This window comes from Bradyrhizobium sp. AZCC 2230 (assembly GCF_036924495.1).
In the GTDB taxonomy this organism is placed as follows: domain Bacteria; phylum Pseudomonadota; class Alphaproteobacteria; order Rhizobiales; family Xanthobacteraceae; genus Bradyrhizobium; species Bradyrhizobium rifense.
The window spans coordinates 6,032,431-6,255,400 of record NZ_JAZHRS010000001.1 but is presented as its reverse complement, the minus strand read 5'-3'; the positions used below and the strand labels follow the sequence as shown (position 1 = coordinate 6,255,400).

Below are 222,970 nucleotides of genomic sequence, written 5' to 3'. Positions count from 1 at the left end.
CCTTGAAGATGTCGGCTTCGATCATGCCGATACATAAGCACGTACTTATGTGTCGCGCAAGCTCCGATTACTGAAGTGCTTCGCCATGCTGCGAGATATCGAGCCCCTCGAGCTCGTGCTCGCGCGAGACGCGCAAGGGCACGAACAGGCCGACCAGCCTGAGCAGGACAAAGCTCACGCCGGCCGACCAGACGAAGGTGACGGCGACGCCGTAGAGCTGGATCAGCAATTGCTGCGGATGGCCCTCGAGCAGGCCGGCCGTGCCGCCGATCGCGCTGGTTGCGAACACGCCGGCGAGCAGCGTGCCGGTCAGTCCGCCAATGCCGTGGACGCCGAACACGTCGAGCGAATCGTCGTAATTGAAGCGGTGCTTCAGCCAGGTGCAGGCCCAGTAGCAAATCCCGCCTGCGGCGATGCCGATGACGATGCCGTGCCACGGTGCGACGAAACCGGAAGCCGGCGTGATGGTGCCGAGGCCTGCCACCGCGCCCGAGATCATGCCGAGCACGGAGGGCTTGCGCCGCGTCGACCATTCGATCGCGCCCCAGGTCAGCGCGCCGGAGCAGGCCGCGAGGTGCGTTGCGATGATCGCCATCACGGCGCGCGAATTGGCCGCACCGGCCGAGCCGCCGTTGAATCCGAACCAGCCGACCCACAACAGGCCGGTGCCCATCACCGCAAGCGAGAGGTCGAATGGCGACAGATTTTCAGTGCCGTAGCCGTGACGGCGCCCCATCACCTTGGCGGCGACGAGGCCACCGGTGCCGGCCGACAGATGCACGACGAGACCGCCGGCGAAATCCAGTACGCCCATGCTGGCGAGAAAGCCGCCGCCCCACACCCAATGCGCCAGCGGAATGTAGACGAAGATGAACCAGGCGACGGAGAACAGGAGATAGGCGGAGAACCGCATCCGGTCGGCGACCGAGCCCGCGACCAGCGCCACCGTGATGATCGCAAACGTCATCTGGTACAGCATGAACAGCGCTTCGGGGATTGTCTTCGCTGCCGGGTTCACGCTGTCCATGGTCATGCCGGCGAGAAACCAGCGGTCGAGCGAACCGATCCACGGGCCGTCGCCGACGAAGCACAGCGAATAGCCGAATGCGACCCAGAGAATCGAGATGATCGTCACCGCGGCAAGGCTCTGCGCCATGGTCGCGAGCACGTTCTTCTTGCGGACCATGCCGGAATAGAACAGCGCAAGTCCCGGGATCGTCATCATCAGCACCAGCGCGGTGGCGACGATCATCCAGGCAGTGTCGGCGGTGTTGATCTCGCCCGTCGTGGCGTGCGCCGGCGCGGCCATGACCAAAGCAAATCCGATTCCCGCAGCCATAGCAGCTGCGCGGCGCAACAATCCCGCCATGTCATTTCCCCCGGCATAGTGATGGCGTCGCACGCGTGGCGTCGTTGCCCGCCGCGATCGAAGAAGAGATTGCGTTAGAGCGCGTCGCTGTCGGTTTCGCCGGTGCGGATGCGCAGCGCGTGATCGATCGGCGTGACGAAGATCTTGCCGTCGCCGATCTGCCCGGTGCGGGCGGTCGCGGTGATCACGGCGACCGCCTTGTCGGCGACGTCGGTGGCGACCGCGATCTCGATCCGCAGCTTCGGCAGGAAGTTCACGACGTATTCCGCACCGCGATAGATCTCGGTGTGACCCTTCTGGCGGCCGTAGCCCTTCACCTCGGTCACGGTCATGCCGTGGACGCCGATCGCTGTCAGGGCCTGACGGACCTCATCGAGCTTGAAAGGTTTGATGATCGCGACGACGAGTTTCATGGTCAGGCCTATTTCCCGGGGGGCGCCGCGCCGTCCCCCGGCGCTGCGTCAATCTGGCATCTTTCCGGGCAAATGGCACAAAAAACTTGCAGATTGAAGCGGAACAAACGTTTGGCCAAGGGAGGCCATATGAACGGCCGCCTCTGTACAGGGCAACGTTTCATCCGTCACAATGCATTTTTGGCATGGATGCGGTGAACCCGCACCTGTCGGGCGGTACATAAGTATTTTGGGGGGCGCTTCATGGCGAGTTGGTTCTACGCATCCGAGGGCAAGCAGCAGGGGCCCTATCCGGAGGGACAATTCCGCGACCTGATCGCCCAGGGCGTCGTGCGTCCGGAGACGCTGGTGTGGTCCGAGGGCATGGCCGGCTGGCAGAAGGCTACCGAAATTCCCGGTCTGATCTCGGGCGGCGGAGCGCCGCCGATGATGCCGGTCGGAGGCCCGCCGATGATGGGCGGCGGCGGCTATACGGATAGCGGTAGCGCCGCCGGCGGATCGCTGTCGGTCGATTTCGGCATCCTCGACTTCACCTGGCGCACGCTGGTGATGCTGATCGGCTCGTGCTTCATCATTCCGATTCCGTGGCTGTTCGTCTGGTACACGCAATGGATCGTGTCCTGCGTGAGAGTTCCGGGGCGGCCGAACCTCTCGTTCACCGGCAATGCCATGGCGATCGTGCCGTGGTTCTTCGGCTTCATCGTTCTGGCGATTGTCGTCGGCTACACCGGCATCCAGGTTCTGAGCACCGCGCTCTACATCGTCCAGATCGTTCTCTACTGGATGCTGCTCAAATGGATGATTGCGAACATCGCCTCCAACGGGCAGCCGCTCGGCCTCAGCTTCACCGGCTCGGTGCTGGGCTATATCGGCTGGAACCTGCTGTTCGCGGTTTCCATCATCACCATCATCGGATGGGCCTGGGTCGCCGCGGCGCAGCTGCGCTGGACCTATCGCAACATCCAGGGGACGCGTCGGGAGATCATCTTCAGGGGCAGCGGATTAGGGATTCTCTGGCGCGGAATCGTGGCGGCGATCCTGTGCGGCTTCATCATCCCGATCCCGTGGGTTTATCGCTGGATCATGAACTGGTTCGCGTCGCAGACCGAGCTGGCGCCGCGCGGTTCGCTGTAAGCACGACCCAAACAACCCCGAGCGCGATTGATCGCGCTTGGGGCGATCAGCTCCTCCGCTCGCGCACCGAGCCTTCCTGTGCCACCGAGGCCACCAGCGTACCATCAGGCTTGAAGATCGAGCCGCGGGTCAGGCCGCGGCCGCCTTGCGCGCTCGGCGAATCCTGCGCGTAGAGCAGCCATTCGTCGGCGCGGAACGGGCGGTGAAACCACATCGCGTGGTCGAGGCTCGCCGGCATCATGCGTTTGTCGAACAGCGTGCGGCCATAGCGCGCCATGATCGCGTCGAGCAGCGAGAAGTCCGAGGCATAGGCGAGCGCGCACATGTGCAGCGCCGGATCGTCCGGCAGCGTGGCCGCGGTCTTGATCCAGACATGGATGCGACCGTCCTCGATCTTCTGGCCGAAGTAACGGCCAAGCTCGACCGGGCGCAGCTCGATCGGACGATCGGATTCATAGTAGCGGCGGATGAAGTCCGGCATCTCGCGGAACATCGGCTGCTTCGCCACCTCCTCCGCCGTCAGCTTTTCCGGCGGCGGCACGTCGGGCATCTTCTCCTGGTGGTCGAACGCGGTCTCCTCCTCGGCATGGAACGACACCATGATCGAGAAGATCGCGTTGCCGTGCTGGATCGCGGTGACGCGGCGGGTCGAATAGCTCTTGCCGTCGCGCAGCCGCTCGACCTGGTAGATGATCGGGATCTGCGGATCGCCCGGCAGGATGAAATAGCAATGCAGCGAATGCGGCAGCCGGCCCTCGACGGTGCGGCAGGCCGCCACCATCGCCTGCCCGATCACCTGTCCGCCGAACACCCGCTGCCAACTCGTCTTCGGGCTGTTGCCGCGGAACAAATTCACCTCGAGCTGCTCGAGGTCGAGGATCGAGATCAAATCGATCAGGCCTTTGGACATGGTGGTGCTTTCTTGCCGTCATGTCGGTGCGAGCCGTCGCCCCGGAATGACACATTAGGGCCGTTCCGCCCTTGTTTCACCGCACTGTTTCGCCCACCTCAAGTCTGCTAGCAAGACCAAGAGTTGGCCGGGAATTTGGTATGTCACAGAATAGCATAGTCATTGGCGGCGGGGCGTTTGCGGGCCTGGCGCTCGCGCTGGCGCTGCGCCAGGGGCTGGGACCCGAGATTCCCGTCATCGTCGCCGATCCCGCCTTCGCCACACGGCCGAGCCGCGATCCCCGCGCGACCGCGATCGTCGCGGCCTGCCGCCGCCTGTTCGAGGCGCTCGACGCCTGGGACGACGTCAAGGCTGAGGCCCAGCCGATCCTCGACATGGTCGTCACCGATTCCAAGCTCGAGGACGCCACCCGTCCGGCGTTTCTGAATTTCGCCGGCGACGTCGCGCCCGGCGAGCCCTTTGCGCATATGGTCGAGAACCGCCGCCTGATCGATGCGCTGGTGGTTCGCGCCGAAGCTGAAGGCATCGATCTCCGCGCGACAATTGTTGCGTCCTACGACGCAAGTGCCGATGGCGTGGATGTGACGCTCGGCGATGGCAGCAGGATTGCCGCGAGCCTGCTGGTCGCGGCCGACGGTGCGAAGTCGAAGCTGCGCGAGCGGGCCGGCATCGCCACACATGGCTGGGAATACGATCAATCCGGCATCGTCGTCACCGTCGGCCACGAGCGCGATCACGAGGGCCGTGCGGAGGAGCACTTCTTGCCCGCGGGTCCGTTTGCGATCCTGCCGCTGACCGGCAAGCGATCGTCACTGGTGTGGACCGAGCGCCGCAGCGAGGCCGCGCGCATCATTGGCTTGAGCGAAGACGAATTTCACGGCGAGCTCGAGCAGCGTTTTGGTTTGCATCTCGGCGAGATCAAGGCGCTCGACAAGCCGCGTGCGTTCCCGCTGTCCTATTTCGTGGCGCGCTCCTTCGTCGCCGAGCGCCTCGCGCTGGTCGGCGATTCCGCCCACGTCATTCACCCGATCGCAGGGCAAGGCCTCAACATGGGGCTGAAGGATGTCGCCGCATTGGCCGAGGTCGTGGTCGATGCCGCGCGGCTCGGCATGGATCTCGGCGGCGCCGACGTGCTCGAGCGCTACCAGCGCTGGCGCCGCTTCGACACCATGGCGATGGGCGTTGCCACCAACTCGCTGAACTTCCTGTTCTCGAACAAGTCGACCTTGTTGCGCACGTTTCGCGACATCGGCCTCGGCATCGTCGACCGCACCCCGCCGCTGAAGAATCTTTTTATTCGCCAGGCGGCAGGGCTGACGGGTGAGATCCCAAAGTTGCTGAAGGGCGAGGCGTTGTAGGGCGAGTGGCGAATGGGGAGTAGCGAGTGGAACTTTCCCCATTCGCTATTCGCAACTCCCTACTCGCCTAGTCGATCTTCCGCGCCTCTTCCGGCAGCATGATCGGAATGCCGTCGCGGATCGGATAGGCGAGCTTGGCGCTGCGCGAGATCAGCTCCTGCTTGGCGGAATCGAATTCCAGCGGGCCCTTGGTCAGCGGGCAGACCAAAATCTCCAGCAGTTTTGGATCGACGCTGGCTTCGGGGCGTTCGGTGGGCGCGTTCATCATGGTCTCCGGCGATCGGCTGCGTTTAGCATAGAAAATTGCGCACGCCCATTGTGGCGGGCAGAGCGTTTAGGAGGACACCATCCGCTGGATCTCGTCGAGCAGGCCCTGCAGCCGCGCGGCCGACAGTTGGGGGCCCGAGAGCGCATAGCCCAAAAACGTCCAGTACAGGATCTGCGCGCGCGCCTGCGCGGTTGCTGCGGAGAATCCGCGTCGTTGCAGCAGGGCTTCGATATAGTCGAGCCTGCGGCGGTCGATGGCGCGGAGAGCCGCTTGCGCCGCCGGATCGAACACCGCCCAGTTGCGCACCGCGCGCTCCAGATCGAGCCGGGCGCCAAAGGTCCTGCGCAGCAGCGCCGTCAGCGGCTCGTCGCTGTCGGCCTCGACGCGAGCGATGATCTCTTCGGCCGCGATCTCGCGCCAGCGTTTCAGCACGGCCGCGTGGAACGCGCCGAGATCGGCAAAATGCCAGTAAAAACTGCCGCGGGAGACGCCCATGGCCTTTGCCAATGGATCGGCCTTCAGCGCGGTAAAGCCGCTCTTGGTGAGCGCCTTGAGGCCCTGGCTGATCCAGTCGTCGGCGGAAAGCTGGTCGGTCATATCGGGTTCCGAGATCCTGACCATACACTAGTGTATTGACAGGCGGTAGGCCAGCGTCTACCTCACCATACACAGATGTATGGAGGCCTCGATGCGTGATCTCTTGCTCCAGTGCGCCGGAACCCTCGCCATCGTGGTGGCCCTCATCCATGGCATCCTCGGCGAGACCAAGGTTTTCCCCCGCGCCACGATCGAGCCACCGCGGCTCCGCACCCTGATCCGCCTGGTCTGGCAGGCCTCGACCGTGGCCTGGATCGGCTGCGGCGTGCTCCTGATCGCGACGCCCTGGATGGACTCCGCGCTGGCGCGCCGCTGGATCGTCATCACCATGATCTGCGTGTTCGGCTTCTCCGCCTGCGCCAAAGCATGGGCGACACATGGCCGGCATTTCGGCTGGATGGCGCTGAGCGTGGTCGTGGCGATGGCGGTGGCCGGCTACTGACGTCATGAGACGTAAGGCCGCAGCGCTGCTGCAAACGCGCACTGCTTGCGGAGAGCGCTGATCTTTTGGCTCCCGTTAGAATATCTCTAAGGCCATCTGAGCCCGGCGCCGAGTTGACTTCACCCTCTCCTTTGCTTCCTTCGGGCGCGCTTCGCGCACACGACAGAGGAGGAGACATTCGTGAGAGTCATTCGTGTTCTTGCCATTGCACTGACGGTCGGGATCGGCATGGGGTCGACGGCGATGGCCGACGGTTTCAAGAACTGCACCAAGCTCGACAAGGCGTCGTGGAAGCCGGCCGGCGATGCCGAAGCCAAGGCCAAGGCGGCCGGCTACGAGGTGCGGCGCTCCAAGATCGAATGCTCGTGCTATGAGGTCTATGGCGTCAAGGAAGGCAAGACCTACGAGCTGTTCTACAGCCCGGAAGATCTCAGCCTGAAGCACACGATCGCCAAATAAGGCTTTACCCCAAGGGTGGTCCCGGCTTGAACGACAAAGCGGTACGAGAGGTGCGCGGGGTGTCCGATCGGACCCCCGCAGATCGAACGGTCGCGGTCTGGGACCTCCCGCTACGGCTATGGCACTGGGCCCTCGCAGCCAGCGTCCTGGCCGCCTGGTTCACGCCCACCGTCTACGACAGCCTTCACCGCATCGTCGGCTATACGGTCATCGGGCTTTTGGCCTTCCGCCTGCTCTGGGGATTTTGGGGCAGCCGCTACTCGCGCTTTCGCATGATCGGCGTCAGGCTTCGTGTTGCACCCGGTTATCTCTGGAATCTGCGCCGCGGCATCACCGGCCGCTACATCGGGCTGAATCCGGCCGGCACCTTGATGCTGGTGGCGTTGCTGCTGTCGCTCGCGATCTCGGCGATCACAGGCGCGATGTCGGTGACCGTCACCTTCTTCGGCGTGTGGTGGATCGAGGACACCCACGCCTGGGCATCAGACGCTGTCATCGTCCTGGTTATCTTGCACATCGTGGGCGTGGCGCTGATGGGACTGCTTCAGCGCGAGAATCTGATTCGCGCGATGCTCACGGGACGAAAACGCATCCGCCATCGTCCCTGAGCGGGATGCGTTGTTCTGGATGGGAGAGTTGCGCCACGCTGTGCTGCAGCGCGAATGGGCCACGTAATTTCACGGGGATTGAACCTTTCACCGCACCGAACTACCGCGCATTGGCGCCATTGCCGAGCAACGTTTACCTCACGATAGGCATGCAATCGGGCACTGCGGAAAATTAATACGGAGAAAGCCTGCTTGGAGCCATTGTCGAAGCATTGACGAGGGAGCGATTGCGAATGTTCCGCGTTTTTACCTGTCTCACGGCAGAGCATGATTGGCGGCTTGTCATGCTCGCCGGTCTGGTTTGCTTCGTTGCAAGCATTGTAGCCGTCAGCATCTTTCATCGCGCGAAAGCGTCGTCAGCCAGGAGACGGTCGATCTGGATTGCGATCGCCGGTGCCGCCATCGGCTACGGAATCTGGGCAACGCATTTTGTTGCAATGCTCGCCTACGAGCCTGGCGTCTCGACCGATTACGGTATCGCGCTGACGACGCTGTCGCTCGCCGCGGCAATGATCCTGACGTCGGTCGGCTTTGGCGTTGCGGTCAGCAACTCCGGCCGATGGCGCGCGGCTGCCGGCGGCGGCATCATCGGCGCTGGTATCGCAAGCATGCACTATCTCGGCATGTGGGCCCTCGAAGTGCCGGGTTACGTGACCTGGTCGCCTGGGCTGGTGTTCGTCTCGATCGCCCTCGGCATGGTCCTGGGCTACGCTGCACTCGCGGTCGCTCTGGGTCGCAATGACAAGTGGGGAACCTTCGTCGCCGCATTGCTGCTGACGCTCGCCATCGTGTCGCACCATTTCACGGCCATGGGGGCCGTGCAGATCGTTCCGGACCCGACGCTGAACAACAACGATACCCTGTCGCTTTCGCCCGCCTTTCTCGCCATGGCAATCGCGGGTGTGGCACTGTCAGTGCTCGGGATGAGTCTTGTCGGCGTGCTGACTGATCGGCGCCTGGCGACCAGAACCAGCAGATTCAAGGAAATCATCGGCCAGCTTTCGATCGCCCGGCAGCAACTCGAAGGTTCGCAAAGAGAGCTCCAGGAGCAGAAACTCAGACTCGATACGGCCATCAACAATATGGTTGAGGGTGTTTGCATGTTCGATGCGGAGAAGCGACTTGTCGTCTGCAACGAGCGTTATGCCCAGCTCTACCAGCTGCCGCCGGAATTGCTGAGAACGGGGACACCGCACACCGACATCATCCGGCATCGCATCGTGAACGGCATCCTCAAGGGCGACACCAGCGAGGGCGCGGCCGAGAAATTCGTCTCGAAATTGGCCGCGTTGCCATTCGATGCGGTCTCGAGCAGGATCGACGAGCTCGCGGACGGTCGGTTGATCTGCGTGACGCGACAGCCGATGGCCGGCGGCGGGTGGGTGGCCACCCATCTTGATGTCACCGAGCAACGCCGGTCCGAGGCCAAGATCACTCATATGGCGCAACACGATGCGCTGACCGATCTGCCGAACCGCGTGCTGCTCAGAGAGCGGATGGAGGATGCCATTGCGGTTACGCGCAATGGCGGTCTCGATCTGGCCGTGCTCATGCTCGATCTCGATCGCTTCAAGGAAGTCAACGACACGCTGGGACATCCGGCGGGCGATGCGCTGCTGCGCGCCGTCGCCGCGCGTTTGCGCGATTGCACCACGGAAACAGCTTTGATCGCCCGGCTTGGCGGCGACGAGTTCGCGGTGATCGACTACGTCACCAGCCCAGCCGTGGAGGCCGCAGCCCTTGCCGAGAGGATCAGGAAGGCACTTTGCGAACCCTTCGATCTCGGCGATCACCGGGTCACGGTGGGCACCAGCATTGGCATCGCCATCGCGCCGCGCGATGGCGACGATTCCGACGTGCTCATGAAGAGCGCGGATCTCGCCCTCTACTCGGCCAAGGGTGACGGACGCGGTGCGTTCCGTTTCTTCGAGCCGGAACTCGACGAACTCATGCATGCGCGACGCAACCTGGAGCGCGACATGCGGGATGCGATTGCTCGCGGTGAATTCGAGCTCCATTACCAGCCATTCGTCGACGCCGCGACCGGAGAGATCCGCGGCTTCGAGTCCCTGCTACGCTGGCATCATCCGCAGCGAGGCCTGGTCATGCCCGGCGAATTCATCCCGCTTGCGGAAGAGACCGGCTTGATCGTGCCGCTGGGAGAATGGGTCTTGAGGACCGCCTGTGCGGAAGCCGCCAAATGGCCTGCCGATCTCAGGATCGCGATCAACCTGTCTCCCGCTCAATTCAGGAGCAAGGAGCTTGTCCCGGTCGTGGTCGGCGCGCTGGCGAATTCGGGCGTTGCGCCGCACAGGCTCGAGCTCGAGGTGACCGAGACGGTCATCATGCATGACAGCGAAGCCGTCTTCACAGCGCTCGGTCAACTTCGCGGGCTCGGCGTGCGAATTGCGCTCGACGATTTCGGCACCGGCTATTCATCGCTGAGTTTTCTGCAAAGATTCCCCTTCGACAAGATCAAGATCGACCGCAGCTTCGTCAACGAACTGTCCGGCACGAGGGAAGAGGCGCAGCATCTCGCGCGAGCCGTGATTCGTTTCGCAGTCAGCCTCGGCAAGACGACGACCGCCGAAGGCGTCGAAACGAAGGAGCAGCGGGACATTCTCCGTGAAGAGGGCTGCGTCGAAACCCAAGGCTATTATTTCAGCCGGCCGATGCCTGCATCCGACGTTGCGAAAATGCTGCGGCGAGGTGCCAGGGCAGCTATCCGCGCTGCGTGAGTATCCCGGTGGTCACTGCAGCGGCGGATCGCCGCTGGTGCGCTTGGCGAGATCCATCTCGGTCACCGCGATCAAAATCTCGGCGTGGGTCTTCAGGTTCGGTGCCCCAGCATGGCCTGCTTTTCCTGGCGGCCAGAGGACGGCATGAGTCCTTTGATTTATTCTAATTCTAATATGGAGCGATTCTAGATTCGTTTCTGAATGTTTCTGCTTCCCAAGAGCGCGCTTGCCGGCTTTTGCTGCGTCCGGATGTCGCAACACTTTTGGGGGCTTACATGTCGTCGGACGTTTCCGCCGGTCGATTCACGTCACAACTCGAACGCCGTCGGCATTGCAGCAGATCGGTCATGCTCGCGGCCACCGCGATATCGATCGTGAGTTCTGGTGCGGCTTCCGCCGCGGATGGCGACGCGAATGAATTGTTGTTGAAGAAGCTCGAGAAGATGGAGCGGCGCATCCAGCAGCTCGAGGGCGAGCTGAAGCAGAAACAGGATCGCCCGACGGCCGATGCAAGCGCAAGGCCGGCCGCAAAATCCGCGACGGTCAGGAGTGCCAACGCAGCTGCGCCAGCTGCTGAACCAACGGACACGCAGGCCAAGCCTGACGCGCAACATTCCGAGAAGTCGAGCAAACCAAGCTCGAAGGACTGGAGTGCTTTGCCGCCCCTGCCGTCCTCACCGGATAAACCCATTCTTGGTCTCGCCGATTCTCCGGTCGCCGGTCTCAGCATCGGTGCTTATGGCGAGATCAAGTTCGGCACGATGCAAAATCCCGAAGCCGGCGGCCAATGGCAGAAGGGCTTTGACGCACAAAGGTTCGTTCTCCTGCCGACCTATGCGATCACGCCGAATATCATCTTCAACGCGGAAATCGAATTCGAGCACGCCGGCGCGGGATTTGATAACGACGACAAGCTCCACGGCACCGCCGAGATCGAACAAATTTGGGTCGACTTCAAGATCGTCGATCAGTTCAACTGGCGCTCGCCAGGCATCGATCTTGTGCCGTTCGGGTACATCAACCAGCACCATGAGCCCACACAGTTTTACAGTGTCGGCAGGCCCGAACTCTATAATGGCCTCATTCCATCGACCTGGAAGGTGCCATCCACCAGCATCTATGGAACCATCACCGAGGATCTCAAATATCAGGTGATGGTGAGCACCAGCAACGAGGACTTCGGTGACTCCTTCGACAATCGTACCGGGGCTAAGACGGCCCCTCCTCCCGGCACCGCATACGCCGCGGGCATCGATGGCGTGAACGCTCTCGGATTCTCCAGGCCTCCGCTGGGCGACTTCCAGCAGCTCAACAACGCAACGGCAATATCCGGCCGGCTCGACTTCACGCCGACGTTCTGGCCCGGCTTCGCCGGCAGCGTCAGCGCCTATTATTCGCCGAACACGACGCCGCGCGGCGCGCATGACGATTTCGGCAACTTCCTGGGCAGGTCGAGCCTGACGATGTTCGATGCCGAGTTTCGGTACCGCGTACCCGACACAGGCCTTGAATTTCGTGCCGAATATGTCCGCGCCAGTTTCGGCGCGCCGGAGAATCTGCGCGCCAACAACGATACCGATCCCACCAACAACATGTCGGCAAGTCGATGTACGGCTATTCCGGCGAAATCGCCTATCACGTGCCGCTCGGCACCGTTCTCAACAGCGAGTGGGAGGCGGTGCCCTTCTATCGCTATACCTCAATGAATCTGCAAACCGGCGGCTTCGCCGGCACCGATGCGAACCTGCCGACCGGTCAGGGGCAGCGGCAGTATCACACCGCCGGCTTTGCGGTCTTTCCGTCCCCGAAGATCGTGCTAAAGGCGACCTATCAGCGCGTGATCGACAAGAGTGCTACCGGCGCGCTTTCGGATTCGTTCCTTGGCGGCGTCGGGTTCTTCTTCTGATGCCTTGGGTGGGTTAGGGCAATGTCGCGGTACGCGACGACAGCGACAGGAACGAGGTGACGTATGACTTGGGTTCGATACACCCTGCCGGCAGCAGCCATCGTGTCTGCGGCATCTCCTGCCTATGCCGTCCGGTATCTGTCGATCGAGGAGGCCCGGAAAGAAGCATTCCCGTCCGCGACGAATTTCTCCGAGGTCCAGGCGGGGCGGGTCTGGAAAGCTGAAGCCGGTGGCAAGGCTGTTGGCTTCTTCGTCTTCGATCGAGTCGTCGGCAAGCACCTCTTCATCGATTACGCTGTGGCGTTGACTCCAGCCGGAGCTGTCCAGAAGGTGGAAATCCTGGAGTATCGCGAGTCCTATGGCGGCGACATCAGGAGCCCAAGCTGGCTCGCCCAGTTCGTTGGCAAGACCAGTGGCAGCGCGTTGAAGATCAACGGCGATATCAGGAACATCTCGGGCGCAACGTTGTCCTCGACCCATGTCACCGAAGGTGTGAAGAGAATTTTGGCCGCCTATGGCAGTCGTGTCAGATAGCATCCGTCGCGCGAGACCCCTTCTTGGCACCTTCGTCGAGATCGAGGTCGCGGCGGCTGGCAGATCCGAAATGGAAGCAGCGATCGACGCCGCGTTCGATGCCGTCGCTGAGGTGCACCGGCTGATGAGCTTTCATGAGCCGGACAGCGACGTCAGCCGGCTCAATCAGGACGCCTGCATCCGGCCGACGAGGGTTGATCCCCGGACGTTTCAGGTTCTCGAAACGGCGGCCGAACTGTACCGCCTGAGCGGCGGGGTCTTCGACGTGACCATCGCGCCCGCATTGCAGGCCATGGGATTGCTGCCCCGGTTGGGCGGCGATCCGGTCCTCTCACGGAATGCTCGCTTCGCCGATGCGATCGAGTTGCTTCCCGAGCACATGGTCCACTTTCGATCTGCCGGTGTCACGATTGACCTCGGTGGAATCGCCAAGGGTTTCGCGGTCGACCGCGCCGTGGACGCCCTGCGCGGCCTGGGCATCGCGAGCGGCATGGTGAACGCCGGCGGCGACCTTCGGATCTTTGGAGAGCCGCGTACGGTTCATGTCCGCGATCCCCGCGATCCAAACCGATCGATCTGCCGTATCGATGTTGCAGATGACGCTCTCGCATCGACCGCGCTCCGTTTCGATCTGTTCGACGGCGTCCGATCAGGCAGCTCGGCAGTCATAGACCCGTCGACCCGCCGGCCGGCCGGCTCGACCGATGGTGTCACGGTTCGTGCACCTTCCTGCATGATCGCCGATGCCCTGACGAAAGTCGTGATGATTTCCGCCAGCGACGCCGGCGGTTTGCTGGAACATTACAAGGCGAGTGCCTTGCTGATCGGCACCGGTGGCGACGTTCAAATCACCTCCGACTGGCATCACGCGGTGCACCTTGCGGCTTAAAACGTCATTTCGCTATGCGCTCTACGCGGCTTTCGCGGGCCTGGCTCTCACCGGTGCCGGTTGGCTCCTGGCGGACTGGCAGAAGAATATCGCCGCGGACGAGAGCTGGCAGGAGATCGCAGCGACCATGCTGATGGTGCACGGTGGCACGGCGATGCTGACGCTATTGCTGTTGGGGGCCCTCATTCCCGTGCACCTGATGCGGGCCTGGCGGAGCCGCAAGAACCGCATTTCGGGAGTGATCATGGCGGCGTTCAATGCCGTGCTGATTGTCACTGCCTTTGGGCTCTATTATCTCGGGTCGGAGGCGGTCAGGCCCTGGATGAGCTGGATCCATCTGGGGGCCGGCTTTGCCCTGGCTGTGATGTTTCCGCTTCATGTCTGGCTGGGGCGACGGGATTCCGGCATCACCGCCGCCGGTGCACGCACCGCCGTGTAGGCCAGGAGCCTACTGCAGCGGCGGATCGCCCGAGGTGCGCTTCTTGGCGAGATCCATCTCGGTCACCGCGATCAGGATCTCGGCACGGGTCTTCAGATCCAGCGCTTCCAGCATCGCCTGTTTCTCGGCGGGGCCGTAGGGCGACATCATTGCCAGCGCATTGACGAGCGCCTCGTTGGGCGCGCTCTCGACGCCCTCCCAGTCGACCTTGAGATTGTTGGCCTTCAAGAAATCCGCCAGCACCGTCAGCAGCGCTTCGCGATCGACCGCGTCCTCGCCCTTGCGCGCGGTGAAGTCGTCGATGAAGGCAAAGAAGTCCGCCTTGCACTGCCGGTAGGCGGTCAGCACCTCAAGCTCTTCGACCACCCTGAAGCGCGCGACGCCAGTGAGCTCGAGGATGTAGCGGCCGTCACCGGATTCGGCGAGCTGGGTGATGCGGCCGACGCAGCCGACGCGGAACAGCGCCGGCTTGTCGGAATTCTTCGGCGAATGCGCTGCATCCGGCTGGATCATGCCGATCAGGCGATGGCCATCGCGAAAACTGTCGTCGACCATTGCGAGATAGCGTGGCTCGAAGATGTTGAGCGGCATCTGGCCGCGCGGCAACAGCAGCGCGCCCGGCAGCGGGAACACCGGGATGATCTCCGGAAGGTCGGCGGGGCCGCGATATTCGATGTTGATCGGCATCTGGTCCCCGCTGACGTCGCTAGAGCATGATCCGGACCCGAAGGGCCGCGTCAGCGCAAAGTGTGAAGCGGTTTTCCGACAAGATCATGCTCCAACTCATCATTTTCCTTATGAAAACAGGATCGTCGACAAGCGCTTGCGCCCCTCGACGGTTGCATCGTCCGCGCCGCCCCAGGCCTCGAAGAACTGCACCAGCTGCTTGCGGGCGCCGTCGTCGTTCCATTTGCGGTCGCGCTTGATGATCGCGAGCAGCTGTTCGGTGGCGGCGGCCCGGTTTCCTTGCGCGTTCAGCGCGGTGGCCAGGTCGAAGCGTGCCTGATGATCGAGCGGGTTTGCGGCGACTTTCTGTTCCAATTCAGCGACGGGCCCGAGCGACTCTGCCTGCTCGGCGAGATCGATCGCGGTCTGCACGGCCTTCACGGCGGGATCGTTGCGCTTGGATTCCGGCACCATGGCCAGCGTCTGCTTGGCCTGCTCCATCGCACCGGAGGTGACGTAGCATTTGGCGAGCCCGGCGAGCGCTGCGATGTTGGTCGAATCGTACTGGAGCACTTCGGCGTAGATCTGCGCGGCCGCTGCGGCGTCGCCCTCGGCGAGAACGGCCTCGGCCTCCTGCAGGATCTCGGCGATGTTGGGCTCGCCGGGCGCCGTCACGCCCTTGGTGACCTTCTCGATGAAGGCATTGATCTGGCTCTCCGGCACCGCGCCCATAAAACCGTCGGCGGGCTGGCCGTTGACGAAGGCGATCACGGCCGGGATCGACTGGATGCCCATCTGGCCCGGGATCGCCGGATGCTGGTCGATGTTCATCTTGACCAGCTTGACCTTGCCCTTGGCCGCCTTGACCGCCTTCTCCAGCACGGGGGTGAGCTGCTTGCAGGGGCCGCACCACTCCGCCCAGAAGTCGATCAGGACCGGCTGGCGCTTCGATTCCTCGATGACGTCCTTCACGAAGGTCTGGGTGGTGGTGTCCTTGATCAGATCGGCTGCAGCCGGGCTCGCTCCGTTACCCTGGTCGATGATCGTCACGGGATCCCCTCGTCTGATGTCTGGAATGGCGGGTCTTTAGCACGTCGCCATCGCATATGCTTCGTTTCAGGCCCTAAAATTGGGCCGCGGCGGCCGAATTTCAATCCATGGCTGCCGATTCGGCAGTTCCGGGGCATTTGGGGGCGATTCGACCGGGTTCGGGCTCATATTGGGGCTCCGAAAGCGAATTGATGCCGCCGGTAGCTGTTGCATTCGCCGCCCGCTTTTGGCATACGACAGCCGTTGCCGGCGCGTCACGCGACCGACACAGGATGCGGGTGTAGCTCAGTGGTAGAGCACGACCTTGCCAAGGTCGGGGTCGAGGGTTCGAGCCCCTTCGCCCGCTCCAATTTTCCCCCGCGTCCGAATGAGTTAGCTCTTCCGCCCAGAGCGGGTCGCTGCACTGATTTTTGGTGTGGATCGTTGCTCGAAGTCCCGGGCTGCGTCGAAATGGGCACCAACCCGCAATTCAGGACCGTTCGCCTGGTCATACAGCGCGAAGGAGATCTTTGGTCCTTTCCAGTGCGACGTTCGCGATCTGCTTATAGGGGTCTCTGATCGAGAGCTGGTTGATGACGGCGCGCACAAAATCAGGCTTCAGCCTGTCGATTGCGGCCAGCGTGCCTGTGACGCTGCCGCGATAGCTCGCCAGCTCCCGGATGATGGATTCCGCGTGCTTTTCGCCGGCCGCCGCGATGTCAAATATATCGCGCGGCACGATGCTATCGCCCCGATGATAGATTTTCTTCGCGATGATTTCCGGGATTGTCTCCAGGAGGACCGTCTCACCCTCGACTGTCGCTTGCGTCGTTGGGAAGGAAGTCAGTGACGGCGCGACGATGAAATCAATTTCTCCAAATTCAAAACCGAGTTTCAGGAGACGTGCCCCATCTCCTTTGTAGTCAGCAGGTCCAACCTCGAAATGGAAGTCATGCTTCTGAGGATCGAGAAAGGGAAGAACTTGAGGGTCCGCGAGAAAGATATCGATATCGTGACTTATCCGATGATCGATCTGCAGCATCATCGCCGTGCCGCCGCCGAACGTCCAATAATCAATGATTTTCTGTTCGGTGTTGACTTGCCGGATCATCGCACAAGCAATGCGAAACAGTTGCGCCCAATCGGATTGCGCGCTCACCTGTTACGCCGCGAGTGGATAGGACTGGCCCGAAAATTCGGCAAACGTCTTCGCTGCGGCGACCAATTGATCGCGGTTGATGCCATGCATTTCAGCGAACGCAATTTGCAGTTCGGGTTCAACATCCCCAAAAAACGACGACATAGGACCGCAGGCCGCCTTCGCCGCTGAGGGATCCAGCAGGCAATGGACGAGCTCATGCGCGCCCAGCTTTTTGCTGTACGGCGCATTCACAGTCGTCAGGACTAGAGTGGGGCTCTTCATCTGCGTCACTGCTTAGATACCCAGCCAATATACGGCTGACATGGAAGTATCCAAACCCCCTCTCGACAGGCCTCGCAGAAAACACTACTTGAATACCATTGGCCGTTCGTGGCATTCCGCGGTTGGCCGGTACATTTGGTCCCAAATGACAATCCTGGTTACCGGCAGTGCAGGCCACCTCGGCGAGGCCATTCTTCGGACACTCCGGCGTCATGGGACACCCGCGCGCGGGGTCGACCTGAGGACATCGCCCTTCACCGCCGACGCGGGCTCGATCGTCGATCCCCGTTTCGTCCGGGCGCAGATGGACGGCGTGACCGCCGTCATCCATACGGCGACGCTGCACAAGCCGCATGTGGCGACCCACAGCAAGCAGGCCTTTGTCGATACCAACGTCACCGGCACGCTCAATCTGCTCGAGGCGGCGGTCGCCGCTGGCGTGAAGAGTTTTGTCTTCACCAGCACGACCAGTGCATTCGGCTCGCAGCTCCGGCCCGAGGCCGGGCAGGCGGCGGTGTGGGTCACCGAGGATCTGCCGCCGGTGCCTAAGAACGTCTACGGCACGACCAAGCTCATGGCGGAAAATCTGTGCGAGCTGTTCTTTCGCGAGCGCGGGTTGCCGGTCGTGGTGTTGCGGACCTCGCGGTTCTTTCCGGAGGACGACGACGATCCCGAAATGCGGTCGGCCTACCCGCTGGACAACGCGCAAGCCAACGAGCTGCTCTATAGACGGCTGGATATAGCGGACGCGGTGAGCGCCCATCTGCTCGCCGCGGTGCGAGCGCCGGAGCTCGGCTTTGGGCGCTATATCGTCTCGGCTACAACCCCATTTGGGCAGCACCATCTCGCGGCGCTCGCCCGCGATGCGGCCGGTGTCGTGCGCGAGCTCTACCCGGATTGCGCCCGGCTCTATGCGACGCGCGGCTGGCGGCTCTTTCCCGGGATCGACCGCGTCTATGTCAACGACCGCGCGCGGCGCGAGCTGGGCTGGCATCCGGAATTCGATTTCGCCCATGTGCTACGGAGCCTGCGCGATGGCTCCGATTTCCGCAGCTCTCTGGCGCGCGAGGTGGGAGCGAAGGGCTATCACGATACGCAATTTGACGATGGACCGTATCCCGTCGCCAAATAGTCGCCGCTTTTGTCAATTCGCACGATGTTTCAGATGCGTGGTCGGCGTCACCGCGCACCATCCGGTCTCGACCGTTCTACGGTGCATGGGGTTGTTTTCGCGGTTTGGATTGGTCGACCATTCTGCTGCCTGCAAATGAGGCGCGCGTCATTGCCATTCCGCGTTGCAGCGAGAGCGTTGTCGTCGCCGCGTTCGCTCGATTAGAAAATCCGTCTCAATTTTTATTGAGCGCAACTGCAGCGCACGCGACGCGCTTCTCACGGCTCGCAGATGTGCTAACCTTTTTGCGTCTGCCACCTCGACAGACTCCGAACTTCGCCTATTCGAACATCAAAATAAATAACGTGCAGCCCTGACGGCTGCCTTAGGGGAGTGACGCGATGAAATCGATGATCCATCGATCCGTGTTGGCGCTTGCGGCCGTGGCCCTTCTTGCCGGGACCAGCGTTGTCAACGCACAACAAGACAAAGACAAAGGCCGGGCTCTGAAGAAGTACGAATCCGGCACCAAGGACTTCTGGACCCATCCGCCGGATGACTGGTTCCTCGGCGACGAGACCGAGGCGCAGAAGGGCCTCGTGCCGCCCTCGGGTCCGCCGACCGGCGCCTCCGATGCCGAGCTCGCCAACATCATCAAGAAGGTGAAGCTGCCGGCGGGCTTCAAGATGGAGGTCTACGCCTCCGGCGTGCTGGCCGCGCGGCAGATGGCCTGGGGTGACAAGGGCACGCTGTTCGCCGGCTCGTTCGGCCTCGGCAACGTCTATGCCATCAAGGACAACAACGGAAAGAAAGAGGTCAAGACCATCCTCAAGGGGCTGAACATGCCCACGGGTCTGGCCGTCAAGGACGGTGCGCTCTACGTCATCGCGGTCGACAAGCTGATCCGCTACGACGACATCGAAAACAAGCTCGACAATCCCGGCGAGGGCAAGGTCGTCTATGACGACATGCCGTCCTACGCTGCGCATGGCTGGAAGTACCTCGCCGCTGACAAGGACGGCTGGTTCTACATTCCGTTCGGACCGCCCTTCAACGTCGGCATTCCCCCGACCAGCGTCGCGCAGATCCGGCGCGTCGATCCCAAGACCGGCAACGCCGAAACCGTGGCGCTCGGCGTCCGCAACTCGGTCGGCGGCGACGTCGATCCGCGTACCGGAAAATACTGGTTCACCGAGAACGCCCGTGACTGGGTGAGCGACGATCTGCCCAGCGACAAGCTGAACATGATCTCGAAGATGGGCGAGCATTTCGGCTATCCCTACTGCCATCAGGGCGACCTTCCCGATCCGAAGTTCGCGATGGGCCACAAATGCTCCGAGTTCACGGCGCCCGTGCTGAATCTCGGTGCCCACATCGCTCCGCTCGGCATGAAGTTCTATACCGGCGACCAGTTCCCCGCCGAGTACAAGAACAACATCCTGATCGCCGAGCACGGCTCCTGGAATCGCCACAAGTACCAGGGCGGCAACATCACGCGCGTGATCGTCGGGCCCGACGGCAAGAACGCCAAGAAGGAGGTGTTCGCCTCCGGCTGGATCGAAGGCGACCAGGGTTATCTCGGCCGCCCCGACGACATCATCCTTGCTAAGGATGGCTCGATCCTCGTCGCCGACGACTGGGCCGGCGCGATCTATCGCATCAGCTACAGCAAGAAGTAGAGCGACATGACCACGAGGCTGCGGTGGCCGAGAGGCGCCGCAGCCTCTTTCATTTCAAATTCACATGCTGTCGTTCCGGACTGCGCGCCGCCCGCGCGTAAGTCTGGAACCCGTAACCCCGAATGGTGGTTATGGAGTCCGGGCTCGCCTTTCAGCCGCCCGGAATGACAAGTCCGTCAGAGTGGAATTCCATCATGCGCCGGCAGTTTATCTCGCACGCAATCAGCGCGGCTGCGCTGCTCACGCTTGGCGCCCTCTCCGCAAGTGCCGCCGACAATACTGCCGTCCAGGAGAAGGCTGCCGTGTGCTCCGGCTGTCACGGCGAGAACGGCATCTCGCAGACCGAAAACATTCCCTCGCTGGCCGGTCAGCCGGATCAATTCCTGCAATGGCAGCTCGTGTTCTTCCGCGCCGGCTCGCGCAAGAACGAGCAGATGCAGCCGATTGCCGAGGAGATCACCAACGAGGACGTCCGCAGTCTCGGCGCCTATTTCGCGGCCATGACGCCGCCGAAAGCAGCTGAGGACAAGGATCCGGACTTGTCGCAGAAGGGCTCGCAAGTGGCCGTCGGCCGCCGCTGCGCCTCATGTCACACGGATAGCTTCGCCGGCACCAAGGCCGTCGCGCGGCTCGCGGGTCAGCGCGAGGAATATCTAGTCAAGGCGCTGCGCGACTACAAGACCAGCCAGCGCGTCGGCGGCGGCGGCGCCGCGATGGCCGATGTCGCCTATCACATGAGCGATGAGGAAATCACCGCCGTCGCGCACTATCTCGCGTATTTCAAATAGCGGAACGGGCGGCCCTACCCCGCCCGCTGCTTCTCATACGCCTTGAGATGCGTGTAAGCGATGCGCAGTTTCGGTACCGGGACCTTGGCGGCGTCGGCGCGCGCGATGAGATCGCCGATCACGTGATCGGCTTCGACCGGAAAGCCTCCCTTGATGTCGCGGAACATCGAGGCCGTCATCGGCGAGCCCTCGGTGGTGAGGTTGTCCTTCACGCGCTCGAAGAACGGACCGCCCGGCGTATAGCCCGAGGCGGTGGCGATCGAGCTGGTCTCATCGAGCATGCCGAGCAAGAAGTCGCGGCCGCCGGGCGCGGCGAGAATGTTGCCGACGGAGGTGCGCATCAGGCTGGTGCTTGCGGCGAGCGAGGACAGGAACACCCACTTCTCCCACATGTCCTGCATGATGTTCTGGCTGGCAGTGGCACCATTGATGCCGCTCTTGAAGGCTTCGTCAATCGCCTTGACGCGGTCCGACAATTTGCCGTCGCGCTCACCGTAGTTGATCGACTGCATCGGCTGCAGTTGCACCACTTCGCGCTTCTCGTTCAAGGTTGCAGCGATGGCGCAGAGACCGCCGAGCACGCGCTCCTTGCCGAATTTCGCATCGAGCGTATCGAGATGCTTCATGCCGTTGAGCATCGGGATGATCGCGGTGGTCGGGCCGACTGCTGCGGCGAACGACGTGATGGCATCGTCGAGGTCGAACGCCTTGCAGCTCAGCAGCACGACGTCGAATTTGTCCTTGAGGTTGTCCGCCTGCACGGTCGGCGGGTTCTTCAGCGTCACGTCGCCATTCGGGCTCTTGATGACGAGGCCGTCGCTCGCGAGCTCGCCGGCGCGGCGCGGCCGGACCAGGAATGTGACGTCGCGGCCGGCCTGCAAAAGCCTGCCACCAAAATAGCCGCCGATGGCGCCGGCGCCGACCACGAGGATACGCATTGTAGAGCTCCGCTATTGTTATTCTTCGGAAAGGGGCGAGTGGCGAATAGGGAGTAGCGAATAGGATAGCAACGTGTGAAAGGCGAGTAACGTTTCCACTACTCACTATTCGCTACTCGCCCGTCTCCAGCACCATCTCCTCGACCTCGCGCAGCTGCTCCTTGCCGAAAAACATCTCGTTGCCGACGAAGAAGGTCGGCGATCCGAACGCACCGCGCGCGACTGCCTCCTCGGTGTTCTTGATCAGCTTGCCTTTCACCTCGGGCTCCCCGGCGCGGGCGAACAGCTTTTGGGCATCGAGACCCGAGGACGCCAGCGCCTTCGACGCGACTTCGAGGTCGTCCATTTTCTTCGGCTCGCGCCACATGTGGTGGAAGGCGGCGTCGACATATTTTTCGAATACGCCCTCGAGCTGCGCCGCGATCGCCGTGCGCATCAGGTTCAGCGTGTTGACGGGGAAGAACGGATTCATGACATAGGGCGGAACTTGGAAACGCTTGACGAAGCGCTCGGTCTCGACCTGCTGGAATTCGCGCTTGTTCTTGACGCCGGCGAGCGTCTCGGCCGGCGACTTGTTGTTGGTCGACTTGAAGATGCCGCCGAGCAGGATCGGCACATATTCGAATTTGACGCCGATGCGCTGCTCGATCGCCGGGATCGCCAGATGGCTGAGATAGGCGTTCGGGCTGCCGAAATCGAACAGGAATTGCGGGGCTAAGCGGGTCAAATTCGTTCTCCCTGACGTCACTTTTCACCCATTGTGGCGCAGGGCGCGCCACAGGTCCACCGTTTAATGACGGTCATAATATCTTGATGATCAGACCAGGCGCCGGATCGCCTTCTTGCGCCACACCAGCAGGTAATAGCCCATCTGCAAAACGAACATGGCGCAGAACACGATCGGATAGGCGGACCATATGCCGTCGAGGCCGATCGTGCGGCTCAGGATCACCGCCGACGGCAGCTCGATCGCGACGATGGCGAAGATCGACAGCAGCATCGGCGTCAGCGCAACGCCGGCGGCACGCATCGCGCCGGAAAACGTCGTCGCAAGGCCGAACGGCACCGAGCTCCACAAGGCGATGATGAGCAGCCCTTTCGCCAGATCGAGCACGGTGCTGTCCGTGATGAAGATGCCGAGCACGGTGCGCGGCATCAGGTAAATCAGTGCGACCAAACCGCCCGTCAGCACGAGGTTGAACGCAAGCCCGGTGCGGACGATGCCGTCGAGCCGGTCTCTATCGCCACCGCCGATGGCTTGCGCGCCGAGGATCGAGACCGCGATCGAAATCGACAGCGCCGTGAACTGCGTGTAGCCCATCACCTGATTGACCGCGCCGTAAGCCGCGGTTGCGTCCGAGCCGAAGCCGTTGACGAGGCCGAGCAGAACCAGCTCGGCGATCGCCATCACGACCATGCCGACCGCACTGGGTAATCCAATGCCGAGGATTTGTCCGATCACGGTGCGATTGAGCCGCACGTGGCGCAGCAGTGTGATGTCCGGTGCGAGCGCGTGCTTCTTCCGCAGCAGATAGGCCGCCAGCGCGAGCAGCGTCACGGCATTGGAGATCGCAGCCGCCCAGGCTGGGCTGGTGATGCCGAGCGCCGGCAGTCCGAATGCGCCGCGGATCAGCATCGGCGTCAGGACCAGGCCGATCGCAGTCGACAGCGCCAACGCCAGCAGCGGTGTCACGGCATCACCGACGCCGCGGATCATCGCCGTCATCAGCAGGAACACGAAACCGAGCGGCATCGTCAGCAGCATGAGGCGAGCATAGGCGCTGGCCTGGTCGAGAATGTCCGCGGGCGTCGCGAGAGCCATCATCAATTGCCGGCTGAAGAGGCCGCCGACCAATCCGACAGACATCGAGAGCAGCAGGCCGACCGCGAGCGTCGTGCCGACGACGCTTCTGATCTTCCCGAGCTCGCCCGCACCAAAGGCCTGGCCGATCAGCACGGTGGCGCCGGTGCTCAGGCCCATGACAAAGGCGAACAGAAAGAAGAACACCGGGAAGAATGTCGAGACCGCCGCCAATGCGTCCACGCCGATCATCTGGCCGAGATAGACATTGCTGACGGTGCCGAACAGCGATTGCAGCGCGTTGCTCAGCATCAACGGTGCGAGGAAGCGCAGGAAGCTTTTCCAGAGTGGTTTTGGAGCGGACATGGATGTGCCTTTCATCAGGGCGAGCAAAGCCGTTGCCGCGCGACGCGCGCGCGGTTGGCCGTTGATGGGGTCATTGGAGATCGCGCCTAGGCGCGATCGCTATGGGCGAGCTTGACGATGTGGTCGCGGATGTCGGCGGGCCAGTCGGCGATCAGTCCGGTGAAGCGCCGCCGGTCATCTGCAAACAATGCCCGTGAGGCTTCCTCGAACTGCGCCAGATTGCCGGCCATGGTCGACATGAAGTGATAGGCCGCATCGCGCGCCTGCCGCTCGCGATCCTTGTCGCCGCTCGCGCGTCGTGCCTCGTCGACGAGTTTTCGCAACGCGACCGAGGCGCCGCCGGGCTGCGCGCCGAGCCATTCCCAGTGTCGCGGCAGCAGCGTCACCTCGCGCGCGACCACGCCGAGTTTCGGCCGCCCGCGGCCGCGCGGTTCAGTTGGCGGAGCAGTCTCCTCAACCGGTGGCGGGATCAGCTTCGCCAGACGCGCCAGCACCTCGCGGTCCCCGCCGCGCAGATCGAAGTCGATCGATCGGCCCGTGGCGTCCTCGAAGATGATGATGGGCTCGTCCGGCCGTGGCGCCACGCGTTTGACGACGAGCGCGACCTCTCCGGCCGGCCCGGACGCCAGACGGCGTGGCCCCTGGAAGGCGGTGAAAGTCTTTTGCATTGAAATCATTGCCATATTGAAGACGTTGGCGAATTTAATACCCGGGTAAATTGCTGAGGTCAATATACCCGGATTAAAATATCCATCCGGATGGCTCGACATTGCAGTCCCGGACTGGCACCTACGCGGCCGACCGACCACGCCTAGCCCTAAGGATCTCGCGATGCTGACCGTCCACCACCTCAACAATTCGCGTTCGCAGCGGGTGCTGTGGCTGCTCGAGGAGTTGGGCGTGCCCTACGAGATCGTGCGCTATCAGCGCCAGCCCGACATGCGTGCACCGAAAGAGCTGCGCGCGATCCATCCGCTCGGCAAGTCGCCCGTCATCACCGACAACGGCAACACCATCGCCGAGTCCGGCGCGATCATCGAATATCTCATCGCGACCTACGGCAATGGCCGGCTGATCCCGCCGCCGAACACGCCGGAGCGGCTGCGCTTCACCTATTGGCTGCACTATGCCGAGGGCTCCGCGATGTCGCCGTTGCTCTTGAAGCTGCTGTTCACGCTGATGCCGAAGCGCGCGCCGGCGCTGCTTCGTCCGCTGGTGCGCAAGGTCTCGAACCAGGCGCTCACCGCGCTGGTCAATCCGCAGCTCAAGCAGCACATGGATTATTGGGAAGGCGAGCTGGGAAAGAGCGAGTGGTTCGCCGGCAGCGAGTTCACCGCGGCCGATATCCAGATGAGCTTTCCGCTTGAAGCAGCGCAAGCGCGCGGCGGTCTCGAGCAGGGCCATCCCAAGGCGATGGCATTCCTGGAGCGCATTCACGCGCGGCCGGCCTATGCGCGCGCCCTCGAGAAGGGTGGGCCGTACCAGGTGGGGCGGTAAGTTTCCTCACCGCCCCGCGATGGCCTGTCAGTCCGCGTGCAGCACGCGCCCGCGCGTCTCCGGCAGCGCGAAGGCGGCGATGAAGAACAGCGCGTAAGCTGCCACCGCGAAGATCGCGATTGCGTTCGCGAGCGACGTCGAAGCCGAGAGCGCGCCGACGAGAAACGGAAACAGCGCGCCGATGCCGCGGCCGAAATTGTAGCAAAAGCCCTGCCCGGAGCCGCGCAGCCGAGTCGGATAGAGCTCGGTCAGGAACGCGCCTATCCCTGAGAAGTAACCGGAGGCGAAGAAGCCGAGCGGGAAGCCGAGCACCCACAGGATTTCGTTGGTCAGCGGCAGCTGTGTATAGAGCAGCACGATTGCAATCGCGCCGATCGAGAAGGTCAGGAACAGATTGCGCCGTCCGATCCGGTCGGCGAGCCAGGCGCCAACGAGATAGCCGATGAAAGAGCCGATGATCAGCGTCGAGAGATAGCCGGTCGAGCCGACGATCGACAGATGCCGCTCCTTGGTCAGAAACTGCGGCACCCAGAAGGTGATCGCGTAATAGCCACCCTGGCAGCCCGTTGCGGCGAGTGAAGCGAGAATCGTGGTCTTCAGGATCGGGCCCGAAAAGATCTCCCACAGCGCAGGGCGGTCGCCGCTCGCGGCCTGCTTCGCGCGCGCCTCCGCCGCGATCTCGGGCTCGGTAACGGAACGGCGAATATAGAACACCAGCAACGCCGGCAGCGCGCCGATCACGAACATCCAGCGCCACGCCGTTTCCGCCGGCATCAGCGAAAACAGGATCGCCTGCGACAGCACTGCAAGGCCCCAGCCGACCGCCCAGCCCGATTGCACGGAGCCGACCGCGCGTCCGCGATATTGCGGCCGGATCGCTTCGCCCATCAGCACGGCGCCCGCGGCCCATTCGCCGCCGAAGCCGAGACCAAGCACGGCGCGCGCAATCAGGAGCTGCTCGAAATTCTGCACGACCGCGCAGACCAGCGAGAAAAACGAGAACCAGATGATGGTGATCTGGAGCGTCCTGACCCGGCCGATATGGTCGGAGAGATAGCCGCCGAGCCAGCCGCCGATGGCGGAGGCCAGCAGCGTCACCGTGCCGGCAAGACCTGCCGACGCCGCATCGACCTTCCACAGTGCGATGATGGTGCCGATCACCAGCGGATAGATCATGAAGTCCATGCCGTCGAGCGCCCAGCCTGCCGCGCAGGCCCAGAACGTGCGCCGCTCCGGCGCATTCATGTCGCGATAGAAGGCGAGAAGGCTGGTGTCCTCGATCTCGGCGCGTTCGATGCGCCCGGTCGGATCGGCTGTGGTCATGTGCGTTTCCCCGGCAAATTCTTTTGGCCGGGCGGTGGTAGCACGCGCGGCGGCCGGCGCAAGCCGGCGCGCACGGTCGTGCCATGCAGGGGCAGGGTTACTGTCCTGCTGCTTCCGCGCCGCGTGAGCGCGGATCCGGCGCGCCGAGAGGTCCGTTCGGCGTCACGAGAATCGAGTTGGCGGACGTCTGTCCCATCGGCTCGACGATGAGATGATCCATAGCCTTCAGCTTGAACAGCACATCGTCGGGAAAGCCGCGCTCGACGCGCACCTCGTCCGGCAGCCATTGATGATGCAGCCGCGGTGCGGCGACTGCGGCGGCGACGTCCATTTTGTAGTCGAGCACGTTCACGATCACCTGGAGCACGGTCGAGATGATGCGGCTGCCGCCGGGCGAGCCGGTCACCAGCACCGGCTTGCCGTCTTTCAGCACGATGGTCGGCGACATCGAGGACAACGGCCGCTTGCCGGGCCCGGGCAGATTGGGCTCATAGCCGACGAGGCCATAGGCATTGGAGGCGCCGACGGCGGCGGTGAAATCGTCGAGCTCGTTGTTGAGCAGCACGCCGGTGCCATCGGCGACGAGGCCGACGCCATAGCTGAAGTTCAGCGTATAGGTGTTGCTGACGGCGTTGCCGTTGCTGTCGACGACGGAGAAGTGCGTGGTGTTGCTGCCTTCGCGCGGCGCGGGCGGGGCGGAAACGATCTCTTTCGACGGCGTCGCGCGATCGGTCGAGATACCTGCCCGCAGCTTGGCCGCATAGGTCTTCGCCGTGAGCGTTTCGATCGGCGCATTGACGAAGGCGGGATCGCCGAGATAGCGCGCACGATCTGCATAAGCGCGCTTCATGGCTTCGATCAGCAGATGCAGCGATGCCGGTGAGCCCTGCTTCAAATCGGCGAGCTGAAAGCCTTCGAGGATGTTGAGCGATTCCGCCAGCACGACGCCACCGGACGATGGCAGCGGCATCGAGACGATGTCATAGCCGCGATAGGTGCCGCGCACCGGCGAACGGATCACGGCCTGATAGGCCTTCAGATCGGCCGAGGTCATGATGCCGCCGGCGTCGGACACGGCCTTGGCGAGTTTTTCCGCCACCGGACCCTCGTAGAAGCCGCGCGGTCCTTGCGATGCGACGCTCGCCAGCGTGCCGGCGAGATCGCTCTGCACCAGCCTGTCGCCTTCGCCGAACGGCGTGCCGCCGGGCTTTGCGAAAATCCTGGCCGAAGACGGCCAGCGTGCCAGTCGCGGGTACCAGCCCGGCAGGGTATCGGCGACGTCGTCGGTGACGATAAATCCGTCGCGCGCGAGTGCGATCGCAGGTTCGAGCAATTGCGCCAGCGTGAATTTGCCCGAGCCGTATTTCTCGAGCGCGAGCGCCAGGCCGGCGACCGTGCCGGGCACGCCGATGCCAAGTCCGGAATCGCGCGACTTGGCGGGATCGGGCTTGCCGTCGGCTCCAAGGAAGATCTGCGCCGTGGTCGCCGCCGGCGCGGTCTCGCGATAGTCGATCGCGATGTCTTCGTTGCGCTCAGTGGAATGGATCACCATGAAGCCGCCGCCGCCGATATTGCCGGCACGCGGATAAGTCACTGCCATCGCAAAGCCGGTCGCGACGGCCGCGTCGACGGCATTGCCGCCACGTCGCAGGATGTCGGCGCCGACCTGCGCAGATATTTTCTCCTGCGCCACCACCATGCCGTGCTCGGCGGGGATCGCGTGCACCGTGTCGAGCGCCGGCGGGACGTAGGCCCGCCGCGCATCCTGCGCGGTTGCGGATGCAAGACCAAACGCCAGAGTGGCGATGAGTGCGAAAAAAGTCCGCCGTGTCGAAAATGACGCCATCATCAAATTTCCGCCGGGCCTTCAGGCCATTCAAACGCGTCGCAGTAATGCTATACCGTTTGCGCTAAGAGTAGCAAAACTGTTCGTGATGAGGACTGCGTAATGGCGACGATCGCCCCGGGGGCGCGCATGGCCAGCGCCCCGCGGACCTATCCGCCGCGCGCCGCTGTCGTCAGCTGGATCTTCTTCGATTGGGCCGCGCAGCCCTATTTCACGCTGATCACGACCTTCGTGTTCGCGCCTTATTTCGCCACCAGCATCGCGCCGGATCCTGCCACGGGTCAGTCGCTCTGGGGTTTTGCGATGGCAGCAGCTGGCATGGCGATCGCGCTGTTGTCACCCGTGCTTGGTGCCATCGCGGATGCCTCGGGCCGCCGCAAGCCATGGATCGCCGCGTTCGGTGCACTGCTGGTTGTAGCCTCCTGTGCATTGTGGATCGGCAAGCCCGGCGATCACGCCATCATTCCACCGCTGCTCACCGCGGTCGCGCTTGCGAGCGTCGGCGCGGAATTTGCTACGGTCTTCAACAATGCGATGATGCCGACCCTGGTGCCGCCGGAGCGCATCGGCCGTCTCTCCGGCACCGGCTGGGCCACGGGTTATATCGGCGGCATCGTCAGCCTGATCATCGTGCTCGGCTTCCTCGCCGCCAATCCAGAGACCGGCCACACGCTGCTCGGTTTCACGCCGCTGTTCGGGCTCGATCCGGCCACGCATGAGGGTGATCGTGCTGCGGGACCGCTGACCGGGCTTTGGTTCATCATCTTCGTGACGCCGATGTTCTTGTTCACGCCGGATTATCCGGCGAAGCGTCCGGTTCGCGAGGCGCTGCATGAAGGCCTGGCGGATCTGAAGCGATCGCTGAAGGATTTGCCGCAGCAGAAATCGCTCGCGGCGTTTCTGCTCGCCAACATGATCTACACGGACGGCCTGGTGTCGCTGTTCGCGTTCGGCGGCATCTATGCCGCAGGCACCTTCGGCTGGCACACGATCCAGATCGGCACGTTTGGGATCATCCTCGCCATCGCCGGCACCTTCGGTGCTTGGCTCGGCGGCAAGCTCGACGACTTTCTTGGCCCGAAGCGCGTCATCGCCGGCAGCATGCTGATCCTGTTGCTCGCGGTTGCCGCGATCCTGCTCGTCGACAAGGACAGCGTGCTGTTCGTCAAGGTCGCGCCGCCTCAGCCGGGTGCAGCCATGTTCTCAAGTGCTGCCGAACGCGCCTATGTGATCCTGGGCTGCCTGATCGGCGCGGCCGGCGGCCCGCTTCAGGCGGCTTCGCGCACGCTGCTGATCCGCCTCGCGCCAAAGGACCGCATCGCGCAGTACTTTGGCTTGTTCGCGCTGACCGGGAAGGTGACGTCCTTCATCGGACCGCTGCTGATCGGCGTGATCACCGCGGCAACCGCGAGCCAGAAGGCCGGCATGGCCGTGCTGGTGGTGTTTTTCGTCACAGGGTTCGCGCTGCTGATGCGGGTGCGGGAGTAGCCCGCAATTCACCGTCATTCCGGGGCGCGCGAAGCCCGAGCCCGGAATCTATCGTGCAGCAGATCGTGCGGAGGAATGGATTCCGGGTTCGCGCCAAGTGGCGCGCCCCGGAATGACGGCCAGATCAGTGCCTGAAATGCCGCGTGCCGGTGAACACCATGGCGATGCCGTGCTCGTCGGCGGCCTTGATCACCTCGTCATCGCGCATCGAACCGCCGGGCTGCACCACGGCGGTGGCGCCAGCCTCGATGCAGGCGAGCATGCCGTCCGCGAACGGGAAGAATGCATCCGACGCCACGACCGAACCCTTGGTCAGTGGCTCGGCGAGCTTCAGCTCGTTGGCCGCATCCTGCGCCTTGCGTGCCGCGATCCGGGCTGAATCCACGCGGCTCATCTGGCCTGCGCCGATGCCGACGGTGGCGAGATCCTTGGCGTAGATGATGGTGTTCGACTTGACGTGCTTTGCGACCCGGAATGCGAATTTGAGGTCGCGCATCTCGGCATCGGTCGGTGCACGCTTGGTCACGACCTTGAAGGTCATGTCGTCGACAACAGCGTTGTCGCGGCTCTGCACCAGCAGACCGCCCGCTACGGTCTTTGCGGTGAGACCAGCTGTGCGCGGATCGGGCAGGCTGCCGGCGAGCAACAGACGAAGGTTCTTGCGTGCGCCGATGATCGCGATCGCTTCCTCGCTGGCGTCGGGCGCGATGATCACCTCGGTGAAGATCTTCGTGATCTCGCGAGCGGTGTCGGCGTCGAGCGCACGGTTCATCGCGATGATGCCGCCGAAGGCCGAGGTGGAATCGCAGGCCAGCGCCTTGCGATAGGCGTCGACGAGGTTCGCACCTTCGGCGACGCCGCAGGGATTGGCGTGCTTGACGATGACGCAGGCCGCGGTGCGCTTGGTGTCGAACTCACCGATGCACTCATAGGCCGCATCGGTGTCGTTGATGTTGTTGTAGGAGAGCTCCTTGCCCTGCAGCTGCCGCGCGGTCGAGACCCCGGGCCGCTTGTCGGGCGTCGCGTAGAACGCGGCGGTCTGGTGCGGGTTCTCGCCGTAGCGCAGCGACTGAATCAGCTTGCCGCCGAAGGCGCGGAAGTCAGGCGCGTCAATCTCGAGCTGGCGGTTGAACCAGTTCGAGATCGCGGCGTCATAAGCCGCGGTGCGCGCATAAGCCTTTGCGGCAAGTCGCCGGCGCAGCTTCAATGTGGTCGCGCCCTTGTTGGCGGCGAGCTCGTCGAGCACGGCCTTGTAGTCGTCGGCCTCGACCACGACGGCCACGTCGTCATGGTTCTTCGCGGCGGCGCGGATCATCGCGGGGCCACCGATGTCGATGTTCTCGATGCAATCCTCGAAGCCTGCGCCTTTGTCGACGGTCGCCTCGAACGGATAGAGGTTGACGACGAGCAGGTCGATCGGCGCGATGCCATGCGCCTTCATCGCCTCGGCGTGCTCCTTGTTGTCGCGGATCGCGAGCAGGCCGCCATGCACCTTCGGATGCAGCGTCTTGACGCGGCCGTCCATCATCTCGGGGAAGCCGGTGAGGTCGGAGACGTCTTTCACCTTGAGGCCGGCGGCGGCGATCGCTTTCGCGGTGCCGCCGGTCGAGACCAGCTCGACATCATGCGCGGCAAGCGCCTTGGCGAACTCGATCAGGCCGGTTTTGTCGGAGACGGAAAGCAGGGCGCGGGTGACGCGGCGGGGGTGGTCAGTCATGAGCAAGATCCTCTGTCTTAAGGAGTGTCTATGCCCAGGCGCGCGGCGGATATGTCTCGCGCTTCCCGATGGTGCTCCATCCAAGGTCGCCAGTCGCGCGAACGAGCGCTCGATAGCAGTTTTCGAGGCCCTTCACAACGACCAGATGGGGCCGAATCGCAGCTCTTTACAGCGGAAGTTCCGGCTCGCGCCGGGCGTTGCGGCGGGCATTGGTCACCGCCGGCGAGGCGGTCGAACGCACAAAACTCCAGCGGATCGAGGGCGCCTGGCGGGCATCCTGGCGGATCACGATCTGCGCAGTGCGGCGGGGGCCGTCATTGCCGGCCAGGAACACGCTGTCCTCGAGGTCGACCTTGTCGTCGAGGGCTTCGAAGGTCCAGACGTCGCGATTCGGCAGCACCAGCATGACGCCGCGGGCGTCCGACAGCCGGCTCGCCTTCACCGCGGGATGCAGGTGGAAGCGCAGCGCGAAATCGGCGTCGGCGCCCTTGAGGCGCGCGCCTTGCGGCGGCGACAGCATATCCTCGCCATCGATCCGCGCGCCGTCATTGGCGACCATAAGCACGCGGCGATGGATCACGCCGAACTTGGCGAGATAGCCGTCATGCGAGGCCGTGAGCAGCGTGCCGTCCTGCACGATTTCGCGATAGCTCTCCACCTCATGGGGGCCGCTGGTGATCGGGGCGCCGTGCAGCAGCCGCTTCATCGCCGACATCTCGACGAACTGGCAGGACGACGTCTCGTGATAGGTCAGCGTCGAATGCGCCGCGGTGCCGCGCGCGAAGGGCCGCCAATTGTCGCGGCCCGTGGTCGGCATGCCGCAATTGGTCACGATGCGGCTGATGCCGGAGGACAGCTCGAACGACAGGCAGCCGGCATGTGCGTCGTGGCTGACGCCGGGCGCCGGCGGCGGGCCGGTGTCGATGATCAGCGTGGTCGGGCCGGCATCGAGGCGCTGGAAGCCGGTGTGCGGCATGTTCGCCATCGGCGCGCCATGGGCGTCGTCGTAGGCGAGTAGCGTGGCGAGCAGATCCGACGGCGTCGCGCTCATGCCGTTGAATAGCGCGAAATTGCCGTCGCCGTGCCGGAAGAAGCGCAGCATCGGCATCATGCGGTCGATCGCATTGAGCAGCGCCGGCGGCGGCGCGATGTTGCGCGCGGCAAAAGTCTGCCGCAGCGGCAACAGGTCGATCAGCAGCTCGGTCAGCGCGCCCGGGTTGCGCGAGATGTGGCCGCCGTCGGGGAGAATCTGCCGCTGCAATTCGTCGGAGAGCTTTTTCGAGGCGCTGCGGATGTGACGGGCCTGGTTGGCGAGGCAGAGCGTCGTATAGCACAGCGCGATCTGCACCTGGAGTTTCGGCACCCCGTCCGGGATGTTGACCATGGTGAAGCGCAGGAAGCGGATTTCGCGTGCGAGCGCGCGCAAGTAACGGCGGTAGAATTTGTTGTCGGTGTCGTTGAGCACCAGCGGTGCCTGCGACAACAGCGAGATCACGCGCCGCGCCAGCACGTCGGCGCGGCGGGCGACGGGCCGGCGCTTGTTGGCGGGGTTGCTGATCCAGTCCTCGACCAGCGCGCGCGCATTGGCCCGGGTCAGCGCGGTGTCGGCAGCGCGCAAGTGCCGCAGCCAGCCGAAGCCGAGCAGCGCGACCTCCCAATCCTCCGAGGGCGGATCGAGGTCGAAGATCGAGCGGCCGTGGCAATTGACGATCTTGCCGGCGAAGACGAAGCGCCCCGCATAGATCTCGGCGGCGCGTGTGGCATCCGCGGTGCGCAGGTCGTGCGGCGCGATGATCAGCCGATCGGTCCGGCCCGGCCAGACCCGCGACAGCGCAACGGAGCCGCCGCTCGCGCGCGCGAGCATGTTCCGCGCGAAGCGGTTCATCACCAGCGTCGAGATACGTCTGCGTTGAGCGACCGACACGCCTTGCCTTGAAGGGGGAGGAGGATTCCGACGAATCCTTATTAATCCCAAAATCGGACCGCGGACACCACCTTGAATGGCCCCGAATCAGTCCAGCGGTAGCAAAATCCGGTGCAAAATCAGGATTTAACGAGCCGGGCCGCGAAAAATCCGTCGAGCCCGCCGAGCTTCGGGTCGGCGTGCGGCAGGTGGCTCGGCAGGGTCCGGAGATCGCCCTCAGTGGTGATGATCTCGCTGAGCCCGAAGACCTCGCTGGCCTCGATCGGCACGCGGCGAAGCGCAGGCTCTGCAGCCAGCAGCGAGGCGACGGCCTGCTCGCCTTCTTCGGGTTCCAGCGAACAGGTGCAGTAGACCAGCATACCGCCGGGCTTGAGCAGCGAGACGGATTTGCGCAGCAGCCGCTGCTGGAGAACGGTCATCGCAGCGACGTCGGATTCCTGGCGCAGCCAGGCGACATCCGGGTGCCGGCGGATCGTCCCGGTCGAGGTGCAGGGCGCGTCGATCAGGACTCCATCGAGGCCATCCGCCAGGCCCGCCCATTCCACGGCGTCGGCGACGACAGTCTCGGCCTGGAGCGACAGACGGTTGAGGTTTTCGCGCAGGCGCGCCACCCGGGCCGGCGAGCGGTCGATCGCTGTGACATGCGCGCCGGCCTGCGCCAGCTGCGCGGTCTTGCCGCCGGGCGCAGCACAGAGATCGGCAATGGATTTACCTTTGATGTCACCGAACAGTCGGACCGGCAACGCGGCCGCGGCGTCCTGCACCCACCATTGTCCTTCGGTGAAGCCGGGCAGCATCGTCACGGCGCCGTGCAGCACCGTGCGGACCGATCCGGTCGGCAGCACTTCGCCGTGCAGCCGGCTCGCCCACTGCTCGGCATCCGACTTCACGGTCAGATCCAGCGAAGGTTCGTGACCAAGGGCGAGCGCCATGTCCCGCGCTGTCGCCTCGCCGTAATGCGCGCTCCAGCGCGCCATCAGCCAGGGCGGCAAGTCCAGCGATTGCGTGGCAACCTCTTCGACCAGCGCCTGGCCCTCGCGCGCGCAGCGGCGCAGCACGGCGTTGACGAGGCCGGCATAGCGAGCCGCACGCCGGTCGGATTGCACCAGGCGGACGGAGAGATCGACCGCGGCGTGATCGGGCACGTCCATCCAGAGGATCTGGGCGGCGCCGATCAGGAGCGCGCTCTGCGCGCGCGGTGCGTCGGAGGGAATGCCTTTGTCGAGCAGGCGCGACAGCACATGGCCGAGCGTGCCGAGGCGGCGAAGGATGGTTGCGACCAGCCGCCGCATCAGCGCGCGGTCACGGTCGGCGAGCGTCTTCAGTCCGGGATGGGCGCCGGAGCCGTCGAGCTGGTCATCGAGCGTACGGTGCTTGTGCAGGACGCCGTCGACGATGTCGGCAGCAATCCGCCGCGCCGCGAGACCGGGCACTTCGGACGGAGGGGCAAAACGTTGAGATGGCATGCGGAAGTAAGGTTCTGAGCGAGCGGCAGTTCCGCCAATATGGGCGCATGCCTTAAGAACACCAGCTGTGGCATGCGAATATGCCAAATGTAAGAATGGCCTCTGGCGATTTCAGCCCTTCGCGGCCATTTCAGCAATGCGCAATTGGACGTCGCGCCACCTTCGATCCTGCGCTAGGACCCCGACGATGAGTGACCAGCCTCCCGTTCCCGATCGCAAGCCCCTGCCGCCGGCGGCACAACGCGCGCTGGCCGAAGCCGAGGAACGTCGGCGAGCCGCAGCAGCGCACAGCGAGGCCGCGCCGAAAGAATTGCAGGGCCCGAAGGGGCCCGAGCCTACGCGCTATGGCGATTGGGAGCGTAAAGGGATCGCCTCGGATTTCTGAGGCTCGGGCTTTTCAAGCTCTCTTGTCGACCCGGCCGACTCAGCCCTAGCGTGCGCGGATGTCGCGCTTCGACCCCGGTCATCCATATCGCCCGTCTTACAGCGGCTCGCCATTCGGCCGCCGCTTCTCCGGACTGTTGCCGTGGATGTTCGTCGTCGCTGTCGTCGTGGCGGTCGTGCTCACGTTTAGGCACGGGACGAACTGGCCGTTGCCGCACACGGCTGATGATCAATCGCGGGACGCCGAGATCATTCTGCAGCAGTCCGGCAATCCCGACAGCCGCCTCCCGATCGACGTCATCCGCACCATCGACGGCGACACCTTTCTTGCGCGCGTGCATCAACGCGACGGGCGCGATCTTGTCGCGCGGGTTCGTTTGCGCGGCATCGATGCGCCCGAGATGAAGGCATCCTGTCAGGACGAGCTGGACAGGGCGGAAGCCGCCACCGGGGCGTTGCGCAATCTGCTCGGCCAGGGCGGCGTCACCATCTACAATCTCGGCTCGGAGAAATACGGGCGCGTTCTCGCCGATGTCGCGACCAGACGGACCGCCAACGTCTCGGCGGCGATGCTCGCGGGCGGTTTCGCGCGCAGCTACAATGGCGGTCATCGCGACGGCTGGTGCGTGCGGGGCCGGCGTTTCTGGTAACAAAAAAGCTGCGTCGAAACGCGGCTCTTTCAATCTCCGTTTTGATTGCGGCGATCAGCGCGCCACGACCACCGTCGTGCCGACGGAGACGCGGCTGTAGAGATCGGTGATGTCGTCGTTGAGCATGCGGATGCAGCCGTAGGAGACGAAGCCGCCGACCGAGCCCGGCACGTTGGTGCCGTGGATGGCATATTCACCGCCGGCCAGTGTCATCGCCGCAACGCCCATCGGGTTGTGCGGCGAACCGCCCGGGATGACGTCGGGAAGCTGCGGCTTGTCGCGCTTCACCTCGGCAGGCGGCGACCAGGCCGGATTGCGGTACTTGCCGTCGATGCGGGTGGTGCCGGCCCACTGTTTGCCGGACTTGCCGACGCCGACCGGATAGCGCACGGCGTGGCCGTCATCGAGGATGAGATAGAGCCGCCGCTCGCTGGTTTTGACCAGGATGGTGCCGGGCGAATAGTTGGCGACGTGCGTCCCCACCATTTCCGGCCGCGCCTCGGCCGCCGTCGACATCAAGACCCCTGCCCCGATGGTGGCGGCCAGCGCCAGTGCAATCTTCATCGACATCAATTTTCCCCTTGCCCCGAACGGATCGTCCAAATTCACGCAAAACCGGCAATTTGCCCGCCTCGCCCAAACATTCTTAACCGCGCCTGTTAACCGGATGGTTTCCACGCGCGGCCGCCAAGGGCCAGCCAGCAGGGGGAACAAAGGAAATGTTCGAAATAAAGTAAATGACTTGAAAACAACACTCGGCGGCAAAGATGCGGGTATGGGCGCGTGCGCCCTGACAAGTGTGTGAGGGTGTGTGAACGGAGGTTGTTTCAGGCGACGTTGGCGCGAAAGGCGGTCTCGTGTCCCGGACGCGGCGCGGCGCCATAAGCGCGTTCACGCGCGTCTTCGACGCGCTATGGTGCTGCGACGCAGAGCCGGGACCCAGCTCTTTCTTCTACGTGGATGGATGGGCCCCGGCTCTGCAGCGCACCGCTGAAGTGGCGCTGCGCTGCGTCCGGGGCACGAGAATGCTCTTACGCCGACTTCTTGTTCTGCCGGTTCTTCACGAGATCGTCGACCACGGCGGGATCGGCCAAGGTCGAGGTGTCGCCGAGGCTGCTCGGCTCGTCCTCGGCGATCTTGCGCAGGATGCGGCGCATGATCTTGCCGGAGCGGGTCTTGGGCAGGCCGGGCGAGAACTGGATCTGGTCAGGCGCAGCGATCGGGCCGATTTCCTTGCGCACCCAGGTGACGAGTTCCTTGCGCAGTTCGTCGCTCGGCTCGACGCCGGCCATCAGCGTCACATAAGCATAGATGCCCTGGCCCTTGATGTCGTGCGGGTAACCGACCACGGCGGCCTCCGACACCTTCTCATGTGCAACGAGAGCGCTCTCGACTTCCGCTGTGCCCATGCGATGACCGGAGACGTTGATGACGTCGTCGACGCGGCCGGTGATCCAGTAATAGCCGTCGGCGTCGCGCCGGCAGCCATCGCCGGTGAAGTATTTGCCCTTGTAGGTCGAGAAATAGGTCTGCTCGAAGCGGGCGTGATCGCCATAGACCGTGCGCATCTGGCCCGGCCATGAGCGGGTCAGGCAGAGATTGCCTGATGTCTCACCCTCCAGCACCTTGCCGTCGGCATCGACGATCTCAGGCACCACGCCGAAGAACGGCTGCGTCGCTGAGCCCGGCTTGAGTTTGGTCGCGCCCGGCAGCGGTGTGATCAGGATGCCGCCGGTCTCGGTCTGCCACCAGGTGTCGACGATCGGGCAGCGATCGTCGCCGACGACGCGGTAATACCACTCCCAGGCTTCCGGATTGATGGGCTCGCCGACCGAGCCGAGCAGGCGCAGGCTCGCGCGCGAAGTCTTCTTCACGGGCTCGTCGCCCGACTGCATCAGCGCGCGGATCGCGGTCGGTGCAGTGTAGAAGATGTTGACCTTGTGCTTGTCGATGACGTTCCAGAATCGCGAATTATCCGGGTAATTCGGCACGCCTTCGAACATCAGCGAGGTCGCGCCGTTGGCGAGCGGCCCGTAGAGAATGTAGCTGTGGCCGGTGACCCAGCCGACGTCGGCGGTGCACCAGTAGATGTCGCCGTCGTGATAGTCGAAGACGTATTGATGCGTCATCGACGCGAATACGAGATAGCCGCCCGAGGTGTGCAGCACACCCTTGGGCTGGCCGGTCGAGCCCGAGGTGTAGAGGATGAACAGCGGATCCTCGGCGTGCATGTGCTCGGCCGGGCATTCGGTCGTCACCATCGCCGCCGCCTCGTGATACCAGAGGTCGCGCGTCGGGTTCATGTCGATCTTGCCGCCGGTGCGCTTGACGACAACGACCCAGTCGACGCCGTCGGCCTTGGCGAGCGCCGCGTCGACATTGGCCTTGAGCGGTACCTTCTTGCCGCCGCGCAGGCCTTCGTCCGCGGTGATGATGACCTTGGACTGGCAATCGTTGATGCGCTGGGCGAGCGAATCCGGCGAGAAACCGGCGAACACCACGGAGTGAATCGCGCCGATCCGCGCGCAGGCCAGCATCGCGTAGGCCGCTTCCGGGATCATCGGCAGATAGATGGTGACGCGGTCGCCCTTCTTGACGTTGCGGGTGCGCAGGATGTTGGCCATCCGGCAAACCTCGTCGTGCAGCTCCTTGTAGGTGATGTGCTTGGACTGCGAGGGATCGTCGCCTTCCCAGATGATCGCGGTCTGGTTGCCGCGCTTGGCGAGATGGCGGTCGATGCAGTTATGCGCGACGTTGAGGATGCCGTCCTCGAACCATTTGATCGAGATGTTGCCGGGCGCGAAGGAGACGTTCTCGATCTTGGTGGGGGCGTGCATCCAGTCGATGCGCTTGGCCTGCTCGGCCCAGAAGGCGTTCGGGTCCGCGATCGAGCGGGCGTACATGTCCTTGTACTTGGCCTGGTCGACCCAGGCCCGTTTTGCCCATTCCGCGGGGACGTCGTAAATCTTCTCGGACATGTTTCCCTCCACATACGGCAAGCCAAACGCTGGCGATGCGCAAGCCGACTTGATCGTTGAACCGATTATGCGTCGAGCTAACCGGACCCGACAAGGAGCACAAGCTGGACCTTCGGTGAGCGGCCGGCGATGCGGAAAATCAAGCCGCAAAGGCCGGCTGTCGCAAATCTGAAACAGGCCGGGCAGAGGTTTTCGGCCCTTTACCCAAATCTCCGGAAGAGGCCTGCGCAGGGCGCCCATGCGTCGCAGGCGGTATTTAGGAACCGCTTTTCACTGATTCGGGACTCGCAATGCGGTTCGGAACACCCTAAGTGGCTAACCCGGGTCCCAAGAGACCTTCCAAGCGACCCTTGGAACAATAATCAGAACAGCGGCATTGAACGGTAACAAACAGGGTCAAGGCATAAGACTATGATGGATCAGCAGAATCTCGGGACGATGCGGCCCGCTTCGGCCGATCCTGCTGCCATTGCGCTGGCCAAAGCCCTCGGACAATGGCCGAAACCGGCCGGTTCCACCCGTCCCAGCCCCAAAAAGGTGTTCGATTCGGCGCCCGCGGTGACGGTCGAGGCGCTTGCCAAGGAACTGGGCCTGCGGCTCGGCGACCAGAATGAACTGACCATCCGGCGCATCAAGCGCGGCAAGGGCTATTCCTTCGTCCGTCCCAACGGCGCGCATGTCCGCGACGCCCGCACCATCCGCCGGCTGCACGCCATGGCGGTGCCGCCGGCCTATCGCCAGGTGCGTTACTCGGCCGATCCGAGCACGCATCTCCAGGCAGTGGGACGCGACGCCGCGGGCCGGCTGCAATATCGCTATCACGCCGACTGGGAGAAGGTCCGCGAGCACCGCAAGGCGCATCGCCTGGAAAAACTCGTCGGCGCGCTGCCCAAAATCCGGCGCAAGGTCTCGGCGTTCCTGTCGGGCGACGAGCCGACGCGCGAATTCGCGCTGTCGGCGGTGATCGAGCTGATCGCGCGCACCGCGATCCGTCCCGGCAATGAATCCTACGCCCGCCTCAACGGCACCCGCGGCGCGACCACGATGCTGAAGTCGAACGTCACGCTCGAGGACGATTGCTTCGTGCTGACCTTCAAGGCGAAGGGCGGCAAGGCCGTGCGCAAGGAGTGCGACGCGGCCAAGCTGGTGCGCGCCATCGGCATCCTCAACGGCGTTCCCGGCAAGCGCATGTTCCAGTATCGCGATGCCTACGGCATCGTGCGCGCGGTCAGCACCACGCAGGTGAATGCGTTCCTGCGCGAGATCGCCGGCATCAAGATTTCGCTGAAGGACTTTCGCACGCTGATGGCCTCGGCCGTCGTTGTGGAATCGCTGTCGCGGATTACGCCGGCGACCAGCCAGCGCGGCCGCAAGAAGCAGGTGCTGGACGCGATCCGCGCCGCGGCCGACAAGCTCTCCAACACGCCTGCGATCTGCCGCAAGAGCTATGTCCACGACACCATCGTCACCGCCTTCGAAGACGGCATTTTGGAGCGCTTCGCCGCGACCATGAAGGGTCAGCGCTCGCAGGCGAGGCGTGAGCAGCTTCTGCAGCAGGTCGTCGCGACCGCGGCGGTTTAAGCGGCGGTGCCGTAGAGTGGGCAAAGGCGCGCTTGCGCCGTGCCCACCATTCTTCACACATTGATGATAGGCAGCGTGGGCACGCTACGCTTTGCCCACCCTACGAGAGCTACATATTGTCCGAGATACCCTTATCAGGACCGGGATCGCGGCCAGCGGCTGCGTTCGTGAGTCGCGCCAGATAATGCGCCCACCCTTTCGCGTGCGCTGCCACCTGCTCCTCCGTCGGCAGCCCGCTATGGGTCATGCGTAGCAGCGTTCCGCCGTCGCGTTCGATCAGGTCGATCTCGATCAGGCTCGACCCGGGCGGCACTTCCTGGCCGCCATCCCAGCCGAACGTGTAGGCCAGACGATGCACCGGCACGACTTCACGGAAGGCGCCCCGGGCGACGCTGCCACGTGGGCCGATTCCCTTGAGCAGATAGAGTCCGCCAGGATGCGGCTCGGTGGTCGCATCCGAGCCCATCCAGCTCAGGATTTTCTCAGGGTCGGTCAAATAGGCGAAGACGGTGGCGCGCGGGGCTGCGATCTGGGTCTCGCGTCGCAATACGAACGGCTCGGTCATCGGCGATCATCCCTGGGCTAGAGCCTCGTTCCGAAGGAGTCGGAACGAGGCTTTAGCTTCTTGTTTTGACGCGTTTTCTTGACGCGAACCGGCATCCACTTCGCTTGAAAACGCTCTGCCACTGGCACATGGCGGTGCCAAAGCAGCCCGTCAAGGATTGCCCGTGACAAAGCCGGTCCTCTTTCGCCATCATCGGATCATGCAACTCTCTCCGACCCTTGCCTGGCTTGTCGATGCCGCTTCGGAGTGTCCCGGGGCCGATCGCCTGCTTGCGGAACTCGGCGCGCATCTGCGCGCCGATGGTGTGCCGCTTGCGGCAGGCAGCCTGACGCTTGAGGTGCCGCACCCGCTGATCGCGAAGCGGACATGGCTGTGGCGTGCCGAAAGCGGCGCGGTGATCGAGGCGCTCGGCTTTGCGCCAGGCGGACTGGCGCCCGATTTGCCCAACGATGCCGGCCGCCGCTGGCTGCGCGACATCGCGGGCGGCGAAGTGCATGAAGATGTTGTCGGGCGGCGCGATGGGCCACTGCTCGGCTGGATCGGGTCGCGTCCGTTCGTGCCCGGCGAGATCGAGCAATTGCGCCAGGCCGCGCGTTTTGCCGCGACACCGCTCGCCGTGCTCGCCGCACGCGCCACGTTGCGGGCGACGCTGGAGGCCTATCTCGGCAAGCGCAGCGCCGAACGGGTGCTGGCGGCGCCGTTGCGGCGCGACCTCGGCGAGACCATTCAGGCTGCGCTGCTCTATGCAGATCTGCGCGGCTTCACCACCTTGTCGGAAGCCCACCCGCCGGCCGATGTCATCGCCGCGCTGGATGCCTGGTTCGATCGCATTGCCGGTGCCGTTCACGCCTTCGGCGGCGAAGTGCTCAAATTCATCGGCGACGGCGTGCTCGCGATCTTTCCGGTGGTCGAGGCATCACCGCGCCGCGCGTGCGAGGCCGCTCTGCGTGCGGCAGGCGCGGCCGAAGCCGGGATGGCGTATCTCAACGCGGAGCGCAGCACTCAAGGGTTGCCGCCGCTCGCGTTCGGTGCCGCACTTCATCTCGGCGAGATGCTCTGGGGCAATATCGGCGCCGCCAATCGGCTGGACTTCACGGCGATCGGTCCCGCCGTCAATCTTGCCAGCCGGCTCGAAGGCTTGTGCAAGCCACTCGGCAAGACCGTGCTGGTGTCGGGGGCACTTGCCGCCGAGACGGACATGCCGCTTATTGCGCTCGGACTGCACAAGCTGCGCGGCATCGCTTCGCCTTGCGAGGTGCTTACGCTGCCGGAGATACAAGGGCTACGGCACTGACTACATCCCGCCCATCTTGCAAACCAGCTTCCATTCCTCGGCCATGACCGGTTGCACCGACAGGCGCGAATATTTCACCAGCGCCATGTCGGCGAGTTTTTTCTCGGCCTTGATCGCGGCCATCGTCACCGGAGTCTTCAAGGGCTTGTCGGCTTTGATGTCGACGCAGACGAACTTTTCGGTCTTGTCGGTCGGATCCGGATAGGCCTCCTTGATAACCTCCGCGATGCCGACGATCTCCTTGCCCTCGTTGGAATGATAGAAGAACGCCTTGTCGCCCTTCTTCATGTTCACGAGATTGATGCGTGCCGTGAAATTGCGCACGCCGGTCCAGGCCTCGCCCTTGGCGCCCTTCGCGACCTGCTGGTCCCAGGACCACACCGATGGTTCGGATTTCACCAGCCAGTACGCCATGTTCATTCCTCTGCCTTGAAGGGGCGCGTCAATAGCCCCGAGATCGCGGCGTCGATCGTGCTCTTGCCGGTCAGGATCGCCGCGACCGCCTCTGATACCGGCATCTCGATATTTTGCGAAGCCGCGAGTTCGATCAGCACCGGCGCAGTGAACTCGCCCTCGGCAAGCTTGCCGGCGGGCGGCTGCTCGCCGCGTCCGAGCGCGAGGCCGAGCGCAAAATTGCGCGACTGTGGGCTCGAGCAGGTCAAGATCAAATCGCCGAGGCCTGACAGGCCAACGACCGTCTCACTGCGCGCGCCGAGCGCGCGGCCCAGGCGTGTCAGCTCGGCAAAGCCGCGGGTCGTGAGCGCGGCCTGGGCGGAGGCGCCGAGCTTGCGTCCGACCGCGATGCCGACCGCGATCGCCAGCACGTTCTTGGCCGCGCCGCCGATCTCGACGCCGCGGATATCGGTGGAGTGATAGGGCCGGAACGTCGGCGAACCGAGGGCCTGCACGAGGGCGCTCGCGAGTGCATCATCCTTCGCCGCCAGCGTCACCGCCGTCGGCAGGCCGCGCGCCACGTCGTCGGCAAAACTGGGGCCCGACAGGATCGCGGGCTGCGCATGCGGCGCGGCTTCCGCGATCACGTCGGTCATGAATTTGTGGGTGCCGTGCTCGATGCCCTTGGCACAGGCGATGACCGGCACAGCCTTCGTAACGTGCGAGGCCAGCATGTTGACCGCGCCGCGCAGATGCTGCGCAGGTGTTGCGATCAGCAGCATGTCGGCACGCGCGGCGAGCGACAGCTCGCTCGTCACCACGATCTCCGGCACGAGCCGCACGCCCGGCAGTCGCGGATTGTCACGGGTCGATGCGATCCGCGCGGCATGTTCGGCGTTGCGCGCCCACAGCGTCACGTTCCGTCCAGCGCGTGCGGCCACCGTCGCCAGCGCCGTACCCCAGGCACCCGCGCCGATCACAGCGACGGACTGGAACGCGGCCATTAGTATCCCGCCCGCGTCTTGCCGTAGCCTGCCGGCGCGGTGGCGTTGGCGTCGAGCAGCCAGCGCGCGCGGGGCTGCGCCTCCATCGTATCGGTGATGCCGAGCGCGAGGCGTTCGGCGCCGGCCCAGGCGATCATCGCGCCATTGTCGGTGCAGAGCGCGGGCGGCGGCATGATCAGCTGCGTCTGGGCTTCCCCGGCGACGTCAAACAGTGCGCCGCGGATCGCCTGATTGGCGGCGACACCGCCGGCCGCGACCAGTGCACGCGGCGCGCCGAATTGTTCGCGGAAAATTCTCAGGCCGACGTTCAACCGGTCGGCCGTCGAATCCAACACCGCGGCCTGAAAGCTCGCGCAGAGATCGTTGACGTCCTGCGGCGTGATTTCAGCCAGCCGGCTCGCTTCGGTGCGAACCGCCGTCTTCAGTCCCGACAGGGAGAAATTGGCATCGGGACGTCCCTGCATCGGCCGCGGGAAAGCGAAGCGCGCCGCATCGCCGTTCGCGGCCGCGCGTTCGACCTGCGGGCCGCCTGGATAGGGCAGGCCCAGCATCTTCGCGACCTTGTCGAAGGCCTCGCCGATCGCGTCGTCGACGGTGGTGCCAAGCCGCACATATTGGCCGACGCCGGTGACCGCGACGATCTGGGTGTGGCCGCCGGAGGCGAGGAACAGACAATAGGGAAATTCTACGCCGTCGGTCAGCCGCGGCGTCAGCGCATGGGCCTCGAGATGGTTGACCGCGACCAGCGGTGTGTCATGCACCATCGCAATCGCCTTCGCGGTGGTGAGCCCGACGATGACGCCGCCGATCAGGCCCGGGCCCGCGGCTGCCGCGACGCCGTCGAGCTGGGCGTAGTCGATGCCGGCCTCGTGCATGGCACGGTCGATGATGCCGTCGAGCACGTCGACATGAGCGCGCGCCGCGATCTCCGGCACGACGCCGCCGAAGCGGGCATGCTCCTCGACCTGCGACCGCACGATGTTGGACAAAATCTTGCCGCTCCCGTCAGGCGCGCGCTCGATCACGGCCGCCGCGGTCTCGTCGCAGGTGGTCTCGATGCCCAGCACCAGCATTGGCGAATTGTTATCCAATTTGCGCCCTTGCGCTCATCCGTAAAGCAGAGTTCTGGTAACGCGGTAGCATTCCGGGGTCGGCTTGCGCAATCGTCACGCGCCGCCATCCCTTGAATGCATCACCGCCACGTGGTCCGGGAACACAAGCGATGTCCATTCTTGTCACACGGCCGCATCCCGACAATGAGGCGACGGCGGGAAATCTGCGCGCGCGGGGACATGTGGTGTTGCTCGCGCCGGTGCTCAAGTTCGAGCCGGTCGCTTTCCATGACGAGAGTGAGGCGGGCTATAGCGCCATCATCGTGACATCGGCCAACGCGATCCGCGCCGTCGCGCCGCAATTGCGGGACCTTGACCTAAAGAACCTCGGCCTGCTGGAGCTGCCGCTGTTCGCGGTCGGCGAGCACACGGCTGCCGTGGCGCGCGAAGTCGGCTTCGCGGATGTGATCGTCGCGGGCGACGATGCCGCTTCCTTGCGCGACAAGGTGATGCAGAGCGCGCGCGCCAAGGTGCTGAAGAAAAAGAGTACGCTGCTTTATCTCGCGGGCGCCGACCTGTCGCGGGATCTCGGCGGCGAGCTGGGCGCGGAAGGGTTTAGCGTGGTCACTCAGACGACCTACCGTATGGTCCCGGTCAAGATTCTCCCGCGCGACGTCTGCGACGGTTTTGCCGAGCATGGCATCGAGGCGGTGCTGCATTACTCCCGGCGCAGTGCGCGGGCCTTCCTGGACGCGGCCCGGGACGAAGGCGTCGAAATCTCGGCGCTGGCGATCCCGCAATGCTGCCTGTCCGAGACGGTCGCCAGCGTGCTGCGTGATGCCGGAGCATCGCAGGTCCTGGTGGCCGCGACCCCGGACGAAAATGCCCTGTTTGACGCCTTGGAGCGTGCTTTGCGGACCCGTTTGGCGTAAGAGGACGGGCCGAATCCGAGGCAATCGGGCTCGTCTCTGGTATGAAAGTGTGAGGAACCGTCACGATGGCCGACGACAAGCCTGAAGACGCAGGATTGGCCCCCGAGTCCGGCCGTGCCAAGCGCACCCCGCCCACGATCGACCTCGAGGCGACCGAAGTTTCCACCCAGCCGCAGGACGTGGCGGTCGAGCCGGAGGCGCAGCCCTCGGCCGACCAGGTCAACGCCGACCAGGCCGGTGCCGAAGATGCCAAGGTCGAGACGGCCAAGGTAGAGACAGCCAAGACCGAGACAGCGAAGGCCGAACCGGAGCATGGCGAAGCGCAGGCCGCAGCTGCGTCGGGCGCCATTTCTCCCTGGGTCATCGCGCCATTTTCCGGCGCCGTTGCAGCCGCGGTCGTGATCGCGGTTGGCTGGGCGCTGGGCTGGCCCGCGGTGCAGGCGCCGCCGGCCGCGCCGCAAGTGACGGGTGCGACGGTCGATGCGCTGAGCGGACGTGTCGCCGCAGTCGAAGCCAAAGCGGGCAAGCCCGCGGCCGATCCGGCCATCGTTGCACGGCTTGATGCGCTGGAAAAATCCGTCGGCACCCTGCGCGGCGACATCGCCAATGTGCGCGCGCAATCCGACAAGACTGCCAGCGCATTGAACGATGCGAAATCCGCGCCGCGCGATGCGGCGGCTTCGTCCGGTCTCGCCGCGCTCGACGACCGTATCTCCCAGCTCGAGCGTGCCAGCACCACCGCACGCGCGGAGCTCGCACAGCAGGGCGAAAAGATCGCTGATGCCAAGGTGACGGACGACAAGCCGTTGCGCTCCGTGGTCGCCGCCACCCTGCTCGACGTTGCCGTTCGCCACAATGATCCCTATGAGGCGCAGCTCATTGCTGCGCGGTCGTTCGCGGCCAAGCCCGAACTGCTGAAGCCGCTCGATGCGTTTGCCGCGTCGGGCATTCCGACGCCGGTCGCGCTGACCCGCGAACTCCTCAACATCGTGCCGAAGCTGTCGCCGCCACCGGAGGCGCCGAGCAGCAGTACCGGCATCGTCGAGCGGCTTCAGGCGGGAGCGTCAAAGCTCGTCCGCATCGAGCGCACCGACGGCGTCGGCAATGACCGCGCCGCCATTGTCACGCGGGTCACGGCCGCTGCGCTGCGCAACGATTTCGTCGAGGCGCGCCGCGAGCTGAAGATGCTGCCCGAGGCCGATCGCGCGCCGGCACAAGCCTGGCTCGACAAGGCTGACGCGCGCGATGCCGCGCTCGCGGCCTCCCGCAAATTCGCCGACGACGCTCTGGCTGGTCTCGCCAAGCCCGGTCAATAGGCCTGCTCAATAAGATTCGCGCAACAATCCGCGCGTATAGGGATAGCCATGCTTCGCATCGTTCTCTTCCTTGTTCTGATTGCGCTCGCAGGCGCCGGCGCGGCCTGGGTTGCCGATCAGCCCGGCGATGTCGTGCTGACCTGGGGCGGTTTTCGGGCCTCACCGAGCATTCCGGTGTTCGTGCTCTGCCTCGGTATATTCGCGGTCCTGATCGTCTTGCTCTGGAGCCTCCTGACCGTGATCTGGCGCGCACCGGGGCGGATGCGCCGCCGCCGCCATGAAAAGCGGCATGCTCGTGGCCGCCACGCCATCACCCACGGGCTGCTCGCGATCGGCCACGGCGACACGGGGCTCGCCCGCCGTCACGCCGAGGCGGCGCGGCGACACGCGCCGAACGATCCGCTCGCGCTTCTCCTGCACGCGCAATCGGCCCAGCTCGACGGCAATCGCGACGAGGCGCAGCACGCCTTCCGCGCCATGGCCGAGCGCGAGGATACGCGGCTGCTCGGCCTGCGCGGCCTGTTCATCGAGGCGCAGCGCGCCGACGATGCGGTCGGCGCCGTGATGATCGCAGAGGAAGCGATCAAGCTGTCGCCGTCCTCGACCTGGGCCTCGCATGCTGTGCTCGGCTTCCGCTGTGCGCGCGGCGACTGGAGCGGTGCGCTCGCGATCCTGGATTCGAACCTGTCCGCGGGCCTGATCGACAAGCGGGGCTACCGCCGGCAGCGCGGCGTGCTGCTGACGGCGCGCGCGCTGGAACTGGAGACGATGGACCGCGATGTCGCGCGCGAGAGCGTGATGGAAGCCGTCAAGCTCGCGCCGACCCTGGTGCCGGCCGCTGTGCTCGCCGCGAAATTCGAGAGCGAGGCGCATCAGGTGCGCCGCGCCATGAAGCTGGTCGAAGCCGCGTGGCTTGCCAATCCGCATCCTGATCTTGCCGACGCCTACGCACATGTCAAACTCGGCGATGCCGCGCGACAGCGTTTGCAGCGGGTCGAGACGCTCGCGGCGAAAACGCCCGCCGACAAGGCCGGCCATGTCGAGGGACAGCTTGCGATCGCGCGCGCAGCGATTGATGCGTCCGAGTTCGCCCGTGCGCGCGCGGTGCTGACGCCTTACGTCAACGATCCGACCCAGCGCGTGGCGCTGTTGATGGCCGAGCTCGAACGCACCGAGCACGGCGATGGCGGCCGTGCCCGCGCCTGGACCTTGCGTGCGGTCCGCGCCCGTCACGATCCGGCCTGGACTGCGGACGGCTATGTCAGCGACCGCTGGCGTCCGGTCTCCCCGGTCACCGGCCGGCTCGACGCCTTCCAGTGGCAGACGCCGGTGGCGAGCCTGCCCTCGGACAAGGGCACGACGATCGAGTCCTCGGCCTTCGAGGAAGCCATGCTTGCGGCCCCGCCGCCGAAGCGGGTGACCGTGGCCAGCGAGGCGCCGGTGGAACCGGCCGTGATCGCGCCGGTCGAGACCCCAGCCCCTGCTCCGGCCGCGCAGGACAATGCGCCTCCCGCGGTCAAGGAAGAACCGGTGGTGACGCCTGCCGAGCCGGTCAATCCGGCCCCTGAGGCCGCCGAATCATCGCCGGTGGCGGCAACCCCGGTGTTCCGGACCCGTGCCGACCTCGGCAAGCCCGCACAGGCGACGATCCAGGCCGTCATCCCGATCGTTCGCGCGCCGGACGATCCCGGCATCGATGACGACGGTCCGAGTGATGAATTTACGGAACAAATCGGCACGCCCAGGGACGATGCAAAGGCCCAGGCCGGCGGTTGGCGCGGATTCTGGTCCCGCTGGGGCGGGTGACCCGTATTTCGCCTGCCGCTTGTCCTTGCCAATTCGGGCCATGCCCGATATCAGGAGCGCGCGTATCGGGGCCGGCATCGCCCGGGCCCGGCAGGGTTCGCCGCAATAGCTCAGCTGGTAGAGCACGTCATTCGTAATGACGGGGTCGGGGGTTCGAGTCCCTCTTGCGGCACCAGCGCTCCATTCATCCGACCGTCACAAGCAAGCTTCCTGCGTGATCGCGCTCGACGCGTGTGTCACTGCGATGCGTTGCTGAAATCGGGGACGGCCGTCTGCGTGACTTCTATCACATAACCTCGCGCGGCTCTCCCGTACTGTCCTGGTCACGCAAACACGGGGAGATTTCACATGCGCAAGATCATTCTGGTTGCCGCCATGGTTCTGGTGTCTGCATCTGCCCAGGCAGGTGACCGCAGCCTGTCATTGTCCACGGCAACAGCCGCTCCGCAAACCACCACAACCACCACCCCGACCACGCAAATCAGCGAAGTTGCCCCGGTGGTCGAAGCGCCGAAGTATGTCGACCGCCCGCCGGCGATCCCGGCTGCCGCGCCCGCTGTGGCGACTGCTCCCGCCGCGACCACGACAACGACGGCGCCAACGCCGGTCACGACGGGCAAGCCTGCGCCGAAGTCGACGGCGAAGGCCGACAAGCCCAAACACAAGCGGTGGACCGAAGGCCGCATCATCGCCGAGCTGCATCGCCACGGCATTTATTGGTAAGCGGCGTGACGCTCTCAAAACAAAATGGCCGGGCTGAGCCCGGCCATTTTGCTTGTCGAGACCTGACGTGCTCAGCGCTGCGAGACGGTCTGCACCACGCTCGAGACCGGGCGCGCGTTCGTCGCATTGGACGCAGGCACTTTCAGTTCCTTGAGCACCGCTTCGTCATACTCGGGCAGCGAGTCGAGCGTCGTCTTCGCCTTGATCTGCACGACCTTGTAGCCACCGGCCTTGAGGCGCGTGAGCAATGTCGGCAACGCTTCGCCGGTGCGCTTCTGGAAGTCGTGCATCAGGATGATGCCCTTGCCGAGCTTGTCGAGCTTGGTCATCACGTTGCTGACGATCTTGTCCGGCGTGCTCTCCTTGCGGAAATCGAAAGAGTCGAGGTCGGTCGAGAACAGCCCGACGTTGCGGCTGCCGAGATAGCTGACGAGCGCCGGATTCTGCTGAAGCTGCGGGAAGCGGAAGAACGGTGACGGGTTGGTGCCGAGCGCCCATTTCACGGCACTGATACCCTTCTCGATCTCGTCCTTGGCTTGCTGTTCCGTCATCTTCTTGCCGTTGAGATTGACGTGCGACCAGGTGTGCGTGCCCACCGTGTGGCCCTGGGCCAGAACCTGGCGCAGGATCTCCGGATGCCAGGTCGCATGCTTGCCGACCGAGAAGAACAGGCCCTTGGTGCATTCATCGGCGAGCGCCTTCAGCACCGCGGGCGTGTTGACCGGCCAGGGACCGTCGTCGAAGGTCAGCACGACCTCCTTGTCGGCGAGGAAATCAAACTGCTTGTACTGCTCGAAGCCGAACCCCGGACCGCCCGTCGTGTCGATCTCGACCACGCGTGAGACGCCCAGTGCATTCGGGTTGGTGCAGGTCGTCGTCTGCTGAACCGGTGCCACCGCCGGTGCGGGCGCCGGCACGGGTGCGGCGGCAACAGCAGCGGGCTTGCCCGCGATCGCCGCAGTGGTCTCGACGTCGTCCTTGGCGGCGAGTTTTGCCGGCAGAGGATCGGCGGCACGGGCGGCTGTTGTCTTGGGGGCGCCCTGGTCGGCGCGCGAGGAATAAAAGTACCAACCTCCGGCGATCAGGACCGCCGCGAGGACACTGGCCAACATCAGGCCCAACGCATTACGCATCGCTACTCTTTCCAAATACGCAACCAAACCAGCGGAATGTCCCGCGCGCCCGGCCATTAATGCGAAGGAACAGTTAACGTGACACCAACACGACAGCGGTTGCGGAGGAATTTCAGGCGGGTGCGCCAAAGTGACCGAGGTCACAGAGGGGGAGCCGCCCGTGACCATCATCACAGTGGAAACTGTTTTGGTGGAGCATCGTAGTTCCCATCAACAACGGCCCCGCCACCGGCGGTGCCAATGGGAGCTTCAAATGACCAAGTCTTTCTCTTCCAAAATCCGCGACACCAGTCTGGCTCTGGGCTTTGCCGCCATCGTCTCGATCAGCTCGACGACGTCGAGCTTCGCCTTCTCGGCCGAAGCGCAGCAGATGTGCACCGGCGACGCCTTCCGCCTGTGCTCGTCGGAGATCCCCAACATCCCGAAGATCACCGCGTGCATGATGAAGCATCGTTCGGACCTGAGCGCCGGCTGCCGCGCGGTGATGGACAAGGACCTCGCCAAGGGCGCCTCACGCAAGGTCGCTGACGCCCAGGACGGTCAGTAAGAGCGCAACGATAGCGTCGTTGCGTCGGTTAGCTCCCCTCGCGATGTGCCCCGGCGTCAAGCCGGGGCCACGCGGTGGCGCCAATCAGCCTGCAAAGTCTGCCTGCCAATAAAGCCGTTGCGGCTAAGGGATCGTCGCACTAGCTTCGCCCGCACATCTTCCGGGTACGAGGCACGACGCGATGGCCAGATTTCTTTTCATTGTTTCTTTGGTTCTGTGCGCATCCGGCGCGTCAGCGCAGCAGCAGCCCGGCCACGACGCCTGCGCGCGCGACGTCACGCGTCATTGCCGCGCCGTGATGAATAATGGCGATAGCGCCGTGCTCGCCTGCCTGAAGCAGAACCGCACCAAGCTGAGCAAGGGCTGCGACAAGGTGCTGACGGATCACGGGCAGTAAAGGCTACTGCTAGCGAGCGATACTGCTTCCCGCCGCGGTCGCGACCACCGGCAGCACCTCGGCACTGGCGCGGTCCGGCGTCCCTTCATTCCAGCGCACCGAGCCGAACGGCCGCTCCAGCATGCGGCGGATCCGCACCGGATCGGCGCCGATGTGAAAATCGATCGCTTGCTGATGCAGCGCACGTTCGGACTGGGTCGAACGGTTGCGCTGGCGCAGATAATCGAACCAGGTCGGGCAGTGATAGCGCTCGGTCCACAATTCCGGATCGGCGATGTCGCGCGCGATCGACCAGCCATAGGCGCCGTTGCGTTGCCGCGACAGCTGCACGTCCTGCATCACATTGTGGAAGGCGCGCGCGTTCTCCTGGGCGACGCGATATTCGATCTCCACCACCAGCGGTCCGCTGCGTCCGGTCAGTGACAGCTTGACCTCGGGATCGGCCAGCACATCCGCGTCCTCGTTGCGGGCGCCGACCCGTGGCATCGTCAGCCAGATGCCGAGCACCGGCGAGACCAGCATCAGACCCGCCGCGGTCAGCAGCGCGACCTCGACGCCGGCATAGTCGGTGAGATGACCCCAGCCCCACGCGCCGATTGCGATGCCACCGGAAATCGAGGCCTGGAACGCTGCGAGCGAGCGTCCCGCGACCCAACGCGGCGCCGAAAGCTGCACGCCGATGTTGAACAGCGCCACCGCGGCCATCCAGACTGCGCCGGCCAGCACCAGCGCGGCCGCGGTCAGCACCGGCTCGCTGCTCAGGGCAATCGCGGCCATCGCAAACGCCATCGAGATCGTGCAGGCGCGGATCGCCGCCTCGCCGCTCATGCGCTTGCGCAATTCGTGAATGTTGAGTGCGCCGACCACGGCGCCCATGCCGAACGCGCCAAGAATGATGCCGTAGGTTTGCGCGCCGCCATGCAGCAGGTCGCGCGCGACCAGCGGCATCAGCGCCATCACGGCGCCGCCGATCAGGCCCATCACCAGCGTCCGCAGCAGCACGATCTTGATCGGCGGCGAGTTGGTGATGTAGCGGAAGCCCGACACCATCGCGCGATTGAGCTTCTCCCGCGGCAGTCGCGAGGGTTCGACCGCGCGTCGCCAGAGCAGCAGCACCACCAAGAGCGGCAGATAGAGGATCGCATTGCAGGCAAACGCCGCAACCGCGCCGAGCGCGGCGACGATGACGCCGCCCACCGCAGGACCGAAGCTGCGAGCGATGTTGTAGCTGATGCCGTTCAGCGCGACGGCCGATGGCAGGGCTTCGGGCGGCACCTGCTCGCTGACCGAGGACTGCCAGGCCGGTCCAAACAGCGCATTGCCGCTGCCGACGACGAAGCAGAAGGCCAGCAACGATTCCGGGGCGATCAGCTTGAGCCCGGCCAGGATCGTGAGTGCGGATGCACCGGTCAGCGCGATCATGAGTGCGACGAGGGTCACAATGCGCCGGTCATACATGTCGGCGATTGCGCCGGCCGGCATCGAGATCAGCATGATCGGCAGCATCAGGGCGGTTTGCACCAGCGCCACCTTGTCGGCGGAGGCCGCCATCTGCGTCATCGCCCAGGCCGCGCCCACGCCCTGAATCAGGAGACCGAGATTGGAAAGCAGGCTGGCGAGCCAGATGCGCCGGAATATTGTGTACCGCAGGGGGGCCGTGATGCCGTCGGCGGAACGTCTCTGACGGTTCGTCTGCTCGGTCATATCCCCTTCCAAGTCCTCTGGCAGAAATGGCTTCGATGATTCCGGCGGGTTCAGTGATGCCCGCGAAAGTCCTTCGCTGTCCAGTGGTTAGGCCGCTATAAGCAGTGCAAAGACATGGTTTTACCGGGGAGGACCAGATGAAGCTGTCACGACGGACGATCCTGCAGGGTGCGGGTAGCCTGGCTTTCGCGGTTGCGAGCTTCCGCAACGATGCGCTGGCGCAAGCGCAGTCGGCGGCCAAGAGCTCTGACAACAACTCTGAGGTGCCGCCGATCCTGTTCGTCCATGGCAATGGCGACTACGACGCGCTCTGGATGACGACGTTGTGGCGGATGGAATCCAACGGCATCGCGCGTGACCGCATGATGGCGATCAATTTCACAAATCCCACCGCGCGCACCGATGATACGGTCGATCAGGCCAACCGCTCCTCGACCGAGGATCAGCGCCGCGAGCTTGCCGCCGCCATCGCCGAGCTGAAACGCCGCACCGGAGCGGCGCGCGTGGCGCTGGTCGGCAATTCGCGCGGCGGCAACTCCATCCGCAACGTCATCAAGAACGGCGGCGGCGGCGATGTCAGCCACGCGGTTCTGTGCGGCACGCCCAATCACGGCGTGTTTGCCCTCGATGATCTTCTCGGCAGCGAGTTCAACGGACGCGGCGCCTTCCTGCGTGGCTTGAACGACGGCGACAGCGAGGTGACGCCGGGCACGGCTTTCCTCACTTTGCGCAGCGACGGCATGGACAAATATGCACAACCCGATGGCCGCTTCATGGGCAAGCCGGGCGTGCCGACCAATGTCACCTTCGAGGGGCCGGAATTGAAGGGCGCGACCAATCTCGTGCTCGGCACGATCGACCATCGCGAGACGGCGTATCACCCGCGCGCCTTCCGCGAGATCTACAAGTTCATCGCCGGTCGCGAGCCTGCACGCATTGCGATCACGCCGGAGCAGACCGTTCGCATCGGCGGATTGGTCACGGGCGCGGTAGACGGCGTACCGACCAACCGCCCGGTGGCCGGGGCGACGGTGGAGATCAACTATGTTGACCGCGAGAGCGGCGAGCGCAGGGGCGATGTGGTGCATCGCGCGACGACCGGCGCCGACGGCCGCTGGGGCCCGGCCACGGTCGATTCCACCTCGCCGCTCGAGATCGTCCTGACCTCGCCGGACGCCCCGATCACGCATTTCTACCGCTCGCCCTTCCCGCGCTCCTCCGACGTCGTGCATTTGCGCGCCGCGCGCCCGTTCTTTGCCGCGGACAAGGACGCCGGTGCGGTCGTGATCATGTCGCGTCCGCGCGGCTATTTCGGTCTGCCGCGCGACACTATCCTGTTCGACGGCCAGGAGCCTGCCGACGTCCATCCGGGCGTACCCACGGATGCGGCAGCAACCCTGCGCCTTCCGGCCAGCGAGGTCGGGCGTCACGTCGTGGCCCAGTTCAACGAAGAACGAATTGTGGCACGCGCCTGGCCGGCATCCGAGAACAGGATTGCGGTTGCCGAACTGACTTATTAGCTAATTGCCTGCGGCAAGCCTTTACTGCGACGAGATCTGCGGGAGAGAGCCATGAACATCGCCAGCGTGCGTCGGCCCATCATCCCCCCGACCCCGCCGCGCGCGCCGGACAATTTGTCGTTCTTCGGCCGGCTTGCGGTGATCAGGCAGAACATGATCGCCACCTGGGGGCAGCGCGCCTATGAGGAAGAGATCATCCAGGGCCGCTTCTTCCTGCACAAGAGCTTCATCCTGAACCAGCCGGATGCGATCCGGCACGTGCTGCTCAGCAATTACGAGAATTACACGCGGACGCCGGCGGGCATCCGCATGCTGCGTCCCGTGCTCGGCGAAGGTCTTCTGCTCGCCGAGGGTCATGCCTGGACACATCAGCGCCGGACGCTCGCACCTGCCTTCACGCCGCGCGCCACCGCCAATCTCGTCCCGCACATGACGGCGGTGCTCGACGAGACCATCGCGAAGCTGGATGTGCGCACGAACGAGCCGATCGATCTGCGCGAGATCATGCAGCGCATGACACTGGAGATCGCCGGCCGCACGATGTTCTCGTTCGGTATGGACCGGCACGGTCCGACCTTGCGCAACTTCATCATGGAATATGCCGAGCGGCTCGGGCGGGCCTATTTCCTCGACATGGTGCTGCCGGTGTCCTGGCCGACGCCGATGGATCGCGCCCGCGCCCGCTTCCGCACGCGCTGGACCGAATTCGTCGCGATGCTGATCGCCGAGCGGCGTGCGGCGGGCAAGAAGGCCGGCGCGCCGCCGCGCGATCTGTTCGATCTCATGGACGAGGCGCGCGATCCCGAGACGGGCAAGGGCTTTTCAGACGAGCAACTGGTCGACGAGGTCGCGACCATGATCCTGGCGGGTCATGAGACCACCGCGACCGCGCTGTTCTGGGCGCTCTATCTGCTGGCGCTCGATCCTGATACCCAGGAGGAGGTCGCCTCCGAGACCTGCGGCGAGCATCTCGACAGCATGGCCGATATCGACCGGCAAAAATTCACCCGCGCCGTGGTCGATGAGACCATGCGGCTCTATCCGCCGGCCTTCCTTGTCGCCCGCGCCGCACGCGGCAAGGACGTTGTGGCCGGTGCCGAGGTCAACAAGGGCGACATCATCATGATCGCGCCCTGGCTGCTGCACCGGCACGAGAAGCTGTGGGATCAGCCGAACGCGTTCATTCCCAAGCGCTTCATGTCGAAAGAGCCGCCCGATCGCTTCGCCTATCTGCCGTTCGGCGCGGGCCCGCGCGTTTGCATCGGCGCGCCGTTCGCGCAAGCCGAGTCCGTGCTGGCGCTGGCCCGGCTGATCGGCGCGTTCCGTGTCGAACTCGTCGACGCCAATCCTGTCATTCCGTACGGCGTTGTCACGACCCAGCCTGACCACTCACCCCTGTTCCGCATCACGCGCCGGTGACAGGCTCTGGCCGTTGGCGTGATCCACCCTAAATAGAGTTGCGCCATGAGCGACATCCAGGCCCAGTTATCCGTTCTGAACCAGACCGCCGACGCAAAGGTGGTCGATGCGATCGAGCGTCTCATCAAGGACGGCGAGGATCACGAGCTCAACCGCGTCAATGTCCTCGACTTCGCCACGCAGCACGGCGTCGATGAAGAGCACGCAATCTCCGCCTTCCTGCATTCGGCGCGGCTGGGGTTGTTCGATCTCGGCTGGAACGTTCTATGCCCCGGCTGCGGCGGCGTGCTTGGTGCCCATACGACGCTGAAGGCGCTCAAGCCGGACGATTATCACTGCGCGCTCTGCGCCTGCGGCTACAAGGCCTCGGTCGACGATCAGGTCGAGGTCTCCTTCACCGTGAATCCGCGCGTGCGGCGCATCGCGGCGCACGACCCGGACTCGCTTCCGGTGTGGGAGTATTTCAAGCAGGTGTTCTGGAGCTCCGGCGTCGACTTCAACAAGGAATCGTTTGCGACACTGGCCAACGAGGTGACGCTGGATACCATGGAGCTGCCGGCCGGCGAGAAGGCGACCATGTCGCTGCAGCTCCCGAACGACTTCATCATCATCTTCGAGCCGGTGACTCACGCCGCCCAGTTCATCGACGTCCAGGGCGAGCCGACCAAGGACCGCCAGCAGCTCGCCATCATGTACAACAAGGTGCAGGCGCCGACGGGGACCACGACGATGCGGCCGGGTCCGCTGCGGCTGTCGCTGGAGAACCAGGCCGGCGTGCGGGTGCTGCCGTCGGTGTTCATCGCGGCCGAGGCGCTCCATCATCTGATCGGCCAGCGCAAGCCATTCCTCACCGCCAAGCGCATGCTGTCGAACCAGACGTTTCGCGATGTCTTCAAGGCGGACAATCTCAGTCTCGACCAGCGGCTCCAGATCACCTCGCTGACCTTTCTGTTCACCGACCTGAAGGGATCGACCGCGCTCTACGAGCGCGTCGGCGATCTCGCCGCTTTCGACCTCGTGCGTGCGCATTTCCACGCGTTGCTGGAGATCATCTCGTCCGAGAAGGGCGCGGTGGTGAAGACGATTGGCGATGCCGTGATGGCGACCTTCGTCCGTCCCGAGCATGCCATCGTCGCGGGCCTGCGGATGCGCGCCGCGATGGACGGGCTCAACAAGCAGCGCGGCACCGACGATCTCATCGTCAAGATCGGCATCCACGAAGGCCCCTGCCTCGCGGTGATGCTGAACGAGCGGCAGGATTATTTCGGCCAGACCGTCAACATCGCAGCGCGCGTGCAGAGCCTGTCGACGGCGCAGGAGATCCACATCACCGGCCCGGTGCTGGACGCACCAGCGGTCGCCGAGGTTCTGCAGCAGCGTTCCATCAAACCGATACAGAAGCAGGCGGCGCTGCGCGGCATCGCCGACAAGATGGTGGTGTACGAGATACCGTGAGGGATTTCTGCTGTCGTCCCGGCGAAGGCCGGGACCCATACCGCGTGATTTCTGAAACGGGCAAGATGGCCGTTGCCAGAGCTTTCGCCAAACCGCAGCCTGTGGTTATGGGTCCCGGCCTTCGCCGGGACGACATCTGAGGGTTTGGCTCGCCCCTCGCGCCAAAATCACAGCGCCCAGATTGCCGAAACGTAATCAGCGCGCGGAGCTGACGCACGTTGCGCCGGTTGAGTTTCCCGCTCATATAATGCTGGTAGCGGCCTCGCCGCGTCATCGATTTCGGTGGGATCTTATGCTCGACGGCCTGCGCCAATTCATCGCCGACATTGTTGCTCCTCATGCCCAGGACCGCGCCTTCGGCGACAGCGATTATCGGCTGGCGGCCACCGCGCTGCTGGTCCATGTGGTTTCGCTGGACGGCCAGCCGACGCAGGCCGAGCAGAGCAAGCTGCACACTCTGATCGAAAGCCATTTCAAGCTCGACCGCGGCACGGCCGACCGGCTGATCGCGGATGCGACCCAGGTCGAGGGCGAGGCGGTCGATCTTTATCACTTTACCAGCGTCATCATGCGCTCGCTCGACGAAGAGGGCCGCAGGCGCATCGTCCAGATGATGTGGGAGCTGGTCTATGCCGACGGCCAGGTCACCGAGTTCGAGGACAACGTCGTCTGGCGTGCCTCCGACCTGCTCGGGATCTCCCAGCGCGACCGGATCGATCTCAAGCACGCCGTCGCGGACCGCGCCGCGGATCAAGTCAAGGACAACGTTGTCGGCGGCTGAGCTATCGCCAAGGCGGCAAGATTCGCGGTTGTATGGACCACATGACGAAACTTTAATGTAGTGATCGGACCTCCCGGCTCCGGATTCCCCTGTAAATCGGCCGTTTTTCCTGCTCTCTGTTGCCCGCTCAGGCCGCCATGCCGTCGGCGCCGCTTGCCTGTCGCGCGTGGCCTATGCTCCAGTTCGGCCATTACGGGGCCAAAAAACTTCAATTCAAGAGACTGCGATCGTGACTGAGCGGGTAACGTTGATCACCGGTGCCTCGGCGGGCATAGGCACGGAGCTGGCGCGTGTGTTTGCCGCGAACGGACATCGGCTCGCGCTGACCGCGCGACGTGCCGACCGGCTCGAGGCGCTCGCAAACGAGCTCACCTCCAAGTGCGGCAAGAAGCCGATCGTGATCGCATGCGATCTCCAGGCGCCCGATGCCGGCGAAAAAATCGCAGCAGCGCTCGCTGCAGAAGAGGTCGAGCTCGACAATCTCGTCAACAATGCCGGCTTCGGCGTGTTCGGCGATGCCATCGAGCGCGACCGCGAAGAGCAGGTCGGCATTGTCGACGTCAACGTCCGCGCGCTGACCGATTTGTCGCTGCGCTTTGCCGACCAGCTCATCAGGAACAAGGGCGGCCTGCTCAATGTCGGCTCCGTCGCGGGCTTTCTGCCGGGGCCCGGCATGGCGGTCTATTACGCGTCCAAGGCCTATGTGATTTCGCTCACCGAGGCCTTGCGGGCGGAGCTCGCGCCGCGCGGCGTTCGCGTCACCGTGCTGTGCCCGGGACCGGTGCAGACCGAATTCCAGGGGCGCGCCGGCGTTGGCTCCGGGCACGATACGGCGATTCTCAATGTCCCGGCCGCCGATGTCGCACAGCAGGCCTATCGCGGCCTGATGGCGAACAAACGGGCAGTGCTGCCGGGTCTCGGTATCAAGATCGTACCGTTCGCACTGCGCTTCTTCCCGCGCGGCTTCATCCTGTCCGCCACCAGCCGGTTCCAGCGGCAGAGACACTAACGAACATCCGTAGTGGCCCGGAGCTTGCTTCAATAGCTGCGCGTGTGTGCGCGAACTCACACGATGTTAACCGTCGCTTAGCTATGCTGGCGGCTTGAACTGATAGCACTCGCAGAGGCCATGTCGTTTCGGACGGACAGGTTTGGTGGCGCAGAATTGGTGCCCTTCCCCGGAAGGACGCCGAGCGCGGCCGCCTCCGAACCCCTTCTGCCGGTTCTGATCGTCCTGCACCAGGAATCCTCGACACCCGGCCGCGTCGGCAATGCGCTGCGCGCGCTCGGCCATCGTCTCGACATTCGCAGGCCGCGCTTCGGCGATCCCCTGCCCGACACGCTCGACCGGCATGCCGGTGCCGTGGTCTTCGGCGGCCCGATGAGCGCCAATGATCCAGACGACTACGTTCGCCGCGAGATCGACTGGATCGAAATTCCGCTCCGCGAACAGCGGCCGTTCCTAGGCATTTGCCTGGGCGCGCAGATGCTGGCGATGCAGCTCGGCGCACGCGTCGCGCCGCATGCGCAGGCGCTGACCCAGATCGGCTACTACCCGATCCGCCCGACAGCGGCTGGCCACGCGCTCTGCCCGGACTGGCCGGCGCAGGTCTATCACTGGCATCGCGAAGGATTTCAGTTGCCGCGAGGTGCCGAATTGCTTGCGGAAGGCGATGATTTTCCGATCCAGGCGTTCCGCATCGGCAATGCCGTCGGCGTGCAGTTTCATCCCGACGTGACCTACGCAATGATGCATTGCTGGACCACGCGCGGCTATGACGGCCTCAGCGCGCCTGGCGCGCGCGAGCGGCATCATCATTTTGCGGACCGCGCGGTCTACGATGTCGCGGAACGCGCCTGGCTCGATCATTTCATCGACGGCTGGCTGACGCGCCGGCCGGCGCTGGCGCAAGCCGCCGAGTAGACCGCGGCTTCCCGCAGGTCCTTCCCGCAGGTCCTTGGCGCAAGTCCTAGGCTGATCCCGGAATATGCTACGCTCGTCGCCAACGAGCGCGCGCGAACGCGTGCCGGCCAACAAAGGGAGAGCGCGATGGCCTATGAACACATTCTCTATGACGTGAGCGATCGGATCGCGACCATCACGCTCAATCGTCCCGACCGCATGAACGCGTGGACGCCGGTCATGGAGCGCGACGTGCGCCATGCGATGGAAACCTCAAGCGCCGATGACAATGTCCGCGTCATCGTGCTGACAGGCGCAGGCCGCGCCTTCTGTGCCGGCGCCGACATGGACGCGCTGAAAGGGCTCGATCCCAACGACGTCAGGCGCGCCTCGAACCTGCCGCCCTTCGACATGAACCGCCGGCCGGACTGGCAAACGCGCTACGCCTTCTACCCGTCGATCGGCAAGCCGATCATCGCCATGCTCAACGGTGCGACGGCCGGCATCGGTCTCGTGCACGCACTCTATTGCGACCTGCGCTTTGCCGCCGACAACACCGTGTTCACGACGGCCTTCGCGCGGCGCGGCCTGATTGCCGAACACGGCATCAGCTGGATGCTGCCGCGCATCGTCGGTCATGCCAACGCGATGGATCTGCTGCTCTCGGCGCGTCGTGTTCCAAGCGAGGAGGCGTTGCGAATCGGGCTGGTCAACCGGCTCTGCTCGCCCGAGAAGCTGCGCGAGGAGACTTACGCCTATGCCCGCGATCTCGCCGATTTCGTCTCGCCGAGCGCGATGGCCGTGATCAAGCGACAGCTCTACGACGTGCCGTTCCAGACGCTGGCCGAGGCAACGATCGAGGCGAATCGGGAGATGATGGTGGCGCTGAACGGAAGTGATTTCCGGGAGGGGGTCGCGAGCTTCATGGAGAAGCGGCCGCCGCGGTTTACGGGGAAGTAGGACAATTGGGGCGGAGAGAGTCCGCCGTCGCCCTTCGGGCTATGGCGGGACAGCCTTCGCTCACTTCGCTACGAGAGACCTTCCGGGCTTGCCCAGCCGTAGCTCGCGAAGCGAGCGAAGGCTGGTGGAGCCAGGCGGGATCGAACCGCCGACCTCGTCATTGCGAACGACGCGCTCTCCCAGCTGAGCTATGGCCCCTTTGCTGGCCGCTCTGGTAAACGCGGCCGACAACCGGGCGCCATTTAAGTCCCCGCCAAGGTCAAGTCAAGGACTGGTGTAAGGGCGGTTTTAGCCATCCGGGCACCGACTTCCCTTGTTTGGGCCGGGGGGAACCGATATCTAGCGATGACCGTCCCAAACACTGCCCCAATGACACTGGCCCAGAGAGTGTTTCGCTGATGCGCCCGATAGTCTTCATTCTGATCCAGATCATCAATCTCTACATCTACCTGCTCATCGCATCGGCAATCCTGTCCTGGTTGATCGCATTCAATGTCGTGAACACCCGCAACCAGTTCGTCGGTGCGGTGTGGGAGTTTCTCTATCGGATTACCGAGCCGGTCCTCGGCCCTATCAGGCGCAGGCTGCCTGCGATGGGCGGGCTCGATCTGTCTCCGATCGTCGCCTTCTTCGTGCTTTGGTTGATCCAGCTCTATCTCGCCGAGTACGTCTATCCGAACGTGCCGTAGGTCAATGGAACCTCGATGGTCCCTTGGCGCACCTCCACCACGGGCGTCAGCATCGCATTGCGCGTGACGCCGCGTGGCGGACGTGACGGCGTCGACGGGATCGAGCAGCTCTCCGACGGCCGCAGCGTATTGAAGGTGCGCGTGCGTGCCATCGCCGATGGCGGCGAGGCCAATCGCGCGGTGCTAGGGTTGTTGGCGAAATCGCTCGGCGTGCCCAAGGCCAGCGTCAGTCTGTTGTCGGGGTCGACGTCGCGGCTGAAGCAGGTCGCCATCGCGGGTGATCCGGCACGGCTGACTGAGGCGTTGCGCGAGCTCGCATCGGTCAAATCGACAGGCATAAGGAACTGACATGACGGCAAAGATCATCGATGGAAAAGTCATCGCAGCGGACCTTCGCGCGCGCGTCGCGGACGAGGTCGCCCGCGTCAAGCGCGAGCACAATCTGGTGCTGGGCCTCGCAGTGGTGCTGGTCGGCAACGATCCTGCCAGCGAAGTCTATGTCCGCTCCAAGCATACGCAGACCCAGGCCGCCGGCATGGCCTCGTTCGAGCACAAGCTGCCGGCCGACGTCTCGCAAGCCGATCTGCTGGCGGTGGTCGCAAAGCTCAATCGTGATCCCGCCGTGCACGGTATCCTCGTGCAATTGCCGTTGCCCAAGGGCCTGAACACCGAGGCTGTGATCAATGCCATCGATCCCGCCAAGGATGTCGACGGCCTGCATCCGAACAATGCCGGTCGGCTCGCCGGCGGCTTCGAGGCGCTGTCGCCCTGCACGCCGCTCGGCTGCATCATCCTGACCAAGAGCGTGCACCCTTCCCTCGCGGGCATGAATGCCATCGTGATCGGCCGCTCCAATCTGGTCGGCCGCCCGCTGGTGCAATTGCTGCTGAACGAGAACGCCACGGTGACGATCGCCCATTCGCGCTCGCGCGACCTGCCTGGGCTCGTGAAGCAGGCCGATCTCGTCTATGCCGCGGTCGGCAGGCCGGAGATGGTGCGCGGCGACTGGCTGAAGCCGGGTGCGACCGTGATCGATGTTGGCATCAACCGCATTCCGAAGGACGACGGCAAGACCCGTCTCGTCGGCGATGTCGCCTATCAGGAAGCGCTTGGCGTTGCCGGTGCGGTGACGCCGGTGCCGGGCGGCGTCGGCCAGATGACGGTCGCCTGCCTGCTCGTGAACACGCTGCGCGCGGCTTGTGCGATCGCGGGGCTGCCGAAGCCGGCGGTGTAGTTCACCTCGCCCCGCAAGCGGGGCGAGGGAGCAAAGCTCAGCTCTTCTTTTTCTTCTCGCGCTCGATGCCTTCGAGGATCAGCTTCTGCGCTTCCTCCGGGCCGCCCCAGCGCGTGATCTTCACCCACTTGCCCGGTTCGAGATCCTTGTAGTGCTCGAAGAAGTGTTGGATCTGCTGCAGCGTGATGTCGGGCAGGTCGGAATACGACTTCACCTTGTCGTAGCGCTGCGTCAGCTTCGACGACGGTACTGCCAGAATCTTCTCGTCGCCACCGGCTTCGTCTTCCATGAACAGCACGCCAACCGGGCGCACGCTCATGACGGCGCCGGGGATGATGGCGCGGGTGTTGACGATCAGGACGTCGCAGGGGTCGCCGTCATCGGACAGGGTGTGCGGGATGAAGCCGTAATTGCCGGGGTAACGCATCGGCGTGTAGAGGAAGCGGTCGACCACCAGCGTCCCGGCTTCCTTGTCCATCTCGTATTTGATCGGCTCGCCGCCCACGGGGACTTCGATGATGACGTTGACGTCCTCAGGGACGTTTTTCCCAATCGAGACCGCATCGATACGCATTAGATAGGCTCCGTTGTTGCCGAGGTTAAATCGCGCCCGGCAGCGATTTTGGCGCTGTCATACGCGGGCTTGGCCCCCCGATCCATCGTGTTTTTATGAAATAATGAATCCAGCGATCACCGGCGCAAACGGCGGGCGGTATCGACGGACGGGAAACGCTGCCGGTTAAGGTTTCAGCAGCTCAATTGGTCCGAATCTTAGTTGGTCCAGGCGAAGGCAACCTTGTCGAGCGACTTCGGCCCGAACCGCTCCGAGGAGCGCGCCACCATGCGGCCTCCCAGTGCCCGATAGAACTCGGTCGCCGGATCGTTGTCCGAGAGCGCCCAGACCACCATGCTCTTCAGATTGCTCTGCATCAGGTCGCGGCGGGCGGCGGTGAACAGGCGGCGGCCGAAGCCGAGGCCCTGAAACTCGGGGCGCAGGTACAGCTCGTAGATCTCGCCGTCGAAATGCAGGCTGCGGGCGCGGTTGCGGCCGTAGTTGGCGTAGCCTGCGATCTTGTCGCCGAACACCAGCACGCTGACGCGGCTGCCCTTGCGGATCGCGCTGTCCCACCACTGCGGACCGCGACGGTTAATCAGCTTCTCCAGCTCGGAGCCGGGAATGATGCCCTGATAGGCGGAACGCCAGGCTTCGTCATGGGTGGACGCCACCGCAGTTGCATCTGCAGCTTTGGCCGGCCGGACCTCGATCAGGGTTGTGCTCATGGACGCGATCAAACCAAGTCGCCGCGCTGGCGGCAAGACCTATCGTTAATTATCGGTTAACCTGTGGACTTTCTGCATCAGTATTTTAACCATGTTGTACCGAAAAAAGACAAGCCGCCATTTCGTGCGGCAATCGTCTGCCATGCGCCCGTGCAAAACTCCGCGGTCTCAACGAATGAACGCCGATGGCAACGCAGAAAGTCCGCCCAGAGTGATTCGTTCCGACTAGTCTGGCCTGCGTATCCGTGCTCGCCCTCGGCCATTCATGCGGCTCCTCGACACCCTTGCTCGCCTGCTTCTGCTGTCCCTGCTGACGGCGCAGCCTCTGTGCGCCCAGGTCACGTTCGGGGCATCGGGTGCAGAGAGCGAGCCGTTCCGCCGGCAGGAATGGCGGGTGCCGTCGCCGGATACCGACATTGCCGCGCGTGCGCTGCTGTTTCGTCCCACAGGTAGCGGTCCGTTCCGGCTTGCGGTGATCGCACATGCGTCGACGCAGAACGTGCTGCGTCGCGCGCAAATGCCGCAACCGGAATACCGCGCGCTCGCAGCGTTTCTCGTCGCGCGCGGCTTTGCCGTGCTGGTGCCGGAGCGACTCGGCCATGGTGCGACCGGCGGCCGCTATGTCGAGGACCAGGGCGGCTGCGACGAAGCGGATTACGCCCGCGCGGGCCGCGCCACCGCGGAGGAAATTTCGCTTGCGCTGGACTATCTGCAAAAGCAGGATTTTATCCGCAAGGATGCCGCGGTCGTGATCGGACACTCCGCAGGCGGCTGGGGTGCGCTGGCGCTTGCGAACGCCGATCCGAAACAGATCTCCGCGATCACGGTATTTGCGCCCGGCCGCGGCGGCCACGCCAATGACGAACCGAACAAGGTCTGCGCGCCACATACGCTTCTCGCGGCCGCTGCCGAATTCGGCAAGGCGGCGCGCATTCCCGTCACATCGCTGGTCGCGGCCAATGACAGCTATTTTGCGCCGGCATTTTCGAAAGCATTGGCGGATGCGTTTCGCCGCGGCGGCGGCAAGGACGATTTTCGTACGCTGCCGGCCGTGGGCAGCGAGGGCCATTGGATGATCGAGACCGAGGCCGGCGTCCAGGCCGCAGGCGGCGAGCTCGCGCGTGCACTGAACCTGCCTAAACCAGTGGCGACCAAGAAGCCATGACGCTGTATTTCCTGGTCAAATATCTGCACGTGCTCGGCGCCATTGTCATCCTCGGCACCGGAACCGGCATCGCCTTCTTCATGCTGATGGCACATCGCACCAACGACGCGTCGTTCATCGCGCGCACGGCGTCGGTGGTGGTGATTGCGGACGCGATCTTCACGCTGTCGGCCGTGATCCTGCAGCCGGTCACCGGCGGCCTGCTAATGATGCTCTCGGCGACGCCAGTTACCGAAAATTGGCTGCTGGCCTCGCTCGCGCTGTACGTCTTTGCCGGCTTGTTCTGGATCCCCGTCGTCTTCATGCAGATCGAGATGCGCGATCTCGCGCGCAAGGCGGCCTTGCAGCGCGTCGCGCTGCCGGAGCGCTACTTCACCCTGTTCCGCCGCTGGTTCGCGTTCGGCTTCCCCGGCTTCGGCGCCACGATGGCGATCCTCTGGCTGATGATCGCAAAACCGTTTTGAATGACGCGATGAACCAGCGAACCATTTTGGTGCTCGGCGCCTCCGGCCTGATCGGCCGCTTCGTCGCCGACGATTTGCGCGCGCGCGGGTTTCGCGTGGTCGGTCTCGCGCGCAGCCTGTCGCCGGCGCAAAAGATGAGCGCGCTCGATATCGAGCTGCCGATCCTTATCCTCGACGCCTCCGAGCTGATGCGCTTGCTGAGCGAGCATTCCGTGGATGTCGTCGTGAACTGCCTCGGCGTGCTCCAGGATGGTCCCGGCAGCGACACCAATGCCGTGCATCGCGATTTTGTCGCGCGCCTGCTTCAGGCGATCGCCGGCAGCGGTCGTGCGGTCCGGCTGGTCCAGATCTCGATCCCCGGGATCCCTGAGGCAGATCGGACCGCGTTCGCCACCACCAAGCGCGAGGCTGAACGCCTGATCGCGGCATCCCACATTCCCCACGCCATCCTGCGGCCCGGCTTCGTGGCCGCACCGGCAGCCTATGGCGGCAGCGCCATGCTGCGCGCCCTCGCCGCCTTCCCGCTCGACCTGCCGCAGAAGGAGATGGCGACGCCATTCCAGCCCGTCGCGGTCGAGGATATCTCCACCACCATTGCCTGGCTCGCCGCGCGCGATCTCGACGATGGGTCCGTGAAGGCGGTGAGCTGGGACCTGATGCAATCCGAGCCGTTCACGATGGCTGGCGTCATCGGGCAGTTCCGGCTCGCGTTCGGCACGGCCGGCTGGCCGCATGTCGCGATGCCGTCCTTCATGCTCGATCTCGGCGCCAAAATCGGCGATCTCGCCAATACTCTCGGCTGGATGCCGCCGATGCGATCCACCGCCATCGCCGAGCTGCGCCGCGGCGTGAGCGGTGATCCCTCGGCGTGGATCGCCGCCACCGGCATCGTACCGAAAACGCTGGCTGAGACGATCGGGCGCCACCCCGCCACCATCCAGGACAAATGGTTCGCGCGGCTGTTCCTGATCAAGGCGCTCATCTTTGCGAGCCTGGTCGCGTTCTGGCTCGTCTCCGGCTTTATCGCGCTGTTCGTGTCGTATCGCGCGGCCGCCGGCATCTTGTCCGCGCACAATTTCCCGCTCGCGCTGGTCGATCCCATCACCATCGGTACCAGCCTGATGGACATGAGCATTGGCGTGCTGATCGCCGTCCGCCGGACGGCTGCGATCGGGCTCGTTGCAGGTATCGTCGCCTCGCTAGGCTATATGTTCGGCGCGGCGATCCTGACGCCGGATCTCTGGATCGAGCCGCTCGGCGCGCTGGTGAAGACCGGACCGGCCATCGTGCTGATGCTGGTGGCGCTTCTCATGCTGGATAATCGCTGATGCCCAAATGGCCTGATGACGACGTGATCCTGTTCGACGGCGTTTGCATCTTCTGCTCACGCTGGGTGCGCTTCGTCGCGCAGCGCGATACGGCGAAGCGGTTTCGCTTCACACCGATCCAGTCGGATTATGGCGCGAGGCTCGCGCGCACGTTCGGCATTGACCCCGATGATCCCGACACCAACGCGGTGGTCCATAGTGGCGAGGCGTTTCTGAAGTCTGATGCCGCGCTGACGGTGCTCTCGCATCTTCCGGGTTGGAGCTGGACGCAGGCGCTGTTCGCCGTGCCGAAACCGCTGCGGAATGCGGTCTACAGCCTCATCGCGCACAATCGCTATCGGATTTTTGGGAAGTATGATGCGTGCTTCGTGCCGGATGCCGATTTGCGGGCAAGGGTGATTGAGTAGCGAGCGCAGCAGCTACAAACGCGATGTCGTCCCGGCGAACGCCGGGACCCATAACCACAGGGAGAAGTTTGGCGAGGGCTGGCAGTTTAGGAATCGCCGAGCGGTACTGATACCGAGCTTCACCGATAGATCACGCGGTATGGGTCCCGGCGTTCGCCGGGACGACGCTGAAGGATGACGCCGCAGCGCGGCCGTTCGTTAACGCTTGCACAAAGCCGCCAGCACTTCCTTCGCCGCGCGCTCCCCACTGTCCCGCGCCCCATGCGCCGTCGTGAAAAAGGTTGGCGACGTCGCTTCTCCCGCGAAGAACAACCGTCCATCCACCGGCGCGGCCAGCACCGCACGGTCGCCGGCATGCCCGGGCAGCGCGTGCGAGTACGATCCTCTCGCAAAGGGATCATGCCCCCAGCGGGACTCGTACAGCGGCTTCAGCTTGCGGCGGATGTCGTTGCCGAGGAAGCCTGCGATTTCGTCGATGCTATGCGCGGCGATGGCGCCTTCGCCGGCGTTTTCCAAGGCGCGCGCAAAGCTGCCGCCGAAAAAGCCCTCGATGCAGGGCTGGCCGAACGGGCGGATGTGGTAGGTGCCCATCTCGGTGCGCATGGTGGCGCCGCGCAGATTGCCTTCCTTCGGGAAGGCTTCGGCATCGTCCAGCGCCAGTGTCACCTTGTCGTCGACGCCGAGCGGCAGGCCGCGCGCTGCGTCGACTTTGGCCGGCAACGGCGGCGAAAAGCGGATCGCTTCATCGGCGATGAGATTGGTCGGCACGGTGACAATCACCTTGTCCGCGGTCAACGTGCCCTGTGATGTTTCGATGCGAACGCGCTTGTTCGAATGATCGATCAGCGTGACGTTGCAGTTCAGCGCCACCCGGCAGGGCGCGCCATAGGCCGCGATGAGCGCGCCGTAGCCGCGGCGGACGCGCCAGTTGAGCTCGGTGTCCTCATAGGCGTCCCAGTCGAGCGTCGACATGTCCTTGAGTTCGCAGCCGTTGATGTAGGTCGAGACCGCGTCGATCATGGGATTCCAGCGATTGCCGGGCTCGAGGCTCAGGCTCGCGGGCTCGTCCTTGCCCTTCTGCGCGGCTTGCCAGAGGCGCTCGTAGAACGCGTCCATCGCGCGCATGAAATCGTCGCGCTCGCTTTGCGGAAACGCATTGCCATAGGCGCGCTCGCGCCAGGGCGGCAGGTCCTTGTTGAGCTCGAAATCGAGTTGCCGCGCGATTGGAACGAAGGAGTTCTTGTCGGCCGAGTGCAGCCAGCCGCAGCCGACGTCGAAGGTGACGTCGGGCGAGGCCTGCACGGTCCAGGCGCGGCCGCCGAGCCGGTTGCGCGCCTCCAGCACGATCACGGAGAGGCCGGCGCCGTGCAGCGCGCGTGCCGCGCCAAGGCCGGCTGCACCGGCACCGATGATGGCGACTTCGACCGAGGAGGGGAAGGACATGGGTGGGCTCTAGCACGTTAGCTGGGCGCGCTGAAGCCGGGCAGATATGCAGCCCTCATGTCCCGGACGCGCTGCAGCGCCCTTGCGCTGCTGCGCAGAGCCGGGACCCAAAGGAGCGAAGGATACCGATAAAATTGCTGGGCCCCGGCTCAGCAGCGCATCACTGAGTGCTGCGCTGCGTCCGGGGCACGAGAGAGCGGATTCTTACGCCACCGCTTCCTTGGACTTTTCCGCGCGCTTGCGCTCGTTCGGGTCGAGGTGCTTCTTGCGCAGGCGGATCGACTTCGGGGTGACCTCGACGAGCTCGTCGTCCTCGATATAGGCGAGCGCCTTTTCGAGGGTCATGCGGATCGGCGGGGTCAGGCGCACGGCTTCGTCCTTCGACGTGGTGCGGATGTTGGTGAGCTGCTTGCCCTTGAGCACGTTGATCTCGAGATCATTGTCGCGGGTGTGCTCGCCGACGATCATGCCCTTGTAGACCTTCCAGCCGGGCTCAATCATCATCGGGCCGCGGTCTTCCAGCTTGAACATGGCGTAGGCCACCGCTTCGCCCTGGTCGTTGGAGATCAGGACGCCGTTGCGGCGGCCCTGGATCTCGCCCTTGTACGGGGCATAGCCGTGGAACAGGCGGTTCATGATCGCGGTGCCGCGGGTGTCGGTCAGCAGTTCGCCCTGGTAGCCGATCAGGCCACGGGTCGGCGCGTAGAACACGAGGCGCAGGCGGTTGCCGCCCGAAGGCTTCATCTCGACCAGCTCGGACTTGCGCTCGCTCATCTTCTGCACGACGACGCCGGAATGCTCCTCGTCGACGTCGATCACGACCTCCTCGATCGGCTCCATGGCGCCGCCGGTGGCTTCGTCCTTCTGGAACACGACGCGCGGGCGCGACACCGAGAGCTCGAAGCCTTCGCGGCGCATGGTCTCGATCAGGATCGCGAGCTGCAATTCGCCGCGGCCGGACACTTCCATCGCGTCCTTGTCGGCGGCCTCGACGACGCGCAGGGCGACGTTGCCTTCGGCTTCGCGCAAGAGGCGGTCGCGGATCATGCGGCTCGTCACCTTGTCGCCTTCAGTGCCTGCGAGCGGGGAGTTGTTGACGATGAACGACATCGACACGGTCGGCGGATCGATCGGCTGCGCCGGCAGCGGCACCTCGACGGTCGGGTCGCAGAAGGTATCGGCGACGGTGCCCTTGGTCAGGCCGGCAATGGCGACGATGTCGCCGGCTTCGGCTTCCTCGAGCGGCGTACGCTCGAGACCGCGGAACGCCAGGATCTTGGTGATGCGCCCGGTCTCGACCAGCTTGCCGTCGGCATGCAGCACCTTGACCTGCTGGTTCGGCTTGAGCACGCCGGACGAGATGCGGCCGGTGATGATGCGGCCGAGATAGGGATTGGCCTCAAGGATGGTGCCGATCATCCTGAACGGACCTTCCTCGACCTTCGGCGGTGCGACGTGACGCAGGATCAGGTCGAACAGCGGCTCCATGCCCTTGTCCTGCGGACCCTCGGGGCTCTCGGCCATCCAGCCCTGCTTGGCCGACCCGTACAGGATCGGGAAGTCGAGCTGCTCCTCGCTAGCGTCGAGCGCCGCGAACAGGTCGAACACCTCGTTGATGACTTCGGTCGGGCGCGCGTCGGGACGGTCGACCTTGTTGATGACGACGATCGGCTTGAGGCCGACCTTGAGCGCCTTGGAGACCACGAATTTGGTCTGCGGCAGCGGGCCTTCGGCGGCGTCGACCAGCACCAGCGCGCCGTCCACCATGTTCAGGATGCGCTCGACCTCGCCGCCGAAATCGGCGTGGCCAGGAGTGTCGACGATGTTGACGCGGGTGTCCTTCCACTGCACCGAGGCCGCCTTGGCCAAAATGGTGATGCCGCGCTCACGCTCCAGATCGTTGGAGTCCATGGCGCGATCCGTCACCTTCTGGTTCTCGCGGAACGTGCCGGACTGCTGGAGGAGCTTGTCGACGAGGGTCGTTTTGCCGTGGTCGACGTGGGCGATGATGGCGACGTTACGAAGATTCATGAGTGAGCTTCTTTGCGGTCGGACAATGGGTTAAGCGCGATCTCGCCGGTCAAGCCGGGACCTCTTCACGGATAACGCTGGAAACGTGGAAAACGGGGCCTGCTACGCCCAAAAAGGAAACCCGGCCATATTGACCGGGAGCCCTACGCGTTTGCGGCGCAATATAGGGAAAAAACGCCAAAAAACAATGCGTTCTTTCGGGGTTGGTTGACTGAATTTTGTCCGGGAATCCCCGGAGCTTAAGCGATCCCGGACCAAATCGGCCCTTTATCCCGGGGGTGGCGGCCGCGATCAGCCCTGAGCCGAGCTGCGGTCGGCTTCCTCGGTCGGATAGACCCCCCGCAGCACCTCCTCGAAGTGCATCTTGACGGCGTCGTTGCAGAGGCAGGCGCGCAAGCGCAGGCCGTCATGGTTGCGGACCAGGATCGAGCCGCGCCGCGTGTCGAGCACGCCTTCGGCCTTGAACGATTGCAGCACGCGGCTGGCATAGCTGCGCCCCACCCCGAGCAATGTGGCGAGCTGCTCATGCGTCAGCGGCACGCTGCTCGCGTCGCCGGTCCGCTCCATCGCCGCCAAAATCCATTTTGCCGTGCGTTGCTCGATCGAGTGGATGGCGTTGCAGGCGGTCGACTGGAAAATCTGCGCCAGCATGCAATCGGCATAGCGGGCGAAGATGTTGCGCAGCGACGGCGAGCGCGCCTTGGCCGCCTCCAGCTTGGCGACATTGATGCGCGCAAAGGGTCCGCCGAATTTCACGCAGATGCGGGTATACGCCGGCAAAAATCCTTCGCTGACGATGCCGCCCACCGCGCCTTCGCGGCCGACCAGAACGGTCTCGACATCGCGACCGTCTTCGTTGGAAACGAGAAACGTCGCGAGCGCCGGCCCGCAGGGAAAGTGCACGATTTGGACATCGTCACCGGGACTGTAGAGCAGATGGTTCGCGCCGACGTCGTCAACAGCAACGTGCGGTGCGAGCAGCGCATAATCCGCCGCGTTCAAGCGGCGCAGCAGATTATTGGCGGGGCGGCTCTCGACCTCGTTTGCCTTGCTGATACGCGCATCCATCGCAAATCCCCTGCTCTCCTTTCCGACACTAGCCAGTTCCGTCCGTCGGTTGTGTGCACATGTGGACAGACGTCCAAACTGTTCTGTGGTGAGTTTCGTTCCGGGAACCCTCCGATGCGCTGGGCGCAGGCATCGGCATGCGGTTGTCCAGATCGGTAAAAACATGCAGCCCTCGATAGCAGCCAGGATCATGATACCTGCCTCCCCGGACGGCTCGGCCGCCATCCCTGCCGATGTTCTGATCGTCGAGGACGATCCGATCATCGCCATCGATTTCGAGGATCGTCTGCTCGGCTTTGGTGTCACGAGCGTGCGCACCGTGGGCTCGGTGGCGCAGGCGCTGAATGCGATCAATGCACGCGCGCCCGATTTCGCGCTGCTTGATGTCGAATTGATCCGCGAGAAGAGCTTTGCGATCGCCGAGCGGCTCGCAGCCCTGAAAATTCCCTTTGTCTTCGTCACCGGCTACGGCGCGGAGACCAGCATCCCTGCGCAATTTGCTGCACGTCCGCGGCTGCAAAAGCCGTGCTCCAGCGATGCGCTGGAGGCGGCGTTGCAGGCGCGTGGCACCTGACGGCGATTTAGCTCAGGCGAGCTTTGGATCGAGCGTCGTCGACCATAGTGCGACGTCGGCGCGGTCGCGCAGCGTCACGATCATCTGACCCGAGGCACCGTCGATCTTGACGTGACCGAAGAACTGCATGCCGGCGGACGGCGGCAGGTTCTGCTTGTCGAGGCCGGGCGCCTTGATGAAGCGCACGTCGGGGCCGAAGGTGTTGTCGAGCTCGTTCGGACCGAACGTTCCGGCGTGCAGCGGACCCGAGACGAATTCCCAGAACGGCTCGAAATCCTGGAATTGCGCCTTGTTCGGATCGTAATAATGCGCGGCGGCGTAGTGCACGTCCGCCGTCAGCCACACCGTGTTCTTGATCGGCGCCATCTTGATGAAGCGCAGGATGTCGGCGATCTCGAGCTCGCGGCCACGCGCCGGGCCGTCGCCTTGCGCGAAAGCTTCCGAGCCTTTCTTGTTGGTGGCATCGTCATAAACGATCAGGCTGAGCGGCATGTCGGAGGCGATCACCTTCCATGTCGCGCGCGAGTTAAGCAGGCCGCGCTTCAGCCAGGCCATCTGTTCGGGCCCAAGGAAATAGCTGGCCGGGCCGTAGTCCGTCTCGAGGTTGGCGCCGTTCGGGCCGCGATAGCTGCGCTCGTCGAGCACGAACACGTCGAGATGCGGACCGTAGGAGATCTGGCGATAGACCCGGCCCGGCTCGACGATGCTTTCGCGCATTGGATACATCTCGTGGAAGGCGCGGCCCGCGCGCGCCGCGAGCAGCGAGATGTCGCGCACCTTGTAGGTCGCCGGCAGGTCCTTCGACAGCGACCAGTTGTTGGTCACCTCGTGATCGTCCCACTGCACGAAGATCGGCACCTCGGCATTGAAGGCGCGGACATTGTCGTCGGTGAAATTATATTTGTGCGCGGCGCGGTACTCGTCCAGCGTCTCGGCGACCTTGGCCTTTTCGGGGATCGTGAGGTTCTTCCAGATCTTGCCGTCGGCAAGCTTGACCTCGGAGGGGATCACGCCGTCGGCGTAGATGGTGTCGCCGGAATGCAGCAGGAAATCCGGCCGGTGTTTCCGCATGGCCGAGAAGGTGATCATGCCGCCGTCATCGGGATTGATGCCCCAGCCCTGGCCGGCGACGTCGCCGCCCCAGACGAAGCTGACGTCGCGGCGGTCGGCCGGCGCGGTGCGGAAGCGGCCGACCACCGGCTCGCCCTCGATCGCGGTGTGGGAGAGATCGCGGAAGCGGACGCGGTAGAAGATGTCCTGTCCGCCCGGCAGATTGTCCACCAGCATCTTCGCGGTGAAGTCGCTCTCGGGCAGGGCCGCGATCGGCGGCAGCGCGCGGGCGTCCTTGAACGATTCCGTCGTCGCCACCTCGACCAGCATCTGCGCGGGCCGGTCGGTGCGCGCCCAGACCACGCCACCGTCGACGGTGACGTCGCCGGACTGCACGCCGTGGGTGACTGCAGGCCGGTCGGCCGCGCGCGACAGATGCGGCATCGCGATCGCGCCGAGCGCACCGGCGCTGGTGGTGAGGAAACGACGGCGGGAGAATTTGATCTTCATGGCGATGCTCTCGATATCGCGCGGCGGGCCCGCCGAGGTGGCGGTCGCCAGGATGAAGTCCGACGCTATATTGAGACAATGTGACGCGGCAATTACGCGCGCAAGCGTTTATGCGTTGCCGGCGGCCCGAAATTGCGCGCCGGTGCGTTGCAGGTTCTGCGGCAGGCTGAACAGCACCGCCTTGCGGTCGGCAACCGCAGTGTGGAACTGGTCGAGCACGATGTTGAAGGCGGTCAGCGCGCCTTCCTCGATGGCGCCGTGATCGTAGCAGCGCAACGTGTCGCGCAGGATCTCGTCGGCCTCGGTCTGCATCTGGTCGAGCTCTTCGCTCGTCTCGCTCTTGCGGGCGGCGGCGAGCATGTCGAGCAGGCGGTCCCGCAGATGGCTGTTGTTGTCGCGCTCGTCCTTCTTCAGATAACCCGCGAACCATGCACCGATCGAACCCGTGGCCGAGAGCGCCATCAGGCTCCACCAGATGTAATCGCTGTACTTGTCGAGGAAGGTTTTCTCCTCGCCGTCGACGAAGGCGGCCGCGCCCGGATGCACGGGGATCACCGCGTCCTTGTCGGTATCGGGCGTTTCGATCTTCGCGGCCTGCGGGAATTCGGTCAGCAATTGCTGGCGCACCGCGAAGAGCTGCCGGGTGAAGGCCGCAACCGTGGTCTCCGAGAGGCCTTTGCGCGCCACGATATGGTGCGAGAAGCTGATGGTCTTGACCTCGTCGTCGGGACGATCGGGCGAACCGCCATAGGTGCCTGCCGGAATTTCGGACGCTTCATAGACCGGATGGTTCTGCGCGATCGCATCCGCCGAATCGATTGCGAGGAAGGTCGGCGTGCCGCCATCCTTGGCGGAGGCGGCGATTGCGTCCGCCGTGATCTTGCTGTTGACGGGGCCGGCCGCAAGATAGGCGTCGGTTTTCTGGGCCTTGATGGCTTCGGCGACTTCGCTCGCCGGGAATTGCACGATCTCGACCTTGGCGGGATCGACGCCATATTGCTGCAGGATCACCTTGAGCAGATTGACGTTGGCCGGCGTGCGGCCGACCACGCCGACGCGATGGCCGGCAAGCTGCGCGATCTTGGTGATCTTCGCGCCCTTCTTTTTGCCCTTGCCGGGCACGGACCACAGCACTGCGACGTTCTTGCGCAGCGTCGCGACGGCTTGTGCGTTCTTGGGGACATCGAGATCGCCGCGCACGATGGCGAGATCGGTCTTGCCCTCCGCGAGCAGATCCGCGCTGGCGGTGGCGCCGTCGGTCTGGACCGGGCGCAGCCGCACAAAGCCTTTGCTCTGCGCAAAGGCCTGCGTCAGGGCGTGCACCACCTTGACGTCGTCGCTGTTGGCGGGACCGACCGCGATCTTCAGCGTCACCGGTCGCATCGCGAAGTAATAGCCGCCGACAAGCGCACCGATGATTGCAAACACCAGCGCCAGAGACACGAGCGCCGTCTTCCGCGCCGCGGATCGCGGCGAAGGCGGAGAGGGCGTTTCGGCCAGGTTCGAGTCCCCGGTCATCGATCTCCCAAACAGGCGCTTCAGGCTCAGTTTCATCTTGGCCGGCGATTTACGCCCGCAATTGTAGCAAATTTCTTGTTCCGCGGGGTTACATCTCCGTCATGGTTAGCGGATCGGCCAAATCCCGTCTGAACCCGGGGCGTAAGCACGGTGTTAGGGTAAAGTTCCCCTGAAAACGGAGGTCATCATGGCAGAGCTTCTATCGGCGGACGCACGCAAGCAGGCGCTGGGCGGTATCCCGGGCTGGGCTGAGGTCCAGGACGGCAAAGGGATCGGGAAGACCTTTGTGTTCAAGGATTTCAACGAGGCTTTTGGCTTCATGACCCGCGCAGCGCTGGTTGCCGAGAAGATGGATCACCACCCCGAATGGCGCAATGTCTACAAGACAGTAGAGGTGATCCTGTCGACCCATGACGCCGGTGGCGTCACCAGGCTCGACATCGAGCTCGCAACGGCGATGAACGCGATTGCCAAGCTGACGCAGGGCTGACGCCTTGCGGGCCCGAGCCGCATCCCCATCTTGTGATCGTCGTCGGATGCGGCCTTCAGCCGCGCCGGGTTGAGCTGGAGTTTCCAAAGATGGCTGCCGAGCACAGCGTCGGCTTCGAGCCGGCCGATCGGCTCGCGGAAGATCGTGAAAGCGTGCGCCGCCGCTTCTGGCGCAAGCTGAAGCGCGTCGTCGCGCATCTGCCGTTCGCCGAAGATCTGCTTGCCGCCTATTACTGCGCGTTCGACCGGCAGACGCCGCGCCATGTCCAGGCGTCGCTGCTCGGTGCGATCGCCTATTTCATCCTGCCGTTCGACTTCATCCCCGACGTGATGCCGGTCCTCGGCTTCACCGATGACGCCGCCGTGCTCGCCACCGCCATTCGCATGGTCGCGAGCCACATCACATCAGAGCACCGCGACGCGGCCCGCGCCGCGCTGAAGCGCGGAGTGGATGAGGTGGAGCAATAGCGCGCCACCCGCTACTTCTTCTCCGCCCGCGCCTTCTCCGCGTCCCACGCCTGGAATTGCCTGAACAGCGTTTCCCTGTCTGCGTCGGACACCTTTGCGGCCGTGGGGCTCTGCTTTAAAAATGCCTCGAAGCGCTGTTGCGTCACCGGCTCGACGCCGTGCCGGTCGAGCCATTGCTGCGCCACCGGCAACCTGTTCCAGCCGGACAGGGGCGCCGCGAGCGAAACCTCCTTCCATTTGGGATGGAACGGCGGGTTCTGCAGCGCGGGGAATTTGGTGAAGAACGCGTCAACGAAAAGCGCAATCTTGCGATAGCGCTCGGTGTTGGGCGCCCAATTATAGGCCGCGAGCACGGCGGGCACCGCGATGGTGTCCACGCTCTCACCGTCCTTGATCAGGTTGGGGTAGTCCTTAGGCGTCAGCGTCGCCGGCAGATAGTCGTTCTGGAGCGGCTTGGCATAGTCGACCTTTGCGAGGTGAAAGCGGCCGTCATTGCCGAAGGTCGAGACCGATTTGTACGGCTTGCCGCCGACCACGATTACGGCATCGATCTCGCCGGCCTTCAGCTTCTCCATCGCGATGCGCTGCTCGACATAGACGAACTTGGCCTTGATTCCGAGCCGTTCGAACACGGTGAGCGCGGTGACGAAGGTGCCGCCGTTCGGCAGGTCGACGCTCACCGTCTTGCCCTCGAGGTCTTTCAGCGTCGCGACCGATTTCGGCGCGATCACCTGCATCTCTTCATTGTAGAGTTTCGTCACATAGGTGAACTGCCGCTTGATGTCTTTCGCAAAGCCCTTGCGTTCGAGATAGTCGAGCGTGTCGGCGCGCACCACGCCGAGATCGACGCCCTGCAAGAACAGGATGTCGGCGACGCTCTGCACCGAGCCGCGGCCGACGATCGGCAGCACGCGGATCTTGTTGCCGTCGTCGAGCACGGAGGCGAGGTCGGCGCCGAATTGCACATAGGTGCCGCCGATCGTGCCGGTGATCAGCGTGACCGTGTTGGCGTTCAGCGCCTGCTTGGTCGAGGTCGAGCCGAACTGGAAGATCGCCTTCAGGCCGTCCGAGACTTTTGCCGGATCATATTCGGTCTGTTCGGCGCGTGCCGCGAAGGCACAGATGGTCATGATGGCGGCAAGCGCCATTCCCAAAGCGTTACGCATGATGTCCCCTGAAGTGGTCTAGTTCGAGAGAAGAGCGAGGCGCTGTTCCGCCTCGGACGATCCGAGCGCTGCGGCTTTCTGATACCAGTCACGCGCCGCGGCAGCGTCGGCATTGACGCTTCGCGTGTCGCGTGTGCCGAGCACCGCCGGATCATAGGTTTGCGCCAGCAGGAGTGCCGCCGTTGCATCCTGTGCATTGGCCGCGCGTTCGAGCAGCAAGCGGGCTGCAACGATATCGCCGATCTTCAACAGGCTCTTCGCGCGCGTCATCAGCCCGGCCAGCGTGTCGGCGTCGAGCGTCTTGGCGGGCGGAGGGGGTGCAGGTGGCGCCGCGACGGGTGCGGGCGCGGGTGCCTGGGCTTGCAGCGCCGTCTGATAGGCGGTCGCAATCGCTTCGCGGCTCGGCGTTGACGGTGCAGGGATATCCTGCGTGTCGGCGCTCGCCAGTCTCGTGTTGGTCACACGGGCCGGATCCTTGAGCGGGGTCTGCGGTACGGCCGGCGCGCTGGCCGACGCCATGGCCTGGTCCGGCGCGATGCCCGCCCAGCTACCGGCATTGGCGGCCAAGAGGCCGCGAAAGTCGGACTGAAACAGTGTGACCAGAACTGCCAGGGTGGACGCCGCCAGAACGGCCGCGAGAGCACGCGGGACAATTCTGGAGCGCAACTCCACTGGCGCATATTCGCGCGGGTCCGGCGCACCGAGCGGATCGGACAAGAAGAGTGGAATTGGATCGTCCTGCGAAAGATCGGCCCGCGCGGCGCGCGCACGGATAAAGGACGCGGTCGGCGGATGTGATGCGGCTCGATTGGAGTCGAACGCCCTCGACTCCTTCGACGGGCGATACGCCGTCGTCTCCATGGTGATGCTCCCCATTACTACGCAACGCAGGGGCATTCCCGGCTTCAGTTTTCTTGCTTTTGTCCAGAAGTGTCCCGCAAATGGAACCGGTAAAACGCAGTTTGAATCAGCCCAAAAAACGACGGCGGTTTGCGCGAATCGGGAAATAGTTGGGTTTGATTAGGGCGGTGCAGGGGAATGCACCGCAATTTCGGCGGCGATGGTTGACGGGGATACAACCAGCACACTGTCATGCCCCGGCTTGACCGGGGCATCCAGTACGCCACGGCCCATCGATTGAGCCACGACCGTCTCGGAGTACTGGATCGCCCGGTCCTGATGCGCAATTGCGCATAAGGCCGGGCGATGACAGTTGAGTATGTGGCGACAGCACTGCATCCTCACGGGTGCAAGATCACCTTGCCCATGGCCTGGCGTCCCGCCAGCACCTTCAATGCGTCGGCGGTCTGCGCCAGCGGGAAGGTGCGGTCGACATGGGAGGAGATCTTTCCTTCCGCGGTCCACTTCACGAGCTTCTCGAGATTGGCGCGGTTCTTCTCCGGATTCTGCCGGGTCCAGGCGCCCCAGAACACGCCGCGGATGTCGCAGCCCTTCAGCAGCGCGAGGTTCAGCGGCATCTTCGGGATGTCGCCGGCGGCAAAGCCGATCACGAGGAAGCGGCCTTCCCAGGCAATCGAGCGCAGCGCCTGCTCGGCATAGGCGCCGCCCACCGGATCGAAGATGATGTCGACGCCCTTGCCGCCGGTGAGCTTTCGCAAGCCTTCCTTCAGATCTTCCTTGCCGTAGTTCAGCGTCAGCTCGGCGCCGTGGGCCTTCGCGAATTCGAGCTTCTCGTCCGACGAGGCGCAGGCGATGACCTTCAGGCCCATCAGCTTGCCGAGCTCGCAGGCAGCGAGGCCGGTGCCGCCGGCAGCGCCGAGCACCGCGAGCGTCTCGCCCGGCTTCGGGCTCGCGCGATCTTCCAGCGCATGCAGTGCGGTGCCGTAGATGATGATGATGCCGGCCGCGCGGTCATAGTCGAGATTGTCGGGAATCTTCACGATTCCTGCCGCCGGCAGCGCGATCTTTTCGCGCGCGCCGTTATGGCCGCAGGAGGCAACTACGCGATCGCCGACCTTGAGGTCAGTGACACCAGGACCGATGCTCTCGATCACGCCCGAGACTTCAGCGGCCGGCGAGAACGGGAACGGCGGCTTGATCTGGTATTTGCCCTGAATCATCAGGATGTCGAAGAAGTTCAGCGCCGCCGCCTTGATCGCGATCACGGCTTCGCCGGGACCGGCCACCGGATCCGGCACGTCAGCGAGCACGAGATCGTCGGGCTGGCAATATTGCGAGCAGAGGATGGCTTTCATGGCGGCACCTTCTTGAGAGAACTTGGCGTTTCAGCGAATTATAGTTTGGCCGTTTCTGCCGGATTTAGCTCGGTCCGACAATCCGGATTCTTTGCTCGATGCTATGTTCGGCCTATCCTCCCGTCATTGCGAGCGCAGCGAAGCAATCCAGACTATTTCCGCAGGACGGATTCTGGATTGCTTCGCTTCGCTCGCAATGACGGCGTGTGTGGAAACAGCGAGGATTCAAACGATGTTTGAAACAGGTCTGCTCAGGGATAAGCGTATCCTCGTCACCGGCGGCGGCTCCGGCCTCGGCGCCGCGATGGGGCGCCGCTTTCTCGCGCTCGGCGCTGAGCTCATCATCTGCGGCCGCAAGCTCGACCGGCTCGACGCAACCGCGAGCGAGATGCGCGCGCAGACCGACGGCAAGGTCACGACCATCGCGTGCGATGTTCGCGATGGTGCAGCCGTCGACAACATGATGGATGCGATCTGGCGCGAGGCACCGCTCGACATCCTCGCCAACAATGCTGCCGCGACCTTCATCGCGCAGAGCGAGCATCTGTCGTTCCGCGCCGCGGACGCGATCCTCGCGCCGACGCTGCATGGCGCGATGTACTGCACGCTCGCCGCCGGCAAGCGCTGGATCGACGGCAAGCACAACGGCGTCGTGCTTTCGATCCTCTCGACCTCGACCATCACCGGTCGCGCCTTCACGGTTCCCTCGGCGATGGCGAAATCGGCGGTGCTGGCGATGACCAAAAGCCTCGCGGTGGAGTGGGGTCCGAAGGGCATCCGCACCGTCGCGATCGCACCGGGGCCGTTCCCGACCGCCGGCGCATCGGGCCAGCTCCGCCCCGAGGGCCGCGACGAAGGCTGGACCGCACGAAACCCGATGGGGCGCACCGGCGAGCACAGCGAGCTCGCCGATCTCGCCAGCTTCCTGGTCTCGGACCGCGCCGGCTATATCAACGGTGAGATGGTGGTGATCGACGGTGGCGCCCATTTGCGCAGTTCCGGCGCCGAGGATTTGTTGCGCTGGACCGAGGCACAATGGGCCGAGCAGCGCGCCGCGCGATCCAAAGGCTGACCCGCTAACTGCCTTCCCAAATTGGACTTTCCCGGTTATCCCTGCGACGGGGACAAAGCACGGCCGGGCCATCTTCCAGTCACAATATTGAGGGAACCACTCCAGCATGTGGCGGGTGCTGATTTTAGCTTTGATGACTGGCGTGACAGCCTGTGGAATCACCGATTCCGCGTGGGCGCAGACGACGCAACCGGCGCCGAAGGCGGCGGCCAAGCCAGCCGCTGCCGCCGCCAAGACGGCAGCCAAGCCCGAGAGCAAGCCGGCGGCCGTTCCCGCGGCGGTTGCGGGTGGCGCGGAGCCGACCCTGATCGGCCAGTTCGGCACCTGGGGCGCCTATTCGGCGACGCCCAACGGCAAGAAGGTCTGCTTTGCGCTGGCCAAGCCCTCGTCGTCGAAGACCAATCCGCCGAACCGGCCACGCGATCCCGCCTATGCCTTCGTCTCGACCCGCCCGGCCGAGAAGGTGAACAACGAAGTCTCGGTCATGATCGGCTATGCGCTGAAGCCGGGCTCGGAATCCTCCGTCGAGGTCGGTGGCGCTGCGTTTGCGATGTACACGCAGGGCGACGGCCTTTGGATCAAGAATGCAGCCGAGGAGGAGCGGATGGTCGAGGCCATGCGCAAATCCGCCGATCTCGTGGTCAAGGGCGTCTCGGCCAAGGGGACGGAGACGACCGACACGTTCTCGCTGAAGGGCCTCGCCCAGGCGCTCGACCGGATTTCGCAAGACTGCCGACGATAAGACTGCCGACGATAAGATTGCAGGCGTTAAGGCTGCGGGCTCAAGCCTTTAGGGCTAAGCAACAGCCACGGTCGCAATCGGCGGTTCCGGTTGCTATATTAGGGGTATCCCAAAGGTACAGCCGTCATGGCCGGGCTGGAGCGCGAAGCGCGTCTTCGCATCAGATGTCCCGGCCATCCACGTGCTAGCCACGGGCGAAAAGAACGTGGATGCCCGGGACGAGCCCGGGCATGACGAGAGATATCAGGCAACCAATGCAACCGACGACCGAGCCGCGCGACGCAATCCTGGTGGAGAAGACTCCACTCGAAACCTATGTGCCGCCGGCGAAGCCATCGCTGATCGGTCTGTCGCGCACCGAGCTTGCCGATCGCCTCGGCGAGATCGGCGTCGCGCCCGCGCAGCGCAAGATGCGCGTGCAGCAATTGTGGCACTGGATGTATTTCCGCGGTGCCCAGAGCTTCGACGACATGACCTCGGTCTCGAAGGGCATTCGCGCCGAACTGGCGCAGCATTTCACGGTTGACCGGCCCGAAGTCGTGGCCGAGCAGATATCCAACGACGGCACGCGCAAATGGCTGCTGCGGCTGCCGAGCGGCGACAATGTCGAGAAGGCGCATGAAGTCGAGTGCGTCTACATCCCCGAGACCGATCGCGGCACGCTCTGCGTCTCCTCGCAGGTCGGCTGCACCTTGAATTGCTCGTTCTGCCACACCGGCACGCAGCGCCTGGTGCGCAACCTCACCGCCGGCGAGATCGTGGGCCAGATCATGGTCGCGCGCGATCGCCTCAATGATTGGGCCGACCGCGAGGACGGCACGCGCCGCGTCACCAACATCGTGATGATGGGCATGGGCGAGCCGCTCTATAATTTCGATGCGGTGCGCGATGCACTGCTGATCGTCGGCGACAATGAAGGCATCGGCATCTCCCGCCGTCGCATCACGCTGTCGACCTCGGGCGTGGTGCCGAACATCGTGCGCGCCGGCGAGGAGATCGGCGTCATGCTCGCGATCTCGCTGCATGCGGTGCGCGATGAGCTGCGCAACGAGCTGGTGCCGCTCAATCGCAAATATCCGATCAAGGAGCTGCTGCAGGCCTGCCGCGACTATCCCGGCGCCTCCAATGCGCGCCGCATCACTTTCGAATATGTGATGCTCAAGGGCGTCAACGATTCGCTCGACGATGCAAAGCTGCTGGTGAAGTTGCTCAAGGGCATTCACGCCAAGATCAATCTGATCCCGTTCAATCCCTGGCCTGGCACGGCTTATGAATGCTCGGACTGGGACCAGATCGAAAAATTCTCCGAATACATCTTCAACGCCGGCTATTCCTCGCCGGTGCGCACCCCGCGCGGCCGCGACATCCTCGCCGCCTGCGGCCAGCTCAAGTCGGAGACGGAAAAGCTGTCCGCCCGTGAACGCCAGGCGTTGCGCGCCATGGCGATGACGGATTAGCCAGATATGTGCGCGCTCTCGCCTCCTCGTCATTGCGAGTGAAGCGAAGCAATCCAGACTGTCACTGCGGAAGCACTCTGGATTGCTTCGTCGCAAGTGCTCCTCGCAATGACGGCAGTGGTAGTTTTGGTGTCATGTCCCTGATCGGCCGCCTCATCGTCATCTTCATCGGCTTTCTCGCCGCCTGTTTCGTCGGTGGCATGATCGTCGTTGGCGCGCTGCTGTTTCCGGAATTTTCCGATCTCGGCGCCGGTCCGGTCGACCAGGGCACGATCGACATCCTGCTCGGCTTCGGCTTTATCTTCGTCTCGGGCTTCGCGCTGGTGCCGGCCGCGGTGATCGTCGCGGTGACCGAAGCGCTCTATATCCGCAGTGCGCTCGCCTATGCCGTCTGTGGCGGCGTGGTTGGGCTTGCCTGCTATCTCGGCCTCGTTCCCTTCCACTCCGACACGTTGCAATTCGAAGGCATCGTGCGGCGTCATCTCGAGATCATGACCGGCGCGGGCATTGTCGCAGGCGTCGCCTACTGGCTGGTCGCCGGCCGCAATGCCGGCGCCTGGCGCCAGCCGCCGCCCCCGCTCCAGCCGCCTCCGCCGCTGCCGTTGAATTCAAGGCCGGACGCGCGGTGAGCCGCGCCCGATTCCGGGGTTTTCATCCTCGCTTGCCTCCGCTAAACCGCGCGCCATGAACCGTACCGGACTCTTCATCGCCCTGGCGCTGTGGCTCGTGATCGGCGTCGTTTTCGGCCTCTATCCCGAGCTCGATCTCAAGCTCGCCGCGCTGTTCTTCGATCCTGATACCAAAACCTTTCCGCTCAAGCTGAACGGCTGGGCCGGCATTGCGCGAGACGCTGCGATGTGGGTCTCCTGGGCCTTCGTGCTGCCGTCGCTGGTCGCACTCGTGGTCAAGATGATCCGGCCCGATCGTCCCTTGATGGTGTCGGGGCGTGCGATCGTGTTCCTGCTCGTCACGATCATCCTGTCGGCCGGCATTCTCACCAACCTCACCTTCAAGACCTATTGGGGCCGGCCGCGACCGGTGGTGGTGACCGAGTTTGCCGGCGACCAGCAGTTCGTGGCGTGGTGGGATCCGCGCGGCGATTGTGCGCGCAATTGCTCGTTCTTCTCGGGCGAGGGTGCGACGGCGTTCTGGACCCTGGCGCCGGCTGCGCTGGCGCCACCGGCATGGCGGCCGCTCGCCTATGCCGGCGCGGTGGTGTTCGGCGCCACGACCAGCGGGCTCCGCATGGCCTTTGGCGGGCACTTCTTCACCGATGTCGCGACCGCGGGCCTCGTGACCTTCATCGTGATCTGGTTCGGCTATGCGCTGATCTACCGCTGGCCGCGGACCCGGTTTTCGGACGAGGCGGTCGATGCCGCCCTGACCCGGCTGAACATGCCTGCCTACCGGCTCCGCCTGCGCCTGTTCGGCGGCAAGACGGACCCCGCGCCGTCGATTTGAGCCATTAAATGCGTGCCGAGCCTCGCGAAATTTGATATTCGCGCGGTCAAACCACTAGCCATCAGCCCCTTGCCATCAGCCCCTTGAGACCCGATTGGAAGCGCCATGACCACGATCCTGAAAAGCCTGCCCAAGGGTGAGAAAGTCGGCATCGCGTTTTCGGGCGGTCTCGATACCAGCGCGGCGCTGCTCTGGATGAAGCAGAAGGGCGCGCGCTGCTACGCCTATACCGCCAATCTCGGCCAGCCCGATGAAGCCGATTACAACGAGATCCCGCGCAAGGCGGAAGCGTTCGGCGCCGAGAAGGCCGTGCTGGTCGATTGCCGCATGCAGCTCGTCCACGAAGGCATCGCCGCGATCCAGTCGGGCGCCTTCCACATCTCGACCGGCGGCATCACCTATTTCAACACCACGCCGCTGGGTCGCGCCGTCACCGGTACGATGCTGGTTGCGGCGATGAAGGAAGACGGCGTCAACATCTGGGGCGACGGTTCGACCTTCAAGGGCAACGACATCGAGCGCTTCTACCGCTACGGCCTGCTGACCAACCCGTCCTTGCGCATCTACAAGCCTTGGCTCGATCAGCAGTTCATCGACGAGCTCGGCGGCCGCGCCGAGATGTCGGCGTTCATGACCGCCCAGGGTTTCGCCTACAAGATGAGCGCCGAGAAGGCGTATTCGACCGACAGCAACCTGCTCGGCGCCACGCATGAGGCCAAGGATCTCGAAAGCCTCGACAGCGGCATCAAGATCGTCAACCCGATCATGGGCGTGCCGTTCTGGCGCGACGATTGTGCTGTGAAGGCCGAGAAGGTCGTGGTGCGTTTCGAGGAAGGCCAGCCGGTCGCGCTGAACGGCAAGACTTTTGCCGATCCCGTCGCGCTGTTCCTCGAAGCCAATGCGATCGGCGGCCGCCACGGCCTCGGCATGAGCGACCAGATCGAGAACCGCATCATCGAGGCCAAGAGCCGCGGCATCTACGAAGCGCCCGGCATGGCGCTCTTGCACATCGCCTATGAGCGTCTCGTCACCGGCATCCATAACGAGGACACGATCGAGCAGTACCGCATCAGCGGCATGCGCCTCGGACGTCTGCTCTATCAGGGCCGCTGGTTCGACTCGCAGGCCCTGATGCTGCGCGAGACCGCGCAGCGCTGGGTTGCGCGCGCGATCAGCGGCGAGGTCACGCTGGAGCTGCGCCGCGGCAACGACTATTCGATCCTCAACACCGAGAGCCCGAACCTCACCTATGCGCCGGAACGGCTCAGCATGGAGAAGGTCGAGGACGCCGCCTTCACGCCGGCCGACCGCATCGGCCAGCTCACCATGCGCAATCTCGACATCGCCGATACGCGGGCCAAGCTCGGTCTCTATTCGAAGACCGGACTGCTGTCGGGCAGCGAAGGCTCGCAGATCTTCAAGCTCGAGAACGACAAGGATTAAAGTCGGCGCTCTCGTAGGGTGGGCAAAGCGAAGCGTGCCCACCATCTTTCTACGACGATAGTGATGGTGGGCACGGCGCTCACGCGCCTTTGCCCACCCTACGATTGTGCGATGTGCCGTAGCATCGCGCGTAACAACTTCAAACAAAAATGGCCGGGATCGCTCCCGGCCATTTTGCATTTATGCGTGTCGCCTCAGCGCGGCGGCGTGGTGCCGGGCGGAGGCGGCGGCAGCGAGGCCTGGCCGCCGTTGAGCAGCGGTGTGATGCGGCGGACGGTGACGCGCCGGTTGATGCGGCTCGGGCCGTCGGTCTGCTCACCTTCGGCCTGCGCAAGAGAGCGGGGTTGTAGGCGTGAATAACTCTCGTATATGTTGCGGCCCACCATCAATTGGAGGTAAGTTTTTTAAATGTCGGATATTGGGCATTTGATTTGTGGCGAGCCGCCCGCTGATGGGCTTGCTAAATCCGCGCTAAGTTGAGCGCGCATGGTCCAGTTCTGGTGCGCGGTGGTCGCGGAAGTGGGAAGAGCGCGCTTTTGATAGAAGCCTACCGTCGCATGAAGGAAAGTGAGACCGTATTTCCGGTCTATTCGCAATCAATTTATGCAATCTTTTGGACAGTGTTCCTTCAAAGCGGCTCACTTTTGAGATGATCGACCAATGGATTGGGGCCGTTCCGGAACCCGCAGAATTCCATGTATCCGGCCAAGCCTTTCATAATGTGCAGCTCCCGGTGCTGCCGGTTGAGCATGGGCTCGCAATTTTAGACAAGGCTGTCACTGTGTTGCGTAAGTCACCGGCTTATCCGTACGGGCTCACGGACAACTTGATTGACCGTCTGATGGGAGCAGGCATCACGACCGTTGGTCAACTTGCGACGACAGACGATCGCAAGCTGGATCAAATTGATTACATCGGGGGTGCCACTATTAAGCGCATTAGAGAAGTCCTGTATCAGGCCATCTGGATGTGAAGACTTCACGTTGCTTCTTCGATGGTGGCCATCGAAGACAAAATTGGCCGGGATCGCTCCCGGCCATTTTGCATTTATGCGTGTCGCCTCAGCGCGGCGGCGTGGTGCCGGGCGGGGGTGGCGGCAGCGAGGCCTGGCCGCCGTTGAGCAGCGGTGTGATGCGGCGGACGGTGACGCGCCGGTTGATGCGGCTCGGGCCGTCGGTCTGCTCCTTCAGGTACTGCCTGCCGTAGCCCTGCGACGTCAGGTTCTCCGCGGGCACATTGAACTGCTGGGTCAGCAATTCGGCCGCGGACTGCGCGCGGCGATCCGACAGCGACAGATTGTCGACGTCGTTGCCGACCGCGTCGGTGTGTCCCTCGATCAGGAACACCTCGCGCGGGTTGCGCTGGATCGCACGGTTGAGGCCGTCGGCGATCGCCTGCAGCCGCGCCGCCTGGTCTGGCGGGATGACCCACGATCCGGTCTCGAAGTTGATCGTGTTGACGTCGATGCTCGGCATCGCCATGCGGACGTTCGGCGAGTAGCGGATCTCGTCGAGCGAATAACGCCGTTCGATCCGCTGCACCGGTGGTGCCTCCATGGTCTCGTAGATCACGTCCGGCGTCGCCTCCTGGGCATCGACGATGTAGCGATCGTACGGAATGTTCACGACCGGCGGCGGCACGTCGACATAGAAGCCGCCGACCGCGCGCGGATCGCGATAGCTGTTGTCGATGATGACGAGCTCCTGCCCGCGGGGGTCCCTGCGGATTCGACGCAGCAGCGAGCCGTCCGGACCGACCACGGTGATCACCTCGCTGCCGTCGGGACGGATCACGACGGTGCGGGTTTCGCCGCCGATGGTCTCGGTGCGGATGTCGCGGGCGCCATAGCGGAAGCGATAGAGATCGTTGCCGCGGACATATTCCTGCCCGCCGGGGTCGCGGATGATGATGCGATCCGGCTCGGTGTAGACGGTGCGGCCGCCTTCGACGACCTCCTGCCGCTGATTGCGGTAGTCGGCGATGGTGGCGCCGATCACGGCACCGGCCACCACGCCAGCACCGAAGGCAAGCGGCGTCAGGTCACGCTGTTGAGGTCGCGGCGGAGGCGGTAGCGGAGTGGTGGTCGTAGGTGCTGCGCGGAAGGCCGGAGTGACAGTCGGCGGCGTGTATTGCGCCTTGTCGGGCGGCGGTGCTGCGGCTGCCGTGGCGGGGACGACACTCGGTGCCGCTACGCCGGGCGGTGGAGTTGCGGGCCTTGGCAGGGCACCCGCCTGCGGTGACGCAGGCGGAGCTCCGGCAGCGGGCGCGCCCGCCGGCGGTGTTCCACCTTGGCGTCCGGACGGCGACGTCACCGCGCCGCCGGGAGCCGGCGTTGCCGTCGGGGCCGGGGTGGCACCCGGAGCCGGTGTTCCTGCAGCCGGCGGAGCGCCCGGACGTCCGGCCGGCGTCGTCGGGGTGCCACCCGGCGCCGGCGTGGCACCTGGAGCCGGTGACCCTGCAGCCGGGGGGGCGCCGGGGCGTCCGGGCAGCGTGGTGCCGGGCGCAGGCGTCGCGGACGGTGTGGGTGTGGCTGTCGGAGCAGCAGGTGTCGTGGCCGGGCGAGCTGCCGGTGCTGCGGGCGACGGGGTGGGCGTTGCGGTCGGAGCTGGCGTTGCCGCCGGCGCAGGCCGTGCCGCAGGGCCCGCTGAAGGTGGTGTGGCTGCAGCAGGCGGAGGCGGGGCACCCGGACGCACCGGTGCTGCCGCGGGCGGCGGCGGAGGAGTCGGTGTCGGTGCGTGCTGCTGCGGGGCTGCTGCCGGAGGCGGCGGCGGCGTTGGTGCGTGCTGCTGCGGGGCTGCCGCCGGAGGCGGCGGCGGTGTCGGTGCATGCTGCTGCGGAGCCGCGGCCGGAGGCGGCGTCGGAGCCTTGGGTGCAGCAGGCGGCGGCGGGGGCGGCGGAGGAGCCTGATGAGTCGGGGGCGGCGCGGCCGGGGGAGGCGGCGGCGTCGGACGTGCCGGCGCTGCAGCCGGCGGAGGTGCGGCGGGCGGATGCGGCGGGGCAGCCGCCGGGGGCGGCGCGGCCGGAGCCTTGGGCGGAGCAGGCGGCGGCGCCGCCGGCGGTGCTGCCTTGGGTGCAGCAGGCGGCGGACCCTTCGGCGCTTCCTTCGGAGGCTGCTTCGGTTTTCCGTCAGGGCCCAATTCTGGCTGGGCCTGCGCGACCACGAGCGGCGCGCTTTGCGCATGCGATGCGGAGCTTGCAAATTGCATCGCGGTCAGAGCCGTTGTGGCAAGCAGCACGAAACGAAGGTTGGTCATGTGGTTCAACTTCCCCGGAAGGTTCTTTGACGAAGTTTTGGTTTGAGTCTTGGTTTGACGAAGTGCTGGAATGAACGGATACGCGTTAGGCCGCATTGTGGCGGGCGAAGACATTGCGTCGCGATTTATTTCTGCATGCAAATCGTGTGACACGAACAACGTTCATTGCGCATTCAGGCGCAGCTTGCAATCGCCTCACATGTGATCGCTCGTCTCACATGTGACCTGCGACGAATTGGCATCCGTCGCAGGATTGGGCGTGGTCGGTCCATTCGGTCCGCGCGATGGAATCTCTTCAGGAATGCGGCCGGGCAATTCATCGGGCCGCGGTGATTCGCCGGGCTCGCGCACCGGCGGCGTGATTTCAGGTTGCGGATTGCCCGGCGGAATTCCGGGTGGTGGCTCGGTGGGCGTGCCGGGTGTCGATGGCGGTATCTCGGGCGGTTCAATCGGCATCGGCATCACGAAGATCAGTTGTCAGGAGAACGACAACGATGATGCCGCGCCGATGTTCCTTAGTCGCCGCGCTATTCCGGCACGTGACAGACCGCCTCGATGTTGTGGCCGTCGGGGTCCAGCACGAAGGCGCCGTAATAGTTCGCGTGATAATGCGGGCGCAGGCCGGGCGGCCCGTTGTCGCGGCCACCTGCGGCCATCGCAGCCTTGTGGAACGCGTCGACCGTCGCGCGGTCTTTCGCGAGGATCGCGACATGCACCGGCTTGTTCATCGCGCCCTCGCCGCCGATCCAGAAATCGGGCTTGCCGCCGGCGCCGAAGCCTGCTGCGGCAGCGTGACCGGTCTGCTCCTCCGTCACTTCCATGATCAGGCTGTAGTCGAGCGGCGCCAGTGCCTTGCTGTAGAACGATTTCGCGGCCTCATAGTCGGAGACGGAGAGACCCAAATGATCGATCATCGTAACCTCCGTGGTTCGTCGTCAGCGTGACAGGAACGTATTGCTTCGCGTCTTGCGCGCGATCGTAAAGCCGCGCGTGACCATGTCGGCGATACAATCCTGCTGCCATTCGTTTTGTGACAGGTGCTCGATCACGACCGCGCGGGGCCACAGCGCTGGCGGCGCGTCGCGGAAGAAGCCGATCAGCACGCGGTCCTCAAAGCCCTCGACGTCGATCTTGAGCGAATCGACCTGGCCGACGCCGGCCTCTTCCAGGATGCGCGTGAGCTGCAGCGATGGCACCTTGATCGCATCACGGCTGGCCGCGCCGGTGACGACATGCGTGGCGCCGAGATTGCCGCCGCCGCTCTCGATCATCAGCTCGCCGTCGCTGTCGCCCGCGGCGGCCTGCACCAGGCGCACCTGCGTCGCATTCGATGCGGCATGGTTGAACGAGAGCCGTCCAAAGGTCAGCGGATGCGGCTCGATCGCCACCACTTTGCCATTGGTGCCGACTTGCCGCGCCATCACCAGCGCAAAAGTGCCGACATTGGCGCCGACGTCGACGAAGGTGCCGCCGGCCTGTGTGTGCTGGCGCAGGAAGTCGAGCTCGTCGAGATTGTAGTCGGGGTTGAACAGCGCGCCGCGTTCGGTCGCACTGCCCTGATGATAGAATCGGAACGAGGCGCCCTGATATTGCACGTCGATCGGGCCGCTGCGCAGCAGATTGACCAGCCGCGACATCCACGGCCGGAACGCGCCGCGCTTCAGCCCCGATCCTTGCGCGAGGCGAATGATTGCGGCCTGCGCTGCGTTCGGCGCAAACGCGCCGAATGGCGCGGTCGAAAGGGCATTGTCGGGCGTCAAGCAGGCGATCCTCGTTGCAGGCGGCGCATGCATAGCCGGTTTTGCCGGGGACTCCAACGGCGCTCACGCCGCCTTTTCCGCAGCCGGCTTGCGCTGCCGCAGGAATCGCCCGAGCAGCTTTCGTTTGCCCTTGCGCGGGATCAGGTCGATGTCGCTGACCAGTTTTGCGCCACCCTTGCGGCGCTCCAGCACGATCTTCCGGCTGTGGAAGGCCTCGAGCTCGACGCGATGCGCGACGCTGACGATGGTTGCCTCTCGCAGCTCGTCGATGACCATCTTCATCATCTTGTCCTGGCTCTTCTCGTCGAGCGCGGAGGTCGCTTCATCCAGCACGACGATGTCGGGGTTGTGCAGCAAGAGCCGCGCGAAGGCGAGGCGCTGCTTCTCGCCGCCGGACAGCGTCTGGTCCCACGATCCCTCTTCCTCGATCTTCTCCTTGAGATGGTCGAGGCCGACCCTGTGCAGGGCCTCGCCAATCTCCTCGACGGTCCAGTCGTCCTCGGCGCCGGGATAGGCGACCGCGCGGCGCAAGCTGCCTGACGGCACGTACGGCCGCTGCGGCAGCATGAACAGCCGCCGGTCTGGATGGAAATTGACGCTGCCGCCGCCCCATGGCCAGAGGCCGGCGATAGCGCGCACCAACGTGCTCTTGCCGGTGCCGGATTCGCCGGCGACCAGAAGCCGCTCGCCGGGCTCGATCGCCACCTCGGTCTCGCCAACCACGGCGGTGCCGTCGTCGAGCGTGACGGAGAGGTCGTTCAGCTCCAGCATCGTCTCGTTGCTGGTCTCGCCGCGCTTGATGCGGCCAAAACCATCGCCCTGCTCAGCGCGCTCGAGGCCGTCGAGCGACATCATCAGCGAGGCGATGCGGCGGGCGCAGGCATTCCAGTCCGCAAGCCGCGGATAATTGTCGACCAGCCAGCCGAATGCGCTCTGCACGATGGTGAAGGCGGAGGCCGCCTGCATCACCTGTCCGAGGCTCATGCTGCCGTCGAGGAATTTTGGCGCGCAGAGCAGAAGCGGCACCACGGGTGCAACGAGGCTCGAGCCCTGCGACACCAGCGTGGTGCGCATGTGCTGGCCGGCGAGCCGCGCCCATTGCCGCAGCACGCTGGTCAAATTGCGGTCGATGCCGCCGCGTTCTTCTTCCTCGCCGCCGAGCAGCGCGATGCTCTCGCCATTCTCGCGCACGCGCGTCAGCGTGTAGCGGAAATCGGCCTCGGCCTGGTTCTTGTCCTCGGACACCTGCACGAACTGGCGGCCGATCGCCAGGATTGAGCCCGAGGCGATGCCCGCATAGAGCATCGCGGTGATGACGAGGAAGCCGGGAATGGTGATGCTCGATCCACGGATCGTGACGGTGAGCGCGCCGCCGATAGTCCAGAGCACGACGATGAAGGTCGCGGCGGACAGCAGGGCGGAGGTCACGCCGGCGAGAAAATCGACCGGCGAGTCCGTCGCAACGCGAAGATCCTCGGCGATCCGGTATTCCGGATTGTTGTGATCGCCGCCGACGAGGTTGAGCTGGTAGTAGCGCCCGTTGGCGAGCCACCGCGTCAGCACGCTGTTGGTGAGCCAGGCGCGCCAGCGCCGCTGAATGCCCATGCGCGCAAATACCTGCGCGACGCCGAGCACGATGCTGCCGATCGCCAGCGGAAAGAACATTGCGGTGAGGTGGAAGACGGTGGACGCATCCCGCTTCTCGATGGCGTCGAAGATCGCGCGATTCCAGACATTGATGCCGTATTGAAAGCCGACGGTCAGGACGATGAGCACGCCGAGGCCGATCGAGAACGGCCAGGCGAGGCGGTCGCCCTTGCGCGCCCAGAAGCCGCGCGCGCTGATCCAGAAGCGGGTGAGGAGATATTCCTTGCGCGCCTGCTCGGCCTCTTCGGGCGACAGCTCGGGGTCGGGCTCGACCACTTCGGGCGGCGGCGCGATTTCGTCGCCGTCCCCGCCCTCGATGTCGGCGATGGGCGGCTTCTTAACACTTTCGTGCTTTGCGGCTGGCTTTTGCATGGCCGGATAACGCGAGACAAATCAGCCGGTTCCCTCGGGTTCCGCTGGCCCAATCATTCAGCGGCGCCGTCGCGCACGCGTTTGAGCCGCGCCGCTTGGTGCAGGATCCGCGACAGCTCCTCGATCGAATAGGGCTTTTGCACGAGCTCGAAGCCGGCAACGCCGTCCTGGGACAAAGCGTGGCTGTAGCCCGTGGTCAGCACGATCGGCACGCCGATGCAGCGATCGCGGATCGCCTGCGCGAGATCGAGCCCGGTCATGCCGGGCATGACCACGTCGGAGAACACGACATCGAAGCGATCGGGGTCGCCGAGGAGCTCGGTGAGCGCGTCGGTGGCGTTGTCGACCAGCGTGATGCTGTAGCCGAGCTCGGTCAGCCCGTCGGCGGCGAAATTGCCGAGCTCGATGTTGTCCTCGACCACCAGCACCGACATGCCGCTGCCCGCGACGGCCGGTGCGGTGGTCGGCGCCTGGCTCCGGGGCAAACGATCCGCCGGCACGCGTGGCAGATAGAGCGAGAAGGTGCTGCCCTGACCGACCTCGCTGACGACGGTTACCTCGCCGCCGGATTGCCGGGCGAAGCCGAACACCTGCGAGAGGCCGAGGCCGGTGCCCTGGCCGACCTGCTTGGTGGTGAAGAACGGCTCGAAGATGCGTCCCAATTGTGCGGCCGGAATGCCGATGCCGCTATCGCCGACGGCGACACAGACGAATCCGTGGCTGCCCGAGAGGTGCGCCAGCGTGTCCGGAAGATTCGTCGCCGCGTGCACCGTGAAGACGATCCGGCCCTTGCCCTGAATGGCGTCGCGCGCGTTGGTCGCCATGTTGATGATGGCCGTCTCGAACTGGCCGGCATCGGCATTGACGAGGCAGGGCTCGGCCGATAGCTGCGTGACGATCTCGATGGCCGATCCGAGCAGCGTGGCGAGCATGTCGCGCAGCGATTGCATGCGATCGCCAATGTCGAACACTTCGGGCTTCAAGGTCTGGCGTCGCGCAAAAGCCAGAAGCTGCGAGGTCAGCTTGGCTGCGCGTGCGACCGCCTCGGCGATCGCCGTGATGTAGCGCTGCCGCCGCTCCTCGCTGATTTGCGGGCGGTTCAGGAGATCAACGGACGCGCGGATCACGGTCAGGAGGTTGTTGAAATCGTGCGCGACGCCGCCGGTGAGCTGGCCCAGCGCTTCCAGCCGCTGGCTGTGCTTGAGCGCCTCTTCGGCTTCGCGCCGCTTGGCAGCTTCAAGCTGGAGATGCTGGGTGCGCCGGAAGGCGAACGCCAGCAGGATGAACAGCAGCGCTGTCGCGGGCACGCCGAACACCAGATGCTGGCTCGTGGTGGCGAGCCAGCGTGCACGGATCGCCGACGTCTCGAGGCCGGCGCTGACATAGATCGGATATTCGGCGACGCGCCGGTAGCCGATGCGCCGCTCGATCCCGTCCGGTGGCCAGGCAATGGTCATCAGCCCGTGGTCGGGATGGGCTGCGATACTCCGGCCGACCGGACCGCTTGGATCGAGCTGGATCTGGCGATCGAGCCGCGGGAAATGCGCCAGCAGCACGCCGTCGGCACGTCCCATCGCAAAGAAGCTGCCGGGATCGGTGCCGATCCTGGCGTAAAAGCTCTCGAAATATTCCGGCAGCACGGACGCCTGGATCACGCCGGTGAAGCTGCCATCGTCGGAGTTGCGGCGGCGGCTGACGCCGAAGAAGCGCGCGCCCTGGTAGGGTTGCCGCGGCGTCAGCGAGACGCCGATGTAGGTGCCGATGCTCTGATCGACATGGGCATAGAAATAGTCGCGGTCGGCAAAGCTCTGATCCGGCGGCGGTGACGCTAGGCTGTTGACCAGTGATTTTCCGTTCGCGTCGAAGATCCAGGCCGATTTGAGCTGCGGCAGCGCGTCGGTCAGCTGCCTCAGGCGCCGGTGCAGCACTGGTTCCCGCGACCGGATGACGTCGTCGGGAAGGTCGCGCACGACCTCGTTGAGCTCGGCGAGGCTGCGATCGATGGTCTCGAACACCTTGAGCGCGTGCTCATGGGCGACATCGAGCGTGCGCTCGATCTCACGGTCGGCGATGTCGTGCGTCGAATTGTAGGAGATGGTGGAGGCGATGGCGAACAGCGCAATCGGCAGCGCCAGGGATGCGGCCATCATCCACCGCAAGAGTCTCAGCGAGTTGCGTTGTGCGCCCTGCACGGTCGCTCCGGTCCCCCGACCGGAAGCTTACTAGAATCTGACGCTTTGAAGGAAGCGGCTTGTAGTGGGAACCGGAGGTTGTAGTGCGTCGATTCGCCCGCGGCGCGAGTTGGGGTGGATTTTACCCAAAATCACCCGGCGGCAGAACATCCCGGGCATTTTGGCCCGGGATCGCAGCATGAAGACGCCTAGATCTGGCGCTCGACCATCTTGAGCTTGAGCTCGGCGATGGCCTCGGCCGGGTTCAGGCCCTTCGGGCAGGCCTTGGCGCAGTTCATGATGGTGTGGCAGCGGTAGAGCCGGAACGGATCCTCGAGATTGTCGAGCCGCTCGCCGGTGGCCTCGTCGCGCGAATCGGACACCCACCGGTTGGCCTGGAGCAGCGCGGCGGGACCGAGATAACGGTCGCTGTTCCACCAATAGCTCGGGCACGAGGTCGAGCAGCAGGCGCACAGGATGCATTCGTAGAGACCGTCGAGCTTCTCGCGGTCCTCGTGGCTCTGGCGCCATTCCTTCTGCGGCGTCGGCGAGGTCGTCTTCAGCCACGGCTCGACGGAGGCGTATTGCGCGTAGAAATTGGTGAGGTCGGGAACGAGATCCTTCACCACCGGCTGGTGCGGCAGCGGGTTGATCTTCACCGCGCCGTCCTTCACGTCGTGCATCGAGCGGGTGCAGGCCAGCGTGTTCTGGCCGTCGATGTTCATGGCGCAGGAGCCGCAGACGCCTTCGCGGCAGGAGCGGCGGAAGGTCAGCGACGGATCGATGTGGTTCTTGATCCAGATCAGGCCGTCCAGCACCATCGGACCGCAATCATGGGTGTCGACGTAATAGGTGTCGACGCTCGGATTCTTGCCGTCGTCCGGATTCCAGCGATAGACGCGGAATTCGCGAAATTCGGTCGCGCCCGCGGGCTTCGGCCAGGTCTTGCCGCCGGTGATCTTGGAGTTCTTCGGAAGTGCGAATTCAACCATTTCGATGAGGCTTTCGCTGTTCGCTCAGTACACGCGCGCTTTCGGCGGGATGTACTGCACGTCGTTGGTCATGGTGTAGTCGTGAACCGGGCGGTACTCGATCTTGACCTTGCCGTTGTCGTCGAGCCAGGCCAGCGTGTGCTTCATCCAGTTCTTGTCATCGCGCGCGGAGAAGTCCTCGCGCGCGTGCGCGCCGCGGCTCTCGGTGCGGTTGGCGGCCGAATCCATCGTCACCACCGCCTGCGAGATCAGATTGTCGAACTCCAGCGTCTCGACGAGATCCGAGTTCCACACCAGCGAGCGGTCGGACACGGCGATGTCGGTGATGCCGCTGTGGACCTTTTCGATCAGGTTCTGGCCTTCGCTCAGGATGTCGCCGGTGCGGAACACGGCGCAATTGTTCTGCATCACGTGCTGCATGCCTTCGCGCAGCTTCGCGGTCGGCGTGCCGCCGGAGGCGTAGCGGTAATGGTCGAGGCGGCCGAGCGCGAGGTCGGACGAGTTCGCCGGCAGCTCGGGCTGCTTGGCGTTCGGCGTCAGCTTCTCGGCGAGACGGAGCGCCGCGGCGCGGCCGAACACGACGAGGTCGATCAGCGAATTGGAGCCGAGGCGGTTGGCGCCGTGCACGGAGACGCAAGCGGCTTCGCCGATCGCCATCAGGCCGGGAATGATGGCGTTGTCGTCGCCGTCCTTCTTGGTCAGGACTTCACCGTGATAGTTCGTCGGGATGCCGCCCATGTTGTAGTGCACGGTCGGCACGATCGGGATCGGCTCGCGCGTGACGTCGACATTGGCGAAGATCTTGGCGGATTCGGAGATGCCCGGCAGGCGCTCGGCGAGCACCGCGGGATCGAGATGGTCGAGATGAAGGAAGATGTGATCCTTCTTCTTGCCGACGCCGCGCCCCTCGCGGATCTCGATGGTCATCGCGCGCGAGACGACGTCGCGCGACGCGAGGTCCTTCGCCGACGGTGCGTAGCGCTCCATGAAGCGCTCGCCCTCGGAGTTGACGAGATAGCCGCCTTCGCCGCGCGCGCCTTCGGTGACGAGACAGCCCGAACCGTAGATGCCGGTCGGGTGGAACTGCACGAACTCCATGTCCTGCATCGGCAGGCCGGCGCGCAGCACCATGCCGCCGCCGTCGCCGGTGCAGGTGTGCGCCGAGGTGCAGGAGGCGTAGGCGCGGCCGTAGCCGCCGGTCGCGAGGATCACGGTCTGGGCGCGGAAGCGATGCAGCGTACCGTCGTCGAGCTTGAGCGCGATGACGCCGCGGCAGGTGCCCTGGTCGTCCATGATCAGGTCGATGGCGAAGAACTCGATGAAGAACTCGGCCGCGTGGCGCAGCGACTGGCCGTACATCGTGTGCAGCATGGCGTGGCCGGTGCGGTCGGCCGCGGCGCAGGTGCGCTGTGCCTGGCCCTTGCCGTAGTCCATGGTCATGCCGCCGAACGGACGCTGGTAGATCTTGCCGTCCTCGGTGCGCGAGAACGGCACGCCCCAATGCTCGAGCTCGTAGACCGCGTCGGGTGCGTTGCGCACCATGTATTCGATCGCGTCCTGGTCGCCGAGCCAGTCCGACCCCTTCACGGTGTCGTACATGTGCCAGCGCCAGTCGTCCTTGTGCATGTTGCCGAGCGAGGCCGAGATGCCGCCCTGTGCCGCAACCGTGTGCGAGCGGGTCGGAAACACCTTGGTGATGCAAGCGGTCTTCAGGCCGGCCTCGCTGCAGCCGACCACGGCGCGCAGGCCCGCGCCACCGGCGCCGACCACGACGACGTCATAGGTGTGGTCTTCGATCGGATAGGCCTTGCCGTTGGTGCCGGGAGCGCCTTTGCCCTTGCCATTCGTCTCGTTGGCCATGGGTTACACTCCGGATGACAGTTGGAGAATCGCATAGATCGAGGCGAGCGCGACCGCGATCGAGAAGAAGTTGTTGGCCATGATCGAGACGAGCTTCAGCTTCTCGTTGTGGACGTAGTCCTCGATCACGACCTGCATGCCGATCTTCATGTGCCAGGCGCTGGCGATGATGAAGAGCAGCATGATGATGGCGACCGGCAGCGAGCCGAGGATCTGCTTGGCGCCGGCCTGGTTGCGGCCGAGCAGCATCATGATGACCACGATCACCGGGATCATCAGCAGAACCATCGCGACGGCCGTCAGGCGCTGGCGCCAGAAGTCGGATGTACCGGAATGCGCGGCGCCGAGATTACGGACGCGGCCGAGCGGGGTGCGCATGCTGCGCTTCGGCGTATCGGCTGTGCTCATCGTCCACCTCCGATCATATAGGCGATGATCCAGATCAGCACCGTCAGCGCGATGCCGCCGATCGCTGCGCCCCAGGTCAGCGCTTCGCGCTCATTGGCCTTGAAGCCGTAGCCGAGGTCCCACACGAAGTGCCGGATGCCGCTCAGCATATGGTGCATCAGCGCCCAGGTGTAGCCGAACACGATCAGCCGCCCGATGATGCTGCCGGTGAAGGCCTGCACATTGGCGTAGGCGGCAGGCCCCGAGGCCGCCGCAACCAGCCACCAGACCAGCAGCAGGGTTCCGACGTACAGGGCGATACCGGTGGCGCGATGGACGATGGACAGTGCCATCGTCAGCGTCCAGCGGTAGATTTGCATGTGTGGGGAAAGCGGTCGTTCGATCCGTGCGGTCATGGGCTTTTGATGTTTATGGCGGCCCGGCAGAGGGCACGCGGGGATCGCGAAAGGTCGGCTCTATTTACGGAGTCGATTTGGCCTGCGCAATCACCAAATCGCCATAAATCGAACCGGCGTTCAGCCCTACGGCATTGATGCAACAAGCCAATCAGGGGCTTGGTATACCAGAGCGATGGTGCACCGACCAAGGATAGAATAATAATTCATCTTTTGCGGCGACCGCCGAGGCGCATTGAAATCACTATTGGAACGGCTCTAAGCCACCGCTCCGCTGCGAGGGTTCGAACCAGTCAGTTCACAGCGCCCAAGGCGGCGCGGCCAGGCGATGTCCCCTTTCCAATTTCCGCCTTGCGCATCGATTTTCCGTCAGGCGGCGGATATGCGCAACTTGCATTCCACCCCAGCCGGAAGGCGCGGCGTGTCGACCACGCAAATCGGATCGCCTACAGCTTCTCGCGCAGCTCATTCCGTTGGGGCGAATCGGAGAAGTTGCGGGGCAGGTCCGGGTGATTGCAGGTCTTGATATGAAGGAGCTCGTCGAGCTCGCGCTGCTGCTGATCGCAGTCGGCGCGCTCTCCGGATTCCTCGCCGGCGTGTTCGGCATCGGCGGCGGCGCGATTCTCGTGCCGGTGTTTTACGAATGCTTCCGCATCGCCGGCGTGCCGCTCGAGGTGCGCATGCCGCTTTGTGTCGGCACCTCGCTGGCCGTGATCATCCCGACCTCGATCCGTTCGTTCCAGGCGCACTACAAACGCGGGGCCGTCGATATGACGATCCTGCGCGTCTGGTGGCTGCCGATTCTGATCGGCGTCGTCACCGGCAGCGTGGTCGCGCGCTACGCGCCGGAGCGGCTGTTCAAGATCGTGTTCGTCTGCGTCGCGTATTCGGCCGCCGTGCGCCTGATCTTCGCGCGCGAGACCTGGAAGCTCGGCGACGACCTCCCGCAGGGCCCGCTGATGCGCATCTACGGCTTCTGCGTCGGCATCTTGTCGACGCTGATGGGCATCGGTGGCGGCCTGTTCTCGAACCTGCTGATGACGTTTTACGGCCGGCCGATTCATCAGGCAGTCGCGACGTCGTCAGCGCTCGCGGTGCTGATTTCGATCCCCGGTGCGCTCGGCTACATCTATGCCGGCTGGCCGGCGGCTGCGACCTATCCGGCCGTCACAGCGCTGCAAATCCCGTTCGCGCTCGGCTATGTCTCGCTGATCGGTGCCGTGCTGGTGATGCCGATGAGCCTCGTGACGGCGCCGCTCGGTGTGAGGGCGGCGCATGCGATGTCGAAACGCACGCTGGAGGTCGCGTTCGGCTGCTATCTGTTTATCGTGGGCAGCCGGTTTGTGATGAGTTTGGCGGGCGGACAGTAGCCGCCACAAACTCCGTCATTGCGAGCGCAGCGAAGCAATCCAGGATCTTTCCGCGGAGGCAGTCTGGATTGCTTCGCTACGCTCGCAATGACGGGGCTGAGAGCGTGCGCGACATCAGGTGAACGGCTGAATGCCGATCGGGTCCAATTGACAGACTAGTCCTTCAATCGCACTTCGCTGTGGAGCCAGCTCTGAAGATTGCCGATGCCTTCGATGCGATCGGAAACCGAAAGCACTTTCAATCGCGCCGCAATCATCTTGTCGTCGATCGGCAATCCAAGCTCTTTGCAGCGGTTCATTGCACGGGTGGCTATCATCGCGGTCTTCCGCCACGTCGGCTTCATGACCGAGAAAATGATCTCGTCGAGCCGTTGCTCGGTTACTCCCGGCGGGAGGTGCACCTCGTCCCACGTTAGTTCGCAGATATATTCGTATGGCTCGCGGTCGGACTCCGGAGGCTCGAGATCCGAGTACTGCTCGTAGACAGGCCGAAGTAACTCGTCCTCCAGCGCGCCAAGGATGCCATAGAAGCTGTCTTCTAGCTTGATCCGCTCGGCCTTGCCGAGCCCCGCAATAGCCATTCGGGCTTGGTCCAGTGCCGCGCAAGCGTCAAGAAGGTGGTCGTTGATCCGGACAGCCTGCTCGCGTTTCATGCTTCCCCAGCCCTGGAGCACTCGCTCCTATTTCTTCGCGAAAATATCCTTGTACGTATCCCGCAGCACGTTCTTCTGCACCTTGCCCATCGTATTCCGCGGCAGCTCGTCGACGACGAAGACGCGCTTGGGCATCTTGAATTTTGCCAGGCGCCCGTCGAGTGCTTTCAGCACGGCGGCTTCAGTCACGTCGGCGCCCTTGTTGCAAACGAGGACGGCCGTGACGCCCTCGCCGAAATCGGCATGCGGCACGCCGATCACCGCCGACTCGGCCACGCCGGGCATGGCGTCGATCTCGCTCTCGATTTCCTTGGGGTAGACGTTGAAGCCGCCGGAGATCACGAGATCCTTGCCGCGGCCGAGAATGTGGACGTAGCCCTTGTCGTCGATCTTGCCGAGATCGCCGGTGATGAAGAAGCCGTCGGGGCGGAATTCGGACTTGGTCTTCTCCGGCATGCGCCAGTAGCCTTTGAACACGTTCGGGCCCTTGACCTCGATCATGCCGATCTGGTCGCGCGGCAATTCCTTGCCGGTCTCGGGCTCGGTCACGCGCACGGAGACGCCGGGGAGCGGAAAGCCGACCGCGCCCGGCACGCGCGCGCCGTCGTAAGGATTCGACGTATTCATGTTGGTCTCGGTCATGCCGTAGCGTTCGAGCACGGCATGACCTGTGCGCGCCGACCATTCGCGATGGGTCTCTGCCAGCAGCGGCGCCGAGCCCGAAATGAACAGCCGCATATGCCTGGTCGCCTCGCGCGACAGCGCGGGATTCTGCAGAAGCCGCGTGTAGAAGGTCGGCACGCCCATCAGCACCGTGGCGCGCGCCATCAGCTTGATGATGAGGTCCGGATCCAGCTTCGGCAGGAAGATCATCGACGCCCGCGAAAACAGCGTCACGTTGGTCGCCACGAACAGGCCGTGCGTGTGGTAGATCGGCAGTGCGTGGATCAGCACGTCCTTATTCGTGAAGCGCCAGTAGCCGACGAGTGAGAGCGAGTTCGACGCGAGATTGTCGTGCGTGAGCATCGCGCCCTTGGAGCGGCCGGTGGTGCCTGATGTGTAGAGGATCGCGGCGAGATCGTCGTTTGCCCGCGAAACAGTCGCGAACTCGCTGCTTGCCTTCTCCGCGGCCTCCGTCAGCGAGCCCTTGCCGTCAGGCCCGAGCGTCTCGACCTTGGCTTTCACTTTTGCGGCGATCGGCGCGAGGCCTTCGGCCTTCGAGGGATCGCAGACCACCAGCGACGGCTCGGCATCGCCGATGAAATAATCGAGCTCGTTCAGCGTATAGGCGGTGTTGAGCGGCAAATAGACCGCGCCGGCCCGCACCGTGCCGAGATACAGCACGATATTGGCGACTGATTTCTCCACCTGCACCGCGACGCGGTCGCCGGGCTTCACGCCGCGCGCCACCAGCACATTCGCCATTTGCCCGGCCCGTGCGATCAGATCGCCATAGCTGATAGGGGCGCCGTCCTGGGTCTCGATGGCGAGACGTTTGGGATCGTCGAGGCCGTCGAACAGGCGGGAAAACAGATTGGCGTTGGCTGCTTGGTTCATGCAAGATTTCCTCGACCGCAAAGGCAAACAAGGCCGGTCAAAACCGAGGGCTGGATTAGCAAAAACCGCCCCAATGAAGCAACGGAGACAGTTGGCATGGCAAAACACGGGAAACGCGTGGCCTGGGTCACGGGCGGCGGCAGCGGGATCGGGGAGGCCGGCGCCGAGGCGCTCGCGGCTGATGGATGGACGGTGGTGGTCTCCGGCCGGCGCAAGGACGCCCTGGAGACCGTGGTCGCGAAGATCGCCAAGGCGGGCGGTGCCGCAGAGGCGCTGGCGCTGGACGTGTCCAGTGCGACTGACGCCCAGAAGGCGGCCGATCACATCGTCGCGAAGCACGGCCGCATCGACCTGCTCGTGAACAATGCCGGCATCAATGTCCCGAAGCGGAGCTGGAAGGACATGGAATTGGAGGGCTGGGACAGACTGGTCCAGGTCAATCTCAACGGCGTGCTCTATTGCATGCGCGCAGTGCTGCCGACAATGCGCAAGCAGCAGGACGGCTCGATCATCAACGTGTCGTCCTGGGCCGGCCGCCACGTCTCGAAGATGCCGGGGCCCGCTTACACCACGACCAAACATGCGGTGCTGGCGCTGACCCATTCCTTCAACATGGACGAATGCGTCAACGGCCTGCGCGCCTGTTGCCTGATGCCGGGCGAGGTCGCGACGCCGATCCTGAAACTCCGCCCGGTGGTGCCGAGCGAGGAAGAGCAGGCGAAGATGCTGCAGTCCGAAGATCTCGGCCGCACCATCGCCTTCATCGCCTCGATGCCGCCGCGCGTCTGCATCAACGAGCTGCTGATCAGCCCGACGCATAATCGCGGATTCATTCAGACGCCGCACAACAGGGATTATTAGTTCGTCATTGCGAGCGAAGCGAAGCAATCCAGAGATGTATCCGCGGAAACAGCCTGGATTGCTTCGTCGCAAGTGCTCCTCGCAATGACGGTGCGGATGCACCACACGGCCACGCCGCCGCATAGTTTCACGCATCACGATAAATTATTGTTCGAAACCACTTCGCAGACCCTCCCGTAGTTCGGACCAACGACGCGTTACTGCTTCACGTCAAACTGTCGCAGCCGCCGTTGTTGCCCCAACGCAAACGCCGGCGAAATGCCGGTCACAATCATCGGGAGTTTCTCCATGTCGAAGCGCATTGCCTATCTCACCGCTGCAGCCTTCAGCGCGCTGGCCATCACCGCGACCGTCATCGCGCCCGCCCGCGCCGAGGAAAAGACCGTCATGGTCGGCGGCGCCGCGATGTTCCCGTCGAAGAACATCGTCCAGAACGCGGTCAACTCGAAGGACCACACCACGCTGGTTGCGGCGGTGAAGGCGGCCGGTCTCGTCCCGACGCTGGAAGGCAAGGGCCCGTTCACAGTGTTCGCGCCGACCAATGCCGCGTTCGGCAAGCTGCCGGCCGGCACCGTCGACACCCTGGTCAAGCCCGAGAACAAGGCGACCCTGACCAAGATCCTGACCTACCATGTCGTGGCCGGCAAGCTCGAGGCCTCTGACCTCACCGACGGGAAGAGGCTCAAGACCGTCGAGGGCGAGGAACTCACCGTCAAGAAGCAGGACGGCAAGGTCTGGATCGTCGACGCCAAGGGCGGCACCTCGATGGTGACGATTTCCAACGTCAACCAGTCCAACGGCGTGATCCATGTGGTCGACACCGTGCTGATGCCGGCGACGTAACACCGCGCAACCCCTGTTTAGTCCCCCCTGACAGGGGCATGCGGCAAGGCGAGCCGGGGGTATCTCCGGCTCGCTTTATTGTGAGAAGCTGTCCGCCAGATTCGCAGATTTGCGGGTGTAACGAACGCAGGGCGACTGGCGTATAATTGCCAACGCGACCTCACAGGACGGAACCATGTCGAGCCTAGCCACAGTCGACGAGCACGTGAGTGCCACCCCGGCCAAAACGATCCAGCCGGTCTGGGTCCGGGTGATGCACTGGACCAACGCTGTCGCCATGATCCTGATGATCATGTCGGGCTGGCAGATCTACAACGCCTCCCCGCTGTTCGATTTTCGTTTCTCCCACGACATCACGCTTGGCGGCTGGCTTGGTGGGGCGCTGCTCTGGCATTTTGCGGCGATGTGGCTGCTGATGGTTAATGGCCTCGCCTATCTCGTGACTGGCTTCGCGACTGGCCGCTTCCGCAAGAAGCTGCTGCCAATCACGCCGACGGGCGTGCTCCACGACGTCAGGGCTGCGCTCACCTTCAAGCTCAGCCATGACGACCTTAGCGTCTACAACTACGTGCAGCGTACGCTCTATGCCGGCATCATCGTGGTCGGCGTGCTGATCGTGCTGTCCGGCCTGTCGATGTGGAAGCCGGTGCAATTGCATTGGCTGGTGACGCTGTTCGGCGATTACCCGACCGCGCGTTACGTGCATTTCTTCTGCATGGCCGCGATCTGCGCCTTCCTGGTCATTCATGTGCTGCTCGCGCTGCTGGTGCCGAAGAGCCTGCGCGCGATGATCATCGGTCGCTAAGGGAGGAAGTCATGGCCAAGCGTTCGTTCCTGATCCCCGGCGTCGACAAGCGGCTCTTGATCAAGGATTCCATCAAGACGATGCCCGACGTCACCCGCCGCCGCTTCATCGCGGGCGGCGCCAGCCTCGGCGCGCTGACGCTGCTCACTGGCTGTGATGTAGTCGATTCCTCGTCCGCCGACGCGCTGCTGGCGAAGATCTCGAAATTCAACGACGCCGTGCAGGATTTCATCTTCAATCCCGATGCGCTGGCGCCGACCTTTCCCGAGAGCGCGATCACAAAACCGTTCCCGTTCAACGCCTATTACGATCTCGACGACGCGCCGGAGGTCGATGGCGAGGCCTGGAAGCTCGAGGTGCGCGGTCTCGTCGACAACAAGAAGTCGTGGACGCTGCCCGAGCTCACCAAGCTGCCGCAGTTCACCCAAATCACCCGCCACATCTGCGTCGAAGGCTGGAGCGCGATCGGCAGCTGGACCGGCACGCCCTTGCGCGATTTCCTGAAACTGGTCGGCGCCGACACGCGTGCCAAATACGTCTGGTTCCAGTGCGCCGACAAGGACGGCTACAACTCGCCGCTCGACATGCGCACCGCGCTGCATCCGCAGACGCAGATGACGTTCAAATACGCGGGCGAAATCTTGCCGCGCGCCTACGGTTTTCCGATGAAGATCCGCGTGCCGACAAAACTCGGCTTCAAGAACCCGAAATACGTGGTCTCGATGGAAGTCACCAACGAGTACAAAGGCGGCTATTGGGAAGACCAGGGGTACAATTCGTTTAGTGGGAGCTGACGGCTTCAGTCATTCCGGGGCTCGCGAAGCGAGAACCCGGAATCCATCAGACCGCAGCGTTGGTGGATGAATGGATTCCGGGTGCGCGCCATGCGCGCCCCGGAATGACACCTAGGCTGACCCCACCTTCCGCTGACACAACGCCGCCACCGCGCCCAACGCGAGCAACGCCGCCGACACATTCAGCGCGTAACTCAGGCTCCCCAGCGCATCCGTGATCGCGCCGACCACGATCGGGCCGAGCGTCTGGCCGACGCCGAATGAGATCGTCATTGCCGCGATCGCGGTCGGCCACGCCTCATGCGGATAGTTGAAGCGCACGAAGGCAGTGGTCGAGCCGACCACGGCGAAGAAGGCGACGCCGAACACCACCGCCGATGTCGCGAGCCACGCGGTTGAATGCCCGAGCATCGGCAGGCCGGCGCCGATCGCGTTGGTGCCGAGGATGATGGCGGTGGCGAGACCGCCGCGGTCGAGCGCGAGCACGCGGCGCCAGACCCAGGGCGTCACGAACGCACTCATGCCGATCAGGCCCCAGAATCCGGCCTGCGCCGCGGCACCGCCGCCGCCGTCGCGCACATAGGCGATCATGAAGGTCATGTAGGCGATGTAGCCCGCGCCGAAGAGGAAGTAGGCGGCGAGATAGATCAGCACGGGAAGAATCCGGAAAGAGGCGTGGCTGCCTTCGTTGAAATGCGCGCCGCTTTCGATGCGGACCAGGAACAGCGGCACCGTCATCGCAGCCGAGAGCAGCGTCAGCGCCCACCACACGATCCACCACGAGCCCGGGCCGAAATGCTGCAGCGTGAACGGCGCGATCAGCCCCGAGGAGAGAATGCCGATGCCGGGGCCGGCATAAAACAGGCTCAGCAGGAAATTGGCCCGCTCCGGGCGCGATTGCGCGACGGTCGCGGCGAGGGCGCCGCCGGCCACGAAGCCAGCCGCGGCACCGATACCGAGCACCAGCCGCGCCAGGCTCAGCGCAATGAAATTCCCTGTCAGCGCGCAGACCGCCAGCGCGGCGACGCAGGCCAGCGTTCCGCCGCGGATCGCGGCCGCCCAGCCGACGCGCTGGATCAGCCGGGACGCGACCAGCGCGCCGACAAGATAGCCGACGGCGTTGATGGTGTTCATGAAACCGGCCGCCGAGTAGGACCAGCCGAGGTCCTCCCGCATATCCGGCAGCACCAGCGCATAGGCAAAGCGGCCGATGCCGAGCCCGACCGTCGCAGCCAGCGACAGGGTCAGGATCAGCCGCGCGGGGTGTGCGTCGGGCGGGGGTCTATCAGGGGCGAGCAAGGGGTACTCCGGCCTCTCCAGTGTGGCAGGCCCTGCCCGCCTTGCACAGCCGCGCGGCGGCAATGGTGTCTTGCCAAGCGCGCAACGCCGCTCTAGCACTCCGGCCGAAATTCGATCTCAGAGGAAACGACCATGGCGACCCACAAATTGCTGCTGCTCCCCGGCGACGGTATCGGCCCCGAGGTGATGGGCGAGGTGAAGCGGCTGATCGATTGGCTCAATAGCGCGGGAATCGCCAAATTCGAGACCGATACCGGCCTCGTCGGCGGCTCGGCCTATGACGCCCACAAGGTGTCGATCTCCGAGGGCGACATGGCCAAGGCGCTGGCTGCCGACGCCATCATCTTCGGCGCGGTCGGCGGGCCGAAATGGGATGCCGTTCCCTATGAAGTGCGCCCCGAAGCCGGCCTGCTGCGCCTGCGCAAGGATCTCGCTTTGTTCGCCAACCTCCGCCCCGCCGTCTGCTATCCGGCGCTGGCGGATGCCTCCAGCCTGAAGCGCGAGGCAGTCGAGGGCCTCGACATCGTCATCGTGCGCGAGCTCACCGGCGGTGTCTATTTCGGCGAACCCAAGACCATCACCGATCTCGGCAACGGCCAGAAGCGCGCCATCGATACCCAGGTCTACGACACCTATGAGATCGAGCGCATCGGCCGCGTCGCCTTCGAGTTGGCCCGGAAGCGCAAGAACAAGGTGACGTCGATGGAGAAGCGCAACGTCATGAAGTCGGGCGTGCTCTGGAACGAGGTCATGACCCAGGTCCACAAGCGCGAATATCCCGATGTCACGCTCGAGCACCAGCTCGCCGATTCCGGCGGCATGATGCTGGTGAAGGCGCCGAAGCAGTTCGACGTCATCGTCACCGACAATCTGTTCGGCGACATGCTGTCCGATATCGCGGCGATGCTCACCGGATCGCTCGGCATGCTGCCTTCGGCCTCGCTCGGCGAAGTCGACGTCAAGAGCAAGAAGCGCAAGGCGCTGTACGAGCCCGTGCACGGTTCTGCGCCTGACATCGCGGGTAAGGGCCTGGCCAATCCGATCGCGATGATCTCGTCCTTCGGCATGGCGCTGCGCTATTCCTTCGACATGGGCGCGCTCGCCGACAAGGTCGACGCCGCGATCGCCGCCGTGCTCGCCAGCGGTCTGCGTACCGCCGACATCAAGTCGGAAGGCACCACGGCTGCCTCGACCACGCAGATGGGCGAAGCGATTCTGAAGGAACTGCAGAAGCTGCACGCGTAAGCGGCGGCAAACGCAGCTCTCGTAGGGTGGGCAAAGGCGCTAAGCGCCGTGCCCACCATCTCTCTCGATCGCGAAAAATGCGTGGGCACGCTTCGCTTTGCCCACCCTACGGCACCTGCTCTCGGAGCTACCTCATGGATACCCCCCGCCCCAAGATCGCGGAAACCATCATCCATGACACCGTCCGCCAGCGCGAGGCGCAGATCGGGCGGCGCTGCGAGATCCTCAGCCATACCCGCATCGAATATGCCTCGCTCGGCGACTACTCCTATCTCGGCGAGAATTGCGACGTCGCCGATGCCGTCATCGGAAAATTCACGGCGATCGCAAATTCGGTGCGGATCGGCGCGCCGAACCATCCGATGGGCCGCGCGTCGCAGCATCGCTTCACCTATGTCCCTGAATATTACGACGCGACGGCGAGCCGCGACCGCGACTTCTTCGCGGACCGCCGCGGCGACCGCGTCATCGTCGGCAATGATGTCTGGATCGGCCACGCCGCGATCCTGCTGCCCGGCGTCACAATCGGCGACGGTGCGGTGATCGGCGCGGGTGCGGTCGTCAGCCGCGACGTCGCGCCCTACACCATCGTCGGTGGCGTTCCCGCGCGCGCCATCCGCAAGCGCTTTGATGATGCTGTCGCGGAAAGTCTGCGCCGCATCGCCTGGTGGGATTGGCCGGATGAACTGATCTTCGAACGCCTCGCCGATTTCCGCTCCGAGGCGATCGAAGAGTTTTGCCGGCGCTATGACCCGGCGGCCAATTCATAGAGTGGCTCTCGCAAAACGACAGGTCTCGTAGGGTGGGCAAAGCGACTTGTCCGCCGTAGCTCGAAGAGCGAAGGCGGAAGCGTGCCACGCATTTTCCGCGATGGAGAGATGTGGTGGGCACGGCGCTTTGCGCCTTTGCCCACCCTACGGCACCGCCCGAAACGCAAAAGGCCGGGCGTGAGCCCGGCCTTTTCGATTCGAATTATCGTCCGCTCAGTACAGCGGGAAATTCTGCGGGTAGCCGCCGAGATCGGCCGGCGTGGGCAGCGGCTGGCGATCGATCGGGCGGTTGTTGTTCTCACGGGCGAAGGACGGATAGCCAACGGCCGGCGGGAAGGCATAATCGCTGAACTTGCGGTCGCCGGGATTGACCTCGGTGCCGCCGTCGAGCCAGGAGCGCTTGCTCACATAGATACGGGTGCGGCCCTGCTGGTAGACCGCGTTGGGACCGCTCGGGCCGTAAACGGGCCGGCCGCGATCGTCATAGCGTTGCTGCTTGGTCTTGGTGTCGGCCGAAGCCGGCGCAGCGAAAGCCATCGCAACCACGGCGCCCGCCGCAAGCAAGGTCGCCAGTTTGGTCGCGGTCAAGAAATTCGAGCTCATCACGTCCCCTTCAGGCGGCAAGCCGCCAGTCGATTTCGCCCCATACTAGCCCGGCCGGGGTGGCCGCAACTAGGTCAATTCAGTCACACCACGCCGGAATAATCGTGCGCGCCGGCAAAAGTTACATGCAAACCAGTCACTTGGCCTGACGCCGCTTAAAGCGCCCCGCGCAATTGTGCGTTGGCGGCGCCCAGCAGCCAGTCGCCAGAGCCGGCGGCATCGCAGGAGCGCCGCTTCAGCTCCGCGTGGGCGAACAATTCCGCGAGCTTCGGCTCGTTGCCCGAGGCAAGCAGCGTCATCCGGTTCAGCGTGCAGGCGATCGCCGCGCGACGGGCCGGCATGGTGTCGCCCTGGCAGGAGAAGCCGGAGATCTGCAAGCCCGGCTCCTCATTGCGCTTGAGGTAGCCGAGGCACGCCGGCGTCCCATCCGCTGTGCCGGTCGGCCGGAACAGGGCGACAGGGCCGAATTTGGTGTCGATCAGGCCGGCCTGCTCGAGCGCGGTGGCCTCACCCAGGCCCATCTGGACGGCGAGGCCAGCGGTCGCCGGCCGCGTCACGTCGAATTCGCTGCCTTCCCGGTAGATCTCGAGCTCGGCCAAGGGTCTGTCGGCGCGCTTGTCTGCCTCGCCAGTCCAGCGCATCACGTCGCGCCGGCCGCCCTCGGGATGCCTGAAAATAGTGTAAGAGGCTGTTTTCTCTGTTGAATCGAGCCGGCTGAGCGCAAACGCCGGATGCGACCGGTCCGCGACAGCCCAGCCCGGCTTTGAGGCGGCCTCATCGTCGCGCAGATCAGATAGCTGGCCGAGCCCGGCGAGCGCGAGGATGGCAAACAGCGCCAGCGTCCCCACATAGGCGAACAGGCGCGCCAGCGTACCGACGACTTCGTCGGCGAAATTGGCAAGCGCTAAATGGATCTGGGTGGGCGTTGCGGCCGTGCTGGCCTCGGGCGACTGCATCCACGGCCTTCAGGCATGGTCCAACGTTGTCTTGAGGCCGGTTCTCGCATAGAAGCGCTGCTCTTCCTGTTTAAGCGTCAGCTTCAGGAACGGGCTTTTTCATCGGAGAGTGAACGATGGGTTACAAAGTCGCAGTCGTCGGCGCGACCGGCAATGTCGGACGGGAAATGCTCAACATTCTGGATGAGCGCAAATTCCCCGCGGACGAGGTCGTCGCCCTGGCGTCACGGCGCAGCATAGGCGTCGAGGTCTCCTATGGCGACCGCACCCTGAAGTGCAAGGCGCTCGAGCACTTTGATTTCTCCGATGTCGACATCTGTCTGATGTCGGCGGGCGGCGAGGTGTCGAAGGAATGGTCGCCGAAGATCGGCGCCGCCGGCACGGTCGTGATCGACAATTCCTCGGCCTGGCGCATGGATCCGGACGTGCCGCTGATCGTGCCGGAAGTGAACGCGGACGCAACAGCCGGCTTCAAGACGAAGAACATCATCGCCAACCCGAACTGCTCGACCGCGCAACTCGTGGTCGCGCTGAAGCCGCTGCACGACAAGGCGACGATCAAGCGCGTCGTGGTCTCGACCTACCAATCGGTGTCGGGCGCCGGCAAGGATGCGATGGACGAACTGTTCTCGCAGACCAAGGCCGTCTACACCAACCAGGAGCTGGTCAGTAAGAAGTTTCCCACGCGCATCGCCTTCAACGTCATTCCCCACATCGACGTCTTCATGGAGGACGGCTACACCAAGGAAGAGTGGAAGATGATGATGGAGACCAAGAAGATTCTTGATCCCAAGATCAAGCTCTCCGCCACCTGCGTGCGCGTGCCGGTGTTCGTCGGCCACTCCGAGGCCGTCAACATCGAGTTCGAGAATCCGATCAGCGCGGATGAAGCGCGCGACATCCTGCGCAAGTCGCCCGGTTGTCTCGTCATCGACAAGCACGAGCCCGGCGGCTACGCCACGCCGTATGAAGCCGCCGGCGAGGACGCCACCTACATCAGCCGCATCCGCGAGGACGCGACGGTTGAGAACGGTCTCGTGCTGTGGTGCGTGTCGGACAATCTGCGCAAGGGCGCAGCCCTCAACGCGATCCAGATCGCGGAAGTCCTGATCAACCGCAGGCTGATCAGCGCGAAGAAGAAGGCGGCGTAAGCTCCGTCACAGGTCTCGTAGGGTGGGCAAAGGCGCAAAGCGCCGTGCCCACCATCTGACTATGATTGCGAAAGGTGGTGGGCACGCTTCGCTTTGCCCACCCTACGAATTCAAACCGCGCCGCGGCAGCCCTACACCACGCTCCGCGCGCTCCGGAATTCCTTGCTCGCCTGGTCCAGCACGAACAGCGTTCCCTCAGCGACGCCGAAATAGGCGCCGTGCAGCTGCATCTGGCCGCTCTCGACGGCCTTGCGCACGAAGGGGAAGGTCATCAGGTTCTCGAGGCTGCGGAACACCGCGGCCTTCTCGATGCGCTCGACGAATTGCGCCATGGACTCGTGGCCGCGTTGCTCGACCACTTCGCCCGGCTTGATGAACATCTGCATCCATTTGCCGATGAAGTCGCCGGGCGTCAGCGGCTCGATCTTGTCGACGAAGGCGCGGATGCCGCCGCATTGGGCGTGGCCGAGGATGACGATGTGCTTCACCTTCAGCACCGTCACGGCGTATTCCAGCGCGGCCGAGACGCCGTGCGCGTTGCCGTCGGGCTGATACACCGGCACCAGATTGGCGATGTTGCGGACCACGAACAATTCGCCCGGGCCGACGTCGAAAATGGTCTCCGGTGCAACGCGGCTGTCGCAGCAGCCGATCACCATCACTTCCGGGAACTGTCCCTTCACCGACAGCTCGCGATAGCGGTTCTGCTCGGCCGGCAGCCGCTGGGTGGCGAAGGCGTTGTAGCCTTCCAGCAAATGCTTCGGGAATGTGATCATGGCCTATGCCTAATCATATACCGGTAGCGCGAACAAGCCTTTCGAATAGGCAGGCCAGATGCTATCGGCTTCGGCCAGAATAGAGACGAGCAAACCGGAAGGAACGACAGCATGACCCGCCCGCGCCGCAGCCATCTGTTCATGCCCGGCTCCAACCCACGCGCCCTTGAAAAAGCGCGCAATCTCGCCGCCGACGGCCTCATCCTGGACCTCGAGGATTCCGTCGCCCCCGACGCCAAGGCGGCGGCGCGCGATGGCATCGCCGCCGCGATTGCAGCAAAAGGCTTCGGCAAGCGCGAGGTCCTGATCCGCACCAACGGCCTCGACACGCAATGGTGGGCCGACGACGTCGCGATGGCCGCCAAGGCGTCGCCGGACGGCATCCTGGTTCCCAAGGTTTCAAGCATCGAGGATCTCCAGACCATCGGCCACCATCTCGCCGAGCTCGGCGCCGCGCCGACCGTCAAGGTCTGGGCGATGATCGAGACCGCGCACGCCGTGCTGCATGCCGAGGAGCTGGCCGTGGCCGGCCGCGATCCGAAAACGCGCCTCGCGGGTTTCGTGTTCGGCCCGAACGACATCTCGCGCGAGACGCGGATCAAGATGATGCCCGGCCGCGCCGCGATGATCCCGATGATCACCCATTGCATCCTGGCGACGCGCGCCGCCGGCCTCGAGATCCTCGATGGCCCCTACAGCGACATCAACAATCCCGATGGCTTTGCCACCGAATGCGCGCAAGCGCGCGATCTCGGTTTTGACGGCAAGACGCTGATCCATCCCTCGCAGATCGAAGCCTGCAACGCCATCTTCACGCCGCCGGAAGAAGAAATCGCCCGCGCCCGAAAAATCATCGCGGCGTTCGAGCTGCCGGAAAACGTCTCGCGCGGCGCGATCCGCCTCGATGGCGCGATGGTGGAGCGCCTGCACGCCGACATGGCAAAGCGCACGATCGAGATCGCGGACGCGATCGCGGCGATGGGGAAGGGCTAGGGCGTGCCTTCGGCTCTCTGAGCGATGCTGTGCCATATGGCATCTTTCATGGCAATGAGAGATGGCGGCGGAATGGTCGGCGGATCCGCAGGCCCATTTGCTGCTCCTGGCACCAGGACGGCAACGTGTATCTCGCCATCGGTGTAGTAGGGGTCGCCACCCCCGTTTCGGCCGAACAGCGTTGGGCCTATGCCCGAGATCTGAAAGAAATTGCTGACGACACGTGCCTCGCGCAGATCGGTCATCAGAAGATCTCGCTCGGCATCGATGTTGGCAGCGATATGGTGGGTGACCTGTCCCGTGTCGTGGCTTAGCCCGACGCCCCGATCGAAAGTCGCCGAACCGAGCCAAACCGGACGACCATCATCGCCCTTCTGAAGGGCCTTCCAGAATCGAACGTGATTTCGCCGATCGGCGCTACGCCCTGCAGGCTTCTCGAAGGCGTATTGCTCCTTCTTCCCAAGGTAGTAGAGCGGGCTGACAGGGGCGCTACGATATGGCCGATCCAGTACCACGCTCCCGACGATCTCGATGCTTGAGCGCAGCGTCACAGCATCGGCTGCAAACCAACCGGCCGTGTTCATTGCTCGGACGACGTCTTCGTCGTTACCAACAAGTCCAACGTTCAGCGGATCGGCAGGGATATCGTCCGACGTCCTGGTGATCATCGGCAATGAAGCGAGCCCGGCTTCGTGCTCGTGGTGAATCCACAGGAAGGGCGCCAGAAAGTAGGCCAGGGCCAGATAGGCGATCAGAACCACGGCCAAACGGTAAGGCCACCGTCGCCTCTTCGTCCCGCTCTCGGTGAAATTGGTCATGCGATATCATTCGAGTATTCGTCCAAACTCGCCATCATGGCTGTGGCCCGGACAAGCCCGGTTCGCGCTCAGCCCGGAAAACGTTGCCATACAGGTTTGCGATCCATTGCCGCCCGCTCGCGGTGATGTTGAGGTAGCGTATGGCGCCTTGAATTTGCGGGGCGACGTTGTTCCAATAGAATTGCGGGTACTTGTAGACGACGTCTGCTGGCGTTTCGTAGCCGAGCTTCTTGTTCAACCCGATTTCCTCAAACTCGTAGAAGAGCGCATTTGCTTTTCTGAGATAGTTCGGGTCGCCGAGCTGGCCAATGAGGTCCGCGGCGCGCAGCAGCATCCCTTCCTCTTCAACCAGTTCGTCGTTGGGCGAATCCGTATAGGGAAATCGCGTGAATTCTATCGCTCGCGCAATCCGGCTTGCGTCGACTTCCTCGACACCGTCGAAGCGCTCGGAGGCGAACAGCTTCGAGCGGTCGACATGATGGGGTGCGAGCGAGGCATCGGTCGCCCCGCGCGGGAGGCGAATCGTGCGGCCGGTGACGTCTGCAACATAGGAGTCCTCGGTATCGCCCTGAACGATGCCGCGCACGTATCCGATGTCATGAGTGAGGCAGGCCAGGATGAAATTTGCGTAGTCTGCGGCTGTGGTCGGACGTAACATCATCCGTCCCATCAGGATATCGTGTCCCGCCAGGGTAACGAGCATGGTGTGCTCGACGTCGTGATAGAGTGCGTCGCTGTTGCCGATGCATTCCAGTGTCAGCCTGGCCGCAAACGGCAGCACTTCGGTCAGACGGGCATGAGAAGAACCAAACCGATCTCGGGTATCGGTCGTCAGAAACGACGATAAGGTCTGCGCCACCAATTCAGGAATCGTGATCATTCGGGCACCCGCTCAATGTTGGCACGACAACGGATCACCGTTGCCAGCCCATGATCGAGCCTGAATTTGCCCTGAAAGCTTGACCTAAATCAACCGCCGGTTCGACCTCGATCCGAGGCGGGGACCAAGAAATTCCTCGCGGGGCAGGGATTTCCCGCGATGCATTAGTGCGGCGCGACGTCGCGCGATCGAAGGGCTGATGCGCCATCTCGAAAAGCGGTATCCGCTTTTCTGCGCCAACGCGATTCCAGGCTTTGCTCTCTATTTTATTTTCCCGCCCGCGAAACGGCTCTGGATTCACCATCCGCCTTGTCGGAGGCGACGATGGCGCTTTCCCGTAGCGGCGCATGGGCAGGCTGCGGCGCCGACAATTCCTCGCAATACATCTGATCGATCTTGCCCTGCATGAGCGCATAACAATCGCATGCGGCCTTCTCGAGCCGCGCCCGATCGATCTCGACGGACCCGCGCCGGTCGGACGGGACGGCGCCGGCCTGGCGCAGCTTGCTCATCGTCAGAGTCACTGTCGTCCGTCGCACACCAAGCAATTGCGCAAGCGCATCGTGCGTTACCGGAAGCAGGTCACCGGGAACGCGGTCGTGAAGCTGTAGGAGCCACCGCGCCATGCGGCCATCCACCCGGTGCAGCGCGTTGCAAGCGGCGACCTGCTGGAGCTGCAATAACACCGCGCGGGCGTGGACCTGCACGACATTCCTGATGGCTGCGCTTTGCGCATAGGCAGCCCGAAATCTGGCGGCGGAAATCAGCGATGCTGTGCCAGCCACGCGAGCAACCGCGGTCACGGATGAAAGCGATGGGCCGAGCACGGAGAACGAGGCCAAGGCGCCTTCCCGCCCCATCAAGGTGGTTGCGACCGTTTGCCCGTCCGGCATATCGAGCATGAAGGCGATTGCGCCACTATGGGGAAAATAGACAGGGTCGAGCTCATCGCCGGCCCGCACCAGGACGGCATCGGCTTCGAACGAGACCTTCTGGAAATAGGGCGTGAGCAAGTCGAGGTCCGCCGGCGGCAATGCCGTCAGGAGCCGATTTCGGATGCCCGCGCGGTGGGCGGTCACAATGCCTTCTTGTGAACGCGCACCCAATGAACGGCGGTATCCATCTGTTTGGTTTACCATGACTATCCGAAGAATTGCCGAACGGCAGCCATCCAAACAGAGCCACTCGTCCAGATCAAGCACGGACAATTGCGGAGACCTGACCGGCGGCCTCGCCACTGAAACGGGATCCCGCATAAGTCATACTATTCGATCCTCGCGCGACAGCCGTGATAGTTCGGCGCGGCGATGCCGCCGGCGAGATCGTGGTGGCGCTGTCCCTTGTGATGGCAGAGCGAGCAGACCCGCTTGATGTCGCGCAGCAACGGCGGCTGCGCGCGCCGGCACCTCGTCGTGCCACGGTCCTTCTTGCATCCAACAACGTCGTCTCTCGTCTCGGCCGTCGCCGGATAAGGCCGACAGCCGCTCGCTGCAGCTCAGCGCGACGCGATGTCGGCGCGATCGAGTGACTCCAGCGTCGCGGCATTGCCGCAATAGCCGTGGTAATTTTCAACGACCGTGCCGGTGACGAGCTCCAGATAGCAGCGTGCCTTTTGATGGCACAGCGAGCAGACCCGCTCCATGTCGCGCAGCAGGAGCGGCTGCGCGCGCTGCAGGCGGTCGGTGTCGATGCCAAGCTGCTCCAGCATTTGCGGGAGTTCGTCGGCCGCGTGCCGGCCGTGGTGGACCAGCTCTTCCAGATCATCGGGCGCGATCCTGAGATCATTCGCGACCGGCCGAAATCGGAGCGATCGAGCTGCCGCAACTCGCTCAGCTCGCGGCGATGCTTCAGCCAGCCGGCAAAGGACTCGATGAGGTCCTGAACAATGGGATAGGGCCTGCTTGCGGCGTTCATGGCGAAGCTCCATTGGGCGCGTGCGATGGGAGCGAGACTAGGCACAATGGTGCAAGGGCGCGTTGCGCTGGATCAAATTGAGAATGGATCGAGAGACACCGGTCTCGTGCCCCGGACGCGGCGCAGCACGCAGTGATGCGCTGCAGAGCCGGGGCCCATGTCGCGGCGTACTGGGTCCCGGCTCTGCGGAGCAGCGTTGCACGCTGCACCGCGTCCGGGACACGAGAGAGGAGAGCTACGCAAACCGCTCCGTCGCCCACGCATACAGGCTGCCTGGAATCGGCTTCTCGCCGCCGCGGCCTTTGGGCGAGATGTGCAGGCCGATGATCTCGGGGTTGGTGACGAGGTCGAGATAGCTCGACGGATCGAAGAACAGTTTTGGTTCGGCATGTACGGCGTAGAACGACTGCTTCGGCAGCGCGTTGTGCAACTCACCGGTGCGGCGGGCGAGCGCGGTCAGTGCCGCCGGCCCGAAGATCGCGACACGAATGTCGGAGAGTCGGTTCGAGCCGCCGCGCAGGCGGCGCATCAGGAAGGTGATGCGGTGGCGCACCGACAGCCAGTTCGGTGTCAGCTCCTCCTGCTCCATCAGCTCTTCAAAGGCCGCGACGATGCCGTGCTCTCGCGGAAGGTAGATCACGGAGTTGCCGAGCTGGCGCGGCCGCTCCCATGCGAAGTACGGTTTCGCCGGATCGATCTCGACGGGCTTGAGCAGCAGCACATCGGCGTCGAGCCAGAGGCCGGCACTCTTGGCCATCAGCTTCATGCGGAAGAAATCGCTGAACTGCAGCGTGGTCCAGTCGCGCCAGCTGCCGTCCGGCTGCGGCGGCCGCAGCCGTTCGGAGAACGCGTGCGGCAGGATCGCTTCGGCATCGGCATTGCCGACGCCCGCGGGAAGACCCGGGATGGTGTCGAAACTATAGACCGTGACCTTGTGGCCGGCAGCCAATTGCGAGCGCAGACAGGTCTGGCGCAGCGCGTCCATCGGGCCATGCCAGAAGGTGACGATCTCGGGCAGCATGCGTGCAGCTATACGGGATATTTTGGGCAAAGAAAAAGCCCCGGCGCTTGTAGCACCGGGGCTTCGAATGAAACTTGAGATCAGGCCCAGGCGCGCTCGCGCTTGAGCTTGTCCTCATAGGTGTCGATCGAGGTCTTCTTTTCCATCGTGAGACCGATGTCGTCGAGGCCGTTGATCAGGCAGTGCTTGCGGAACGGGTCGATCTCGAACTTGACCTTGCCGCCGTCGGGACCACGGATCTCCTGGTTCGGCAGGTCGATCGTCAGCGTCGCGTTGGCGCCGCGCTCGGCGTCGTCGAACAGCTTGTCGAGGTCTTCTTGGGCAACGCGGATCGGCAGAATGCCGTTCTTGAAGCAATTGTTGTAGAAGATGTCGCCGAACGAGGTCGAGATCACGCAGCGGATGCCGAAATCGAGCAGCGCCCACGGCGCGTGCTCGCGGCTCGAGCCGCAGCCGAAATTGTCGCCGGCGACCAGCACCTTCGAAGTGCGATAGGCGGGCTGGTTGAGGACGAAATCCGGATTCTCGCTGCCGTCGTCCTTGTAACGCTGCTCGGAGAAGAGACCCTTGCCAAGGCCGGTGCGCTTGATGGTCTTGAGGTACTGCTTCGGAATGATCATGTCGGTGTCGACATTGATGATCTTCAGCGGCGCCGCGACGCCTTCCAGCGTAGTGAACTTGTCCATGGTTGCGCTTCCCGAGGGTGGTTAGGGACCGCGTATTTATCGCGATCGGGGGCCAAATCCTAGGCCGATTTCGGCAGATCTCGTCTGCTTGGCGGGTCTGAGGCCAAACTAGTGCGGCATCGGGAATCCACCTCTCCCTGCTGGGGAGAGGTGGACCGAGCCGCTCTACTCTGCCTGAGCCTCAATCGCCGCCATATCGTCGTCCGAGAGGCCGAAATGGTGGCCGATCTCGTGGATCAGGACGTGGCGGACGATATGGCCGAGGCTTTCGTCGTGCTCGGCCCAGTAGTCCAGGATCGGCCGGCGGTAGAGCCAGACCATGTTGGGCAGCCGCGCCACGTCGCCAAAGCTCTGCTGGGGCAGGCCGACGCCCTGGAACAGGCCGAGCAGGTCGAACTCGCTCTCGCATTCCATCTCGTCCAGGACCTCCTCGGTGGGGAAGTCGTCGACGCGGATGATCACGCCTTCGCAAAGGCTGTGAAATTCCGCCGGCAGGCGCTCGAAAATGTCGTGCGCCGTCACTTCCATCTCGGCCAGCGAGGGCGCTTTCAGGTCCGTCCACATGCGCTTGTCTTAGCGCGGGTTCCGCAGCGATGCATCCGGCTTTATAAGCGTGCGAGGTTGACGGGCGCCGCCAAAACGGGGAGCTTGGGGCCTCGATGGGGACGGTTCAGGTGGGCGGTAAAATGCGAGCAAAAACAGCGCTGACGCTACTGTGCATGGGGTTGTTTTCGCAGTCTTGCGTTGGCGCACATGCGCAGACGGCTGGCAGCGTGGTCCGCATGGCCCAGGCGGTCTCGCCCGATGACGTCCCGCCGCCCCGCAAGCGGCCCCAGAGCCGCCTGCGCGTCACGCCCTACTACACCCCGGACGGCGTCTATCCGCGCTACAACCCGGGCCCGGATGCGGTCCGCGAGTGCAACGCCACCTATGTGCAGGAATACCGGCCGAGCGGCACGGTGATCGTGCCGCATATGAGCTGCTACTGGCGCCGCGGCTGAGACGCGCTCAGTGCCGGCGCAGCGCGCCGATCAGGCCGGCGCCGACGACGAGTGCGGACACGCCATAGACCAGGATCGCCATCACGAGCTGCGTCAGCGGGCTCGCCGTGCCGCCCTCGACGCCGGGCCCCTGCGAGGCCAGTGCTGAACTCGCGCCGAGCAGGACGCTTGCTGTGATCGCGAGTCGAGATATCCGCAATGCGCTGGAATTTGCCATGACCATCTCCTGCATTCGCTCGACCAAGAGATACGTGCGTCGCTGACGGCTGGTTTTGGTGGCGCACGAAATGTTGCGCCGATGCTCAGGAACTTGCCTGTGCCCCGCGCATTCGTGTCCGGGGCGCGTTCATCCATAACAGACTCAGGCCCATGGTTCCAGGTTCGGCGCTTGCCGAGCCTGCGCCGCGACGTCTGATCCGTGCGTGCACCCGCAACGATGTCAGGAGATCCAACAAAAATGCAGTCCTTGAAAATGCTGGGCCTCGCGGCCGCCGGTGCGCTGTTCGTCCTCGCCGCACCAGTCGAGCGCGCGCAGGCGGTGTCGCTGATCAATCCCGGCGCCGCGCAAGCGGTGCAGGATGAAGTCACGCCGACAACCGAGGTGCGCTGGCATCGTCACGGCTGGGGCCGGCCGCATTGGCGCGGCCACCACTGGCGTCATCATCGCCGTTGGTGAACCACGGCGCGAGTTGAGAACAGGCCCGCATGTCGGGCCTGTTTTAACTTGCAGGCGGCGGTGCGATGCCCTCATGTTGCGGGCGGAGGTCGTCATGACGAGATGGATTGCATTGGCTGTTGTTGTCGGGCTCGCCGCAGGCCTGTCTCACGCCTCCGCTGCGCAGAGAGTGACGAAGCTGCCCGATGCCTCCGCCGGCCGCGCGGTGTTCGATGGGCGACGACATGTGCGATATGATGTTGCGCGGTACACTCCGCGACCTGATCCGCACTATTACGCGCGGCCCGTCTATTACCGTCCTTATCCCTACGGCGTGCCCGCGCCGTTCGTCATCGGCTACGGACCGTTCTGGTGATGCGTTAGCCGCAGGCGCAAATTCCTTCGATTGCGTAGACGTTCATCTCTCAAACTCCCTTTGTCGTGGCATTGCGCGGAGCGTCGTTCATTCATGGCGCGTTCACGTCGCTGTCCCTAGTTTCATCTTGGGAGCGACTGCAATTGAACAGCGAGGGCGCCAGACGCAGCGCCGCAATGACGCTGTCCATATTCAGGGAGACATTCCATGCTGAGGATATTGGGTCCCCGGACAAGCGCGCTGCGCGTGCTCGGGCTTGCGGCGATGGCCACGCTGATGCTGACGGGTGGGACTGCGCGTCGCGCTGAAGCGATGACGCCGATCAATCCGACCGCGCTGCCCGCCGCGAAAGCTGCAAGCGACGACATGATGATCCAGGTCCGCCACGGCGGTGGCGGCGGTGGTGGTGGTGGACATGGTGGCGGCTTCCATGGTGGAGGTTTTCACGGCGGCGGCGGCTTCCACGGTGGCGGTGGATTCCACGGAGGCGGCGGCCATTTCGGTGGCTTCCATGGCGGCGGCTTCCGCGCGGCGCCCGCCTTCCATGGCGGCGGCATGCGCTACGGCGGCATCCATTATGGCGGCTATCATCGTCACTGGGGCGGCGGCTACTATCGCCCGCATTACGGCTATCGCCACTTCCATCGCCGCTATTACGGTGGCTATTCCTACTACCACTATCCGCGCCGCTGCCGGATCGTCTGGACCTACTACGGCCCGCACCGCATCTGGCGCTGGCATCGCTGGCACTATCCGTACCGCTATTGGTAAGTGCGGTCGAAATGAAAAGGGCGCCCCAAGCGGCGCCCTTTGTTCATCCTGTGGCTCAATCCTTCAGCTTCCAAGACGCGGATTTCCACGGCATCAAATTCTCGACCTTCCATTGCCGAAACATTGCCGGCGGCCAACGGCTGAGCCTTGATGTTTCCTCGGCCTCCGGCTTGGCGACGATGCGCAGCGGCGTTGCGCGCCGCCGGTGCTGGCGGGTCGCATCGCTGATCAGGTCGACATATTCAGACTTGTTGGCCATGGGGTGTCCCCGCGAACCGTCGCGAGGACACAATGTGGGTGACGCGGATTAACGGCCGTTTGCCGCGATCACTACAATTGCAGGGACTGGCTCAGCGCCACTCCCTGATATCAACAAAGTGACCCGCGATCGCCGCCGCTGCCGCCATCGCCGGCGACACCAGATGGGTGCGGCCCTTGAAGCCCTGGCGTCCCTCGAAGTTGCGGTTCGAGGTCGAGGCGCAGCGCTCTTCCGGGGCCAGCTTGTCCGGGTTCATCGCGAGGCACATCGAGCAGCCCGGCTCGCGCCATTCGAAGCCGGCCTTGATGAAGATCTTGTCCAGACCCTCAGCCTCGGCCTGCTCCTTCACAAGACCGGAGCCCGGCACGACCATGGCGTTGACGTGACCGGAGACCTGCTTGCCTTCGGCGATCTTGGCGGCGGCGCGCAAATCTTCGATGCGGCCGTTGGTGCAGGAGCCGATGAAGATGCGGTCGAGCTTGATGTCGGTGATCTTCGTGCCCGCGGTCAGGCCCATATACTTCAGCGCGCGATGCTTGGAGAGACGCTTGGCCTCGTCGGCGATCTGGTCGGGATCGGGCACGATGCCGGTCACCGAGATCACATCCTCAGGCGAAGTGCCCCAGGTCACGATCGGCGGCAGTTTTGCGGCGTCGAGGCGCAGCTCGTGGTCGAAATGCGCGCCCTCGTCGGAGCGCAAGCCTTCCCAGTAGCGCATCGCCGCATCCCAGTCCGCGCCCTTCGGTGCCTTCGGGCGGCCGCGCAGGAAGTCATAGGCCTTCTGGTCGGGCGCAACGAGGCCGGCGCGGGCGCCGCCTTCGATGGACATGTTGCAGACCGTCATGCGGCCTTCCATGCTGAGCGCACTGATCGCGTCGCCCGCGTATTCCAGCACGTAGCCGGTGCCGCCGGCGGTGCCGATCTCGCCGATGATGGCCAGGATGATGTCCTTGCCCGTCACGCCGTCCGGCAATTTGCCGTCGACAGTGACGCGCATGTTCTTCGCCTTCTTCTGGATCAGCGTCTGCGTCGCCAGAACGTGCTCGACTTCGGAGGTGCCGATGCCGTGCGCGAGCGCGCCGAACGCGCCATGCGTCGAGGTGTGGCTGTCACCGCAGACGATGGTGGTGCCGGGCAGGGTAAAGCCCTGCTCGGGGCCGATGACGTGGACGACGCCCTGGCGCTTGTCGAACTCGTTATAATATTCGATGCCGAATTCCTTGGCGTTGTCGGCCAGCGCCTTGATCTGCTCGATGCTCTCCGGATCGGGATTCGGCTTGGTGCGATCGGTGGTCGGCACGTTGTGGTCGACAACGGCGAGCGTCTTCTCCGGCGCGTGGACCTTGCGGCCGGTGGCGCGCAAACCTTCAAACGCCTGCGGCGAGGTCACCTCGTGCACCAGATGCCGGTCGATATAGAGCAGGCAGGTGCCGTCATCGGCTTCGTGCACCAGATGGTCGTTCCAGATCTTGTCGTACAATGTGGTCGGCTTGGACATGAGCTTCAGCTCCGAACAATGTGTGTCAGCGAAATGCGCGGGTTTCGCGCGGGGCAATCGTCTTCAGCGCAGCCTTTAAGCTGCGGGACTAAGCTCTGACGTTGCCGAGGTCGCGAAGCGTCCGAAGAACCGGCCAGGCAGCCGCGAGCGATCGTCGATGACGACGCGCTGGGGGGTGACGAAGCTGGTCAGATCTGGAAACATTCCAGGAATATATAGCAGGCCGATTTGGAAGCGCGAGGGCTTTGACGCGCACGGCTGACGCAACAAAAAAGCGCGGGGCGTTTGGCGCCCCACGCTTTTCGAAACTTGCCTGATGGCGGAGCTTACTCGTTGACGGCCTTGGCGTGCTCAGTCTTCTCGACGATGCGGGCCGACTTGCCGCGGAGGTTGCGGAGGTAATAGAGCTTGGCGCGACGCACCTTGCCGCGGCGCACCACCTTGATCGAATCGATCATCGGCGACATCACCGGGAACACGCGCTCCACGCCTTCGCCGTAGGAGATCTTGCGAACGGTGAAGCTCTCGTTGAGACCGCCGCCGGAACGGCCGATGCAGACGCCCTCATAGGCCTGCACGCGGGTGCGGTCGCCTTCGACGACCTTCACGTTGACGATCACGGTGTCGCCGGGACCAAATTCCGGAATGTCCTTGCCGGCGGACAGCTTGTCGAATTGCTCTTGCTCGAGCTGCTTGATCAGGTTCATGGGTAAATCTCCATCGGCGCGCCCAGCCTTGGAAACGGGGGCTGCGCGAAATTCGTCTATCCAGCCATTGCGGATGTGGCCGCTCCTATAAGGCAGTCCGGAGCGTTTGTCACCCGTCTGTCTTGTTTTTTGGCGCTTTTTGGCGTCCAGGCCGATTCGGGGCTTTGGGCGGGATTTGGGCCCATAAATCGGGCCGCCGGGCCGCCGTCAGGGCTTCGGACTGCGCCCGCCGCCAGGCCGCGACCTTGGCATGGTCGCCGGAGGTCAGGATCTCCGGGATCGGAACCCCCTCGAACAGCTGCGGGCGGGTGTATTGGGGGTATTCGAGCAGGCCGTCCGAAAAACTCTCTTCGGTTCCCGAGGCTTCCTTCCCCATCACGCCCGGCAGCAGCCGGACGCAGGCGTCGATCAGGGCCAAAGCGGCGATTTCGCCCCCTGAGAGCACGTAATCGCCGATCGAGACCTCCTCCAGACCGCGGGCGTCAATCACCCGCTGGTCGATCCCCTCAAACCGTCCGCAGACGATCAGGGGACCGGGGCCCTGGGCGAACTCGGCGACACGGGCCTGGGTCAATGGCCGACCACGCGGGCTCATCAGCAGCTTTGGCCGGTCCGGGCCAATATCCGCGGAATCGATGGCGGCGGCCAGAACGTCGGCCCGCAGCACCATGCCCGGGCCGCCGCCGGCGGGGGTATCGTCGACGCTACGGTGACGGTCCGTGGCGGAGGCCCGGATGTCCCGCGCCTCGATCTCCCAGAGGCCGGAGGCCAACGCTCGCCCGGCCAGGCTCACGCCAAGCGGCCCCGGAAACATCTCCGGAAACAGCGTCAGCACCGTCGCGCGCCAAGGGAAAGAAGTCGTCATGGCCGCTGGTTAGGGCATTGCGGCCGGCAGGTCGAGGCCTCCGCGGGCCTCAGTTCTTGCGGCCGTACTCGACGAGCTCGAGGACGTTGTTGCTCAGCAGATGGCCGTTACCCCGCGACACAAAGGTTCGCTTTACCCAATGGTCGACGGCCGGCGCGTACCAGGTCACGGCGGTGATGTCGTGCTTGCGGCTCGGATCGTTGGTCGGGCGCCTCAGAAGCGTCGTTTCGATCTTGTACGTCTCGAACGTGCCGGCCCGGGTGGTGATGGTCTCCTGGCCGACGACCTTCGAATGGCCGGAGCGTTTCCAGATGAAACCCTTGCCGCTGTTGACGTCGTCGGCAGAGAAATTCCAGCTATCGCCAATCTTCAGCGGCGCATGGATGCCGCTGCCGTCTCCGGGTTGATATTTCCATTCGCCGGCGTTCTTCAGATTCCACGATCGGTCGTAGACGCTCAGAACCTGGTCTTCCTTGCCTTCGGTGGTGACGCGGATGCTGATCTCGCTCGGCGTAACCTCGGTGACGATGTTCTTGCGGATTGCGCTGACCTTGCCGCTGATTTCGTCGCGCACTTCATAGGTCCAGAAGTCGCCCTGCAGAGGCGCTTCCATCGCGATGACCGGGTTTGCGCCGGCAGGCGCGGGTGGTGGTGTATCGCTCGCAGCCCATGCCACGGTGTTACCGGCAAGCAGACAAGCCATCATCGTGGCTGCGTAACGAGACATCAGCGTTTTCCCCTGGAAGATTCGGTCATCGACGGTCGCTTTCGCGCCGGCTGTCAACGGCGGCCGTATTCGACCATTTCGAGCGCGCCTCGCTCGCGAACCCTACCGTCCGCCCTGCTGACATAGGTGCGTTTCACCCAATGGTTGATCGCCGGCACGTACCAGACCTGCTGCTCGGCCTGGGATTTCTTGGTGGGATCGTTGGCGTTTCGCATCTCGAACGACGTCTCGATCTTGTAGGCCTCGAAAGTGCCGGCGCGGGTGGTGATGTTCTCCTTGGCGGTGACCTTTGAGGTGCCCGTGCGCTTCAGGTTGACGCCGGTCGTGCTGTTGGAATCGTTGGACTTGAATGTCCAGGACTTGCCGACCGCGAGCGGCATGCGGACGCCCGTGCCGTCGTTTGGCGCGAAGCGCCATGCGCCATTGTTGATGATGTCCCAAGACCGGTCATAGGTCTGGTAGCCGAAACCGGGCTTGCCGAGGACCTCGAACCTGATGCTGATCTCGGTGGCCGATACGTCCGTGATAGTGTGCGTCGTGGTCGATTTGAGATCGCCCGTGATCTCGTCGCGTATCTCGTAGGTCCAGTGGTCACCGACTTGCGGCTCCTCCATCGCGTCTTGCGTGGTGGCTTGCTCGGCTGGTGCTGGTGGCGGCGGGCTCGGTGGCGTCTGGGCATTGACGAGGCCCGCGGACGCGAGCAAGCCGATCGTTGCCAGAAGGCAGCGGCACAACATTTGAAGCTCCGGTGTTCGGGAAGACGCGGGAGGGTGATGCAACCCAAGCGTGAACGAGCCGGATGCCGGATGCAAGTGAAGATTTCGCGAGACTTGTTAGCGAACCGTTACCGCTTGGTCACGATGACGATGCCTCGTCATCGCCTTCGACTTCCTGCGGCAGCTCGATCACGACGCGGCCGCCGGCGATATCGACCTCGGGCACAACTGCGTTGGTGAACGGCAGCAGCATCGTGGCGCCTTTGAGGGGCGCGATCTCGATGATGTCGCCGGCGCCGAAATTATGAATGGCGAGCACGCGGCCGAGCGCATCGCCTGCCGTGGTGACGGCGGCGAGCCCGATCAGATCGGCGTGGTAATATTCGTCCTCGTCGGTCGCGGGCAGTTTTTCGCGCGCGACGTAGAGCTCGATTCCGTTGAGGCGCTCGGCCTCATCGCGGGTCGTGACGCCCTTGAAGGTCGCGACCAGATGGTCCTTGGCTTCACGGGCCTGCGCCAGCTCGAACTGGCGCTTGCCGTCCTTGGTGAGAAGCGGACCGTAGCGCTTAACGGCAAAGGGATCGTCGGTGAAGGTCCACAATTTGACCGCGCCGCGCACGCCATGCGCGGCGCCGATCCGCGCGACGCAGATCAGCGCCGACATGGATGAGCCTTAGCCCTTCGCAGCGGCTTCGGCCTGCGCCTTGCGCTCCTTGCGCGGCACGGCCTTCTCGGGGTTGTTGCGCGCTTCGCGCTTCTTGACGCCGGCGGCATCGAGGAAGCGGGACACGCGGTCCGACGGCTGCGCGCCCTTGGCGAGCCAGGCCTTCACCTTGTCCATGTCGAGCTTCAGACGGGTCTCGTTGTCCTTCGGCAGCAGCGGGTTGAAATAGCCGAGACGCTCGATGAAACGGCCATCGCGCGGGAAGCGCGAATCGGCGACGACGACGTGATAGACGGGACGCTTCTTGGTGCCTGCGCGGGCGAGGCGGATAACGACGGACATTCAGTTCTCCTTGAAAGTGTGGTTTGCAAAGTACGTTTTGTTCGGTTGATTGGTATTCCGCGTTGCGTGAGACCGATGCGATCCCTCGCGACGAATTCCTCATTTCTTCTTGCCCGGAAAACCGCCGAGGCCCGGCAGCGTCGGCTTGCCGCTCAGCCCGGTCAGTCCGGGAACGTTCGGCAGGCCGGTGCGCAGACCAGCCGGCAGATCCTTCGGCAGGTTCGGAAGGCCACCGCCGCCGCTCTGCATTTTCTCCTGCAGCGCCTTCATCTCTTCCGGCGAGGGCGGCTTCATGCCGCCGCCAAAGCCCATCGCCTGCGCGATGCCGGCGAGCGGGCCGCGCTTGCCCGAGCCCATGGCCTTCATCACGTCCGCCATGTTCCGGTGCATCTTCAGCAGCTTGTTGACCTGCTCGACGCTCTGGCCGCTTCCCGCAGCGATACGCTTCTTGCGGCTGGCCTTGAGCAGGTCGGGATGACGGCGCTCGTCGCGCGTCATGGAATCGATCACCGCGACCTGGCGTTTCAAAATCTTGTCGTCGATCCCGGCGGCCGCGATCTGGTTCTTCATCTTGGCGATGCCGGGCATCATGCCCATCAGGCCGCTGATGCCGCCCATGTTGGCCATCTGCGAGAGCTGCTCGCGCATGTCGTTGAGGTCGAACTGACCCTTGCGCATGCGCTCGGCGGTCCGCGCGGCCTTTTCGGCGTCGATGTTGGCGGCGGCACGTTCGACCAGCGAGACCACGTCGCCCATGCCGAGGATGCGGCCGGCGATACGGTCGGGATGGAAATCTTCCAGCGCGTCGGTCTTTTCACCAGTGCCGAGCAGCTTGATCGGCTTGCCCGTGACCGCGCGCATCGACAGCGCGGCGCCGCCGCGGCCGTCGCCGTCGACGCGCGTCAGCACGATGCCGGTGAGGCCGACGCGCTCGTCGAAAGCGCGCGCGAGATTCACCGCGTCCTGGCCGGTGAGCGAGTCTGCGACCAGCAGCACTTCGTGCGGATTCGCTGCAGCCTTAATGGCCGCCGCCTCAGCCATCATCTCTTCGTCGAGCGTGGTGCGGCCGGCGGTGTCGAGCAGCACGATGTCGTAGCCGCCGAGCTTGCCGGCCTCGAGCGCGCGCTTGGCGATCTGCGCCGGCTGCTGTCCCGCGACGATCGGCAGGGTCGGAATGTCGAGATCGCGGCCGAGCACGGCCAGCTGCTCCATCGCCGCCGGGCGGTAGATGTCGAGCGAAGCCATCAGCACCTTGCGCTTGTCGCGCTGGACCAGGCGGCGGGCGAGCTTTGCGGTGGTGGTCGTCTTACCCGAGCCTTGCAGACCGACCATCATGATCGGCACCGGCGGCACGGAATTGACGTCGATGGTCTGGCTTTCGGCGCCGAGCGTGTTGATCAGCTCGTCATGGACGATCTTGACCACCATCTGGCCGGGCGTGACCGACTTGACGACGGTGGCGCCGATCGCCTGCTCGCGCACGCGTTCGGTGAAGCTGCGCACGACCTCGAGCGCGACGTCGGCCTCGAGCAGTGCGCGGCGCACCTCGCGCATCGCGGCGTCGACGTCCTTTTCGGTCAGCGCACCGCGCCCCGTCAGACGATCGAGAATGCCGCCAAGCCGTTCCGACAGATTGTCGAACAATGCAATTGTCCCTTGTCCTGCTCGCCAGAATGGCGATCTTCCAAACACCTTTGTGCCCGAGGGCGCACAGCGCTGTCGGACGTTGGCCTCTGGCCTCCAGGACCAGTCGGCGGTTCGAAAAGAAAGCCTTTCCGAGAAAGTGGCGGGGTTAAACGCCGCTCACGCCCAAAAGTCAAGGAAAGTTAGGGCGCCGGGGCGCGTTTGGTAGGGCAAGGTGCTGAAAACGTGATCGTTTTGGCGACGGGTTCCTTTTCCGGAGGCCCCGCCCATATAGGCGGTGATGTCTTACCGCCCCGACTATCCCTAAAAGCCCGCCCGTGCAGATCACCCGTCGCCACATCTTTGGACTGCTCGCGGGCGGGGCCGCGCTGGTCGGTGTCCCGTCCCTCTGGATCTCCCGCATGAAAAACTATGACGGCCCTGTCTCCGACCATTTCGACGGCCTGCACTTCTTCGATCCGGACGGCGCGCCGCCGAGATCGCTCGGCGAGGTGTTCCGCTGGCAGTTCGGCGGGGGGCGGAAGCGCGAGACCTGGCCGGACTGGGTGCCTAACTCCCACGCGGACACCCCGCCGGCGGGCGTCGACGGCGGCAAGGTGCGGCTCTCCTTCGTCGGCCACGCCAGCTGGCTGATCCAGACCGGCGGCCTCAACATTCTCGTCGATCCCGTCTGGTCGATGCGGGTCTCGCCGGTGGGCTGGGCCGGACCGAAGCGGCACAATGATCCCGGCATTGCCTTCGACAAGCTGCCGAAGATCGACGTCGTGCTGGTCTCGCACGGGCACTACGATCACCTCGATATCGCGACGCTGTCGCGGCTCGCGAAGAATTTTGCGCCGCGCGTGATCACGCCGCTTGGTAATGACGTGACGATGCGGAGCGCAGACTCCACCATCAAGGCGGAAGCCTTTGACTGGCACGAGCGCGTCGAGCTCGGCGGCGGCGTGGCCGCGACGCTGGTGCCGACCCGGCACTGGTCGGCGCGCGGCATGTTCGATCGCAACAAGGCGCTATGGGCGAGTTTTGTGCTGGAGACGCCTGCGGGGAAAATCTACGTCGTCTGCGATTCCGGCTACGGCGATGGCGGGCATTTCCGCCGCGTCGCCGAGAAGCATGGGCCGTTGCGCCTGGCGATCCTCCCCATCGGCGCCTACGAGCCGCGCTGGTTCATGCGCGATCAGCACATGAACCCGGAAGACGCGGTGAAGGCGCTAGCGGATTGCGGCGCGCAACTGGCGCTCGGGCATCATCACGGCACGTTCCAGCTCACGGATGAAGCGATCGACGCGCCGGCCACGGCGCTGGTCGAGGCGCTCGATGCCGCGAAGATTCCGCAGGAGCGATTCGTGGCGATGAAGCCTGGGCAGGTGGTGGAGATTTAGGTCTCTCCCGGGACACGAGACCTACTGCTCTTTCGGCTTGATCGCCCAGCTCACATTCACCGTCACCGACAGCGTTTCCTCGCCCGGCGCGACCGCAGCAGGCGCGGCCATCGGCGCTGCGGTCATGCGGCCCTTGAACAACGGCATCGGAGCGCTGCCTTCGGAGACGCTGAGCGGCGCGCCCAGCGTTACGCCGGTGGCCCTGGCGTAGATCTCGGCCTTGCGGCGGGCATCGGCAACGGCCTGTTCGCGGGCATTGTCGAGCAGTTTTGAGGCCTGCGTCACCTCGAACAAGATGTTGCCGATATCGTTGGCGCCGGCGCCGACCAGCGTGTCGATGATGCCGGCCACCTTGGTCACGTCGCGAATTTTCACGGTGACGCGGTTCGAGGCCCGGAAGCCGACGACTGGCGAGGCGCCGGTCGATTTGTTCTGGCCGTATTGCGGCTGCAGCGACAGCCGCGAGGTCTGGTAATCCTTCTCGTCGATCCCTGCGCCCTTCAGCGCCAGCAGCACCTTGCCCATTGCAGCGTTATTGGCATCGGAGGCTTCCTTCGCCGTCTTGGCATCATTGGCGACGCCGGCGTCGATCTGCGCCAGATCGGGCGCCACGGACACGGTGGCTTCGCCACTCACCGAGATCGCGGACGGAAAATCGTCGGCGAGCGCGGGTGCGGCCAGCATTATGGCGGCGAAGATTGCGGCGAGGGCAGCGGGCTTTTTCATTGGTCTCACTTCAGCGGCACGAACACGTTGATCACGAGCTTGTCCTCTGCCGTCTTCAGGGGATCGGTGAGGTACTCCTCGATGAAGGTGTCCTTGGCTTCCAGCTTCTTGTCGTCGAGGTGATTGGTGATCGCCTCATAGGTGTTGTCCATGTTGTCGTAGGAGCCGCGATGGACGAATTTCAGCGCCTTGCCTTCCGGCGATTTGCCGATGCTCATGTCCTTGGTCAGATTCTTCGGGTCCTGTTCGACCGGGATCTCGGCCAGGAAGGTGAAGCCGGTGTCGTCGGTCGAGGTGTAGACGATCATCGAATTGCCGGCGTGCTTGATGCCCTGCTTGTCCAAGAGCGCGTTCAGCGTCTTGAAGGCGTCGACCAGGGTGTCGAAGGCCGAGTCCCAATTGGCGGTGCCCTTGACCATTACGACCTTCTTCGGCTCGAGCGTGGTCTCGAGGCCAAAGGGATCGGCGGTCTGCACCGGGGCTGGCGTTGCGGCCGCGGCCGGCGGCGGGGTTGCCGGGCTTGGTGAGGCGCTGGCTGCGGGTGAGGGCGATGCTGCAGGAGCGGGCGAGGCGCTCGCCGCCGGGGCACTTGTGGCCGGGGAGGGCGAAGCTGAGGGAGCCGGGGCGGGACTGGCCGATGCAGCCGGGGCCGGGCTCGGAGTTTGCGCCAGGGCGACGGAAGGGCCAAACGACATGGCCGCTGCCGGGATCAGCGCGACCAGAGCGAGACGGCAAAAACGATTCATTCTATTCTCCCCAAAACCTTGCGTACCAAGGCCTTAACCCACCAAGGCCTCAAATCCGGCCGCGCATCCCGGTTCGCGCGAACTGCGCCGTTCTAACACGCGACCGCCGAATTCGTCCCATGACAGATGCGTCATGGCAGACGTCCTGGCAGACGTCCTGGCCCCGGCGGCAAATCACTGGCCAAGCCGGCAAGGATCGCCATATAAGACGGGCGAAATTCAGGAATTTTCATGAGCGCGCTGGACAACCACGCATTTGCCAAGATGAACGGCATCGGCAACGAGATCGTCGTTGTCGACATGCGTGATTCCGCCTCGCCGGTCACGCCGGACGATGCCCGCGCAGTCGCGTCCGCGCAAGGCGGCGTGCCTTACGACCAGCTGATGGTGCTGCAGAAGCCGCGGCTCGACGGCACCGAGGCCTTCATCCGCATCTACAACAATGACGGCTCGGAAGCCGGCGCCTGCGGCAACGGCATGCGCTGCGTGGTCCGCCGCATCTTCGAGAAGACCGGGCAGGCCACGGTCACGTTCGAGACCGCGGCCGGCCTGCTCAATGCCTGGCAAGGCCCTGCGCCGGACCTCTACACAGTCGACATGGGGGCGCCAAAATTCGGCTGGCAGGACATTCCGCTGGCGGAAGAGTTTCGCGACACCCGCTACATCGAATTGCAGATCGGGCCGATCGACAACCCGATCCTGCATTCGCCGTCCGTGGTCAGCATGGGCAATCCGCACGCGATCTTCTGGGTCGACGACGTCGACGCCTATGATCTCGCGCGCTTTGGTCCGCTCTTGGAAAATCATCCGATCTTCCCTGATCGCGCCAACATCACGCTCGCCCATATCGTCGATCGCGAGCACATCACGATGCGCACCTGGGAGCGCGGCGCGGGTCTCACCAGGGCCTGCGGCTCGGCGGCCTGTGCGACTGCGGTTGCGGCTGCGCGCCTGAAGCGCACCGAGCGCAAGGTCGAGATGACACTGCCGGGCGGCAAGCTCGGCATCGAATGGCGCGAGCGCGACGACCACGTGCTGATGACGGGCACCGCCACCTTCGAATATGAAGGCAATTTCGATCCGGCGCTGTTCGCGCCGGTCAGGTGATGACCGTCGAGGTCGTCACCTTCGGCTGTCGCCTCAATGCTTTCGAGGCGGAAGTGATCCGCCGCGAGGCGGAAGGCGCGGGCCTTTCCGACACCATCGTCATCAACAGTTGCGCCGTCACCAACGAGGCGGTGGCGCAGGCGCGGCAGTCGATCCGCAAATTGAAACGCGAGCGACCGGAAGCGCGCATCGTCGTCACCGGCTGCGCGGCGCAGACGCAGAGCGGCATGTTCGCCGACATGACCGAGGTCGACCGCGTCGTCGGCAATGACGACAAGATGCGCAGGCAGGTCTGGCGTGAGGCACGCGACGCCTTCGATCTCGGCGCCAGCGAGAAGATCGCCGTCAGCGACATCATGTCCGTGAAGGAGATGGCGCCGCATCTGATCGACGGTTTTGCGAGCGGCCTGCCGCGGGTGTTCGTGCAGGTGCAGAACGGCTGCGATCATCGCTGCACCTTCTGCATCATCCCCTACGGCCGCGGCAATTCGCGCTCGGTGCCGATGGGCGCGGTGGTCGATCAGGTGCGGGCGCTTACGGAGCGCGGCCATGCCGAGATCGTGCTCACTGGCGTCGATCTCACCAGCTACGGCGCCGATCTGCCGGGCGCACCGAAGCTCGGCATGCTGACGAAGCAGATTCTGCGGCACGTGCCGGAGCTGAAGCGGCTACGCATCTCCTCGATCGATTCGATCGAGGCCGACGCCGATCTGCTCGATGCCATCGCCGACGATGCGCGCGTGATGCCGCATCTGCATCTGTCGCTGCAATCCGGTGACGACATGATCTTGAAGCGCATGAAGCGTCGGCATTCGCGGCAGGATGCGATCGCGTTCTGCGATCAGGTGCGCCGGCTGCGGCCGGATATCGCGTTTGGTGCCGATATCATCGCGGGCTTTCCGACCGAGACCGAGGAGATGTTCTCGCGCTCACTCGATCTCGTCGAGCAGTGCGGGCTGACCTTCCTCCACGTCTTCCCCTATTCCCCGCGCCCCGGCACGCCGGCCGCGCGGATGCCGCAGGTCGCAGGGCCGGCGATCAAGGAACGTGCGAAGCGGCTGCGGGCAGCGGGCGAGGTCGCGCTACGGCAGCGGCTGCAAGCAGAGATCGGCGCAATGCGCGACGTGCTGATCGAGAGCGCGGGCCAGGGACGCACCGAGCATTATCTGCCGGTGGCGATTGCGGGTGGGCGTGTGGGGAGTGTTGTGTCGGTGATGATCACTGGTAGCGATGGCGAGCGGCTCACCGCATAACAGGTGTCGTCGCCCGGCTTGACCGGGCGACCCAGTACGCCGCGGCTTCTCCGTATCCCACTGATGTCTCTGGAATACTGGATCACCCGCTTTCGCGGGTGATGACACAGTCAGTTTGGCGAATAGCGTAACCCTACGACGCCCGCACCTGCCAGAACCGCAACGTGCGCCGTGCATTCTCCGGCGACATGCGGGCGAAATTGCTCTGCGCCCTCGCAACATCCGCCGGCTTCATGGCGCCTGTCGCAAAGCGGCTTTCGAGTACGGCAGCAGTCGTTTCCCAGCTCAGTTGCGCCGCCTTGCACGGCACCAGCAGGCCGTCTTCGCGCAGGCTCTGCATCAGCGGACGAATCACCTCGACGGTCGATCCCGACAGCGCCGCCAACGCGGCCACGGCTTCTTCGTAGCGTCGGTATCTTGCAAAGCCGAGCAGCGTCGCCTCGTTGAGCTGGCCGGTCGCCTTGAGATTTGCAATCGCCCGCTTGGCGCCCTCGAAATCGCGGACACCCGACATCTCGCGCTCGACGCCGACGGTGACCGCGGCAATGGCGCTCTGGATTTCATCGAACAGATCGGGTGGCGCGCGCGACAGCAATCGCGTGCGCACGGCATCCGTCGCGGAACGCAGCAACTGGCGGCGCAGGTCCGACGGCAGGTCGACGCGGACGCCGACGCTCACCGCGAGCTCGGGATCGCTCTCGGCCTGTCCGACGACAACGGCGAATCCCTTTCCGGACATGCGCGCGCCGGGATTGGCGGCGAGGCGCCGGCTGACGCTGGGATAACGGCGCGCCAGCAGTGCGTCGGTGACGATCTCCTTCAGCCACCAGCGGCCGGCGACCGCGAGCAGATGCGGTTCGCCCTTGGCTGATGCGATCTTCATCAGCTCGCCGTCGTCGAGGCGCGCGGATTCCTGCAGCACGGGACCGGCGATGCGGATCTCGTCATTGTTGGCGAGGCGGCGGATCACAGAGGGCGGCGCCTGCGCGACCGGCGCAAGCTGGGCGCTGATTTCGGCCAGCGCCACGCGCGCGCCCATGTCGGCGATGGCGCGCAGCTCGATGGTGCCGATCAGGCGCTCGAGCACGTCGTCGAACAGTGCGATCTGCTCGTCGTCGAAACTTCCGGCGGAGGACAGGAACAGATCGGTGACGCGCCGGGCCGTTTCGAGACCCTTTTCCGGCGAGCCTAGTCGGATGGCGGTTTCGACCTCGTCGATGATCGATAGTTCGGCCGTGGACATGACGCGTTGCTCGTCCTGAGCGGATGGGAGGCTTGTTCTAAGCAACCGCTATCATTAGAGACGAGCACTGAACGTTTCGTAAACCATGGTGCGGGCCGCCCACTATTCCCCGTTCCAGCCGCAGGCGCGGAGTTTTTCGTGCATGTGGGGCGGGGCGGGCGCGACCACGCGGACCGGCTCCTTGTTCCGGGAGATCGGCACCACGATCTCGCGGGAATGCAGATGCAGCTTCGGCTCGCCGAATCGCGGGCCGTTGCCGTAAATGTTGTCGCCGAAGATCGGCCAGCCGGTTGCTGACGAATGCACCCGCAATTGATGGGTCCGGCCGGTCACCGGTTCCATGGCGAGCCAGGTGAAACCGTCGCCCCGGCCCATCACCTTCCAGTTGGTGACGGCCTTCTGCCCCTCCGGATCAGGCTTCTGCCACCAGCCGCGCTCGGCGTTGAGCCGGCCGAGGGCCAAGTCGATCGTGCCTTCGTCCTCGGTCGGGCCACCCTCGACCACGGTCCAGTAGGTCTTGCCGATCTTGCCGTGCTTGAAGAGGAGGCCGAGCGACGCTGTCGCTTTCCGATGGCGGCCGAGCACGAGGCAACCGGAGGTGTCCTTGTCGAGCCGGTGGGCCAGCACCGGCGGCCGCGGCAGGCCGAAACAGAGCGCGTTGAAGGAAGCTTCCAGATTGGCGCCGCCCTTGGGGCCGCGATGCACCGGCAGGCCCGAGGGCTTGTCGATGACCAGCATCAGCCCGTCGCGATGGAGCACGCGCGACTGGATCTCCTCGGCGGTCAATTCGGGAACATCGAGCAATAGCAGGACCTTTGGCTCAACACTTTCGTTTAACAGCGGGAACGGCTAACACACCGCCACCATGAACGATACCACCCCCGAGACCCCCAAGCTGAGCTGGTGGCGCCGCCTGTCCAACGGGCTGAAGCGCACCTCGTCCTCGCTCGGGACCGCGGTCGCCGACCTCGTCACCAAGCGCAAGCTCGACCGCGCCATGCTCGACGACATCGAGGACGTGCTGCTGCGCGCCGATCTCGGCACCTCGGTCGCGGTGCGGATCGCGGATGCCGTCGGCACGGGGCGCTATGACAAGGCGATCTCGGCCGACGAGGTCAAGGACGTGGTCGCGACCGAGGTCGAGAAGGTGCTGGCGCCGGTGGCGAAGCCGCTCGAGATCGATAAGGCCAGGAAGCCGTTCGTGATCCTCGTGGTCGGCGTCAACGGCTCCGGCAAGACTACGACCATCGGAAAACTCTCGCAAAAATTCGCGTCCGAAGGCCGCAAGGTGATGTTGGCCGCCGGCGACACTTTTCGCGCAGCAGCCATCGAGCAGCTCAAGGTCTGGGGTGAGCGCACCAAGACTCCGGTCATTGCCGGCGCGCAGGGCTCGGACTCGGCGAGCCTCGCTTTCAATGCGCTGACGGCGGCGAAGGAGCAGACAATCGATGTGCTCCTGATCGACACCGCCGGCCGCTTGCAGAACAAGGCCGAGCTGATGAACGAGCTCGAGAAGGTCGTGCGCGTCATCCGCAAGGTGGACGACACTGCGCCGCATGCCGTGCTGCTGGTGCTGGACGCCACCGTCGGCCAGAATGCGCTGTCGCAGGTCGAGGCCTTCCACCGCACCGCAGGGGTGACCGGCCTCGTGATGACCAAGCTCGACGGCACCGCGCGCGGCGGCATTCTGGTGGCCCTCGCGGAAAAATTCAAACTGCCGGTGCATTTCATCGGCGTCGGCGAAGGCGTCGACGATCTCGCGCCGTTCACCGCGCGCGATTTCGCCCGCGCCATTGCCGGAATCGAAAGCTAGAGAATGGACAAGACCCAGCCGCATCCGCTGTTCAAGCTTGCGACCGAGCTCGGTCCGCTGCTCGTGTTCTTCTTCGTGAATGCGAAGTTCAATCTGTTTGCCGCGACCGGCGCCTTCATGGTCGCGATCGTGGCGGCGATGATCGCCTCCTATGTGGTGACGCGCCACATCCCGATCATGGCGATCGTCACAGGCGTGATCGTGCTGGTGTTCGGCACGCTGACGCTTGTGCTGCACGACGAGACCTTCATCAAGGTCAAGCCGACCATCATCTACGGCCTGTTCGCCGCGATCCTCGGTGGCGGGCTGCTGTTCGGCCGCTCCTTCATCGCCGTGATGTTCGATCAGATGTTCAACCTGACCCCGCAGGGCTGGCGCATCCTGACGCTGCGCTGGGCGTTATTTTTTGCCGGCATGGCGGTGCTGAACGAGATCGTCTGGCGCACCCAGAGCACGGATTTCTGGGTGAACTTCAAGGTGTTCGGCGTCACGCCGCTGACCATGATCTTCGCCATCGCCCAGATGCCGCTGACCAAGCGCTACGGCGTCGAGCCGGTCTCGCTGGAGACGAGCGAGGCCGAGGCGGGGGACGTGCGGAAGGGGTAGCCAGGTCTCGTGTCCCGGACGCGCTGCGGCACGCAGTGACGCTGCGCAGAGCCGGGACCCAGATTCGCTGTGGCGACATGGGCCCCGGCTCTGCAGCGCACCGCTTGCGCGCTGCGCAGCGTCCGGGGCACGAGAGCTGCGTTAGCTCCCCGCCTTCAACGCCTTCTCCATCTGCGGCAGCAACACGCTGCGGAAATTGTCCGGCGTGATCGGGCCGACCAGCTTGTAGACGATGGTGCCTTCGCGGCCGACGACAAAGGTCTCGGGCACGCCATAGACGCCCCACTCGATCGAGGCGCGGCCGTTGGCATCTAGGCCGACGCGACCGAACGGGTTGCCGTAGCGCCCGAGGAAGCGCCGCGCGTTGTCGGGCGCATCCTTGTAGTTGATGCCGACGAGTTGGAAGCGCTTGTCTTTCGCAAGCTCCGTCAGCAGCGGCGCCTCGTCGTGACAGGGCACGCACCAGGAGGCCCAGACGTTGACGAGGCTGACCTTGCCCTTGAACGCGGTGGGATCGAAGCCCGGCACCTGCACGTTGTCAGCCTGCAATCCCTCGAGCGGCGGCAGCGTGGTCTGTGGCGCAGGCCGGCCGATCAGCGCGGACGGAATGCGCGACGGATCGCCGCTGCCGAGCCGGAACCAGAACAGCACCGCAAGGGCGATGAAGGCGAGCAGCGGCAGCACCATCAGGAAGGTGCGGCGCTGCGGCGGTGCGGAAGTCGATTGTTCGCTCATGGTGTGTCCACGGCACTGCGGCCTGAACGACGCGTGACGCCGCTGCGATCGAGTTCGCGCAGCCGCTGCGTCTGGTTGCGATAGTCGAGCACGACCCAGCCGATCAGGATCGCAACCACGACGGCCGCGGCGGCATAAGATGTCACGATGAAAGACGCGTAGGGGCCGAGTGATGTCATCATGCCGCCTTCTGGCTCGCCTGCATCATCTGCAGCGAGCGGACACGGCGTCGCAAAATCTCGTTGCGCATGGCCGCGATGTGAAGCGTGATGAACAGCAGCGTGAAGGCGACGGCCATCACCAGCAGCGGAATCAGGAACGATTTGTCGAGTGTCGAGCCGCCCATGCGCATCACCGAGGCCGGCTGATGCAGCGTGTTCCACCAATCGACCGAGAATTTGATGATCGGCAGATTGATCGCGCCGACCAGCGTCAGCACGGCGGCTGCGCGCGCCGCGCGCGAGGGATCTTCCACCGCGCGCCACAGCGCCATCAGGCCGAGATACATCAGGAACAGAATCAGCACCGAGGTCAGCCGCGCATCCCATTCCCAATAGGTGCCCCACATCGGCCGGCCCCACAGCGAGCCCGTGAGCAGCGCGAGGAAGGTGAAGCTGGCACCGATCGGTGCGGCGGCTTTGGCGGCGACGTCGGCGAGCGGATGCCGCCACACCAGCGTGCCGAGCGAGGCGATGCTCATCACGCCCCAGACGAACATCGACAGCCACGCATTGGGCACGTGGATGAACATGATCTTCACGGTCGCGCCCTGCTGATAGTCGTCGGGCGCGTACGCGGATTGATAAAGGCCGATCGTGAGCAGGATGACGGTCGCAGCCGCAAGCCACGGCAGCACCCGCGCCGAGAGCGCGAGGAACCGTGTGGGGTTGGCGAGGTCGATCAGCGTCATGGTCTTCTGATAATCACAGGTCAGCGCTCACGCAATCAGCATGAAAGTGCGCAGCGAAAGTTGATCGGGGTCAAGGCAACCGAACTCATTTCAGTCCAGCCCATGTTTCAGGCTCGCCGCCGCCGCAAACGGGCCGATCACGAGGCTGACCAGCGACAGCGCGCAGAGGATCGAGAACGGCGCACCGAATGACAATGGCCCGGTGATGGCGGCTTGCGAGGCCGCAACCCCGAAGATCAGGACGGGGATCGACAGCGGCAGCACCAGCACGGCCATCAAGAGCCCGCCGCGATGCAGCGTCACCGCTAGCGCCGCGCCGATCATGCCGGTAAAGGTCAGCGCAGGCGTGCCCGCCAGCAGCGTCAGGGCCACCGCGCCGGTCGCGGTCATGTCGAGGTTGAGCAGGAGGCCCAGCACCGGGGTTGCGACAATCAGCGGCAGGCCCGCCGCCAGCCAATGCGCCAGCGCCTTGGCCGCGCACGCGAGTTCCAGCGGCGTCCGGCTCATCGTGATCAGGTCGAGCGAACCGTCCTCATGGTCGGCCATGAACAGCCGGTCCAGCGTCAGCAGGCTCGCCAGCAGCGCGCCGAGCCACAGGATCGCCGGCCCCAACCGCGATAGCAGCGCCAGATCCGGCCCGACCGCGAACGGCATCAGCACCACCACGGTGAGGAAGAACAGCACACCAATCAGCGCCCCGCCGCCAACGCGGAGCGCGATCCGGATGTCCCGGCGGATCAGGGCGGCGAGGGCGGTCATGGGGCGCTCCTGGCGGTGAGACGGCCATGAGAGCCCGGCTCGCGCCCTAGGCGAACTGCGCTCCCTCCCCCCTTGTGGGGGAGGGTTGGGGAGGGGGGTAGCCCCGGGAGTGATGCTCCGGGAAGCCGAGCTTCCAGCAACAGAGCGTCTCCCTCCCACGCGCTTGATCCGAGAGAGCACGTCGTGTGGCACCCCCCTCCCTGACCCTCCCCCACAAGGGGGGAGGGAACGGAGAGGCCGGTGCCCAGGCGCTTGGAAAGCTGAGGGTCCATCGGAATCACATCGCACCCCCGATCCGCAGCTCCCGCGATTCGATCCCGAGCGGCGCATGGGTGGCCGCGATGATCAGGCCGCCGCGGGCGAGATGGTCGCGCATGAGCCCGCCGAACATGTCCTGGCCGGCCGCATCCAGCGCATTGGTCGGCTCGTCCAGCAGCCAGACCGGGCGGCGGACCGTCAAGAGCCGGGCCAGCGACAGCCGACGACGCTGGCCGGCCGACAGGAAGGCCGCGGGCAGATCGGTGGCGTGGTCGAGGTCGACGGTGGCGAGGCTCTCAGCCGCGTCGCCGCGCTCGCCGCCCAGAAAATCAGCCCAGAATGCCAGGTTTTCCGCCACGCTCAGCGCAGGCTTGAGGGCATCGCGATGGCCGAGATAGTGGCATTGCTCGGGCAGCGTCATGTCGGCGTCGCCCCCGTCCAGTACGATTGTCCCGCCTGCCGGAATGAGCAGGCCGGCAATCAGCCGCAGCAGCGAGGTCTTGCCCGATCCGTTGCGCCCCGTCACTGCCACGGCTTCGCCGGAGACCGCCTCGAAATCGAGCCCCGAAAACACCTCGCGGCCGCCCCGCACGCAAATCACCCCGCGTCCCGACAGCTGCATCTGGCCTGGTACCAACCCGTTCAAAGCCGGGCCTCAGGAAATCTTGGGGTAGCGCATCAGAATTTTTGGCTCGCGACTTGCTGGGTTCGATTGTGGCTGTGGCGGCGCGGTTAGAAAGCTTCTATAAGCCCGGAACTACTTGATGCAGCAACTCAACCTGCCCCTGCAAGCGACCCAGCCGGACTCGCTGACGGTGTTAAAATACCCCTTGCCGGGTATAACTAACAATTGGGATTTCCTTTCATGACCTCGCTCGACAGCTTCAAATGCAAAAAGACCCTCAAGGTCGGCGCCAAGACCTATGTCTATTACAGCCTGCCCACGGCCGAGAAGAATGGTCTGAAGGGAATTTCGAAACTTCCCTATTCGATGAAGGTGCTGCTTGAAAATCTCCTCCGCAACGAGGACGGCCGCACGGTCAAGAAGGAAGACATCACGGCGGTCTCGAAGTGGCTGCGCAAGAAGTCGCTGGAGCATGAGATCGCGTTCCGCCCGGCCCGCGTGCTGATGCAGGATTTCACCGGCGTGCCGGCGGTGGTCGATCTCGCCGCGATGCGCAATGCGATGCAGAAGCTCGGCGGCGATGCCGAGAAGATCAACCCATTGGTCCCCGTCGATCTCGTCATCGACCACTCCGTGATCGTGAACTTCTTCGGTGACAACAAGGCCTTCGGCAAGAACGTCACCGAGGAGTACAAGCAGAACCAGGAACGCTACGAGTTCCTGAAGTGGGGCCAGAAGGCGTTCTCGAACTTCTCCGTCGTGCCGCCCGGCACCGGCATCTGCCACCAGGTCAATCTCGAATATCTCTCCCAGACGGTGTGGACCAAGAAGGAGAAGATGACGGTCGGCAAGAAGACCGGCACCTTCGAGGTTGCCTATCCCGACTCGCTCGTCGGCACCGACTCCCACACCACCATGGTCAACGGTCTCGCCGTGCTCGGCTGGGGCGTCGGCGGCATCGAGGCGGAAGCCTGCATGCTCGGCCAGCCGCTGTCGATGCTGCTGCCGACGGTCGTCGGCTTCAAGCTGAAGGGTCAGCTCAAGGAGGGCGTCACCGCGACCGACCTCGTGCTGACCGTGACGCAGATGCTGCGCAAGCTCGGCGTGGTCGGCAAGTTCGTCGAGTTCTTCGGCCCCGGCCTCGATAACCTCTCGGTTGCCGACAAGGCGACCATCGGCAACATGGCGCCGGAATATGGCGCGACCTGCGGCTTCTTCCCCGTTGACGCCGCCACGATCGATTACCTCAAGACCTCCGGCCGCGCCGCACCGCGCGTTGCGCTGGTGCAGGCCTATGCGAAGGCGCAAGGGCTCTTCCGCACCGCCAAGTCGGCCGACCCGGTGTTCACGGAAACGCTGACGCTCGACCTCGCTGACGTCGTGCCGTCGATGGCCGGCCCGAAGCGTCCCGAAGGCCGCATCGCGCTGCCGTCGGTCGCCGAAGGTTTTTCGCTCGCGCTGGGCACCGAATACAAGAAGACCGAGGAGCCCAACAAGCGCTTCGCCGTCGAAGGCAAGAACTACGAGATCGGCCACGGCGACGTCGTCATCGCCGCCATCACCTCCTGCACCAACACCTCGAACCCGAGCGTGCTGATCGGCGCCGGTCTGCTTGCCCGTAACGCTGCCGCGAAGGGCCTGAAAGCAAAACCGTGGGTGAAGACCTCGCTCGCCCCGGGCAGCCAGGTGGTCGCGGGCTATCTCGCCGATTCCGGCCTACAGGCTGATCTCGACAAGGTCGGCTTCAACCTCGTCGGCTTCGGCTGCACCACCTGCATCGGCAATTCCGGTCCGCTGCCGGAGGAGATCTCGAAGTCGATTAACGACAACGGCATCGTCGCCGCCGCCGTGCTCTCCGGTAACCGCAACTTCGAAGGCCGCGTTTCGCCGGACGTGCAGGCAAACTATCTCGCCTCGCCGCCGCTGGTCGTCGCGCACGCGCTCGCCGGCAGCGTCACCAAGAACCTCGCCGTCGAGCCGCTCGGTGAAGGCAAAGACGGCAAGCCGGTGTACCTCAAGGACATCTGGCCGACGACGAAGGAGATCAACGCCTTCATGAAGAAGTTCGTGACCGCGGCGATCTTCAAGAAGAAGTATGCCGACGTGTTCAAGGGCGACACCAACTGGCGCAAGATCAAGACGGTCGAGAGCGAGACCTATCGCTGGAACATGTCGTCGACCTATGTGCAGAACCCGCCCTACTTCGAAGGCATGAAGAAGGAGCCGGAGCCGGTCACCGATATCGTCGAGGCGCGCATCCTCGCCATGTTCGGCGACAAGATCACCACCGACCACATCTCGCCGGCCGGTTCGATCAAGCTCACCTCGCCCGCTGGCAAATATCTCAGCGAGCACCAGGTGCGTCCCGCCGACTTCAACCAGTACGGCACGCGTCGCGGCAACCATGAAGTCATGATGCGCGGCACCTTCGCCAACATCCGCATCAAGAACTTCATGCTGAAGGGTGCCGACGGCAACATTCCGGAAGGCGGTCTCACCAAGCACTGGCCGGACGGCGAGCAGATGTCGATCTACGACGCCGCGATGAAGTACCAGCAGGAGCAGGTGCCGCTGGTGGTGTTCGCCGGCGCCGAATACGGCAACGGCTCCTCGCGCGACTGGGCTGCGAAGGGTACGCGCCTGCTCGGCGTGCGCGCCGTGATCTGCCAGAGCTTCGAGCGCATCCATCGCTCCAACCTGGTCGGCATGGGCGTGCTGCCGCTGACCTTCGAGGACGGCACCTCGTGGTCGTCGCTCGGCCTGAAGGGCGACGAGAAGGTCACGCTGCGTGGCCTCGTCGGCGACCTGAAGCCGCGCCAGAAGCTGACCGCGGAGATCGTGTCCGGCGACGGTTCGCTGCAGCGCGTTTCGCTGCTTTGCCGCATCGATACGCTGGACGAACTCGATTACTACCGGAACGGCGGCATTCTGCACTATGTGCTGCGCAAGCTCGCCGCCTAAGCGCGAATTTGTGAACGGTGGCTCACCGCGACGTGAGTAGAAGGTTAAACGAAGGCGGCCTATCACAAGGTCGCCTTCGTGCGTTACGGGATGCTTCAGATGGGCCCGCCCGGCGGACATTTCGCATACGATGGTTGAATGTGCCGTGCCCGTAAGACTACGGTGACCATCAGGCGATAGGATATCCCTCCACGAATACGAGATGTGACGTTCGACATGACTGGAATGATGGCTTCTCATTTGGTTTCGCGATGGTCCGGCGCACTCTGGTCGGGGGCGCTCGGCATCTGCGCAATCGTCGCCGTCATCCGTCCCGCCCAGGCCGATCCCCGCGCCGTGGTCGAACTCTTCACCTCGCAGGGCTGCTCCTCCTGCCCGCCCGCCGACAAGGTCATCGGCGACCTCTCCAAGGATCCCTCGATCATCGCGCTCAGCATGCCGATCGATTATTGGGATTATCTCGGCTGGAAGGACACGCTGGCCGATTCACGTTTCTCGGCGCGGCAGCGCGCCTATTCACGCATGCGCGGTGACCGCGAGGTCTATACGCCGCAGGTCGTGGTCAACGGCGAAGCCCATGTCATCGGCAGCGACCGTGCCGGCATCGAAAGCGCGATCGGCAAGACCGAAAAGGGCACGGGCGTGATGAGCGTGCCGGTGACGATGTCGCTCGCGGGCAAGCAGATCAACGTGTCGGTGGCCGCGAGCAACGAGCCGGCGATCTCGCATGGCGAGGTCTGGATCTGCTCGATCGCGAAGTCAGTGCCGATCGAAATCAGCCGCGGCGAAAATCGCGGCCAGCAGATCACCTATCACAACGTGGTGCGCAATCTGCTCAAGGTCGGTGACTGGAACGGACATCCGGAAAGCTGGACGGTGCCGCTCGAGAACCTCACCTCGCGCGATGGTGTCGACGGCGCGGTGGTCTATGTCCAGGACGGCAGCCGCGAGAAGCCCGGCGCGATGCTGGGCGCAGCGTACACGTCGCTGCACTGAAGCGCGCGTAGATATTCTCAGCCAAATTGTTTTCGTCATTCCGGGGCGCGCCTCTTGGCGCGAGACCGGAATCCATCGATCTTCTTGTTGAGCTGGGAAATAGATTCCGGGCTCGCGCTTCGCGCGCCCCGGAATGACGGCGGAGAGAAACACCCCGACACAAACAAAAAAGGACCAACTTGCGTTGGCCCTCCTTGTTGCGCGTACAGACCCGATCCTGTCCGACCCCGGGGGGCTGGGGGCTGAGGAATCCGGAACCGAAAGGACCGGGTCAACGCACACAGGTCTTTTCGCAGTGCAGGGCGGCGGGCCGTGGGCGGAAAAGCGGCGATCCTGTGATTCCTGCTAACGTTCCCGTGACGGTTTGCCGCTGAGAAGTTCCACCGTTGCGTGTGTCATGATTCGCAACCGGTTGGCGAGGCGAGCCGAGGTCCTCAAGAGACCCTCAGGAGCCTCTTGCGGCGGGGAACAGTTGGCGCAATCATGCAATTGTCATGAACCGTGGCTCCGGGGACGGTCTTCGCGGAGGCGGGTCATGCTGATGTGACAGGAGGCGCTGCATGAGTTTGACGCCGGAGGATGCCGATCCGAGCGAGCAGCGCGCAGTGGCGCGCCCCGCCGCTGCGAATGCCCAACTCAGTCGGGTGACGTTCAACCGGTTCGAGCTGAACCGAATTCTCAATCTCTATGGCCGCATGGTCGCCGACGGCGAGTGGCGCGACTATGCCATCGACTTCCTGAAGGACCGCGCGGTGTTTTCGGTCTTTCGCCGCGCCTCCGAAGTGCCGATCTACCGCATCGAGAAGGATCCGCGGCTGGCCCGCAAGCAGGGCATGTACAGCGTGATCTCGGCGACCGGCCTGATCCTGCGCCGCGGCCACGAGCTCGACCGCGTGCTGCTGGTGATCGATAGGAAGCTGGCGGTGGTGTAGCCAGGCGAACGGTGCGGTAACTGAGGTGCGGTAGGGTGGGCAAAGCGAAGCGTGCCCACCATTCGCCTATGATCGAGAGATGGTGGGCACGGCGCTGTGCGCCTTTGCCCACCCTACGAGAGCGATGAGGTGACGAAGGTTCGCAGCCCGGATGGAGCGCAGACCTATTTCCCCGGCACCGTGCTCGCGCCCTCGCCGAGGTCGCGCTGCATCATCACCGTATCCAGCCAGCGGCCGAATTTCAGGCCGACATTCGGATGCGTGCCGATCATCCTGAAGCCGCCTCTGGTGTGCACGCCGATCGAGCCGGCATTGGCGGAATCGCCGATCACCGCGATCATCTGGCGGAAGCCGCGCGCCTCGCATTCGGTGATCAGCCGCTCCAGCAGCAGCGAGCCGATGCCGCGGCGGTGGAAGGAGGGATCGAGATAGATCGAGTTCTCGACCGTGAAGCGGTAGGCAGGCCGCGGCCGGTAGGCGCCGGCATAGGCATAGCCGGCCACGCGTCCCTCGAGCGTGGCGACGAAATAGGGATAACCGCCGTCGACCAGCGTGCGATAGCGCCGCGTCATCTCGGCGAGATCAGGCGGCTCCAGCTCGAACGTCGCGGTGCCCTCGCGGACGGCCTGCTGATAGATGGCGGTGATGGCGGGGAGGTCGGCCTCAAGGGTGGGCCTGATTTCGGGTGCGGACATGGCGGAAGATTAGAGGCTTCGCGCGGCGGCTGGAAGAGGCAACGCCGCTTCCACATACTCCGTCATTGCGAGGAGCCCTTGCGACGAAGCAATCCAGAAATGCATCCGCGGAGGGACTCTGGATGCTTCACTGCGCTCGCGATGACGGTGGTTGCGGAAGCACTCGGGCCCCTAAACAAAAACCCCAGCCTCGCGGCCGGGGTTCGTGTCCGTTCTCTGAAGCCTGGCGCTTAGTCGCGCTGGCCGAGGAGCTGCAGCAGCAGCGTGAACAGGTTGATGAAGTTCAAATACAGCGACAGCGCACCGGAGATCGCCGCACGCTCGGCGATGTCACCGCCGGCCGAAGCGTAGCCGTAGATGTAGTCGTTCTTCAGGCGCTGCGTATCCCAGGCGGTGAGGCCCGCGAACACGAGAACGCCGACCACCGACACCACGAACTGCAGCACCGAGCTGGCCAGGAACAGGTTCACCAGGCTCGCGATGATGATGCCGATCAGGCCCATGAACAGGAACGAGCCCATGCCGCTCATGTCACGCTTGGTGGTGTAGCCGTAGAGGCTCAGCGCGCCGAAGGTCGCCGCGGTGATGAAGAACACCCGCACGATCGAGGTGTGCGTGTACACCAGGAAGATCGAGGACAGCGAGATGCCCATCAGCGCCGAGAACACCCAGAACAGGATCTGGGCGGTCGAGGGGGCGAGACGGTTGATGCCGGCCGAGATCACGAACACCATGGCCAGCGGCGCCAGCATGAACAGGTATTTCAGCGGGCTCACGAACATCGCGTAGCCGAACGGCGTCAGGAACAGCTTACCGACGCGGACGGCTTCCGCAGTCGGAACGTCAGTCACGGCAGCCATGTAGACGCCAAGCGCGGCCAGGCCGGTGATGGCCAGGCCAATGCTCATGTAATTGTAGATGCGCAGCATGTAAGCGCGCAGACCGGCGTCGACCGTCGCGGCGTCAACACGCCCGGCGGCCCTGCCGAAAGGAGAAGCGTAATTGCGGTCTAGGTCCGACATGGTCGAATTCCCGTTGGTTGCCCGGTCCGGCATGAGGGTTGCCATGCCGCCGGGTCGTCTAATTCTATCTCGGATACCGATGCCTGCCGACATTAATTTTGGCTAACAATCGGGTCTCCGAACCCATCCGATATGTGGGAAACTAACACATCCGCTGCAACCGTCCACGCGCGGCTGAATGTCGCCCTTGGCGCGCAATCCTGACGCGTAGAGGTGGTTAATCGCAGGAATCGCCCGATTCCGGTCCGGCGCAGCCACCCGCTACCTTTTGTCACAAATTGCGCAACACTGTGGCAGGCTTTTTGTTCAACGCCAGCAGCGTGCCGGCGAGCCCGAGCCCGACGGTGACGACCAGGGCGGCGGCCACCACGCCGGCCGCGCTGCCGGCCTGCCAGACGAAGGTCAGCGTCATCAGCCGCGTCACGATCATCCAGGCCGCGATGCTGCCGGCGAACACGCCGAACACCGCGGTGGCAAGGCCGATCAGGAGATATTCGAGCGCATAGGCGCCGAGCAGCCGCAGCCGCGTGGCGCCGAGGGTCTTCAGGATCACCGCGTCATAGACCCGGTGGCGATGGCCGGCGGCGAGCGCACCGCCCAGTACCAGGATCGCCGAGATCAGGGTCACGGCGCTGGCGCCGCGGATCGCGAGCGCGAGGTTGGTCACGACCGCGCCGACCGTCTCCATCACCTCGCGCACGCGAACGCTCGTCACCATCGGATAGGCGTCCGCCACCTGCTTGATGATCTTGCCGTCGCCGGTCGCATCGCCGCCGGCTTCGGTCAGCGTCGCGATGTGGGTGTGCGGCGCGCCCTTGAAGGCGTTCGGCGAGAACACCAGCACGAAATTGATGCCGAGCCCCTGCCAGTCGATGGTGCGGAGATTGCCGATTTTCGCCGGGATGTCGCGGCCGAGCACGTTGACCACGATCTCGTCGCCAACCTTGAGCCCGAGACCGTCGGCGATCTTCTTCTCCATCGAGACCAGCGGCGGGCCGGAATAGTCGGCGCCCCACCATTCGCCCTCGACCACCTTGGAGCCCTTCGGCAGCTCGCCGGTATAGGTCAGGCCGCGGTCGCTCTGCAGCACCCATTCGGAATCGGTGGTGGGCTTGAGGTCCTCGGCGCGGACGCCGCGGGCGGCGACGATGCGCCCGCGCAGCATCGGCACGTCCTCGACCTTCGCGCTCGGGGCGATCTGGCGCAGATAGTCGTCGAACGGAGCGGCCTGGGTGCTCGGAATGTCGATGAAGTAGAACGACGGCGCGTGCTCGGGCAGCGCCGCCAGGAACTGTCGGCGCAGATTGCCGTCGATCTGGGTGATGGTGACGAGCACGGCGAGGCCGAGACCGAGCGACAGCACGACCGAGGGCGTGAGTGCGCCCGGCCGGTGGATGTTGGCGATCGCAAGCCGCAGCATGGTGAAGCGCGTGCGCGGCAGCCGCCGCGCGATGGCCATCAGCACGGCCGCGACACCGCGCAGCACGACGAATACGACGACGGAGGAGGCCACGAACACCGCCGCGATGCGCTTGTCGAAGGACAGTCCGATCACGACCGCAACCAGCAGGACGACGACGACGCCCATGAAGGCGAGATAGCTCAAGCGCGGCCGGTGCCATTCGGAGCTGATGGTGTCCCGGAACAGTGCCGCGACCGGCACGTCGTGCACGCGCCTGAGCGGCCACAGGCCGAAGGCGAGCGCGGTCAGGAGGCCGTAGACAAAGGACAGCGCGAGCTCGTCGGCGTGCACGGCCGGGACCACCGGCAGCGGCAAAAGTTTTCCGAACAGGCCGACGATGGCAAACGGCATCGCGGCGCCGAGCGCCAGGCCAATCACCGAGCCGATCGCGGCGAGCAGGACGACCTGCGCGAGATAAATACCGAATACGTCGCGCCCCGTGGCGCCGACGGCCTTGAGGGCCGCGATCACCTCGAGCCGGCGATCGATATGGCTCTTCACGGCATTGGCGACGCCGACGCCGCCGACCAGCAGTGCGGCGAGGCCGACTAGGGTCAGGAATTGCGTGAAGCGGCTGATATTGCGTTCGAGCTGCGGCGAGGCGTTGGAGCGGCTGCGCACCTCCCAGCCGGCCTGCGGCGCGGCGTTGCGGGCGTCCGCGATGAAGGCATCGGTGGCACGGTCGCTGTTGGCGGTGTCAGGCAGTTTGACGCGGTAGACCCAGCGCACCAGGCTGCCGGGCTGGACCAGGCCGGTGGCGCGCAAGGCCGCCTCGCTGATCAGGAAGCGCGGACCAAAACCGATGCCGCCGGCGAGCTTGTCGGGCTCGGCCTCGACGCTAGAGCGGATCTGGAAGGTCGCAGAGCCGATGGTGACGCGGTCGCCGATCTTCAGCGAGAGCCGCGCCAGCAACGTCGGATCGGCGGCGGCGCCGAATGCGCCATCGCGCTCGGCAAGCAGATCGGTCAGCGGCAGTTGCGGCGCCAGCGTCAGTTGGCCGAGCATCGGATAGGTGTCGTCGACCGCCTTCATCTCGACCAGCGCCAGCTTGCCCTCGGCCGAGCGCGCCATGCCGCGCAGGGTGGAGGCCACGGAGACCGTGCCGCGCGAGCGCAGAAGGGCAACTTCTTCGGGTTTCGCTTCGCGCTGGAACAGCACGAAGGAGACGTCGCCGCCGAGCAGCGTGCGCCCCTCGCGCGCGAGGCCGTCGCTCAGGCTCGCCGACACCGAGCCGACGCCGGCAATCGCCATCACGCCGAGCGCGATGCAGGCGATGAAGACATAGAAGCCGCGCAGGCCGCCGCGCAATTCGCGCAGTGCGTAGCGCAGCGACAGCGCGACGCCGTTCGGCTTCGCAAACGGTTCGACAGCTACGCTCATGCGTTGTTCGTCTGCGTGTCGATGCGCCCTGAGCGCAGGCGGATCACGCGATCGCAGCGATGCGCGAGCGAGGAATCGTGCGTGACCAGCACCAGCGTCATGCCGCGCTCGGCGTGCTTGGTGAAGAGCAGATCGATGATCTGCTTTCCCGTGGTCTCGTCGAGATTGCCGGTCGGCTCGTCGGCGACGAGGATGGCGGGATCGGGCGCCAGCGCGCGCGCAAGCGCCACGCGCTGCTGCTCGCCGCCAGAGAGCTGCGTCGGATAATGATGCAGGCGATCACCGAGCCCGACCGATTGCAGCTCCTCGGCTGCGCGCTTTTTGGCATCGGGATTGCCGGCGAGCTCGAGCGGCACGGCGACGTTCTCCAGTGCCGTCATGGTCGGGATCAGATGGAAGGACTGAAAGACGATGCCGACCTGGCGGCCGCGGAAGCGGGCCAGCGCGTCCTCGTCGAGGGCATTGAAAGGCGTGCCGTTGACCACCACCTCTCCGCTATCAGGACGCTCCAGCCCCGCCATCACCATCAGCAGCGTGGATTTGCCCGAGCCTGACGGGCCGATCAGGCCGATCGTCTCCCCCGAGCCGACGCGCAGGCTGATATCCTTGAGGATGTGAACGCGTGCCGCCCCCGACCCCAATGAGAGATTGACGTTGGAGATGGCGATGGTGTCCGGCGTGGTGCCGGCGAGCGAAGAGGATTCGATGCGACTGTCCATGGTCCGGTCATATGGCAACTCCGCACACGCGGTCGAGAGGCGTTACGGATTCTTCATGCACATAGCCGTGTTGATGCTCGCTTTGATGACGGTCGCCAACCCCGCTTGGGCGGAAACGACAAAGCCGATCAAGCTTGTCGTTCTAGGCGATTCCCTGAGTGCCGGTCTCGGCCTTCCGGCCCAGGACGCGTTCCCGGCCAAGCTACAAAAAGCCTTGCAGACCAAAGGCATGGCCGTAGACATGACCAACGCCGGGGTGTCGGGCGACACCTCGTCGGGGGGGCGCGACCGGCTCGACTGGTCGGTGCCCGACGGAACCGAGGGCGTCATCGTCGAGCTCGGCGCCAACGACGCGATGCGCGGCATCGACCCCGACTTGACGCGCGCGGCGCTGACCGACATCGTCGGGCGTCTCAAGGCGCGCAAGATCGCCGTGATGCTGTGTGGCATGCTGGCGCCGCCGAATTTCGGCGCGGACTATGGCGCGCGCTTCAATTCGATTTATCCGGATCTGGCAAAACAGTTCGACCTGCCGCTCTATCCGTTCTTCCTCGACGGTGTTGCGGCCGACGCCAAGCTCAACCAGGCCGATGGCATTCACCCGACCGCTGAAGGCGTCGACATCGTCGTCAACAACATGCTGCCCACGGTAGAGGCATTCCTGCGCACGATCGGCGAGCAACGCCGTTGAAAAGCAGGCAATGCTAACCCTAACAACCAGGGTTTTCCCGGTGTAGCGTTAGGCACTCTTCGCAGAGTCACACAACTGCGATAGGAATTAGACTACAGATGATTCGTCGCCGGCTCTAAAATTTGGATATGATCCTTCCCCTCGGATCATGCCCAAGCATCGGGAGTGCGAAACGATGCCGCGTTTGTTCACTGGTCTGGAAATCCCGGCCGAGGTCTGCCAGACGCTTTCCAATTTGCGAGGTGGCCTTCCAGGCGCCCGCTGGATCGATCCCGAAAATTATCACGTCACCCTGCGCTTCATCGGCGATATCGATGGCATCTCCGCCAACGAGATCGCATCGATGCTGTTTCGCGTCGACCGCAAGCCTTTCGAAGTGAAAGTGCAGGGCCTGCAAAGCTTCGGCGGCCGCAAGCCGCGCGCGGTGGTCGCCACCATCGCGCCGAGCAAGCCGCTGATGGATTTGCAGGCCGAGCTCGAACGCATGATGCAGCGGATCGGCCTCGATCCCGAAGGGCGTAAATTCATTCCGCATGTCACGCTGGCCCGGCTGCATGACGCCACCGACCGTGACGTCGCCGACTACCTCTCGCTGCGCGGCTACTTCCCGAGCAAGGCGTTTATGGCGGAGCGGTTCGTGCTGTTCTCGTCGCGCGCGTCGACCGGCGGCGGACCGTATGTGGTCGAGGACGCCTACGAATTGTGTGAATAGCGCTGCTCTCGTGCCCCGGACGCAGTGCGCCACGAAGTGGTGCACTGCTGAGCCGGGGCCCATCGCTCCACGGAAATGAACGAAACAGTGGGTCCCGGCTCTGCGCAGCAGCGTTGCACGCTGCAGCGCGTCCGGGACACGAAACCGCATACCCCGTCCACCAATTGACGGCTTGCAATTTCCGCCGGTCTCTGGCGGTAAAGAGCGATGCTCTCCACCCAGGATTCCTCCTTCAGCGAAGCGTATCAGGCCGAGATCGCCTCCGGCGCGATCGAGCCCGATGCCGCGCAGGCCGAGGTCGCCGAGGCCTATGCCGCGCTCGACCTGCGGCTCGCGAACTACAAGTCGCCGCGCAAGCAGGGGCTGCTTGCCCGCCTGTTCAGCGGTGGTGACAAGGATGAGGCGCCGCACGGGCTCTATGTCCATGGCGAGGTCGGCCGCGGCAAGACCATGCTGATGGATCTTTTCTTCCAGCACTCCACCGTCGAGCACAAGCGGCGCGCGCATTTCCACGAGTTCATGGCGGAGGTGCACGAACGCATCTACGACTACCGCCAGAGCATCGCGCGCGGCGAGACCGCCGACGGCGACGTCATCGCGCTGACCGCGCATGCGATCTTCGAGGAGAGCTGGCTGCTCTGTTTCGACGAATTCCACGTCACCGACATTGCGGACGCGATGATCCTCGGCCGCCTGTTCGCAAAACTGTTTGAGCTCGGCACCGTCGTGGTTGCGACCTCGAACGTTGCGCCCGACGATCTCTACAAGGGCGGCTTGAACCGGTCGCTGTTCCTGCCCTTCATCAAGCAGATCACCGACCACATGGACGTGCGGCGGCTGGATGCGCGCACGGATTTCCGGCTGGAGAAACTTCAGGGCGTACCGATGTGGCTGACGCCGGCGGACGGCGATGCCGATGCCGCGCTCGACCGCGCCTGGTCGAAGATGACCGGCAACGCCAAATGCAAGTCGCGCGACATTTCGATCAAGGGCCGCATCCTGCACGTGCCGTGCTCGGCCCATGGCGTCGCGCGGTTTCCGTTCGCCGATCTCTGCGAGAAGCCGCTCGGCGCATCCGACTATCTCAGGCTGGCGCACGACTATCACACCATCCTGGTCGACCATATTCCAGTGATGGACTTCTCCCAGCGCAACGCCGCCAAGCGCTTCATCACGCTGATCGACACGCTCTATGACAATGCCGTGAAGCTGATGGCCTCGGCCGATGCCAACCCGATCTCGCTCTACCTCGCCCATGAGGGCACCGAGGCGATGGAGTTCAAGCGGACCTCGTCGCGCCTGATCGAGATGAGCTCGGAATCCTATCTGGCGCTGCCTCATGGCCGTAAGGATTCCACCGCCAGCGGGTCCACCAAGGGCCTGGTGGAGACTTAAGTCCTATTTTATCAGTACCCACCGGTGTCATTCCGGGGCGCGACAAAGTCGCGAGCCCGGAATCCATCGCGCCATCAACTCTGCCGCCCGATGGATTCCGGGCCTGCGCCTGTCGGCGCATCCCGGAATGACGACCGGGTATGCTGGCTGCCATCGCGGCAAGCCCGACAAATGGGCATCCACCGACTTGAACGGCGGAAGCGAAAGGGATAACCACCCATTCAGTTTTTCCCTCACGTGTCTAAAGGACAGGTTCACATGGCGCGCGACAAGATTGCTTTGATTGGCTCCGGCCAGATCGGCGGAACGCTGGCCCACCTCATCGGCCTGAAAGAACTGGGCGACGTCGTGATGTTCGACATCGCCGAGGGCGTGCCGCAGGGCAAGGCGCTCGACATCGCGCAGTCCTCGCCGGTCGACGGTTTCGACGCGCACTATACCGGCGCCAACTCCTACGAAGCGCTTGATAACGCCAAGGTCTGCATCGTCACCGCCGGCGTGCCGCGCAAGCCTGGCATGAGCCGCGACGACCTCCTCTCCATCAACCTCAAGGTCATGGAGCAGGTCGGCGCCGGCATCAAGAAGTACGCCCCCGACGCCTTCGTCATCTGCATCACCAACCCGCTCGACGCGATGGTCTGGGCGCTGCAGAAGGCTAGCGGCCTGCCGCACAAGAAGGTCGTCGGCATGGCCGGCGTGCTGGATTCCTCGCGCTTCCGCTACTTCCTGGCCGACGAGTTCAACGTCTCGGTTGAAGACGTCACCGCCTTCGTGCTCGGCGGCCATGGCGACACCATGGTGCCGCTGGTGAAGTACTCCACCGTCGCCGGCATCCCGCTGCCCGACCTCGTCAAGATGGGCTGGACCTCGCAGGCGCGCCTCGACGAGATCGTCGACCGCACCCGCAACGGCGGCGCCGAGATCGTCAATCTGCTCAAGACCGGCTCGGCCTTCTACGCGCCGGCCGCTTCGGCCATCGCGATGGCCGAGAGCTATCTGCGTGACAAGAAGCGCGTGTTGGCCTCGGCTGCTTACCTCAACGGCGAATACGGCGTGAAGGACATGTATGTCGGCGTGCCCGTCGTGATCGGCGCCAAGGGCGTCGAGCGCGTCGTCGAGATCGAGCTCACCGGCAAGGACCGCGAGGCCTTCGACAAGTCCGTCGGCGCGGTGCAGGGCCTCGTCGATGCCTGCAAGAAGATCGCACCCGATCTTCTCGGCCGCTAAGGGCAAACAATCCCCGCCGAAGATCGAAACCCGGTCTTCGGCGGTTTCATTTCCGGACCCTGGCTGCAACCCTTGTTGAAGGCTGGGCGGGTTCCGGTTCCGCGATTTCGATGTCAGAGAATCCGGGTTGCAGTTCCTGTGGTATATGGTATGCCAGCCACAAGACTGAGGTGGGCCCCTAGGGGTCACCGCCCGCGGGTTCAGGGAGCGACCATATGAATATCCATGAATATCAGGCCAAAGCGCTGCTGAACGAGTTCGGCGTAGCGATCTCGAAGGGCGTTCCGGTCCTGAAGGCCGCTGACGCGGAAGCTGCCGCCAAGGCCCTCCCGGGCCCGGTCTGGGTGGTGAAGAGCCAGATCCATGCCGGCGGCCGCGGCAAGGGCAAGTTCAAGGAAGCCTCGGCCGGCGACAAGGGCGGCGTCCGTATCGCCAAGTCGGCCGCTGAGGTCTCCGAATTCGCCAAGCAGATGCTCGGCGCCACCCTCGTGACGATCCAGACCGGCGCCGCCGGCAAGCAGGTCAACCGCCTCTACATCGAGGACGGCTCCGACATCGACAAGGAGTTCTATCTCTCGATCCTGGTCGACCGCGAGACCTCGCGCGTCTCGTTCGTGGTCTCGACCGAAGGCGGCGTCAACATCGAGGACGTCGCGCACAACAGCCCAGAGAAGATCGTGACCTTCTCGGTCGATCCCGCGACCGGCATCATGGGCCATCACGGCCGCACCGTCGCCAACGCGCTGAAGCTCTCCGGTGATCTCGCCAAGCAGGCCGAGAAGCTCACCGCGCAGCTCTACGCCGCCTTCGTCGCCAAGGACATGTCGATGCTGGAGATCAACCCGCTGGTCGTGACCAAACAGGGCCAGCTCCGCGTGCTCGACGCCAAGGTGTCGTTCGACGACAACGCGCTGTTCCGTCATCCCGAGGTGCTCGCGCTGCGCGACGAGACCGAGGAAGACGCCAAGGAAATCGAGGCGTCCAAGTACGACCTCAACTACGTCACCCTCGACGGCAATATCGGCTGCATGGTCAACGGCGCCGGTCTCGCCATGGCGACGATGGACATCATCAAGCTCTACGGCATGGCGCCGGCGAATTTCCTCGACGTCGGCGGCAGCGCCAGCAAGGAGAAGGTCGCGGCCGCGTTCAAGATCATCACCGCGGATCCCAACGTGAAGGGCATCCTGGTCAACATCTTCGGTGGTATCATGAAGTGCGACGTGATCGCCGAGGGCGTCACCGCCGCCGTGCGCGAGGTCGGCCTGAGCGTGCCGCTGGTGGTTCGCCTCGAAGGCACCAACGTCGAGCTCGGCAAGAAGATCATCCGTGAATCCGGCCTGAACGTGGTGCCTGCCGACAATCTCGACGACGCCGCGCAGAAGATCGTGAAGGCCGTCAAGGGAGGCTAAGGCCATGACCCAGGACCATCTCTCCGCATCAGCCCCCCTTGCAGAGCATGCGCGTCTCGCCGCGTTCGCCGGCGAATGGAATGGTGAAGAGGTGGTCTTTCCGTCGCGCTGGATGGAGGGCGGACCGGCGACCTCGCGCACCGTGGCGCGCATGGATCTCAACGGGTTCTACCTGATCCAGGATGCGATCCAGATCCGCGACGGCAAGCAGAGCTTCGCCACTCACGGCCTCTTCACCTGGGACCGCGAGGACCGGACCTACAAATTGTTCTGGTACGATTCACTCGGCTACACGCCGCCCTCGCCCGCCTCCGGCGGGTGGGTCGGCAAGACCCTGACGCTGGTGCGCGGCTCGCTGCGCGGCAATGCGCGCCACGTCTACGAGATCATCGACGACAATTCCTATTCGTTGAAGATCCAGTTCTCGCCGGACGCGGAAGGCTGGGCTGACGTGCTCACCGGCGTCTACCGCCGCATCCACTGACCTCTCACTCGTTAGTTTCGCGAAAGCACACCTCATGTCCATCCTGATCGACAAGAACACCAAGGTCATCTGCCAGGGCTTTACCGGCAAGAACGGCACCTTCCACTCCGAGGCCGCGATTGCCTATGGCACCAAGATGGTCGGCGGTACCTCGCCGGGCAAAGGCGGCGCGACCCATCTGAACCTGCCGGTGTTCGACACCGTCCGCGAGGCGCGTGAGAAGACCGGCGCGGATGCGTCGGTGATCTATGTGCCGCCGCCGGGTGCGGCCGACGCGATCTGCGAAGCCATCGACGCCGAGATCCCGCTGATCGTCTGCATCACCGAGGGCATCCCGGTCATCGACATGGTGCGCGTGAAGCGCTCGCTCGCCGCCTCCAAGTCGCGCCTGATCGGGCCGAACTGCCCGGGCGTCATGACCGCCGGCGAGTGCAAGATCGGCATCATGCCCGCCAACATCTTCAAGACCGGCTCTGTCGGCATCGTCTCCCGCTCGGGCACGCTCACCTACGAAGCCGTGTTCCAGACCTCGCAGGAAGGCCTCGGCCAGACCACCGCGGTCGGCATCGGCGGCGACCCGGTCAAGGGAACCGAGTTCATCGACGTCCTTGAGATGCTCCTGGCCGACCCCAAGACCGAATCGATCATCATGATCGGCGAGATCGGCGGTTCCGCCGAGGAGGACGCTGCCCAGTTCCTCAAGGACGAGGCCAAGCACGGCCGCAAGAAGCCGATGGTCGGTTTCATCGCCGGCGTGACCGCACCTCCCGGCCGCCGCATGGGCCATGCCGGCGCGATCATTTCGGGCGGCAAGGGCGATGCCGGTTCCAAGACCGATGCGATGAAATCCGCAGGGATTACAGTCTCCCCGTCCCCCGCCCGCCTTGGGCACACCCTTGCCGAAATATTGAAGGGCTAATTCAGTTCTTCGTAATTTTCCGGGCGAAGTTTCGCAGCAAATAGGGTAAATGGTGCCTGTCGCGCTGAGCCTCTGCCGGGGAGCTCAGCGCGAGCGCCGTTTGTTATGCGCGAACCGAAATCGCCAGGAACTCAAGTATGTCTCGCCAGGACGCGAACGCAGCCTTTGCCCTCTCCTCCTTTTTGCAGGGCACCAACGCCACCTACATCGACGAAATCTACGCCCGCTACGAGAAGGACCCGTCCTCGGTGGACGCCGAGTGGCAGGAGTTCTTCAAGAGCCTCAACGACCAGCCCGCTGACGTCCGGAAGAACGCCGAGGGCCCGTCCTGGGAGCGCGCCAACTGGCCGCTGACGCCGAAGGACGACCTGACCTCCGCCCTCGACGGCAACTGGGCGGAAGTCGAGAAGGCGGTCGGCGCCAAGATCGCCGCCAAGGCGCAGGCCAAGGGCGCGGATGTCTCTTCCGCCGACGTGCTCCAGGCCACGCGCGACTCCGTCCGCGCGCTGATGCTGATCCGCTCCTACCGCATGCGCGGCCACTTCCACGCCAAGCTCGATCCGCTCGGCATCGAGGCCCCGCGCAACCGCGAAGAGCTCGATCCCCGTACCTACGGCTTCAGCGAAGCCGATTTCGACCGCAAGATCTTCCTCGATCACGTGCTCGGCCTCGAATACGCCAGTCTGCGCGAGATCACCGCGATCTGCGAGCGCACCTACTGCCAGACGCTCGGCGTCGAATTCATGCACATCAGCAACGCTGCGCAGAAGGCCTGGATCCAGGAGCGCATCGAAGGGCCGGACAAGGAAATCTCGTTCACCCGCGAAGGCCGTCGTGCCATCCTGATGAAGCTGGTCGAAGCCGAAGGCTTTGAAAAATTCTGCGACACCAAGTTCACCGGCACCAAGCGCTTCGGTCTCGACGGTGCTGAATCGCTGATCCCCGCGCTCGAGCAGATCATCAAGCGCGGTGGCAATCTTGGCGTGAAGGAAGTCGTGGTCGGCATGCCGCATCGCGGCCGCCTCAACGTGCTGACGCAGGTGATGGGCAAGGCCCATCGCGCCCTGTTCCACGAGTTCAAGGGCGGCTCGGCCAACCCCGACGCGGTCGAAGGCTCGGGCGACGTCAAGTATCACCTCGGCGCGTCCTCGGACCGCGAGTTCGACGGCAACCGCATCCATCTGTCGCTGACCGCGAACCCCTCGCATCTCGAGATCGTCGATCCCGTCGTGCTCGGCAAGGTCCGCGCCAAGCAGGACCAGCATGGCGATCCGCCGGACCAGCGCATTTCGGTGATGCCGCTGCTGATGCACGGTGACGCAGCGTTTGCCGGCCAGGGCGTGGTCGCGGAATGCTTTGGTCTGTCGGATCTGAAGGGCTACCGCACCGGCGGCTCCGTGCACTTCATCGTCAACAACCAGATCGGCTTTACCACCTATCCGCGTTACTCGCGCTCCTCGCCCTATCCGTCGGATGTGGCGAAGATGATCGACGCGCCGATCTTCCACGTGAACGGCGACGATCCGGAAGCTGTCGTGTTCGCGGCCAAGGTCGCGACCGAGTTCCGGCAGAAGTTCCACAAGCCTGTCGTCATCGACATGTTCTGCTATCGCAGGCACGGCCATAACGAGGGCGACGAGCCGGCGTTCACCCAGCCGGTCATGTACAAGAAGATCGCGGCTCATCCGACGACGCTGGAGCTCTACGCCCGCCGCCTGATCAGCGAAGGCGTGCTGACCGAGGGCGAGGTCGACAAGGCCAAGGCCGACTGGCGCGCGCGGCTCGATGCCGAGCTCGAGGCCGGCTCCGGCTACAAGCCGAACAAGGCCGACTGGCTCGACGGCAAATGGGCCGGCTTCAAGATCGCCGACCAGGAGGAAGATGCCCGGCGTGGCGTCACCGGCGTCGATGTTGCCGAGCTCAAGGATATCGGCCGCAAGATCACCAAGGTGCCGGACGGCTTCCGTGCCCACCGCACCATCCAGCGTTTCCTCGAGAACCGCTCGAAGGCGATCGACACCGGCGCCGGCATCGACTGGGCGACCGGCGAGGCGCTGGCGTTCTGCACGCTGCTCAACGAGAACCACCACGTCCGCCTGTCAGGCCAGGATTCCGAGCGCGGCACCTTCTCGCAGCGTCACTCGGTCCTGATCGACCAGGAGGACGAGAGCCGCTACACGCCATATAACCATCTCGGTCACGAGCAGGGCCATTACGAGGTCATCAACTCGCTGCTGTCGGAAGAAGCCGTGCTCGGCTTCGAATACGGCTATTCGCTCGCCGAGCCGAATACGCTGACGCTGTGGGAAGCCCAGTTTGGCGACTTCGCCAACGGTGCGCAGGTCGTGTTCGACCAGTTCATCTCCTCGGGCGAACGCAAATGGCTGCGCATGTCCGGTCTCGTCTGCCTCTTGCCGCATGGCTATGAGGGCCAGGGACCGGAGCACTCCTCGGCGCGTCTGGAGCGTTACCTGCAGATGTGCGCGGAAGACAACATGCAGGTGGTCTATCCGACCACGCCGGCGAACTACTTCCACGTGCTGCGCCGCCAGCTGCATCGTGAAATCCGCAAGCCGCTGATCGTGATGACGCCGAAGTCGCTGCTGCGTCACAAGCGGGCGGTCTCGCGTCTCGAGGAGCTCGCCAAGGACACGACCTTCCACCGCATCCTCTATGATGACGCCCAGATGCTGCCGAACGAGGCGATCAAGCTCGTTCCGGACGACAAGATCCGCCGCATCGTGCTCTGCTCGGGCAAGGTCTATTACGACCTCTACGAGGAGCGCGAGAAGCGCGGCATCGACGACATCTATTTGATGCGCGTCGAGCAGCTCTATCCGGTGCCGCTGAAGGCGCTGGTGGCCGAGCTGTCCCGCTTCAAGAAGGCGGAAGTGATCTGGTGCCAGGAAGAGCCCCGCAACATGGGTGCCTGGCACTTCATCGAGCCCTATCTGGAATGGGTGCTGAACCAGGTGAACGGTGTGAGCCGGCGTCCGCGTTATGTCGGCCGCGCCGCTTCCGCCGCGACCGCCACTGGTCTGATGTCCAAGCATCAGGCGCAGTTGAAGGCGTTCCTGGACGAAGCACTGAGCTAACCGAAATTCCAATTGTCATGCCCCGCGAAGGCGGGGCATCCAGTACGCCGCGGCGTCCGTTTTGATCCACGATCGTCACGGAGTACTGGATCGTCCGCCTGCGCGGACGATGACGGCCAAAAACGATTAAGGAAAAGACCATGACTGAAATTCGTGTGCCGACGCTCGGCGAATCCGTCACCGAGGCCACCATCGGCCGCTGGTTCAAGAAGGCCGGCGATGCCGTCGCCGTCGACGAGCCCTTGGTGGAGCTCGAGACCGACAAGGTCACCATCGAGGTCCCGGCGCCTTCCGCGGGCACGCTGAGCGAGATCATCGCTGCTGACGGTACGACTGTTGCGGTCGGCGCGCTGCTCGGCCAGATCACCGAAGGTGCCGCCGGCGCGAAGCCGGCTGCTGCTCCCGCGAAGCCCGCCGCTGCTGCTCCCGCCGCTGCCGCTTCTGCGCCGGCTCCTGCTGCAAAGGCGCCGCCGGCTGATGCCCCGCTCGCTCCGTCCGTGCGAAAACTTTCCGCCGAGACCGGCGTCGACGCGTCGACCGTTCCGGGCTCCGGCAAGGACGGCCGCGTCACCAAGGGCGACATGCTCGCCGCGATCGAGCGTGCGGCCTCCGCGCCGACCCCGGTCAACCAGCCCGCGGCTGCCGTGCAGGTTCGCACCGCTTCGCCGGCCGATGACGCCGCCCGCGAAGAGCGCGTCAAGATGACCCGCCTGCGCCAGACCATCGCGCGCCGCCTCAAGGACGTGCAGAACACCGCCGCGATGCTCACGACCTTCAACGAGGTCGACATGACCAACGTGATGGCGCTGCGCGCGCACTACAAGGATGCGTTCGAGAAGAAGCACGGCTCGAAGCTCGGCTTCATGGGCTTCTTCACCAAGGCCGTCGTGCAGGGTCTGAAGGACATCCCGGCGGTCAACGCCGAGATCGACGGCACTGATTTGATCTACAAGAACTACTACCACATCGGCGTCGCCGTCGGCACCGACAAGGGCCTCGTCGTGCCCGTGGTGCGCGATTGCGACAACAAGTCGATCGCCGACATCGAGAAGGGCATCGCCGATTTCGGTCGCCGCGCCCGTGACGGTCAGCTCAAGATCGACGAGATGCAGGGCGGCACATTCACCATCACCAATGGCGGCATCTACGGCTCGCTGATGTCGACCCCGATCCTGAACGCGCCGCAGTCCGGCATTCTCGGCATGCACAAGATCCAGGATCGCCCGATGGTGGTCGGCGGCAAGGTCGAGGTCCGCCCGATGATGTATCTGGCGCTGTCCTACGATCACCGCGTGATCGACGGCAAGGAAGCCGTCACCTTCCTGGTCCGTGTCAAGGAGAGCCTGGAAGATCCGGCGCGCCTGGTGCTGGACCTCTGATCCCTGACGCTCTGCAAGCGCCGTCGCCCTTTTGCGCGACGGCGTGTGTCGAACCTTGGAGGCGGGCGTGACCGATAAAGTCGTTGTCATCACCGGCGGCAGCCGCGGCATCGGGCGGGCGACCGCGCTTGCGGCGGCCGCGCGCGGCTACCGCGTCGTGGTCGGCTATGCCAGCAACAAGAAAGCCGCCGACGAGGTGGTCGCCGAGATCGAGGCCGGCAACGGCAAGGCGATTGCAGTGAAATGCGATGTCGCCGAGGAAAGCGATATCGTCGATCTGTTCAAGGAAGCGGACAAGTTCGGCACGCTTGCCGCACTCGTCAACAATGGCGGCATCGTCGGCAAGAGCGGCGTGCGCGTCGACGAGATGTCGGCTGAGCGCATCCAGCGCGTGATGGCGGTCAACGTCACCGGCTCCATCCTCTGCGCGCGCGAGGCCGTGAAGCGGATGTCGACCAAGCATGGCGGCAAGGGCGGCGTCATCGTCAATCTGTCATCGGTTGCTGCCAAGCTCGGCGCGCCCAACACTTACGTCGATTATGCCGCGTCCAAGGGCGCGATCGATTCCTTCACCATCGGCCTCGGTTATGAAGTTGCCAGCGAAGGCATTCGTGTCGCGGGCATCCGTCCCGGCCTGATCGACACCGACATCCACGCCTCCGGCGGTGAGCCCGATCGGCATCATCGCCTGGCCCACATGGTGCCGATGAAGCGCGTCGGCACTGCCGATGAAATCGCCAACGCCATCGTCTGGCTGATGTCGGACGATGCTTCCTACGTCACCTCAGCCATTCTCGATGTGTCCGGCGGACGCTGACGCGCCGCGCGGACGCTGACACATCCTCACAACGCTAAACTTACGGGACTTCTCTCATGGCTACCTACGATCTCGTCGTCATCGGCACCGGACCTGGCGGTTATGTCTGCGCGGTGCGCGCAAGCCAGCTCGGCATGAAAGTCGTCGTGGTCGAAAAGAACGCCACGCTGGGCGGCACCTGCCTCAATGTCGGCTGCATGCCGTCGAAGGCGCTGCTGCACGCCTCCGAGATGTTCGAGGAAGCCGGGCACTCTTTCGCCAAGATGGGCGTCAGCGTCTCCGCGCCGAAGCTCGAATTGCCGGCGATGATGAACTTCAAGCAGCAGGGCATCGACGGCAACGTCAAGGGTGTCGAGTTCCTGATGAAGAAGAACAAGGTCGACGTGCTCAAGGGCACCGGCAAGATTCTTGGCACCGGCAAGGTCGAAGTCTCCGCCGACGGCAAGTCGCAGGTGATCGAGACCAGGAACATCGTGATCGCCACCGGCTCGGACATCGCGCGTCTCAAGGGCATCGAGATCGACGAGAAACGCATCGTGTCGTCGACCGGCGCGCTGTCGCTGGACAAGGTCCCCGGCAAGCTTCTGATCGTCGGTGCCGGCGTGATCGGCCTCGAGCTCGGCTCGGTGTGGAAGCGGCTCGGCGCCGAAGTCGTCGTCGTCGAATTCCTGGATCGCATCCTGCCCGGCATGGACGGCGAAATTGCAAAGCAATTCCAGCGCATCCTCGAGAAGCAGGGTTTTGCGTTCAAGTTAGGCGCCAAGGTCACCGCGGTCGACACGTCAGGCAAGACGCTGAAGGCGACCATCGAGCCCGCTGCCGGCGGCGCTGCCGAGACGCTGGAGGCCGACGTCGTTCTCGTCTGCATCGGCCGTGCGCCGTACACGGATGGTCTCGGCCTGAAGGAAGCCGGCGTTGCGCTCGATCCGCGTGGTCGCGTGCAGATCGATCCGCATTTCGCCACCAGCCTGAAGGGCGTCTATGCCATCGGCGACGTCGTCGCGGGCCCCATGCTCGCGCACAAGGCCGAGGATGAAGGCGTCGCGGTCGCTGAGATCATCGCAGGGCAAGCCGGTCATGTGAACTACGACGTTATCCCAGGCGTCGTGTATACCACCCCGGAAGTGTCCTCCGTCGGCAAGACCGAGGAAGAGCTGAAGCAGGCCGGCGTCGCTTATACCGTCGGGAAGTTTCCCTTTACCGCCAACGGCCGCTCCAAGGTCAATCAGACCACTGACGGCTTTGTGAAGATTCTCGCAGATGCGAAGACTGACCGCGTGCTCGGCGTGCACATCATCGGCATCGAGGCCGGCGAAATGATCCATGAAGCCTGCGTTCTCATGGAGTTCGGTGGCAGTGCGGAAGATCTCGCCCGCACCTGCCACGCGCATCCGACCCGCTCCGAGGCCATCAAGGAAGCCGCGCTTGCAGTCGGCAAGCGGGCCATCCATATGTAGGTCCGCGCCCAGAGCCGAATCGGGCGGGAAACACATGCTGCGCCGCCTTCTTCAACCGGTCTGGGTCCTGCTTGCGATCATCTTTTTGATCGAAGCTTGGCTGTGGGACCATTGCGAGCCGATCGTCGCGCGGGTTGTCGCACTGATTCCGCTCGCCCGGTTCAAGGAATGGCTGTCGGAGCGCGTCGACGCACTGTCGCCTGCGATGACGTTGATCGTGTTCGCCGTCCCGATCGTCCCGCTGTTTCCGCTCAAGCTGGTCGGCCTGTGGCTGCTCACGCACGAATACTGGACCAGCGCGGTCTTCACGATCCTGTTCGCAAAGATGCTCGGCGTCGGCGTCACCGCCTTCGTGTTCGACGTCACGCGCGACAAGCTGCTGGAGATGCAATGGTTCGAGCGGCTTTACGAGCTGGTCTTGAGGTTGCGCGCCAAGGCGACCGAGCTGGTCGAACCGGTCAAGCGGCGCATCCGCGATCTGGTCAGGGGCAACGGCGAAGGCTGGTCCTCGCGCACGCTCCGTCTGATCCAGCGCTTTCGCAAGAGCGTGCACGAAGCGCGGTGAGTTCTTCGCCACATACTCGCTGTCATCGTCCGCGAAAGCGGGCGATCCAGTATTCCAGAGACAGCGAGATTAGAACCGAGGGGCTGCGGCGTACTGGATGCCCCGCCTTCGCGGGGCATGACAGCGGTGCGCGTAACAGCCCCCTCACCCGTGCAGATGCAACACATGCGGCGCCCATGCGCCGAGCACGGTCATGCTGAGCCCGGCGAGCGTCAAGAGGCCCGCGACCCAGGCGAGCGGCAGCATGCCGGTGATGATGGTGGCCGAGGCCAGCACGATGCCGATCTGGAACGCGGCCGACGCCAGCTCGAAGTGATGATATTTCGCGGTCGCCTCGTCGCGCGCGTGCTCGGCCTCCTTGGCCTTCTCGGCGAGCTGCTCGGTGCCTTCGCCGGTCTCGGGCTCGGAGCGGTAGCGCGCTGCGGTCTTCTGCCAGTCGTCGATCTGCTTCTGCACTGCGGCCTTGATGGCGTCGTCGGTGGCTGCGCCCAGGGTCAGCTTGCCCTGGTCGGCGGCGGTCTGGACGACGGTACGGCGGATGCTCTTGGCCTGGAAGAACGCCCAGAGATTGGAGGCCTCGACGTTCTTGCTGATCGACTCGGTCTGCGCGCCCTTGCCGAGCGTTTCCGAGATCGCCAGGAACAGCGCCAGCACCGCGATCAGAAGGGCGATCTTCTTGTTCTCGCCGGACGCGTGCTCGGCATGCTCCGCATGCTCCATGCTTTCGTGTGCGCTCATGAATCCCCTCCTGTGTCGGTTCCCCACGATTGACCGAACCGCGCGGCCTGCGCAAGAGGCATGCGGGTGATGACAGGCTGATGTCAGGAATGAGCGAGCAGTTCAGCGCCTCTCTCAGCGCCTCTCTCAGCGTCTTGGATGAGCGCTGGCATAGACCTCCAGCAATCGTTCAGAATTGATGCCGGTATAGATCTGCGTGGTCGAGAGCGAGGAGTGGCCGAGCAATTCCTGGATGGCGCGCAAGTCCCCGCCGCGCGAGAGCAGATGCGTGGCGAAGGAGTGCCGGAGCGCGTGCGGCGTGGCGCTGTCGGGTAGCCCAAGCGCGCCGCGCAGCCGCTCCATCGCGAGCTGGATGATGCGTGGGCTCAACGGACCGCCGCGCGCGCCTACGAAGATCGGCCCTTCCGGCGGCAGCGTATGCGGGCACATCCGGACATATTCATCGATCAGCGCCAGCACGTTCTGCAGCACCGGCACCATGCGGGTCTTGTTGCCTTTGCCGGTGACAACAAGCACGTCGCCTTCGCCTGCCTTCGGCACCTCGCGGCGCTTCAGGCCGAGCGCTTCGGAAATGCGCAGGCCCGAGCCATAGAGCAGCGCCATCACCGCGGCGTCGCGCACCAGAATCCAGGTCTCGCGATCCTCGCCGGCGCGCTCGTCGGCGTCTGCCAGGCGTTTTGCCGATGCCATCGGCAGCGGCTTTGGCAAGGTTTTCGCGACCTTCGGCGCGCGGATGGCGGAGAGTGCGCCGACCTTGCCCTTGCCTTCGCGTTCCAGAAAGCGGCCGAAGGAGCGCAGGCCCGCAAGCGCGCGCATCAGCGAACGGCCGGCGATATCGTCGGCACGCCGCATCGCCATAAAGGCACGGATGTCGGTGGCTTCCAGCGAGGCAAAACGGGTGAGCGTCACGCGTTCGCCCCAATGGCTGCACAGGAAGTCCAGGCACTGCCGCAGGTCGCGCGCATAGGCCTCCAGCGTCTTCGGCGACAGCCGCCGTTCGGCGCCGAGATGCGCCAGCCAGCGCGTCATCTCCTGCGCGATCGAGGGATCGGCGCTGGCGAGCTCGATTGGTGGGGCGGCCGCTTTGCTCATGCGCTCTGGACGTTATGATTCCGCACAGTATATCGCATCACACCCGTTTACTGTTCGCTAAGGCGGCCTCGGGCGGCTAGCCTCAAGGCCCCCAGGTTCCGATTCTCCACCCAAAGATCATTGATGGATCATTCGTCGCGTAGCCAAACCGCCCCCGCCAACGCGACCCGCATGGTCGACGTGCTGGTGCCGGTCGCGCTCGACCAGACCTATTCCTACAAGGTGCCGCGCGGCATGGAGCTGAAGGCCGGCGATCTCCTCAGTGTGCCGCTCGGGCCGCGCGAGGTGCTCGCCGTGGTCTGGGCGGAAAACGCCAATCCCGATCCGCGCCTGCATAACCGTCTCAAGGAGGTCAACGAGAAGCTCGACCTTCCGCCGCTGAAGGGTGAGCTGCGTTCCGTCGTCGACTGGGTCGCCAATTACACGCTGAGCCCGCGCGGCATGGTGCTGCGCATGTGCCTGCGGATGGGCGAGAACCTCGGCCCCGAGCGCGTGCGCGCCGGCGTGCGGCTGACCGGCGATCCGCCGAAGCGGCTGACGCCGGCACGGCAGCGCGTGATGGAGGTGCTGTCGGACCGGCTGCTGCACGGCAAATCCGAGGCCGCCAAGGAAGCCGGCGTGTCGGCCGGCGTGATCGACGGCCTCGTCGACGAAGGCACGCTGACGGTCGAGCCGATGCCGCCGCCACCGCCGCCGCCAGCGCCCGATCCGGATTTCGGCCGGCCGGATTTCTCGCCGCTGCAGCGCGCCGGCGTGGATGCGATGCGCGCGCTCGCGGCCAACGGCACTTTCCACGTTGCGCTGCTCGACGGCGTCACTGGCTCGGGCAAGACCGAGGTCTATTTCGAGGCGATCGCGGAATCGATCCGCCGCGGCAGGCAGACGCTGATCCTGATGCCGGAGATCGCGCTCACCGGCCAGTTCCTCGATCGCTTCGCGCAGCGTTTCGGCGTGCGGCCGATCGAATGGCACTCCGAGCTGACGCCGCGCACCCGCGCGCGCAATTGGGCGGCGATTTCGGAAGGGACCGCGCCGGTCGTGGTCGGCGCGCGTTCGGCGCTGTTTTTGCCCTACGCCAATCTCGGCCTGATCGTGGTCGATGAAGAGCACGACCAGGCCTACAAGCAGGACGACGGCGTGCATTACCACGCCCGCGACATGGCGGTGGTGCGCGCGCATATCGCCAAGATTCCGATCGTGCTGGCCTCCGCGACGCCGTCGGTCGAATCCGAGGTCAATGCGCGCAAGAACCGCTATCAGCGCATCGCGCTGCCGTCGCGCTTCGGCGGCCAGCACATGCCGCATATCGAGGCGATCGACATGCGCCGCGAGCCGCCTGCGCGCGGCCGCTTCATTTCGCCGCGGCTGGCCTCCGAGATCAGAACCGCGATCGAAAAGCGCGAGCAGGCGCTGCTGTTCCTCAATCGCCGCGGCTACGCGCCGCTGACGCTGTGTCGTGCCTGCGGCCATCGCTTTGCCTGCACCATCTGCGATGCCTGGCTGGTGGATCACCGCTTTCGCCAGCGTCTCGTCTGCCACCATTGCGGCTTCTCGATGCCGCGTCCGCAGACCTGCCCGCATTGCGCGGCGGAGGAATCGCTTGTGGCCGTCGGTCCCGGCGTCGAGCGCCTCCAGGAGGAGGCGGCCGCGCTGTTTCCGGACGCGCGCACCATGGTGCTGTCGAGCGATCTCATCACCTCGATCGAGACCATGCGCAGCGAGCTTGCCGAGATCGCGGAGGGGCGCGTCGACATCATCATCGGCACGCAACTCGTGGCAAAAGGCCACAATTTCCCGCGGCTCAATCTGGTCGGCGTGGTCGATGCGGATCTCGGCCTTAGCAACGGCGATCCGCGCGCGGCGGAACGCACCTGGCAATTGCTCAACCAGGTGATCGGGCGTGCGGGGCGCGAGCAGGGCCGCGGCGTCGGCTATCTCCAGACCCATCAGCCCGATCATCCCGTCATGAAGGCGCTGATCGCCTGCGACCGCGAGGCCTTCTACGACAGCGAGATCGACCTGCGCGAGCGCACGCTCTATCCGCCGTTCGGCCGGCTCGCGAGCCTGATCATCTCGGCGGGCGATCGTCCGAGCGCAGAGGGCCTCGGCCGCCGTCTCGTCGCGCTCGCGCCGCGCGACGAGCGCGTGGTGGTGCTGGGCCCGGCCGAAGCCCCGCTCGCCGTGATCAAGGGCCGCTACCGTTTCCGCATCCTGGTGAAATCGGCACGCGGTTTTGATCTGTCGGATTATCTGCGGAACTGGCTCGCGGTCTGTCCGAAGCCGAAGGGCAATCAGAAGCTCGAGGTCGATGTCGACCCGCAGAGCTTTTTGTAGGGCCGCCGCTGTCATTCCGGGGCGCGCGTAGCGCGAGCCCGGAATCCATCGGGCGGCAGAGTTGGTGGATGAATGGATTCCGGGCTCGCGACTTCGTCGCGCCCCGGAATGACGGGACGTAAAAGAGCCCGCCGTCCCCCAAGACGGCGGGCTTGTTTCACCTGCGCTGATCCCGCCGCTCACATGTCGCGGACATTGACGAGAGCTGCGCTTGTGATTGAGGCGCTTCAGCGCACCGTCAGGAGACCACTTCCGCGGTGACGCGGCCGACGCCGGCGCCGGTGAGGCCGATGGCGCGGGCAGCGCCCGTGGAGAGGTCGAGCACGCGGCCGCGCACGAACGGGCCACGGTCATTGATGGTGACGATGACGCTCGAGCCGCCATGGGTGACGCGCAGCTTGGTGCCGAACGGCAGCGAACGGTGCGCCGCGGTCATGGCGTTCTGGTTGAAGCGCGCGCCCGAGGCGGTGCGGCTGCCGGACTCGTTGCCGTAATAGGAGGCCATGCCCGAGAAGCTGCGGCCCGTGCCCGACGACGGCGTCATCGACGCATTGGCATTGCGCCAATCGGAGGTCGCGTTGGAATCGTCCTGGGCGTGGTGACCGTGATGATGGTGAGAATAGCGGTGGTGATGCCTGGATTTGGCGGACGCTTCGGTGGCAGTTCCACCAACGAGGAGAGTTGCGGCAACGAAAGCGATCGCTGTACGCGGCCGGGTCACAGTGCCCAGCGTCTTCAAAGACAGCATTTAGTGGTCCCTAAGCTAGTATTGCCACATATGTGGCAAGTGGAGCCCCCATCAATTTGCGAGCGGGTTGGCGTTTCGATTCCTAATGAGGCGTGAATTGGGCAGTAAATCAGATCCGTATCGTGTTGAAATATCTTGTGATCCGAATCGATATTCAGCCGAAGTTCCGTAATCTTTCATTTTAACGATTCATTAACTCGTTGATTACTTGCAAGTACTGTAAAGCTAAGTTGTTACTCTTCGCGTTTAGAATTGGGTAAGTATTCGGCGGCCGCGAACGGCGCGGCGCGGATCACGCCTCAGCGATCCGTGTTCATGGCCGCTATGCGCTGAGGGCAGGAACGAATGGGCCGGTTGCCGCCGTAACGGTCGCGGCAATTCCGTGGCATGGCAGGTTCACCGCAGCTTCCTGGCAGGTCAGCGATCTCCGATCACAGCGTGCGACGAACTGGCGAGAAACAGCTGAGCCTTTAAGTTGCCGTCATGTTGCACGTGCGCGCCTGCTATGTTAGCAAAGCCGCGATTTTAACGGACCCGGCATGTCCCGTGTCGGCCGAGAATCAAAGTCCCGCTTGAATTCCAAGGGCTTGGATCGCTAGGCGCCGCTTCGTGGCGACGGTTTTTCCCTTGCGAATTTGACAGCTAAAAGAGCGCGTCTGTGGCTGCAGAAGATACGTCCGTTTCCGGTGTGTCGGGCCGTTATGCAACGGCCTTGTTTGAACTGGCCCGCGACCAGAAATTGGTCGACGAGGTCAAAGCCGATCTCGAGAAATTCGAGGGGCTGCTTAACGAAAGCGCTGATCTCAAGCGCCTCGTCCGCAGCCCGGTTTTTGCGGCCGATGCCCAGTCCCGGGCCCTTGCGGCCGTGCTGGACAAGGCCGGTATCGCCGGCATCTCCGCCAATTTCCTCAAAGTGCTGACCGCCAACCGCCGCCTGTTTGTGGTGACTGACGTCATCCGCGCCTACCGCGCCCTCGTCGCCAGGTTCAAGGGCGAGGCGACCGCGGATGTCACGGTCGCGGAGGCGCTCTCGGACAAGAATCTCGATGCCCTCAAGGTTGCCCTGAAGTCGGTGACCGGCAAGGACGTCGCGCTCAACGTGAATGTGGATCCCTCGATCATCGGTGGCCTCGTCGTCAAGCTTGGCAGCCGCATGATCGATAGTTCGCTTCGCACCAAACTCAATTCGATCAAGCACGCGATGAAAGAGGCAGGCTGATGGACATCCGCGCCGCGGAAATTTCCGCGATCCTCAAGGACCAGATCAAGAATTTCGGCCAGGAAGCTGAAGTCTCCGAAGTCGGACAGGTGCTGTCCGTCGGCGACGGTATCGCCCGCGTCTATGGTCTGGACAACGTTCAGGCCGGTGAAATGGTCGAGTTCGAGAACGGCACCCGCGGCATGGCGCTGAACCTCGAAACCGACAACGTCGGTATCGTCATTTTCGGCGCCGACCGCGAGATCAAGGAAGGCCAGACCGTCAAGCGCACCCGCGCCATCGTGGACGCGCCGGTCGGCAAGGGCCTGCTCGGCCGCGTCGTCGACGGTCTCGGCAACCCGATCGACGGCAAGGGTCCGATCCAGGCCGACAAGCGCATGCGCGTCGACGTCAAGGCGCCCGGCATCATTCCGCGCAAGTCGGTGAGCGAGCCGATGGCGACCGGCCTCAAGGCGATCGACGCCCTGATCCCGATCGGCCGCGGCCAGCGCGAGCTGATCATCGGCGACCGTCAGACCGGCAAGACCGCGATCGCGCTCGACACCATCCTGAACCAGAAGCCGCTCAATGCGCAGCCCGACGAGAACATCAAGCTGTATTGCGTCTATGTCGCGATCGGCCAGAAGCGTTCCACCGTTGCCCAGTTCGTGAAGGTGCTGGAAGAGCAGGGCGCGCTCGAATACTCGATCATCGTCGCCGCCACCGCCTCGGATCCGGCGCCGATGCAGTACATCGCGCCCTTCACCGGCTGCACCATGGGCGAGTATTTCCGCGACAACGGCATGCACGCGGTCATCATCTATGACGATCTGTCCAAGCAGGCCGTCGCCTACCGCCAGATGTCGCTGCTGCTGCGCCGCCCGCCGGGCCGCGAAGCTTATCCCGGCGACGTGTTCTATCTGCACTCCCGCCTGCTCGAGCGCGCGGCGAAGCTGAACAAGGACCAGGGCTCCGGCTCGCTGACGGCGCTGCCGGTCATCGAAACGCAGGCCAACGACGTGTCGGCCTACATTCCGACCAACGTCATCTCGATCACCGACGGTCAGATCTTCCTGGAAACCGACCTGTTCTTCCAGGGCATCCGCCCCGCGGTGAACGTCGGTCTGTCGGTGTCGCGCGTCGGCTCCTCGGCGCAGACCAAGGCCACCAAGAAGGTCGCCGGCAAGATCAAGGGCGAGCTCGCGCAGTATCGCGAAATGGCGGCGTTCGCGCAGTTCGGCTCCGATCTCGACGCCTCGACCCAGCGCCTGCTGAACCGCGGCTCGCGCCTGACCGAACTCCTGAAGCAGCCGCAGTTCTCGCCGCTGAAGATGGAAGAGCAGGTCTGCGTGATCTGGGCCGGCACCAACGGCTATCTCGACCCGCTTCCGGTCAACAAGGTGCGCGCGTTCGAGGACGGTCTGCTGTCGCTGCTGCGGGGCAAGAACGCCGAGATCCTCAATTCGATCCGCGACAGCCGCGACCTCACCGACGACACCGCTGCCAAGCTGAAGTCGGTGGTCGAAGGTTTTGCGAAGTCGTTCGCGTAATTGCGACACGGTCGGATTTTCCGGCCGTGACCGCTTCGCGAGAGGCAAACCAATAATAAGCGTGCCCGGCGCTCGGCCGGGCATTGCGATAGGGACAGGCTAGCGGTCCGACGTTTTGTCGAACCGCCGGGGTGAACGAAGAATGGCGTCACTTAAAGACATGCGCGTCCGCATCGCCTCCACCAAGGCGACGCAGAAGATCACCAAGGCCATGCAGATGGTCGCAGCGTCCAGGTTGCGTCGCGCCCAGCAAGCGGCCGAGGCGGCGCGACCCTATGCCGACAAGATGAGCGCGGTGATCTCCAATATCGCCGGCGCCGCCGCAGGCTCGCCCGGTGCGCCGGCGCTGCTCGCCGGCACCGGCAGGGACCAGGTTCATCTGCTGCTGGTCTGCACCGGCGAGCGCGGCTTGTCCGGCGCTTTCAACTCCTCGATCGTGCGCCTGGCGCGCGAGCGCGCGCAGGCGCTGATCGCGCAGGGCAAGGAAGTCAAATTCTTCTGCGTCGGCCGCAAGGGCTATGAGCAGCTCCGCCGCCTGTTCGACAAGCAGATCGTCGAACATCTCGACCTGCGCAGCGTTCGTCAGCTCGGCTTCGTCAACGCCGAGGACATCGCCAAGAAGGTGCTGGCCCGTTTCGAGGCCGGCGAGTTTGACGTCTGCACGCTGTTCTACGCGCAGTTCAAGTCGGTGATCGCGCAGATCCCCACCGCGCAGCAGATCATCCCGCTGGTCGTCGAGGAAAAGGCCGCGAGCGGCCCGGTGATCTCATACGAGTACGAGCCCGAGGAGGACGAACTCCTCTCCGGCCTGTTGCCGCGCAATATTGCGGTGCAGATCTTCCGCGCGCTGCTGGAAAACAACGCCTCGTTCTACGGCGCGCAGATGAGCTCTATGGACAACGCCACCCGCAATGCCGGCGAAATGATCCGCAAGCAAACCCAGATCTACAACCGAACCCGTCAAGCCCAGATCACCAAGGAGCTGATCGAGATCATCTCCGGCGCCGAGGCGGTCTGACGCACGAACCAAACGACGGTCGTTCAAGTCCAGAATTTCGAAGGAGAGCTTCATGGCTACAGCAGCTAACCCGGTCGGTCGCGTCACCCAGGTCATGGGCGCCGTCGTCGACGTTCAGTTCGAAGGCCACCTGCCGGCCATTCTCAATTCGCTCGAAACCAAGAACGGCAGCATCCGCCTCGTGCTGGAGGTTGCGCAGCATCTCGGTGAGTCCACCGTGCGCACGATCGCGATGGACGTGACCGAGGGTCTTGTGCGCGGCCAGGAAGTGACCGACACCGGCCAGCCGATCGCGGTTCCGGTTGGAGACGGCACCCTCGGCCGCATCATGAACGTCATCGGCGAGCCGATCGACGAAGCCGGTCCGATCAAGTTCGAAGGCAGGCGCGCCATCCACCAGGAAGCGCCGAGCTACACCGACCAGTCGACCGAAGCTGAAATTCTCGTCACCGGCATCAAGGTCGTCGACTTGCTCGCGCCCTACGCCAAGGGCGGCAAGATCGGCCTGTTCGGCGGCGCCGGCGTCGGCAAGACCGTGCTGATTCAGGAGCTGATCAACAACGTCGCGAAGGCGCACGGCGGTTATTCCGTGTTCGCCGGCGTCGGCGAGCGCACCCGCGAGGGCAACGACCTCTATCACGAGTTCATCGAGTCCAAGGTCAACGCCGATCCGCACAATCCGGATCCGAGCGTGAAGTCGAAATGCGCACTGGTGTTCGGCCAGATGAACGAGCCGCCGGGCGCGCGCGCCCGCGTCGGCCTCACCGGTCTGACCGTCGCCGAGCACTTCCGCGACCAGGGCCAGGACGTGCTGTTCTTCGTCGACAACATCTTCCGCTTCACGCAGGCCGGTTCTGAAGTGTCGGCGCTGCTCGGCCGCATCCCGTCGGCGGTGGGTTATCAGCCGACGCTCGCCACCGACATGGGCGCGCTCCAGGAGCGCATCACCACCACGCATAAGGGCTCGATCACCTCGGTGCAGGCCATTTACGTTCCGGCCGACGACTTGACCGATCCGGCGCCCGCGACCTCGTTCGCGCATTTGGACGCCACCACGGTGTTGAACCGCGCGATCTCGGAAAAGGGCATCTATCCGGCGGTGGACCCGCTCGACTCGACCTCGCGCATGCTCTCGCCGCTCGTCGTCGGCCAGGAGCACTACGACACCGCGCGTCAGGTTCAGCAGGTGCTCCAGCGTTACAAGTCGCTCCAGGACATCATCGCCATTCTCGGCATGGACGAGCTTTCGGAAGAGGACAAGCTGACGGTGGCCCGCGCCCGCAAGATCGAGCGCTTCCTGTCGCAGCCGTTCCACGTCGCCGAAATCTTCACCGGCTCGCCCGGCAAGTTCGTCGACCTCGCGGACACCATCAAGGGCTTCCGCGGCCTCTGCGAAGGCAAGTATGACCATTTGCCGGAAGCCGCCTTCTACATGGTTGGCACCATCGAAGAGGCGATCGAGAAGGGCAAGAAGCTGGCGGCGGAAGCCGCCTAAGCTGGCGAATAGCGAATAGGGAGTGGCGAGTAGAATCTATTCGCCATTCGCTACTCGCCACTCGCCTATTCGCTACTCAGCATTCGCAGGTTTCCCATGGCCTCCTTCCACTTCGATCTCGTCTCGCCTGAAAAGCTCGCATTCTCGGGCGAGGTCGATCAGGTCGACATTCCCGGCGTCGAGGGTGATTTCGGCGTGCTGGCGGGTCATGCGCCGGTCGTGGCTGCGATCCGCCCCGGCATCCTCACCATCACCACCGGCGGCAGGCACGAGAAGATCATCGTGCTCGGTGGTCTCGCCGAAGTCTCGGAGAAGGGCCTGACCGTGCTCGCCGACGTTGCGACGTCGCTGGCCGAGCTCGACCGTGCCAAGTTCGCCGAGACCATCTCGGACATGGAAGAGAACCTCAAGGAGCACGAAGGCAGCGAGCTCGATCAGGCCATCGAGCGGCTCGATCACTACAAGAGCATCCAGCAGCAGCTCAGCTCGACGGCCATGCACTAGGCCCCGGGGCGCGGCTTCGGGGCTCACAAGAAATTCTGGAATAAAATCAGCGCTCGTCACGGAAGTGGCGGGCGCTGAAACTTTGTTGCACCGCGCCGCCGATAGCGGCATTCTGCGGCCGCGAAAGAGGTTCCAGGGCTGGTACAGATGAAGCGCAAGATCGCGGCGATTTTCGCGGCCGATATCGCCGGCTATTCGAGGCTTGTTGCGGAAGACGAGGAAGAGACGCTGCGGCGTCTGGCGTCCTATCGCGAAGTCATTGACGATTTCATCGCCAAGGCGAACGGCCGCATCTTCAATACCGCAGGCGATGCCGTGCTCGCGGAATTCCCGAGCGCGGTCGACGCGGTACGCTGCGCCATCGACATTCAGGAGTCCTTGCGAACCCGCAACATGGCCTATCCGCCGAGCCGGCAGATGTCGTTCCGCATCGGCATCACCATCGGCGACGTGGTCGAGCGCGACGGCGATCTTCTCGGTGACGGCGTCAACATCGCAGCCCGGCTCGAAGGGCTGGCCGAGGTCGGCGGCATCTGCGTCTCGCGTGCCGTGCATGAGCAGGTTGCCAACAAGCTGTCGGTGCAGTTTGCCGATATCGGCGCGCAGGAAGTGAAGAACATCCCGACGCCGGTGCACGCCTATATGGTGGCGATGCGGCGCGAGGACGGGACCTATTCCACGCCGCAGGTGAAGAAGGTCGCAAAGGCGCAGCCCGCACCGAACTGGATGTGGCCGCTGGTGGTCGGCGTGGTCTCCGTCGTCGCCATCGGCGTCGGCGGCTTCCTCTATTTCACCAAGCTCGAGACCACCCAGCTGTCATCGACTGCGGCCGCGCCCGCGCCGAGTCCCGTTGCTGCTTCGGCGCCCAACCCAACGCCCACGATGGCCGCGAAGGCGCCGATGCCCTCGCCCATGCCGACGTCGACACCGACACAAACGGCAGCCGTGACGCCGATGCCAATGCCGTCGCCCCCGGCCGCCTCAGGCGGCAATTTCCCCGCGGATATGGTGCCCTTCATCAGCGAGCGCCTGCGCACCTATCTCAGCAACGAATATGCCGCTGCCGGCGATTACAAGGCCTTCGCCCTCAACATCGCCGGCTTCACCGGTTCCGCACTCAATCAGCAGAATGAGGAAGCCGCGCGCAATGCCGCGCTCGATCAGTGCCAGAAGCGCGCCGACGCCGCGCAATCGCCGCGGCGCTGCGAGCTCTATGCGGTCGGCAACAATGTTGTCTACACGCACGGCAAGCCGCCGATGCCGCCACAGCCCTGGGTTCGGCACGACACCGTGACCGAGCGCGCGTTCGCGTCGAAGGACTTTCCGATGCTGCGCGACCAGGCCAAAGTCCGTCTCGAGAACTTGTTCGTGCCGGCCGCGAAGTCCCGGTCGGTCGCGCTCGGTCCGGGCGGTCAGTATTTCACGGTTTTGGGCGCATCAACCGTGGACGAGTCGGCGCGGCGTTCGCTGGAATCCTGCGGCGCGTTCGCCGGCGTGGCCTGCATGATCGTCGCGGTCGACGACGTCTTCGTCGTGCCGATCCCGACCCTGCTCAGGATCACCGGCTTCTTCCACGCCGCGACCAATTCCTCGATCGTGGCCGATGCGCGTGACGAGGTGATGCGCAAGCTCGGCGACGGCATGGGTTGGAACGCAGTCGCCGTCGGCACCGCGGGGCGCCCCGGCCTCGGCCTGAAGGCCGCGGACGAACAAACCGCCGTCAACGGCGCGCTCGCCGACTGCGTCAAGCACGACAGCGACTGCCACGTGATCGCGATCGGCCCGTTTACGGTCGGGCCGACGAACTAGCGCGGACGCTGCGCGCTTTCGCTGATTTGGCCTGACGTATCAGTTGCTTCGTCGAGACCACCGTGGATCGCGCCGAAAACGGCCGGCTACTGTGCATGGGGTTGTTTTCGCGGTTTCAGTTGGCGAAGGGCGCAAACTGCTTCGCGACGGCGCGATAGACCTCGCGGCGGAACGGCACCACGATGTCGGCGACGCGGTCGAGCCGCTCCCAGCGCCACGCATCGAACTCCGCCGGCTGGCCGTTGCGCGGCGTCAGCGGATCGATCTCGTCGTCCTTGCCGGTGAAACGCAGCGCGAACCATTTCTGGCGCTGGCCGCGGAATTTTGCCAGCCGGTGCGTCTGCGGTCCGTCATAGGGCGGGAATTCGTAAGTGAGCCAGTCGGTCTCGCCGAGATAGTCGGCGCTGACGACGCTGGTCTCCTCCCAGAGCTCGCGCATGGCGGCATCGCGCAAGACCTCACCCTCGTCGACGCCGCCCTGCGGCATCTGCCAGTCGAGCCCCGGCAAGATGATCTCGGGGCCGTCGCCCTTGAAGCGGTGGCCGATCAGCACACGGCCGTCGGCATTGAACAGCGCGATGCCGACATTGGGACGGTAGGGTTTTTCGTTCGTCACGCGCGGCTCTCTCGTTGTCAGCCCAGCCGTGCCTTAGCATCAAAGCCGGGATGACAATTTGATTTAGTCATCGGCCAGCGCGGAAAATTCCTTCACCACGCGCTCGTAGACCGGGCGCTTGAACGGGATGATCAGCTCGGTCAGGTTCTTCATCGGTTCCCAGCGCCAGCTGACGAATTCGGCCTTGTGGCCGCCGCCGCCGGGATTGGCGACGTTGATCTCGCTGTCCTTGCCGGTGAAGCGGACCGCGAACCATTTTTGGCGCTGGCCGCGGTAGCGGCCCTTCCAGGCGCGGCCGGCGACTGTGCGCGGGATGTCGTAGATCAGCCAGTCCGGAACCTCGCCGAGCCGCTCGATCGAGCGCACGCTGGTCTCTTCATAGAGCTCGCGTTTCGCGGCGTCCCAATTGTCCTCGCCGGGATCGACGCCGCCCTGCGGCATCTGCCAGACATGGCTGTCGTCGACATGCTCGATACCGCCGGCACGCCGACCGATGAACACCAGGCCCTTCGCATTGATTAGCATCACCCCGACGCAGGTTCGGTAGGGCAGATCCTCATAACGCGCCATTCCGCCAAACCCCTCGCGTACGGCCGGCTGGGCTGTCGGGCCCATGCCGTACCAATTCTTTGATTTAGCTGGATTTTGATTTCAGCATCGCGGTTGTCAATGGCACCAAAAGGATACCCCGGTCGCTCAATGTCTTGATCCAGGCGCCGACCCGCTCGATCGAGACGGGCAGGGCCGAGGCGGTGCCGACGGCAACGCCGCGTTCCCTCGCCACCGATTCCAGCTTGTTCAGGGCGCGGTCGATCTCGGTCGGGGTCGGCACCGCGTCGAGCGCGATGTCGCCCTTGCCGAACGGCACGGCGAAGCTTCCCGCCGCCTGCGGCGCGATGCTGCGGGGCGAGGAACCGTCGTCGAAGAAGCCGAGCCCGCGCCTGGAGGCCTCGCGGATGATCGGCTGCATCGCCGGCTCGGTCGCCACGAAGCGTGCACCCATGAAATTGGTGATACCGGCATAGCCCTGCATCCGGCTGAGGTGCCAGTACAGGCGGTCGGTGTTCTGGTCGGCGGTCAGCGAGGTCAAGAGTGTCTGCGGCCCCGGATCGTTGTCCGGGAAGTCGTAGGGCTCCATCGGGATCTGGAGGAAGATCTCGTGGCGCTGGGCACGGGCGCGCTCGGCGAGCTTGCCGGGGTCGGCGCCATAGGGCGTGAAGGCCAGCGTCACCGCGCCCGGCAGCTTCATGATCGCATCGGTGGTCTTGGCGGCGCCGACACCGAGGCCGCCGATCACGATCGCGACGACCGGCATTTTCGCCGCCTTGGCGCGGTCGGCCTCGGCCGCGTAGACGTTGAACGGCTTGAGATCGCCTGAGACCGTGGGGATCATGCCGTAGCGGGATTTCTCCAGCAGCTTTGGATCGATCCCGGCCATGACGGCCGGAGCAGCGGACGCCGCCTCGCTTTTGCCGGCGTCGTCGCCTGCGCCGATCACCACGTCGTGGCGCGCGCCGGTCGAGCCGTCGATCATGGTGACGGTCTTCTGCTCGCCGGAGGTAGCCTCTTTCGGCGCCTCCTTGGTTGCTTGCTTGGTCTCCTGACCATGGCTGGCCGGAGCCGCCTCGGCCGCGGGCTTCTCGTCAGTGCCCTTCGAATCGCGGATCGCCATCCGCGTCATCGGCTCGCCGCCGAGCGGGTCCTTGTTGAAGATGGCGAAGCCGGCAAAGGCGACCAGGAACAGGCCGAGCATCACGGCCAGCGCCTGCATGGCGGTAAACGGCAGCCGCAGCCGCCGTTTCCGGCGCGGCTTGTCCTGTCCGAGCGGGGCGCTCAGATCATCGGCCGTTTCAGTCATGCCAGATCCCGAATCACTCCACCGAAGATACCACGCCGAGGTCAAGCGGCGGCAGGCCGGGATAGGCCGGGGATGTCAGGAGCTCCAAGCAAAAAGGGCGGCTCCCGGAGCCGCCCTTTTCAATAGATTGCCGAGGCTGCGCTTAGTTGGCGGCCTTGGGCTTATCGGCTGCCGCCTTGTCGGTGGTGCCTGGCGTCGGCGCCGCGTTGGCGCTGTTCTTGATGCCGTGGAGCAGATCGTCGGCGAGCTTGAGCGCCTTGTCGTCCTTGGCATCCGGCGGAACGTAGGACTGCGAGCCGGTCTTCTCGTCGCCGTCGTTCTTGAGATGGCCGCGGAGCGAAGCTTCGCCCTTGGTGTCGGTGCGCGACTTCAGCTCGTCCGGCACGTCCTGCAGCACTTCGATGTCGGGCACGATGCCCTTGGCCTGGATCGACTTGCCCGACGGCGTGTAGTAGCGCGCCGTGGTGAGGCGCAGCGCGCCGTTGCCCGAGCCGAGCGGGATGATGGTCTGCACCGAGCCCTTGCCGAACGAGCGCGTGCCGACGATGGTCGCGCGCTTGTGGTCCTGCAGCGCGCCGGCGACGATTTCCGACGCCGAAGCCGAACCGCCGTTGACCAGCACGATGACCGGCTTGCCCTTGGTGAGGTCGCCCGCGTGCGCTGTGCGGCGCTGGGTCTCCTCGGCGTTGCGGCCGCGGGTCGACACGATCTCGCCCTTCTCCAGGAACGAGTCGGAGACGGTGACGGCCTCCTCGAGCAGGCCGCCCGGATTGTTGCGGAGGTCGATGACGTAGCCCTTGAGCTTGTCGCCGATCTGCGTCGAGAGGTTGGCGACCTCCTTCTTCAGGCCTTCGGTGGTCTGCTCGTTGAAGGTGGTGATGCGGATATAGGCGATGTCGTCGGCCTCGACGCGCGCGCGCACCGAACGGACGCGGATGTTGTCGCGCACCAGCGTGACGTCGATCGGGTTGTCCTGGCCCTTGCGGATGATCTTCAGCTTGATCTTGGTGTTGACGGGGCCGCGCATTTTCTCGACCGCCTGGTTCAGGGTCAGGCCCTGCACCGCTTCATCGTCGAGATTGGTGATGATGTCGTTGGCCATGACGCCGGCGCGCGAGGCGGGCGTATCGTCGATCGGCGAGACCACCTTGATCAGGCCGTCTTCCATCGTGACCTCGATGCCGAGCCCGCCGAACTCGCCGCGGGTCTGCACCTGCATGTCGCGGAAGCTCTTGGCGTCCATGTAGCTCGAATGCGGATCGAGACCGGTGAGCATGCCGCTGATGGCGGATTCGATCAGCTTAGTGTCGTCGGGCTTCTCGACATAGTCGGAGCGCACGCGCTCGAACACGTCGCCGAACAGATTGAGCTGGCGATAGGTGTCAGCGGTCGCGGCTCGCGCGCTGGAGCCCATGAAGACCGCACGCGGCTGGGTCACGAACAGCGTCAGCGCCGCACCGGTCGCAGCGCTGAGGAGGATAACTGAAGTCTTGCGCATCATCCGCGAACCTTCTCGCCTTCATTTGCGGCCCACCATGGGCCTGGATCGATTGGAGTGCCGTCTTTGCGGAACTCGACATACAGCACAGGTTGACTCGCGTTGGTGGCGAGAATGGAGGCGACTTGAGAAGTCGATCCCATGGTCGCGACCGGTTCCCCCGTGAGCACAAACTGTCCGATGTTTACCGAAATGCGCTCCATCCCGGCGATCAGGACATGATACCCGCCCCCGGCATTGAGGATCAAGAGTTGTCCATAGCTGCGGAACGGGCCGGCATAGACCACCCAGCCGTCGCACGGCGTTGTGACCTGCGAACCGGGCTTGGTTGCCAGCGAAATGCCCTTCTGGACCCCGCCGACCCCGTCGGAACCGCCAAAGTCCCTGATCTTGTTACCGTTAACCGGCAACGGCAGGAGCCCCTTGGCCGAAGCGAACAGGATGGCCGGGCTGGTCCGGGAACGGTCCTTGAACACGGCCGGGCCGGGTTTGGCGTTTGCGGCCGCGTTTGCCGCTGCTGCCTTGGCCTCCTTGGCCTCGGCCTGCTTTGCGGCCTCGGCCGCCTTCTCAGCGGCCTTGGCCGCGCTTTGCAGGTCCTGCTCCATCTTGGCGATCAGCCCCTGGAGATCGCCGACCTGCTTTGACAGCGTGATGGCGCGCGAATTCTCGGCGTCGAGGTCCTTTTCGCGCGAGGACTGCTGGCGCTGCCGTTCGTCGACCAGGGCGGTGAGCCGGGTCTGGTCGCTGCGGACCCTGTCGCGGTCGGAGGCGAGCTGGTCGCGCTCGGCGGCGATGCTCTTGCGCAAGGTCACGAGTTCGCCGAGCTCGCCCGCGATCTTCTCGGCGCGGCCGCGCAATTCCGGCACGACGGCACCGAGCAGCATCGCCGTGCGCAGCGATTGCAGCGCATCTTCGGGCCGCACCAGCAGCGCCGGCGGTGTGCGCCGGCCGGCGCGCTGCAGCGCCGCCAACACCTCGACGATGTCGGCGCGGCGCGAATCGAGCGAGGCGCGCGCCTGCTGCTCGCGGCCGTTCAGCGTTTTCAGCCGCGCCTCGGCCTCGTCGATCTTGGTCTCGACGCTGCGGACATTGGCGGCGGTGTCGATCAATTGCTGATTGAGCTGGGTGCGGTCCTGGCCGAGCGAGGTGATCTCGGCCTTCAGCTTGGCCTGCGCCTCCTCCGCGCTCTTCTTGCTTGCGCGCGCGGCTTCCAGCTCCTGCTCGCGCTGCTTGATGGCGTCGGGCGAGATGGCCGCAGTCTGCGGCGCCGGTGCGGCTGTCTGAGCTTGCGCGAGGCTTTCTTCAGCGAAGAGGCTTGCGCCGGCGCAGCTCGCAATCAGCAACAATTTGAGGATTGGCGCTCGCATCTGTTGGGCAAGGTTCTTGGGCAAGGTGCTCGTTGTCGCGCGAATCACGCGCGGTGATAGGGGTGGCCGGCCAGAATGGTGGCGGCCCGATACAGCTGTTCCAGAAGCATGACGCGGACCATTTGATGCGGCCAGGTCGCAGAGCCGAACGCAATCGCGAGCTTGGCCTTACGGCGCAATTCGGGCGAAAGTCCGTCCGCCCCTCCGATCACGAAGATAGTATGACCGGCGCCCTCGTCGCGCCAGCGCCCGAGATTCCGTGCGAATACGGTGGAATCGAGGTTTTGTCCGCGCTCGTCCATCGCCACCAGAATCGATTTTTCGGGAATGTGCGCGGCGATTGCCGCGGCCTCCTCAGCCATTCGCGTCGCGGTGTCGCGCGCGCGGCTCTCGGGGATTTCGTGGATGGTGAGCTCGCGGAATCCGAGCTTGCGGCCGGCCTCGTCGAACCGCTCGAAATAGCGGTCGGCAAGCTCCCGTTCGGGGCCCTGCTTCAGCCGGCCCACCGCAATGACAGCAACACGCATGAGGTTTTAGGGTCGCGTTTCCAGACCGCGCGCAGTCCGCGCGCGCACGACGCTAGCATGCGCGTCAGCCGATTCGAAATCGGCCAGTCACCTCTAAGATCGCGCCTAGATCGCCTTCGCCGCCCCTGGGCCCTGCGTGTACAATCTCTCGAGATTGTAGAACTCACGGACCTCGGGTCTGAACACGTGCACGATCACATCGCCGGAATCGATCAGCACCCAGTCGCAGTTGGGCAAGCCCTCGACATGGATGTTCTTGATGCCGGTTTCCTTGAGGCTCTTTGCGACGTTCTCCGCGATCGCGCCAACGTGCCGGTTCACGCGGCCGGTGGTGACGATCATGTAGTCGGAGTATGCCGATTTGCCGCGAAGGTCGATGGTGACCGTCTCTTCCGCCTTCATGTCCTCGAGGCGGGAGAGGATCAGGCTCAGCGTCTTGTCGGCGTCGGGTTGCGCCTTCAAGGCCGCCGCTTTGGTCGATGTTTTACGCGCCGGTTTCGTAGCCTTGGGTAAAACAGACTTCGTCGAAGCTGACTTGGACAATACAGACGTGGCCAGGGACCATTCCTTTCACTGTATCGCGAGGGCCGAATCCGCCCCTCACGGGTTACACTACATCATGTGGGGTTAAGGGTTTCAATATGCCAGAGAGCCCGTAAATCCCCATACTCTGTCTCACTTCGTACCTTTCCAGCTCCCGTCCGGGTTCCGTAACCGGGTCGAGGAGAGGTTGAGCTTCAATCCGGTCAGAAAGACCCAGGCGGGCGCTGGCTGATCCGCAAGTAATGCTGCCTTATTCTCGGGGAGGCGATAGCGCGCAAGCGCCTGGGCAGCGGGTGAGGCAAGGGCACGAAAACTCTGCGGCGGGCGATCGATGACCGCCATCGGCACCTGGTCGGCGATGCGCCGCCAGTGCTGCCAACGATGGAATTGAGCGAGATTGTCGGCGCCCATAATCCAGACAAAGCGCAAGCCACTGAGACGGCGGCGCAACGTGTTGATCGTGTCGATAGTGTAGCGCGTACGAATGACGGATTCGAGACAGCTCACCTCGATCCTGGAATCGTTGGCGACGTCGCGCGCCGCCTGCATGCGCTCGCCGAGCTCATGCAGATTGCCGTTCTCTTTCAGCGGATTGCCCGGCGTCACCAGCCACCACACGCGATCGAGCTGAAGGCGCTTCAGCGCGAACTGGCTGATCGCGCGATGCGCCTGGTGCGGCGGATTGAACGAGCCGCCGAGCAGGCCGATGCGCATGCCTTCCGTGTAGGGCGGGATGGCCTGCGCGAAGAAACGTGGCGCGACGAAATTGTTACTCAATGCCCCACGCCTCGCGCCATGCCTTACGGCCGCGTCTGCCCTGTGCCGTGAACGCGATATTTGAAGCTCGTCAACTGCTCGGCACCAACCGGACCGCGGGCATGGAAGCGGCCGGTGGCGATGCCGATCTCGGCGCCGAAGCCGAATTCGCCGCCATCGGCGAACTGCGTCGAGGCGTTGTGCAACACGATTGCGGAATCGACCTCGCTGAGGAATTTCTTCGCAGCCAAATCATTCTCGCTCACGATCGCATCGGTGTGGTGCGAGCCGTGGTCCTGGATGTGCGCGATCGCGCCGTCGACGCCGTCAACCACCTTTGCTGCGATGATCGCGTCGAGATATTCGGTGTCCCAATCGTCTTCGCTGGCAGGCTTTACACGCGCGTCGGTCTTTTGCACGGCGTCGTCACCGCGCACCTCGCAGCCGGACTCGATCAGCATCTCGACCAGCGGCTTCAGGGTCTTCGCAGCCGCTGCGCGATCGACCAGCAGCGTTTCGGCCGCGCCGCAGACGCCGGTGCGGCGCATCTTGGCGTTGAGGACGATCGACTTGGCCATGGTGAGATCGGCGCTGCCATCGATGTAGACGTGATTGACGCCTTCGAGATGCGCGAACACCGGCACGCGCGCTTCCTGCTCGACACGCGCGACGAGGCTCTTGCCGCCGCGCGGCACGATCACGTCAACGGCGCCGTTCAATCCGGACAGCATCATGCCGACCGCCGCGCGGTCGCGCGTCGGTACCAGCGTGATCGCGGCTTCGGGCAGGCCGGCTTCGCGCAGGCCTTGCACCAGGCATTCATGGATGGCGCGGCAGGAGCGGAAACTGTCGGAGCCGCCGCGCAGGATCACGGCATTGCCGGACTTCAAACAGAGCACGCCGGCATCCGCCGCGACATTGGGCCGGCTCTCGAAGATCACGCCGACGACGCCGATCGGCACGCGCACGCGCTCGATGGTCATGCCGTTCGGCCGCTGCCAGCTCTCGGTGACGATGCCGACGGGATCGGCGATCCCGCGCACGATGGCGATGCCTTCGGCCATGCCTTCGACCCGCGCCGGCGTCAGCGTGAGACGGTCGATGAAGGAGGACGTGGCATTGCCGGACGCACGCGCCTCGGCGACGTCCTCGGCATTTGCGGCAAGGATCGCTGCAGCATTGCTGCGGATCGCCCGCTCCATGGCTTCCAGTGCCCGGTTCTTCTGCTCCGGCGGCGCCAGCGCCAGCACGCGCGCGGCGGCGCGCGCTTTGGCTGCGAGATCGGACATCAGCGCCTGAAGATCGGCATTGCCGTCAACGGCTTTGAGGGGGGCGGCCATAGGGAGTTCAACCTTCTGCTAAGGCAGTGTCCTAGCACGGAAATCCCGCGTCTGCGAAGGGCGGGGAGGGTATGGCAGGGGCTCAGCCGGCGCCGCCAGGTCGGCCAATGGCCGGGTCGTGCCGAAAATCGGACAAATCCTTGCGGGCGGCTCAAATATCAATGAGTATCACTATATGATAACGGAGCCTCCCCATGCCGAGCAGCTACAGCATTGGTAAGCACTTCGAGGACCTGATCGACGGCCTCGTCGAGACCGGTCGCTATGCCACCGCGAGCGAGGTGATGCGCGAAGGCCTTCGCCTGGTCGAAGAGCGCGAGGAGCGGCGCAAGGTCAAGCTGGAGGCGCTGCGGGAGGAAATCCAGAAGGGCTTTGACAGCGGACCAATGGAAGAGGTCGATGTCCAGGAATGGATGAACGACATCAAGGCGCGGGGACGGCAGCGACTGGCCGCGCGCAAACGTGACGAATAGATTCCGCAAAGCTCCGCAAGCCGACCGAGATCTCGATTCGATCTGGGATTTCATCGCGTCGGACAGCGTTCAGGCGGCAGACAAGCAGATTGCGCGCATCGGCGAGATTTTCGAAATGCTCGTGGAAAACCCTTTGGCTGGCCGCGAGCGGCGAGAATTGCGCGACAGCCTGCGCAGCTTCCCCGTCGGCAATTATGTGATCTTCTATGTCCCGTTGCCCGATGGAGTCGAGATCATCCGCGTGATGCACGGCCGTCAGGATGTCGGCTCTGACGACATGCAATAGTTGGCGGACTTGCTCGCGCTTACCCGCCGACCACCAGATCGTCGCGGTGGATCATCTCCGAGCGCCCGCTGATGCCGAGGATCGACATCACGTCCGGCGACGAGCGGCCCTTGATCCGCTCGGCGACCTCGGCGTCATAGGCGATCAGGCCGCGGCCGATCTCGCTGGTGTCGGGGCCGCGGACGATCACGGCATCGCCGCGGGCGAACTGGCCCTCGACCTTGATCACGCCGGCCGGCAGCAGGCTGGCGCCGGCACGCAGCGCCGTCACGGCGCCGGCGTCGATCGTCAGCGTGCCCTTCGGCTCCAGCGTGCCCGCGATCCACCGTTTTCGCGAGGTGATGGGATTGGCCGGCGTCAGGAACCAGGTGCAGCGGCCGCCATTGGCGATCGCCTGCAGCGGATGCTCGATCTTGCCGGACGCAATCAGCATATGCGTGCCGCCGGTGGTGGCGATCTTGGCCGCCTCGACCTTGGTGCGCATGCCGCCGCGCGACAATTCGGACTCGGCGTCTCCTGCCACCGCCTCGATCTCGGAGGAGATGCTGTCGACCACCGGGATCAGCTTGGCGTTCGGATTGTTCTTCGGCGGCGCGTCGTAAAGCCCGTCGATGTCCGAAAGCAGCACCAGCAGATCGGCGCTCGCCATGGTGGCGACGCGCGCGGCGAGGCGGTCATTGTCGCCGTAGCGGATCTCGTTGGTCGCGACCGTGTCGTTCTCGTTGATGACGGGGATCGCGCGCCACTCCAGCAGCTTGCCGATGGTGGAGCGGGCGTTGAGATAGCGGCGGCGCTCTTCGGTGTCCTGGAGCGTCACCAAAATCTGTCCGGCGCCGATGCCGTGTGCCCCGAGCACCTCCGACCAGATCCGGGCGAGTTCGATCTGGCCGACGGCGGCGGCGGCCTGGCTCTCCTCCAGCTTCAGCGGCCCGCGCGGCAGCTTGAGCCGGCTGCGGCCGAGCGCGATCGATCCCGAGGAGACCACGAGGACATCGCGCCCCTCGCGATGCAGCTTGGCCATGTCGTCGGCGAGCGCGGCCAGCCACGACGCCCGCACCTCGCCTTTGTCGGAATCGACCAGCAGCGCGGAGCCGACCTTGACGACGATGCGGCGGAATTGACTGAGTTCGGGGCTGGCCATGTGCGTACGGGTTGGCGCGTGTGACGAATTGCTCTGGAAACGGCGGAGCGGAGAGCTGTGCCGTTGAGGCCTGCTTTTGCAGCAGGACGATGGCCAGCGCAAGGCGGCAGGCCCGGTAAACGGCGAAGGTCGGTCTTGTCTTGCCGGCCGGCCCGGTTCTAATGCCGACAACCAATCACGGGCTGGATGGGGAAACGAATGGATCGCCGCAAATTCATGGCCGGATGTCTCGGTTTGCCGCTGCTGGCGCAGGTCGGTGAGGCCCCAGCGCAGGCCGGACTCAGCAAGGTCATCTTCCCATTCGCGGCGGGGGCGGGCGGCGACACGCTGTGTCGGCTGATCGCGCAGGAGATCGCACCGGTGCTGCAACGGACCATCGTGGTCGAGAATCGCACCGGCGGTGACGGTCTGATCGGCATCAAGGCGGTGAAAGGTGCAAGCCCCGACGGCAGCATGGTGCTGGTGACGACGGGGCCGACCATGTATCTGCTGCCGATGGTGGAGACGATTCCGAGCTTCGACACGGCCAAGGATTTCATGCCGGTGTCGCTGCTGGCGCGGTTCGAGTTTGCCGTCGTGATCGGTCCGGAAATCGATGCCGCCGACTTCAAGGGCTTCGTCGCATGGCTGAAGGCGCATCCCGACAAGACGTCGTTCGGCGTTCCCAGCAACGGCACCATTCCGCACTTCATGGGCTCCAAGCTCGAGAAGGATCTCGGCATTCCCTTGACGCGCGTGCCTTATCGCGGCAGTGCCCCGATCCTCAACGACATCATCGGCGGCCACATTTCTTTCGGGATCACCACGCTGGCGGATGCGCTGCCGCAGCATCGCGCCAAGGGCGTGAAGATCATTGCGGTGTCGAGCGCGGAACGTTCGCCGTTCGCGCCCGACGTCCCGACACTGAAGGAGAGCGGCATCGATCTCGTCGCCGATGCCTGGTACGGCATGTGGCTTCCCGCCGGCAGCCCGCCGGAATTCGCCAGCAAGCTCGGCGTGGCCGCAAGTGCTGCGCTCGCCAAGCCAGAGGTGAAGGAGAAGCTGACGGCGATCGGGCTAATTCCGGTCGGCAGCAGCGCGGATGGATTGACCAAGGAACTCGCCGCAAATACGACGTTCTGGCGGCCGATCGTGAACGCGACGGGGTACAAGATCGAGAATTGAGGTCTTCTCCCTCTCCCCGTTCTTACGGGGAGAGGGTTGGGGTGAGGGGCTGCTTCCGCAAAGGCGGCTGGAGTTGAACTCGCGGAGAGTCCCCCTCACCCGCCGCGCTGTGCGCGTCGGCCTCTCCCCGCAAGCGGGGCGAGGCGAGGCAACTCACATATTCGCGCGCTGCGCGATGCCGTCCTTGATCGACGCAAGCTCCGCTTCATCCCACACGCCGATCAGAATCCCACCCTTCACCTGGAGCTGGTTGTCCGCATAATTCGCGATCTTCTCGCGCGGCGTGGTGATGTGGTCATTCGGATGCAGCGCCCAGTCGAACAGCTCGGCTTGCAACCGCGCGATGATGCCGGCGCATTCTGGATCCTCGCCGCGGTCCAAGAATTCCTGCGGGTCGGTTTCGAGGTCGTACAGCATCGGGCGGAAGCCGGAGGCGTGGATGTATTTCCAGCGGCCGTCGAACACCATGAACAGGCGGCAGCGCTCGATCGGCTGGTTGAGCTTCAGCCGCACGTCCTGCATGGCGTAATCGTATTCGGAGAACGCCACCTTGCGCCAATCGCCCGGCGTTGGGCCGCGGAGCAGCGGCAGCAGCGAACGTCCTTCGAGGATGTGGCCCGGCACCTTGCCGCCGAAATAATCGACGAAGGTCGGCGCGAGATCGATGCCTTCGACCAGCGCATCGCTGCGTGTGCCGCGCGTGGCGTCGGCTTCATTCGAGGGGTCGATGACGATCAGCGGAATCTTGGCCGACTGCTCGTGGAACAGATCCTTCTCGCCCATCCAGTGATCGCCGAGATAATCGCCGTGATCGGAGGTGAACACGATCATGGTCGTTTCCAGCAGGCCGCGTTCCTCCAGGAACTTCATCAGCACGCCCATCTGATCATCGATCTGGGTGATCAGGCCCATATAGGTCGGGATCACCTTCTCGCGGGCATCGTCGCGCGCCATGTTGCGGGAATAGCGCATGTCCATATAGGCGCCGAACACCGGATGCGGGCTCGAGCGCTCGCGCTCGGAGCGGATCACCGGGATCATGTCTGATGACGAATACATGCTCGCGTAAGGCTCTGGCGCGATGTAGGGCCAGTGCGGCTTGATGTAGGACAGATGCAGGCACCACGGCCGGCCGTCGGTCTCGGCCTCGCTGATGAAGTCCATCGCGCGCCGCGTCATGTAGGGCGTCTCGGAATGCTCGTCCGGCACGCGCGCGGCCTTGTCGGCGTGCACCAGCAGCCAGCCGTTCTGCAACGAGCCGTCGTCGGCTGCGCCTGAATTGGCCCAATGCTCCCACGGGTTCGTGGCTTCAAAACCTTGGCGGCGCAGATACGCGTCGTATTTCGGGCGCGGCCGGCCGGTCGGATGCAGGCCGTCGTCGCGCTCGTAAGGCTCGAAGCCGCATTCGGCGACGTGCACGCCGATCATCGATTCCGGGGGAATGCCGAGCGCCTTCATGCCTTCGAGGTCGGGCGCCATGTGGGTCTTGCCGACCAGCACGTTGCGCACGCCGATTTTCTTGAGGTGGTCGCCGAGTGTGGGCTCGCCGACGCGCAGCGGCCAGCCGTTCCAGTGCGAGCCGTGCGAGCGCATGTAGCGTCCGGTGTAGAACGACATTCGCGACGGGCCGCAGATCGGCGATTGCACATACGCCTTCGAGAACAGCACGCCACGCTTGGCCATGGCGTCGATGTTCGGCGTCTTCAGCGTCGGATGGCCGGTGCAGCCGAGATAATCATAGCGAAGCTGGTCGCACATGATCCAGAGAACGTTCTTCGCGCGCGCCATGCTCATCGCTCCATCCTTCGTTTGCGGGATATTGCGCTATTGATGGTACGAAGAAAACCTCTCCCGGAGGGAGAGGTCGGCGCGTAGCGCCGGGTGAGGGGTTACGCTTTCTCGTGGGACCTGAGCCCCTCACCCGATTTGCTGCGCAAATCGACCTCTCCCCGTTGGGGAGAGGTATGGAGAGAGCGGCGCTCGCCTTAGGCCGACCACGGCTCCGCTTCGGCCGCGCTCTTCGCCTTGGCCGAGACCGGGGCCTCGCCGATCACATCCACGAGCGCGCGGAGCGCTTCCTTGACGCCGTCGCCGGTGATGCCGGAGAGCAGCAGCGGCGTCTTCTTCGCGGCGCGCTTCAGCCGCTCCTTCTGCTTCTTCAGCTCGTCCGGCTCGACCGCGTCGATCTTGTTGAGCGCGACGATCTCGATCTTGTCCGTGAGCAGCCCGCCATAGGCGTCGAGCTCCTTGCGCACCGTCTTGTAGGCCTTGCCGGCATGCTCGCAGGTCGCATCGATCAGATGCAGCAGCACACGGCAGCGCTCGACATGGCCGAGGAAACGGTCGCCGAGGCCGGTGCCTTCATGCGCGCCTTCGATCAGGCCCGGAATGTCGGCCAGCACGAATTCGCGGCCGTCGGCGTTCACGACGCCGAGCTGCGGATGCAGCGTGGTGAAGGGATAGTCGGCGATCTTGGGCCGCGCCGCGCTGACCTTGGAGAGGAAGGTCGACTTGCCGGCATTGGGCATGCCGACGAGACCGGCATCGGCGATCAGCTTCAGCCGCAGCCAGATCCAGCGCTCTTCGCCGGGCTGGCCGGGATTGGCGTTGCGCGGGGCGCGGTTGGTCGACGATTTGAAATGCGCGTTGCCGAAGCCGCCATTGCCGCCCTCGGCCAGCACGAACTTTTCGCCGAGATTGGTGAAGTCATGGATCAGCGTCTCGCGGTCTTCGTCGAAGATCTGCGTGCCCATGGGAACCTTGAGCACGATCGCCTTGCCATTGGCGCCGTGGCGGTCCGAGCCTGCGCCGTTCTCGCCCTTCTGGGCCTTGAAGTGCTGCTGGTAGCGGTAGTCGATCAGCGTGTTGAGGCCGTCAGCGACTTCGAGGATGACGCTGCCGCCGCGGCCGCCATTGCCGCCGGAGGGACCGCCGAATTCAATGAATTTTTCGCGGCGGAACGCCACGCAGCCGTTTCCGCCGTCACCGGAGCGGATATAGACCTTTGCTTCGTCGAGGAATTTCATGGGCCATAGGTAGGCCAGCCGGTCCCCCGCGGCAACCCGGACTTACCCCTGAATCGGCCGAATTTCCGCGAATTTGGCCCCTTGCTTAACCAGCCGGCCGGCGGCGGATCAGGAATTTCTGCGTCCCTTCCAGGTCACGCGCCTATCGCTACCGCGAGTGCGACAATCCGTTCAATTCGACGGAGGTGGGCTTGTGGCGGTGGCTCACGTCATTAAAACGACCGCAAGCGACTCTATTCGCCGGTTTCCCGCGCTCACTCCGCCCGTCATTGCGAGCGAAGCGAAGCAATCCAGACCGTCTCCGCGGACACAGTCTGGATTGCTTCGTCGCAAGAGCTCCTCGCAATGACGAGTTTCCACGATCGACAGCAATGCCCTTGTTCAAAAATCTCTCCGCCTATGACGACCGCTCGGCACGGCTGGCCGGCATCGCCCTCATGGTGCTGTCGATCTCCATGTTCTCGTTCGGCGACGCCATGGGCAAGTTCCTGGTCGGGACGTATTCGGTGGGGCAGCTCTTGTTCCTGCGCGCCTGCGCGGCGTTGCTGCTGCTGTCGCCGATGATCTGGCGGCAGCGTCACGACTTTTTTCACATGGAGCGGCCGTGGCTTCAGCTGCTTCGCGTGACGCTGTCGACGCTGGAGGTGGCGGCTTTCTTCCTCGCCACCGTCTATCTGCCGCTCGCCGACGTCGTCACCTATTATCTCGCCGGCCCCATTTTCGTCACCGCGATGTCGGCGATCTTTCTGGGCGAGAAGGTCGGCTGGCGGCGCTGGACGGCGATTCTGATCGGCTTCTGCGGCGTGTTGATCGCGCTGCGGCCGTCGGCGCAGACGGTGAGCCTGCCGGCGCTGATCGCGCTCGGCGGCAGCCTGTCGTTTGCGACGCTGATGCTGATCACGCGCAGCCTGCGCAAGACGCCTGACATCGTGATGGCGTCCTCGCAATTCATCGGCACGTTTTCACTGGGCGCTGTGCTGTCCGCGTTCCACTGGGTGCCGCCGACGCCGGGCAGCCTCGTGTTCTTCGCGCTGGCGGGCCTCATTTCGGTGACCGCGCTGTTCTGCGTCAATCGCTCGCTCAAGCTCGCGCCGGCGAGCGTCGTGGTGCCGTATCAATATTCGATGATCGTCTGGGCCGTGATCTTTGGCTTCGTCGTGTTCGGCGATGTGCCGTCGATCGCCACCATCGTCGGTGCCGCGATCATCATCGGCGCCGGGTTCTACATCTACTTGCGTGAGCGCGATTTGGGCCGCGCCGGCGGAGAGGTAAATCCGCCGGTGTAATTCCGCTGTCGTCCCGGACAAGCGAAGCGCAGATCCGGGACCCATACCCACGGGGAGACATTTTGCGAAGACTCGGAGTGGGGGCCTCGCCCCACACTCCTCCCTGTGGTTATGGGTCCCTGCTTTCGCAGGGACGACAGCGGAGAATGACGCCCTACCTCATCCGTCTCGCGCTGCTCCAGCTCTTCAGCGACGACCACACCCCGCGCGAGAGGCGGAAGCAGTCGACCGGCGTCGAGGAGCCCAGCGCCAGGAAGCGATGCAGTTGCACGCCGCTCCACTGGAAGCCGCACTTCTCCAGCACGTTGCGCGAGGCCGGGTTGGTGACGCGCGCACCGGCATAGAGGTGGTCGTCCTCGAACTCCTCGAAGAAGAAGTCGATCGCGCCGCGCGCGGCCTCGGTAGCAAAGCCCCGGCCCCAATGCTCGACGCCGAGCCAGTAGCCGAGCTCGGCATTGTCAGGCGTGGAGCGGTCGATGCCGACCATGCCGACGGGCCCGCTATCGTGCTCGATCAGGAACACGGTCTCGCTGCCGAGCGCGGCGGTGGCGCGGATGAATTCGACGGCATCGTTCTGCGAATAGGGATGGGGGAGGCGGCGGGTATTTTCCGCGACACGGCGGTCGTTGGCGAGGAGGGCGATGGTTTTGACGTCGGCAAGCGTCGGCCGCCGCAAGGTCAGCCGTTCGGTGGCGACGACGCTCGGTCTCGCCTCACGCAAGGTCACGCTCGAAAAGTCCTGCAACATGTCCGGCTCCGTGAAAGTCACTAAGTGAAAAGTGAGCAAGTCAAACGAAAAGGGAGGCCGGTTTCCCTGCCTCCCCTGGAGCCCCGATCTTTTGATCTCTGGACTCCGCCGGTTCGGTCAAGGACCCGGCGGACTCCAAATGATCCACCGTCTATTCAGCAGCCTCTGCAAGCGGGAGCACCGCTACGAAGGTGCGGCCATTGGCTTTGGCCTGGAATTCAACATGACCCTCGATCTTGGCGAACAGAGTGTGGTCGGTGCCCATGCCGACATTAAGGCCGGGATGCCAAGTGGTGCCGCGCTGACGTGCAATGATGTTGCCGGGAATCACGCGCTCCCCGCCGAACACCTTGACGCCAAGGCGCTTACCCTTTGAATCGCGACCGTTGCGCGATGAACCGCCTGCTTTTTTGTGAGCCATGGCTCGTCTCCGAAATCCTGCGTATGTCTAGGTCAATTCCTTGACGGAATCATTTCAAAATCTCTCACGCATCAATTCGTGAATTGGCGTGATCGATTTTAGGCGGCGTCGGCTTCCTTGTCGGCTTCCTTCGCCACCTTTTCCCGCTTCGGACGCGGGCCCTTGGTGGGCTTGGCGCCGTCCGTCAGGATCTCGGAGATGCGGAGAACCGTGATCTCGTCGCGGTAGCCACGCTTGCGGCGCGAATTCTTGCGGCGGCGCTTCTTGAACGCGATGACCTTCGGTCCGCGCTTGTGGTCGAGCACTTCGACCGCAACGGACGCACCGGCCACCGTCGGGAGACCCAGGATCGGCGTATCGCCGCCAACCACCAGAACCTCGCTCAGCTGCACGATCGTGCCGACTTCGCCTTCGATCTTGCCTACTTCCAGGACATCATCCGGAACGACGCGGTACTGCCGGCCGCCGGTTTTGATGACTGCGAACATCGTTGTTTTCCTTCGTGTTCAATCCCGGCCTCGCGACGAAATTCGTCGGGGCCGGCTTTTTGTCAGTCGCTATGGGTTTATTGCGAGTTTTGTGCGGGCGGGAGTTATCCCTTTGAAAAACCACGCAAAAACAAGCGGCGCGAGAAACGCCCCGCGCCGGTCGTGGGACTTATAGCCGCCAGCTGCGAAGAGTCAAGGAAAAGCGGGCGAAAAGGCCCCGGATTGGAAGGATTTGGCCCGCGCCGACCCGAATCTCGGCCGCCTAGCAACCAACCGGTTCCCTCGCCGTTGTCCCCCGCAAATCCGCACGCGGGCAAGGGCTTTCCATGGCAACGGACGAGTTGGTCAAAACGACGGGCATCGCCGATCACGGCGGCGAGCGGCTGCCGTCGGTGGACGTCGACAGCTTCAACATCGAGATGAAGGACGAGGACGGTTTTCTCGGCGACCGCGCCAGCAAGGGCGCGTTCCGCGAGATTCTCGACCGCTGGCGCAAGCCGCTGCGCAAATCGGGCGAGGACCCCTTCGGCAAGGAGCCCTCGGAGAACATCAGCAAGAAGACGCTGGATGCGATCCTGGTCAGCGACGACGTGGAGGCCTCCGCGGTGGTGCACAGCGCGATCGAGGATTTCGCCCAGGAGCTCGCCTACGTCACGCGCCGTTTCCTCAAGTCAAAGGCCTGGGCCAAGACCGAGCGCATCGTAGTCGGCGGCGGCTTCCGCGATTCACGGCTCGGCGAGCTCGCGATCGCGCGCACCGAGATCATCCTGAAGTCCGAGGATTTCAAGATCGACATGGTGCCGATCCGGCATCATCCCGATGAAGCCGGCCTGCTCGGCGCGCTGCATCTGGCGCCGTCATGGATTTTCGAGGCCTATGACAGCATCCTCGCGGTCGATATCGGCGGCACCAACATCCGCTGCGGCCTGGTGGTGACGAACTGGAAGAAGGCCAAGGATCTTTCGAAAGCTTCGATTCTAAAATCCGAGCTGTGGCGCCATGCCGATGACGAGCCGACGCGCGAAGGCGCGGTGAAACGTCTCATCAAGATGCTGAAGGGGCTGATCACGGAAGCCGAGACCGAAGGCCTCAAGCTCGCGCCCTTCATCGGCATCGCCTGTCCCGGCGTGATCAACGCGGACGGCTCCATCGAAAAGGGCGCGCAGAATCTCCCCGGCAATTGGGAGAGCAGCAAGTTCAACCTGCCGGCGAGTTTGATCGAGGGCATTCCGCAGGTCGGCGAGCACGACACCGCGATCCTGATGCACAATGACGGCGTGGTTCAGGGCCTCTCCGAGGTGCCGTTCATGCAGGATGTCGATCGCTGGGGCGTGCTCACCATCGGCACCGGTTTGGGCAATGCCCGCTTCACCAATCGCCGCAAGGACAACGGCAACGGCAAGGACCGGGACTCCACGGATAATGGGAAGAAAAAAGCCAAGGAAAACAACAAGGACAGCAAGAAGAACGACAAGGAGTAACCTTGACTGGTTAGGTTAAGGACCGGATTGCGTTGCGGCGCACGGGCTGCACGCTAGGGTCGAATCGTCGCCTCAAGCAGGCCTGCGAAGCCGCCCTTCCTGGCCAGCATTGTAATGAGCGGCACGGGACCGCCAGTGTTTACCGCGTCTGGCGGTCCCACTCGTTCTTCAGAGCGGGATGACTTTTGGTTGAATCGCTGCGAGCCCCAGGACTCGGATCACCTCTCCCGTAGGGAGAGGTCGGATCGCATCGTAAGATGCGGTCCGGGTGAGGGCTTACGGTCTGACTGAGTGCTGCGTCCCCTCACCCGGATTGCTCAGGCGCGCAATTGCGCGCCAACGCAATCCGACCTCTCCCCGCTGGGGAGAGGTGAACCTCGCACAGCCGAACTTGATTTCATCATGCTTCAGCTCCAGCCAATCCGCTGAAAGAACCCCGCGATCTCCGCCGCCGCGCGATCCGGGTCCTCGCGATGCGGGAAGTGTCCGACCCCGGGAAACATCGCCAGATCGAGCTCGGCAAACGTCTCACCCAGCCGGTCGGTCCATTCATAGGGAAACAGCGGATCGTGCTCGGCCCAGCGCACGCAGGTCGGCACAAAGATCGGCGGGAGCTGCGGCGCTTCGCCCTTCATCATCGCGACCCGCCCCGCATGCGACGCCCGATAATGTGCAAAGCCGCCGGCGAGATTGCCCTCCTTGAAGAAATTGTCGCCGAAGGCGTCGAGCACGTCATCGAACGCGTCGTTGCGATGGGCCCAGCCCTTCAAAAAGTGCGCAATATAGAGCAGGCAGCTCTCACGGCTCGCGCCGACCAGGCCCGGCGCCATCTCCATCTGGTGGAAAGATTGATACCAGATGTGGTTGAGCCGATCCGGCGCCGCCATCCGCGCCCCGATCCCGGGATAGACGAAATCGAAGAAGAACAGCCCGGCGAGCCGCTCGGGCGCCCGCCGGGCCAACGGCTGCATCACCGCGCCGCCGACATCATGGCCGACCACCCCGAATCGGTCGATGCCGAGCCCGTCCATCACGGCCAGCATGTCGACCGCATGGCCGTCCGGCCCGTAAGCCCCCTCCGGTTTGTCGCTGTCGCCAAAGCCGCGCAGATCGGGTGCTACAAGCATGAACCGGTCCGAAAGCCCTGACATCACCGGCTCCCAGGTCAGCCAGAATTCCGGCCAGCCATGCAGCAAAAGCAGCGGTTTTCCCTGTCCGGCGCGAACCAGATGGAATTCGGCGCCATTGGCGGAGATCGTCAGGTGCTCCATGGCAGTTCCTCCCCAATCGCGAGGGCAGGGCGAAAGAGGCAGCGGATTTTCCCCTTTCGCGCCTTGTCTGGCCCGCCATCCTCGCCTATTAACGCCCCCAACCACAGGGGCCCTGCTCCTCATATGGCGCCTTCAGGAGAGGTGGCAGAGTGGTTGAATGCACCGCACTCGAAATGCGGCATAGGTGCAAGCCTATCGGGGGTTCGAATCCCTCCCTCTCCGCCAGCAGTCTGCAGAATCCGGGGCAAATGGTGACCGCGACTGGGGAACGTACTCTGCCATGGCGATGACGATCGGACCCCAGCCCGAGAAATGGCTTCGAAAGAAAGCCAAGCAGGGCATGCGCGGCTACCCCGTTGGCACGATCGCTTTTTATGGTCCCGACAATCGGCGGGCTTCAAAAATAGCTGTCTCCTTTATCCGAACGGAAGGAGCGGAACCCGAATTGCGCCGCTGGTTTTCGGAGACCGCGGATTTGCGGACCGAAGAGAAGGTGTTCGCCGAAATCGCTTTATTTCTAAAGCAGCATTCGGTGCACTCGGTGGCGATGGTCGATGGAATCATCGGCTGTCCGCACGAAGAGGGTATTGATTATCCAATGGGAGAGGCCTGCCCGCACTGCCCTTACTGGAACGGGCGGGATCGGTGGACAGGCGAACTCGCCTAAATTCGTTACGATGCCGGCGCCTGTGTGGTCCGCGACTAGCGTTCCTTGAACGGATTAATCACCTTCGCACCCAGCCCCGCAACGTCGCGATCGTTGCGCGTCACCAGCGTCAAATCGTGCGTCAACGCGGTTGCCGCGAGCAGGCCATCGATGACCGGCACCGACCTGATGGCGCTAATGCGGCCCCATTGATCGGACACGGCATTGTCGATGCCGAGCACGCGTCCATCGAACGCGGCCTCGACGTCGCGCAGCCAGCGTTCGAGCGCCGCCGCCTTGCTCGCGTCCCGGGGGCGAGCGAGCTCGATGCCCTTTCGTATCTCGCCAAGCACGAGCGTGCTCAGGAAAATGTCCGCGTCAGTGATTGACTCGTACCAGCCGAAGACGCGGGCGTCGCAGCGCCCGCCCTTGCGGATCTCGGAGATGATGTTGGTGTCGATCAAATAGCTCACAGGTCGACGTCGCGGCCGGGATCAGGGCTGCGATCGAGCTCGATGCCGTCGAGCGGCGCGGACGCGAGCAGCGACTTCAGGCTGACTTGTGACGGTTCGGCAAAGCGGTGCCGAAGCAGCGCCCGCGCCTCTGCCTGACGCGCGGGATCGGACAGGGCCGAAGCCACACGGCGAACCAGGCCCGCATCTTCCTTGCGGACATTGACCTCGACCCGCACGAAGCCCTGGCGCTCCCGACGTGCGCGGTGGCTGGCGACTGGGGATTTCTCTTTGCCGCTCACGGCATCCTCATTTCCGGAAATATTACCGGAAATTGCTGTGAAAGCAAGCGACGAGATTGGCGACGAGGCGCTACCGACATGCATCCGTGGTGTGAGTTGCTTGCATCATTTTAATAGCTATATCAGATACTTCGTTCGATTCGGCGAGCACAGCACTGGCGGCGGCCGGCTACTGTGCATGGGGTTGTTTTCGACATTTTTGCCGTCCGGCTACGGAAGCTCCTGCAGAGTGGTCACAGCTGAACCTGCCACCGGCGCGGTCCGACCAATATCCCGCGACCGGCAGGGAGACAGCCACCGGCAAGCCGTCAGGTGATCCACGACGATGTTCGACAAGACCTATCGGCAACGCCTCGAGGCTGATCTCGCGCAATGGGAGGCCGATGGCGTGATTGCGCCGGCGGCCGCCGCTTCCATTCGCAATGCGCTGCCGCCGCTGTCGCCGGGCATCAACATCGCGGTGGTCGTCGCCATCGTCGGCGGCCTGTTGATTGCAGCCGCATTCCTCGCCTTCGTCGCGGCGCACTGGACCGAGATCGCGCGGCTGTTGCGCTTTGCGATCCTGCTTGTCGGCATGGTTGTCGCCGGCGGCCTCGGGGCGTGGTTCGCCGCGACCGGCCGCATTGTTCTCGCCGATCTCTGCGCGAGCATTGGCGCGATCATCTTCGGCGCAGGCATCGCGCTGGTCGGCCAGATGTATCATCTCGGCGACGATTTTGCCGGCGGCATGCTGTTGTGGTCGATCGGCGCATTTGCCGCGGCAATGCTGACTGGCTCGCGCGGCGCGCTTGCGGTCGGGCTCGCGGCCGCCTGCATCTGGACCTGCATGCGCGTCTATGATGCACCGGACGCGCTTCATCTTCAGTTCGTATTGGTCTGGCTCATCGCCGCCGCGCTCGCGTTGGCGTGGAATTCCCGCGTCGCCGCCCATCTCGTCGCGGTAGCGGTGCTGCCGTGGTGGATCGCGACGTCGCTTCGCTTCGACTTCGATGGCGTCCAGCCGTCCTTCGTGCTGGCGAACGGTGCGGCCCTGCTGTTCGGCGCCGGGCTCGCCATCGCCGCCGTGCCGTCGCCGCGGGCACACCGGCTTGGATCTGTCCTGGCGATCTATGGCGCGTTCGCGCTCGCCGTCGTCGCCTTCCTCGAGGTGACAACGGTCGACGACATCATCCGCCTCAGAACCGGAACTACTCCAGCCCAACCCATGTGGGCGATCCTGTGCGGCGTCGCGGGTGTGGTCCTTGCGCTGGCGTCCGCCGGCGTCACGAAGCGTGTCGGCGAAATCCTCGCAGCATGCGCGATCGGGCTCGTGCTGCTCGCCGCGCCGATCTGGCCGGCATCGACGGCCGGCGAGCCCTGGTTCGCTTATGCCGCGCTGCTCTGCGCCATGCTGTGCCTCGTCGTCTCCGGCGTGCTCGACGATGTGCGTCCACGGATCGTCGCCGGCTGGCTCGGCATCGCCGGCGTCATCGCTGCGATCACCTGGGCGGTGAAGGGCTCGCTGCTGCGCCGCTCGGCCTTCCTGGCGGTGGCGGGAATCATCGCCGTCGTGTTTGCAACAGCACTCAATCGCGCGCTGCCGAGGGCTGAACGATGATCGGGCTCACCGCGCTCTGGCAACGTATCCCGAAGGCCGTGCTGTTCGGTGTCGCCATCCTGCTGCAATGCGCGCTGCTGATTTGGATGGTTGCCGACCGCGTGCGGATCCTGCGCGAAGGCCGTGAGGTGACCTTGCAGACCCGGCCGGTCGACCCCCGCGATCTCCTGCGCGGCGACTACGTCGTGCTCGGTTACGACATCTCGCAACTGCCGGCGGGCGCGCTCGCCGGCGCGCCTTCCGCCGAACGCAACCCGATCGTGTTCGTCAAGCTCGCGCCTGATGCCAACGGCCTCTATCAGGCCGTTTCCGTGCATGCCGCGCCCGTGACGGTCACGGCGCCCGAAGTGCTGATCCGGGGCCGCGTCAGCTATTCCTGCGGTTCGACCAGCCGCACCTTCTGCGACAGACTGACGATCAGATACGGCCTCGAAAACTATTTCGTGCCGGAAGGCGAGGGCAAGACGCTCGAGCTCGCCCGCAACCAGCAAAAGCTGCGCGTCGTCGCCGCCGTGCTGCCCTCGGGCCGCGCCGCCATCAAGCGGCTGTTGCTCGACGGCGAGCCGGTCTATGAGGAGCCTTGGTACTAGGCAACTCAAAAAGTGGGACGGACATGCAATCTGCGGGCAGCGGCTGGAGCAACGGGCTTCTCGGCGTCATCATCTTCAGCGGCTCGCTGCCGGCGACGCGCGTCGCGGTTGGCGGCTTCTCCGCGCTGTTCCTGACGTCCGCACGCGCGATCATCGCGGCGCTGATCGGTGCGGCCGTGCTCGGCCTGCTGCGCCAGGCGTGGCCGCAGCGCAGGGATCTCGCCTCGCTCATCATCGTCTCCATCGGCGTCGTGGTCGGCTTCCCCTTGCTGACGGCGCTGGCGCTCCAGCACATCACCTCGGCGCATTCGATCGTCTTCATCGGCCTGCTGCCGCTGTCGACCGCGATCTTCGCCGTGCTGCGTGGCGGCGAGCATCCGCAGCCGCTGTTCTGGCTGTTCGCAATTCTCGGCAGCGCCACGGTGGCGGGCTTTGCCCTCTCGAATGACGGCACCGCATCAGTCGCCGGCGATCTCCTGATGGTGGCCGCGATCGTGCTGTGCGGGCTCGGCTATGCCGAGGGTGCCGCGCTGTCACGCCGGATCGGCGGCTGGCAGGTGATCTCCTGGGCATTGCTGCTGGCCCTGCCGCTGATGCTGCCCGTCATGATCTGGAGCTGGCCGCAGGCATGGAGCGGCGTCAGCCTGCCCGCCTGGATCGGGCTCGCCTATGTCTCGATCTTCAGCATGTTCGTCGGATTCATCTTCTGGTATCGCGGGCTCGCGATCGGCGGCATCGCGCGCGTCGGCCAGTTGCAACAGCTGCAGCCGTTCTTCGGCCTCGCACTGGCCGGCTTCCTGCTGCACGAGCCGGTCGCATGGAGCATGATCGCCGCGACCGCGCTCGTCGTCGTCTGCGTGTTCTTCGCGCGGCGATACGCCTGAGGCCCTTGCACCTCACTCCTGCCCCATCACCGTCCGCGTCTGCGTGCTTCTTGCAAATTTCTTCAGCGGCATCGGCTTGCCGAACAGATAGCCCTGCACGAGGTCGAAACCGAGCTCGTTGGCGGCCACCAGGTCGGCGCGGCTTTCGATGCCTTCGGCGGCCGTGCGCACACCGTAACCCTGCGCGAGCTCGACGATATGACGGCACACCGTCCGCTTCAGGCGATCATTGCCGCAGCCGGTGATGAATTGCCGGTCGGCCTTCAGATTGATGAAGGGGATATTGTCCAGGCCCATCAGCTCCGGCCAGTTGGCGCCGAGATTGTCGATCGACAGACCGATATTGTGGAAGCGCATTTCGTGCGCAGCTTCGGTGAGGAATTCGATGTCGTGGATCGCCTCTGCGCTGGCGATTTCGATCGTCAGTCCGCCGAAGGCCGGATGCGTCGGCACCCTGCGGCAGAGATCGCGCACGGCCTGCGGCTCCCTAAGGTAGGGCGCGGGCAGGTTGATCGACAGATCGACCGCGCTGTGCCGTTCCAGAAGATAGTGCCAGTCCTGCAGCGCGCGCTCGATCACGAACTCCGACAGATCGCGGAAATGCGGATCATCCGCCTCCGGGATGAAATAGGCCGGCGGCACCACGCCCCAGGTCGGATGCCGCATCCGTACCAGCGCCTCGGCGCCGCAGCGGACCAGCGAGCGAGCGTCGATTTTCGACTGGTACCAGAGCTCGAGCCAGCCCGCATGCAGGGCCTCGCCGACATGTACGGCCGGGCTTGGCGCCGGCTCGTCCGGCAGCAGCATCGCGACGCGCTCGCGCAGCGTCTCCGCCGCAAAGGGCGTGGTGAGCGGCGGCAGCATCGCAAGCCCGTATTCCTCGCCGACCTGCTGTACCGCCTTCAGGATGATCGACTCGCGCGCGCCGACCGCTAGCACCTTGCCGACAAAGGCCTCGCGTACCAGTGTCTCCAGAAATTTTCCCGGCTCGATGCCGTCAGCGGCTATGCCGAACAGGATCAGGTCAGGCAGGTCGGTGGCGAGCATGGTCTGCAGCTCGCTCGCACTGCTGCATTCGCTGGTGACGAAGCCGAGATCCTCGAGCACCTCGCTCATGAAGGCGCGCAGATGGCGCTTGCTGTCGGCCACGCATGCGCGCGGCATCATCTTCCGCCGTCCGAAGGTTCTGGGCCTCCGCTCGGCGACTTCACCAATCCCGTCGTCCATCTCATACCACTCCCGTTCCGTGACGGTGGTGTTACCGACGTGAGCGGTTTCAAATATGGAGAGCTTCAGTCGATTGTTGAATTATCCGGGTAACGTTAAAGCCGCCATCATGTGTAAAATTGTCCGGATATTCTTCGAGAAGATTTTGCGTTTGTCGGCGGTTTGCTCGCGGCAGCACGACAATGTCTGAGATTTTCGGGAGGGCACCGACCGTGCGTGCGCGCAGCCGGTGTCTTGTAATTGGACGAAGCTGCACGCGGTTCGCCCAAATCAATAACGCCGGTATCAGTTGGCCGTCGCCTTTTCATGCTCGGCCATGCCGACCGCCTTGTAGTCATAGGTCGGATAGAATTCGGTGCGGTACGGCCCCCACGCGGTGTCCTCGATGATGCGGTTGACCTCGCGCAGCCGCGAGGTCGGCAGCCGCAGCGTGACCACCTGGCCGATGCCCATCACCACGTACCAGCTCACGACCTCCACGCCCGCCGGCGGAAAGGCTTTGCGGAAGCCTTGCTTGTCGAGTTGCGCATTCAGCTCACTGAGCGGACGCGACTGGTCGTGTTTGAAGAAGACGGTAAGCAGGACGGCATTGTCAGCGGTCGGCGCCGCATTGCCCGGAGGCGGCGCCGTCTGCGCCATCGCCGCCGGTGTGAGCGCACATGCGCCCGCGAGCCACGCCGTCACCATCAACGCCAGTCGGATCGATCTCATCGCCCATGTCCTTCCCAATGCAGCATGCGATGCATCGGAGAATAGGAGCGATACGGTCAGTCCACGAATTCATTTTCGCGCGATGCGCGCATGTTCCCCCGCCGCGCGTGACAGTAATGCGACAACTCGCCCGACGGCTGCGCCGACGAGTGTGAAGCACCTCACATGCTTATGGCTGCAGCTGCGCTATTGGTCGGACTAGCCGGTGGTGGGCTGTCAGGGATTGCAGCTATGACGACGCGGCGGTTGATCTATTGGTGGTTCAGGTTCGTGATGTCAGGACGATTTCTCGATCGTTTCCTGTGCATGCCGCACGCACCCGAATAGCCCACGGCGAATTAAGTCGCCCCGATCAATTTGCGAAGCGCCGCCGCGCCGTCCTGCACGGCGTCGCGGCCCTTCCAGGCCAGATAGCTCAGTTTGCCGCCCAGCGTATCCTGGCTGCGCAGCCGGCGCGATCCCAGGATGTGACCGACATTGGCGGGGAAGCGGCTGACCTCGGCCGACACCAGCGCCGCGATCGCGTCCATCAATTGCTGCAGCCGGATGCCCCATGCGCTCTGCTCGATGCCGTCGATGCGAAGCTTGAGCGCATGTTCGGCGTCGTAGATTTCGGTGAGCAGGTCGCGCGCGACGAGGAAACGGTTGTGGCGGAGTGCGATCCGCAGGGCGAGGCGCTTGTCGTCGAGCCGGTCGAGCACCATGGGAACGACGCAGGCATAGGGCGCCGCTGCAACCTCGGCGGCGCTCTTGCTCGCGGCCGCCTTGGTCGCAAGGTATATGAGCTGCCAGAATGTCTTCAGGCGCCTCGCCACCAGCGCCACCGCAAAGGGCAGCGCATCGGGATTGGCCTTCTTGAAAGCGTCGAGCTGCGCGGTGATCTGGGCGATCTGGCCGTCGTCGAATTTCGTGATGGCCTCGGGCAGCTTCTCGTTGAACTTCGTCAGCGCGTCGCCTGCGCGCAGCACTTTCTGCATCTTCTTCACGTCGTCGAAGGCAGTGCGCGAAGCCGTGTATTGCGCGAGCTTGCCGCGCGCGAATTCGGTGCTCTCGTCCGAGGCGAGCGTGTTCTCGACCACCTTGACGACCTTGACCTGAAAGGTCGTCGCGATCTTCAGCACTTCCTTGGGATTGTTGGCGGTGACCTGGTCGTTGATCGCCTTGACGTAGTCGCGCGCCATGGTCGGCAGCAGGTCGCGGCAGATCCATTCCCAGATCGGGGTGAGCGTGTTGCGCGAGATCCGTCCCGCATTGGCGTGCTCGGGCGCGCCGTCGATCAGCAGCAACTCGAGCGGCGCGAAGAAGTAGCGCGACGGATTGGTGGCGCGCGCCTGGGTCGATCCGTCCTTGCGGAATTCGGCGCGCAGCTTGGCCTGGACGCCGGCCGAGCCCGGCATGTCGATGCCGCAGAGTTCGAGCCGCTCGAGTTCGCTCAGCAGACAGCTGCGCGACAACGGCGTCAGCTTCTGCAGGAACTCCGAAAGCTCGTCGACCTCGTCCATGGCACGCAATCTCTCGCAACGTTTCCAGCAGGCCGACCGGCGGCCCAGTGCATGGAGGCATTTGCGCGCTCTCAATTTGTGACAAAGAGAAGCAGGCCGCCGTTAATTTATCCGTAAAATCCGGGAGCGCGGGGGCGAGCGCGGTAGCGATCGTTAAGAAGGCTTTTGCCGCCCTGCTTATGATTTAGGCAGGTTTATCAACCCTGACATAGTCAATGATCCAGGCATGCAAGCACAAATTGTGCCTATGTCGGCATTTCAGCACAAAACTGACAAAATCACCGTAGTCTTACGGAGCAGAAAGTTAACCACAGATCGCCCCGGGTTCCGCTAAACGAGTCACATGGGGTCACAGAACGATACGGTCGCTGATTCGCGGCCGTCGGAATGGTTCGAAAGCAGCACTGCTCCGGCAGAAGAGCTTGATTTCGTCCGGCTGAACGCCGCCCGCGCCAAGGCGGCCGACGAGATGGCCGCGGCCATCGCCCGCGAGCTCAACGGTCCCCTGACCGCACTCCTGCTCTACATGGGTGAGATCAAGCACCACAGCGACCAGCTCGCGCCTGTCTCGGCGGACCGCGCCTATTTGCAGCAGGTGGTGGAGAATGCATTGGCGCAGACCGAGCGCGTCTGCGGCGTGGTCAAGCAGCTCGCCGGCTCCCACAAGGGCGCGTTGCCCGCGCCCTCCACGACCGAGGATGCCGAGTTGAAGGCCGGCCGCGTGCCGCCGGCGCCGCGTGAGACGGGCTCCGAACTATCGAGCCTGTCGGGCAAGCGGCTGACCAAGCGTGAGCGTGAAGTGCTGCGGCTGATCAGCGAGGGTTTTTCGAACAAGCAGGGGGCGCTGAGGATGCAGATCAGCCCGCGCACCTTCGAGAGCCACCGGGCCGAAGCGATGCGCAAGCTCGGCGCGCGCAACACCGCGGACCTCGTCCGCGCCGCGCTGCTGCATTCAATCGATTGAGGCCGTCGTCCGGCGCCGCCCTGGTGGCGGCGCGGCCGCACCTTAAAAATAATCTTCGGCGAAGGGGCGGGCGCGCGAGGTTGGCCGCAGCACCTTCGGCTCTTCCTTCGGCGCATTCGGGATGATGGTGATGGTCCAGCGCGGCGGGATCGCCGAATCCTGCTCCAGCACCGAGCGGACAAAACCCGTCACCGTGGACTCGCCCGCCTTCACCGTAGCCATCCGGCCGTTGAACTGTGCGATGCGGAAGCGACGGACCTCTTTCTGGTCCGCAGTCTCATAGGTGAACATGGAAACCCTCCTGGTTTCCGGCGACTATCGCCACCTATGATTAGTCATCTGTGAAAATTGCAAACCGTATAAGTACGGCGGGGTGCAGGCGGGGATGGTCAGCCCCGCGGTTCCTGCGCCTTCGCGGCGGTGAAGGCCTCATCCATCTGCTGCAGCAGATCGCCGAATTCGGCGTCGTCCAGGGTGTCGGCGGTGCTCTCGAGCCGCAGCGCCAGCGCCGCGAGCCGGAGATAGCCGAACGTCCTGGCCGTGCTCTTCAGCGAATGCGCCTCGCGCGCGATCCGGCCACGATGCTGGCCGAGCGCAAGCGCGTGAAACAGCTTCAGCCGCGCGCTCGTCTCGCTCCAGAACACCGCGCGCACTTCACAGGCGCCGGCCTCGCCGATCTCGCGTACCAGCACGGTGAACGCGCCAGGCTCGCGCAGCGGTTCAAGCTCGCGCAAGGGCGCGGTATCGAGCGCACCGTGCATGGGCGCGAAAGCGGCGTCGAACATGGTGTCCCGGTCCCCGTGGTGCGCCTCGCGGTACGAGGCGTCCGGGATATCTACGCCATTCCGATTTCGGTTCTGGTCACGAGATATGCGGTGTTAGCAGGCGAGGATAAGCACTTGCTTTACCATGCGCCGCGCCTGTCAGGGCCCGAGCAGCCGGTCGTACTGGGCCTTGACCGTGGCGTAGCATTCGCACGCGGTCTGGCGCAGCCCGTCCAGATTGAGGATCTGGATGTGTCCGCGGCTGTAATGGATGAAGTTGGCCTGCTGCAAGGTATTGGCGACCAGGGACACGCTGTTGCGCCGTGCCCCGATCATCTGCGCCATGGCCTCCTGGGTCAGCAGCAACCGGTAGTCGCCCGACAGATCATGGGTGTGCAGCAGGCAGCGCGACAGCCGCGCCTCCACCGGATGCGCCGCGTTGCAACCCGCGGTCTGCTGCACCTGCGCGTAGACCGCGAGCCCGTGGCGCGTCAGCAGCATCCGCAGGGTGGAGCTCTGTTCGGCCGCGATGCGCAGCCGGTCGAGGTCCATCACCGACGCGACGCCGGGAACCAGCACGACCGCCGTATTCAGCGCGCAGGCATCGCCCATCGTCGACAGTGTCCCGAGCAGGCTGTCGCGGCCGACCATGGCGACCTGCACATGCTCGCCCTTGGCAAGTTTCACGACCAGCGAGATCACGCCTCGGTGGGGGAAATAGGCCCGCTCGAGCGTCTCGCCGGTTTCGACCAGCACGGCATCGTGCGGCAGATCGACCGTGCGCAAATGTGAACGGATCAATTCATAATCGTCTGCCGACAGTGCCGACAGGAAACCGTTGGATGGGCGTACCATCGTTTCCAAATCTGCCTCCCGTCTCATCCGCCGGTGAAACGCCCGCCACCTAATCCGCTATCCCCTGCACGGTAAGTTCCATCATGTTCGCGGCGGGATATATTGGCAATTGGTTCATTGTTCACAGCTGCATCCCCGATCGCCTGATACCGCTTGGTGTGCACACCGGCATGCAGCCGGCGATGGTAGCGCTCACATCATCGCGGTCTCTCCAGCAGACGCGCGTCATGGGCCTTCACGGCGGCATAGCAATCGCAGGAGGTCGCCTCCAGCGCCCGCAGATCGGTGATCACGATCTGGCCGCGGCTGTAGCGAATGATGCCGGCACGCTGCAGCGCGTGAGCGACCAGCGAAATGGCATTGCGCCGGACGCCCATCATCTGCGCCAGAGTCTCCTGTGTCAGCGGCAGGGTTTCGCTGTCGGACAGATCCCGGGCCCGCAGCAGCCAGCGCGCCAGCCGCGCCTCGACCGGATGCAGCGTATTGCAGAGCAGGGATTGCTGCGCACGCGCGAGCAGCGCCTGCTCATGCCGGATCATCAGGCTGCGGAATGGCGCGCTGCTAGCTGCAATGGTTCGAAAGGCCGTGATTTCAAGCATGGAAGCGGTCCCGGGGAAGAGCACGACGGCGTCTGACGCCGCGATTCCGTCAGCGAGCGCCGCGCCGCCACCGACGATGCTGTCGCGGCCGAGCATCGCCACCTCGATCGTCTGTCCTTCGGAAAGGCCGACTGTAATCGAAACGGTTCCGGCGTGCGGAAAGTAGACGTGCCGCAGCGCCGCGCCTGCCTCACCCAAGACAGTCTCTCTGACCAATTCAATCGTGATGAGATGAGGGCGCACCAGATCGAAGTCGGCAGCGCCGAGCATTCGCAGCAATCGGTTCGGCGGTGGTCCGCTCGCGATCATGCACAATCATCCAACGTTCGATGGGATGTCGGCGCCGCGCATTCGGCATCTGGTTGCGCGTTAAAACGTAATATCTTATTGGTTGTGTTGTCCATATACCTGTTGGGGGGCAGACAGCTTGCCGCATTTGCGGCGGAAATAAGAGCTGCGTACTGATTCGTGCGCGCACCCGGCAAGCCAGTCCTGCGTCATCACCGGGAATGAGTGGCAAAGGGACCTTCATGAACTGGAATGTCGCAATCGACGGCAGACATTGCATCCGCATGTCCATCGGTCGCCCGCCGGTCCGCATCACCTTTCTCCTTCGTCGCTTCTTTTCAGCCGTCAGCAATTGCCTCGCGCCATTGCGTGGCCTGGCCGCAGATCTCGCGTTCATCCCATTCGGATGCCGCAGAAGGCAGACTGTACGCGCGGTCATCACCATTTCAATGCAAGCGAGAGGAGAACGGCGTGCGCCACGATTCAATTATTGAATCACCGAAAAGAGACATTCAAACGACGACGGAAAGTCCGCGCCATGTTCTCGTTGTCGACGACGACCCGATGGTGTGCATGGCCATCGAGATCTATCTCCAGCGAAACAATTTTCGGGTGACGATTGCCGACGGGGGAGAAGCGGGGCTTAGCGCGCTCGAGCACGAACAGTTCGACCTGATGATCGTCGACATCTTCATGCCGCATATGCGCGGGTTCGAATCGATCCGGCTCTTTCATGGCCAGGCACCCGCCATTCCGCTGATCGCGATGTCCGGCTATGCCTTCGCAGATCTGAACTCGCCTGCGCCCGACTTCCTGAGGATGGCGCTCGAGCTCGGCGCCGCGCGCTGCCTGCGCAAGCCGTTCACGCCGGCTGCGCTGCTGGCTGCCGTCAAGGACTGTCTTGCCGAGCGCCATGCCGCTGCCGCGCGGCTGGGTTAGCGCGTTATTGTCCGCGACGCTCGCGAGGTAAGAGTCCGTTTACCGCGAGCGCAGTCCTTGCGGATTTCAGCACAACATCGACCGACGGTCGCACACGCGATTCCGATCGCGCGTGATTTGATTCAATTCGCGCGGGCCGTGCATATCTCCCGATTTTGGCGGGATTTTTTTCCGCATGTCGCGACGCTATTATCGGTGCGTTTACCTGTTGCGCTTCCGGCCCGATGCCGCGTGCCGGATTTGCCGAAAACCGCAGCTCCGCGCGGTCGAACAGCAAACTTCGTTTCAATATCCGTATTAGCACGGAGGATGAAATTAACGGGACCGTGAAATGGGTTGTCTAACGATCTAGGAGCGGACTTCCGCCGATTCCAAGCGCGGCACAGGCGTCGAGGTCCAGCTCAGTCAAGGCGTAGCCCATGGATGATCTGTTGCGGGAGTTTCTGACGGAGACCAGCGAGAGCCTGGACACCGTCGACAATCAGCTGGTGAAGTTCGAGCAGGAGCCGAACAACGCCAAGATCCTGGATAACATCTTCCGCCTGGTCCACACCATCAAGGGTACGTGCGGCTTCCTCGGACTGCCGCGGCTTGAAGCGCTGGCGCATGCCGGCGAGACCCTGATGAGTAAATTCCGCGACGGCATGCCGGTGACGGGACCGGCGGTGACGCTGATCCTGTCCTCGATCGACCGCATCAAGGAGATCCTGGCCGGCCTCGAGGCCACCGAAGCCGAGCCCGAAGGCACCGACCGCGATCTCATCGACAAGCTGGAAGCGATGGTCGAGCAGGGCATGGCGGCTATGTCAGCGTCGGCGCAGCCGATCGCGGCAGGCTCGGCGCAGCCGATGCCGGCCGGTGCTGCTGCTCCCGTTGCTGAAGCGCCGCCGCTGGTGCCGGAAGCGCCCGCTGCCGTAGCGCCCGCGCCCGCAAAGGAGCTGACCACGGGCTCCCTGATCGACCAGACCCTGGAGCGCCCGCTGCGTCCGGGTGAAGTGTCGCTGGACGATCTCGAGCGCGCCTTCCGCGAGACCGCGATCGAGGTGCCTGCGCCTGTCGCGGCAAAGGCCGAGCCCGCGCCGGTTGCTGAAGCGCCCGCGCCTGCTGCCAAGGAGAAGGCGCTCAAGGAAAAGGCTGCCAAGAAGTCGGCGGCCGACGAGACCGCTTCCGAAGGCGACCGCGTTGCCAACCAGTCGATCCGCGTCAACGTGGATACGCTGGAGCATCTGATGACCATGGTCTCCGAGCTGGTGCTGACCCGCAACCAGCTGCTGGAGATCTCCCGCCGCAACGAGGACACCGAGTTCAAGGTGCCGTTGCAGCGCCTCTCCAACGTCACCGCCGAGCTGCAGGAAGGCGTCATGAAGACGCGCATGCAGCCGATCGGCAATGCCTGGCAGAAGCTGCCCCGCATCGTCCGCGATCTGTCGAGCGAACTCGGCAAGCAGATCGATCTGGAGATGCACGGCGCCGACACCGAGCTCGACCGCCAGGTGCTCGACCTGATCAAGGACCCGCTCACCCACATGGTGCGCAACTCCGCCGATCATGGCCTGGAGACCCCCGCCGAGCGCCTCGCCTCCGGCAAGGGCGAGCAGGGCACCATTCGGCTCTCCGCCTATCACGAAGGCGGCCACATCATCATCTGCATCGCCGACAACGGCCGCGGCCTCAACACCGAGAAGATCAAGGCCAAGGCCATCTCCTCAGGTCTCGCCACCGAGGCTGAGCTCGAGAAGATGTCGGAAGCCCAGATCCACAAGTTCATCTTCGCGCCGGGCTTCTCCACCGCGGCCGCCATCACCTCGGTCTCCGGCCGCGGCGTCGGCATGGACGTGGTCCGCACCAATATCGACCAGATCGGCGGCACCATCGACATCAAGTCGGTGGCCGGTGAGGGCTCCTCCGTCACCATCAAGATCCCGCTGACGCTCGCCATCGTCTCCGCGCTGATCGTCGAAGCCGCCGGCGACCGCTTTGCGATCCCGCAGCTCGCGGTGGTCGAGCTGGTCCGTGCCCGCGCCAACAGTGAACACCGCATCGAGCGCATCAAGGACACGGCGGTCCTCAGGTTGCGCAACAAGCTGCTGCCGCTGATCCATCTGAAGAAGCTCCTCAAGATCGACGACGGCGCGGCCAGCGATCCCGAGAACGGTTTTATCGTGGTGACCCAGGTCGGCAGCCAGACCTTTGGTATCGTCGTCGACGGCGTGTTCCACACCGAAGAAATCGTGGTCAAGCCGATGTCGACGAAGCTGCGTCACATCGACATGTTCTCGGGCAACACGATCCTGGGCGATGGCGCGGTCATCATGATCATCGACCCCAACGGCATTGCCAAGGCGCTCGGCGCCGCCGGCTCCTCGGCCCATGACATGGCCGACGACAACGGCGCGCACCACATCGGTTCGGGCGAGCAGACCACCTCGCTGCTGGTGTTCCGCGCCGGCTCGTCCCAGCCCAAGGCGGTCCCGCTCGGGCTCGTCACCCGCCTGGAAGAGCTCCCGGCCGACAAGATCGAGTTCTCCAACGGCCGCTACATGGTGCAGTACCGCGAGCAGCTGATGCCGCTGGTGGCCATGGACGGCGTCACCATCGCCAGCCAGGGCGCGCAACCGATCCTGGTGTTTGCCGATGACGGCCGCTCCATGGGCCTCGTCGTCGACGAGATCATCGACATCGTCGAGGAACGGCTCAACATCGAGGTCGGCGGCTCCGCCTCCGGCATTTTGGGCTCGGCCGTGATCAAGGGCCAGGCCACCGAGGTGATCGACGTCGGCCACTTCCTCCCGATGGCGTTCGCCGACTGGTTCACCCGCAAGGAGATGAAGCCGTCGATGCATTCGCAGTCGGTGCTGCTGGTCGACGACTCGGCGTTCTTCCGCAACATGCTGGCGCCGGTGCTCAAGGCCGCCGGCTACCGCGTCCGCACCGCGCCGACTGCGCAGGAGGGCCTCGCGGCGTTGCGTGCACAAACCTTCGACGTGGTCCTGACCGACATCGAGATGCCCGACATGAACGGGTTCGAGTTCGCGGAAGTGATCCGCTCCGACAGCAATCTGGGCGCGATGCCGATCATCGGCCTCTCGGCGCTGGTGTCGCCGGCCGCGATCGAGCGCGGCCGTCAGGCCGGCTTCCACGATTATGTCGCCAAGTTCGACCGTCCCGGTCTGATCGCGGCGCTGAAGGAACAGACCGCGGGTGCCGCCGGCGCCTCCGAGCTGAACCGGGCAGCGGCGTAAGCGGCACGAGAGGAGACGCAAAGATGAGCAAGAAGATGCAGACGGGCGAAGGCGCCATGGTCGAATACGTCACCGCGATGATCGGCGGCCAGCTGTTCGGCCTGCCGATCTCCCGGGTCCAGGACGTGTTCATGCCTGAACGCGTCACCCGCGTTCCCTTGTCCTCGCGCGAGATCGCGGGCGTGCTGAACCTGCGCGGCCGCATCGTCACCGTGGTCGACATGCGCGCCCGCCTCGGCCTGCCCAAGCCCGAGGACGGCAAGACGGCGATGGCGGTCGGCGTCGACCTGCGCGGTGAATCCTATGGCCTCTTGATCGACCAGATCGGCGAGGTGCTGCGGCTGTCCGAGGACGGCAAGGAAGAGAACCCCGTCAATCTCGACCCCCGCATGGCCAAGCTCGCCGGCGGCGTCCACCGTCTCGACGGACAGCTCATGGTCGTCCTCGACGTCGATCGCGTCCTCGAGCTCAAGACCGAAGTGCAAATGGCGGCCTGAACTTTCACGAAAGACATTTAAGCCGGAGAACCAAGATGAAGACCTGTTTGGTGGTTGACGATTCCAGCATCGTTCGCAAGGTCGCCCGTCGCATCGTCGAAGCGCTGGGCTTCCAGGTCATTGAAGCGGAAGACGGCGTCGAAGCGCTGGTCCATTGCAAGAAGGCCATGCCGGAAGCGATCCTGCTCGACTGGAACATGCCCGTCATGGACGGCTTCCAGTTTCTGGGAACGCTGCGCCGCATGCCCGGTGGCGAAGAACCCAGGGTGGTGTTCTGCACCACCGAGAACGGCATCGACCACATCACCAAGGCGATGGGCGGCGGTGCCAACGAGTACATCATGAAGCCTTTCGACAAGGAAATCGTATTGGCGAAGTTCCAAGAGGTCGGGCTGGTCGCGCGCGAAGAAGAGACAGCTGCCTGAAATTACACCTGCTAGTAGCGTCAAGAGGTATCCTGTGAACCCGCCCGACTACGAGTATCTGCGTAAGTTGCTGAAAGAGCGCTCCGGTCTCGACCTGTCCGCCGACAAGCAATATCTGATCGAAAGCCGCCTGCTGCCGCTGGCGCGCAAGGCGGGGCTCTCCGGCATCCCCGAGCTCGTGCAGAAGCTGCAAGGCGGCTCGAGCGCGCTCATCACCAGTGTGGTCGAAGCCATGACCACGAACGAGACCTTCTTCTTCCGCGACAAGGTCCCGTTCGACCATTTCCGCGACACCATCATGCCGGAAATCCTCAAGGCCCGTGCCGGCCGCCGCAGCGTGCGGATCTGGTGCGCCGCAGGCTCGACCGGGCAGGAGCCCTATTCGCTTGCGATGACCTTGAAGGAGATGGGCGCGGCCCTGACCGGCTGGCGCGTCGAGATCATCGCGACCGACCTTTCGCAGGAAGTGCTGGAGAAGGCCAAGGCCGGCGTCTACAGCCAGTTCGAGGTGCAGCGCGGTCTGCCGATCCAGATGCTGATGAAATATTTCAAGCAGACCGGCGAGACCTGGCAAGTCAATCCCGAGCTGCGGGCGATGATCCAGCATCGGCAGCTCAATTTGCTGCAGGATTTCTCCCACCTCGGAACGTTCGACGTCATCTTCTGCCGTAACGTGCTGATCTATTTCGACCAGGAGACCAAGATCAACATCTTCAACCGCCTGGCCCGCCAGATCGAGCCCGATGGCTTCCTGGTGCTCGGCGCGGCTGAAACCGTGGTCGGACTGACCGATACGTTCAGGCCGCTTGCCGATCGCCGCGGCCTCTACAGGCCGAACGATGCGCGTGCGGCGGCCCCGGTCGGTGCCGGAGCGCCGCGGATGGCGGCGATGGCAGGACGATAAGAATGGCCGAGGATGGCAAGGGCGTAGAGCGCGTCACGTTCAGTCGGGGCTATGATGTCTGCATCATGGCCATCGACGGCACGTGGCGGCGCGATTGCACCCTCAATGCGATTTCCGATACCGATGCCATCCTCACGGTGGAGGGCTCGATCCAGGGGTTGAACCTCAAGGAGTTCTTCCTGCTGCTGTCGTCCACCGGCCTTGCCTATCGCCGCTGCGAGCTGGTGCGCGTCAACGGCGCCGAGATGGACATCCAGTTCCTGCGCGGCAAGAACCGCAAGAAGCGCGGCGCGGCCGGCGGTCATGATGCGGTGGCGTGATCGCCCACGCGTAGTCGGCTGCCCTTTGCGGACGCGTTGCTTCACATTTTCTGAAAACATCCGAACGAATTCGCCGACCCGGCTTTACGTGGCCTAAGCGCGTACCGTGTATCAACGGCCGGTCGCAATTTCAGGGTCCGGTAATGCCAAGAAGCTCTCTCTCTTCCGTCACGTCAAACCTGCCCGACGTCGCCGAACGGCGCGCGCTTCAGCTTCTGGTGGTCGATGACGACGCCACGCAGCGCAGTCTGATCACGGTCGCCGCCAAGCAGGCCGGCCACGAAGTCGCGGTTGCGCCGTCTGTTGCGGAGGCCATCGAAAAGCTGCGCGCGGCGCGCTTCGACTGCGTGACGCTCGATCTCGTGCTGGAGGATGGCGACGGCGTCGACGTGCTGCGCGAGATGGCGGCGGCGAAATTCACGGGCTCCGTGATCGTCATCAGCGGCATGGATGGCAAGCGCCGCAGCGCCGCCCGCAGTTTCGCCCGCTCCGTCGGGATCGAGCTTCAGAGCCTGCCGAAGCCGCTGGATCTCGCGGCGCTGCGCATCAGCCTCGCCAATCTCGGCAAGACGGCGATGGGGCTGCCGACGATCCATACCTGGGGCGGCGTCGCCGCCGACGCGATCGTGGAACGGCACCGCGCCTGAGGCGCGGAGCTGCCATGCAATCGGCTGCGGCAAATCGGCCGCGCTGATTGCTGCCTATGCGGGATTGCCAGATTCCGACAGGTTCTGCAGGGCGTTGCCAAGCTCCGCCCGGCAGGCATTGAGGGCCGCGCCCACTGTGGCGTAACGGGGCGTGACGTCGTCGAGCACGACAATCTCGGTGGAACCCGAGATAGCACTCGAGATAGCGCTATCGTCTTCAGGCTCCATCGCGGCGTCGACCAGACGCGCACTGATCTCGATGCGCGCGATCAGGGAGCGAAGTTCAGCCGCGATCAACTGACGGCTGTCCGTTTCAGCCATCGCGGCAAGCGGGGGTGTGCCGGCGTAATTTAGCATGGATATTCTCCGTCCCCCGCAATAAGGCACCTCAGCGCTACTTGTGCGTTAAGTTCATGTCCCGTACAAATGCGGGGTGGGCCGAATCTGCGCCGAAAGCCATAACGTTAGGCGCGGACGCGAGTCCTTGACTGCCGGACGTTCTTGGCAATCGACTTGGCGAATGGACATGGCACATGGTCGAACAAACCTCCCGTGGTGAGATCTTCGTGGTCGATGACGACCCGGCTGTTCGCGACACCCTGTCGATGGTGTTGAAGGCGGCGGGTTATGAGGTGATCTGTTTTGCGGACGGCGCAGCACTGCTCTCCGTCGCGCGAAGCCGCACGCCGGCCGCCGTGCTGCTCGACGTGCACATTCCCGGAAAGTCGGGCCTCGATATTCTCAAGGAGCTGCACGGCGAGGACTATCCCGCGCCGATCTTTATGATCTCCGGCCAGGGCGACATTTCGATGGCGGTGGGCGCCATCAAGAGCGGCGCGCTCGACTTCATCGAGAAGCCGTTCCGCGGCAGCGAGATCGTCGGCCGGCTGGACGAGGCGATCGGCGCCTATGCACGCAGGCAGTCAGAGAATGCGTCGCCGAAATTCGGCTCGCTGCATTTCCCCGGACGCGAGCCGCTGACGCGCCGGGAGCGCGAGGTGCTCGAGCAGTTCGCTGCCGGTGCCTCCAACAAGGAAGCCGGCCGCACCCTCGGCATCAGCCCGCGCACCATCGAGGACCACCGCGCCAACATCATGAAGAAGCTCGGCGCCCGCAATGCCGCCGATCTGATCCGCATTGTGATGACCGCGGCCCAGCGCGCGTCGTAAGGCGGCTGGTTTTTCCGTGCCTTACGCCTGCAGCGCCTTGCGGATGATCCGCGCCAGATCGGACTTGCGATAGGGCTTTGCCAGCAGCAGCACGCCTGAATCCAGCCGGCCGTGATGGATGATCGCGTTCTCGGTATAGCCTGAGGTGTAGACCACCCTGAGATCGGGGCGCGTCTTCAGCACCTCGTCAGCGAGCTGCCGTCCGTTCATCTTGCCGGGCATGATCACGTCGGTGAACAGCAGGTCGAACGGCTTGCCGCTGGCGACGATCGTGAGCGCCTCCGCGGCATTGGCGGCCTGCAGGGTGACGTAGCCGAGCGAATGCAGCTGGGCCAGCACGTAGTCGCGCACCAGCCGGTCGTCCTCGACCACGAGGATGGTCTCGTGCCCGCCCTCGATCGAGGCCGGCATCACGCCATCGGCGACGGCCGTCGGCGTCTTGCCCGGCGGCAGATACATCTTGATCGTGGTGCCGTGGCCTTCCTCGCTGTAGATCTTGATGTGGCCAGCGGACTGCTTGATGAAGCCGTAGACCATGGAGAGCCCGAGCCCGGTGCCCTTGCCCGGCCCCTTCGAGGTGAAGAAGGGATCGAACACCCTGGCCAGCATATTGGCGGGGATGCCCGAGCCGGTGTCGCTCACCGCGATCAGCACGTAGTGTCCGGGCGGGACGTCATTGGCGTTGGCATAGACCTCGTCGAGATAGGCGGCGCCCGTCTCCACGATCAGCTTGCCGCCGCTGGGCATCGCGTCGCGCGCGTTGAGCGCGAGGTTGAGGATCGCCGTGGTGAGCTGGTTCGGGTCGACGACGGCGACGCAGCTCTCGTCCTCGAACACGGATTCGATCTGGATCTGCTCGCCCAGTGTCGGCCGCAACAGCTTTGCGGTGTCGATGATCAGCGAATTGATGTCGATCTCGCGCGGCTGCAGCGGCTGCTTGCGCGCAAAGGCGAGCAGATGCTGGGTCAGCTCGGCGCCGCGGCCGGCGGCCTCGTCGATCATCTTCGTGATCGCGGCAAGCCCCGGATCCTTGGCCACGGCCTCGGCGAGGATCTCGATCGTCCCGGTGATCACGGTGAGGATGTTGTTGAAATCATGCGCCACACCGCCGGTGAGCTGACCCACAGCCTCCATCTTCTCGGCGTGCCGGATGCGCTCCTCGGAGGCGATCTTGTCGGTGAGGTCGCGGTAGAACACGTTGAAAAGGATGCCCTCGCGGCGCCTCAGCGCCGTGACGCTGAGCTCGGCCTTGAACTCCTTGCCGTCGCGACGGCGGACCATGAGCTCGCGGCGGCGGTTGAGCGTCTGGCCGTCCGCGGACTCGAGGAAGCGGGCGAGGCCGGCCTTGACCCTGTCGCGTTCGCTCTCGGCGACGATCAGATCGACCGCGTTCTGGCCCAGCGCCTCGTCGCGCCGCCAGCCGAACAGCTCTTCGGCCCGCGAGCTCCAGTTCAGGATGGTGCTGCGATCGTCGGTCTGGACGAAGGCGTCGAGCGCGGTCTCGACGATGTTGCGCGCAAGCTGCTCGCTGTCACGCAAGGCTTGGGCGGTGTGCCTCGCCTCGGTCATGTCGCGCCCGACGAAGAAGAAGCGCTTGGCCTGATCGGACCAATTGCCGAGCCAGGACAGCCAGACCTCGTGGCCGTCCTTGTGAATGCAGCGCGTGTCGGCGAGCTTCGGGTGCCCGCCGCGCCGAAGCGCGCGCATGTCCTCGCGGGATTGATCGAGATGGGCGGGGTGAATGAAATCGACGCCGCTGCGGCCGATCATCTCGTCCGGCTGGTAGCCCAGAATGGCCTTGCTGCTCGGGCTGATCTGCACGATATCGCCCCGCGCGCTCATGATCATGATCAGATCCTGCGAGGTGTCGAAAAGCTGCCGCCGCTCCTCGATCTGCTGCTCGAGCGCCCGTTCGGCGCGCCGCGCCTCGGTGAGGCTGCGCGCGCTCCCGGAGATCCCGGTGATCTCGCCCGATGACCCCCTGATCGGCGAGAGGCTGAGCGCGATTTCGACCGGCGTGCCGTCGCTGCGCAGGCGCACCGTCTCGAACCGTTCGATCGGCTCGCCCCGGGCGATCCGCGCCCGATAATCCTTGCCCTGTTCGCGGCGGTCGGGTGGGACAATGATTGAGGTGGATTCTCCGATAGCCTCGTTCGCCGAATAGCCATAGAGGCGTTCAGCGGCAGGATTCCAGCCCGTGATGATGGCATCGAGCGACTGCATCACGATTGCGTCGTCGGATGATTCGACCGCGGCGCTGAACAAGCGCTCGCGCGCCTCATGGTGGCTTCGTGCGGCCTCGGTGCGGCGATGCTCCCGGACCTCGCGCTCGAGGGCGGCTGTTTTCGCCCGCGTCTCCTCGACCATCTGGGCAAAAGCCCGCGCCAGCACGCCGGTCTCGCCGCTTGCATCGACCGGTATGTCGGCTGGCCGTCCGCTGCCGATCGCCTCCACCGCCGCGGTCAGGCGCCCGATCGGGCGCGTCAATGAGCGCGCCACGAGCACCGCGAGCAAAGCCGCGGCGAGGACGGCAAGCACGCCGACCAGCAAGGACGTTTGTTGAATCGCGGACGGCACGCGGCCGAACACGGACGGGGGAACGATCACGAGGATTGCGACCCATTGCTTGCCCGCAAGCAGTGCCGGCGCAATCGCCGCACCGCTCGGCCGGCCCGACCGATCGGTCATGACCTGCGTGGATACGGCCGACGTGCCATCCAAGCCTGAGAAAAATGGAAAATCGCTGCGCCAGTTGGTGGGGTGGCCGCGCAATGAGCCGAATTCCCGCGCACGATCGGGATTGACCAGATAGTCGCCGTGCGAATTCACGACGTAGATCTCTCCTGCCGAGCTCGTCGTCGAGCGGATGCGGTCGAGAGCCGGACGCATGTCGACGTTGGCGATGATGATACCGAACGGCTTGCCGTCCGGCGTGAACAGCGGTGTTGCGACTCGCAGAGTCGGAACGTGCAGGTCCGCGGTCCCCCCCTGACGGGTCGCGAGATCGATGGGCGAAACATAAATCTCGCCCGGCGCCAGTTGGATCGTCTCTTGGAAGTAGGTTCGCTCGCCCTTGCGCTCCAGTTCGCTGTCGGGGACGATCCGCGCCGCTCCGTTCGGGCCTGAGCGATCGACGCGGACCAGTTCGCGCTGGTCGTCGTCGAGGCCGATGATTCGAAACTGCCCGTAGCTGGGCTTGGCCTCGATCTCGGCCATGAGCCGCGTCGCGATGCGCTCGCGCCAGGTTTGCTCTGACACGCCGTCGAGAGCGTCAGTTCCTCCACCGATGTGGGCGCGGATCAGACCGTTGATTGCCGCGGCGGAGCGGTAGCCGATCAAATCGCCGCGAACTCCGGCCACGTAGGATTCAAGATTGGTCGCCAGCAGGCGTGACTGCGCTTCGACCCGCTCCAGCACGCGCGGAATGACGGCTTGCGTGATGTTGCGATAGCCCAGCCAGTCGACCGCGGCCACGGTCACCGCGACCAGCAGAATCATTGCGATTGCCAGCCGGGTTGCGAGGGTCATGTTGGCCGTCGCGCCGCGTCGAGAATGGACCCGAATGTTCTGCACCGGCGCACCATGGATCGCCCCGTCATCGGCTGCCGGCTCCGGCATCGGGCAGCGGCGGGGATAATGATTGCGCCGATTTCAGGCAGCCGTCGACAGCCGCAAGCAGTGCGTCGGCCCGGAATGGTTTCTGCAAGCTTGCCACAGCCCCGAGCTTGGTCGCCATCTTCAGGAAGTCCGGCTCGGCATAGGCACCCGGCGTGATCGAGCGGCCGGAAATGACGATGATCGGAATTTTCGGCTGCCGCGCCCGGACGTGGCGCATTGTTTCCAGCCCGTCCATGCCCGGCATGAAGATGTCGAGGAACAGCAGGTCGAACTGGCTGCCCTCGAACAAGGCGAGCCCCTTGCGGCCGTCGCCGGCGACCGTCACGTGGTGACCGGCTCGCTCCAGGAGCAGCCGGATCGTCAACTGAACGGCCGGGTCGTCATCCACGATCAGGATGTTGGCCACGTCAAAAAACCTCCGGGTCGGGCAGGGAAGTTCCCTGCGACCCAAATCAAAGCATCAAATGCGAAATTGTTGCGCGGATCGTGCCTGGGCTGCAAGCACTTCGGATCTCCCCCCGGGGTTGGCGGACCGGATATTGCACTGCACCTTGATGTACGCACGCCCCCGTGCATACCAGCCGCTCGCGT

222 protein-coding genes, 4 tRNA genes, 3 pseudogenes and 1 riboswitch (1 of these 230 cut by a window edge) are annotated in these 222,970 nt (G+C 64.3%); of the genes and pseudogenes, 112 read left to right on the top strand and 117 right to left on the bottom strand.

The genetic code is table 11. The annotated features are described in order from the left end of the window. The 3 genes from V1280_RS30010 to V1280_RS30000 form a co-directional block, all read right to left on the bottom strand. On the bottom strand, window positions 1–25 hold the start of the coding sequence (locus V1280_RS30010) for an ArsR/SmtB family transcription factor (protein ID WP_334532793.1). Its footprint begins 290 nt before the window's first position; the window shows 25 of its 315 coding nt (coding positions 1–25); its start codon is at window positions 23–25; its stop codon lies off the left edge, out of view. A 42-nt stretch (window positions 26–67) separates the two neighbouring features. After that, complete coding sequence (locus tag V1280_RS30005; RefSeq protein WP_334532791.1) at window positions 68–1,369, bottom strand: ammonium transporter; 1,302 nt, start codon at window positions 1,367–1,369, stop codon at window positions 68–70. Between the two features lie 74 nt (window positions 1,370–1,443). Then, window positions 1,444–1,782 carry a P-II family nitrogen regulator gene (locus V1280_RS30000; protein WP_148777282.1) on the bottom strand — a complete coding sequence of 113 codons (339 nt, stop codon included), beginning with the start codon at window positions 1,780–1,782 and terminating at the stop codon, window positions 1,444–1,446. A 243-nt stretch (window positions 1,783–2,025) separates the two neighbouring features. Between V1280_RS30000 and V1280_RS29995 the strand changes: the two genes are divergently transcribed. Continuing rightward, window positions 2,026–2,916 carry a DUF4339 domain-containing protein gene (locus tag V1280_RS29995; RefSeq protein WP_334532788.1) on the top strand — a complete coding sequence of 297 codons (891 nt, stop codon included), beginning with the start codon at window positions 2,026–2,028 and terminating at the stop codon, window positions 2,914–2,916. Window positions 2,917–2,962: 46 nt separating this feature from the next. On the opposite strand, the gene tesB is transcribed toward V1280_RS29995, so the two are convergent. Beyond that, window positions 2,963–3,826 carry an acyl-CoA thioesterase II gene (gene tesB / locus V1280_RS29990; RefSeq protein ID WP_334532785.1) on the bottom strand — a complete coding sequence of 288 codons (864 nt, stop codon included), beginning with the start codon at window positions 3,824–3,826 and terminating at the stop codon, window positions 2,963–2,965. A gap of 140 nt (window positions 3,827–3,966) precedes the next feature. On the opposite strand from tesB, the gene V1280_RS29985 reads away from it, so the two are divergent. Beyond that, a complete protein-coding gene (locus V1280_RS29985) occupies window positions 3,967–5,184 on the top strand; it encodes a ubiquinone biosynthesis hydroxylase (RefSeq protein ID WP_334532782.1) in 1,218 nt (405 codons plus the stop codon). Window positions 5,185–5,251: 67 nt separating this feature from the next. Here the strand turns inward: V1280_RS29985 and V1280_RS29980 are convergent, their stop codons facing one another. Further along, entirely contained in the window at window positions 5,252–5,449 is a 198-nt protein-coding gene (locus V1280_RS29980; protein WP_007598651.1) for a Trm112 family protein, read from the bottom strand. A gap of 69 nt (window positions 5,450–5,518) precedes the next feature. Then, a complete protein-coding gene (locus V1280_RS29975) occupies window positions 5,519–6,049 on the bottom strand; it encodes a TetR/AcrR family transcriptional regulator (RefSeq protein WP_334532779.1) in 531 nt (176 codons plus the stop codon). A 91-nt stretch (window positions 6,050–6,140) separates the two neighbouring features. Here V1280_RS29975 and V1280_RS29970 point away from each other — a divergent pair, with 91 nt between their 5' ends. From V1280_RS29970 to V1280_RS29955, 4 genes are all read left to right on the top strand, one after another. Beyond that, window positions 6,141–6,491: a hypothetical protein gene (locus tag V1280_RS29970; protein ID WP_334532776.1), complete on the top strand. Its 351-nt coding sequence runs from the start codon at window positions 6,141–6,143 to the stop codon at window positions 6,489–6,491. A gap of 180 nt (window positions 6,492–6,671) precedes the next feature. Continuing rightward, on the top strand, window positions 6,672–6,950 hold the full coding sequence (locus V1280_RS29965) for a PepSY domain-containing protein (protein ID WP_334532773.1): 279 nt from the start codon (window positions 6,672–6,674) through the stop codon (window positions 6,948–6,950). Window positions 6,951–7,009: 59 nt separating this feature from the next. Further along, complete coding sequence (locus V1280_RS29960; RefSeq protein ID WP_442895176.1) at window positions 7,010–7,558, top strand: cytochrome b/b6 domain-containing protein; 549 nt, start codon at window positions 7,010–7,012, stop codon at window positions 7,556–7,558. Between the two features lie 233 nt (window positions 7,559–7,791). Continuing rightward, entirely contained in the window at window positions 7,792–10,296 is a 2,505-nt protein-coding gene (locus V1280_RS29955) for an EAL domain-containing protein (protein ID WP_334532767.1), read from the top strand. Window positions 10,297–10,308: 12 nt separating this feature from the next. Here the strand turns inward: V1280_RS29955 and V1280_RS29950 are convergent. Continuing rightward, window positions 10,309–10,430, bottom strand: a pseudogene (locus tag V1280_RS29950) (LON peptidase substrate-binding domain-containing protein); the annotation flags it as partial. Window positions 10,431–10,643: 213 nt separating this feature from the next. On the opposite strand from V1280_RS29950, the gene V1280_RS29945 reads away from it, so the two are divergent. The 5 genes from V1280_RS29945 (at window position 10,644) to V1280_RS29925 (ending at window position 14,064) form a co-directional block, all read left to right on the top strand. Continuing rightward, window positions 10,644–12,002, top strand: coding sequence for a hypothetical protein (locus V1280_RS29945; protein WP_334532764.1), 1,359 nt, complete (start codon window positions 10,644–10,646; stop codon window positions 12,000–12,002). After that, window positions 11,999–12,202: a hypothetical protein gene (locus tag V1280_RS29940; protein WP_334532761.1), complete on the top strand. Its 204-nt coding sequence runs from the start codon at window positions 11,999–12,001 to the stop codon at window positions 12,200–12,202. The genes V1280_RS29945 and V1280_RS29940 overlap by 4 nt, the downstream gene beginning before the upstream one ends. A 63-nt stretch (window positions 12,203–12,265) precedes the next feature. After that, the gene (locus tag V1280_RS29935; RefSeq protein ID WP_334532759.1) at window positions 12,266–12,736 is read left to right on the top strand and encodes an FMN-binding protein; all 471 of its coding nucleotides are present in this window, start codon (window positions 12,266–12,268) and stop codon (window positions 12,734–12,736) included. Continuing rightward, complete coding sequence (locus V1280_RS29930; RefSeq protein WP_334532756.1) at window positions 12,717–13,625, top strand: FAD:protein FMN transferase; 909 nt, start codon at window positions 12,717–12,719, stop codon at window positions 13,623–13,625. The genes V1280_RS29935 and V1280_RS29930 overlap by 20 nt, the downstream gene beginning before the upstream one ends. Further along, entirely contained in the window at window positions 13,615–14,064 is a 450-nt protein-coding gene (locus V1280_RS29925; protein WP_334532751.1) for a hypothetical protein, read from the top strand. The genes V1280_RS29930 and V1280_RS29925 overlap by 11 nt, the downstream gene beginning before the upstream one ends. 9 nt (window positions 14,065–14,073) lie before the next feature. Here V1280_RS29925 and V1280_RS29920 read toward each other — a convergent pair whose 3' ends face one another. After that, entirely contained in the window at window positions 14,074–14,751 is a 678-nt protein-coding gene (locus tag V1280_RS29920) for an LON peptidase substrate-binding domain-containing protein (RefSeq protein WP_334532748.1), read from the bottom strand. Window positions 14,752–14,859: 108 nt separating this feature from the next. After that, window positions 14,860–15,780: a thioredoxin gene (trxA, locus tag V1280_RS29915; RefSeq protein ID WP_334532747.1), complete on the bottom strand. Its 921-nt coding sequence runs from the start codon at window positions 15,778–15,780 to the stop codon at window positions 14,860–14,862. Window positions 15,781–16,054: 274 nt separating this feature from the next. Between trxA and V1280_RS29910 the strand changes: the two genes are divergently transcribed. Beyond that, a tRNA-Gly gene (locus V1280_RS29910) sits at window positions 16,055–16,129 on the top strand. 138 nt (window positions 16,130–16,267) lie between these two features. Here V1280_RS29910 and V1280_RS29905 read toward each other — a convergent pair. Both V1280_RS29905 and V1280_RS29900 read right to left on the bottom strand, forming a co-directional pair. After that, a complete protein-coding gene (locus V1280_RS29905; protein ID WP_334532744.1) occupies window positions 16,268–16,918 on the bottom strand; it encodes a nucleotidyl transferase AbiEii/AbiGii toxin family protein in 651 nt (216 codons plus the stop codon). A gap of 3 nt (window positions 16,919–16,921) precedes the next feature. Then, window positions 16,922–17,182, bottom strand: coding sequence for a hypothetical protein (locus V1280_RS29900; RefSeq protein WP_334532741.1), 261 nt, complete (start codon window positions 17,180–17,182; stop codon window positions 16,922–16,924). A gap of 145 nt (window positions 17,183–17,327) precedes the next feature. On the opposite strand from V1280_RS29900, the gene V1280_RS29895 reads away from it, so the two are divergent. The 3 genes from V1280_RS29895 (at window position 17,328) to V1280_RS29885 (ending at window position 20,760) form a co-directional block, all read left to right on the top strand. Then, the gene (locus V1280_RS29895; protein ID WP_334532738.1) at window positions 17,328–18,314 is read left to right on the top strand and encodes an NAD-dependent epimerase/dehydratase family protein; all 987 of its coding nucleotides are present in this window, start codon (window positions 17,328–17,330) and stop codon (window positions 18,312–18,314) included. A 380-nt stretch (window positions 18,315–18,694) separates the two neighbouring features. After that, window positions 18,695–19,972, top strand: a complete 1,278-nt coding sequence (locus V1280_RS29890; RefSeq protein WP_334532734.1) for a PQQ-dependent sugar dehydrogenase — start codon at window positions 18,695–18,697, stop codon at window positions 19,970–19,972. A gap of 194 nt (window positions 19,973–20,166) precedes the next feature. Next, window positions 20,167–20,760, top strand: coding sequence for a c-type cytochrome (locus V1280_RS29885; protein WP_148777295.1), 594 nt, complete (start codon window positions 20,167–20,169; stop codon window positions 20,758–20,760). A 14-nt stretch (window positions 20,761–20,774) separates the two neighbouring features. Here V1280_RS29885 and panE read toward each other — a convergent pair whose 3' ends face one another. The 4 genes from panE to V1280_RS29865 all read right to left on the bottom strand — a co-directional run bounded on the left by panE (window position 20,775) and on the right by V1280_RS29865 (window position 24,548). Further along, on the bottom strand, window positions 20,775–21,698 hold the full coding sequence (gene panE, locus V1280_RS29880; RefSeq protein WP_334532729.1) for a 2-dehydropantoate 2-reductase: 924 nt from the start codon (window positions 21,696–21,698) through the stop codon (window positions 20,775–20,777). A 112-nt stretch (window positions 21,699–21,810) separates the two neighbouring features. Continuing rightward, a complete protein-coding gene (locus tag V1280_RS29875) occupies window positions 21,811–22,425 on the bottom strand; it encodes a 2-hydroxychromene-2-carboxylate isomerase (RefSeq protein ID WP_334532727.1) in 615 nt (204 codons plus the stop codon). Between the two features lie 90 nt (window positions 22,426–22,515). Beyond that, on the bottom strand, window positions 22,516–23,865 hold the full coding sequence (locus tag V1280_RS29870; RefSeq protein WP_334532724.1) for an MATE family efflux transporter: 1,350 nt from the start codon (window positions 23,863–23,865) through the stop codon (window positions 22,516–22,518). Between the two features lie 86 nt (window positions 23,866–23,951). Then, window positions 23,952–24,548, bottom strand: coding sequence for a DUF2239 family protein (locus V1280_RS29865; RefSeq protein ID WP_334532721.1), 597 nt, complete (start codon window positions 24,546–24,548; stop codon window positions 23,952–23,954). Between the two features lie 148 nt (window positions 24,549–24,696). Between V1280_RS29865 and V1280_RS29860 the strand changes: the two genes are divergently transcribed. After that, window positions 24,697–25,362 carry a glutathione S-transferase family protein gene (locus V1280_RS29860; protein ID WP_212301848.1) on the top strand — a complete coding sequence of 222 codons (666 nt, stop codon included), beginning with the start codon at window positions 24,697–24,699 and terminating at the stop codon, window positions 25,360–25,362. Window positions 25,363–25,389: 27 nt separating this feature from the next. Here the strand turns inward: V1280_RS29860 and V1280_RS29855 are convergent, their stop codons facing one another. Together V1280_RS29855 and ggt are read right to left on the bottom strand one after the other, a co-directional pair. Continuing rightward, window positions 25,390–26,685, bottom strand: coding sequence for an MFS transporter (locus V1280_RS29855; protein WP_334532710.1), 1,296 nt, complete (start codon window positions 26,683–26,685; stop codon window positions 25,390–25,392). A gap of 97 nt (window positions 26,686–26,782) precedes the next feature. After that, window positions 26,783–28,534, bottom strand: coding sequence for a gamma-glutamyltransferase (ggt, locus tag V1280_RS29850; protein ID WP_334532706.1), 1,752 nt, complete (start codon window positions 28,532–28,534; stop codon window positions 26,783–26,785). A gap of 99 nt (window positions 28,535–28,633) precedes the next feature. Here ggt and V1280_RS29845 point away from each other — a divergent pair, with 99 nt between their 5' ends. Continuing rightward, complete coding sequence (locus V1280_RS29845) at window positions 28,634–30,019, top strand: MFS transporter (RefSeq protein WP_334532704.1); 1,386 nt, start codon at window positions 28,634–28,636, stop codon at window positions 30,017–30,019. A gap of 124 nt (window positions 30,020–30,143) precedes the next feature. Here V1280_RS29845 and purH read toward each other — a convergent pair whose 3' ends face one another. The 3 genes from purH to V1280_RS29830 all read right to left on the bottom strand — a co-directional run bounded on the left by purH (window position 30,144) and on the right by V1280_RS29830 (window position 35,126). Then, the gene (purH, locus tag V1280_RS29840; protein WP_334532701.1) at window positions 30,144–31,736 is read right to left on the bottom strand and encodes a bifunctional phosphoribosylaminoimidazolecarboxamide formyltransferase/IMP cyclohydrolase; all 1,593 of its coding nucleotides are present in this window, start codon (window positions 31,734–31,736) and stop codon (window positions 30,144–30,146) included. A gap of 25 nt (window positions 31,737–31,761) precedes the next feature. Further along, window positions 31,762–31,843, bottom strand: a riboswitch (ZMP/ZTP riboswitch). 59 nt (window positions 31,844–31,902) lie between these two features. After that, window positions 31,903–33,621: a heparinase II/III family protein gene (locus V1280_RS29835; protein ID WP_334538455.1), complete on the bottom strand. Its 1,719-nt coding sequence runs from the start codon at window positions 33,619–33,621 to the stop codon at window positions 31,903–31,905. A 158-nt stretch (window positions 33,622–33,779) separates the two neighbouring features. Beyond that, window positions 33,780–35,126, bottom strand: a complete 1,347-nt coding sequence (locus V1280_RS29830) for an RsmB/NOP family class I SAM-dependent RNA methyltransferase (protein WP_334532698.1) — start codon at window positions 35,124–35,126, stop codon at window positions 33,780–33,782. A gap of 187 nt (window positions 35,127–35,313) precedes the next feature. Between V1280_RS29830 and V1280_RS29825 the strand changes: the two genes are divergently transcribed. Next, window positions 35,314–35,511 (top strand): DUF1674 domain-containing protein, encoded by a 198-nt coding sequence (locus V1280_RS29825; RefSeq protein WP_334532695.1) that lies wholly within the window; start codon window positions 35,314–35,316, stop codon window positions 35,509–35,511. A 58-nt stretch (window positions 35,512–35,569) separates the two neighbouring features. Continuing rightward, a complete protein-coding gene (locus V1280_RS29820) occupies window positions 35,570–36,160 on the top strand; it encodes a thermonuclease family protein (RefSeq protein ID WP_334532692.1) in 591 nt (196 codons plus the stop codon). A gap of 54 nt (window positions 36,161–36,214) precedes the next feature. Here the strand turns inward: V1280_RS29820 and V1280_RS29815 are convergent, their stop codons facing one another. Both V1280_RS29815 and acs read right to left on the bottom strand, forming a co-directional pair. After that, window positions 36,215–36,730 carry a L,D-transpeptidase gene (locus tag V1280_RS29815; protein WP_334532689.1) on the bottom strand — a complete coding sequence of 172 codons (516 nt, stop codon included), beginning with the start codon at window positions 36,728–36,730 and terminating at the stop codon, window positions 36,215–36,217. Window positions 36,731–37,191: 461 nt separating this feature from the next. Continuing rightward, entirely contained in the window at window positions 37,192–39,138 is a 1,947-nt protein-coding gene (acs, locus tag V1280_RS29810) for an acetate--CoA ligase (protein WP_334532686.1), read from the bottom strand. Between the two features lie 411 nt (window positions 39,139–39,549). On the opposite strand from acs, the gene V1280_RS29805 reads away from it, so the two are divergent. Next, window positions 39,550–40,719, top strand: a complete 1,170-nt coding sequence (locus tag V1280_RS29805; protein ID WP_334532684.1) for a DNA topoisomerase IB — start codon at window positions 39,550–39,552, stop codon at window positions 40,717–40,719. Between the two features lie 109 nt (window positions 40,720–40,828). Here the strand turns inward: V1280_RS29805 and V1280_RS29800 are convergent, their stop codons facing one another. Then, window positions 40,829–41,284, bottom strand: a complete 456-nt coding sequence (locus V1280_RS29800) for an SRPBCC family protein (RefSeq protein WP_334532681.1) — start codon at window positions 41,282–41,284, stop codon at window positions 40,829–40,831. 199 nt (window positions 41,285–41,483) lie between these two features. On the opposite strand from V1280_RS29800, the gene V1280_RS29795 reads away from it, so the two are divergent. After that, on the top strand, window positions 41,484–42,578 hold the full coding sequence (locus V1280_RS29795; RefSeq protein ID WP_334538454.1) for an adenylate/guanylate cyclase domain-containing protein: 1,095 nt from the start codon (window positions 41,484–41,486) through the stop codon (window positions 42,576–42,578). Here the strand turns inward: V1280_RS29795 and V1280_RS29790 are convergent, their stop codons facing one another. The 3 genes from V1280_RS29790 to tsaD are packed head-to-tail and all read right to left on the bottom strand — an operon-like array spanning window position 42,579 to window position 45,048. Continuing rightward, complete coding sequence (locus tag V1280_RS29790; protein ID WP_334532678.1) at window positions 42,579–42,992, bottom strand: EVE domain-containing protein; 414 nt, start codon at window positions 42,990–42,992, stop codon at window positions 42,579–42,581. It abuts the gene before it with no gap. A 2-nt stretch (window positions 42,993–42,994) separates the two neighbouring features. Next, the gene (locus V1280_RS29785; protein ID WP_334532675.1) at window positions 42,995–43,975 is read right to left on the bottom strand and encodes an NAD(P)H-dependent glycerol-3-phosphate dehydrogenase; all 981 of its coding nucleotides are present in this window, start codon (window positions 43,973–43,975) and stop codon (window positions 42,995–42,997) included. Continuing rightward, a complete protein-coding gene (tsaD, locus tag V1280_RS29780) occupies window positions 43,975–45,048 on the bottom strand; it encodes a tRNA (adenosine(37)-N6)-threonylcarbamoyltransferase complex transferase subunit TsaD (RefSeq protein WP_334538453.1) in 1,074 nt (357 codons plus the stop codon). The genes V1280_RS29785 and tsaD overlap by 1 nt, the downstream gene beginning before the upstream one ends. Before the next feature lie 149 nt (window positions 45,049–45,197). Here tsaD and V1280_RS29775 point away from each other — a divergent pair, with 149 nt between their 5' ends. The 5 genes from V1280_RS29775 (at window position 45,198) to V1280_RS29755 (ending at window position 49,804) form a co-directional block, all read left to right on the top strand. Next, entirely contained in the window at window positions 45,198–45,959 is a 762-nt protein-coding gene (locus V1280_RS29775) for a uroporphyrinogen-III synthase (protein WP_334538452.1), read from the top strand. A 65-nt stretch (window positions 45,960–46,024) separates the two neighbouring features. Next, window positions 46,025–47,275, top strand: a complete 1,251-nt coding sequence (locus V1280_RS29770) for a COG4223 family protein (RefSeq protein ID WP_334532673.1) — start codon at window positions 46,025–46,027, stop codon at window positions 47,273–47,275. A 48-nt stretch (window positions 47,276–47,323) separates the two neighbouring features. Then, a complete protein-coding gene (locus V1280_RS29765) occupies window positions 47,324–49,081 on the top strand; it encodes a heme biosynthesis protein HemY (protein ID WP_334532670.1) in 1,758 nt (585 codons plus the stop codon). Window positions 49,082–49,180: 99 nt separating this feature from the next. After that, window positions 49,181–49,256 (top strand) — tRNA-Thr (locus V1280_RS29760). Window positions 49,257–49,429: 173 nt separating this feature from the next. Continuing rightward, window positions 49,430–49,804: a hypothetical protein gene (locus V1280_RS29755; protein WP_334532667.1), complete on the top strand. Its 375-nt coding sequence runs from the start codon at window positions 49,430–49,432 to the stop codon at window positions 49,802–49,804. Between the two features lie 71 nt (window positions 49,805–49,875). Here V1280_RS29755 and V1280_RS29750 read toward each other — a convergent pair whose 3' ends face one another. Beyond that, window positions 49,876–50,937, bottom strand: a complete 1,062-nt coding sequence (locus V1280_RS29750; RefSeq protein ID WP_334532664.1) for a polysaccharide deacetylase family protein — start codon at window positions 50,935–50,937, stop codon at window positions 49,876–49,878. 253 nt (window positions 50,938–51,190) lie between these two features. On the opposite strand from V1280_RS29750, the gene V1280_RS29745 reads away from it, so the two are divergent. Both V1280_RS29745 and V1280_RS29740 read left to right on the top strand, forming a co-directional pair. Beyond that, a complete protein-coding gene (locus V1280_RS29745; protein ID WP_334532661.1) occupies window positions 51,191–51,484 on the top strand; it encodes a hypothetical protein in 294 nt (97 codons plus the stop codon). Between the two features lie 181 nt (window positions 51,485–51,665). Then, window positions 51,666–51,881 carry a hypothetical protein gene (locus tag V1280_RS29740; RefSeq protein WP_334532659.1) on the top strand — a complete coding sequence of 72 codons (216 nt, stop codon included), beginning with the start codon at window positions 51,666–51,668 and terminating at the stop codon, window positions 51,879–51,881. 9 nt (window positions 51,882–51,890) lie between these two features. Here V1280_RS29740 and V1280_RS29735 read toward each other — a convergent pair whose 3' ends face one another. Next, entirely contained in the window at window positions 51,891–53,585 is a 1,695-nt protein-coding gene (locus V1280_RS29735) for an MFS transporter (RefSeq protein WP_334532656.1), read from the bottom strand. Window positions 53,586–53,722: 137 nt separating this feature from the next. Between V1280_RS29735 and V1280_RS29730 the strand changes: the two genes are divergently transcribed. From V1280_RS29730 to V1280_RS29700, 7 genes are all read left to right on the top strand, one after another. Then, on the top strand, window positions 53,723–55,105 hold the full coding sequence (locus V1280_RS29730; protein ID WP_334532653.1) for a hydrolase: 1,383 nt from the start codon (window positions 53,723–53,725) through the stop codon (window positions 55,103–55,105). 51 nt (window positions 55,106–55,156) lie between these two features. Next, the gene (locus V1280_RS29725; protein WP_334532650.1) at window positions 55,157–56,524 is read left to right on the top strand and encodes a cytochrome P450; all 1,368 of its coding nucleotides are present in this window, start codon (window positions 55,157–55,159) and stop codon (window positions 56,522–56,524) included. Between the two features lie 45 nt (window positions 56,525–56,569). After that, window positions 56,570–57,979 carry an adenylate/guanylate cyclase domain-containing protein gene (locus V1280_RS29720; protein ID WP_334532647.1) on the top strand — a complete coding sequence of 470 codons (1,410 nt, stop codon included), beginning with the start codon at window positions 56,570–56,572 and terminating at the stop codon, window positions 57,977–57,979. 292 nt (window positions 57,980–58,271) lie between these two features. Next, window positions 58,272–58,760 carry a tellurite resistance TerB family protein gene (locus V1280_RS29715; protein ID WP_334532644.1) on the top strand — a complete coding sequence of 163 codons (489 nt, stop codon included), beginning with the start codon at window positions 58,272–58,274 and terminating at the stop codon, window positions 58,758–58,760. A gap of 229 nt (window positions 58,761–58,989) precedes the next feature. After that, on the top strand, window positions 58,990–59,769 hold the full coding sequence (locus V1280_RS29710) for an SDR family NAD(P)-dependent oxidoreductase (RefSeq protein WP_334532641.1): 780 nt from the start codon (window positions 58,990–58,992) through the stop codon (window positions 59,767–59,769). A gap of 120 nt (window positions 59,770–59,889) precedes the next feature. Further along, on the top strand, window positions 59,890–60,684 hold the full coding sequence (locus V1280_RS29705; RefSeq protein ID WP_334532638.1) for a glutamine amidotransferase: 795 nt from the start codon (window positions 59,890–59,892) through the stop codon (window positions 60,682–60,684). 126 nt (window positions 60,685–60,810) lie between these two features. Further along, window positions 60,811–61,623, top strand: coding sequence for an enoyl-CoA hydratase (locus V1280_RS29700; RefSeq protein WP_334532635.1), 813 nt, complete (start codon window positions 60,811–60,813; stop codon window positions 61,621–61,623). Window positions 61,624–61,745: 122 nt separating this feature from the next. On the opposite strand, the gene V1280_RS29695 is transcribed toward V1280_RS29700, so the two are convergent. Continuing rightward, window positions 61,746–61,821 (bottom strand) — tRNA-Ala (locus tag V1280_RS29695). Between the two features lie 200 nt (window positions 61,822–62,021). On the opposite strand from V1280_RS29695, the gene V1280_RS29690 reads away from it, so the two are divergent. Genes V1280_RS29690 through V1280_RS29680 form a run of 3 tightly spaced genes read left to right on the top strand, consistent with a single transcriptional unit; the run spans window position 62,022 to window position 63,546 of the window. Then, a complete protein-coding gene (locus V1280_RS29690) occupies window positions 62,022–62,312 on the top strand; it encodes a YggT family protein (protein WP_148752825.1) in 291 nt (96 codons plus the stop codon). A gap of 15 nt (window positions 62,313–62,327) precedes the next feature. Then, a complete protein-coding gene (locus tag V1280_RS29685) occupies window positions 62,328–62,660 on the top strand; it encodes a DUF167 domain-containing protein (RefSeq protein WP_334532629.1) in 333 nt (110 codons plus the stop codon). Between the two features lies 1 nt (window position 62,661). Continuing rightward, window positions 62,662–63,546, top strand: coding sequence for a bifunctional methylenetetrahydrofolate dehydrogenase/methenyltetrahydrofolate cyclohydrolase (locus V1280_RS29680; RefSeq protein ID WP_334532626.1), 885 nt, complete (start codon window positions 62,662–62,664; stop codon window positions 63,544–63,546). A gap of 37 nt (window positions 63,547–63,583) precedes the next feature. Here the strand turns inward: V1280_RS29680 and ppa are convergent, their stop codons facing one another. Both ppa and V1280_RS29670 read right to left on the bottom strand, forming a co-directional pair. After that, the gene (gene ppa / locus V1280_RS29675; protein WP_334532623.1) at window positions 63,584–64,120 is read right to left on the bottom strand and encodes an inorganic diphosphatase; all 537 of its coding nucleotides are present in this window, start codon (window positions 64,118–64,120) and stop codon (window positions 63,584–63,586) included. Between the two features lie 197 nt (window positions 64,121–64,317). Beyond that, complete coding sequence (locus V1280_RS29670; protein ID WP_334532620.1) at window positions 64,318–64,827, bottom strand: GNAT family N-acetyltransferase; 510 nt, start codon at window positions 64,825–64,827, stop codon at window positions 64,318–64,320. A gap of 265 nt (window positions 64,828–65,092) precedes the next feature. Between V1280_RS29670 and V1280_RS29665 the strand changes: the two genes are divergently transcribed. From V1280_RS29665 to V1280_RS29650, 4 genes are read left to right on the top strand one after another with little or no spacing between them, the layout of a single operon-like run. Further along, on the top strand, window positions 65,093–65,992 hold the full coding sequence (locus tag V1280_RS29665) for a dienelactone hydrolase family protein (protein WP_334532617.1): 900 nt from the start codon (window positions 65,093–65,095) through the stop codon (window positions 65,990–65,992). After that, window positions 65,989–66,456 carry a DUF2269 family protein gene (locus tag V1280_RS29660; protein ID WP_334532615.1) on the top strand — a complete coding sequence of 156 codons (468 nt, stop codon included), beginning with the start codon at window positions 65,989–65,991 and terminating at the stop codon, window positions 66,454–66,456. The genes V1280_RS29665 and V1280_RS29660 overlap by 4 nt, the downstream gene beginning before the upstream one ends. 8 nt (window positions 66,457–66,464) lie before the next feature. After that, a complete protein-coding gene (locus V1280_RS29655; RefSeq protein WP_334532612.1) occupies window positions 66,465–67,784 on the top strand; it encodes an SDR family oxidoreductase in 1,320 nt (439 codons plus the stop codon). Further along, on the top strand, window positions 67,784–68,191 hold the full coding sequence (locus V1280_RS29650; protein WP_334532609.1) for a thiol-disulfide oxidoreductase DCC family protein: 408 nt from the start codon (window positions 67,784–67,786) through the stop codon (window positions 68,189–68,191). The genes V1280_RS29655 and V1280_RS29650 overlap by 1 nt, the downstream gene beginning before the upstream one ends. A 198-nt stretch (window positions 68,192–68,389) precedes the next feature. Here V1280_RS29650 and V1280_RS29645 read toward each other — a convergent pair whose 3' ends face one another. The 3 genes from V1280_RS29645 to V1280_RS29635 form a co-directional block, all read right to left on the bottom strand. Continuing rightward, a complete protein-coding gene (locus V1280_RS29645) occupies window positions 68,390–69,634 on the bottom strand; it encodes a flavin monoamine oxidase family protein (RefSeq protein ID WP_334532606.1) in 1,245 nt (414 codons plus the stop codon). Window positions 69,635–69,838: 204 nt separating this feature from the next. Next, on the bottom strand, window positions 69,839–71,665 hold the full coding sequence (gene typA, locus V1280_RS29640; protein WP_334532604.1) for a translational GTPase TypA: 1,827 nt from the start codon (window positions 71,663–71,665) through the stop codon (window positions 69,839–69,841). Window positions 71,666–71,956: 291 nt separating this feature from the next. Continuing rightward, on the bottom strand, window positions 71,957–72,733 hold the full coding sequence (locus V1280_RS29635; protein ID WP_334532602.1) for a Crp/Fnr family transcriptional regulator: 777 nt from the start codon (window positions 72,731–72,733) through the stop codon (window positions 71,957–71,959). 190 nt (window positions 72,734–72,923) lie between these two features. Here V1280_RS29635 and V1280_RS29630 point away from each other — a divergent pair, with 190 nt between their 5' ends. After that, window positions 72,924–73,307: a response regulator gene (locus V1280_RS29630; protein WP_334532599.1), complete on the top strand. Its 384-nt coding sequence runs from the start codon at window positions 72,924–72,926 to the stop codon at window positions 73,305–73,307. 12 nt (window positions 73,308–73,319) lie between these two features. Here the strand turns inward: V1280_RS29630 and V1280_RS29625 are convergent, their stop codons facing one another. Together V1280_RS29625 and V1280_RS29620 are read right to left on the bottom strand one after the other, a co-directional pair. Beyond that, entirely contained in the window at window positions 73,320–74,867 is a 1,548-nt protein-coding gene (locus V1280_RS29625) for an alkaline phosphatase D family protein (protein ID WP_334532596.1), read from the bottom strand. A gap of 108 nt (window positions 74,868–74,975) precedes the next feature. Continuing rightward, window positions 74,976–76,421: a TAXI family TRAP transporter solute-binding subunit gene (locus V1280_RS29620; protein WP_334532593.1), complete on the bottom strand. Its 1,446-nt coding sequence runs from the start codon at window positions 76,419–76,421 to the stop codon at window positions 74,976–74,978. A gap of 151 nt (window positions 76,422–76,572) precedes the next feature. Between V1280_RS29620 and V1280_RS29615 the strand changes: the two genes are divergently transcribed. After that, window positions 76,573–76,875 (top strand): 4a-hydroxytetrahydrobiopterin dehydratase, encoded by a 303-nt coding sequence (locus V1280_RS29615; RefSeq protein ID WP_334532590.1) that lies wholly within the window; start codon window positions 76,573–76,575, stop codon window positions 76,873–76,875. An 89-nt stretch (window positions 76,876–76,964) separates the two neighbouring features. Next, window positions 76,965–77,342: a YkvA family protein gene (locus tag V1280_RS29610; RefSeq protein ID WP_334532587.1), complete on the top strand. Its 378-nt coding sequence runs from the start codon at window positions 76,965–76,967 to the stop codon at window positions 77,340–77,342. Between the two features lie 11 nt (window positions 77,343–77,353). On the opposite strand, the gene V1280_RS29605 is transcribed toward V1280_RS29610, so the two are convergent. From V1280_RS29605 to V1280_RS29595, 3 genes are all read right to left on the bottom strand, one after another. Beyond that, window positions 77,354–78,508 carry a TAXI family TRAP transporter solute-binding subunit gene (locus tag V1280_RS29605; RefSeq protein ID WP_334532584.1) on the bottom strand — a complete coding sequence of 385 codons (1,155 nt, stop codon included), beginning with the start codon at window positions 78,506–78,508 and terminating at the stop codon, window positions 77,354–77,356. 18 nt (window positions 78,509–78,526) lie between these two features. Further along, on the bottom strand, window positions 78,527–79,369 hold the full coding sequence (locus V1280_RS29600) for a hypothetical protein (RefSeq protein WP_334532581.1): 843 nt from the start codon (window positions 79,367–79,369) through the stop codon (window positions 78,527–78,529). A 380-nt stretch (window positions 79,370–79,749) separates the two neighbouring features. Further along, window positions 79,750–80,724, bottom strand: coding sequence for an NADPH:quinone oxidoreductase family protein (locus V1280_RS29595; protein WP_334532578.1), 975 nt, complete (start codon window positions 80,722–80,724; stop codon window positions 79,750–79,752). Between the two features lie 232 nt (window positions 80,725–80,956). On the opposite strand from V1280_RS29595, the gene V1280_RS29590 reads away from it, so the two are divergent. From V1280_RS29590 to argG, 6 genes are all read left to right on the top strand, one after another. Beyond that, a complete protein-coding gene (locus tag V1280_RS29590) occupies window positions 80,957–81,796 on the top strand; it encodes an SDR family oxidoreductase (protein ID WP_334532575.1) in 840 nt (279 codons plus the stop codon). Window positions 81,797–81,902: 106 nt separating this feature from the next. Continuing rightward, window positions 81,903–82,538: an invasion associated locus B family protein gene (locus tag V1280_RS29585; protein ID WP_334532572.1), complete on the top strand. Its 636-nt coding sequence runs from the start codon at window positions 81,903–81,905 to the stop codon at window positions 82,536–82,538. A 254-nt stretch (window positions 82,539–82,792) separates the two neighbouring features. Further along, a complete protein-coding gene (gene rlmN, locus V1280_RS29580) occupies window positions 82,793–83,995 on the top strand; it encodes a 23S rRNA (adenine(2503)-C(2))-methyltransferase RlmN (RefSeq protein WP_334532569.1) in 1,203 nt (400 codons plus the stop codon). A gap of 134 nt (window positions 83,996–84,129) precedes the next feature. Further along, complete coding sequence (locus V1280_RS29575; RefSeq protein ID WP_334532566.1) at window positions 84,130–84,624, top strand: hypothetical protein; 495 nt, start codon at window positions 84,130–84,132, stop codon at window positions 84,622–84,624. Between the two features lie 55 nt (window positions 84,625–84,679). Then, window positions 84,680–85,456, top strand: coding sequence for a phosphatase PAP2 family protein (locus tag V1280_RS29570; protein WP_334532564.1), 777 nt, complete (start codon window positions 84,680–84,682; stop codon window positions 85,454–85,456). A 105-nt stretch (window positions 85,457–85,561) separates the two neighbouring features. Further along, window positions 85,562–86,899, top strand: a complete 1,338-nt coding sequence (gene argG, locus V1280_RS29565) for an argininosuccinate synthase (RefSeq protein WP_334532561.1) — start codon at window positions 85,562–85,564, stop codon at window positions 86,897–86,899. Between the two features lie 194 nt (window positions 86,900–87,093). On the opposite strand, the pseudogene V1280_RS46905 reads toward argG, so the two are convergent. Then, a pseudogene (locus V1280_RS46905) lies at window positions 87,094–87,216 on the bottom strand (OmpA family protein); the annotation flags it as partial. 332 nt (window positions 87,217–87,548) lie between these two features. Between V1280_RS46905 and V1280_RS29555 the strand changes: the two are divergent. Next, a complete protein-coding gene (locus tag V1280_RS29555; protein ID WP_334532556.1) occupies window positions 87,549–87,872 on the top strand; it encodes a hypothetical protein in 324 nt (107 codons plus the stop codon). An 88-nt stretch (window positions 87,873–87,960) separates the two neighbouring features. On the opposite strand, the gene V1280_RS29550 is transcribed toward V1280_RS29555, so the two are convergent. Then, window positions 87,961–89,211, bottom strand: a complete 1,251-nt coding sequence (locus V1280_RS29550; protein ID WP_334532553.1) for an OmpA family protein — start codon at window positions 89,209–89,211, stop codon at window positions 87,961–87,963. Window positions 89,212–89,423: 212 nt separating this feature from the next. Between V1280_RS29550 and V1280_RS29545 the strand changes: the two genes are divergently transcribed. Beyond that, window positions 89,424–90,227 (top strand): hypothetical protein, encoded by an 804-nt coding sequence (locus tag V1280_RS29545; RefSeq protein ID WP_334532551.1) that lies wholly within the window; start codon window positions 89,424–89,426, stop codon window positions 90,225–90,227. A gap of 121 nt (window positions 90,228–90,348) precedes the next feature. Here the strand turns inward: V1280_RS29545 and V1280_RS29540 are convergent, their stop codons facing one another. The 9 genes from V1280_RS29540 to sdhC form a co-directional block, all read right to left on the bottom strand. Next, the gene (locus V1280_RS29540; RefSeq protein ID WP_334532549.1) at window positions 90,349–90,609 is read right to left on the bottom strand and encodes a hypothetical protein; all 261 of its coding nucleotides are present in this window, start codon (window positions 90,607–90,609) and stop codon (window positions 90,349–90,351) included. 71 nt (window positions 90,610–90,680) lie between these two features. Beyond that, window positions 90,681–91,067, bottom strand: a complete 387-nt coding sequence (locus V1280_RS29535; protein WP_334532547.1) for a VOC family protein — start codon at window positions 91,065–91,067, stop codon at window positions 90,681–90,683. A 21-nt stretch (window positions 91,068–91,088) separates the two neighbouring features. Continuing rightward, window positions 91,089–91,913, bottom strand: a complete 825-nt coding sequence (locus V1280_RS29530) for an FkbM family methyltransferase (RefSeq protein WP_334532544.1) — start codon at window positions 91,911–91,913, stop codon at window positions 91,089–91,091. Between the two features lie 63 nt (window positions 91,914–91,976). After that, window positions 91,977–93,932: an ABC transporter ATP-binding protein/permease gene (locus V1280_RS29525; RefSeq protein ID WP_334532541.1), complete on the bottom strand. Its 1,956-nt coding sequence runs from the start codon at window positions 93,930–93,932 to the stop codon at window positions 91,977–91,979. Between the two features lie 53 nt (window positions 93,933–93,985). Beyond that, the gene (locus V1280_RS29520) at window positions 93,986–96,124 is read right to left on the bottom strand and encodes an ATP-binding protein (RefSeq protein WP_334532538.1); all 2,139 of its coding nucleotides are present in this window, start codon (window positions 96,122–96,124) and stop codon (window positions 93,986–93,988) included. A 188-nt stretch (window positions 96,125–96,312) separates the two neighbouring features. After that, window positions 96,313–97,095, bottom strand: coding sequence for a succinate dehydrogenase iron-sulfur subunit (locus V1280_RS29515; RefSeq protein WP_334532535.1), 783 nt, complete (start codon window positions 97,093–97,095; stop codon window positions 96,313–96,315). Window positions 97,096–97,119: 24 nt separating this feature from the next. After that, window positions 97,120–98,955, bottom strand: coding sequence for a succinate dehydrogenase flavoprotein subunit (gene sdhA, locus V1280_RS29510; RefSeq protein ID WP_334532532.1), 1,836 nt, complete (start codon window positions 98,953–98,955; stop codon window positions 97,120–97,122). 3 nt (window positions 98,956–98,958) lie between these two features. Continuing rightward, complete coding sequence (gene sdhD, locus V1280_RS29505) at window positions 98,959–99,363, bottom strand: succinate dehydrogenase, hydrophobic membrane anchor protein (RefSeq protein WP_334532529.1); 405 nt, start codon at window positions 99,361–99,363, stop codon at window positions 98,959–98,961. Beyond that, window positions 99,360–99,758 carry a succinate dehydrogenase, cytochrome b556 subunit gene (sdhC, locus tag V1280_RS29500; protein ID WP_334532526.1) on the bottom strand — a complete coding sequence of 133 codons (399 nt, stop codon included), beginning with the start codon at window positions 99,756–99,758 and terminating at the stop codon, window positions 99,360–99,362. Before sdhC ends, sdhD begins: the two co-directional genes overlap by 4 nt. A gap of 509 nt (window positions 99,759–100,267) precedes the next feature. On the opposite strand from sdhC, the gene V1280_RS29495 reads away from it, so the two are divergent. Further along, complete coding sequence (locus tag V1280_RS29495) at window positions 100,268–101,128, top strand: sulfite exporter TauE/SafE family protein (RefSeq protein ID WP_334532524.1); 861 nt, start codon at window positions 100,268–100,270, stop codon at window positions 101,126–101,128. A gap of 155 nt (window positions 101,129–101,283) precedes the next feature. On the opposite strand, the gene V1280_RS29490 is transcribed toward V1280_RS29495, so the two are convergent. Further along, window positions 101,284–101,781 carry a DUF3658 domain-containing protein gene (locus tag V1280_RS29490; protein WP_334532521.1) on the bottom strand — a complete coding sequence of 166 codons (498 nt, stop codon included), beginning with the start codon at window positions 101,779–101,781 and terminating at the stop codon, window positions 101,284–101,286. Between the two features lie 27 nt (window positions 101,782–101,808). Further along, window positions 101,809–103,338, bottom strand: a complete 1,530-nt coding sequence (locus V1280_RS29485) for a malonate--CoA ligase (RefSeq protein ID WP_334532518.1) — start codon at window positions 103,336–103,338, stop codon at window positions 101,809–101,811. 96 nt (window positions 103,339–103,434) lie between these two features. Between V1280_RS29485 and V1280_RS29480 the strand changes: the two genes are divergently transcribed. From V1280_RS29480 to V1280_RS29465, 4 genes are all read left to right on the top strand, one after another. Continuing rightward, window positions 103,435–104,199: an SDR family oxidoreductase gene (locus tag V1280_RS29480; protein WP_334532516.1), complete on the top strand. Its 765-nt coding sequence runs from the start codon at window positions 103,435–103,437 to the stop codon at window positions 104,197–104,199. 288 nt (window positions 104,200–104,487) lie between these two features. After that, complete coding sequence (locus V1280_RS29475; protein WP_334532513.1) at window positions 104,488–105,042, top strand: fasciclin domain-containing protein; 555 nt, start codon at window positions 104,488–104,490, stop codon at window positions 105,040–105,042. 175 nt (window positions 105,043–105,217) lie between these two features. Next, window positions 105,218–105,847, top strand: a complete 630-nt coding sequence (locus V1280_RS29470) for a cytochrome b/b6 domain-containing protein (protein WP_334532510.1) — start codon at window positions 105,218–105,220, stop codon at window positions 105,845–105,847. Between the two features lie 11 nt (window positions 105,848–105,858). Beyond that, window positions 105,859–106,641, top strand: a complete 783-nt coding sequence (locus V1280_RS29465) for a molybdopterin-binding protein (protein WP_334532507.1) — start codon at window positions 105,859–105,861, stop codon at window positions 106,639–106,641. Window positions 106,642–106,752: 111 nt separating this feature from the next. Here the strand turns inward: V1280_RS29465 and V1280_RS29460 are convergent, their stop codons facing one another. Next, window positions 106,753–107,940 carry a YbfB/YjiJ family MFS transporter gene (locus tag V1280_RS29460; protein ID WP_334532505.1) on the bottom strand — a complete coding sequence of 396 codons (1,188 nt, stop codon included), beginning with the start codon at window positions 107,938–107,940 and terminating at the stop codon, window positions 106,753–106,755. A gap of 132 nt (window positions 107,941–108,072) precedes the next feature. On the opposite strand from V1280_RS29460, the gene leuB reads away from it, so the two are divergent. Continuing rightward, on the top strand, window positions 108,073–109,185 hold the full coding sequence (gene leuB, locus V1280_RS29455) for a 3-isopropylmalate dehydrogenase (RefSeq protein WP_326897751.1): 1,113 nt from the start codon (window positions 108,073–108,075) through the stop codon (window positions 109,183–109,185). A 134-nt stretch (window positions 109,186–109,319) separates the two neighbouring features. After that, the gene (locus V1280_RS29450; RefSeq protein ID WP_334532496.1) at window positions 109,320–109,955 is read left to right on the top strand and encodes a DapH/DapD/GlmU-related protein; all 636 of its coding nucleotides are present in this window, start codon (window positions 109,320–109,322) and stop codon (window positions 109,953–109,955) included. Between the two features lie 213 nt (window positions 109,956–110,168). On the opposite strand, the gene V1280_RS29445 is transcribed toward V1280_RS29450, so the two are convergent. Together V1280_RS29445 and V1280_RS29440 are read right to left on the bottom strand one after the other, a co-directional pair. Next, on the bottom strand, window positions 110,169–110,558 hold the full coding sequence (locus V1280_RS29445; RefSeq protein ID WP_334532493.1) for a hypothetical protein: 390 nt from the start codon (window positions 110,556–110,558) through the stop codon (window positions 110,169–110,171). Window positions 110,559–110,713: 155 nt separating this feature from the next. After that, the gene (locus V1280_RS29440) at window positions 110,714–111,514 is read right to left on the bottom strand and encodes a hypothetical protein (RefSeq protein ID WP_334532490.1); all 801 of its coding nucleotides are present in this window, start codon (window positions 111,512–111,514) and stop codon (window positions 110,714–110,716) included. A gap of 116 nt (window positions 111,515–111,630) precedes the next feature. Here V1280_RS29440 and V1280_RS29435 point away from each other — a divergent pair, with 116 nt between their 5' ends. After that, on the top strand, window positions 111,631–112,665 hold the full coding sequence (locus tag V1280_RS29435; RefSeq protein WP_334532487.1) for an aspartate-semialdehyde dehydrogenase: 1,035 nt from the start codon (window positions 111,631–111,633) through the stop codon (window positions 112,663–112,665). Window positions 112,666–112,796: 131 nt separating this feature from the next. On the opposite strand, the gene V1280_RS29430 is transcribed toward V1280_RS29435, so the two are convergent. Continuing rightward, window positions 112,797–113,441, bottom strand: a complete 645-nt coding sequence (locus tag V1280_RS29430; protein ID WP_148778494.1) for a carbonic anhydrase — start codon at window positions 113,439–113,441, stop codon at window positions 112,797–112,799. A 111-nt stretch (window positions 113,442–113,552) separates the two neighbouring features. On the opposite strand from V1280_RS29430, the gene V1280_RS29425 reads away from it, so the two are divergent. Next, complete coding sequence (locus tag V1280_RS29425; RefSeq protein ID WP_334532483.1) at window positions 113,553–114,434, top strand: HpcH/HpaI aldolase/citrate lyase family protein; 882 nt, start codon at window positions 113,553–113,555, stop codon at window positions 114,432–114,434. Here V1280_RS29425 and V1280_RS29420 read toward each other — a convergent pair. From V1280_RS29420 to V1280_RS29390, 7 genes and pseudogenes are all read right to left on the bottom strand, one after another. Then, a complete protein-coding gene (locus V1280_RS29420; RefSeq protein WP_334532481.1) occupies window positions 114,431–115,252 on the bottom strand; it encodes an LssY C-terminal domain-containing protein in 822 nt (273 codons plus the stop codon). The genes V1280_RS29425 and V1280_RS29420 overlap by 4 nt on opposite strands. Before the next feature lie 34 nt (window positions 115,253–115,286). Continuing rightward, a complete protein-coding gene (locus V1280_RS29415; protein ID WP_334532479.1) occupies window positions 115,287–116,132 on the bottom strand; it encodes a metal-dependent phosphohydrolase in 846 nt (281 codons plus the stop codon). Window positions 116,133–116,398: 266 nt separating this feature from the next. Beyond that, window positions 116,399–117,211, bottom strand: a complete 813-nt coding sequence (locus V1280_RS29410; RefSeq protein ID WP_334538450.1) for a Crp/Fnr family transcriptional regulator — start codon at window positions 117,209–117,211, stop codon at window positions 116,399–116,401. A 416-nt stretch (window positions 117,212–117,627) separates the two neighbouring features. Further along, window positions 117,628–118,046, bottom strand: a pseudogene (locus V1280_RS29405) (hypothetical protein). A gap of 235 nt (window positions 118,047–118,281) precedes the next feature. Then, the gene (locus tag V1280_RS29400; protein ID WP_334532476.1) at window positions 118,282–119,067 is read right to left on the bottom strand and encodes a hypothetical protein; all 786 of its coding nucleotides are present in this window, start codon (window positions 119,065–119,067) and stop codon (window positions 118,282–118,284) included. Window positions 119,068–119,147: 80 nt separating this feature from the next. Continuing rightward, the gene (gene leuD, locus V1280_RS29395) at window positions 119,148–119,753 is read right to left on the bottom strand and encodes a 3-isopropylmalate dehydratase small subunit (RefSeq protein ID WP_334532474.1); all 606 of its coding nucleotides are present in this window, start codon (window positions 119,751–119,753) and stop codon (window positions 119,148–119,150) included. A gap of 165 nt (window positions 119,754–119,918) precedes the next feature. After that, window positions 119,919–120,317, bottom strand: a complete 399-nt coding sequence (locus tag V1280_RS29390) for a metallopeptidase family protein (protein ID WP_334532471.1) — start codon at window positions 120,315–120,317, stop codon at window positions 119,919–119,921. A 155-nt stretch (window positions 120,318–120,472) separates the two neighbouring features. On the opposite strand from V1280_RS29390, the gene V1280_RS29385 reads away from it, so the two are divergent. After that, entirely contained in the window at window positions 120,473–120,754 is a 282-nt protein-coding gene (locus V1280_RS29385) for a hypothetical protein (protein ID WP_334538449.1), read from the top strand. A 7-nt stretch (window positions 120,755–120,761) separates the two neighbouring features. Here the strand turns inward: V1280_RS29385 and V1280_RS29380 are convergent, their stop codons facing one another. Further along, window positions 120,762–120,971 carry a hypothetical protein gene (locus tag V1280_RS29380; protein ID WP_334532468.1) on the bottom strand — a complete coding sequence of 70 codons (210 nt, stop codon included), beginning with the start codon at window positions 120,969–120,971 and terminating at the stop codon, window positions 120,762–120,764. A gap of 240 nt (window positions 120,972–121,211) precedes the next feature. Here V1280_RS29380 and V1280_RS29375 point away from each other — a divergent pair, with 240 nt between their 5' ends. The 3 genes from V1280_RS29375 (at window position 121,212) to V1280_RS29365 (ending at window position 122,556) form a co-directional block, all read left to right on the top strand. Beyond that, the gene (locus V1280_RS29375) at window positions 121,212–121,430 is read left to right on the top strand and encodes a hypothetical protein (RefSeq protein WP_334532465.1); all 219 of its coding nucleotides are present in this window, start codon (window positions 121,212–121,214) and stop codon (window positions 121,428–121,430) included. A 94-nt stretch (window positions 121,431–121,524) separates the two neighbouring features. Next, a complete protein-coding gene (locus V1280_RS29370) occupies window positions 121,525–121,785 on the top strand; it encodes a hypothetical protein (RefSeq protein ID WP_334532462.1) in 261 nt (86 codons plus the stop codon). Between the two features lie 207 nt (window positions 121,786–121,992). Continuing rightward, a complete protein-coding gene (locus V1280_RS29365) occupies window positions 121,993–122,556 on the top strand; it encodes a hypothetical protein (protein WP_334532459.1) in 564 nt (187 codons plus the stop codon). A 55-nt stretch (window positions 122,557–122,611) separates the two neighbouring features. On the opposite strand, the gene V1280_RS29360 is transcribed toward V1280_RS29365, so the two are convergent. The 9 genes from V1280_RS29360 to ffh all read right to left on the bottom strand — a co-directional run bounded on the left by V1280_RS29360 (window position 122,612) and on the right by ffh (window position 129,978). Next, window positions 122,612–122,815: a hypothetical protein gene (locus V1280_RS29360; protein WP_334532456.1), complete on the bottom strand. Its 204-nt coding sequence runs from the start codon at window positions 122,813–122,815 to the stop codon at window positions 122,612–122,614. Between the two features lie 91 nt (window positions 122,816–122,906). Continuing rightward, on the bottom strand, window positions 122,907–124,313 hold the full coding sequence (gene leuC, locus V1280_RS29355) for a 3-isopropylmalate dehydratase large subunit (RefSeq protein ID WP_334532453.1): 1,407 nt from the start codon (window positions 124,311–124,313) through the stop codon (window positions 122,907–122,909). 326 nt (window positions 124,314–124,639) lie between these two features. Then, window positions 124,640–125,020: a 50S ribosomal protein L19 gene (gene rplS, locus V1280_RS29350; protein ID WP_092233923.1), complete on the bottom strand. Its 381-nt coding sequence runs from the start codon at window positions 125,018–125,020 to the stop codon at window positions 124,640–124,642. 109 nt (window positions 125,021–125,129) lie between these two features. Continuing rightward, window positions 125,130–125,885: a tRNA (guanosine(37)-N1)-methyltransferase TrmD gene (gene trmD, locus V1280_RS29345; protein ID WP_334532443.1), complete on the bottom strand. Its 756-nt coding sequence runs from the start codon at window positions 125,883–125,885 to the stop codon at window positions 125,130–125,132. Between the two features lie 49 nt (window positions 125,886–125,934). Then, the gene (locus V1280_RS29340; protein WP_334532440.1) at window positions 125,935–126,612 is read right to left on the bottom strand and encodes a TapB family protein; all 678 of its coding nucleotides are present in this window, start codon (window positions 126,610–126,612) and stop codon (window positions 125,935–125,937) included. Window positions 126,613–126,665: 53 nt separating this feature from the next. Beyond that, window positions 126,666–127,349, bottom strand: coding sequence for a TapB family protein (locus tag V1280_RS29335; RefSeq protein ID WP_334532437.1), 684 nt, complete (start codon window positions 127,347–127,349; stop codon window positions 126,666–126,668). 118 nt (window positions 127,350–127,467) lie between these two features. Continuing rightward, window positions 127,468–127,992 (bottom strand): ribosome maturation factor RimM, encoded by a 525-nt coding sequence (gene rimM, locus V1280_RS29330; protein ID WP_334532434.1) that lies wholly within the window; start codon window positions 127,990–127,992, stop codon window positions 127,468–127,470. Between the two features lie 9 nt (window positions 127,993–128,001). Beyond that, window positions 128,002–128,334 carry a 30S ribosomal protein S16 gene (gene rpsP, locus V1280_RS29325; RefSeq protein WP_014438992.1) on the bottom strand — a complete coding sequence of 111 codons (333 nt, stop codon included), beginning with the start codon at window positions 128,332–128,334 and terminating at the stop codon, window positions 128,002–128,004. A 99-nt stretch (window positions 128,335–128,433) separates the two neighbouring features. Beyond that, complete coding sequence (gene ffh, locus V1280_RS29320) at window positions 128,434–129,978, bottom strand: signal recognition particle protein (protein WP_334532431.1); 1,545 nt, start codon at window positions 129,976–129,978, stop codon at window positions 128,434–128,436. Window positions 129,979–130,295: 317 nt separating this feature from the next. On the opposite strand from ffh, the gene V1280_RS29315 reads away from it, so the two are divergent. Beyond that, on the top strand, window positions 130,296–131,360 hold the full coding sequence (locus tag V1280_RS29315) for an MBL fold metallo-hydrolase (protein WP_334532428.1): 1,065 nt from the start codon (window positions 130,296–130,298) through the stop codon (window positions 131,358–131,360). Between the two features lie 21 nt (window positions 131,361–131,381). Here V1280_RS29315 and V1280_RS29310 read toward each other — a convergent pair whose 3' ends face one another. Beyond that, window positions 131,382–132,086, bottom strand: a complete 705-nt coding sequence (locus V1280_RS29310; protein ID WP_334532425.1) for an SIMPL domain-containing protein — start codon at window positions 132,084–132,086, stop codon at window positions 131,382–131,384. Window positions 132,087–132,091: 5 nt separating this feature from the next. Further along, window positions 132,092–132,832, bottom strand: coding sequence for a GyrI-like domain-containing protein (locus V1280_RS29305; RefSeq protein WP_334532422.1), 741 nt, complete (start codon window positions 132,830–132,832; stop codon window positions 132,092–132,094). Between the two features lie 231 nt (window positions 132,833–133,063). Here V1280_RS29305 and dapF point away from each other — a divergent pair, with 231 nt between their 5' ends. Together dapF and mtaB are read left to right on the top strand one after the other, a co-directional pair. After that, entirely contained in the window at window positions 133,064–133,939 is an 876-nt protein-coding gene (gene dapF, locus V1280_RS29300) for a diaminopimelate epimerase (protein WP_334532419.1), read from the top strand. Continuing rightward, window positions 133,939–135,192 carry a tRNA (N(6)-L-threonylcarbamoyladenosine(37)-C(2))-methylthiotransferase MtaB gene (gene mtaB / locus V1280_RS29295; protein ID WP_334532416.1) on the top strand — a complete coding sequence of 418 codons (1,254 nt, stop codon included), beginning with the start codon at window positions 133,939–133,941 and terminating at the stop codon, window positions 135,190–135,192. Before dapF ends, mtaB begins: the two co-directional genes overlap by 1 nt. Window positions 135,193–135,325: 133 nt before the next feature. On the opposite strand, the gene V1280_RS29290 is transcribed toward mtaB, so the two are convergent. Beyond that, window positions 135,326–136,435: a DUF2336 domain-containing protein gene (locus tag V1280_RS29290; RefSeq protein ID WP_334532413.1), complete on the bottom strand. Its 1,110-nt coding sequence runs from the start codon at window positions 136,433–136,435 to the stop codon at window positions 135,326–135,328. A gap of 102 nt (window positions 136,436–136,537) precedes the next feature. After that, window positions 136,538–137,239, bottom strand: coding sequence for an RluA family pseudouridine synthase (locus V1280_RS29285; RefSeq protein ID WP_334532410.1), 702 nt, complete (start codon window positions 137,237–137,239; stop codon window positions 136,538–136,540). Window positions 137,240–137,300: 61 nt separating this feature from the next. Here V1280_RS29285 and ftsY point away from each other — a divergent pair, with 61 nt between their 5' ends. Continuing rightward, window positions 137,301–138,248 (top strand): signal recognition particle-docking protein FtsY, encoded by a 948-nt coding sequence (ftsY, locus tag V1280_RS29280; protein ID WP_334532407.1) that lies wholly within the window; start codon window positions 137,301–137,303, stop codon window positions 138,246–138,248. A gap of 3 nt (window positions 138,249–138,251) precedes the next feature. Further along, window positions 138,252–138,854 carry a septation protein A gene (locus V1280_RS29275; protein WP_148778471.1) on the top strand — a complete coding sequence of 201 codons (603 nt, stop codon included), beginning with the start codon at window positions 138,252–138,254 and terminating at the stop codon, window positions 138,852–138,854. 141 nt (window positions 138,855–138,995) lie between these two features. Here V1280_RS29275 and V1280_RS29270 read toward each other — a convergent pair whose 3' ends face one another. The 5 genes from V1280_RS29270 to ccmA all read right to left on the bottom strand — a co-directional run bounded on the left by V1280_RS29270 (window position 138,996) and on the right by ccmA (window position 142,138). Continuing rightward, a complete protein-coding gene (locus V1280_RS29270) occupies window positions 138,996–139,589 on the bottom strand; it encodes a DsbE family thiol:disulfide interchange protein (RefSeq protein ID WP_334532404.1) in 594 nt (197 codons plus the stop codon). Next, window positions 139,586–139,771 carry a heme exporter protein CcmD gene (gene ccmD / locus V1280_RS29265; RefSeq protein WP_334532402.1) on the bottom strand — a complete coding sequence of 62 codons (186 nt, stop codon included), beginning with the start codon at window positions 139,769–139,771 and terminating at the stop codon, window positions 139,586–139,588. Before ccmD ends, V1280_RS29270 begins: the two co-directional genes overlap by 4 nt. Next, window positions 139,768–140,499: a heme ABC transporter permease gene (locus V1280_RS29260; protein ID WP_334532400.1), complete on the bottom strand. Its 732-nt coding sequence runs from the start codon at window positions 140,497–140,499 to the stop codon at window positions 139,768–139,770. Before V1280_RS29260 ends, ccmD begins: the two co-directional genes overlap by 4 nt. 90 nt (window positions 140,500–140,589) lie before the next feature. Continuing rightward, entirely contained in the window at window positions 140,590–141,258 is a 669-nt protein-coding gene (gene ccmB, locus V1280_RS29255; protein ID WP_334532397.1) for a heme exporter protein CcmB, read from the bottom strand. 277 nt (window positions 141,259–141,535) lie between these two features. Further along, the gene (gene ccmA, locus V1280_RS29250; protein WP_334532395.1) at window positions 141,536–142,138 is read right to left on the bottom strand and encodes a heme ABC exporter ATP-binding protein CcmA; all 603 of its coding nucleotides are present in this window, start codon (window positions 142,136–142,138) and stop codon (window positions 141,536–141,538) included. A 243-nt stretch (window positions 142,139–142,381) separates the two neighbouring features. Between ccmA and acnA the strand changes: the two genes are divergently transcribed. The 3 genes from acnA to V1280_RS29235 all read left to right on the top strand — a co-directional run bounded on the left by acnA (window position 142,382) and on the right by V1280_RS29235 (window position 147,030). Continuing rightward, a complete protein-coding gene (gene acnA, locus V1280_RS29245; RefSeq protein WP_334532394.1) occupies window positions 142,382–145,102 on the top strand; it encodes an aconitate hydratase AcnA in 2,721 nt (906 codons plus the stop codon). Window positions 145,103–145,318: 216 nt separating this feature from the next. Further along, window positions 145,319–146,098: a DUF1223 domain-containing protein gene (locus V1280_RS29240; RefSeq protein ID WP_334532392.1), complete on the top strand. Its 780-nt coding sequence runs from the start codon at window positions 145,319–145,321 to the stop codon at window positions 146,096–146,098. 560 nt (window positions 146,099–146,658) lie between these two features. Then, window positions 146,659–147,030, top strand: a complete 372-nt coding sequence (locus V1280_RS29235; protein ID WP_334532389.1) for a DUF2794 domain-containing protein — start codon at window positions 146,659–146,661, stop codon at window positions 147,028–147,030. A gap of 164 nt (window positions 147,031–147,194) precedes the next feature. Here the strand turns inward: V1280_RS29235 and V1280_RS29230 are convergent, their stop codons facing one another. From V1280_RS29230 to V1280_RS29215, 4 genes are all read right to left on the bottom strand, one after another. Beyond that, window positions 147,195–147,725 (bottom strand): GNAT family N-acetyltransferase, encoded by a 531-nt coding sequence (locus V1280_RS29230; protein WP_334532386.1) that lies wholly within the window; start codon window positions 147,723–147,725, stop codon window positions 147,195–147,197. Window positions 147,726–147,955: 230 nt separating this feature from the next. Further along, window positions 147,956–148,747, bottom strand: coding sequence for a Bax inhibitor-1/YccA family protein (locus tag V1280_RS29225; protein ID WP_334532383.1), 792 nt, complete (start codon window positions 148,745–148,747; stop codon window positions 147,956–147,958). Window positions 148,748–149,018: 271 nt separating this feature from the next. Next, window positions 149,019–151,589, bottom strand: coding sequence for an ABC transporter permease (locus V1280_RS29220; RefSeq protein ID WP_334532381.1), 2,571 nt, complete (start codon window positions 151,587–151,589; stop codon window positions 149,019–149,021). After that, window positions 151,586–152,308 carry an ABC transporter ATP-binding protein gene (locus V1280_RS29215; protein WP_334532378.1) on the bottom strand — a complete coding sequence of 241 codons (723 nt, stop codon included), beginning with the start codon at window positions 152,306–152,308 and terminating at the stop codon, window positions 151,586–151,588. Before V1280_RS29215 ends, V1280_RS29220 begins: the two co-directional genes overlap by 4 nt. Window positions 152,309–152,363: 55 nt before the next feature. Here V1280_RS29215 and V1280_RS29210 point away from each other — a divergent pair, with 55 nt between their 5' ends. From V1280_RS29210 to V1280_RS29155, 12 genes are all read left to right on the top strand, one after another. After that, a complete protein-coding gene (locus tag V1280_RS29210; RefSeq protein WP_334532375.1) occupies window positions 152,364–152,999 on the top strand; it encodes an arylesterase in 636 nt (211 codons plus the stop codon). Between the two features lie 175 nt (window positions 153,000–153,174). Beyond that, window positions 153,175–153,711, top strand: coding sequence for an RNA 2',3'-cyclic phosphodiesterase (gene thpR, locus V1280_RS29205; protein ID WP_334532372.1), 537 nt, complete (start codon window positions 153,175–153,177; stop codon window positions 153,709–153,711). 207 nt (window positions 153,712–153,918) lie between these two features. Beyond that, on the top strand, window positions 153,919–155,106 hold the full coding sequence (gene zapE, locus V1280_RS29200; protein WP_334532369.1) for a cell division protein ZapE: 1,188 nt from the start codon (window positions 153,919–153,921) through the stop codon (window positions 155,104–155,106). A gap of 258 nt (window positions 155,107–155,364) precedes the next feature. Then, entirely contained in the window at window positions 155,365–156,333 is a 969-nt protein-coding gene (gene mdh / locus V1280_RS29195; protein ID WP_063980412.1) for a malate dehydrogenase, read from the top strand. Between the two features lie 215 nt (window positions 156,334–156,548). Then, entirely contained in the window at window positions 156,549–157,745 is a 1,197-nt protein-coding gene (sucC, locus tag V1280_RS29190) for an ADP-forming succinate--CoA ligase subunit beta (RefSeq protein WP_334532363.1), read from the top strand. 4 nt (window positions 157,746–157,749) lie between these two features. Continuing rightward, window positions 157,750–158,229 carry a DUF1579 family protein gene (locus V1280_RS29185; RefSeq protein ID WP_334532360.1) on the top strand — a complete coding sequence of 160 codons (480 nt, stop codon included), beginning with the start codon at window positions 157,750–157,752 and terminating at the stop codon, window positions 158,227–158,229. Between the two features lie 34 nt (window positions 158,230–158,263). Further along, the gene (gene sucD, locus V1280_RS29180; protein WP_334532357.1) at window positions 158,264–159,148 is read left to right on the top strand and encodes a succinate--CoA ligase subunit alpha; all 885 of its coding nucleotides are present in this window, start codon (window positions 158,264–158,266) and stop codon (window positions 159,146–159,148) included. Between the two features lie 137 nt (window positions 159,149–159,285). Continuing rightward, window positions 159,286–162,243 (top strand): 2-oxoglutarate dehydrogenase E1 component, encoded by a 2,958-nt coding sequence (locus V1280_RS29175; protein WP_334532354.1) that lies wholly within the window; start codon window positions 159,286–159,288, stop codon window positions 162,241–162,243. A 140-nt stretch (window positions 162,244–162,383) separates the two neighbouring features. Then, on the top strand, window positions 162,384–163,622 hold the full coding sequence (gene odhB / locus V1280_RS29170) for a 2-oxoglutarate dehydrogenase complex dihydrolipoyllysine-residue succinyltransferase (protein WP_334532351.1): 1,239 nt from the start codon (window positions 162,384–162,386) through the stop codon (window positions 163,620–163,622). Window positions 163,623–163,689: 67 nt separating this feature from the next. Continuing rightward, a complete protein-coding gene (locus tag V1280_RS29165) occupies window positions 163,690–164,439 on the top strand; it encodes an SDR family oxidoreductase (protein ID WP_334532347.1) in 750 nt (249 codons plus the stop codon). A gap of 56 nt (window positions 164,440–164,495) precedes the next feature. Then, window positions 164,496–165,896 (top strand): dihydrolipoyl dehydrogenase, encoded by a 1,401-nt coding sequence (gene lpdA / locus V1280_RS29160; RefSeq protein ID WP_334532345.1) that lies wholly within the window; start codon window positions 164,496–164,498, stop codon window positions 165,894–165,896. A gap of 34 nt (window positions 165,897–165,930) precedes the next feature. Continuing rightward, the gene (locus V1280_RS29155) at window positions 165,931–166,461 is read left to right on the top strand and encodes a hypothetical protein (RefSeq protein ID WP_334532343.1); all 531 of its coding nucleotides are present in this window, start codon (window positions 165,931–165,933) and stop codon (window positions 166,459–166,461) included. Window positions 166,462–166,605: 144 nt separating this feature from the next. Here V1280_RS29155 and V1280_RS29150 read toward each other — a convergent pair whose 3' ends face one another. Then, window positions 166,606–167,199 carry a DUF4337 domain-containing protein gene (locus V1280_RS29150; RefSeq protein ID WP_334532341.1) on the bottom strand — a complete coding sequence of 198 codons (594 nt, stop codon included), beginning with the start codon at window positions 167,197–167,199 and terminating at the stop codon, window positions 166,606–166,608. Window positions 167,200–167,325: 126 nt separating this feature from the next. Further along, window positions 167,326–168,291, bottom strand: coding sequence for a tyrosine recombinase XerC (locus V1280_RS29145; protein ID WP_334532338.1), 966 nt, complete (start codon window positions 168,289–168,291; stop codon window positions 167,326–167,328). A 123-nt stretch (window positions 168,292–168,414) separates the two neighbouring features. Between V1280_RS29145 and V1280_RS29140 the strand changes: the two genes are divergently transcribed. Further along, the gene (locus V1280_RS29140; RefSeq protein WP_334532335.1) at window positions 168,415–170,625 is read left to right on the top strand and encodes a primosomal protein N'; all 2,211 of its coding nucleotides are present in this window, start codon (window positions 168,415–168,417) and stop codon (window positions 170,623–170,625) included. Window positions 170,626–170,863: 238 nt separating this feature from the next. Here V1280_RS29140 and V1280_RS29135 read toward each other — a convergent pair whose 3' ends face one another. After that, window positions 170,864–171,373 (bottom strand): septal ring lytic transglycosylase RlpA family protein, encoded by a 510-nt coding sequence (locus V1280_RS29135; RefSeq protein ID WP_334532332.1) that lies wholly within the window; start codon window positions 171,371–171,373, stop codon window positions 170,864–170,866. Window positions 171,374–172,031: 658 nt separating this feature from the next. Between V1280_RS29135 and V1280_RS29130 the strand changes: the two genes are divergently transcribed. The 6 genes from V1280_RS29130 (at window position 172,032) to V1280_RS29105 (ending at window position 178,947) form a co-directional block, all read left to right on the top strand. Continuing rightward, a complete protein-coding gene (locus V1280_RS29130) occupies window positions 172,032–172,592 on the top strand; it encodes a F0F1 ATP synthase subunit delta (RefSeq protein ID WP_334532329.1) in 561 nt (186 codons plus the stop codon). Beyond that, window positions 172,592–174,121 (top strand): F0F1 ATP synthase subunit alpha, encoded by a 1,530-nt coding sequence (gene atpA / locus V1280_RS29125; RefSeq protein WP_334532326.1) that lies wholly within the window; start codon window positions 172,592–172,594, stop codon window positions 174,119–174,121. Before V1280_RS29130 ends, atpA begins: the two co-directional genes overlap by 1 nt. A 142-nt stretch (window positions 174,122–174,263) precedes the next feature. Beyond that, window positions 174,264–175,139 (top strand): F0F1 ATP synthase subunit gamma, encoded by an 876-nt coding sequence (locus V1280_RS29120; protein ID WP_334532323.1) that lies wholly within the window; start codon window positions 174,264–174,266, stop codon window positions 175,137–175,139. Between the two features lie 52 nt (window positions 175,140–175,191). After that, window positions 175,192–176,634 (top strand): F0F1 ATP synthase subunit beta, encoded by a 1,443-nt coding sequence (gene atpD / locus V1280_RS29115; RefSeq protein ID WP_334532320.1) that lies wholly within the window; start codon window positions 175,192–175,194, stop codon window positions 176,632–176,634. 96 nt (window positions 176,635–176,730) lie between these two features. After that, window positions 176,731–177,138, top strand: coding sequence for a F0F1 ATP synthase subunit epsilon (locus V1280_RS29110; protein ID WP_334532317.1), 408 nt, complete (start codon window positions 176,731–176,733; stop codon window positions 177,136–177,138). Between the two features lie 147 nt (window positions 177,139–177,285). Further along, window positions 177,286–178,947 (top strand): adenylate/guanylate cyclase domain-containing protein, encoded by a 1,662-nt coding sequence (locus V1280_RS29105; RefSeq protein WP_334532314.1) that lies wholly within the window; start codon window positions 177,286–177,288, stop codon window positions 178,945–178,947. 115 nt (window positions 178,948–179,062) lie between these two features. Here V1280_RS29105 and V1280_RS29100 read toward each other — a convergent pair whose 3' ends face one another. The 9 genes from V1280_RS29100 to V1280_RS29060 all read right to left on the bottom strand — a co-directional run bounded on the left by V1280_RS29100 (window position 179,063) and on the right by V1280_RS29060 (window position 187,452). Beyond that, window positions 179,063–179,563 carry an RNA pyrophosphohydrolase gene (locus V1280_RS29100; protein WP_334532311.1) on the bottom strand — a complete coding sequence of 167 codons (501 nt, stop codon included), beginning with the start codon at window positions 179,561–179,563 and terminating at the stop codon, window positions 179,063–179,065. A 63-nt stretch (window positions 179,564–179,626) separates the two neighbouring features. Beyond that, on the bottom strand, window positions 179,627–180,133 hold the full coding sequence (locus V1280_RS29095) for an RNA pyrophosphohydrolase (RefSeq protein WP_334538448.1): 507 nt from the start codon (window positions 180,131–180,133) through the stop codon (window positions 179,627–179,629). A 64-nt stretch (window positions 180,134–180,197) separates the two neighbouring features. Continuing rightward, complete coding sequence (locus V1280_RS29090; RefSeq protein WP_334532308.1) at window positions 180,198–181,421, bottom strand: divergent polysaccharide deacetylase family protein; 1,224 nt, start codon at window positions 181,419–181,421, stop codon at window positions 180,198–180,200. Window positions 181,422–181,563: 142 nt separating this feature from the next. After that, a complete protein-coding gene (locus tag V1280_RS29085) occupies window positions 181,564–182,922 on the bottom strand; it encodes a S41 family peptidase (RefSeq protein ID WP_148778436.1) in 1,359 nt (452 codons plus the stop codon). Then, window positions 182,919–184,286, bottom strand: a complete 1,368-nt coding sequence (locus V1280_RS29080; protein WP_334532303.1) for a murein hydrolase activator EnvC family protein — start codon at window positions 184,284–184,286, stop codon at window positions 182,919–182,921. The genes V1280_RS29085 and V1280_RS29080 overlap by 4 nt, the downstream gene beginning before the upstream one ends. 44 nt (window positions 184,287–184,330) lie before the next feature. Further along, window positions 184,331–184,813: a 23S rRNA (pseudouridine(1915)-N(3))-methyltransferase RlmH gene (rlmH, locus tag V1280_RS29075; RefSeq protein ID WP_254191324.1), complete on the bottom strand. Its 483-nt coding sequence runs from the start codon at window positions 184,811–184,813 to the stop codon at window positions 184,331–184,333. Between the two features lie 105 nt (window positions 184,814–184,918). Beyond that, window positions 184,919–185,275, bottom strand: a complete 357-nt coding sequence (rsfS, locus tag V1280_RS29070; protein WP_148778433.1) for a ribosome silencing factor — start codon at window positions 185,273–185,275, stop codon at window positions 184,919–184,921. A 213-nt stretch (window positions 185,276–185,488) separates the two neighbouring features. Then, window positions 185,489–186,133: a nicotinate-nucleotide adenylyltransferase gene (locus tag V1280_RS29065; RefSeq protein WP_334532294.1), complete on the bottom strand. Its 645-nt coding sequence runs from the start codon at window positions 186,131–186,133 to the stop codon at window positions 185,489–185,491. A gap of 23 nt (window positions 186,134–186,156) precedes the next feature. Continuing rightward, window positions 186,157–187,452 carry a glutamate-5-semialdehyde dehydrogenase gene (locus tag V1280_RS29060; protein ID WP_334532291.1) on the bottom strand — a complete coding sequence of 432 codons (1,296 nt, stop codon included), beginning with the start codon at window positions 187,450–187,452 and terminating at the stop codon, window positions 186,157–186,159. A 194-nt stretch (window positions 187,453–187,646) separates the two neighbouring features. Between V1280_RS29060 and V1280_RS29055 the strand changes: the two genes are divergently transcribed. Together V1280_RS29055 and V1280_RS29050 are read left to right on the top strand one after the other, a co-directional pair. Next, on the top strand, window positions 187,647–187,925 hold the full coding sequence (locus V1280_RS29055; protein WP_334532288.1) for a type II toxin-antitoxin system ParD family antitoxin: 279 nt from the start codon (window positions 187,647–187,649) through the stop codon (window positions 187,923–187,925). Next, window positions 187,915–188,211 (top strand): type II toxin-antitoxin system RelE/ParE family toxin, encoded by a 297-nt coding sequence (locus V1280_RS29050; protein WP_334532285.1) that lies wholly within the window; start codon window positions 187,915–187,917, stop codon window positions 188,209–188,211. The genes V1280_RS29055 and V1280_RS29050 overlap by 11 nt, the downstream gene beginning before the upstream one ends. 19 nt (window positions 188,212–188,230) lie before the next feature. Here V1280_RS29050 and proB read toward each other — a convergent pair whose 3' ends face one another. Then, a complete protein-coding gene (proB, locus tag V1280_RS29045) occupies window positions 188,231–189,352 on the bottom strand; it encodes a glutamate 5-kinase (RefSeq protein ID WP_334532282.1) in 1,122 nt (373 codons plus the stop codon). Window positions 189,353–189,550: 198 nt separating this feature from the next. Between proB and V1280_RS29040 the strand changes: the two genes are divergently transcribed. Beyond that, complete coding sequence (locus tag V1280_RS29040) at window positions 189,551–190,516, top strand: Bug family tripartite tricarboxylate transporter substrate binding protein (RefSeq protein WP_334532279.1); 966 nt, start codon at window positions 189,551–189,553, stop codon at window positions 190,514–190,516. Between the two features lie 153 nt (window positions 190,517–190,669). On the opposite strand, the gene V1280_RS29035 is transcribed toward V1280_RS29040, so the two are convergent. Then, on the bottom strand, window positions 190,670–192,304 hold the full coding sequence (locus V1280_RS29035) for an alkaline phosphatase family protein (protein WP_334538446.1): 1,635 nt from the start codon (window positions 192,302–192,304) through the stop codon (window positions 190,670–190,672). Between the two features lie 197 nt (window positions 192,305–192,501). Next, a complete protein-coding gene (gene obgE, locus V1280_RS29030) occupies window positions 192,502–193,542 on the bottom strand; it encodes a GTPase ObgE (RefSeq protein WP_334532276.1) in 1,041 nt (346 codons plus the stop codon). 371 nt (window positions 193,543–193,913) lie between these two features. Between obgE and V1280_RS29025 the strand changes: the two genes are divergently transcribed. Next, window positions 193,914–194,828 carry a DMT family transporter gene (locus tag V1280_RS29025; protein ID WP_334532273.1) on the top strand — a complete coding sequence of 305 codons (915 nt, stop codon included), beginning with the start codon at window positions 193,914–193,916 and terminating at the stop codon, window positions 194,826–194,828. A 154-nt stretch (window positions 194,829–194,982) separates the two neighbouring features. On the opposite strand, the gene V1280_RS29020 is transcribed toward V1280_RS29025, so the two are convergent. The 3 genes from V1280_RS29020 to rplU form a co-directional block, all read right to left on the bottom strand. Continuing rightward, complete coding sequence (locus tag V1280_RS29020) at window positions 194,983–195,576, bottom strand: GNAT family N-acetyltransferase (RefSeq protein ID WP_334532270.1); 594 nt, start codon at window positions 195,574–195,576, stop codon at window positions 194,983–194,985. 151 nt (window positions 195,577–195,727) lie between these two features. Next, window positions 195,728–195,997 (bottom strand): 50S ribosomal protein L27, encoded by a 270-nt coding sequence (gene rpmA, locus V1280_RS29015; RefSeq protein WP_148778423.1) that lies wholly within the window; start codon window positions 195,995–195,997, stop codon window positions 195,728–195,730. Between the two features lie 98 nt (window positions 195,998–196,095). Continuing rightward, window positions 196,096–196,485, bottom strand: coding sequence for a 50S ribosomal protein L21 (rplU, locus tag V1280_RS29010; protein ID WP_334532265.1), 390 nt, complete (start codon window positions 196,483–196,485; stop codon window positions 196,096–196,098). A gap of 326 nt (window positions 196,486–196,811) precedes the next feature. On the opposite strand from rplU, the gene V1280_RS29005 reads away from it, so the two are divergent. Continuing rightward, window positions 196,812–197,966, top strand: a complete 1,155-nt coding sequence (locus V1280_RS29005) for an ROK family protein (protein ID WP_334532262.1) — start codon at window positions 196,812–196,814, stop codon at window positions 197,964–197,966. Window positions 197,967–198,373: 407 nt separating this feature from the next. Here V1280_RS29005 and V1280_RS29000 read toward each other — a convergent pair whose 3' ends face one another. Continuing rightward, the gene (locus V1280_RS29000; RefSeq protein ID WP_334532259.1) at window positions 198,374–199,237 is read right to left on the bottom strand and encodes an alpha/beta fold hydrolase; all 864 of its coding nucleotides are present in this window, start codon (window positions 199,235–199,237) and stop codon (window positions 198,374–198,376) included. Between the two features lie 135 nt (window positions 199,238–199,372). Here V1280_RS29000 and V1280_RS28995 point away from each other — a divergent pair. Both V1280_RS28995 and V1280_RS28990 read left to right on the top strand, forming a co-directional pair. Further along, window positions 199,373–199,462, top strand: a tRNA-Ser gene (locus V1280_RS28995). A 55-nt stretch (window positions 199,463–199,517) separates the two neighbouring features. Beyond that, window positions 199,518–199,904, top strand: a complete 387-nt coding sequence (locus V1280_RS28990) for a hypothetical protein (RefSeq protein WP_334532256.1) — start codon at window positions 199,518–199,520, stop codon at window positions 199,902–199,904. 35 nt (window positions 199,905–199,939) lie between these two features. Here the strand turns inward: V1280_RS28990 and V1280_RS28985 are convergent, their stop codons facing one another. Both V1280_RS28985 and V1280_RS28980 read right to left on the bottom strand, forming a co-directional pair. Continuing rightward, the gene (locus V1280_RS28985; RefSeq protein ID WP_334532253.1) at window positions 199,940–200,356 is read right to left on the bottom strand and encodes a type II toxin-antitoxin system VapC family toxin; all 417 of its coding nucleotides are present in this window, start codon (window positions 200,354–200,356) and stop codon (window positions 199,940–199,942) included. Further along, window positions 200,353–200,637 carry a hypothetical protein gene (locus V1280_RS28980; RefSeq protein ID WP_334532251.1) on the bottom strand — a complete coding sequence of 95 codons (285 nt, stop codon included), beginning with the start codon at window positions 200,635–200,637 and terminating at the stop codon, window positions 200,353–200,355. The genes V1280_RS28985 and V1280_RS28980 overlap by 4 nt, the downstream gene beginning before the upstream one ends. A 325-nt stretch (window positions 200,638–200,962) precedes the next feature. On the opposite strand from V1280_RS28980, the gene V1280_RS28975 reads away from it, so the two are divergent. From V1280_RS28975 to V1280_RS28965, 3 genes are read left to right on the top strand one after another with little or no spacing between them, the layout of a single operon-like run. Next, window positions 200,963–202,234, top strand: coding sequence for a DUF2157 domain-containing protein (locus V1280_RS28975; RefSeq protein WP_334532248.1), 1,272 nt, complete (start codon window positions 200,963–200,965; stop codon window positions 202,232–202,234). After that, complete coding sequence (locus tag V1280_RS28970) at window positions 202,231–202,824, top strand: GDYXXLXY domain-containing protein (RefSeq protein ID WP_334532245.1); 594 nt, start codon at window positions 202,231–202,233, stop codon at window positions 202,822–202,824. Before V1280_RS28975 ends, V1280_RS28970 begins: the two co-directional genes overlap by 4 nt. Window positions 202,825–202,847: 23 nt before the next feature. After that, window positions 202,848–203,708 (top strand): DMT family transporter, encoded by an 861-nt coding sequence (locus V1280_RS28965; RefSeq protein ID WP_334532242.1) that lies wholly within the window; start codon window positions 202,848–202,850, stop codon window positions 203,706–203,708. Between the two features lie 12 nt (window positions 203,709–203,720). Here V1280_RS28965 and V1280_RS28960 read toward each other — a convergent pair whose 3' ends face one another. The 3 genes from V1280_RS28960 to V1280_RS28950 form a co-directional block, all read right to left on the bottom strand. Next, the gene (locus tag V1280_RS28960; protein ID WP_334532239.1) at window positions 203,721–204,935 is read right to left on the bottom strand and encodes an EAL domain-containing response regulator; all 1,215 of its coding nucleotides are present in this window, start codon (window positions 204,933–204,935) and stop codon (window positions 203,721–203,723) included. Window positions 204,936–205,220: 285 nt separating this feature from the next. Continuing rightward, window positions 205,221–205,646, bottom strand: a complete 426-nt coding sequence (locus V1280_RS28955; RefSeq protein ID WP_442895175.1) for a hypothetical protein — start codon at window positions 205,644–205,646, stop codon at window positions 205,221–205,223. A 338-nt stretch (window positions 205,647–205,984) separates the two neighbouring features. Then, complete coding sequence (locus V1280_RS28950; protein ID WP_334532236.1) at window positions 205,985–207,148, bottom strand: hypothetical protein; 1,164 nt, start codon at window positions 207,146–207,148, stop codon at window positions 205,985–205,987. 343 nt (window positions 207,149–207,491) lie between these two features. On the opposite strand from V1280_RS28950, the gene V1280_RS28945 reads away from it, so the two are divergent. Further along, the gene (locus tag V1280_RS28945) at window positions 207,492–208,112 is read left to right on the top strand and encodes a helix-turn-helix transcriptional regulator (RefSeq protein ID WP_334532233.1); all 621 of its coding nucleotides are present in this window, start codon (window positions 207,492–207,494) and stop codon (window positions 208,110–208,112) included. 42 nt (window positions 208,113–208,154) lie between these two features. Here V1280_RS28945 and V1280_RS28940 read toward each other — a convergent pair whose 3' ends face one another. The 4 genes from V1280_RS28940 to V1280_RS28925 form a co-directional block, all read right to left on the bottom strand. Next, window positions 208,155–208,403: a hypothetical protein gene (locus V1280_RS28940; protein ID WP_148778412.1), complete on the bottom strand. Its 249-nt coding sequence runs from the start codon at window positions 208,401–208,403 to the stop codon at window positions 208,155–208,157. 98 nt (window positions 208,404–208,501) lie between these two features. Continuing rightward, window positions 208,502–208,897, bottom strand: a complete 396-nt coding sequence (locus tag V1280_RS28935; RefSeq protein ID WP_334532228.1) for an Hpt domain-containing protein — start codon at window positions 208,895–208,897, stop codon at window positions 208,502–208,504. 138 nt (window positions 208,898–209,035) lie between these two features. Further along, complete coding sequence (locus V1280_RS28930; protein ID WP_334532225.1) at window positions 209,036–209,731, bottom strand: Crp/Fnr family transcriptional regulator; 696 nt, start codon at window positions 209,729–209,731, stop codon at window positions 209,036–209,038. A 197-nt stretch (window positions 209,732–209,928) separates the two neighbouring features. Then, on the bottom strand, window positions 209,929–210,639 hold the full coding sequence (locus tag V1280_RS28925; protein ID WP_334532222.1) for a Crp/Fnr family transcriptional regulator: 711 nt from the start codon (window positions 210,637–210,639) through the stop codon (window positions 209,929–209,931). 489 nt (window positions 210,640–211,128) lie between these two features. On the opposite strand from V1280_RS28925, the gene V1280_RS28920 reads away from it, so the two are divergent. The 7 genes from V1280_RS28920 (at window position 211,129) to V1280_RS28890 (ending at window position 217,592) form a co-directional block, all read left to right on the top strand. Next, on the top strand, window positions 211,129–211,557 hold the full coding sequence (locus V1280_RS28920) for a response regulator (protein ID WP_442895254.1): 429 nt from the start codon (window positions 211,129–211,131) through the stop codon (window positions 211,555–211,557). A gap of 419 nt (window positions 211,558–211,976) precedes the next feature. Beyond that, window positions 211,977–214,799: a hybrid sensor histidine kinase/response regulator gene (locus V1280_RS28915; RefSeq protein ID WP_334532219.1), complete on the top strand. Its 2,823-nt coding sequence runs from the start codon at window positions 211,977–211,979 to the stop codon at window positions 214,797–214,799. A gap of 23 nt (window positions 214,800–214,822) precedes the next feature. Further along, window positions 214,823–215,296, top strand: coding sequence for a chemotaxis protein CheW (locus V1280_RS28910; protein ID WP_334532216.1), 474 nt, complete (start codon window positions 214,823–214,825; stop codon window positions 215,294–215,296). A 35-nt stretch (window positions 215,297–215,331) separates the two neighbouring features. Then, window positions 215,332–215,721, top strand: coding sequence for a response regulator (locus tag V1280_RS28905; protein ID WP_334532213.1), 390 nt, complete (start codon window positions 215,332–215,334; stop codon window positions 215,719–215,721). 34 nt (window positions 215,722–215,755) lie between these two features. Beyond that, complete coding sequence (locus tag V1280_RS28900; protein WP_334532210.1) at window positions 215,756–216,625, top strand: CheR family methyltransferase; 870 nt, start codon at window positions 215,756–215,758, stop codon at window positions 216,623–216,625. Window positions 216,626–216,627: 2 nt separating this feature from the next. After that, window positions 216,628–216,945 carry a PilZ domain-containing protein gene (locus V1280_RS28895; protein ID WP_334532207.1) on the top strand — a complete coding sequence of 106 codons (318 nt, stop codon included), beginning with the start codon at window positions 216,628–216,630 and terminating at the stop codon, window positions 216,943–216,945. A gap of 143 nt (window positions 216,946–217,088) precedes the next feature. Further along, window positions 217,089–217,592, top strand: coding sequence for a response regulator (locus tag V1280_RS28890; protein WP_334532204.1), 504 nt, complete (start codon window positions 217,089–217,091; stop codon window positions 217,590–217,592). A gap of 54 nt (window positions 217,593–217,646) precedes the next feature. On the opposite strand, the gene V1280_RS28885 is transcribed toward V1280_RS28890, so the two are convergent. Then, entirely contained in the window at window positions 217,647–217,949 is a 303-nt protein-coding gene (locus V1280_RS28885) for a hypothetical protein (protein WP_334532201.1), read from the bottom strand. A 176-nt stretch (window positions 217,950–218,125) separates the two neighbouring features. Between V1280_RS28885 and V1280_RS28880 the strand changes: the two genes are divergently transcribed. Further along, on the top strand, window positions 218,126–218,761 hold the full coding sequence (locus V1280_RS28880) for a response regulator transcription factor (protein WP_334532198.1): 636 nt from the start codon (window positions 218,126–218,128) through the stop codon (window positions 218,759–218,761). Window positions 218,762–218,782: 21 nt separating this feature from the next. Here V1280_RS28880 and V1280_RS28875 read toward each other — a convergent pair whose 3' ends face one another. Then, window positions 218,783–222,379 carry a PAS domain S-box protein gene (locus V1280_RS28875; protein ID WP_442895174.1) on the bottom strand — a complete coding sequence of 1,199 codons (3,597 nt, stop codon included), beginning with the start codon at window positions 222,377–222,379 and terminating at the stop codon, window positions 218,783–218,785. Further along, window positions 222,357–222,785: a response regulator gene (locus tag V1280_RS28870; RefSeq protein ID WP_334532192.1), complete on the bottom strand. Its 429-nt coding sequence runs from the start codon at window positions 222,783–222,785 to the stop codon at window positions 222,357–222,359. The genes V1280_RS28875 and V1280_RS28870 overlap by 23 nt, the downstream gene beginning before the upstream one ends. Window positions 222,786–222,970 lie beyond the last annotated feature (185 nt).

Coding starts and splice junctions, on each gene's coding strand:
- V1280_RS29980 (WP_007598651.1), bottom strand. CDS start 5,449: ATGAACGCGCCCACCGAACGCCCCGAAGCCAGCGTCGATCCAAAACTG.
- V1280_RS29870 (WP_334532724.1), bottom strand. CDS start 23,865: ATGTCCGCTCCAAAACCACTCTGGAAAAGCTTCCTGCGCTTCCTCGCA.
- V1280_RS29685 (WP_334532629.1), top strand. CDS start 62,328: ATGGTCCCTTGGCGCACCTCCACCACGGGCGTCAGCATCGCATTGCGC.
- V1280_RS29555 (WP_334532556.1), top strand. CDS start 87,549: ATGATCGACCAATGGATTGGGGCCGTTCCGGAACCCGCAGAATTCCAT.
- V1280_RS29730 (WP_334532653.1), top strand. CDS start 53,723: ATGAAGCTGTCACGACGGACGATCCTGCAGGGTGCGGGTAGCCTGGCT.
- V1280_RS29605 (WP_334532584.1), bottom strand. CDS start 78,508: ATGCGTAACGCTTTGGGAATGGCGCTTGCCGCCATCATGACCATCTGT.
- V1280_RS29625 (WP_334532596.1), bottom strand. CDS start 74,867: ATGAAGATCAAATTCTCCCGCCGTCGTTTCCTCACCACCAGCGCCGGT.
- V1280_RS29660 (WP_334532615.1), top strand. CDS start 65,989: ATGACGCTGTATTTCCTGGTCAAATATCTGCACGTGCTCGGCGCCATT.
- V1280_RS29020 (WP_334532270.1), bottom strand. CDS start 195,576: ATGTTGCAGGACTTTTCGAGCGTGACCTTGCGTGAGGCGAGACCGAGC.
- V1280_RS29035 (WP_334538446.1), bottom strand. CDS start 192,304: ATGGCGCGCGCGAAGAACGTTCTCTGGATCATGTGCGACCAGCTTCGC.
- V1280_RS29005 (WP_334532262.1), top strand. CDS start 196,812: ATGGCAACGGACGAGTTGGTCAAAACGACGGGCATCGCCGATCACGGC.
- V1280_RS29025 (WP_334532273.1), top strand. CDS start 193,914: ATGCCCTTGTTCAAAAATCTCTCCGCCTATGACGACCGCTCGGCACGG.
- V1280_RS29615 (WP_334532590.1), top strand. CDS start 76,573: ATGGCAGAGCTTCTATCGGCGGACGCACGCAAGCAGGCGCTGGGCGGT.
- V1280_RS29440 (WP_334532490.1), bottom strand. CDS start 111,514: ATGCAGTCGCCCGAGGCCAGCACGGCCGCAACGCCCACCCAGATCCAT.
- V1280_RS29470 (WP_334532510.1), top strand. CDS start 105,218: ATGTCGAGCCTAGCCACAGTCGACGAGCACGTGAGTGCCACCCCGGCC.
- V1280_RS29480 (WP_334532516.1), top strand. CDS start 103,435: ATGGCAAAACACGGGAAACGCGTGGCCTGGGTCACGGGCGGCGGCAGC.
- V1280_RS29865 (WP_334532721.1), bottom strand. CDS start 24,548: ATGGCAATGATTTCAATGCAAAAGACTTTCACCGCCTTCCAGGGGCCA.
- V1280_RS29425 (WP_334532483.1), top strand. CDS start 113,553: ATGACCCGCCCGCGCCGCAGCCATCTGTTCATGCCCGGCTCCAACCCA.
- ccmB (WP_334532397.1), bottom strand. CDS start 141,258: ATGACCGCCCTCGCCGCCCTGATCCGCCGGGACATCCGGATCGCGCTC.
- trmD (WP_334532443.1), bottom strand. CDS start 125,885: ATGACGACTTCTTTCCCTTGGCGCGCGACGGTGCTGACGCTGTTTCCG.
- V1280_RS29525 (WP_334532541.1), bottom strand. CDS start 93,932: ATGCAAAAGCCAGCCGCAAAGCACGAAAGTGTTAAGAAGCCGCCCATC.
- V1280_RS29400 (WP_334532476.1), bottom strand. CDS start 119,067: ATGCTGCCCGAGATCGTCACCTTCTGGCATGGCCCGATGGACGCGCTG.
- V1280_RS29755 (WP_334532667.1), top strand. CDS start 49,430: ATGCGCAAGATCATTCTGGTTGCCGCCATGGTTCTGGTGTCTGCATCT.
- V1280_RS28950 (WP_334532236.1), bottom strand. CDS start 207,148: ATGGACGAGGTCGACGAGCTTTCGGAGTTCCTGCAGAAGCTGACGCCG.
- V1280_RS29645 (WP_334532606.1), bottom strand. CDS start 69,634: ATGTCCTTCCCCTCCTCGGTCGAAGTCGCCATCATCGGTGCCGGTGCA.
- V1280_RS29715 (WP_334532644.1), top strand. CDS start 58,272: ATGCTCGACGGCCTGCGCCAATTCATCGCCGACATTGTTGCTCCTCAT.
- V1280_RS29375 (WP_334532465.1), top strand. CDS start 121,212: ATGCAGTCCTTGAAAATGCTGGGCCTCGCGGCCGCCGGTGCGCTGTTC.
- V1280_RS28905 (WP_334532213.1), top strand. CDS start 215,332: ATGAAGACCTGTTTGGTGGTTGACGATTCCAGCATCGTTCGCAAGGTC.
- thpR (WP_334532372.1), top strand. CDS start 153,175: ATGCCGCGTTTGTTCACTGGTCTGGAAATCCCGGCCGAGGTCTGCCAG.
- rpsP (WP_014438992.1), bottom strand. CDS start 128,334: ATGTCCGTCGTTATCCGCCTCGCCCGCGCAGGCACCAAGAAGCGTCCC.
- V1280_RS29825 (WP_334532695.1), top strand. CDS start 35,314: ATGAGTGACCAGCCTCCCGTTCCCGATCGCAAGCCCCTGCCGCCGGCG.
- V1280_RS28885 (WP_334532201.1), bottom strand. CDS start 217,949: ATGCTAAATTACGCCGGCACACCCCCGCTTGCCGCGATGGCTGAAACG.
- sdhD (WP_334532529.1), bottom strand. CDS start 99,363: ATGAGCACAGCCGATACGCCGAAGCGCAGCATGCGCACCCCGCTCGGC.
- V1280_RS29890 (WP_334532734.1), top strand. CDS start 18,695: ATGAAATCGATGATCCATCGATCCGTGTTGGCGCTTGCGGCCGTGGCC.
- V1280_RS29230 (WP_334532386.1), bottom strand. CDS start 147,725: ATGTCCGCACCCGAAATCAGGCCCACCCTTGAGGCCGACCTCCCCGCC.
- V1280_RS29240 (WP_334532392.1), top strand. CDS start 145,319: ATGACTGGAATGATGGCTTCTCATTTGGTTTCGCGATGGTCCGGCGCA.
- mtaB (WP_334532416.1), top strand. CDS start 133,939: ATGACCGTCGAGGTCGTCACCTTCGGCTGTCGCCTCAATGCTTTCGAG.
- V1280_RS29635 (WP_334532602.1), bottom strand. CDS start 72,733: ATGGATGCGCGTATCAGCAAGGCAAACGAGGTCGAGAGCCGCCCCGCC.
- V1280_RS29860 (WP_212301848.1), top strand. CDS start 24,697: ATGCTGACCGTCCACCACCTCAACAATTCGCGTTCGCAGCGGGTGCTG.
- V1280_RS29970 (WP_334532776.1), top strand. CDS start 6,141: ATGCGTGATCTCTTGCTCCAGTGCGCCGGAACCCTCGCCATCGTGGTG.
- V1280_RS28945 (WP_334532233.1), top strand. CDS start 207,492: ATGGGGTCACAGAACGATACGGTCGCTGATTCGCGGCCGTCGGAATGG.
- V1280_RS29945 (WP_334532764.1), top strand. CDS start 10,644: ATGCTCGCGGCCACCGCGATATCGATCGTGAGTTCTGGTGCGGCTTCC.
- V1280_RS28875 (WP_442895174.1), bottom strand. CDS start 222,379: ATGCCGGAGCCGGCAGCCGATGACGGGGCGATCCATGGTGCGCCGGTG.
- V1280_RS29975 (WP_334532779.1), bottom strand. CDS start 6,049: ATGACCGACCAGCTTTCCGCCGACGACTGGATCAGCCAGGGCCTCAAG.
- V1280_RS29380 (WP_334532468.1), bottom strand. CDS start 120,971: ATGGCAAATTCCAGCGCATTGCGGATATCTCGACTCGCGATCACAGCA.
- rlmH (WP_254191324.1), bottom strand. CDS start 184,813: ATGCGTGTTGCTGTCATTGCGGTGGGCCGGCTGAAGCAGGGCCCCGAA.
- atpD (WP_334532320.1), top strand. CDS start 175,192: ATGGCTACAGCAGCTAACCCGGTCGGTCGCGTCACCCAGGTCATGGGC.
- sucD (WP_334532357.1), top strand. CDS start 158,264: ATGTCCATCCTGATCGACAAGAACACCAAGGTCATCTGCCAGGGCTTT.
- dapF (WP_334532419.1), top strand. CDS start 133,064: ATGAGCGCGCTGGACAACCACGCATTTGCCAAGATGAACGGCATCGGC.
- rplS (WP_092233923.1), bottom strand. CDS start 125,020: ATGAACCTGATCAAGCAGCTCGAGCAAGAGCAATTCGACAAGCTGTCC.
- V1280_RS29485 (WP_334532518.1), bottom strand. CDS start 103,338: ATGAACCAAGCAGCCAACGCCAATCTGTTTTCCCGCCTGTTCGACGGC.
- V1280_RS29790 (WP_334532678.1), bottom strand. CDS start 42,992: ATGGCGTACTGGCTGGTGAAATCCGAACCATCGGTGTGGTCCTGGGAC.
- V1280_RS29750 (WP_334532664.1), bottom strand. CDS start 50,937: ATGCGTAATGCGTTGGGCCTGATGTTGGCCAGTGTCCTCGCGGCGGTC.
- V1280_RS29930 (WP_334532756.1), top strand. CDS start 12,717: ATGGCAGTCGTGTCAGATAGCATCCGTCGCGCGAGACCCCTTCTTGGC.
- leuC (WP_334532453.1), bottom strand. CDS start 124,313: ATGTCCAAGCCGACCACATTGTACGACAAGATCTGGAACGACCATCTG.
- V1280_RS29000 (WP_334532259.1), bottom strand. CDS start 199,237: ATGGAGCACCTGACGATCTCCGCCAATGGCGCCGAATTCCATCTGGTT.
- V1280_RS29855 (WP_334532710.1), bottom strand. CDS start 26,685: ATGACCACAGCCGATCCGACCGGGCGCATCGAACGCGCCGAGATCGAG.
- V1280_RS29290 (WP_334532413.1), bottom strand. CDS start 136,435: ATGTCCACGGCCGAACTATCGATCATCGACGAGGTCGAAACCGCCATC.
- V1280_RS29215 (WP_334532378.1), bottom strand. CDS start 152,308: ATGGACAGTCGCATCGAATCCTCTTCGCTCGCCGGCACCACGCCGGAC.
- V1280_RS29040 (WP_334532279.1), top strand. CDS start 189,551: ATGGATCGCCGCAAATTCATGGCCGGATGTCTCGGTTTGCCGCTGCTG.
- V1280_RS29390 (WP_334532471.1), bottom strand. CDS start 120,317: ATGTGGACGGACCTGAAAGCGCCCTCGCTGGCCGAGATGGAAGTGACG.
- ccmD (WP_334532402.1), bottom strand. CDS start 139,771: ATGATGACATCACTCGGCCCCTACGCGTCTTTCATCGTGACATCTTAT.
- V1280_RS29955 (WP_334532767.1), top strand. CDS start 7,792: ATGTTCCGCGTTTTTACCTGTCTCACGGCAGAGCATGATTGGCGGCTT.
- rpmA (WP_148778423.1), bottom strand. CDS start 195,997: ATGGCTCACAAAAAAGCAGGCGGTTCATCGCGCAACGGTCGCGATTCA.
- V1280_RS28880 (WP_334532198.1), top strand. CDS start 218,126: ATGGTCGAACAAACCTCCCGTGGTGAGATCTTCGTGGTCGATGACGAC.
- V1280_RS29055 (WP_334532288.1), top strand. CDS start 187,647: ATGCCGAGCAGCTACAGCATTGGTAAGCACTTCGAGGACCTGATCGAC.
- V1280_RS29275 (WP_148778471.1), top strand. CDS start 138,252: ATGGACAAGACCCAGCCGCATCCGCTGTTCAAGCTTGCGACCGAGCTC.
- V1280_RS29120 (WP_334532323.1), top strand. CDS start 174,264: ATGGCGTCACTTAAAGACATGCGCGTCCGCATCGCCTCCACCAAGGCG.
- V1280_RS29185 (WP_334532360.1), top strand. CDS start 157,750: ATGACCCAGGACCATCTCTCCGCATCAGCCCCCCTTGCAGAGCATGCG.
- V1280_RS29090 (WP_334532308.1), bottom strand. CDS start 181,421: ATGACTGAAACGGCCGATGATCTGAGCGCCCCGCTCGGACAGGACAAG.
- V1280_RS29590 (WP_334532575.1), top strand. CDS start 80,957: ATGTTTGAAACAGGTCTGCTCAGGGATAAGCGTATCCTCGTCACCGGC.
- V1280_RS29775 (WP_334538452.1), top strand. CDS start 45,198: ATGTCCATTCTTGTCACACGGCCGCATCCCGACAATGAGGCGACGGCG.
- V1280_RS29705 (WP_334532638.1), top strand. CDS start 59,890: ATGTCGTTTCGGACGGACAGGTTTGGTGGCGCAGAATTGGTGCCCTTC.
- V1280_RS28895 (WP_334532207.1), top strand. CDS start 216,628: ATGGCCGAGGATGGCAAGGGCGTAGAGCGCGTCACGTTCAGTCGGGGC.
- V1280_RS29570 (WP_334532564.1), top strand. CDS start 84,680: ATGAACCGTACCGGACTCTTCATCGCCCTGGCGCTGTGGCTCGTGATC.
- V1280_RS29920 (WP_334532748.1), bottom strand. CDS start 14,751: ATGCCGATCAACATCGAATATCGCGGCCCCGCCGACCTTCCGGAGATC.
- V1280_RS29600 (WP_334532581.1), bottom strand. CDS start 79,369: ATGGAGACGACGGCGTATCGCCCGTCGAAGGAGTCGAGGGCGTTCGAC.
- V1280_RS29765 (WP_334532670.1), top strand. CDS start 47,324: ATGCTTCGCATCGTTCTCTTCCTTGTTCTGATTGCGCTCGCAGGCGCC.
- V1280_RS29360 (WP_334532456.1), bottom strand. CDS start 122,815: ATGGCCAACAAGTCTGAATATGTCGACCTGATCAGCGATGCGACCCGC.
- leuB (WP_326897751.1), top strand. CDS start 108,073: ATGGCGACCCACAAATTGCTGCTGCTCCCCGGCGACGGTATCGGCCCC.
- V1280_RS29080 (WP_334532303.1), bottom strand. CDS start 184,286: ATGCGAGCGCCAATCCTCAAATTGTTGCTGATTGCGAGCTGCGCCGGC.
- V1280_RS29095 (WP_334538448.1), bottom strand. CDS start 180,133: ATGGCGCGTTATGAGGATCTGCCCTACCGAACCTGCGTCGGGGTGATG.
- ccmA (WP_334532395.1), bottom strand. CDS start 142,138: ATGCAGCTGTCGGGACGCGGGGTGATTTGCGTGCGGGGCGGCCGCGAG.
- rimM (WP_334532434.1), bottom strand. CDS start 127,992: ATGTCGGCGCTGATCTGCGTCGCGCGGATCGGCGCCGCGCATGGCGTG.
- V1280_RS30000 (WP_148777282.1), bottom strand. CDS start 1,782: ATGAAACTCGTCGTCGCGATCATCAAACCTTTCAAGCTCGATGAGGTC.
- zapE (WP_334532369.1), top strand. CDS start 153,919: ATGCTCTCCACCCAGGATTCCTCCTTCAGCGAAGCGTATCAGGCCGAG.
- V1280_RS28930 (WP_334532225.1), bottom strand. CDS start 209,731: ATGGTACGCCCATCCAACGGTTTCCTGTCGGCACTGTCGGCAGACGAT.
- proB (WP_334532282.1), bottom strand. CDS start 189,352: ATGGCCAGCCCCGAACTCAGTCAATTCCGCCGCATCGTCGTCAAGGTC.
- rplU (WP_334532265.1), bottom strand. CDS start 196,485: ATGTTCGCAGTCATCAAAACCGGCGGCCGGCAGTACCGCGTCGTTCCG.
- V1280_RS28960 (WP_334532239.1), bottom strand. CDS start 204,935: ATGGACGACGGGATTGGTGAAGTCGCCGAGCGGAGGCCCAGAACCTTC.
- V1280_RS29935 (WP_334532759.1), top strand. CDS start 12,266: ATGACTTGGGTTCGATACACCCTGCCGGCAGCAGCCATCGTGTCTGCG.
- V1280_RS29630 (WP_334532599.1), top strand. CDS start 72,924: ATGATACCTGCCTCCCCGGACGGCTCGGCCGCCATCCCTGCCGATGTT.
- argG (WP_334532561.1), top strand. CDS start 85,562: ATGACCACGATCCTGAAAAGCCTGCCCAAGGGTGAGAAAGTCGGCATC.
- tsaD (WP_334538453.1), bottom strand. CDS start 45,048: ATGCTGGTGCTGGGCATCGAGACCACCTGCGACGAGACCGCGGCGGCC.
- obgE (WP_334532276.1), bottom strand. CDS start 193,542: ATGAAATTCCTCGACGAAGCAAAGGTCTATATCCGCTCCGGTGACGGC.
- V1280_RS29430 (WP_148778494.1), bottom strand. CDS start 113,441: ATGATCACATTCCCGAAGCATTTGCTGGAAGGCTACAACGCCTTCGCC.
- V1280_RS28915 (WP_334532219.1), top strand. CDS start 211,977: ATGGATGATCTGTTGCGGGAGTTTCTGACGGAGACCAGCGAGAGCCTG.
- V1280_RS29540 (WP_334532549.1), bottom strand. CDS start 90,609: ATGCCGATTGAACCGCCCGAGATACCGCCATCGACACCCGGCACGCCC.
- sucC (WP_334532363.1), top strand. CDS start 156,549: ATGAATATCCATGAATATCAGGCCAAAGCGCTGCTGAACGAGTTCGGC.
- V1280_RS29800 (WP_334532681.1), bottom strand. CDS start 41,284: ATGACCGAGCCGTTCGTATTGCGACGCGAGACCCAGATCGCAGCCCCG.
- V1280_RS29785 (WP_334532675.1), bottom strand. CDS start 43,975: ATGGCCGCGTTCCAGTCCGTCGCTGTGATCGGCGCGGGTGCCTGGGGT.
- V1280_RS29135 (WP_334532332.1), bottom strand. CDS start 171,373: ATGCTGTCTTTGAAGACGCTGGGCACTGTGACCCGGCCGCGTACAGCG.
- V1280_RS29060 (WP_334532291.1), bottom strand. CDS start 187,452: ATGGCCGCCCCCCTCAAAGCCGTTGACGGCAATGCCGATCTTCAGGCG.
- V1280_RS29225 (WP_334532383.1), bottom strand. CDS start 148,747: ATGTCGGACCTAGACCGCAATTACGCTTCTCCTTTCGGCAGGGCCGCC.
- V1280_RS29845 (WP_334532704.1), top strand. CDS start 28,634: ATGGCGACGATCGCCCCGGGGGCGCGCATGGCCAGCGCCCCGCGGACC.
- V1280_RS29720 (WP_334532647.1), top strand. CDS start 56,570: ATGAGCGACATCCAGGCCCAGTTATCCGTTCTGAACCAGACCGCCGAC.
- V1280_RS29465 (WP_334532507.1), top strand. CDS start 105,859: ATGGCCAAGCGTTCGTTCCTGATCCCCGGCGTCGACAAGCGGCTCTTG.
- V1280_RS29475 (WP_334532513.1), top strand. CDS start 104,488: ATGTCGAAGCGCATTGCCTATCTCACCGCTGCAGCCTTCAGCGCGCTG.
- panE (WP_334532729.1), bottom strand. CDS start 21,698: ATGCGTATCCTCGTGGTCGGCGCCGGCGCCATCGGCGGCTATTTTGGT.
- V1280_RS29795 (WP_334538454.1), top strand. CDS start 41,484: ATGCAACTCTCTCCGACCCTTGCCTGGCTTGTCGATGCCGCTTCGGAG.
- V1280_RS29595 (WP_334532578.1), bottom strand. CDS start 80,724: ATGAAAGCCATCCTCTGCTCGCAATATTGCCAGCCCGACGATCTCGTG.
- V1280_RS29895 (WP_334532738.1), top strand. CDS start 17,328: ATGACAATCCTGGTTACCGGCAGTGCAGGCCACCTCGGCGAGGCCATT.
- V1280_RS29680 (WP_334532626.1), top strand. CDS start 62,662: ATGACGGCAAAGATCATCGATGGAAAAGTCATCGCAGCGGACCTTCGC.
- V1280_RS29310 (WP_334532425.1), bottom strand. CDS start 132,086: ATGAAAAAGCCCGCTGCCCTCGCCGCAATCTTCGCCGCCATAATGCTG.
- ggt (WP_334532706.1), bottom strand. CDS start 28,534: ATGATGGCGTCATTTTCGACACGGCGGACTTTTTTCGCACTCATCGCC.
- V1280_RS29260 (WP_334532400.1), bottom strand. CDS start 140,499: ATGACGCTGATCGACCTCGCCAACCCCACACGGTTCCTCGCGCTCTCG.
- ftsY (WP_334532407.1), top strand. CDS start 137,301: ATGAACGATACCACCCCCGAGACCCCCAAGCTGAGCTGGTGGCGCCGC.
- V1280_RS28965 (WP_334532242.1), top strand. CDS start 202,848: ATGCAATCTGCGGGCAGCGGCTGGAGCAACGGGCTTCTCGGCGTCATC.
- V1280_RS29805 (WP_334532684.1), top strand. CDS start 39,550: ATGATGGATCAGCAGAATCTCGGGACGATGCGGCCCGCTTCGGCCGAT.
- V1280_RS29435 (WP_334532487.1), top strand. CDS start 111,631: ATGGGTTACAAAGTCGCAGTCGTCGGCGCGACCGGCAATGTCGGACGG.
- V1280_RS29085 (WP_148778436.1), bottom strand. CDS start 182,922: ATGATGCGCAAGACTTCAGTTATCCTCCTCAGCGCTGCGACCGGTGCG.
- leuD (WP_334532474.1), bottom strand. CDS start 119,753: ATGGACAAGTTCACTACGCTGGAAGGCGTCGCGGCGCCGCTGAAGATC.
- V1280_RS29670 (WP_334532620.1), bottom strand. CDS start 64,827: ATGAGCACAACCCTGATCGAGGTCCGGCCGGCCAAAGCTGCAGATGCA.
- V1280_RS29155 (WP_334532343.1), top strand. CDS start 165,931: ATGCTGCGCCGCCTTCTTCAACCGGTCTGGGTCCTGCTTGCGATCATC.
- V1280_RS29535 (WP_334532547.1), bottom strand. CDS start 91,067: ATGATCGATCATTTGGGTCTCTCCGTCTCCGACTATGAGGCCGCGAAA.
- V1280_RS29110 (WP_334532317.1), top strand. CDS start 176,731: ATGGCCTCCTTCCACTTCGATCTCGTCTCGCCTGAAAAGCTCGCATTC.
- V1280_RS28975 (WP_334532248.1), top strand. CDS start 200,963: ATGTTCGACAAGACCTATCGGCAACGCCTCGAGGCTGATCTCGCGCAA.
- purH (WP_334532701.1), bottom strand. CDS start 31,736: ATGACTGACCACCCCCGCCGCGTCACCCGCGCCCTGCTTTCCGTCTCC.
- V1280_RS29900 (WP_334532741.1), bottom strand. CDS start 17,182: ATGAAGAGCCCCACTCTAGTCCTGACGACTGTGAATGCGCCGTACAGC.
- V1280_RS29830 (WP_334532698.1), bottom strand. CDS start 35,126: ATGCCATCTCAACGTTTTGCCCCTCCGTCCGAAGTGCCCGGTCTCGCG.
- V1280_RS28910 (WP_334532216.1), top strand. CDS start 214,823: ATGAGCAAGAAGATGCAGACGGGCGAAGGCGCCATGGTCGAATACGTC.
- V1280_RS29650 (WP_334532609.1), top strand. CDS start 67,784: ATGCCCAAATGGCCTGATGACGACGTGATCCTGTTCGACGGCGTTTGC.
- V1280_RS29835 (WP_334538455.1), bottom strand. CDS start 33,621: ATGAACCGCTTCGCGCGGAACATGCTCGCGCGCGCGAGCGGCGGCTCC.
- V1280_RS29270 (WP_334532404.1), bottom strand. CDS start 139,589: ATGAGCGAACAATCGACTTCCGCACCGCCGCAGCGCCGCACCTTCCTG.
- V1280_RS29585 (WP_334532572.1), top strand. CDS start 81,903: ATGTGGCGGGTGCTGATTTTAGCTTTGATGACTGGCGTGACAGCCTGT.
- V1280_RS29940 (WP_334532761.1), top strand. CDS start 11,999: ATGAATCTGCAAACCGGCGGCTTCGCCGGCACCGATGCGAACCTGCCG.
- V1280_RS28925 (WP_334532222.1), bottom strand. CDS start 210,639: ATGATCGCGAGCGGACCACCGCCGAACCGATTGCTGCGAATGCTCGGC.
- V1280_RS29515 (WP_334532535.1), bottom strand. CDS start 97,095: ATGGTTGAATTCGCACTTCCGAAGAACTCCAAGATCACCGGCGGCAAG.
- V1280_RS29745 (WP_334532661.1), top strand. CDS start 51,191: ATGACCAAGTCTTTCTCTTCCAAAATCCGCGACACCAGTCTGGCTCTG.
- sdhC (WP_334532526.1), bottom strand. CDS start 99,758: ATGACCGCACGGATCGAACGACCGCTTTCCCCACACATGCAAATCTAC.
- V1280_RS29220 (WP_334532381.1), bottom strand. CDS start 151,589: ATGAGCGTAGCTGTCGAACCGTTTGCGAAGCCGAACGGCGTCGCGCTG.
- rlmN (WP_334532569.1), top strand. CDS start 82,793: ATGCAACCGACGACCGAGCCGCGCGACGCAATCCTGGTGGAGAAGACT.
- V1280_RS29690 (WP_148752825.1), top strand. CDS start 62,022: ATGCGCCCGATAGTCTTCATTCTGATCCAGATCATCAATCTCTACATC.
- V1280_RS29340 (WP_334532440.1), bottom strand. CDS start 126,612: ATGTCTCGTTACGCAGCCACGATGATGGCTTGTCTGCTTGCCGGTAAC.
- V1280_RS30005 (WP_334532791.1), bottom strand. CDS start 1,369: ATGGCGGGATTGTTGCGCCGCGCAGCTGCTATGGCTGCGGGAATCGGA.
- sdhA (WP_334532532.1), bottom strand. CDS start 98,955: ATGGCCAACGAGACGAATGGCAAGGGCAAAGGCGCTCCCGGCACCAAC.
- typA (WP_334532604.1), bottom strand. CDS start 71,665: ATGAATCTTCGTAACGTCGCCATCATCGCCCACGTCGACCACGGCAAA.
- V1280_RS28990 (WP_334532256.1), top strand. CDS start 199,518: ATGGCGATGACGATCGGACCCCAGCCCGAGAAATGGCTTCGAAAGAAA.
- ppa (WP_334532623.1), bottom strand. CDS start 64,120: ATGCGTATCGATGCGGTCTCGATTGGGAAAAACGTCCCTGAGGACGTC.
- V1280_RS29175 (WP_334532354.1), top strand. CDS start 159,286: ATGTCTCGCCAGGACGCGAACGCAGCCTTTGCCCTCTCCTCCTTTTTG.
- V1280_RS28970 (WP_334532245.1), top strand. CDS start 202,231: ATGATCGGGCTCACCGCGCTCTGGCAACGTATCCCGAAGGCCGTGCTG.
- V1280_RS29305 (WP_334532422.1), bottom strand. CDS start 132,832: ATGAATCGTTTTTGCCGTCTCGCTCTGGTCGCGCTGATCCCGGCAGCG.
- V1280_RS28890 (WP_334532204.1), top strand. CDS start 217,089: ATGCCAAGAAGCTCTCTCTCTTCCGTCACGTCAAACCTGCCCGACGTC.
- V1280_RS28955 (WP_442895175.1), bottom strand. CDS start 205,646: ATGAGATCGATCCGACTGGCGTTGATGGTGACGGCGTGGCTCGCGGGC.
- V1280_RS29450 (WP_334532496.1), top strand. CDS start 109,320: ATGGATACCCCCCGCCCCAAGATCGCGGAAACCATCATCCATGACACC.
- lpdA (WP_334532345.1), top strand. CDS start 164,496: ATGGCTACCTACGATCTCGTCGTCATCGGCACCGGACCTGGCGGTTAT.
- V1280_RS29820 (WP_334532692.1), top strand. CDS start 35,570: ATGTCGCGCTTCGACCCCGGTCATCCATATCGCCCGTCTTACAGCGGC.
- V1280_RS29575 (WP_334532566.1), top strand. CDS start 84,130: ATGTCCCTGATCGGCCGCCTCATCGTCATCTTCATCGGCTTTCTCGCC.
- V1280_RS29885 (WP_148777295.1), top strand. CDS start 20,167: ATGCGCCGGCAGTTTATCTCGCACGCAATCAGCGCGGCTGCGCTGCTC.
- acs (WP_334532686.1), bottom strand. CDS start 39,138: ATGTCCGAGAAGATTTACGACGTCCCCGCGGAATGGGCAAAACGGGCC.
- atpA (WP_334532326.1), top strand. CDS start 172,592: ATGGACATCCGCGCCGCGGAAATTTCCGCGATCCTCAAGGACCAGATC.
- mdh (WP_063980412.1), top strand. CDS start 155,365: ATGGCGCGCGACAAGATTGCTTTGATTGGCTCCGGCCAGATCGGCGGA.
- tesB (WP_334532785.1), bottom strand. CDS start 3,826: ATGTCCAAAGGCCTGATCGATTTGATCTCGATCCTCGACCTCGAGCAG.
- V1280_RS29365 (WP_334532459.1), top strand. CDS start 121,993: ATGCTGAGGATATTGGGTCCCCGGACAAGCGCGCTGCGCGTGCTCGGG.
- V1280_RS29770 (WP_334532673.1), top strand. CDS start 46,025: ATGGCCGACGACAAGCCTGAAGACGCAGGATTGGCCCCCGAGTCCGGC.
- V1280_RS28935 (WP_334532228.1), bottom strand. CDS start 208,897: ATGTTCGACGCCGCTTTCGCGCCCATGCACGGTGCGCTCGATACCGCG.
- V1280_RS29105 (WP_334532314.1), top strand. CDS start 177,286: ATGAAGCGCAAGATCGCGGCGATTTTCGCGGCCGATATCGCCGGCTAT.
- V1280_RS29420 (WP_334532481.1), bottom strand. CDS start 115,252: ATGACCAATTTCACCGAGAGCGGGACGAAGAGGCGACGGTGGCCTTAC.
- V1280_RS29335 (WP_334532437.1), bottom strand. CDS start 127,349: ATGTTGTGCCGCTGCCTTCTGGCAACGATCGGCTTGCTCGCGTCCGCG.
- V1280_RS29370 (WP_334532462.1), top strand. CDS start 121,525: ATGACGAGATGGATTGCATTGGCTGTTGTTGTCGGGCTCGCCGCAGGC.
- V1280_RS29665 (WP_334532617.1), top strand. CDS start 65,093: ATGCGGCTCCTCGACACCCTTGCTCGCCTGCTTCTGCTGTCCCTGCTG.
- V1280_RS29445 (WP_334532493.1), bottom strand. CDS start 110,558: ATGAGCTCGAATTTCTTGACCGCGACCAAACTGGCGACCTTGCTTGCG.
- V1280_RS29385 (WP_334538449.1), top strand. CDS start 120,473: ATGGGGTTGTTTTCGCAGTCTTGCGTTGGCGCACATGCGCAGACGGCT.
- V1280_RS29150 (WP_334532341.1), bottom strand. CDS start 167,199: ATGAGCGCACACGAAAGCATGGAGCATGCGGAGCATGCCGAGCACGCG.
- acnA (WP_334532394.1), top strand. CDS start 142,382: ATGACCTCGCTCGACAGCTTCAAATGCAAAAAGACCCTCAAGGTCGGC.
- V1280_RS29140 (WP_334532335.1), top strand. CDS start 168,415: ATGGATCATTCGTCGCGTAGCCAAACCGCCCCCGCCAACGCGACCCGC.
- V1280_RS29620 (WP_334532593.1), bottom strand. CDS start 76,421: ATGAAACTGAGCCTGAAGCGCCTGTTTGGGAGATCGATGACCGGGGAC.
- V1280_RS29725 (WP_334532650.1), top strand. CDS start 55,157: ATGAACATCGCCAGCGTGCGTCGGCCCATCATCCCCCCGACCCCGCCG.
- V1280_RS29210 (WP_334532375.1), top strand. CDS start 152,364: ATGCACATAGCCGTGTTGATGCTCGCTTTGATGACGGTCGCCAACCCC.
- V1280_RS28940 (WP_148778412.1), bottom strand. CDS start 208,403: ATGTTCACCTATGAGACTGCGGACCAGAAAGAGGTCCGTCGCTTCCGC.
- V1280_RS29655 (WP_334532612.1), top strand. CDS start 66,465: ATGAACCAGCGAACCATTTTGGTGCTCGGCGCCTCCGGCCTGATCGGC.
- V1280_RS29735 (WP_334532656.1), bottom strand. CDS start 53,585: ATGACCGAGCAGACGAACCGTCAGAGACGTTCCGCCGACGGCATCACG.
- V1280_RS29145 (WP_334532338.1), bottom strand. CDS start 168,291: ATGAGCAAAGCGGCCGCCCCACCAATCGAGCTCGCCAGCGCCGATCCC.
- V1280_RS29995 (WP_334532788.1), top strand. CDS start 2,026: ATGGCGAGTTGGTTCTACGCATCCGAGGGCAAGCAGCAGGGGCCCTAT.
- V1280_RS29235 (WP_334532389.1), top strand. CDS start 146,659: ATGAGTTTGACGCCGGAGGATGCCGATCCGAGCGAGCAGCGCGCAGTG.
- V1280_RS29490 (WP_334532521.1), bottom strand. CDS start 101,781: ATGAAACGCGAGCAGGCTGTCCGGATCAACGACCACCTTCTTGACGCT.
- V1280_RS29985 (WP_334532782.1), top strand. CDS start 3,967: ATGTCACAGAATAGCATAGTCATTGGCGGCGGGGCGTTTGCGGGCCTG.
- V1280_RS29415 (WP_334532479.1), bottom strand. CDS start 116,132: ATGATCACGATTCCTGAATTGGTGGCGCAGACCTTATCGTCGTTTCTG.
- V1280_RS29815 (WP_334532689.1), bottom strand. CDS start 36,730: ATGTCGATGAAGATTGCACTGGCGCTGGCCGCCACCATCGGGGCAGGG.
- odhB (WP_334532351.1), top strand. CDS start 162,384: ATGACTGAAATTCGTGTGCCGACGCTCGGCGAATCCGTCACCGAGGCC.
- V1280_RS29700 (WP_334532635.1), top strand. CDS start 60,811: ATGGCCTATGAACACATTCTCTATGACGTGAGCGATCGGATCGCGACC.
- V1280_RS29740 (WP_334532659.1), top strand. CDS start 51,666: ATGGCCAGATTTCTTTTCATTGTTTCTTTGGTTCTGTGCGCATCCGGC.
- V1280_RS29610 (WP_334532587.1), top strand. CDS start 76,965: ATGGCTGCCGAGCACAGCGTCGGCTTCGAGCCGGCCGATCGGCTCGCG.